The sequence below is a fragment of the Isoptericola sp. MSGPD8_1_ISO-PGPR-S23-394 genome (assembly GCF_058072785.1).
Genome location: NZ_CM176517.1, coordinates 3,115,230 through 3,341,753, shown reverse-complemented (window position 1 = coordinate 3,341,753; position 226,524 = coordinate 3,115,230). Strand labels below are relative to the sequence as shown.

198 protein-coding genes, 5 tRNA genes and 6 pseudogenes are annotated in these 226,524 nt (G+C 72.9%); 121 read left to right on the top strand and 88 right to left on the bottom strand.

The genetic code is table 11. From position 1 onward, the window contains the following. The first annotated feature begins 54 nt into the window (after window positions 1–54). The 5 genes from AC3RJ8_RS15365 to purM all read left to right on the top strand — a co-directional run bounded on the left by AC3RJ8_RS15365 (window position 55) and on the right by purM (window position 6,861). On the top strand, window positions 55–720 hold the full coding sequence (locus AC3RJ8_RS15365) for an ANTAR domain-containing protein (protein WP_489713416.1): 666 nt from the start codon (window positions 55–57) through the stop codon (window positions 718–720). 173 nt (window positions 721–893) lie between these two features. Further along, a complete protein-coding gene (locus AC3RJ8_RS15360; RefSeq protein ID WP_489713415.1) occupies window positions 894–3,713 on the top strand; it encodes an ExeM/NucH family extracellular endonuclease in 2,820 nt (939 codons plus the stop codon). 44 nt (window positions 3,714–3,757) lie between these two features. Next, on the top strand, window positions 3,758–4,132 hold the full coding sequence (locus AC3RJ8_RS15355; RefSeq protein WP_489713414.1) for a histidine kinase: 375 nt from the start codon (window positions 3,758–3,760) through the stop codon (window positions 4,130–4,132). A 43-nt stretch (window positions 4,133–4,175) separates the two neighbouring features. Further along, window positions 4,176–5,723: an amidophosphoribosyltransferase gene (gene purF, locus AC3RJ8_RS15350; RefSeq protein ID WP_489713413.1), complete on the top strand. Its 1,548-nt coding sequence runs from the start codon at window positions 4,176–4,178 to the stop codon at window positions 5,721–5,723. A gap of 34 nt (window positions 5,724–5,757) precedes the next feature. Next, entirely contained in the window at window positions 5,758–6,861 is a 1,104-nt protein-coding gene (gene purM / locus AC3RJ8_RS15345) for a phosphoribosylformylglycinamidine cyclo-ligase (protein WP_489713412.1), read from the top strand. 73 nt (window positions 6,862–6,934) lie between these two features. On the opposite strand, the gene AC3RJ8_RS15340 is transcribed toward purM, so the two are convergent. After that, on the bottom strand, window positions 6,935–7,138 hold the full coding sequence (locus AC3RJ8_RS15340) for a DUF3073 domain-containing protein (RefSeq protein ID WP_489713411.1): 204 nt from the start codon (window positions 7,136–7,138) through the stop codon (window positions 6,935–6,937). Between the two features lie 383 nt (window positions 7,139–7,521). Here AC3RJ8_RS15340 and AC3RJ8_RS15335 point away from each other — a divergent pair, with 383 nt between their 5' ends. Beyond that, window positions 7,522–7,773 (top strand): BldC family transcriptional regulator, encoded by a 252-nt coding sequence (locus AC3RJ8_RS15335; protein WP_407319309.1) that lies wholly within the window; start codon window positions 7,522–7,524, stop codon window positions 7,771–7,773. A 61-nt stretch (window positions 7,774–7,834) separates the two neighbouring features. Here AC3RJ8_RS15335 and AC3RJ8_RS15330 read toward each other — a convergent pair whose 3' ends face one another. The 5 genes from AC3RJ8_RS15330 to AC3RJ8_RS15310 all read right to left on the bottom strand — a co-directional run bounded on the left by AC3RJ8_RS15330 (window position 7,835) and on the right by AC3RJ8_RS15310 (window position 9,170). After that, on the bottom strand, window positions 7,835–8,158 hold the full coding sequence (locus AC3RJ8_RS15330) for a DUF3618 domain-containing protein (protein ID WP_489713410.1): 324 nt from the start codon (window positions 8,156–8,158) through the stop codon (window positions 7,835–7,837). Then, the gene (locus AC3RJ8_RS15325) at window positions 8,155–8,571 is read right to left on the bottom strand and encodes a phage holin family protein (RefSeq protein ID WP_489713409.1); all 417 of its coding nucleotides are present in this window, start codon (window positions 8,569–8,571) and stop codon (window positions 8,155–8,157) included. Before AC3RJ8_RS15325 ends, AC3RJ8_RS15330 begins: the two co-directional genes overlap by 4 nt. A gap of 164 nt (window positions 8,572–8,735) precedes the next feature. Beyond that, window positions 8,736–8,808: transfer RNA gene (locus AC3RJ8_RS15320), tRNA-Phe, on the bottom strand. A 56-nt stretch (window positions 8,809–8,864) separates the two neighbouring features. Then, window positions 8,865–8,938, bottom strand: a tRNA-Asp gene (locus tag AC3RJ8_RS15315). Between the two features lie 159 nt (window positions 8,939–9,097). Next, window positions 9,098–9,170 (bottom strand) — tRNA-Glu (locus AC3RJ8_RS15310). A gap of 76 nt (window positions 9,171–9,246) precedes the next feature. Here AC3RJ8_RS15310 and AC3RJ8_RS15305 point away from each other — a divergent pair. Next, the gene (locus AC3RJ8_RS15305; RefSeq protein WP_489715660.1) at window positions 9,247–9,591 is read left to right on the top strand and encodes a metallopeptidase family protein; all 345 of its coding nucleotides are present in this window, start codon (window positions 9,247–9,249) and stop codon (window positions 9,589–9,591) included. 87 nt (window positions 9,592–9,678) lie between these two features. Here AC3RJ8_RS15305 and AC3RJ8_RS15300 read toward each other — a convergent pair whose 3' ends face one another. Beyond that, the gene (locus AC3RJ8_RS15300; protein ID WP_489713408.1) at window positions 9,679–10,887 is read right to left on the bottom strand and encodes a M15 family metallopeptidase; all 1,209 of its coding nucleotides are present in this window, start codon (window positions 10,885–10,887) and stop codon (window positions 9,679–9,681) included. 253 nt (window positions 10,888–11,140) lie between these two features. Here AC3RJ8_RS15300 and AC3RJ8_RS15295 point away from each other — a divergent pair, with 253 nt between their 5' ends. Both AC3RJ8_RS15295 and AC3RJ8_RS15290 read left to right on the top strand, forming a co-directional pair. Beyond that, window positions 11,141–11,722 carry an antibiotic biosynthesis monooxygenase gene (locus AC3RJ8_RS15295; protein WP_489713407.1) on the top strand — a complete coding sequence of 194 codons (582 nt, stop codon included), beginning with the start codon at window positions 11,141–11,143 and terminating at the stop codon, window positions 11,720–11,722. Window positions 11,723–11,784: 62 nt separating this feature from the next. Then, the gene (locus tag AC3RJ8_RS15290; protein ID WP_489713406.1) at window positions 11,785–13,458 is read left to right on the top strand and encodes a mechanosensitive ion channel family protein; all 1,674 of its coding nucleotides are present in this window, start codon (window positions 11,785–11,787) and stop codon (window positions 13,456–13,458) included. 64 nt (window positions 13,459–13,522) lie between these two features. Here AC3RJ8_RS15290 and AC3RJ8_RS15285 read toward each other — a convergent pair whose 3' ends face one another. Next, window positions 13,523–14,305, bottom strand: a complete 783-nt coding sequence (locus tag AC3RJ8_RS15285; RefSeq protein ID WP_489713405.1) for a glycerophosphodiester phosphodiesterase — start codon at window positions 14,303–14,305, stop codon at window positions 13,523–13,525. Beyond that, window positions 14,302–14,964: a TetR/AcrR family transcriptional regulator gene (locus AC3RJ8_RS15280; protein ID WP_489713404.1), complete on the bottom strand. Its 663-nt coding sequence runs from the start codon at window positions 14,962–14,964 to the stop codon at window positions 14,302–14,304. Before AC3RJ8_RS15280 ends, AC3RJ8_RS15285 begins: the two co-directional genes overlap by 4 nt. A gap of 73 nt (window positions 14,965–15,037) precedes the next feature. Here AC3RJ8_RS15280 and AC3RJ8_RS15275 point away from each other — a divergent pair, with 73 nt between their 5' ends. Genes AC3RJ8_RS15275 through AC3RJ8_RS15265 form a run of 3 tightly spaced genes read left to right on the top strand, consistent with a single transcriptional unit; the run spans window position 15,038 to window position 18,068 of the window. After that, a complete protein-coding gene (locus AC3RJ8_RS15275; protein WP_489715659.1) occupies window positions 15,038–15,817 on the top strand; it encodes an ABC transporter ATP-binding protein in 780 nt (259 codons plus the stop codon). 11 nt (window positions 15,818–15,828) lie between these two features. Further along, window positions 15,829–16,962, top strand: coding sequence for an ABC transporter permease (locus tag AC3RJ8_RS15270; RefSeq protein WP_489713403.1), 1,134 nt, complete (start codon window positions 15,829–15,831; stop codon window positions 16,960–16,962). Between the two features lie 2 nt (window positions 16,963–16,964). Further along, entirely contained in the window at window positions 16,965–18,068 is a 1,104-nt protein-coding gene (locus tag AC3RJ8_RS15265; protein WP_489713402.1) for an ABC transporter permease, read from the top strand. A gap of 19 nt (window positions 18,069–18,087) precedes the next feature. On the opposite strand, the gene AC3RJ8_RS15260 is transcribed toward AC3RJ8_RS15265, so the two are convergent. Next, window positions 18,088–18,160, bottom strand: a tRNA-Lys gene (locus tag AC3RJ8_RS15260). 245 nt (window positions 18,161–18,405) lie between these two features. On the opposite strand from AC3RJ8_RS15260, the gene AC3RJ8_RS15255 reads away from it, so the two are divergent. Further along, window positions 18,406–18,693, top strand: a complete 288-nt coding sequence (locus tag AC3RJ8_RS15255) for a Fe-S cluster assembly protein HesB (RefSeq protein ID WP_489713401.1) — start codon at window positions 18,406–18,408, stop codon at window positions 18,691–18,693. A 74-nt stretch (window positions 18,694–18,767) separates the two neighbouring features. Here AC3RJ8_RS15255 and AC3RJ8_RS15250 read toward each other — a convergent pair whose 3' ends face one another. From AC3RJ8_RS15250 to AC3RJ8_RS15240, 3 genes are read right to left on the bottom strand one after another with little or no spacing between them, the layout of a single operon-like run. Next, window positions 18,768–19,013: a DUF6510 family protein gene (locus AC3RJ8_RS15250; protein ID WP_489713400.1), complete on the bottom strand. Its 246-nt coding sequence runs from the start codon at window positions 19,011–19,013 to the stop codon at window positions 18,768–18,770. Beyond that, window positions 19,013–19,723: an FAD-binding oxidoreductase gene (locus AC3RJ8_RS15245; protein WP_489713399.1), complete on the bottom strand. Its 711-nt coding sequence runs from the start codon at window positions 19,721–19,723 to the stop codon at window positions 19,013–19,015. Before AC3RJ8_RS15245 ends, AC3RJ8_RS15250 begins: the two co-directional genes overlap by 1 nt. Then, the gene (locus AC3RJ8_RS15240) at window positions 19,720–20,313 is read right to left on the bottom strand and encodes a sulfite oxidase-like oxidoreductase (RefSeq protein WP_489713398.1); all 594 of its coding nucleotides are present in this window, start codon (window positions 20,311–20,313) and stop codon (window positions 19,720–19,722) included. The genes AC3RJ8_RS15245 and AC3RJ8_RS15240 overlap by 4 nt, the downstream gene beginning before the upstream one ends. A gap of 145 nt (window positions 20,314–20,458) precedes the next feature. Here AC3RJ8_RS15240 and AC3RJ8_RS15235 point away from each other — a divergent pair, with 145 nt between their 5' ends. Next, complete coding sequence (locus AC3RJ8_RS15235; RefSeq protein ID WP_489713397.1) at window positions 20,459–21,274, top strand: DUF1206 domain-containing protein; 816 nt, start codon at window positions 20,459–20,461, stop codon at window positions 21,272–21,274. 27 nt (window positions 21,275–21,301) lie between these two features. Here the strand turns inward: AC3RJ8_RS15235 and AC3RJ8_RS15230 are convergent, their stop codons facing one another. Further along, window positions 21,302–22,051 (bottom strand): M50 family metallopeptidase, encoded by a 750-nt coding sequence (locus AC3RJ8_RS15230; RefSeq protein WP_489713396.1) that lies wholly within the window; start codon window positions 22,049–22,051, stop codon window positions 21,302–21,304. Between the two features lie 243 nt (window positions 22,052–22,294). Here AC3RJ8_RS15230 and AC3RJ8_RS15225 point away from each other — a divergent pair, with 243 nt between their 5' ends. From AC3RJ8_RS15225 to AC3RJ8_RS15215, 3 genes are all read left to right on the top strand, one after another. After that, window positions 22,295–23,701: a DEAD/DEAH box helicase gene (locus tag AC3RJ8_RS15225; RefSeq protein ID WP_489713395.1), complete on the top strand. Its 1,407-nt coding sequence runs from the start codon at window positions 22,295–22,297 to the stop codon at window positions 23,699–23,701. Between the two features lie 50 nt (window positions 23,702–23,751). Then, a complete protein-coding gene (gene msrB, locus AC3RJ8_RS15220; RefSeq protein WP_489715658.1) occupies window positions 23,752–24,156 on the top strand; it encodes a peptide-methionine (R)-S-oxide reductase MsrB in 405 nt (134 codons plus the stop codon). Window positions 24,157–24,231: 75 nt separating this feature from the next. Further along, window positions 24,232–24,957: a tyrosine-protein phosphatase gene (locus AC3RJ8_RS15215; protein WP_489713394.1), complete on the top strand. Its 726-nt coding sequence runs from the start codon at window positions 24,232–24,234 to the stop codon at window positions 24,955–24,957. On the opposite strand, the gene AC3RJ8_RS15210 is transcribed toward AC3RJ8_RS15215, so the two are convergent. Further along, complete coding sequence (locus tag AC3RJ8_RS15210) at window positions 24,926–25,456, bottom strand: MarR family winged helix-turn-helix transcriptional regulator (protein WP_489713393.1); 531 nt, start codon at window positions 25,454–25,456, stop codon at window positions 24,926–24,928. The genes AC3RJ8_RS15215 and AC3RJ8_RS15210 overlap by 32 nt on opposite strands. Before the next feature lie 104 nt (window positions 25,457–25,560). Between AC3RJ8_RS15210 and AC3RJ8_RS15205 the strand changes: the two genes are divergently transcribed. Next, window positions 25,561–26,589: an aldo/keto reductase gene (locus AC3RJ8_RS15205; RefSeq protein ID WP_489713392.1), complete on the top strand. Its 1,029-nt coding sequence runs from the start codon at window positions 25,561–25,563 to the stop codon at window positions 26,587–26,589. Window positions 26,590–26,614: 25 nt separating this feature from the next. On the opposite strand, the gene AC3RJ8_RS15200 is transcribed toward AC3RJ8_RS15205, so the two are convergent. The 3 genes from AC3RJ8_RS15200 to AC3RJ8_RS15190 form a co-directional block, all read right to left on the bottom strand. Then, on the bottom strand, window positions 26,615–28,237 hold the full coding sequence (locus AC3RJ8_RS15200) for an MDR family MFS transporter (RefSeq protein WP_489713391.1): 1,623 nt from the start codon (window positions 28,235–28,237) through the stop codon (window positions 26,615–26,617). Next, window positions 28,234–28,686 (bottom strand): MarR family winged helix-turn-helix transcriptional regulator, encoded by a 453-nt coding sequence (locus AC3RJ8_RS15195; protein WP_489713390.1) that lies wholly within the window; start codon window positions 28,684–28,686, stop codon window positions 28,234–28,236. Before AC3RJ8_RS15195 ends, AC3RJ8_RS15200 begins: the two co-directional genes overlap by 4 nt. Window positions 28,687–28,827: 141 nt before the next feature. Continuing rightward, window positions 28,828–30,285 (bottom strand): sugar porter family MFS transporter, encoded by a 1,458-nt coding sequence (locus tag AC3RJ8_RS15190; protein ID WP_489713389.1) that lies wholly within the window; start codon window positions 30,283–30,285, stop codon window positions 28,828–28,830. 141 nt (window positions 30,286–30,426) lie between these two features. Here AC3RJ8_RS15190 and AC3RJ8_RS15185 point away from each other — a divergent pair, with 141 nt between their 5' ends. The 3 genes from AC3RJ8_RS15185 (at window position 30,427) to AC3RJ8_RS15175 (ending at window position 32,874) form a co-directional block, all read left to right on the top strand. Next, complete coding sequence (locus tag AC3RJ8_RS15185; RefSeq protein ID WP_489715657.1) at window positions 30,427–31,026, top strand: hypothetical protein; 600 nt, start codon at window positions 30,427–30,429, stop codon at window positions 31,024–31,026. A 220-nt stretch (window positions 31,027–31,246) separates the two neighbouring features. Continuing rightward, window positions 31,247–31,867 carry a DUF47 domain-containing protein gene (locus AC3RJ8_RS15180; RefSeq protein WP_489713388.1) on the top strand — a complete coding sequence of 207 codons (621 nt, stop codon included), beginning with the start codon at window positions 31,247–31,249 and terminating at the stop codon, window positions 31,865–31,867. A 2-nt stretch (window positions 31,868–31,869) separates the two neighbouring features. Further along, the gene (locus AC3RJ8_RS15175) at window positions 31,870–32,874 is read left to right on the top strand and encodes an inorganic phosphate transporter (protein ID WP_489715656.1); all 1,005 of its coding nucleotides are present in this window, start codon (window positions 31,870–31,872) and stop codon (window positions 32,872–32,874) included. Here the strand turns inward: AC3RJ8_RS15175 and AC3RJ8_RS15170 are convergent. From AC3RJ8_RS15170 to AC3RJ8_RS15150, 5 genes are all read right to left on the bottom strand, one after another. Next, window positions 32,871–33,917 carry an NUDIX hydrolase gene (locus AC3RJ8_RS15170; RefSeq protein ID WP_489713387.1) on the bottom strand — a complete coding sequence of 349 codons (1,047 nt, stop codon included), beginning with the start codon at window positions 33,915–33,917 and terminating at the stop codon, window positions 32,871–32,873. The genes AC3RJ8_RS15175 and AC3RJ8_RS15170 overlap by 4 nt on opposite strands. 10 nt (window positions 33,918–33,927) lie before the next feature. Next, entirely contained in the window at window positions 33,928–36,165 is a 2,238-nt protein-coding gene (locus tag AC3RJ8_RS15165) for an RNA degradosome polyphosphate kinase (protein WP_489715655.1), read from the bottom strand. Between the two features lie 186 nt (window positions 36,166–36,351). Then, window positions 36,352–37,311 carry a mycothiol synthase gene (gene mshD, locus AC3RJ8_RS15160; protein ID WP_489713386.1) on the bottom strand — a complete coding sequence of 320 codons (960 nt, stop codon included), beginning with the start codon at window positions 37,309–37,311 and terminating at the stop codon, window positions 36,352–36,354. A gap of 70 nt (window positions 37,312–37,381) precedes the next feature. Further along, window positions 37,382–39,391 (bottom strand): acetate--CoA ligase, encoded by a 2,010-nt coding sequence (acs, locus tag AC3RJ8_RS15155; RefSeq protein ID WP_489713385.1) that lies wholly within the window; start codon window positions 39,389–39,391, stop codon window positions 37,382–37,384. 455 nt (window positions 39,392–39,846) lie between these two features. Beyond that, complete coding sequence (locus AC3RJ8_RS15150; protein ID WP_489715654.1) at window positions 39,847–40,680, bottom strand: HAD family hydrolase; 834 nt, start codon at window positions 40,678–40,680, stop codon at window positions 39,847–39,849. A gap of 104 nt (window positions 40,681–40,784) precedes the next feature. Between AC3RJ8_RS15150 and AC3RJ8_RS15145 the strand changes: the two genes are divergently transcribed. From AC3RJ8_RS15145 to AC3RJ8_RS15105, 9 genes and pseudogenes are all read left to right on the top strand, one after another. Continuing rightward, the gene (locus AC3RJ8_RS15145) at window positions 40,785–41,426 is read left to right on the top strand and encodes a winged helix-turn-helix domain-containing protein (protein WP_489713384.1); all 642 of its coding nucleotides are present in this window, start codon (window positions 40,785–40,787) and stop codon (window positions 41,424–41,426) included. Continuing rightward, a complete protein-coding gene (locus AC3RJ8_RS15140) occupies window positions 41,423–42,715 on the top strand; it encodes an MFS transporter (protein WP_489713383.1) in 1,293 nt (430 codons plus the stop codon). Before AC3RJ8_RS15145 ends, AC3RJ8_RS15140 begins: the two co-directional genes overlap by 4 nt. Before the next feature lie 268 nt (window positions 42,716–42,983). After that, the gene (locus tag AC3RJ8_RS15135; protein ID WP_489713382.1) at window positions 42,984–43,685 is read left to right on the top strand and encodes a CpaE-like family protein; all 702 of its coding nucleotides are present in this window, start codon (window positions 42,984–42,986) and stop codon (window positions 43,683–43,685) included. Window positions 43,686–43,753: 68 nt separating this feature from the next. Beyond that, window positions 43,754–44,908: a TadA family conjugal transfer-associated ATPase gene (locus tag AC3RJ8_RS15130; protein ID WP_489715653.1), complete on the top strand. Its 1,155-nt coding sequence runs from the start codon at window positions 43,754–43,756 to the stop codon at window positions 44,906–44,908. Beyond that, on the top strand, window positions 44,893–45,558 hold the full coding sequence (locus AC3RJ8_RS15125; protein ID WP_489713381.1) for a hypothetical protein: 666 nt from the start codon (window positions 44,893–44,895) through the stop codon (window positions 45,556–45,558). Before AC3RJ8_RS15130 ends, AC3RJ8_RS15125 begins: the two co-directional genes overlap by 16 nt. After that, window positions 45,555–46,181 carry a type II secretion system F family protein gene (locus tag AC3RJ8_RS15120; RefSeq protein WP_489713380.1) on the top strand — a complete coding sequence of 209 codons (627 nt, stop codon included), beginning with the start codon at window positions 45,555–45,557 and terminating at the stop codon, window positions 46,179–46,181. Before AC3RJ8_RS15125 ends, AC3RJ8_RS15120 begins: the two co-directional genes overlap by 4 nt. Before the next feature lie 98 nt (window positions 46,182–46,279). Next, window positions 46,280–46,507: a DUF4244 domain-containing protein gene (locus AC3RJ8_RS15115; protein ID WP_489713379.1), complete on the top strand. Its 228-nt coding sequence runs from the start codon at window positions 46,280–46,282 to the stop codon at window positions 46,505–46,507. Continuing rightward, a complete protein-coding gene (locus AC3RJ8_RS15110) occupies window positions 46,504–46,854 on the top strand; it encodes a TadE family type IV pilus minor pilin (RefSeq protein ID WP_489713378.1) in 351 nt (116 codons plus the stop codon). The genes AC3RJ8_RS15115 and AC3RJ8_RS15110 overlap by 4 nt, the downstream gene beginning before the upstream one ends. Next, window positions 46,755–47,189: pseudogene (locus tag AC3RJ8_RS15105) on the top strand (Rv3654c family TadE-like protein); the annotation flags it as partial. The gene AC3RJ8_RS15110 and the pseudogene AC3RJ8_RS15105, both read left to right, overlap by 100 nt. Window positions 47,190–47,207: 18 nt before the next feature. Here AC3RJ8_RS15105 and AC3RJ8_RS15100 read toward each other — a convergent pair. The 3 genes from AC3RJ8_RS15100 to AC3RJ8_RS15090 all read right to left on the bottom strand — a co-directional run bounded on the left by AC3RJ8_RS15100 (window position 47,208) and on the right by AC3RJ8_RS15090 (window position 50,909). After that, entirely contained in the window at window positions 47,208–48,074 is an 867-nt protein-coding gene (locus AC3RJ8_RS15100) for an HpcH/HpaI aldolase/citrate lyase family protein (protein ID WP_489713377.1), read from the bottom strand. Window positions 48,075–48,123: 49 nt separating this feature from the next. Continuing rightward, entirely contained in the window at window positions 48,124–48,267 is a 144-nt protein-coding gene (locus AC3RJ8_RS15095; protein WP_489713376.1) for a hypothetical protein, read from the bottom strand. Between the two features lie 95 nt (window positions 48,268–48,362). Continuing rightward, entirely contained in the window at window positions 48,363–50,909 is a 2,547-nt protein-coding gene (locus AC3RJ8_RS15090) for a DEAD/DEAH box helicase (RefSeq protein WP_489713375.1), read from the bottom strand. 187 nt (window positions 50,910–51,096) lie between these two features. Between AC3RJ8_RS15090 and AC3RJ8_RS15085 the strand changes: the two genes are divergently transcribed. Both AC3RJ8_RS15085 and AC3RJ8_RS15080 read left to right on the top strand, forming a co-directional pair. Continuing rightward, window positions 51,097–51,942 (top strand): LPXTG cell wall anchor domain-containing protein, encoded by an 846-nt coding sequence (locus tag AC3RJ8_RS15085; protein WP_489713374.1) that lies wholly within the window; start codon window positions 51,097–51,099, stop codon window positions 51,940–51,942. Between the two features lie 190 nt (window positions 51,943–52,132). Continuing rightward, a complete protein-coding gene (locus tag AC3RJ8_RS15080) occupies window positions 52,133–52,948 on the top strand; it encodes a transglycosylase family protein (RefSeq protein ID WP_489713373.1) in 816 nt (271 codons plus the stop codon). A gap of 33 nt (window positions 52,949–52,981) precedes the next feature. Here the strand turns inward: AC3RJ8_RS15080 and AC3RJ8_RS15075 are convergent, their stop codons facing one another. The 3 genes from AC3RJ8_RS15075 to AC3RJ8_RS15065 are packed head-to-tail and all read right to left on the bottom strand — an operon-like array spanning window position 52,982 to window position 55,801. Continuing rightward, window positions 52,982–54,310 carry a M18 family aminopeptidase gene (locus tag AC3RJ8_RS15075; RefSeq protein ID WP_489713372.1) on the bottom strand — a complete coding sequence of 443 codons (1,329 nt, stop codon included), beginning with the start codon at window positions 54,308–54,310 and terminating at the stop codon, window positions 52,982–52,984. A 49-nt stretch (window positions 54,311–54,359) separates the two neighbouring features. Then, window positions 54,360–55,208 carry a hypothetical protein gene (locus tag AC3RJ8_RS15070; protein WP_489713371.1) on the bottom strand — a complete coding sequence of 283 codons (849 nt, stop codon included), beginning with the start codon at window positions 55,206–55,208 and terminating at the stop codon, window positions 54,360–54,362. Then, window positions 55,205–55,801 carry a sigma-70 family RNA polymerase sigma factor gene (locus AC3RJ8_RS15065; RefSeq protein ID WP_489713370.1) on the bottom strand — a complete coding sequence of 199 codons (597 nt, stop codon included), beginning with the start codon at window positions 55,799–55,801 and terminating at the stop codon, window positions 55,205–55,207. The genes AC3RJ8_RS15070 and AC3RJ8_RS15065 overlap by 4 nt, the downstream gene beginning before the upstream one ends. Before the next feature lie 147 nt (window positions 55,802–55,948). Here AC3RJ8_RS15065 and AC3RJ8_RS15060 point away from each other — a divergent pair, with 147 nt between their 5' ends. After that, window positions 55,949–56,749 (top strand): alpha/beta fold hydrolase, encoded by an 801-nt coding sequence (locus AC3RJ8_RS15060; RefSeq protein ID WP_489715652.1) that lies wholly within the window; start codon window positions 55,949–55,951, stop codon window positions 56,747–56,749. A gap of 3 nt (window positions 56,750–56,752) precedes the next feature. Here the strand turns inward: AC3RJ8_RS15060 and AC3RJ8_RS15055 are convergent, their stop codons facing one another. From AC3RJ8_RS15055 to AC3RJ8_RS15045, 3 genes are read right to left on the bottom strand one after another with little or no spacing between them, the layout of a single operon-like run. Next, on the bottom strand, window positions 56,753–57,724 hold the full coding sequence (locus AC3RJ8_RS15055; RefSeq protein WP_489715651.1) for an ArsA family ATPase: 972 nt from the start codon (window positions 57,722–57,724) through the stop codon (window positions 56,753–56,755). Next, window positions 57,718–57,984, bottom strand: coding sequence for a cory-CC-star protein (locus AC3RJ8_RS15050; RefSeq protein WP_489713369.1), 267 nt, complete (start codon window positions 57,982–57,984; stop codon window positions 57,718–57,720). Before AC3RJ8_RS15050 ends, AC3RJ8_RS15055 begins: the two co-directional genes overlap by 7 nt. After that, entirely contained in the window at window positions 57,984–59,720 is a 1,737-nt protein-coding gene (locus AC3RJ8_RS15045) for a carbon starvation CstA family protein (protein ID WP_489713368.1), read from the bottom strand. Before AC3RJ8_RS15045 ends, AC3RJ8_RS15050 begins: the two co-directional genes overlap by 1 nt. Before the next feature lie 214 nt (window positions 59,721–59,934). Between AC3RJ8_RS15045 and AC3RJ8_RS15040 the strand changes: the two genes are divergently transcribed. Beyond that, window positions 59,935–62,226: a sodium-translocating pyrophosphatase gene (locus AC3RJ8_RS15040; protein WP_489713367.1), complete on the top strand. Its 2,292-nt coding sequence runs from the start codon at window positions 59,935–59,937 to the stop codon at window positions 62,224–62,226. An 80-nt stretch (window positions 62,227–62,306) separates the two neighbouring features. Here the strand turns inward: AC3RJ8_RS15040 and AC3RJ8_RS15035 are convergent, their stop codons facing one another. Genes AC3RJ8_RS15035 through AC3RJ8_RS15020 form a run of 4 tightly spaced genes read right to left on the bottom strand, consistent with a single transcriptional unit; the run spans window position 62,307 to window position 67,718 of the window. Then, the gene (locus tag AC3RJ8_RS15035; RefSeq protein ID WP_489713366.1) at window positions 62,307–63,194 is read right to left on the bottom strand and encodes an energy-coupling factor transporter transmembrane component T family protein; all 888 of its coding nucleotides are present in this window, start codon (window positions 63,192–63,194) and stop codon (window positions 62,307–62,309) included. Continuing rightward, complete coding sequence (locus AC3RJ8_RS15030; protein ID WP_489713365.1) at window positions 63,191–64,987, bottom strand: ABC transporter ATP-binding protein; 1,797 nt, start codon at window positions 64,985–64,987, stop codon at window positions 63,191–63,193. The genes AC3RJ8_RS15035 and AC3RJ8_RS15030 overlap by 4 nt, the downstream gene beginning before the upstream one ends. Then, window positions 64,987–65,964 (bottom strand): DUF8171 family membrane protein, encoded by a 978-nt coding sequence (locus AC3RJ8_RS15025; protein ID WP_489713364.1) that lies wholly within the window; start codon window positions 65,962–65,964, stop codon window positions 64,987–64,989. The genes AC3RJ8_RS15030 and AC3RJ8_RS15025 overlap by 1 nt, the downstream gene beginning before the upstream one ends. Before the next feature lie 59 nt (window positions 65,965–66,023). Continuing rightward, window positions 66,024–67,718, bottom strand: a complete 1,695-nt coding sequence (locus AC3RJ8_RS15020; protein WP_489713363.1) for an HAD family hydrolase — start codon at window positions 67,716–67,718, stop codon at window positions 66,024–66,026. 156 nt (window positions 67,719–67,874) lie between these two features. Here AC3RJ8_RS15020 and AC3RJ8_RS15015 point away from each other — a divergent pair, with 156 nt between their 5' ends. Beyond that, window positions 67,875–68,855 carry a LacI family DNA-binding transcriptional regulator gene (locus AC3RJ8_RS15015; protein ID WP_489713362.1) on the top strand — a complete coding sequence of 327 codons (981 nt, stop codon included), beginning with the start codon at window positions 67,875–67,877 and terminating at the stop codon, window positions 68,853–68,855. Between the two features lie 98 nt (window positions 68,856–68,953). On the opposite strand, the gene AC3RJ8_RS15010 is transcribed toward AC3RJ8_RS15015, so the two are convergent. After that, window positions 68,954–70,579 (bottom strand): glycoside hydrolase family 10 protein, encoded by a 1,626-nt coding sequence (locus tag AC3RJ8_RS15010; RefSeq protein WP_489713361.1) that lies wholly within the window; start codon window positions 70,577–70,579, stop codon window positions 68,954–68,956. A gap of 192 nt (window positions 70,580–70,771) precedes the next feature. Further along, window positions 70,772–71,293, bottom strand: a complete 522-nt coding sequence (locus AC3RJ8_RS15005; RefSeq protein WP_489713360.1) for a DinB family protein — start codon at window positions 71,291–71,293, stop codon at window positions 70,772–70,774. Between the two features lie 385 nt (window positions 71,294–71,678). Here AC3RJ8_RS15005 and AC3RJ8_RS15000 point away from each other — a divergent pair, with 385 nt between their 5' ends. The 3 genes from AC3RJ8_RS15000 (at window position 71,679) to AC3RJ8_RS14990 (ending at window position 74,677) form a co-directional block, all read left to right on the top strand. Next, window positions 71,679–72,488 carry a hypothetical protein gene (locus AC3RJ8_RS15000; protein ID WP_489713359.1) on the top strand — a complete coding sequence of 270 codons (810 nt, stop codon included), beginning with the start codon at window positions 71,679–71,681 and terminating at the stop codon, window positions 72,486–72,488. Between the two features lie 93 nt (window positions 72,489–72,581). Continuing rightward, entirely contained in the window at window positions 72,582–73,109 is a 528-nt protein-coding gene (locus AC3RJ8_RS14995; protein WP_489713358.1) for a hypothetical protein, read from the top strand. Then, on the top strand, window positions 73,106–74,677 hold the full coding sequence (locus tag AC3RJ8_RS14990; protein ID WP_489713357.1) for a DUF7059 domain-containing protein: 1,572 nt from the start codon (window positions 73,106–73,108) through the stop codon (window positions 74,675–74,677). The genes AC3RJ8_RS14995 and AC3RJ8_RS14990 overlap by 4 nt, the downstream gene beginning before the upstream one ends. Window positions 74,678–74,680: 3 nt before the next feature. On the opposite strand, the gene AC3RJ8_RS14985 is transcribed toward AC3RJ8_RS14990, so the two are convergent. Then, window positions 74,681–75,442, bottom strand: coding sequence for an alpha/beta hydrolase family protein (locus AC3RJ8_RS14985; protein WP_489713356.1), 762 nt, complete (start codon window positions 75,440–75,442; stop codon window positions 74,681–74,683). Between the two features lie 87 nt (window positions 75,443–75,529). On the opposite strand from AC3RJ8_RS14985, the gene AC3RJ8_RS14980 reads away from it, so the two are divergent. Both AC3RJ8_RS14980 and AC3RJ8_RS14975 read left to right on the top strand, forming a co-directional pair. After that, a complete protein-coding gene (locus AC3RJ8_RS14980) occupies window positions 75,530–76,483 on the top strand; it encodes a LysR family transcriptional regulator (RefSeq protein ID WP_489713355.1) in 954 nt (317 codons plus the stop codon). Window positions 76,484–76,526: 43 nt separating this feature from the next. Continuing rightward, window positions 76,527–77,393 (top strand): CAP domain-containing protein, encoded by an 867-nt coding sequence (locus tag AC3RJ8_RS14975; RefSeq protein ID WP_489713354.1) that lies wholly within the window; start codon window positions 76,527–76,529, stop codon window positions 77,391–77,393. 33 nt (window positions 77,394–77,426) lie between these two features. Here the strand turns inward: AC3RJ8_RS14975 and AC3RJ8_RS14970 are convergent, their stop codons facing one another. Further along, window positions 77,427–78,845, bottom strand: coding sequence for a TrkH family potassium uptake protein (locus AC3RJ8_RS14970; RefSeq protein ID WP_489713353.1), 1,419 nt, complete (start codon window positions 78,843–78,845; stop codon window positions 77,427–77,429). Window positions 78,846–78,952: 107 nt separating this feature from the next. On the opposite strand from AC3RJ8_RS14970, the gene AC3RJ8_RS14965 reads away from it, so the two are divergent. Next, window positions 78,953–79,288 (top strand): YnfA family protein, encoded by a 336-nt coding sequence (locus AC3RJ8_RS14965; RefSeq protein WP_489713352.1) that lies wholly within the window; start codon window positions 78,953–78,955, stop codon window positions 79,286–79,288. Here the strand turns inward: AC3RJ8_RS14965 and AC3RJ8_RS14960 are convergent. Both AC3RJ8_RS14960 and AC3RJ8_RS14955 read right to left on the bottom strand, forming a co-directional pair. Further along, window positions 79,263–79,778, bottom strand: a complete 516-nt coding sequence (locus AC3RJ8_RS14960) for an SdpI family protein (RefSeq protein WP_489713351.1) — start codon at window positions 79,776–79,778, stop codon at window positions 79,263–79,265. The two genes, AC3RJ8_RS14965 and AC3RJ8_RS14960, sit on opposite strands and share 26 nt — an antisense overlap. Before the next feature lie 4 nt (window positions 79,779–79,782). Further along, a pseudogene (locus AC3RJ8_RS14955) lies at window positions 79,783–80,705 on the bottom strand (serine hydrolase domain-containing protein). Between the two features lie 296 nt (window positions 80,706–81,001). Between AC3RJ8_RS14955 and AC3RJ8_RS14950 the strand changes: the two are divergent. Continuing rightward, window positions 81,002–82,024: a phosphatase PAP2 family protein gene (locus AC3RJ8_RS14950; protein WP_489713350.1), complete on the top strand. Its 1,023-nt coding sequence runs from the start codon at window positions 81,002–81,004 to the stop codon at window positions 82,022–82,024. A 50-nt stretch (window positions 82,025–82,074) separates the two neighbouring features. On the opposite strand, the gene AC3RJ8_RS14945 is transcribed toward AC3RJ8_RS14950, so the two are convergent. Then, complete coding sequence (locus AC3RJ8_RS14945; RefSeq protein WP_489713349.1) at window positions 82,075–83,091, bottom strand: LacI family DNA-binding transcriptional regulator; 1,017 nt, start codon at window positions 83,089–83,091, stop codon at window positions 82,075–82,077. 158 nt (window positions 83,092–83,249) lie between these two features. On the opposite strand from AC3RJ8_RS14945, the gene AC3RJ8_RS14940 reads away from it, so the two are divergent. The 7 genes from AC3RJ8_RS14940 (at window position 83,250) to topA (ending at window position 94,636) form a co-directional block, all read left to right on the top strand. Continuing rightward, entirely contained in the window at window positions 83,250–85,322 is a 2,073-nt protein-coding gene (locus AC3RJ8_RS14940) for a beta-galactosidase (RefSeq protein ID WP_489713348.1), read from the top strand. A 65-nt stretch (window positions 85,323–85,387) separates the two neighbouring features. After that, a complete protein-coding gene (locus AC3RJ8_RS14935) occupies window positions 85,388–86,713 on the top strand; it encodes an extracellular solute-binding protein (protein WP_489713347.1) in 1,326 nt (441 codons plus the stop codon). A gap of 10 nt (window positions 86,714–86,723) precedes the next feature. Beyond that, window positions 86,724–88,004: a carbohydrate ABC transporter permease gene (locus AC3RJ8_RS14930; RefSeq protein ID WP_489713346.1), complete on the top strand. Its 1,281-nt coding sequence runs from the start codon at window positions 86,724–86,726 to the stop codon at window positions 88,002–88,004. Window positions 88,005–88,008: 4 nt separating this feature from the next. Beyond that, on the top strand, window positions 88,009–88,884 hold the full coding sequence (locus AC3RJ8_RS14925; protein WP_489713345.1) for a sugar ABC transporter permease: 876 nt from the start codon (window positions 88,009–88,011) through the stop codon (window positions 88,882–88,884). A 2-nt stretch (window positions 88,885–88,886) separates the two neighbouring features. Further along, a complete protein-coding gene (locus AC3RJ8_RS14920) occupies window positions 88,887–90,035 on the top strand; it encodes a glycoside hydrolase family 53 protein (protein WP_489713344.1) in 1,149 nt (382 codons plus the stop codon). Between the two features lie 27 nt (window positions 90,036–90,062). Continuing rightward, the gene (locus AC3RJ8_RS14915) at window positions 90,063–91,694 is read left to right on the top strand and encodes a glycosyl hydrolase 53 family protein (RefSeq protein WP_489713343.1); all 1,632 of its coding nucleotides are present in this window, start codon (window positions 90,063–90,065) and stop codon (window positions 91,692–91,694) included. A gap of 170 nt (window positions 91,695–91,864) precedes the next feature. Further along, on the top strand, window positions 91,865–94,636 hold the full coding sequence (topA, locus tag AC3RJ8_RS14910; protein ID WP_489713342.1) for a type I DNA topoisomerase: 2,772 nt from the start codon (window positions 91,865–91,867) through the stop codon (window positions 94,634–94,636). Window positions 94,637–94,643: 7 nt separating this feature from the next. On the opposite strand, the gene AC3RJ8_RS14905 is transcribed toward topA, so the two are convergent. Next, window positions 94,644–94,865 (bottom strand): hypothetical protein, encoded by a 222-nt coding sequence (locus tag AC3RJ8_RS14905; protein ID WP_489713341.1) that lies wholly within the window; start codon window positions 94,863–94,865, stop codon window positions 94,644–94,646. A 76-nt stretch (window positions 94,866–94,941) separates the two neighbouring features. Here AC3RJ8_RS14905 and AC3RJ8_RS14900 point away from each other — a divergent pair, with 76 nt between their 5' ends. Together AC3RJ8_RS14900 and AC3RJ8_RS14895 are read left to right on the top strand one after the other, a co-directional pair. Further along, window positions 94,942–95,409, top strand: coding sequence for a MarR family winged helix-turn-helix transcriptional regulator (locus AC3RJ8_RS14900; RefSeq protein ID WP_489713340.1), 468 nt, complete (start codon window positions 94,942–94,944; stop codon window positions 95,407–95,409). After that, complete coding sequence (locus AC3RJ8_RS14895) at window positions 95,406–96,476, top strand: Gfo/Idh/MocA family protein (protein WP_489713339.1); 1,071 nt, start codon at window positions 95,406–95,408, stop codon at window positions 96,474–96,476. The genes AC3RJ8_RS14900 and AC3RJ8_RS14895 overlap by 4 nt, the downstream gene beginning before the upstream one ends. Before the next feature lie 60 nt (window positions 96,477–96,536). On the opposite strand, the gene AC3RJ8_RS14890 is transcribed toward AC3RJ8_RS14895, so the two are convergent. Continuing rightward, complete coding sequence (locus AC3RJ8_RS14890) at window positions 96,537–96,929, bottom strand: pyridoxamine 5'-phosphate oxidase family protein (RefSeq protein ID WP_489713338.1); 393 nt, start codon at window positions 96,927–96,929, stop codon at window positions 96,537–96,539. Window positions 96,930–97,043: 114 nt separating this feature from the next. Between AC3RJ8_RS14890 and tmk the strand changes: the two genes are divergently transcribed. From tmk to AC3RJ8_RS14865, 5 genes are all read left to right on the top strand, one after another. Next, complete coding sequence (gene tmk, locus AC3RJ8_RS14885; protein WP_489713337.1) at window positions 97,044–97,685, top strand: dTMP kinase; 642 nt, start codon at window positions 97,044–97,046, stop codon at window positions 97,683–97,685. Then, entirely contained in the window at window positions 97,682–98,866 is a 1,185-nt protein-coding gene (locus AC3RJ8_RS14880; RefSeq protein ID WP_489713336.1) for a DNA polymerase III subunit delta', read from the top strand. The genes tmk and AC3RJ8_RS14880 overlap by 4 nt, the downstream gene beginning before the upstream one ends. A 107-nt stretch (window positions 98,867–98,973) precedes the next feature. Beyond that, complete coding sequence (locus tag AC3RJ8_RS14875; RefSeq protein WP_489713335.1) at window positions 98,974–100,674, top strand: enoyl-CoA hydratase-related protein; 1,701 nt, start codon at window positions 98,974–98,976, stop codon at window positions 100,672–100,674. Between the two features lie 41 nt (window positions 100,675–100,715). After that, window positions 100,716–102,296 (top strand): alpha/beta hydrolase, encoded by a 1,581-nt coding sequence (locus tag AC3RJ8_RS14870; protein ID WP_489713334.1) that lies wholly within the window; start codon window positions 100,716–100,718, stop codon window positions 102,294–102,296. Window positions 102,297–102,431: 135 nt separating this feature from the next. Next, window positions 102,432–102,504, top strand: a tRNA-Thr gene (locus AC3RJ8_RS14865). Between the two features lie 217 nt (window positions 102,505–102,721). Here the strand turns inward: AC3RJ8_RS14865 and AC3RJ8_RS14860 are convergent. After that, window positions 102,722–102,835 (bottom strand): annotated as a pseudogene (locus AC3RJ8_RS14860) (DUF8129 domain-containing protein); the annotation flags it as partial. Between the two features lie 72 nt (window positions 102,836–102,907). On the opposite strand from AC3RJ8_RS14860, the gene def reads away from it, so the two are divergent. Further along, window positions 102,908–103,594, top strand: a complete 687-nt coding sequence (gene def, locus AC3RJ8_RS14855; RefSeq protein ID WP_489713333.1) for a peptide deformylase — start codon at window positions 102,908–102,910, stop codon at window positions 103,592–103,594. 8 nt (window positions 103,595–103,602) lie between these two features. Here the strand turns inward: def and AC3RJ8_RS14850 are convergent, their stop codons facing one another. Next, on the bottom strand, window positions 103,603–104,418 hold the full coding sequence (locus tag AC3RJ8_RS14850; protein WP_489713332.1) for a hypothetical protein: 816 nt from the start codon (window positions 104,416–104,418) through the stop codon (window positions 103,603–103,605). A 107-nt stretch (window positions 104,419–104,525) separates the two neighbouring features. Beyond that, a complete protein-coding gene (locus AC3RJ8_RS14845) occupies window positions 104,526–105,110 on the bottom strand; it encodes an alpha/beta hydrolase family protein (RefSeq protein WP_489713331.1) in 585 nt (194 codons plus the stop codon). A 54-nt stretch (window positions 105,111–105,164) separates the two neighbouring features. Between AC3RJ8_RS14845 and AC3RJ8_RS14840 the strand changes: the two genes are divergently transcribed. Then, on the top strand, window positions 105,165–106,214 hold the full coding sequence (locus AC3RJ8_RS14840; RefSeq protein WP_489713330.1) for a glycoside hydrolase family 43 protein: 1,050 nt from the start codon (window positions 105,165–105,167) through the stop codon (window positions 106,212–106,214). Between the two features lie 128 nt (window positions 106,215–106,342). Then, the gene (locus AC3RJ8_RS14835; RefSeq protein ID WP_489713329.1) at window positions 106,343–107,683 is read left to right on the top strand and encodes an oligosaccharide MFS transporter; all 1,341 of its coding nucleotides are present in this window, start codon (window positions 106,343–106,345) and stop codon (window positions 107,681–107,683) included. Here AC3RJ8_RS14835 and AC3RJ8_RS14830 read toward each other — a convergent pair. Together AC3RJ8_RS14830 and AC3RJ8_RS14825 are read right to left on the bottom strand one after the other, a co-directional pair. After that, window positions 107,664–108,572 (bottom strand): universal stress protein, encoded by a 909-nt coding sequence (locus tag AC3RJ8_RS14830; RefSeq protein ID WP_489713328.1) that lies wholly within the window; start codon window positions 108,570–108,572, stop codon window positions 107,664–107,666. The genes AC3RJ8_RS14835 and AC3RJ8_RS14830 overlap by 20 nt on opposite strands. Before the next feature lie 77 nt (window positions 108,573–108,649). Then, window positions 108,650–109,342 carry a hypothetical protein gene (locus AC3RJ8_RS14825; protein WP_489713327.1) on the bottom strand — a complete coding sequence of 231 codons (693 nt, stop codon included), beginning with the start codon at window positions 109,340–109,342 and terminating at the stop codon, window positions 108,650–108,652. 209 nt (window positions 109,343–109,551) lie between these two features. Between AC3RJ8_RS14825 and AC3RJ8_RS14820 the strand changes: the two genes are divergently transcribed. After that, the gene (locus AC3RJ8_RS14820) at window positions 109,552–112,119 is read left to right on the top strand and encodes an ATP-dependent Clp protease ATP-binding subunit (RefSeq protein WP_489713326.1); all 2,568 of its coding nucleotides are present in this window, start codon (window positions 109,552–109,554) and stop codon (window positions 112,117–112,119) included. Window positions 112,120–112,206: 87 nt separating this feature from the next. Here the strand turns inward: AC3RJ8_RS14820 and AC3RJ8_RS14815 are convergent, their stop codons facing one another. The 4 genes from AC3RJ8_RS14815 to AC3RJ8_RS14800 form a co-directional block, all read right to left on the bottom strand. Further along, window positions 112,207–112,593: a hypothetical protein gene (locus AC3RJ8_RS14815; RefSeq protein ID WP_489713325.1), complete on the bottom strand. Its 387-nt coding sequence runs from the start codon at window positions 112,591–112,593 to the stop codon at window positions 112,207–112,209. Next, window positions 112,590–113,282 carry an HAD hydrolase-like protein gene (locus AC3RJ8_RS14810; RefSeq protein WP_489713324.1) on the bottom strand — a complete coding sequence of 231 codons (693 nt, stop codon included), beginning with the start codon at window positions 113,280–113,282 and terminating at the stop codon, window positions 112,590–112,592. The genes AC3RJ8_RS14815 and AC3RJ8_RS14810 overlap by 4 nt, the downstream gene beginning before the upstream one ends. A gap of 22 nt (window positions 113,283–113,304) precedes the next feature. Next, window positions 113,305–114,321, bottom strand: coding sequence for an NAD-dependent epimerase/dehydratase family protein (locus AC3RJ8_RS14805; protein WP_489713323.1), 1,017 nt, complete (start codon window positions 114,319–114,321; stop codon window positions 113,305–113,307). Between the two features lie 87 nt (window positions 114,322–114,408). Then, on the bottom strand, window positions 114,409–115,152 hold the full coding sequence (locus AC3RJ8_RS14800) for an IclR family transcriptional regulator (protein WP_489713322.1): 744 nt from the start codon (window positions 115,150–115,152) through the stop codon (window positions 114,409–114,411). Between the two features lie 68 nt (window positions 115,153–115,220). Between AC3RJ8_RS14800 and eda the strand changes: the two genes are divergently transcribed. Continuing rightward, window positions 115,221–115,862 (top strand): bifunctional 4-hydroxy-2-oxoglutarate aldolase/2-dehydro-3-deoxy-phosphogluconate aldolase, encoded by a 642-nt coding sequence (gene eda / locus AC3RJ8_RS14795; protein ID WP_489713321.1) that lies wholly within the window; start codon window positions 115,221–115,223, stop codon window positions 115,860–115,862. After that, complete coding sequence (locus AC3RJ8_RS14790) at window positions 115,859–116,965, top strand: sugar kinase (RefSeq protein ID WP_489713320.1); 1,107 nt, start codon at window positions 115,859–115,861, stop codon at window positions 116,963–116,965. Before eda ends, AC3RJ8_RS14790 begins: the two co-directional genes overlap by 4 nt. Window positions 116,966–117,050: 85 nt before the next feature. Here AC3RJ8_RS14790 and AC3RJ8_RS14785 read toward each other — a convergent pair whose 3' ends face one another. Further along, on the bottom strand, window positions 117,051–118,070 hold the full coding sequence (locus AC3RJ8_RS14785) for a LacI family DNA-binding transcriptional regulator (protein WP_489713319.1): 1,020 nt from the start codon (window positions 118,068–118,070) through the stop codon (window positions 117,051–117,053). 232 nt (window positions 118,071–118,302) lie between these two features. Here AC3RJ8_RS14785 and AC3RJ8_RS14780 point away from each other — a divergent pair, with 232 nt between their 5' ends. The 6 genes from AC3RJ8_RS14780 (at window position 118,303) to AC3RJ8_RS14755 (ending at window position 124,817) form a co-directional block, all read left to right on the top strand. Further along, window positions 118,303–119,346 carry an ABC transporter permease gene (locus AC3RJ8_RS14780; RefSeq protein ID WP_489713318.1) on the top strand — a complete coding sequence of 348 codons (1,044 nt, stop codon included), beginning with the start codon at window positions 118,303–118,305 and terminating at the stop codon, window positions 119,344–119,346. Continuing rightward, entirely contained in the window at window positions 119,343–120,263 is a 921-nt protein-coding gene (locus AC3RJ8_RS14775) for a carbohydrate ABC transporter permease (RefSeq protein WP_489713317.1), read from the top strand. The genes AC3RJ8_RS14780 and AC3RJ8_RS14775 overlap by 4 nt, the downstream gene beginning before the upstream one ends. A gap of 90 nt (window positions 120,264–120,353) precedes the next feature. After that, entirely contained in the window at window positions 120,354–122,015 is a 1,662-nt protein-coding gene (locus tag AC3RJ8_RS14770; protein ID WP_489713316.1) for an ABC transporter substrate-binding protein, read from the top strand. Between the two features lie 17 nt (window positions 122,016–122,032). Beyond that, window positions 122,033–123,553 (top strand): GH39 family glycosyl hydrolase, encoded by a 1,521-nt coding sequence (locus AC3RJ8_RS14765; RefSeq protein WP_489713315.1) that lies wholly within the window; start codon window positions 122,033–122,035, stop codon window positions 123,551–123,553. Window position 123,554: 1 nt separating this feature from the next. Next, the gene (locus tag AC3RJ8_RS14760; RefSeq protein ID WP_489713314.1) at window positions 123,555–124,247 is read left to right on the top strand and encodes a DUF624 domain-containing protein; all 693 of its coding nucleotides are present in this window, start codon (window positions 123,555–123,557) and stop codon (window positions 124,245–124,247) included. Between the two features lie 27 nt (window positions 124,248–124,274). Beyond that, a complete protein-coding gene (locus AC3RJ8_RS14755; protein WP_489713313.1) occupies window positions 124,275–124,817 on the top strand; it encodes a ferritin in 543 nt (180 codons plus the stop codon). A gap of 80 nt (window positions 124,818–124,897) precedes the next feature. On the opposite strand, the gene AC3RJ8_RS14750 is transcribed toward AC3RJ8_RS14755, so the two are convergent. Both AC3RJ8_RS14750 and uxaC read right to left on the bottom strand, forming a co-directional pair. Continuing rightward, window positions 124,898–126,952, bottom strand: coding sequence for an alpha-glucuronidase (locus AC3RJ8_RS14750; protein ID WP_489713312.1), 2,055 nt, complete (start codon window positions 126,950–126,952; stop codon window positions 124,898–124,900). A gap of 90 nt (window positions 126,953–127,042) precedes the next feature. Beyond that, window positions 127,043–128,464, bottom strand: a complete 1,422-nt coding sequence (uxaC, locus tag AC3RJ8_RS14745) for a glucuronate isomerase (RefSeq protein WP_489713311.1) — start codon at window positions 128,462–128,464, stop codon at window positions 127,043–127,045. A 185-nt stretch (window positions 128,465–128,649) separates the two neighbouring features. Here uxaC and AC3RJ8_RS14740 point away from each other — a divergent pair, with 185 nt between their 5' ends. The 10 genes and pseudogenes from AC3RJ8_RS14740 to AC3RJ8_RS14695 all read left to right on the top strand — a co-directional run bounded on the left by AC3RJ8_RS14740 (window position 128,650) and on the right by AC3RJ8_RS14695 (window position 140,923). Continuing rightward, window positions 128,650–129,672, top strand: a complete 1,023-nt coding sequence (locus AC3RJ8_RS14740) for a LacI family DNA-binding transcriptional regulator (protein WP_489713310.1) — start codon at window positions 128,650–128,652, stop codon at window positions 129,670–129,672. Beyond that, on the top strand, window positions 129,669–131,228 hold the full coding sequence (locus AC3RJ8_RS14735; RefSeq protein ID WP_489713309.1) for a mannitol dehydrogenase family protein: 1,560 nt from the start codon (window positions 129,669–129,671) through the stop codon (window positions 131,226–131,228). The genes AC3RJ8_RS14740 and AC3RJ8_RS14735 overlap by 4 nt, the downstream gene beginning before the upstream one ends. 293 nt (window positions 131,229–131,521) lie before the next feature. Next, window positions 131,522–132,817, top strand: a complete 1,296-nt coding sequence (locus tag AC3RJ8_RS14730; protein ID WP_489713308.1) for an ABC transporter substrate-binding protein — start codon at window positions 131,522–131,524, stop codon at window positions 132,815–132,817. A gap of 69 nt (window positions 132,818–132,886) precedes the next feature. Beyond that, window positions 132,887–133,875: pseudogene (locus AC3RJ8_RS14725) on the top strand (carbohydrate ABC transporter permease). Further along, window positions 133,872–134,783 (top strand): carbohydrate ABC transporter permease, encoded by a 912-nt coding sequence (locus AC3RJ8_RS14720; protein WP_489713307.1) that lies wholly within the window; start codon window positions 133,872–133,874, stop codon window positions 134,781–134,783. The pseudogene AC3RJ8_RS14725 and the gene AC3RJ8_RS14720 overlap by 4 nt, the downstream one beginning before the upstream one ends. Before the next feature lie 11 nt (window positions 134,784–134,794). Next, window positions 134,795–135,457 carry a hypothetical protein gene (locus AC3RJ8_RS14715; RefSeq protein ID WP_489713306.1) on the top strand — a complete coding sequence of 221 codons (663 nt, stop codon included), beginning with the start codon at window positions 134,795–134,797 and terminating at the stop codon, window positions 135,455–135,457. An 85-nt stretch (window positions 135,458–135,542) separates the two neighbouring features. Beyond that, window positions 135,543–137,909 carry a rhamnogalacturonan lyase gene (locus AC3RJ8_RS14710; protein WP_489713305.1) on the top strand — a complete coding sequence of 789 codons (2,367 nt, stop codon included), beginning with the start codon at window positions 135,543–135,545 and terminating at the stop codon, window positions 137,907–137,909. 100 nt (window positions 137,910–138,009) lie between these two features. Continuing rightward, complete coding sequence (locus AC3RJ8_RS14705) at window positions 138,010–139,158, top strand: Gfo/Idh/MocA family protein (protein ID WP_489713304.1); 1,149 nt, start codon at window positions 138,010–138,012, stop codon at window positions 139,156–139,158. Next, window positions 139,155–140,186 carry a DUF6807 domain-containing protein gene (locus AC3RJ8_RS14700; protein WP_489713303.1) on the top strand — a complete coding sequence of 344 codons (1,032 nt, stop codon included), beginning with the start codon at window positions 139,155–139,157 and terminating at the stop codon, window positions 140,184–140,186. Before AC3RJ8_RS14705 ends, AC3RJ8_RS14700 begins: the two co-directional genes overlap by 4 nt. Further along, the gene (locus AC3RJ8_RS14695; RefSeq protein WP_489713302.1) at window positions 140,183–140,923 is read left to right on the top strand and encodes a cupin domain-containing protein; all 741 of its coding nucleotides are present in this window, start codon (window positions 140,183–140,185) and stop codon (window positions 140,921–140,923) included. The genes AC3RJ8_RS14700 and AC3RJ8_RS14695 overlap by 4 nt, the downstream gene beginning before the upstream one ends. A gap of 79 nt (window positions 140,924–141,002) precedes the next feature. Here AC3RJ8_RS14695 and AC3RJ8_RS14690 read toward each other — a convergent pair whose 3' ends face one another. Then, entirely contained in the window at window positions 141,003–143,069 is a 2,067-nt protein-coding gene (locus tag AC3RJ8_RS14690) for a beta-galactosidase (protein WP_489713301.1), read from the bottom strand. A gap of 292 nt (window positions 143,070–143,361) precedes the next feature. Here AC3RJ8_RS14690 and AC3RJ8_RS14685 point away from each other — a divergent pair, with 292 nt between their 5' ends. Then, window positions 143,362–144,795 carry an LPXTG cell wall anchor domain-containing protein gene (locus AC3RJ8_RS14685; RefSeq protein WP_489713300.1) on the top strand — a complete coding sequence of 478 codons (1,434 nt, stop codon included), beginning with the start codon at window positions 143,362–143,364 and terminating at the stop codon, window positions 144,793–144,795. A gap of 85 nt (window positions 144,796–144,880) precedes the next feature. On the opposite strand, the gene AC3RJ8_RS14680 is transcribed toward AC3RJ8_RS14685, so the two are convergent. Next, a complete protein-coding gene (locus tag AC3RJ8_RS14680) occupies window positions 144,881–145,897 on the bottom strand; it encodes a LacI family DNA-binding transcriptional regulator (protein WP_489713299.1) in 1,017 nt (338 codons plus the stop codon). A 267-nt stretch (window positions 145,898–146,164) separates the two neighbouring features. Here AC3RJ8_RS14680 and AC3RJ8_RS14675 point away from each other — a divergent pair, with 267 nt between their 5' ends. The 5 genes from AC3RJ8_RS14675 (at window position 146,165) to AC3RJ8_RS14655 (ending at window position 152,379) form a co-directional block, all read left to right on the top strand. After that, window positions 146,165–146,497, top strand: a complete 333-nt coding sequence (locus tag AC3RJ8_RS14675; RefSeq protein WP_489715650.1) for an L-rhamnose mutarotase — start codon at window positions 146,165–146,167, stop codon at window positions 146,495–146,497. 30 nt (window positions 146,498–146,527) lie between these two features. After that, window positions 146,528–147,694, top strand: a complete 1,167-nt coding sequence (rhaI, locus tag AC3RJ8_RS14670; RefSeq protein WP_489713298.1) for an L-rhamnose isomerase — start codon at window positions 146,528–146,530, stop codon at window positions 147,692–147,694. A gap of 2 nt (window positions 147,695–147,696) precedes the next feature. Further along, entirely contained in the window at window positions 147,697–148,716 is a 1,020-nt protein-coding gene (locus tag AC3RJ8_RS14665) for an alpha/beta hydrolase (RefSeq protein ID WP_489713297.1), read from the top strand. Between the two features lie 100 nt (window positions 148,717–148,816). Continuing rightward, a complete protein-coding gene (locus AC3RJ8_RS14660) occupies window positions 148,817–150,871 on the top strand; it encodes a bifunctional aldolase/short-chain dehydrogenase (protein WP_489713296.1) in 2,055 nt (684 codons plus the stop codon). After that, entirely contained in the window at window positions 150,868–152,379 is a 1,512-nt protein-coding gene (locus tag AC3RJ8_RS14655) for a rhamnulokinase (RefSeq protein WP_489713295.1), read from the top strand. The genes AC3RJ8_RS14660 and AC3RJ8_RS14655 overlap by 4 nt, the downstream gene beginning before the upstream one ends. A 129-nt stretch (window positions 152,380–152,508) precedes the next feature. Here AC3RJ8_RS14655 and AC3RJ8_RS14650 read toward each other — a convergent pair whose 3' ends face one another. The 6 genes from AC3RJ8_RS14650 to AC3RJ8_RS14625 all read right to left on the bottom strand — a co-directional run bounded on the left by AC3RJ8_RS14650 (window position 152,509) and on the right by AC3RJ8_RS14625 (window position 158,967). Further along, window positions 152,509–153,999, bottom strand: coding sequence for a family 43 glycosylhydrolase (locus tag AC3RJ8_RS14650; RefSeq protein ID WP_489713294.1), 1,491 nt, complete (start codon window positions 153,997–153,999; stop codon window positions 152,509–152,511). Window positions 154,000–154,113: 114 nt separating this feature from the next. Next, entirely contained in the window at window positions 154,114–154,566 is a 453-nt protein-coding gene (locus AC3RJ8_RS14645) for an ATP-binding protein (protein WP_489713293.1), read from the bottom strand. Window positions 154,567–154,718: 152 nt separating this feature from the next. Further along, window positions 154,719–155,504: an ABC transporter ATP-binding protein gene (locus AC3RJ8_RS14640; RefSeq protein WP_489713292.1), complete on the bottom strand. Its 786-nt coding sequence runs from the start codon at window positions 155,502–155,504 to the stop codon at window positions 154,719–154,721. A gap of 165 nt (window positions 155,505–155,669) precedes the next feature. After that, the gene (locus tag AC3RJ8_RS14635) at window positions 155,670–156,557 is read right to left on the bottom strand and encodes a sugar phosphate isomerase/epimerase family protein (protein ID WP_489713291.1); all 888 of its coding nucleotides are present in this window, start codon (window positions 156,555–156,557) and stop codon (window positions 155,670–155,672) included. Next, entirely contained in the window at window positions 156,554–157,777 is a 1,224-nt protein-coding gene (locus AC3RJ8_RS14630; protein WP_489715649.1) for a dihydrodipicolinate synthase family protein, read from the bottom strand. The genes AC3RJ8_RS14635 and AC3RJ8_RS14630 overlap by 4 nt, the downstream gene beginning before the upstream one ends. A gap of 53 nt (window positions 157,778–157,830) precedes the next feature. Continuing rightward, window positions 157,831–158,967 (bottom strand): Gfo/Idh/MocA family protein, encoded by a 1,137-nt coding sequence (locus tag AC3RJ8_RS14625; RefSeq protein WP_489715648.1) that lies wholly within the window; start codon window positions 158,965–158,967, stop codon window positions 157,831–157,833. 195 nt (window positions 158,968–159,162) lie between these two features. Here AC3RJ8_RS14625 and AC3RJ8_RS14620 point away from each other — a divergent pair, with 195 nt between their 5' ends. Further along, window positions 159,163–160,185, top strand: coding sequence for a LacI family DNA-binding transcriptional regulator (locus AC3RJ8_RS14620; RefSeq protein ID WP_489713290.1), 1,023 nt, complete (start codon window positions 159,163–159,165; stop codon window positions 160,183–160,185). Between the two features lie 28 nt (window positions 160,186–160,213). Here the strand turns inward: AC3RJ8_RS14620 and AC3RJ8_RS14615 are convergent, their stop codons facing one another. Then, on the bottom strand, window positions 160,214–161,416 hold the full coding sequence (locus tag AC3RJ8_RS14615; protein WP_489713289.1) for a glycosyltransferase: 1,203 nt from the start codon (window positions 161,414–161,416) through the stop codon (window positions 160,214–160,216). Between the two features lie 94 nt (window positions 161,417–161,510). Beyond that, complete coding sequence (locus AC3RJ8_RS14610) at window positions 161,511–162,164, bottom strand: uridine kinase family protein (RefSeq protein WP_489713288.1); 654 nt, start codon at window positions 162,162–162,164, stop codon at window positions 161,511–161,513. A 154-nt stretch (window positions 162,165–162,318) separates the two neighbouring features. Here AC3RJ8_RS14610 and AC3RJ8_RS14605 point away from each other — a divergent pair, with 154 nt between their 5' ends. Further along, a complete protein-coding gene (locus AC3RJ8_RS14605; protein ID WP_489713287.1) occupies window positions 162,319–162,573 on the top strand; it encodes a hypothetical protein in 255 nt (84 codons plus the stop codon). Beyond that, window positions 162,570–163,475, top strand: a complete 906-nt coding sequence (locus AC3RJ8_RS14600; protein ID WP_489713286.1) for an endo-1,4-beta-xylanase — start codon at window positions 162,570–162,572, stop codon at window positions 163,473–163,475. The genes AC3RJ8_RS14605 and AC3RJ8_RS14600 overlap by 4 nt, the downstream gene beginning before the upstream one ends. 91 nt (window positions 163,476–163,566) lie before the next feature. On the opposite strand, the gene AC3RJ8_RS14595 is transcribed toward AC3RJ8_RS14600, so the two are convergent. Genes AC3RJ8_RS14595 through AC3RJ8_RS14585 form a run of 3 tightly spaced genes read right to left on the bottom strand, consistent with a single transcriptional unit; the run spans window position 163,567 to window position 166,651 of the window. Continuing rightward, a complete protein-coding gene (locus AC3RJ8_RS14595; protein ID WP_489713285.1) occupies window positions 163,567–164,295 on the bottom strand; it encodes a LutC/YkgG family protein in 729 nt (242 codons plus the stop codon). Then, window positions 164,292–165,863, bottom strand: coding sequence for a LutB/LldF family L-lactate oxidation iron-sulfur protein (locus tag AC3RJ8_RS14590; protein WP_489713284.1), 1,572 nt, complete (start codon window positions 165,861–165,863; stop codon window positions 164,292–164,294). Before AC3RJ8_RS14590 ends, AC3RJ8_RS14595 begins: the two co-directional genes overlap by 4 nt. Beyond that, on the bottom strand, window positions 165,860–166,651 hold the full coding sequence (locus tag AC3RJ8_RS14585; RefSeq protein ID WP_489713283.1) for a (Fe-S)-binding protein: 792 nt from the start codon (window positions 166,649–166,651) through the stop codon (window positions 165,860–165,862). The genes AC3RJ8_RS14590 and AC3RJ8_RS14585 overlap by 4 nt, the downstream gene beginning before the upstream one ends. 106 nt (window positions 166,652–166,757) lie before the next feature. Between AC3RJ8_RS14585 and AC3RJ8_RS14580 the strand changes: the two genes are divergently transcribed. Then, entirely contained in the window at window positions 166,758–167,465 is a 708-nt protein-coding gene (locus tag AC3RJ8_RS14580; protein ID WP_489713282.1) for a FadR/GntR family transcriptional regulator, read from the top strand. Window positions 167,466–167,469: 4 nt separating this feature from the next. Here the strand turns inward: AC3RJ8_RS14580 and AC3RJ8_RS14575 are convergent, their stop codons facing one another. Continuing rightward, complete coding sequence (locus tag AC3RJ8_RS14575; protein WP_489713281.1) at window positions 167,470–168,690, bottom strand: AGE family epimerase/isomerase; 1,221 nt, start codon at window positions 168,688–168,690, stop codon at window positions 167,470–167,472. 104 nt (window positions 168,691–168,794) lie between these two features. Next, complete coding sequence (locus tag AC3RJ8_RS14570) at window positions 168,795–169,814, bottom strand: LacI family DNA-binding transcriptional regulator (RefSeq protein ID WP_489713280.1); 1,020 nt, start codon at window positions 169,812–169,814, stop codon at window positions 168,795–168,797. A gap of 370 nt (window positions 169,815–170,184) precedes the next feature. Here AC3RJ8_RS14570 and AC3RJ8_RS14565 point away from each other — a divergent pair, with 370 nt between their 5' ends. The 4 genes from AC3RJ8_RS14565 to AC3RJ8_RS14550 all read left to right on the top strand — a co-directional run bounded on the left by AC3RJ8_RS14565 (window position 170,185) and on the right by AC3RJ8_RS14550 (window position 179,694). After that, complete coding sequence (locus tag AC3RJ8_RS14565) at window positions 170,185–175,614, top strand: rhamnogalacturonan lyase family protein (protein ID WP_489713279.1); 5,430 nt, start codon at window positions 170,185–170,187, stop codon at window positions 175,612–175,614. A gap of 95 nt (window positions 175,615–175,709) precedes the next feature. After that, on the top strand, window positions 175,710–176,738 hold the full coding sequence (locus AC3RJ8_RS14560) for a 3-oxoacyl-[acyl-carrier-protein] synthase III C-terminal domain-containing protein (protein ID WP_489713278.1): 1,029 nt from the start codon (window positions 175,710–175,712) through the stop codon (window positions 176,736–176,738). 91 nt (window positions 176,739–176,829) lie between these two features. Beyond that, window positions 176,830–178,185, top strand: coding sequence for a Gfo/Idh/MocA family protein (locus tag AC3RJ8_RS14555; RefSeq protein ID WP_489713277.1), 1,356 nt, complete (start codon window positions 176,830–176,832; stop codon window positions 178,183–178,185). A 165-nt stretch (window positions 178,186–178,350) separates the two neighbouring features. After that, window positions 178,351–179,694: a Gfo/Idh/MocA family protein gene (locus AC3RJ8_RS14550; RefSeq protein ID WP_489713276.1), complete on the top strand. Its 1,344-nt coding sequence runs from the start codon at window positions 178,351–178,353 to the stop codon at window positions 179,692–179,694. Between the two features lie 18 nt (window positions 179,695–179,712). On the opposite strand, the gene AC3RJ8_RS14545 is transcribed toward AC3RJ8_RS14550, so the two are convergent. Beyond that, window positions 179,713–180,870, bottom strand: a complete 1,158-nt coding sequence (locus AC3RJ8_RS14545; RefSeq protein WP_489713275.1) for a Gfo/Idh/MocA family protein — start codon at window positions 180,868–180,870, stop codon at window positions 179,713–179,715. Window positions 180,871–180,898: 28 nt separating this feature from the next. Beyond that, window positions 180,899–182,866, bottom strand: coding sequence for a DUF6807 family protein (locus AC3RJ8_RS14540; protein WP_489713274.1), 1,968 nt, complete (start codon window positions 182,864–182,866; stop codon window positions 180,899–180,901). A gap of 256 nt (window positions 182,867–183,122) precedes the next feature. Here AC3RJ8_RS14540 and AC3RJ8_RS14535 point away from each other — a divergent pair, with 256 nt between their 5' ends. From AC3RJ8_RS14535 to AC3RJ8_RS14520, 4 genes are all read left to right on the top strand, one after another. Continuing rightward, on the top strand, window positions 183,123–184,046 hold the full coding sequence (locus tag AC3RJ8_RS14535) for a carbohydrate ABC transporter permease (protein WP_489713273.1): 924 nt from the start codon (window positions 183,123–183,125) through the stop codon (window positions 184,044–184,046). Beyond that, entirely contained in the window at window positions 184,039–184,992 is a 954-nt protein-coding gene (locus AC3RJ8_RS14530) for a carbohydrate ABC transporter permease (protein ID WP_489713272.1), read from the top strand. Before AC3RJ8_RS14535 ends, AC3RJ8_RS14530 begins: the two co-directional genes overlap by 8 nt. Window positions 184,993–185,074: 82 nt before the next feature. Then, window positions 185,075–186,421 carry an ABC transporter substrate-binding protein gene (locus tag AC3RJ8_RS14525; protein WP_489713271.1) on the top strand — a complete coding sequence of 449 codons (1,347 nt, stop codon included), beginning with the start codon at window positions 185,075–185,077 and terminating at the stop codon, window positions 186,419–186,421. Window positions 186,422–186,567: 146 nt separating this feature from the next. Next, on the top strand, window positions 186,568–188,166 hold the full coding sequence (locus AC3RJ8_RS14520; RefSeq protein WP_489713270.1) for a UxaA family hydrolase: 1,599 nt from the start codon (window positions 186,568–186,570) through the stop codon (window positions 188,164–188,166). 106 nt (window positions 188,167–188,272) lie between these two features. On the opposite strand, the gene AC3RJ8_RS14515 is transcribed toward AC3RJ8_RS14520, so the two are convergent. After that, on the bottom strand, window positions 188,273–188,752 hold the full coding sequence (locus tag AC3RJ8_RS14515) for a MarR family winged helix-turn-helix transcriptional regulator (protein WP_489713269.1): 480 nt from the start codon (window positions 188,750–188,752) through the stop codon (window positions 188,273–188,275). 93 nt (window positions 188,753–188,845) lie between these two features. On the opposite strand from AC3RJ8_RS14515, the gene AC3RJ8_RS14510 reads away from it, so the two are divergent. Beyond that, entirely contained in the window at window positions 188,846–191,113 is a 2,268-nt protein-coding gene (locus tag AC3RJ8_RS14510) for an LLM class flavin-dependent oxidoreductase (protein WP_489713268.1), read from the top strand. A gap of 7 nt (window positions 191,114–191,120) precedes the next feature. Here AC3RJ8_RS14510 and AC3RJ8_RS14505 read toward each other — a convergent pair whose 3' ends face one another. Further along, complete coding sequence (locus AC3RJ8_RS14505; RefSeq protein WP_407319121.1) at window positions 191,121–191,402, bottom strand: hypothetical protein; 282 nt, start codon at window positions 191,400–191,402, stop codon at window positions 191,121–191,123. Window positions 191,403–191,567: 165 nt separating this feature from the next. On the opposite strand from AC3RJ8_RS14505, the gene mgrA reads away from it, so the two are divergent. The 3 genes from mgrA to AC3RJ8_RS14490 are packed head-to-tail and all read left to right on the top strand — an operon-like array spanning window position 191,568 to window position 194,117. Then, window positions 191,568–192,629 carry an L-glyceraldehyde 3-phosphate reductase gene (mgrA, locus tag AC3RJ8_RS14500; protein WP_489713267.1) on the top strand — a complete coding sequence of 354 codons (1,062 nt, stop codon included), beginning with the start codon at window positions 191,568–191,570 and terminating at the stop codon, window positions 192,627–192,629. Between the two features lie 4 nt (window positions 192,630–192,633). Then, on the top strand, window positions 192,634–193,494 hold the full coding sequence (locus AC3RJ8_RS14495; RefSeq protein WP_489713266.1) for a PfkB family carbohydrate kinase: 861 nt from the start codon (window positions 192,634–192,636) through the stop codon (window positions 193,492–193,494). Next, window positions 193,491–194,117, top strand: a complete 627-nt coding sequence (locus AC3RJ8_RS14490) for a nucleoside/nucleotide kinase family protein (protein ID WP_489713265.1) — start codon at window positions 193,491–193,493, stop codon at window positions 194,115–194,117. The genes AC3RJ8_RS14495 and AC3RJ8_RS14490 overlap by 4 nt, the downstream gene beginning before the upstream one ends. Before the next feature lie 10 nt (window positions 194,118–194,127). Here AC3RJ8_RS14490 and AC3RJ8_RS14485 read toward each other — a convergent pair whose 3' ends face one another. From AC3RJ8_RS14485 to AC3RJ8_RS14475, 3 genes are all read right to left on the bottom strand, one after another. After that, entirely contained in the window at window positions 194,128–195,483 is a 1,356-nt protein-coding gene (locus tag AC3RJ8_RS14485) for an FtsX-like permease family protein (protein WP_489713264.1), read from the bottom strand. Then, window positions 195,480–196,193 carry an ABC transporter ATP-binding protein gene (locus AC3RJ8_RS14480; RefSeq protein WP_489713263.1) on the bottom strand — a complete coding sequence of 238 codons (714 nt, stop codon included), beginning with the start codon at window positions 196,191–196,193 and terminating at the stop codon, window positions 195,480–195,482. Before AC3RJ8_RS14480 ends, AC3RJ8_RS14485 begins: the two co-directional genes overlap by 4 nt. A gap of 111 nt (window positions 196,194–196,304) precedes the next feature. Further along, window positions 196,305–196,778, bottom strand: a complete 474-nt coding sequence (locus AC3RJ8_RS14475; RefSeq protein WP_489713262.1) for an Lrp/AsnC family transcriptional regulator — start codon at window positions 196,776–196,778, stop codon at window positions 196,305–196,307. 271 nt (window positions 196,779–197,049) lie between these two features. Between AC3RJ8_RS14475 and pdhA the strand changes: the two genes are divergently transcribed. From pdhA to AC3RJ8_RS14430, 9 genes are all read left to right on the top strand, one after another. After that, a complete protein-coding gene (pdhA, locus tag AC3RJ8_RS14470) occupies window positions 197,050–198,330 on the top strand; it encodes a pyruvate dehydrogenase (acetyl-transferring) E1 component subunit alpha (RefSeq protein WP_489713261.1) in 1,281 nt (426 codons plus the stop codon). Further along, on the top strand, window positions 198,327–199,397 hold the full coding sequence (locus AC3RJ8_RS14465; RefSeq protein WP_489713260.1) for an alpha-ketoacid dehydrogenase subunit beta: 1,071 nt from the start codon (window positions 198,327–198,329) through the stop codon (window positions 199,395–199,397). The genes pdhA and AC3RJ8_RS14465 overlap by 4 nt, the downstream gene beginning before the upstream one ends. Continuing rightward, window positions 199,394–200,869 carry a dihydrolipoamide acetyltransferase family protein gene (locus AC3RJ8_RS14460; RefSeq protein WP_489713259.1) on the top strand — a complete coding sequence of 492 codons (1,476 nt, stop codon included), beginning with the start codon at window positions 199,394–199,396 and terminating at the stop codon, window positions 200,867–200,869. The genes AC3RJ8_RS14465 and AC3RJ8_RS14460 overlap by 4 nt, the downstream gene beginning before the upstream one ends. Then, the gene (locus AC3RJ8_RS14455) at window positions 200,866–202,533 is read left to right on the top strand and encodes a carboxyl transferase domain-containing protein (protein WP_489713258.1); all 1,668 of its coding nucleotides are present in this window, start codon (window positions 200,866–200,868) and stop codon (window positions 202,531–202,533) included. Before AC3RJ8_RS14460 ends, AC3RJ8_RS14455 begins: the two co-directional genes overlap by 4 nt. A gap of 5 nt (window positions 202,534–202,538) precedes the next feature. Next, window positions 202,539–204,644 carry an ATP-binding protein gene (locus tag AC3RJ8_RS14450; RefSeq protein ID WP_489713257.1) on the top strand — a complete coding sequence of 702 codons (2,106 nt, stop codon included), beginning with the start codon at window positions 202,539–202,541 and terminating at the stop codon, window positions 204,642–204,644. Next, window positions 204,641–205,834, top strand: a complete 1,194-nt coding sequence (locus AC3RJ8_RS14445; protein ID WP_489713256.1) for an acyl-CoA dehydrogenase family protein — start codon at window positions 204,641–204,643, stop codon at window positions 205,832–205,834. Before AC3RJ8_RS14450 ends, AC3RJ8_RS14445 begins: the two co-directional genes overlap by 4 nt. Window positions 205,835–205,912: 78 nt before the next feature. Further along, a complete protein-coding gene (locus tag AC3RJ8_RS14440; RefSeq protein WP_489713255.1) occupies window positions 205,913–206,455 on the top strand; it encodes a MaoC family dehydratase in 543 nt (180 codons plus the stop codon). Next, a complete protein-coding gene (locus AC3RJ8_RS14435; RefSeq protein ID WP_489713254.1) occupies window positions 206,452–207,327 on the top strand; it encodes an HpcH/HpaI aldolase/citrate lyase family protein in 876 nt (291 codons plus the stop codon). The genes AC3RJ8_RS14440 and AC3RJ8_RS14435 overlap by 4 nt, the downstream gene beginning before the upstream one ends. A 50-nt stretch (window positions 207,328–207,377) precedes the next feature. Then, a complete protein-coding gene (locus AC3RJ8_RS14430) occupies window positions 207,378–207,983 on the top strand; it encodes a thymidine kinase (protein ID WP_489713253.1) in 606 nt (201 codons plus the stop codon). Here AC3RJ8_RS14430 and AC3RJ8_RS14425 read toward each other — a convergent pair. Continuing rightward, the gene (locus tag AC3RJ8_RS14425; protein ID WP_489713252.1) at window positions 207,940–208,491 is read right to left on the bottom strand and encodes a MarR family winged helix-turn-helix transcriptional regulator; all 552 of its coding nucleotides are present in this window, start codon (window positions 208,489–208,491) and stop codon (window positions 207,940–207,942) included. The genes AC3RJ8_RS14430 and AC3RJ8_RS14425 overlap by 44 nt on opposite strands. Before the next feature lie 119 nt (window positions 208,492–208,610). On the opposite strand from AC3RJ8_RS14425, the gene AC3RJ8_RS14420 reads away from it, so the two are divergent. From AC3RJ8_RS14420 to AC3RJ8_RS14400, 5 genes are all read left to right on the top strand, one after another. Next, window positions 208,611–209,402, top strand: coding sequence for an SDR family NAD(P)-dependent oxidoreductase (locus tag AC3RJ8_RS14420; RefSeq protein WP_489713251.1), 792 nt, complete (start codon window positions 208,611–208,613; stop codon window positions 209,400–209,402). Between the two features lie 71 nt (window positions 209,403–209,473). Continuing rightward, on the top strand, window positions 209,474–210,199 hold the full coding sequence (locus AC3RJ8_RS14415; protein WP_489713250.1) for a ThuA domain-containing protein: 726 nt from the start codon (window positions 209,474–209,476) through the stop codon (window positions 210,197–210,199). Between the two features lie 63 nt (window positions 210,200–210,262). After that, window positions 210,263–210,949, top strand: a complete 687-nt coding sequence (locus AC3RJ8_RS14410; RefSeq protein ID WP_489713249.1) for a hypothetical protein — start codon at window positions 210,263–210,265, stop codon at window positions 210,947–210,949. Between the two features lie 63 nt (window positions 210,950–211,012). Next, window positions 211,013–211,756, top strand: a complete 744-nt coding sequence (locus AC3RJ8_RS14405; protein WP_489713248.1) for a YcnI family copper-binding membrane protein — start codon at window positions 211,013–211,015, stop codon at window positions 211,754–211,756. After that, the gene (locus AC3RJ8_RS14400) at window positions 211,753–212,418 is read left to right on the top strand and encodes a copper resistance CopC family protein (RefSeq protein ID WP_489713247.1); all 666 of its coding nucleotides are present in this window, start codon (window positions 211,753–211,755) and stop codon (window positions 212,416–212,418) included. Before AC3RJ8_RS14405 ends, AC3RJ8_RS14400 begins: the two co-directional genes overlap by 4 nt. Before the next feature lie 15 nt (window positions 212,419–212,433). On the opposite strand, the gene AC3RJ8_RS14395 is transcribed toward AC3RJ8_RS14400, so the two are convergent. Then, window positions 212,434–213,105: an AIM24 family protein gene (locus AC3RJ8_RS14395; protein ID WP_489713246.1), complete on the bottom strand. Its 672-nt coding sequence runs from the start codon at window positions 213,103–213,105 to the stop codon at window positions 212,434–212,436. 81 nt (window positions 213,106–213,186) lie between these two features. Here AC3RJ8_RS14395 and AC3RJ8_RS14390 point away from each other — a divergent pair, with 81 nt between their 5' ends. After that, window positions 213,187–214,353, top strand: a complete 1,167-nt coding sequence (locus AC3RJ8_RS14390; protein ID WP_489713245.1) for an MFS transporter — start codon at window positions 213,187–213,189, stop codon at window positions 214,351–214,353. Here AC3RJ8_RS14390 and AC3RJ8_RS14385 read toward each other — a convergent pair. Together AC3RJ8_RS14385 and AC3RJ8_RS14380 are read right to left on the bottom strand one after the other, a co-directional pair. Then, window positions 214,243–215,172 carry a helix-turn-helix transcriptional regulator gene (locus tag AC3RJ8_RS14385; protein ID WP_489713244.1) on the bottom strand — a complete coding sequence of 310 codons (930 nt, stop codon included), beginning with the start codon at window positions 215,170–215,172 and terminating at the stop codon, window positions 214,243–214,245. The genes AC3RJ8_RS14390 and AC3RJ8_RS14385 overlap by 111 nt on opposite strands. Before the next feature lie 36 nt (window positions 215,173–215,208). Continuing rightward, window positions 215,209–215,688, bottom strand: coding sequence for a tRNA (cytidine(34)-2'-O)-methyltransferase (locus AC3RJ8_RS14380; protein WP_489713243.1), 480 nt, complete (start codon window positions 215,686–215,688; stop codon window positions 215,209–215,211). Window positions 215,689–215,764: 76 nt separating this feature from the next. On the opposite strand from AC3RJ8_RS14380, the gene AC3RJ8_RS14375 reads away from it, so the two are divergent. The 3 genes from AC3RJ8_RS14375 to trpS all read left to right on the top strand — a co-directional run bounded on the left by AC3RJ8_RS14375 (window position 215,765) and on the right by trpS (window position 219,263). Continuing rightward, window positions 215,765–216,871: an alcohol dehydrogenase family protein gene (locus tag AC3RJ8_RS14375; RefSeq protein WP_489713242.1), complete on the top strand. Its 1,107-nt coding sequence runs from the start codon at window positions 215,765–215,767 to the stop codon at window positions 216,869–216,871. Further along, window positions 216,861–217,907 (top strand): proline racemase family protein, encoded by a 1,047-nt coding sequence (locus AC3RJ8_RS14370; protein WP_489713241.1) that lies wholly within the window; start codon window positions 216,861–216,863, stop codon window positions 217,905–217,907. The genes AC3RJ8_RS14375 and AC3RJ8_RS14370 overlap by 11 nt, the downstream gene beginning before the upstream one ends. 222 nt (window positions 217,908–218,129) lie before the next feature. After that, on the top strand, window positions 218,130–219,263 hold the full coding sequence (gene trpS / locus AC3RJ8_RS14365) for a tryptophan--tRNA ligase (protein WP_489713240.1): 1,134 nt from the start codon (window positions 218,130–218,132) through the stop codon (window positions 219,261–219,263). 106 nt (window positions 219,264–219,369) lie between these two features. Here the strand turns inward: trpS and AC3RJ8_RS14360 are convergent, their stop codons facing one another. Continuing rightward, a complete protein-coding gene (locus AC3RJ8_RS14360) occupies window positions 219,370–221,298 on the bottom strand; it encodes a phosphoenolpyruvate carboxykinase (GTP) (RefSeq protein WP_489713239.1) in 1,929 nt (642 codons plus the stop codon). A 138-nt stretch (window positions 221,299–221,436) separates the two neighbouring features. Here AC3RJ8_RS14360 and AC3RJ8_RS14355 point away from each other — a divergent pair, with 138 nt between their 5' ends. Further along, window positions 221,437–222,930, top strand: coding sequence for a helix-turn-helix domain-containing protein (locus AC3RJ8_RS14355; RefSeq protein ID WP_489713238.1), 1,494 nt, complete (start codon window positions 221,437–221,439; stop codon window positions 222,928–222,930). Further along, window positions 222,927–223,316 (top strand): annotated as a pseudogene (locus tag AC3RJ8_RS14350) (hypothetical protein); the annotation flags it as partial. The gene AC3RJ8_RS14355 and the pseudogene AC3RJ8_RS14350, both read left to right, overlap by 4 nt. Window positions 223,317–223,517: 201 nt before the next feature. Here the strand turns inward: AC3RJ8_RS14350 and AC3RJ8_RS14345 are convergent. The 4 genes and pseudogenes from AC3RJ8_RS14345 to AC3RJ8_RS14330 all read right to left on the bottom strand — a co-directional run bounded on the left by AC3RJ8_RS14345 (window position 223,518) and on the right by AC3RJ8_RS14330 (window position 226,003). Then, window positions 223,518–223,838, bottom strand: a complete 321-nt coding sequence (locus AC3RJ8_RS14345) for a hypothetical protein (RefSeq protein WP_489713237.1) — start codon at window positions 223,836–223,838, stop codon at window positions 223,518–223,520. Window positions 223,839–223,937: 99 nt separating this feature from the next. Then, a complete protein-coding gene (locus AC3RJ8_RS14340; protein ID WP_489713236.1) occupies window positions 223,938–224,216 on the bottom strand; it encodes a M1 family aminopeptidase in 279 nt (92 codons plus the stop codon). A gap of 11 nt (window positions 224,217–224,227) precedes the next feature. Beyond that, window positions 224,228–224,781 (bottom strand): annotated as a pseudogene (locus AC3RJ8_RS14335) (transposase); the annotation flags it as partial. Between the two features lie 487 nt (window positions 224,782–225,268). Further along, entirely contained in the window at window positions 225,269–226,003 is a 735-nt protein-coding gene (locus tag AC3RJ8_RS14330) for a DUF2599 domain-containing protein (RefSeq protein ID WP_489713235.1), read from the bottom strand. 189 nt (window positions 226,004–226,192) lie between these two features. Here AC3RJ8_RS14330 and AC3RJ8_RS14325 point away from each other — a divergent pair, with 189 nt between their 5' ends. Further along, entirely contained in the window at window positions 226,193–226,462 is a 270-nt protein-coding gene (locus tag AC3RJ8_RS14325; RefSeq protein ID WP_489713234.1) for a hypothetical protein, read from the top strand. Window positions 226,463–226,524 lie beyond the last annotated feature (62 nt).

Sequence of the window (226,524 nt, the reverse complement as noted above, 5' to 3'; positions counted from 1 at the left end):
TGCCTACGGTCGGCACACAGGGGGGTCACCTGCCGCAGGACAAGGAACCGGTACATGAGCATCTCTTCCTACCCCGGGGAGTTCGCCCGCCGTGCGGCGGCCGTGCTCGGCGCCGACATCGAGGCCAGCGTCATGGTGCGGGAGCACGGGGTGTCGTTGCGTGCCGGGAGCAGCACCGTGGCGGCCGCCCGGTGCGACCAGGCCGAGTCGATGGCGGGCTCCGGACCCTGCCTCGACGCGATGGACCGCCACTCGGTACGGGTCGTGCCGACGGTGGCCGACGCGGAGGGCTGGGACCGCTGGCGCGAGCAGGCGCTCGACGACGGCTACGTGTCCGCGCTGGCGGTCCCCGCCGTCGTGGACGACGGCGTCTCCGTGGCGCTCAACCTCTACTCGCGGTCCCCCGACCCGTGGACCCCCGCGCTGCTCACGGCGGCCGACGGCTACGCCCAGCTGATCGCCTCGACGGTGCGCGTGCACCTGGACCTCGCCGAGCTCGAGGACGCTGCGGCCGGCCTGTACCGCAACATGTCCGACGCCCTGGTCATCGAGCGCGCCGTGGGCGCGATCATGCACACCAACGGGTGCACCGAGGAGGAGGCGCGACACATCCTCGAGTCCGCGTCGGGACACCGCCGGATCGGTACCCGTGAGGTGGCGGAGACCCTCCTGCGCGCCCTGGTCGACGTCCCCGCCGCCGACCGCGACCTGCGGAGCTGACCGCCCGCGAGCCCACGCCGGGCGTCTCCCCGGGCGGCCGTCGGTGCGCGGCGGTACGGTCGCGGGCACCGGCCTCCTGCCGGCAGCACGGCGGTGACCTGCGGTTCAACCAGGGTTCACACGGGGCTGCTTGGCTGAGCCTGCCCTGTCGAACCTGATCGAGGAGGACCAGCGTGACCACCACGTCACCGACCCCGCGGCGCTCGCGGAGGGTACGCACGGCGGCGCTCGCCGTGCTGCTCGTCCCGGCGGCCACGATCTCGGCCGTTCCCGCGGCCGCGACGCCGTCGTCCGACGCCGCCGTCCTGATCGACGAGGTCTACGGGGGCGGCGGCAACAACGGCGCCGTCTACGACCGCGACTTCGTCGAGCTGTACAACCCCGGCGACGACGCGGTCTCGCTGGAGGGCTGGTCCGTCCAGTACGGGTCGGCCGGTGGCAGCACGTGGTCCGGCCAGACCGACCTGACCGGGGAGATCCCCGCCGGCGGGTCCTTCCTCGTGGCCCAGGCGTACGGCAGCGACACCGACCTGCCGGACCTGCCGACCCCCGACGTCGAGGGCACGATCTTCATGTCCGGGTCCGGCGCCAAGGTCGCACTCGTCTCCTCGACCGACCGGCTCGGCTGCGTCGGCGTGGACTGCGCACAGGCGGCCGACGTGGTCGACCTGGTCGGCTGGGGCTCGGCCAACACCTACCTCGGCAGCGGGCCGGCACCCGGCACCAGCAACCCGACGTCCGTGTCCCGCGTGGAGCACGCCCACACCGTGGACAACGCGACGGACTTCGTCGTCGGCGAGCCGACGCCGGCGAGCAGCGGCACCGACCCCGACCCGGAGCCCACGCCCGACCCCACCGGCGACCCGGAGACGGTGACGATCGCCGAGATCCAGGGCACGGGCAGTTCGTCACCGCTCGACGGCGAGACCGTCACGACCCGCGGGGTCGTCACCGCGGCCTACCCGACCGGTGGGTTCGACGGCCTCTATCTGCAGACCGAGGGGACCGGCGGCGACCCCGCCGCCGACGAGACCCCGGGCGCCTCCGACGCCGTGTTCGTCTACTCGGCCGAGGCCGCGAACCAGGTCGAGGTGGGTGACCACCTCGAGGTGACCGGCGTCGTCGGCGAGTACTACGACCTCACCCAGGTGCGGCCCTCGTCGTGGACGGTGCTCGACGAGGTTGCCGAGGCCGTGAAGCCGACCACCACGGCCTGGCCCGCGGACGAGGCCGGACGGGAGGCGCTGGAGAGCATGCTGCTGGCGCCGCAGGGCGACTTCACCGTGACGGACAACTACTCCACGAACACCTACGGCACCCTGGGCCTGGCCGCCGGGAGCACCCCGCTGGTGCAGCCGACGACGGCGGGCCGGCCCGGCTCGGACGAGGCGGCCGCGCAGGTGGCCGACAACGCGGCGCGCTCCGTCCAGCTCGACGACGGGGCGTCGTGGGACTACTCGGGCTCCTCGCGGTCCGCGACCCCGCTGCCGTGGCTGAACGGCACCGACCCGGTGCGCGTGGGCGCCGCCGTCTCGTTCACCGGCCCCGTCGTCCTCGACTACCGGTACGGCGCCTGGTCCTTCCAGCCCCTCGCACAGCTCACGGGCGAGAACGCCGACGGTGTGCAGCCGGCCGAGTTCGCGGACACCCGCCAGGGGTCACCGGCGGACGTCGGCGGGGACCTCACGGTGGGGACGTTCAACGTGCTCAACTACTTCACGACCACGGGCGACCAGCTCGACGGGTGCGAGTACTACACCGACCGGGACGGCGACCCGACCACCGTCCGCACCGGTTGCCTCGCCCGCGGCGCCGCCGACGCGGACAACCTGGGGCGTCAGCAGGCCAAGATCGTCGCGGCGATCGAGGGGCTGGGCGCCGACGTCGTCTCGCTCGAGGAGATCGAGAACTCCGCCGCGTTCGGCAAGGACCGCGACGCCGCGCTCGCTGACCTCGTCGACGCGCTCAACGCGGCCGCGGGCGCCGGCACCTGGGCGTACGTCCCCTCCCCGGCGGAGCTGCCTGCCGACGAGGACGTCATCCGCAACGCGTTCATCTACCGCACGGCCGCGGCCGAGCCGGTCGGGGAGTCGCGCATCCTCACGGACGACCCCGTGACCTTCCAGAACGCCCGCGAACCGCTGGCGCAGGTCTTCCAGCTCGCGGGAGGGGAGTCCGCCGCTCCGGTCGACGACGTCGTGGTGATCACCAACCACTTCAAGTCCAAGGGGTCGCTCGGCCCGTGGCCCGGAGACGTCGATGCCGGCGACGGGCAGGGACGCAACAACGAGTCACGCGTCCGGCAGGCCACCGCACTGGTCGAGTTCGCCGAGGAGGTGTCGTCCGCGGCCCGCACCGACCGGGTGCTCCTCGTGGGCGACCTCAACGCCTACGAGCAGGAGGACCCGATCGTCGTGCTGACCGACGCCGGGTACACCGACCTGGGGCCGACCACCGGGAAGTACACGTACAGCTTCGAGGGGCAGGTCGGCTCGCTCGACCATGTGCTCGCCTCGCCGGGCGCCCTCGAGGACGTGACCGGCACCGACATCTGGAACATCAACGCGTACGAGCCGGTCGCCAACGAGTACAGCCGGTACAACGCCAACGTGACGAACCTGTACGACCAGTCCGCGTTCCGGTCGTCCGACCACGACCCGCTGCTGGTCGGGCTCGACCTGGCGCCCGGCGCCCCGGCCTGGGCCCGCGGGCACGCCTACGGTGCCGGCGACCGGGTGAGCCTCGACGGACGGACCTTCGAGGCGCTGTGGTGGACGCGTGGCCAGACGCCGGGTGCCAGCCCCTGGGGCCCCTGGGCCGAGGTCGGTGAGCCGGTCGAGACCGACGCCGGCACCTTCCCGGCGTGGACCGCCTCGCAGGTGTACGTCGGCGGCGAGACCGTCGTCCACGACGGCGAGCGGTGGCGGGCCGGCTGGTGGACGCGGAACCAGGAGCCGGGCGGTGCCCACGGGCCGTGGCAGCGCCAGGACTGACGGCAGCCGGCGGAGCGGGCCGGCCCGGGAGATAGGCTCGAGGGGTGAGCAGCACCAGCCCCGAGCCGACTCCCGAGCCGCCCGCCGAGCAGTCTCCCGAGCCGCCCGCCGCGCCGTCCTCCGAGTCCAGCACGCCGGACGGGGCGACGGATCCGGACGAGCACCTGCTCGTCGACCCCGCCCGCGTGCGTCGCGCGCCGCGGTACCGGGCGTTCTTCACCGTCGGTGCCGTCATCGGTGTCGTCCTCGGCACGGTGCTGGGCGTGTGGCTGACCGGCATCGCCACCGACGACGGCGCGCTCCTCCTCAAGCCCGGCGTCTTCGTCTCCGTCATCGTGCTCAGCACGGCCACCCTGTGCGTGCTGGTCGCCGGTGCCCTCGCGGTGCTCGCGGACCGTCGGAGTCTCCGCCGCAGGTGAGGACGGCGATGGTCGGCACCGTCGTCTGTGGGATACTCGGGACATGCCCTTGCGCCCCGACGGCCGTCTGAACCACGACCTCATGCCCGGCGAGAAGGGGCCGCAGGACGCCTGCGGTGTCTTCGGCGTCTGGGCACCCGGCGAGGAGGTCGCGAAGCTCGCGTACTTCGGCCTCTACGCGTTGCAGCACCGCGGCCAGGAGTCCGCGGGCATCGCCACCAGCAACGGTGAGCAGATCCTCGTCTACAAGGACATGGGCCTCGTGTCCCAGGTGTTCGACGAGACCGCGCTCAACGCCCTGACGGGACACATCGCCGTCGGGCACTGCCGCTACTCGACGACGGGCGGCGTCACCTGGGAGAACGCTCAGCCGACGCTGGGCGCGACGGCGTCCGGGACGGTCGCGCTCGGGCACAACGGCAACCTCACCAACTCCGCCGAGCTCGTCGACCTGGTGGCCGAGCGGTACGGCGCCCAGCGGCGCGGCGAGCTGGCCCGCGGCAACACCACCGACACGGCGCTGGTCACCGCGCTGCTGGTCGGCGACGAGGACCACACGCTCGAGCAGACGGCGCTCGAGGTGCTGCCGCGGCTGCGGGGCGCGTTCTCGCTGGTCTTCATGGACGAGCACACGCTGTACGCGGCGCGCGACCCGCAGGGCGTCCGCCCGCTCGTGCTCGGCCGTACGCAGCGCGGTTGGGTCGTCGCCTCGGAGACCCCGGCGCTCGACATCGTGGGGGCGTCCTTCGTCCGGGAGATCGAGCCCGGCGAGCTGGTCTGCATCGACGACGACGGGCTGCGATCCACGCGGTTCGCGCAGCCCGAGCGCGCCGGCTGCGTCTTCGAGTACGTCTACCTCGCCCGCCCGGACACGTCGATCAACGGCCGGCCGGTGCACGCGGCCCGCGTCGAGATGGGCCGGGTGCTCGCCCGCGAGCACCCGGTGGACGCCGACCTGGTCATGCCGGTGCCCGAGTCCGGTACCCCGGCTGCCACCGGGTACGCCGCCGAGTCCGGGATCCCGTTCGGCCAGGGCCTGACGAAGAACGCCTACGTGGGCAGGACGTTCATCCAACCCTCCGACACGCTGCGCCAGCTCGGCATCCGGCTCAAGCTCAACCCGCTGCGCGAGGTCATCCGGGGCAAGCGGCTCGTCGTCGTCGACGACTCGATCGTGCGGGGCAACACCCAGCGCGCGCTGATCCGGATGCTCCGGGAGGCCGGTGCCGCGGAGGTGCACGTGCGCATCTCGTCGCCGCCGGTGAAGTGGCCCTGCTACTACGGGATCGACTTCGCCTCCCGCGCGGAGCTCATCGCCAACGGCCTCACCCCCGAGGAGATCGGCCAGTCGCTGGGGGCGGACAGCCTCGGCTACATCTCGACCGAGGGCATGATCGCGGCAACGGAGCAGCCCGCGTCCCAGCTCTGTGCCGCCTGCTTCACCGGCACGTACCCGATCGAGCTGCCCGAGGCCCACCAGCTCGGCAAGTACCAGCTCGAGCAGGCGGAGCTGCCCCTCGGTGCCCCGGAGGACGGCCTGACCCGGCTCGCCGTGGGCGTCGGCGGCCAGACGGCGCTCGACCACCCGTGACCGACCACCCCGTACCCTCCTGGAGCCTGACCCCGTGACTGATGGACTGACCTACGCCGCCGCCGGCGTCGACACCGAGGCCGGGGACAAGGCCGTCGAGCTCATGAAGGACGCCGTCCGGCGCACCCAGGGACCCGCCGTCATCGGTGGGGTCGGCGGGTTCGCCGGTCTGTACGACCTCTCCGCGTTCCGGCGGTACCGCAAGCCGCTGCTCGCCACCTCGACCGACGGCGTCGGGACCAAGGTGGCGATCGCGCAGGCCCTGGACAAGCACGACACCATCGGCTTCGACCTGGTCGGCATGGTCGTCGACGACATCGTGGTGGTGGGTGCCGAGCCGCTGTTCATGACCGACTACATCGCCACCGGCAAGGTCGTCCCCGAACGGGTCGCCGACATCGTCCGCGGGATCGCTCAGGCCTGCGAGGTCGCCGGCACCGCGCTGGTGGGCGGGGAGACCGCGGAGCACCCGGGGCTGCTCGAGCCCGACGAGTACGACGTCGCCGGCGCCGCCACGGGGATCGTCGAGGCCGACGCCGTGCTCGGTCCGGAGCGTGTCCGGGCAGGCGACGTGCTCATCGCCATGGCGTCCAGCGGGCTCCACTCCAACGGGTACTCGCTGGTGCGCGCCGTGGTCAAGCACGCCGGCTGGGAGCTCGGCCGGCACGTCGACGAGCTGGGGCGCACGCTCGGCGAGGAGCTGCTCGAGCCCACCCGGGTCTACGCGAGCGACTGCCTGGCGCTGGCGCGGGACGAGGCCGCGCAGGTCCACGCCTTCACGCACGTCACCGGCGGCGGCCTGGCCGCCAACCTCGCCCGGGTGCTCCCGCAGGGTGTCGTCGCGACGGTGGAGCGGTCGTCGTGGGAGGTCCCGCCCATCTTCCGGACGGTGCGCGAGCTCGGCTCCGTGCCGCGCCGCGACCTGGAGAACACGCTCAACCTGGGGGTCGGGATGGTCGCGATCGTCGGGGCCGACGGCGCGGACGCGGCGCTGGCTCGGCTGTCCGCGCTGGGCGTGGACGCCTGGACGATGGGGACTGTCGCCGAGCACGATCCCGCCGCACCGCCGGAGGACCTCGTCGTGGGGACGAAGGGCGTCCATGCCGGGGCCGTGCGGCTGGTCGGGGACTACCGCTGAACGCACGAAAGGTCGGACGGCTGGTGCCGTCCGACCTTGTCGGTGCTCGTGCGGGGGCCGATCGTCCGGCGGCTCAGCGCCGGTCGTCGTCCCACGGGGCGTAGCTGTTGTCGTACTCGGAGTCCACGCTGTCGCTCCAGCGGTCCTCGGTGACGACGTCGGTCGACTGGTCGGCCTTGAGCTCTTGCTCCAGAGCGTGGTAGTTCGTCTCGGGGCTGTAGTACTTCAGCTCGCGAGCGACCTTCGTGTGCTTAGCCTTCTGACGGCCCCGGCCCATGGCTCCGACCCCCTCAACGTAAGAGCGGGGCGGCAACGTCGCAGACGTGCGGCCCCGAGAGAAGATTTCGTCTGTTCAGGTTCCAACGGTACATGCTGTGGAGGCATTCCCTCCACTCGGCGTGTCGACGACGAACGGTGAGGTCGCCACTGGTCAGGCCCGGGAGAGGACGGTGGTGACGCAACTCACGTCCCCAGGGGCCCGCCCGGTCGCGCCGGGGGGAGGCGCGATCCGGACCGACGGGGCGAGCAGGACCCGGCGACCGCAAAGCCCACGCTCGGTTCAAGTCGCCTCAATCCCGCTTTCTGCACACAATGGAACGACACGGCCGTGGAGTACTTCGGGCGCCGTCCGAGCCGGTCGCGTACCAGGAGGTGCAGGGGATGTCGTTCCATGGAGACTCCGAGGTCCTGTTGACGCCCGCCGAGGTCGCCAGTCTCTTCCGTGTCGATCCGAAGACCGTGACCCGCTGGGCCAAGGCCGGCAAGCTCTCGTCCATCCGTACGCTCGGTGGGCACCGTCGCTACAAGGAGTCCGAGGTGCGCGCCCTGCTCGGTGCGGCCTCGGAGGCCGCCGAGGCCGAGGCGGCGGCCAACGCCGCAGCCGCCGAGAACACCGACGACACCAAGAGGTGAACCGGCTCCCCGACCGGTGGTGGTCGGGGAGCGCTCGATCCGGTCGTCGTCGGGCGGCCTGTCAGTGTCGGACGACGCGGACGACGAGGACCGTGACGGCCACCGCTCCGACGGCGGCCGCCCCGAGCAGGATCTTCGCGTTGCGGGACCGGTGCGGGTCCTGCGTGGGCAGCCCGTTCCCTGACAGCAGGCCCCGGGCGTCGGCCGCGGCCTGCTTCGTCCCGTGGGCGAGCTGCGCCGCCTGGTAGGACGGCGACAGCCGGGTGGTCAGCTCGTCGAGGGCGGAGCCGAGCTCGCGGCGGGCCTCCCGCACCTGGTCCTCCAGCTCGGACCTGCTGGGTGCGGTCTCCTTCGGTGCCGGCCGGGCGGCGGGGTCCGGGCTCATCGCTTGATCCCTTCCTTGAGCGCGGCGACGTCGTCCTTCACGCGGTCGATGGTCTCCGGCTTCTGTGCTGCCTGCTTGAGCTGGCGGACGCCCACCAGCACCAGCACCGCGGCGAACAGGACCATCGCGACGCCGACGACGAGCGCGGAGAGCCACATCGGCCACACCTCGTCCAGGCCCGCGATCGCTGACCAGATGAAGACGCCGACCGCGTAGAGCACGACCACCAGGGCCGCGCCCAGGAGCCCGATGCCGACGGCGGAGCGCTTGGCCTTCTCCGCCAGCTCGGCCTTGGCCAGGGCGATCTCGGCGCGGACCAGCCGGGTCGCCTGTTCCGAGAGCTGTTCCACGAGCCGGCCCATGCTGGGCGGCCGATCTGCCGGCGGGGTCCGCCCGTCGTCCCAGTCCGTCATCGGCTGCTCCGATCCTCGACGAGTGTGTGCGTGCGGTCCCCACTCAACCCGTCCTGGCTGGTCCAGGCAATTCCAGAGAGCCCGGCGCGTCGTCGGAAATCCGTGCGCCGGTGGTTCCGTGAACGACGAAGACCCCCGGGCGACTGCCCGGGGGTCTTCTGCGGTGGCTCCGACCGGCGTCGATCCGGTGACCTTTCGATTTTCAGTCGAACGCTCTACCAACTGAGCTACAGAGCCTTGCCGTGACACGAACGCCCGGGGCGCCGTTGCCGACGAACCGGGCGCATCATGCGCGACCCTGACGGGACTTGAACCCGCGACCTCCGCCGTGACAGGGCGGCGCGCTAACCAACTGCGCTACAGGGCCAAGATCGGTCGTGATCTACCGATCGAGGGGCTCTTTTCGAGCCGAGGAAAAGCGTACCCCATGCTTGCCTGGAACCTGAAATCGATCCCTGACCAGGCATTTCACCTGGTCTGGACGAGCGGAGCGTTCCGTGGGCACCCAGCTGAGCACCCACCGGAGTACCCCCAACGGGATTCGAACCCGTGCTACCGCCGTGAAAGGGCGGGGTCCTAGGCCGCTAGACGATGGGGGCCGGTCGGCACAGCATACCGGCCGAGGCGTCGTCGTCGACATCCGCGGCCGTGGGGGAGGATGGGGCCGTGGTGGAGATGTCGCGCGAGGACTTCGAGGCAGCGGTCTCGGAAGGGTTGGACCAGGTCCCGGAAGAGCTGACGAGGCTCATGGACAACGTGGTCGTCCTCGTCGAGGACGACGCCCCGGCCGACGACCCCCAGCTGCTCGGCCTCTACGAGGGCGTGCCGCTGACCGAGCGGGGGGAGGCCTGGGCGGCGGGCTCCCTGCCCGACCGGATCACCATCTACCGCAACCCGACGCTCGCGTTCTGCGAGTCGGTCGACGAGGTCGCCGACGAGGTCGCCGTCACCGTCGTGCACGAGATCGCGCACCACTTCGGGATCGAGGACGACCGGCTGCACGCGCTCGGCTGGGGCTGAGCCCACCGACCCCGCACGCGTTGTGGGTGCACGACGCGCGGTTGCGGCATGCCGTCCGACGGCGCGTCGTGCACCCACAACGAGGGGTCAGGGGCTCTTGTACTCCCAGTGCCAGGCCTCGGGCTTGGAGCCGCCTGCGCGTGCCCAGCCGGGGTTGTCCCAGCCGAACTCCGGCGCGTTCGCGCGCAGCCACTCGTACCGCGCGGTGCCGAACGACTCGACCCCGCCGCTGAGGTCCACCGCGACGCCCCACCCGTGGTTCGAGTACCCGGGCACCGCGGCGAGGTGGCCCTTCGCGGCCTTCGTGGCGACCTGCGACGCGTACGAGCGGTAGGAGTCCCGGATCGAGAGGTGCGCGCCGAACTTCGCCCGGTAGGCGACGTCGAGCCGTTCGAGCTGGGCGGCCGCGTCGCAGCGGAGCATCTCGCCGGGAGCGAAGGAGAGCTCGCACATCACGTCCGCGGGGATCTTCCCGTTGGCGTAGTCGGCGGTCGAGCCACCCTCCGCGGCGAGCTCGTCGGCCGCAGCGGCGGCCTCCTTCTTCTCCGCCGCGAGGATCTCGGCGGGCGTCGCGGGAGCCGCCTCCACCTCGACGTCGCTCTCGGCCTTCTTCAGCAGCGATGTGAGCTCCTGGGTGGCCTCGGTGAGCTCGTCCTCCGACGCCTCGCCCGTCGACGCCACGCCGTCCTCCGGGGACGGCTCGGCGTCCTCGGGCTCCGCCGCCGGCGTCTCCTGCGCGGCGGGTGCGTCGGCGGTGGCCGACTCGTCGGCGGACGGCTCGTCGGCCGAGCCTGCCGCGGACTCCTCCGTCGGGTCGGGCACGGGCAGCGGCGTGCGCTCCGCCGAACGTGACGCGGCCGTGTCGTCGCGCGTGACCAGGAGCTCGGCGACCTCGTCGGCCTGGGCCTCGATCCGGCGCTCCTTCTTGGCCGACAGGGTCGTCGACTCGGCGGTGACCTCCTGGGCGCGCTGCAGCGCGGTCGTCGCGGCGACGGCGGTCGTGTCGGAGGGCTCGGCGGCGGCGGTGGGCGCTTCCTCGGGGGAGGCTCCGTCCGCCGGGGTCTCGTCCGGGGTCACGGTGACGACGGAGGGCTCGTCCGCCGTTGTCGTCCCGTCGGCCAGGGGGCTGACGGCGGTCGCGGTGCCGGCGGTCAGGGCCAGGAGGGCCATGGCGGCGGCGACGCCGGTGCGGGAGGTGCGGGCGGCGTCGGTGGTCCGGCGGGCACGCGGTCGGAGGTGGCTGCCGGGCTTGCGGGTCGGCCGCTGCCAGGGCAGGGTGAATCGACGTGTGGTCAAGGGAGTTCGTCCTCGGGTCTCGGGGCCGTCGTCCATCGTGGGCCCCGGTTGTGACCGGTCCCTGCAAGGGCTGCGACGGTTGCTGACGCATCCGGGGTGGGACCTGGGTGGTGTCGGTGAAGATCGGGACGGATGCCGCGTCTTCCCCCTTGACAACCGGTGTGAGCGCCGACACGTCCGGATCCTGGGACGTCAGGGTCCGTGGGCGCGAAGGACGCAGCGTGCGGACGTCGTGGCCCCAACACTGGCCGGTATGAGTCCCGCACCCGTCACCGTCTCGATCCATCGCGTCGTGAGCCCCGAGCGGGTCCCCGAGGTGACGTCGTGGGTGCAGGCGGGCGTGAACCTGGCCAACCGCTGGCCCGGGTTCCTCGGCTCGGGGTGGATCCGGGCAGCCGAAGGGTCCCACGACTGGGTGATGCTCTACCGGTTCGCCGACGCCGAACGGCTCGAGGCGTGGGAGGGCTCCGCCGAGCGCCGTGCCTGGCTGGCCCGGGGCGAGCATCTGGTCTCCGAGCGGGCCGTCACCCGGCGCACCGGGATCGAGGGCTGGTTCGACCCGCCCGTCCGTCAGGACGAGCCCTCGGGGCCGCCGCTGCTGCCCGCGCCGCCGCGGTGGAAGCAGTCCGTGGCGATCTGGCTCGGGTTCTTCCCGGTCAACCTCGCGTTCACCGCGCTCATGGCCTGGCTGGTGCCCGCCTTCCGGGAGATGCCCCTCGTCCTGCAGGTGCTCCTCTCGACGCTGGTCCTCACGCCGATCATGTCCTTCTGGGTGCTGCCGTGGGTGACCGGCCGGCTGCAGGGCTGGCTGCACCGGCCGCCGCGCGGACGCTGAGCCGCGTCGGATCCTCCGCCGGCACCCAGCGCACGCTCGGACGACCTGCCTAGTCTGGGGACATGTTCCTGGACGGCGACCCCGCGATCGACGACGAGACCCTTCGCTCGACCGTCTCCCTGACCGTCACCCTCGCTTGGGCTGCTGCGGCCCTGGTGGCCGCCTACGTGGTCGTCACGCTGCTGTCGGTGCTCGTCAGACGGTTCGCCGGCCGCCGCCCGCTGCTGCACGACCTGGCGACCCGGCTGCGCCACCCGATGCGCGTGCTGCTCATGATCGTGGCCGTGTGGGTGGCGTTCCAGCTCTCGGCGCACGAGAACGAGGCCTGGTTCGGGTTCCTCCAGCACGGCCTCCTCATCGCGACGATCATCGCGGGGGCCTGGCTCGTGGGGGCGATGGCGTTCGTGGTCGAGGACCGCACGCTCGCCCGGGTCAGCGGGTCCTCCGACGACCGGCACGCGCGCCGTGTGCAGACGCAGATCTCGATCCTGCGGCGCGTCACCGTGGCGATCATCGTCATCCTCGCCATCGCGGCGGTGCTGCTCACCTTCCCGCAGATGCGGGCGGCCGGTGCGTCGATCCTGGCTTCGGCCGGTGTCCTGTCGGTCGTGGCCGGCATCGCCGCCCAGTCCAGCCTCGCCAACACCTTCGCGGGGATGCAGATCGCGTTCACGGACGCCATCCGCGTCGACGACGTCGTCGTCCTGGACGGGGAGTTCGGCCGCATCGAGGAGATCACGCTCACCTACGTCGTCGTGCACGCCTGGGACGACCGCCGACTGATCCTGCCCAGCACGTACTTCACGACCACGCCGTTCGAGAACTGGACGCGGCGCGCCGCCGACCTGCTCGGCACGGTGGAGATCGACGTGGACTTCAACGTCCCGCTGCCGGCGATGCGCGCCGAGCTCGAACGCCTCCTCGACGCGTCGACCCTGTGGGACCAGCGTCTCGGCATCCTGCAGGTCACCGCGGCGACCGGCGGCGTGGTGCAGGCCCGTGCGCTGGTCAGCGCCGCCGACGCCGGGTCCCTGTGGGACCTGCGGTGCCACGTGCGCGAGGGCCTCGTGGAGTGGCTCCAGCGCGAGGCGCCCTACGCGATGCCGCGGCGCCGCTACGACCGGGCGGCAGCCCTCCCCGAGGGCGGTGTCCCGCGGGCGCCGGAGGCGGTCGCCGCGGAGTCCCCGGCCGAGCCGGAGGCCCCCGAGCCCGTCGAGCTGCCGGCCACCGTCGAGCCGCCGTCGAGCGCCGCGTCGGCCGCCTCGGCGCCGCGGGTCGGACGGCGCGGCAAGCCGGTCGTGGTTCCCGGGAGGACCGGCACCAACAAGCCCCGCCGCCCGTCGGTGCTCCACCGGCAGCGGAGCCGGGACGGCGTGCCGCCCTCGGACGAGGGCGCCACCGTGATCCTGGGCGACGTCTCCCTGCCGGCCAAGGCCGCGGAAGCCACCACCGTCATGCCGCCCGCCCAGCCGGCCGGGCTGTACAGCGGGAGCGAGGAGGCCGAGGCGCGGCGCGAGAACTTCGAGGGCCCCGGGCAGGAGGCCATCGAGGAGCGCGAGGCCCTGGCGGAGCGTCGGATGACCGGCGAGGTCGAGATGGACGACGACGGCGAGGCGCGGCCGGCGTCGCGCGGGACCGGCAGGAACCGGGTCGCCCCGGACTCCGGCGACGGCGGGCCTACCGCCGGCCCGGCCGAGGGCGGCGGGCGCGGCGGGGACGGCGACGGCGGGTTGTAGCCCCTGCCTCGACGCGCCGGTACCGACCAGCGCGGCCGGTACCGACCAGCGCGGCCGGTGCCGGTCAGCGCAGGGCCGTGCCCGAGCGGCCGGCGAGCCAGCCGCGCAGCTCACCGGGCCGGTCGGTGATGATCGCGTCGACGCCGGCGGCCAGCAGCCCCTCCCACTCGCTGGTCTCGTTGGCCGTCCAGGGCATGACCCGGACGCCTGCCGCGTGCGCCCGGGCGACCAGGTCCGGGTCGGCGAGCACCGCGGCGACCGACGGGTTGACCGTGACGACGTCCAGGTCCTCCGCCGCCTGGAGGAGGTCGTCCGGCGCCGCGTCGCAGAGCAGGCCGCGGGGGAGGTGGGGCGCGGCCGTGCGCAGCGCGGAGACCGTGCGGCGCCGGAAGCCCTGCACGATCGCACGGCCCGCGAGGCCGGAGCGGTCGATCGCCGCGATCGTCGGCGCGAGGGTCTCGGGCGTCCACACGCCCTTGTACTCGCACAGCAGGTCCATGCCCGGGCGGGCGGCGAGGAGGTCGATCGCCTCGGCGAACGTCGGGATGCGCTGCCCGGCGTAGACGGGGGAGAACCGGTACCCGGCGTCGAGCCCGCGGATCGTGGCGGCGTCGAGCGCGTCGACGGCGCCCTCGCCGTCGGACACGCGCTCCACCACCGGGTCGTGGATGACGACCGGGACGCCGTCCGCGCTGAGGCGCACGTCCAGCTCCAGGGCCAGCGCGCCGGCGCGCCAGGCGGCCTCGAAGGCGGCCAGGGTGTTCTGCGGGGCGACGGCGCTGTAGCCGCGGTGCGCGACGACGACGGGGCCGGCGGGGTGCGGTGCGTCGGGGAGGAGCGTGGTCACCCGGCCCATCCTGTCGCGCGAGAGGTCGCGGGGCCAGCACCTGCGGCCTGCCAGCCGCCGGCCCGGCGGTGCGGACGCGGTGCGGTGATGGCGCGCAGGCTGGGCGTCAGCGTCGCGACCAGCCGCTCCGGGGGAGCGGAGCGCAGGGGGTCGACGCCGATCACGTAGCGCCCGAAGACGATGCCGATGACGATCGTCAGGGTGGCGCTCGCGCGCTCGCTCGCCGCGGGGCCGCCGAAGTGCTCCACGAGCCGGCCGAAGATCTCGCGCTCGAGGTACTCCCGGAACGCCTGCAGCACCTCGGGGTGCTGCATCCCGGTGGCGACGAGACGGGTCAGCGAGGCCTGGACGTCGGGGATGTCCCAGGCCTGGACGACGAGGGCGGCGAGGCGTTCGGGGACGGTCGCCGGATCACCCTCGAACGCCTTCTCGAGCACCAGCGACGGTCCGAGCGAGAGCGCCATCGCGCGGGCGAAAAGCTCCTTCTTGGAGCCGAAGTGGTAGGCGATCAGGGCGGGGTCGCAGCCGGCCCGACCGGCGATCGTGCGCAGGGTCGCCCCGTCGTAGCCGTGGGCCGCGAACAGGTCGCGGGCCGCTGCGAGCAGCCGCTCCTTGCCGTCGTCGTCGCCGGTGCGGGGGCGTCCGCGGCTTTTATTCATCGCTGTTGAGTCTAGCAGCGGGAGGCGGCAGGCTCCCGGTGACGGACCGACGACAGGAGACACGGTGAGCGAGATGCAGCGAGCAGTCGACGCGACGGGGGTGACGGTGGAGTTCTCCCGTGGCCGACGCCAGCCCCCGTACCGGGCGCTGGACGACGTCGACCTGGAGGTGCGGCCCGGCCAGGTGAGCTGCCTGCTCGGGCCCAACGGGTCCGGCAAGACGACCCTGATGAACGTCCTCACCGGTCTGCTGACGCCCGCGTCCGGCCGGCTCCGCGTGCTGGGTCTCGACCCCTCCGCACAGCGACGCGAGCTGCTGCGACGCATCGCGCTCGTCCCCCAGGAGACGTCGCTCTACCCCGAGCTGACCGCGCGGGAGAACCTCACCTTCCACGCGCGCTACTACGGCATGTCCACGCGGGACCAGCGTGCACGGATCGACGAGACGCTCGACCTCGTCCAGCTCGGCGACCGGGCCGACGACCGGGCCGGGACCTTCTCCGGCGGCATGCGGCGCCGGCTCGCGCTCGGCAAGGCGCTGATGATGAGGCCGGACCTCCTCCTGCTGGACGAGCCGACGCTCGGCGTCGACGTGCAGTCGCGCGAAGCCATCTGGACCCGGATCGAGGACGTGGCCCGCGAGGGCCGCGCCGTGCTGCTGACCACGAACTACATGGAGGAGGCGCAGCGGCTCGGCGACCAGATCACCATCATCGACCACGGCGCGAACGTCGTCCGCGGCAGCCTCACGGAGCTCACCTCGCAGGTCCCGGAGGTCGAGCGGGTCGAGGTGCCGCCGGTGAGCCTGCAGGACGTCTTCCTGCACTTCACCGGTCGTGGACTGCGGAACTGAGGGGGCCGGTCATGCGCGCAGCCCTCGCACTCGCCGGCAAGGACCTGCGGGTCACCCGCCGTGCCCCGCTCTTCGCCGCGATCAGCATCCTCGTGCCGGTCGCCTTCACGTTCCTCTACGCCATCGTCATCCACGTGTCGACGACCGCGACGATCGCCGTCGCCGACGAGGACCGCTCGCCGCACTCGCTGCAGCTCGTCCAGGTCATGGAGCAGATGCACAACGACGACGGCCCGTACTACGAGATCCTCACCACCGACCCGGACGAGGCTCACGACCTCTACCGCGACGGGAAGGCCGGCACCCTGCTGACGATCCCCCCGGGGTTCGGCCAGGAAGTCGACGCGGGCGCGGACCCGGAGGTGACGTTGTCCGTCGTCAACATCAACGCCGACGGCACGAAGAACCAGCACCTGCGGATCGAAGAGGTGCTCCGGCAGTTCCAGCAGGATCTGCCGACCACACCGACGGACCGGTTGGTCGTGGCGGAGACCACGGTGCTCGATCGCGACATCCCGGTGACGGTGTACCTCGGCTCCGCGCTGATCCTGTTCGCAGCGCTCTACGCCGGAATGGTCAACGTCGGTGTCGGCATCGCCCGGGAGTGGGAGGAACGCACCGCCAAGGGGCTCGTGCTCTCGCCGACCAACCGCGCCTCGTTCGTGGCCGGCAAGTGGGCCGCGGGAGCGGTGACCTCCGTCGTCACGATCGCCGTGACCGTGGCGACCATCGGGGCGGTCCTGGGCTTCCCGGTGAGCAGTCTCGGATGGCGCTCCGTCGGTGTGCTCGCGCTGGTCTGGGTCTACGGTGCGGCGCTCGGGACGCTGCTGGGCGTCGCGTTGCGCCGGTCCCTGCCGATGGTCCCGATCGCGGTGATCATCACGGTCGCGCACTTCCTCGTCAGCGGCTACGAGTCCTACATCCGCGGGTTCGCGCACGGTGGGGCCGTCGAGGTGCTCTGGGCGACGACCCACTGGATCCCCCTCGCGCCGCTGTTCGACATCCTGCGTTTCGACGTGGCCGCGCTCCCCGCACCCGACGGCGCCGCCGCCGGAGTGCTGGGCAGCCTGCTCCTGGCCGCCGCCGTCGTCTCCCTCGCCACCTGGCGCCTGACCCGTGCCCTCCGCTTCACCCAAGGACAATGATGATGACTGCCCTGCGCGCCCTCGGCGCCGTGATCGTCCGCAACCTGCGTATCGCCCGCTGCCGGCCGGAGCTGCTCGTCCAGACGATGGCGGTCCCCGTCGTCGTCCTCGGGCTGGCCGCCGTGATCTTCGGGGCGAACGACGCCTGGCCGATCGCCGTCGTCGACGAGGCCGAGACCTCGGGCTCGCACGAGCTCGCCCGCGCCATCGACGACACCCGAGGCCCGAACGGCGACTACTTCGAGGTCGTCGAGACCGACGCCGCCGCGGCGGCCGAGCAGGTGCAGGACGGCAGGCTGCACCTGGTCGTCACCATCCCGGCCGACTACGACGACAGCGGGACCGTCGAGATCACGACGTTCAACATCAACACGGACGCCATGAAGAACGTCCGGTTGCGCGTGACCACCGCGGCCAACCTCGTCGACGGCGCCACGAACGCCGACCAGGTCGCCGCGGTGATCGACCGGGCCCAGCCCGAGGACGTCCCCCGGACGGGGTTCATGGGGGGATCGGCGGTGATCCTCGCCCTGCTCCTCGGTGCCGCGCTGATCTCGGCCAACCTCTATGCCGTCGACAGCGAGCACCGCACGGAGAAGGAGATCGCCCTCACCCCGCTGGGCAGCTACCTCGCGGGTCTCGGTGCCGCGGCCGCGGGGACGATCCTCGCGTTCGTGGCGGCTGTCCCGACACTGCTGCTCGCCCTCGCCTTCGGGACCCGGGCGGAGCCGGGGGCGATCCTGGCGGCATCCGGCATCGTGCTGCCCGCGGTCGTGGCGGCAGCCGGTGTCGGGGTGCTGGCCGCGGTGCTGCTGGGCACGCACCGGGTGATCCAGCCCGTCCTGATCCTGGTGGCTCTCGGCAGCTATTTCGCCAGCGGTGGTTTCGTGCCGGTGTCGGGGCTGCCGCCGCTCGCCCGCGCCGTCAACGACTGGTGGCCCCCCTCGTACGTCTTCGAGTGGGCCAACCCGCTGCTGCACGGCTTCGTCACCAGGCCCGCCGTCACGGCGGTCGCGGCCGGACTCGTGGCGGCGGCGCTCGGCGTGGCGCCGGCAGCCCTCGCCGCGCAGCGGGCCAGCAGGCGCAACGTCGCCCACGGCCAGTGAGGGGCGGCCGCGCAGGGGGTGGGCCCCCCGGGGATCGAACCCGGAACCCGCGGATTAAAAGTCCGCTGCTCTGCCAGTTGAGCTAGAGGCCCGCCGGTCGCTCGGGAGCGGCGGCTGCGGGTCAGCCTACGCGCGCGGCGTTCCCGGCGGGGTCCGTGCCCGTGCCGGTGTGACCAGCCTCTCGGGCGCCCGGAGGGCAGCCTACGGCGGGCACGAGAGCGCGGCAGCGGATGTCTCGATCTCCGAGAGATCGCGTGACGATTCGTCCCCCGCGTTGCGCGACGCCCCCCGGTGCTGCTTCGGTGGAGAGGTCGCGTACCCGACGAGAGGAGCAATCGTGCTCACCGTGACGGACAACGCCCGCACCGCCGTCGAGTCGCTGGCCCAGCAGGCCGGCGTCCCCAGCGAGGGAGGGCTGCGTATCGCGCAGTCGGCCGAGCAGCCGGGGAACTTCGAGCTCGCGCTCGTCCCCGCACCCCAGCCCGACGACTCCGTCGTCGACGACTCCGGCGAGACCAAGGTCTTCGTCGACAACGAGGCGGCGTCAGCCCTGGCGACGCTGCAGCTCGACGCCGAGCCCTCCACGGAGGGCCCGGGATTCGTGCTCACGCCCCAGCAGGCCTGAGCTCTCTGCTCCTGGCCGGCGGCGGGCTTCCCTCGCGGGGGGCCCGCCGTCGTGCTGTCCGGGGTGCGGGTGGGTCAGCCGCGGACCCACGCCAGGCCCCGCGCGGCCACGAGGACGCCGTCGGGACGTTCGACCACGACCATCAGCACGTCGGCGCAGGCCCGGCACCGCACCACCCAGCCCATCGGATGGCCGAACACCGCCGCCCGCGCCAGCACGGCGACGTCGCCGCACCCGGCGCACCGCCCGGTCGCGACCGTGACGTCCAGCGCCCAGGCCCCGGCGAGCGGCCCCGCGAGGACGTTCCCGTCGAGCGCCATCACGCACCTCCGAAGCGTTCGGTCCGGACCAGGCTGGGATCGTGCCCGGCATCGAGCAGGAGCCCCGCGGCCGTCTCCACGAAGCCGGTCGGCCCGCAGACGAACACGCGCGGGCGGTCGTCCGGCGGGATCACGTGCGTCGCGACGTCGTCGGCCGAGAGCCGGCCCGCCGGACGGGCGTCGCCCGGCGACGTCTCACGGGTGTGGATCCAGGTGGCCCGCACGCCGGGGGCCGTCGACAGCTCGTCGGCCCAGAAGGCGTCCGCCGCCGTGCGCACCGAGCACAGCAGGCGGAACGGGGCGTGGGAGCCGGACGCCGTCCGCGCCCGCACCATCGCCGCGAGCGGCACGACGCCGGATCCTCCCGCGACGAGCTGCACCGGGCCGACGTCGTCGGGGCGCCAGACGAAGAACCCGCCCAGCGGGCCGCGGACCTCCATCTGGTCACCCACCTGCGCGTCGTCGACCAGGTAGCCCGAGACCTCGCCGTCGGCCACGCGGTCCACCGCGAGCTCCACGACCTCGTCCCGGCCGACCCGCGCCAGGGAGTACGACCGCACCGCCTGGTACCCGTCCGGGGCGGTGAGCCGCAGGTCGACGTGCTGCCCGGCGACGGCACCGGTGAAGCCGGGGGCGGCCAGGATCAGCGCGCGGGCGCTCGCGGTGAGACGTTCGGCGGCGACGACCTGTGCGACGTGCCAGACGGTCACGAGTACCGCTGCTCCGACCAGGGGTCGCCGTACAGGTGGTAGCCGTTCTGCTCCCAGAAACCCGGCTCGTCGTGCTCGTGCAGCGTCAGCCCGCGCAGCCACTTGGCGGACTTCCAGAAGTACAGGTGCGGGACGAGCAGCCGCACGGGGCCACCGTGCACCGGCGCCAGCGGCTCGCCCTCGTACTCGTGAGCCACCCACGCCCGGCCGTCCAGCAGGTCGTCCAGGGGCAGGTTGGTCGTGTACCCGCCGGACGAGTGCGCGACGACGAAGTCCGCACCGGTCTCGACGTCCTCGAAGAACGCGTCCACCGGGACGCCGCGCCACTTCGTGTCGTGCTTGGACCAGCGGGTCACGCAGTGGATGTCGACCGTCACGTCCTCGGCGGGCATCTCCTGCAGCGCCGCCCAGTCCCAGCGGTGCTCGGTGCCGGACTCCGTGCGGACCGTCAGCTCCCACCGCGACTCGTCGACGTTCGGGGTGGGCCCCGTCGACAGCACCGGGAAGTCTGCCGTCAGATGCTGCCCGGGCGGCAGTGGGCGGTCGGGCTCGGGGCGACGCCCGCCGAAGCCTCGGGTGAACACGGCCATGGCGGCCTCCTGGTGTCGTGGTCCGCTGCCTCGGCCAGTCTCGCGCGGTGCGGCGGACGGCGCGCGGCGAGCCGATGGCGCACACGGCGGATCTGCGACAGGGTGTCGACGACGCCGCGAGACCCGTGGCGGACGGAGGTGACCGGTGTCTGCACGAGGACCAGGACAGGGAGCGGCTCGCCGCGCCCAGCACAGCTCTGGGCTGCGCGCGCTGGCGCGCGGCGGGTACGTCGCCTCGGGGGTCCTGCACCTGCTGATCGGCTGGCTGGCGATCCGGCTGGCGCTCGGCTCCTCCTCCGGCAGCGCCGACGAGTCCGGCGCCTTCCAGCAGCTCGCGAGCGCTCCGGGCGGGCCCCTGGCCCTCTGGGCGGTGACCCTCGGGTTCGCCGCTCTCGCGCTGTGGCAGCTCGCGGAGGCCGTCGTCGGCGTCCCCGGCGTGGAGGACGCGAAGGCGGCCGGCGCCCGCGTCAAGGCCGCCGGCAAGGGCGTCCTCTACGGCGTCCTGGCCTTCTCGGCGGCGCGCTACGCCACGGGCGACGGCGGGGGAGGCGGTCAGCAGGAGAGCCTGACCGCGACGCTCCTGCAGGCGCCGGCCGGTCGCTGGCTCGTCGTCGCGGTCGGCCTGGCGGTCGTCGGTGTCGGCGTCTTCCACGTGGTCAAGGGGTGGCGTACGACGTTCCTCGAGGACCTGCGCGGCACCGGCGGCGGGAAGGTCGCCACCGCCGTCGTCCGCCTGGGCCAGGTGGGCTACGTGGCCAAGGGGGTGGCGCTCGCGGTGCTGGGCGGGCTGTTCGTCACGGCCGGGGTCACGCACGACGCGGACAAGGCGGGCGGGCTCGACGACGCGTTGCAGACGATCCGGGACCAGCCGTTCGGCACGGCGCTGCTCCTGGTGACCGGCGTCGGCATCGCCGCCTACGGCGCCTACTCCTTCGCCCGGGCCCGGTACGCGCGGCTCTGACGGCCCCGTCGGGGCGGGCCGCCGGCCTCAGGGGGAGACCGGACCCACGATCCAGGTGGCCCCGAGGGCGAGGCAGCCGAGCGTGACGAGCGCGAAGACGACCACCCACACGATGCCCGGCACTCCGGTGAGCCGCCCGAGCTGGTCGGCGTCGGAGGAGCGTGCCCGGCCCCGGGCCCGCTGCGCCTGCAGCTCGAGGACGGGCCGCACCGCGCCGAGCAGGAGGAACCAGGTCACCGCGTAGGCGACGGCAGACTGCGTCGCGGGCTCCAGCCACCAGGAGACCCCGACGAGCGCGGCCCCGCTGACGAGCACCGACCATAGCCCGAACCAGTTGCGGATCTTGAGCAGCAGCAGCGCCAGGAGCACCACGAGCAGCCACAGCAGCCCGACGGCGTAGCCGGCCCGCAGCAGCCAGGCGGCACCGAGGCCGACCAGTCCCGGGCCCACGTACCCGGCGAACGCCGTGAGGACCATCCCGAGCCCGCGGGGCCGTCCGGCCGTGACGGTCAGGCCCGAGGTGTCCGAGTGCAGGCGGATGCCGTCGAGCCGGCGCCCGGTGAGCATGGCGACGACGGCGTGGGCGCCCTCGTGCGCGATCGTCACCACGTGCCGGGCCACCCGCCAGACGGGCCCCACCACCACGACGGCGAGCGCCACCAGGGCGACGGCGAGCACGACCGTCTGGTCCGGCGGGTCCACCGGGGTGGTGGCCGCGGTCCAGATCTGCCCGAGCACGTCACCGACGGTCGCGAAGAAGTCGTCCACGCGGCACATTGCACCATGCCCGTCTGGGAACCCGTCGGGTCCCGGCCCGGGTGCCTGTGGGGTGTGTCATAGGCGCGTTCGCCCTCTGGCGTGCCACAATGTGGTCGAGAGGGCGGCGCGATCCCGCGCGCCCCACGTCGTGGAGATCCCCCCGGATTACGTGCGGCGGACCCCGACCCGGGCGTCGTCCGACGCCCCAGAGAGGCATCTTCCTTGACTTCCTTTGCCGATTTCGGCCTGCCGACCCCTGTCGTGAAGCACCTGACGGACGCCGGCATCACCACCCCCTTCCCCATCCAGGCGGCATCCCTGCCGGACACGCTCGCCGGCAAGGACGTGCTCGGCCGCGGCCGGACCGGCTCTGGCAAGACGCTCGCGTTCTCGCTGCCGGCCGTGACCGAGATCGCCCGGCAGAAGGCCGCGGCGAAGGCCGCCGGCCGCCGCGCGCTGCGCAGTGCCGCGCCGATGGCACTGGTGCTGTGCCCCACCCGTGAGCTCGCCAACCAGATCGACGCCGTGATGAAGCCCATCGCGGAGGCGCTCGGTCTGCGCACGACGACGATCTTCGGCGGTGTCGCCCAGTCGCGCCAGGTGACGGCCCTCAACCAGGGCGTGGACATCGTCATCGCCTGCCCGGGCCGGCTCGAGGACCTGCTCAACCAGCGGCTCCTCACGCTCGACGACGTCGCGATCACGATCCTCGACGAGGCCGACCACATGGCCGACCTCGGGTTCCTGCCGGGCGTGAAGCGGATCATGGACCGCACGCCCCGCGAGGGCCAGCGACTGCTGTTCTCGGCCACGCTGGACAACGGCGTGGACGTGCTGGTCAAGCGCTACCTGAAGAACCCGGTCACCCACTCGGTGGACGACGCCGCCGCCCCGCCGCCGCAGATGACGCACCACATCCTCGCCGTGGCCGACAAGGAGGCGAAGAAGCAGGTCGTGCACCAGCTCGCCCAGGGCACCGGCCGCCGGGTGCTGTTCATGCGGACCAAGCACCAGGCGAAGAAGCTCGCCAAGCAGCTCACCGCCGCCGGTGTGCCGGCGGTGGACCTGCACGGCAACCTCGGCCAGGGCGCGCGCGAGCGCAACCTCGCCGCCTTCTCCTCCGGCGACGTCCGGGTCATGGTCGCCACGGACATCGCGGCGCGCGGCATCCACGTCGACGAGGTCGAGCTCGTGGTGCACGTCGACCCGCCCGCCGAGCACAAGGCGTACCTGCACCGCTCCGGCCGCACGGCCCGCGCGGGTTCCGTCGGCGACGTCGTCACGGTCATGCTCCCCGAGGAGCGCGGTGACGTCCGTGACCTGACCCGCAAGGCCCGCATCACCGCGCGTCCGCAGCCGGTCGCCCCGGGCGACCCCGTCGTCGCGGCGCTCGTCGGTGAGGTCGCCGCGTACGTCAAGCCGGCCCCGCCGGTCGAGCAGCAGCAGCAGCCTCGCAAGAAGCCGCAGGGGCAGGGCTCCGGGGGTCGCCAGGGCGGCGGTCGCGCCGGGCAGGGCGCCGGGTCCGCAGGGTCCGCAGGGTCTTCTGGAGGCGGCCGCAACCGTCGTCGGCGCCGGGGTGGCCAGGGCGGCGGTCGTCCCGGTCAGGGCGTCGCGCAGGGCGCCGGGTCGGCCGGGTCGTCCGGTGGCCGTTCCCGCGGTCGCCGCTGAGGCGGACGCCGGACGGGAACACCGCTCGCGTGACCGCTGTTGACCGGGACATGACGTATGAGGTGTCCAAGAGCGAGGACGAGTGGCGCGTCGAGCTGTCGCCGCAGGAGTTCACGGTGCTGCGCCAGGCGGGCACCGAACGGGCCTGGACCGGTGAGCTGCTCGACGAGCAGCGCGAGGGTGTCTACCGGTGTCGTGCGTGCGGCAACGAGCTGTTCCGCAGCGAGTCGAAGTTCGACTCGCACTGCGGCTGGCCGTCGTTCTACACGCCGTTGGCGGGGGACCGCGTCGAGCTGATCGAGGACCGCACGCTCGGCATGGTCCGCACGGAGGTCCGGTGCGCCCGCTGCGGCTCGCACCTGGGCCACGTGTTCGACGACGCGCCCCAGACGCCGACCGGCGACCGGTTCTGCATGAACTCGGTCAGCCTGACCTTCGAGCCCGGCACCGACTGAGCGCCCGGAGCCGACGCCGGCACGGGAGAGCCGGTCTCACGTCCCGAGGGTCGGGGGACCGGCTACCGTCGTGCCATGAGCGTCGAGACCACCGCCGTCCCCGACCGGCTCGTGAACCTGCGCGACGTCGGTGCCGCCTCGCCGCTGCTGCGCACCGACGCGCTGCTGCGGTCGGACGCGCCGCGCGCTGGTGACGTCGCGCCCTCCGAAGTGGCGTGGCCGCCGCGCACCGTGCTCGACCTGCGGGACGCCGACGAGTCGGCCGAGCCGCACCCGCTCCGCGGCGTCGCGGACGTCGTGGCCCTGCCCGTCCTGACCGGGGCGACCACCCGGGCCGGGAGCGGGACGCAGCCCGTCCCCTTCGACCTGGGTCGGCTGTATCTCGAGATGCTCGACGGTCCCGGGGCCGCGCACCTGGTCGCCGGGGTGCGGGCCGTCGCCGAGGACACGCTCCCCGTGCTGGTGCACTGCACCGCGGGCAAGGACCGGACCGGCGTCCTGGTGGCGCTCGTCCTGGACCTCGTGGGTGTGGACCGGGCGAGCATCGTGTCGGACTACGTGCGTACCGACGCGAACATGCCGCAGGTGCTGCTCCGCGCCCGGGCGACGGCCCGGGCGCCGCGGCGGGACACGCACGTGGTCGCGGCCCTGCCGCCCGAGCTCCTCACATCGCCGGCGCACGCCGTCGAGGCGGTGCTCGACGTCCTGGCGGCCCACGACGACGGAGCCGTGGGCTGGTTCACCGCGCACGGCGGCGACGTGGCGACGCTCAGTGCGCTGCGCGAGCGTCTGCGGCGCTGAGGTGCGCCGCGCCCTGCTGGCTGCCGAGCCAGGCCACGACGTCGGACGAGTAGCTGTTCAGCAGTCGGGCGAGCTCGGCGACGTCGTCCTTCTCCCACCGGGACAGGGCGGACTCGAGCATCGTGACGCGGGCGTCGCGGGCGTGCTGGAAGCGGCGGGCGCCGTCGTCGGTGAGCGTGATCTGCTGCCCGCGCGTGTCCTCGGGATCGGTCTCGCGGTGGACGAGGCCGAGCTCGGCGAGGCGGCTGAGCTGCCGCGACACGGTGGCGCGTCCGACGCCGAAGTGCGCGGCGAGGTCGGAGCCGCGGGTGCCCGGGTGCATGGCGATGTGCGCGAGCAACGGGTAGGCGGACGCCTCCAGCTCGGGGTGGATCAGGCGAGCGGTCTGCGCCGAGGTGGACTGTGCCCGCCGGATGAGGACGCGCACCTCACGCTCGAGGGCGCCGAACGGGTCGGTCTGCGGGTCCGGCGGTGCGGTGAGAGGGGCGGCGTCGTGCATGGCCCCATCATGGCCCTCCCCGGAAGCGTCCGGGGCCCTCTGCGGGTCACGATTTGGTCAGAGGGCCCTCCCAGGCGGGTGAAATAGCCCCGTAGGCTCGCCCCATGACCGTGTCAGCGCTGCATCGTGTCCCTGAACCCGCCCCCGTCCCGGCCCCCGGCACGCCGGGCTGGATGCGTCCTCTCCCCGGGACGGGCCTGACCGTCAGCGCGGTCTGCGCCGGCGGCAGCCCGCTCGGGTCGATGCCCGGGGTCTTCGGGTACGAGGTCGCCGCCGAGCGCGCCGTGGAGACCGTGCTCGCGGTGCTGGAGTCCCCGGTGCGGTTCCTCGACACGGCCAACGGGTACTCCGACGGCGAGAGCGAACGGCGGATCGGCCGCGGTCTCGCCGCGTACCGCGAGCGCCACGGAGCCCTGCCCGACGACGTCGTGGTCGCGACCAAGGTGGACCCGCGCGACGGCGACTACTCCGCCGACCGGGTGCGCCGTTCGGTGGACGAGTCCCGCGAGCGCCTCGGCCTGGACCGCCTGCCGCTGGTGCACCTGCACGACCCCGAGAACTTCGACTTCGCGGAGCTGACCGCGCGCGGTGGTGCGCTGGACGCGCTGCTGGCGCTGCGCGAGTCCGGTGAGGTCGGGGCCGTCGGGCTCGCCGGCGGGCCGGTCCCCGAGATGCGGCGGTACCTGGACCTCGGTGTCTTCGACGTGCTGCTGGTCCACAATCGGTGGACGCTCGTGGACCGCTCGGCCGGGTCGTTGGTCGCCGCGGCGGCGGCGCGGGGCACGGGCGTGCTGAACGCCGCGGTCTACGGTGGCGGCATCCTGGCGCAGCAGACGCCGTCGGCGGACCGGCCGAGCGCGACGCGCTACGGCTACCGCGAGGCGCCGCCCGAGACCCTCGCCGCCGTCGACGGGCTGCGGGAGCTGTGCGCCCGCCACGGCACCACGCTGGCGACGGCGGCGCTGCAGTTCTCGGTGCGCGACCCGCGGGTGGCGTCCACGATCGTGGGCGTCTCGCGGCCGGACCGGGTGGCGCAGACCCTGGCGGCCTGCGCGGCCCCGCTGCCCGAGGACTTCTGGGCCGAGGTGGAGGCCCTGCTGCCCGGGCCGCAGGCCTGGCTCGACGGAGCCTGACCGGCGGCCGGGCCCGGCACGGGACTCAGCTCTCGGCGTCGGCCCGAGCGGCCAGGTCCCGGGTCTGCTGGATTCCGGAGCGTTCCCCGAGCGGGATCTCGCGGATGAAGCAGATCGCGACGAGGGCGACCAGCGCCATCGGCACCGCGATGAGGAAGATCCCTGTGATGCCGTCCGTGTAGGCGCCGGCGACGACGTCGACCACGGGCGCGGGGAGCTGCGACATGTCCGGGACGGCGCCGGCGGAGTCCCCGACGGCGGACGCGGGGACGCCGAGCCGGGCCAGGCCCGCGGCGATGCCGTCCTTGACGTTCAGTGCGAGGACCGCGCCCAGGACGGAGACGCCGACGGAGCCGCCGAGGGAGCGGAAGAAGGCCACGGTGGCGGTGCCAGCGCCCATCTCCCGCACGTCGAGGGTGTTCTGCGTGGCGAGCACCAGGTTCTGCATGAGCGCACCGACGGACAGCCCGAGCCCGAACAGGTAGACGGAGATGAGGACGAAGCTGGTGTCCGTCCCGATGGTCGACATCCCGAGCAGGGACAGGGTCAGCACCGCGGCGCCGCCGACCATGATCGCCTTGTAGCGCCCGGTGCGCGAGATGATCCGGCCGAGCACGATGCCGCCGATCATGGTCCCGACCACCATCGGGATGGTCTGCAGGCCGGCCTCGGTGGGGGTCTTGCCACGGGCGAGCTGCAGGTACTGCGACAGGAACACCGCGGTGCCGAACATGGCCACGCCGACGGCAGCGGAGGCGACGATCGACAGCACGAAGGTGCGGTTGCGGAAGAGGTGCAGCGGGATGATCGGCTCGGCCACGTTCCGCTCGACGACGACGGCCGCCGCGAGCGAGAGGACTGCGGCACCGACCATCGCGGCGGTCTGCCACGAGGCCCACGCGAACTGGTCGCCCGCGAAGGTGACCCAGACCAGCAGCAGCGCGACGCCGAGGGCGATGAGCGTGGCGCCGAGGTAGTCGATGGTGACCTTGCGCTGGGCACGGGCCGGCAGGTGGAGCGTCTTCTGGAGCACGACGAGGGCGGCGACCGCGAAGGGCACGCCGACGAAGAACGTCCAGCGCCAGCCGAGGAACGAGTCGGTGATGACGCCGCCGAGGAGCGGGCCGCCGATCTGCGCCACGGCCATGACGCCGCCCATGAGGCCCATGTACTTGCCGCGCTCGCGCGGGCTGATGATGTCGGACATCAGCACGGTCGCCAGCGACATGAGCCCACCGGCGCCGACGCCCTGCAGGGCGCGGAACGCGATGAGCGTCGTCATGTCCTGGGAGAACCCGGCGGCCGCGGCCGAGACCACGGTGATGACGAGTGCGACCTGGATGAGCACCTTGCGGTTCGTCAGGTCGGCCAGCTTGCCCCACAGCGGTGTGGAGATCGTCATCGTCAGCAGCATGGCCGTGACGACCCACGTGTAGGAGTGCTGCGAGCCGCCGAGGTCCGCGACGATGCGTGGGAGCGCCGTCGAGGTGATCGTGGTGGCGAGGAGCGAGACGAAGACGCCGAGCAGGATGCCGGAAAGCGCCTCGAGCGTCTCGCGCCGGCTCATGGCCGGGTTGCTGTCGGCCAGCGCGTCGACGAGCGGGGCGTCCGGCTCGCTCGCCGCGGTGGAGCGGGTGGTGTCGGTCATCGGGGCGGGGCCTCCTGAGAAACGGTGCTGATGGCGGCCGCGACGTTGCGGATCTGGGTGATGGCGTCGTCGAGGTCGTCGGCGGACCAGTCCGCGAAGGCCTCGTGGACGAAGTCGTCGAAGTAGCGGTCGGACTCGGTGGCGAACGCGAGCCCGGCGTCGGTGAGCTCGAGCGTCCGCGCCCTGCGGTCGGCGGTGTCGACCGTGCGCCGGACGTACCCGGCGTCGACGAGCGCGCCGACCTGCCGACTGGCGACGGAGGCGTCGACGCGCAGGATCTCCGCGACCTCGCAGAGCTGCATCTCGCCGCGGGCCCGCAGGATGCGCACGACGGCCAGGCCGGAGCGTGGCCAGTCGAGGTCGCGCGCGACCCGTGCGGCGGCCTCGCGCTGGGCGCGCCCCAGCGACTCCAGGGCGGCGACGAGCGCGGTGGAGGCGCCTGTGGTCACGATGACTCCTTTCGTTGCCGCGAGAAACAGTATGATGGATGCTTGCGTCAAGCAAGTAGTTCACCGATTCATTCCCGCACGACGACGGCGGCCCGCCTCCGGGAAGGAAGCGGGCCGCCGTCGTCGTGGTCGCACGGGGGCTCAGGCGCGGTGGCGCACCTCCTCGGTCATGTCCTCCAGCTCTCTGCCCTTGGTCTCGGAGACCTTGAACCAGATGAAGAAGAAGGACAGCACCGCGAACAGCCCGTACATCCCGTACGGCACGGCCGGCCCGAACGTCGAGAGCATCGGCGGGAACGTCAGCGTGATCGTGAAGTTCGCCAGCCAGTTGGCCGCCGCGCCGACACCGAGCGCCGCGGCGCGGATCCGGTTGGGGAACATCTCGCCGAGCATCACCCACATCAGCGGGCCCCAGGTAGCGCCGAAGAAGACCACGAAGGCGTTGGCCGCGACCAGCGCGATCGTCCCCCACGGGTCGCCCAGGGACAGCGTCGACTCGCCTGCGGCGTCGACCGTGGTCGTGCCCTGCGTGAAGACCGCGGCCATGGTCAGCAGCGACACCGCCATACCCGCCGAACCGATGAGCAGCATCGGACGGCGGCCCACCTTGTCGATGAGGGCGATCGCGATGAACGTCACGGCGATGTTCGTCACGGACGTGATCGTGGAGACCAGGAACGCCTGCGACTCGTCGAAGCCGACCGCCTGCCACAGCGTCGTCGAGTAGTAGAAGATGATGTTGATCCCCACGAACTGCTGGAAGATCGCCAGCAGGATGCCGACCCAGACGATCGACTTCAGGCCCAGGAAGCCCTGGCCGCGCAGGGTGCTCCGCTCGGCGTTCTTCTCGTCGACGGCGATCGAGCGCTTGATCTCGGAGATCCGGTCGTCGACGTCCTCGTCCGGCCCGAGCACCGAGGCGAGCACGCTGCGCGCCTCACCCACGTCACCCTTGGCGACCAGGTAGCGCGGCGACTCCGGCATGCGGAGCGCCAGCAGCCCGTAGACGACGGCCGGGACCGCCTCGACGAAGAACATCCACCGCCAGGCCTCCCAGCCCAGCCACAGCTCCTCCGACGCGCCGCCCGCCGTGTTCGCGAGGATCTGGTCGCTGAGCAGCGCGCCGAAGATGCCCACGGTGATGGCGAGCTGCTGCAGCGAGGCCAGGCTGCCGCGGATGGACGCCGGGGAGATCTCGGCGATGTACGCCGGCGCGATGACCGACGCGATGCCGATGCCGATGCCGCCCAGGAACCGCCACAGCGACAGGTCCAGCGCGGTCCAGGCCAGGGCCGACATCACCGCGGAGAACAGGAACAGCGCGGAGCCCAGGAGCATGACCTTGACGCGACCGATGCGGTCCGCCAGGCGGCCGGCGCCCCAGGCGCCGAGTGCGCAGCCGAGCAACGCGACCGCCACCACCAGTCCGGTCACCGTCGCCTCGAGCTCGAACTCTCCCTCGATCGCCGACACGGCGCCGTTGATGACGGACGAGTCGAAGCCGAACAGGAAGCCGCCGACGGCGGCGGCGACCGACAGGCCGATCGCCTTGCGGTGCGCCGTGCGCGCTCCGTCGCTGGTGGGTGCAGATGAGGTCATCGCAGAACTCCTCCCGGGTCCCGGTCCTGGGGCCGTCCCTGGTGATGCTAAGAGCGATGGCGTGAGCGGGCACGGCGAACGACGCAGCGCACCTGCGAGACTGGGCGGGTGACCGACCGACCCAGGTTCCGCCGCCCCGCGATGCTCGACCCGCGCGACGCCGACGCCCTGCCCGGAGCGCTCGACCCGGCCCGCCGTGACGAGGTCGCGCACACCACCGCCCGCGCCGTCGTCCACCGGGCACGCGCCGCCGAGGATCCCGAGGTGGTCGCCCGTCTCGTCCGGCTCGTGGAGCGCGAGGGCCTGGACGTCGTCGCCGAGCTCTGGTCCGACGCCGCGCCCGCCACACTGCCCGGTGCCCTGTGGCGGCTGTATGCCCTGCGCGAGTGGGTCCGCCGCGACCCGAGGACCGTCGGGCTGCGGTACCGGCTCGGCGTGGACGCCGCGCCCGTGCGCGAGGTGGTCGCCGGCGTCCCGCGCCCGCCCACGCCGTCGGACCTGCGCGAGCTCGCGGACACCGTGCTGTCCGGGGTCTATGCCGGAGATCTCGCCGTCGCCCTCGAACGTGCTGCGGCCTTCTGCCACATCCTGGCGACCGGGGCGGCCCACGACGCGGACGCCCGGGAGGTCGCCGACCCGGACGCGGCCGCCCGCATGACGAGGGGCGCCGCCGACCTGGTGGGCACCGCCGGGGAGCTCGAGCACGCGGCGGCGCTCTGGCGTGCGGGTTCGCTCGACTGAGGGTCAGGCCCTTACGATGGAAGGGCGGCGTCGGGCCGCGGTAGCCCCGGGCTCCATCTTCAGCCGCTACGAGCGGCCACGCGCCGAGAGGCGCTCCCGGTCCGGCGTCGCACTCTTCTCCCGTCACGGTGCCGTGCCGCTCCGCAGACGGATTTAGCCCGGCCGCGAGGCGGGATCTACTCTGTGACTGACCGAGCGTCCTTCCTCACCGGGAGCCCCCGTGCGCCTGCGCCTCACTCCGCGCGACACCACCTTCTTCGACCTGCTGGCCGTCCTCGCCGGCCACACCGTCACCGGTGCCACGCTGCTCGCCGAGCTCCTCGGTGCCTCCCGCACCGAGCGCGAGGCGATCGTCGAACGTCTCACCGAGGCCGAGCACGAGGCCGACGAGGCGACGCACTCGATCATGCGGCGGCTCAACAAGACGTTCGTGACCCCGTTCGGCCGTGACGAGATCTACAGCCTCGCCTCCGCGCTGGACGACTGCATGGACGCCATGGACGAGGCCGGGCACCTCATCGTCCTGTACAAGATCGACGAGCTGCCGATGGCGGTCTCCGAGCAGATCCAGGTGCTGCTGCGCTGCGCCGAGCTCACGGCCGACGCGATGCCGCGCCTGCGCAAGCTCGACGAGCTCCCCGAGTACTGGGTCGAGATCAACCGGCTCGAGAACCAGGGCGACAAGCTGCACCGCACCCTGCTCGCCCACCTGTTCGACCGGGTGACCGACCCGATCCTGCTGATCAAGCTCAAGGAGGTCGTCGACATCCTGGAGGAGGCCACCGACGCCTTCGAGAGAGTGGCGAACCTCGTCGAGACGATCGTGCTCAAGGAGTCGTGAGCGTGGAGCTCGCCCTCGTCGTCGTCGTGATCGTCGTCGCCCTCGGCTTCGCGTACACGAACGGGTTCCTCGACGCGGCGAACTCCGTGGCGACCTCCATCTCCACGCGGGCGCTGACCCCGCGGATCGCCGTCGCGATGGCCGCCGCGATGAACTTCGTCGGAGCCCTGCTGGGCACCGCGGTCGCCGAGACCATCGCCACCTCGATCGTGGACCTCGACGGCGCCGCGCCGGTCGACGCGCTCGTCGTGCTGCTCAGCGCGCTCCTCGGGGCGGTGGCGTGGAACCTCGTGGCCTGGTGGTTCGGGATGCCGACCTCGTCGACCCACGCGCTGGTGGGAGGTCTCCTGGGCGCCGGGCTCGCCGGCGGGATGGTGGTCCACGCCGAGCAGGTGCTCGACCGGATCGTCCTGCCCCTGCTGATCTCCCCGGTGGTCGGGTTCGTCGGGGCGTTCGGCCTGATGATCGCGGTGCTGTGGATCTTCCGGCACGCGGCGCCGTCGCGCGTGAACCGACGCTTCCGCATCGCCCAGACGGCGTCCGCCGCGGCGGTGGCCCTCGGGCACGGGCTGCAGTCGGCCCAGAAGACGATGGGCGTCATCTGGCTGGCGCTGCTGACCGTCGGCGCCGTCACGCCCGTGGCCGAGATCCCGCTGTGGGTCAAGCTGCTGGCCGCCACCGCCATGGCGGCGGGCACCTACGCGGGCGGATGGCGCATCATGCGCACCCTCGGCCGGCGCATCATCGAGATCGACCCGGCGCGAGGCTTCGTGGCGGAGTCCGTCTCCGCGATCGTGCTCTACATCAGCTCGATCGTGCTGCACGCCCCGGTGTCCACCACGCACACGATCACGGCGGCGATCGTCGGCGTGGGGTCCACGCGACGGCTCTCGGCCGTGCGGTGGGGCGTGGCCCGCACCATCGCCGTGTTCTGGCTCCTCACCGCACCGGCCGCCGGCCTCCTCGCCGCGCTGATCACCGTGGGCGTGCTCGGGGTCGTCGGCTAGAACACCGGCGGCGCGACCCGCTCGGCCGCGACCACCCGCGGACCCTTGCCCGTCGTGGCGACGTGGGCGACCAGCGCCTCTCCCGGCTCCAGGTAGGGGTCGCGGCGTGGCAGGGCGTTCGCCACGGCGCGGCGCGAGTGCTGCCCGAGGACGTCCAGGACCGTGGGCAGCACCGGACGGTGGGTGCACAGCACCGCCGACCGTCCGGCCTCGAGCAGGTCGCGGACCGCCGCCGCGACCCGCGCGGGAGAACGCTCGTGCTGCGCCTCGCCCAGGTTGTCGCTGTACTCCGGGCGGACCCCGGACGCCCGGACGTACGGGTCGATCGTCGTCGCGCACCGTTCCCAGCGGCTGGAGACCACCGAGTCCACCCCGTACGCCGCCAGCACCGGCACCAGCGCGGCGGCCTCGGCGTGGCCGACGGGCGTCAGCGGCCGCTCCTGCTCCTGGCCGTACCAGGCGGCGCGGGGCAACGCCCGGCCGTGCCGCACGATCACCACGGCGTGCGTGGCGAGGTGGCCGTCCCGGGCGGCCTCCAGGAGGGCCTCGAGCGGGCCGCGGTCCGTCGGACGCGTGAGCCGTTCGGCGGCGTCGTCGGCGTCCACCCACTCCGTCCGGTCGATCTCGTGCTTGTCGACGGGCGCCACGGGGTTCCGGGCGGCGAGCGGGTGCGTGTCGTGGGTGGCGCTCGCGCGTCGTGCCGCCCAGTAGTGCACCCGCTTCACGCGGCCCTCCGGCGTGAGGTACTGCAGCCCGGGCAGGGGCAGCCCGAGGACCACGGGGCGACCGGTCTCCTCGGTGACCTCGCGCACCGCCGTCGTGGCCAGGGACTCGCCCTCCTCGTGCTTGCCCTTGGGCCACGACCAGTCGTCGTAGCGGGGCCGGTGGACCAGCTGGACCTGGATCCTCGCGTGCCGCGTCCGCCACACGAGAGCGCCGGCCGTCTCGATGACGGGGGCGTGCTGGACCGAGGTGGCGCCGAGCGGGTCGACGAAAGGTGTCGCGGTACGGAGCGGGCGGGGGGACTGCGCGGCGGAGCTCATCGCGTCGGCGTCAGCGGGTCATGCTGGGACGACGGCGGTGGCGCCGGACGAGCCGCGACTGCAGGTCCACCAGGGGCTCGCCCTCGGGCCCCGTGGCCCGGACCCACGTCCCGTCGGGCTGCAGGTGCCAGGAGGCGGTCTCGTCGGACATCGACTCGTTCATCAGCTCCAGCAGCTCGAGGACCTGGTTCTCGTCGCTGATGCGCACGAGTGCCTCGACGCGGCGGTCCAGGTTGCGGTGCATGAGGTCGGCCGACCCGATGAAGACCTCCGGCCCGGTCTCGGGGCCCTCCCCGATGGCCGGGCCCGCCGAGTTCGCGAAGGCGAAGATGCGGGAGTGCTCCAGGAACCGGCCCAGGAGGGACCGCACCCGGATGTTCTCGCTGAGGCCCGGCACCCCCGGACGCAGGGCGCAGATGCCCCGCACCACCAGGTCGACCTTGGCCCCCGCCTGCGACGCGCGGTACAGCGCGTCGATCGTCTCCTCGTCGACGGCGGAGTTGACCTTGATCCTGACCCATGCCTCGTGCCCGGCGCGGGCGGCGGCCGCCTCCCGGTCGATGCGCTCGACGAGACCCGAGCGGACGGTGCGCGGCGCGACCAGCAGCCGGTGGAACTTCGACCGGGGGGCGTAGCCGGACAGCTGGTTGAACAGCCGTGTCAGGTCCTGCCCGACGTCGGGGTCGCAGGTGAGCAGCCCGTGGTCGGTGTACAGCCGGGCGGTCTTGGGGTGGTAGTTGCCGGTGCCGACGTGGCAGTAGCGCCGCAGGCCGTCCGACTCCTGGCGGACCACCAGCGACAGCTTGCAGTGGGTCTTCAGGCCCACGATGCCGTAGACCACGTGCACGCCCGCCTGCTCCAGCTTGCGTGCCCAGGAGATGTTCGCCTGCTCGTCGAAGCGTGCCTTGATCTCGACCAGCGCGAGCACCTGCTTGCCGGCCTCGGCGGCGTCGATGAGCGCGTCCACGATGGGGGAGTCGCCGGAGGTGCGGTAGAGCGTCTGCTTGATCGCCAGCACCTTCGGGTCGGCGGCCGCCTGCTCGAGGAAGGTCTGCACCGACGTGGAGAACGAGTCGTACGGGTGGTGCAGCAGCACGTCGCGCTCACGGATCGCGCCGAAGACGTCGCCGGGCATCGCGGACTCGACCTCCGCGAGCTGGCGGTGGGTGGTCGGGATGAACGGCGGGTAGTGCAGCTCCGCACGGTCGATGTCCGCGATGACGTTGAGCCCGGTGAGGTCCAGGGGGCCGTGCAGCTCGTAGACCTCCTCCTCCACGACGCCGAGCTCACGGACCAGCAGCTCGCGGATCCGCGGGGAGATGCCCTCGGCCAGCTCCAGGCGGACCGGCGGCCCGAACCGGCGACGCAGCAGCTCCTTCTCCATCGCCTGCAGGAGGTTCTCGGCGTCGTCCTCCTCGACCTCGACGTCCTCGTTGCGGGTCACGCGGAAGGTGTGGTGCTCGCGCACCTCCATGCCGGGGAACAGGTGGTCCAGGTGCTGGGCGATGACCTCCTCGAGGGGCACGAAGGACTTCTGCGTGCCACCCGCCTGGGTGGGTGTCGGCGCGCTGGGCCGGCCGCGGTCGTCGACGGCGATGAACCGGGGCAGCAGCGGCGGCACCTTGACGCGGGCGAAGTGCTCCTTGCCGGTCAGCGGGTTCTCCACCACGACGGCGAGGTTGAGCGACAGCCCGGAGATGTACGGGAACGGGTGCGCCGGGTCCACCGCCAGCGGCGTGAGGACCGGGAAGATGTGCTTGCGGAAGAACTTGTGCAGGCGCTGCTGCTCCTTGTCGAGCAGCTCGTCCCAGTGCACGATCGTGATGCCCTCGTCGGCGAGCGCCGGCTGGACGTCGGTGCGGAACACCGCGGCGTGGCGCTCCATCAGCCGGTGGGCGTTCTCCCCGATGCCCTCGAGCACCTCGCGGGGGTTCAGGCCCGACGCGGCGGTGACGGCGATGCCGGTGGCGATGCGGCGCTTGAGCCCGGCCACCCGCACCATGAAGAACTCGTCGAGGTTGGACGCGAAGATCGCCAGGAACCGGACCCGCTCCAGCAGGGGCATCGACGGGTCCTCGGCCAGCTCCAGCACGCGCTCGTTGAAGGCGAGCCAGCTCAGCTCCCGGTCGGCGAACCGGTCCGCGGGCAGCTCGGCCGGCTCCGCGGCGACCACGTCGGCCCGGAGCGCGCCGTCCTCCGCGTCCTCGGCGATGTGCTCGGCGATGTGGGCGGCGAGCTGGGGGTCCATGCGGCGTGGGCCTGCCTTCGCGGTGGTTCGGGTCTCGGTCGTGCCGGTGGTCGCCGCGGCGACGAACCGGCCGCGGGAGTCACGCCACCGGGCGGTGCGCGGGCTGGACGCAGTCATGAGGCCATGTTGGCACCGATTGATGAACGACGGGTGACGTGCCCGGGATCTCCGTGCCGTGTCCGCCGCTCAGGCGACGGGACCCGGTGCGTACTGGACGTCGGTCGCGGCGCGCTCGAAGCCCGCACGGTCGTAGGTCGCCAGGGCGGCGGCGTTGTCGCCGTCGACGTAGAGCACCGCGCGGGTGCAGCCGACGGTCGCGAGGTGGTGGAGCCCGGCGTCGGTCAGCAGCGCCCCGAGCCCTCGTCCCCGGGCGGCCGGGTCGACGCCCACGGCGTAGATCTCACCGTCGCGCGCACCGTCCGGCTGGTCGGTGGGGACCTTGGTCCACACCGAGCCGGCGAGCCGGCCGTCCGGTCCCTCCAGCAGCAGGAACCCGTCGGCGTCGAACCACGGCTCGGCCGTGCGGGCGTGCAGGTCGTGGACGGTGAGGCGGCCCTGCTCAGGGTGCTCCGCGAAGGCCTGCGCGTTGAGCGCCACCCAGGCCTCGTCGTCGGACCCGGGCCGGAACGGCCGGACGCGGTAGCCGGGGGGCGGCTGCGGCGCGGCGGTCGCCTGGTCCAACGGACCGTCGAGCGGCCGCGCCAGCAGGAGCAGCTCGCGGACGCTCTGGTAACCCCGGGCGGCGGCGAGCCCCTGGGCGGCGGGCAGGTCGCCGTGGGCCCACACGCGCAGGGGGACGCCACGCTGGCCGGGGGCGCCGGACCGGCCGGGCAGCCGGGCGTCGCGCTCGGCGGTGCGCACCAGCAGGGTGCCGATCCCGGTGCGCCGGTGGTCGGGGTGGACGACGAGCTCGGCGCTCGCGACGTCCCCGCCGCGGTCCACCTGCAGGTAGCCGGTGGTGGCACCGGTCTTGGTCTGCACCCGCACGTGGGTGAGGTCGTGCGCGTCCTCGCCGAGGCGGAGCAGCGGCTGCTCCGACAGCGGGGCGACGCCGTCGTGGGCGGAGGCCGCCGCGGCGAGCTCTCGCACGGCGTCCTGGGCGGTGGGGGTCAGGGGGCCGATCTCGATCGGGGCAGGGAAGCGCACCCGACCATCGAACCACGAGGTGGCGCGCCCCCGCCGGGACGCGCCACCTCGTCGTGCGGGCGGGCTCGGGTCAGTCCTGGGACGACCCGCCGGCCAGCCCCGCCTGGATCAGGCCCATCACCGAGGAGTCGGCGAGCGTCGTGGCGTCCCCGACCTCGCGGTTCTCGGCGACGTCGCGCAGCAGGCGGCGCATGATCTTGCCGGAGCGGGTCTTGGGCAGCTCGGCGACCACGAGGATGCGCTTCGGCTTGGCGATCGGCCCGATCTCCTTGGCGACGTGGTCGCGCAGCGTCTTCTCGATGCGGGCGGAGCCCTCGTCGGTGGCCGCCTCGTCGGCGTGCTCGCCACGCAGGATGACGAACGCGACCACCGCCTGCCCGGAGACCTCGTCCGCGGCGCCGACGACGGCGGCCTCCGCGACGAGCTCGTTGGACACCAGCGCCGACTCGATCTCGGTGGTGGACAGGCGGTGCCCGGAGACGTTCATGACGTCGTCGACCCGGCCGAGCAGCCAGATGTCGCCGTCCTCGTCCTTCTTGGCGCCGTCGCCCGCGAAGTAGATGCCGGGGAACCGGGACCAGTAGGTGTCCTTGAACCGCTGCAGGTCGCCCCAGATGCCGCGCAGCATCGACGGCCACGGCTCGGCGAGCACGAGGTACCCGCCGCCGCCGTCGGGCACGGGGTGCGCCTCGTCGTCGACCACGGTGGCGGCGATCCCGGGCAGCGGCACCTGCGCCGAGCCGGGCTTGGCCGCGGTGACGCCGGGCAGCGGGGAGATCATGATGGCGCCGGTCTCCGTCTGCCACCAGGTGTCCACGATCGGCGTGCGGTCGGAGCCGATGACGCGGCGGTACCACATCCAGGCCTCGGGGTTGATGGGCTCGCCCACGGACCCGAGCACGCGCAGCGAGGACAGGTCGAACTCGGCCGGGATCTCTTCGCCCCACTTCATGCACGCGCGGATCGCGGTCGGCGCCGTGTAGAAGATGGACACGCCGTACTTCTGGACGATCTCCCACCAGCGGCCCCGGTGCGGGGTGTCGGGGGTGCCCTCGTAGATCACCTGGGTGGCGCCGTTGAGCAGCGGGCCGTACACGATGTACGAGTGGCCGGTGACCCAGCCGATGTCGGCGGTGCACCAGTAGACGTCGGACTCGGCCTTGAGGTCGAACACGTATCTGTGCGTGAACGCCGTCTGGGTGAGGTAGCCGCCCGTGGTGTGCAGGATGCCCTTCGGCTTCCCGGTGGTGCCCGAGGTGTACAGGATGAACAGGGGGTGCTCGGCGTCGACCCAGGCGGGCTCGTGGAACGTGTCGGCGGCCTCGACGGCCTCGTGCCACCACACGTCGCGGCCCTCGGTCCAGGCGACCTCCTGCTCGGTGCGCCGCACGACGAGCACGTGCTCGACGGTCGTGGCCTCCTCGCCGACCTTCGGGACGAGCGCCTCGTCGACCGCGGGCTTGAGGGCGCTGGGCGCCCCGCGCCGGTACCCGCCGTCGGCCGTGATGACGAGCTTGGCGCCGGCGTCGGCGATCCGGCTGCGCAGGGCGTCGGCGCTGAACCCGCCGAAGACGACGGAGTGGGCCGCGCCGAGCCGCGCGCAGGCGAGCATGGCCACGACGGACTCGACGAGCATCGGCAGGTAGATGACGACGCGGTCGCCGGACTCCACGCCCAGGGCCGCGAGCGCGTTCGCCGCCCGGGACACCTCGCGCTGCAGGTCGGCGTACGTGACGGTGCGGGTGTCGCCGGGCTCGCCCTCGAAGTGGATGGCGACGCGGTCGCCGAGCCCGGCCTCGACGTGGCGGTCGACGGCGTTGTAGGCCGCGTTGAGGGTGCCGTCGGCGAACCACCGCGCCACGGGCGCCCCGGACCAGTCCAGCGTCTCGGTGAAGGGGGTCTTCCAGGTGACGAGCTCGCGGGCCTGCCGGGCCCAGAACTCGACGCGGTCGGCGGCCGCCTCGTCGTACAGGGAGGGCTGGGCGTTGGCCTGGGCCGCGAACTCGGGGCTCGGTGGGAACGCTCGGGTCTCGTGGAGCAGGTTCTCCAGGCTCGGGCTGGTGGACTGGCTGTCGGTCACTGGTTCCTCCGCGTCGTCGCGTTCCGTCCGTCGGCGCTCCCGAGGGGCCGCCTCTGGGGAGTGTAGACCCGGGCGTGCTGCAGATCACGCCCGTCGAGGAGCATAGTAAGGAGAGATCACTTATCCCGTCCACGACCCCCGGGCGACGCCCGGCGACGAGCGGTCGACCTGGCCGCCCGAGCGGTCGCCGACTCGCGCCGAACGGTCTCCGCCGGCGTGACCGACCGCACGGGGAGTGACCGCACGAGGACGGCGCCCGGGTGCTTTCCACCGAGCGCCGTTCTCGCCGGACGGTTCGCGGGTAGCAGGCGCGTGGCCCTCGCGTCGTCGTACCGGGTCCAGCCCGCTCGACGAGTCCTCAGCGGACTGTCTGTGCGTGGGTTCCGTGCCCCGTCCTGACACCTCCCATGGAACGCCCGCCCATCGCGCCCCGCAAGAGGACCGGTGTGTCCGGTTCAGGTGCGGCGGCGCCGCCACCGGCGCCACAGGAACCACCCGATGCCGGCGAGCGCGAGCGTCCCGGTGACGGCGAGCACCGGCGTCGGGCGGATCGTGGGGCGCAGCGCGACGGGTCGGGTGAACGTGAGCGTGCCCCAGTCGTTCTGCGCCGCCAGCCGGCGCAGCGCGCGGTCCGGGTTCACGGCGAACCCGTGCCCGACCGCGGCGAGCATCGGGGCGTCGGTGATCGAGTCCGAGTAGGCGTAGCAGCGTCCCAGCTCGTACCCCCGCGCGGCCGCCAGCTCGCGCATGGCCGTCGCCTTGTTCTCGCCGTAGGCGTAGAAGTCGATCTCCCCGGTGAACCGGCCCTCCGCGACGGCCATGCGGGTCGCGACCACGTGGTCCGCCCCGAGCATCGCCGCGATCGGCTCGACCAGCTCGGTGCCCGACGCGGAGACCACCACGACGTCGTGGCCCCGGGCGTGGTGGTCCTCGATGAGCTCCACGGCCTCGGCGTAGACATAGGGGTCGATGTGCTCGTGCAGCGTCTCGGCGACGATCTGCTCGACCTTGGCCACGTCCCAGCCGGTCGCGAGCTCGGACAGGTGCCGGCGCATCCGCTCGGTCTGGTCGGCGTCCGCGCTGCTGGCCATGTATAGGAAGTGCGCGTAGGCGCTGCGCAGCACGTCGCCGCGCGTGATGAGGCCACCCGCGAAGAAGGACCGCGAGAACGCCGCCGTCGAGCTCGTCGCGATCACCGTCTTGTCCAGGTCGAAGAACGCCGCGACCCGGTGGCCCGCCCGTGACCGCACCCGCCCCTGCGGCGGAGGCGTGGCCGGCGACGGGTTGATCACCCGACAGAGCCTATGGCCTGTGGCGCCGAACGCCACGGCCGACTCGGGGATGCGATGCACAACTCTTGTGCACAATAATCGTGCATTGATATTGTGCACGCATGGACATGACCCCGGAGCAGCCCTGGACCCGCCTCGACCTCACCGCCGAGTCGGTCAAGGTCCTCGCCCACCCGCTGCGCTCGCGGTTGCTGAGCGCCCTCCGACGCGGCGGGCCGGCGTCGGCGACGGCCCTCGCCGCCGAGCTCGCCACCAACACGGGCGCCACCAGCTACCACCTGCGCAAGCTCGAGTCGGTCGGGCTCGTGGAGGACACCGGCGCAGGCCGCGGCAAGGAACGTCTCTGGCAGGCGGCGACCGAGAGCCACGGCTGGTCCCACGCCGACCTCGCCGACGACGAGGACGCCCGCACCGCGCTCGGCTGGCTCGTGCGCGACTACCACCGGCAGTTCGACGTCGCGTACTCCCGGTGGCTCGACGTCGCCGAGTCCTGGCCGGAACCGTGGCAGGAGGTCTCCGGGATGGGCGACGACTGGGTGGAGGTGACGCCCGACCAGGCCCGGCGGATGCAGGCCGAGATCGACGCCGTCGTGGCCCGGTACGCCCACGCCGGCGAGGGGGACGACCGCGCACGACGCCTGCACCTGTACATGACGTCGTTCCCGCTCGAGCCCGACGACGTCCCGGTCGGCGAGGACACGGAGGACGAAGAGGACACCGGGGCCCCGGGGGCCGACGGATGACCGTGCTCGCACCGGTCGCCGCGCGCCGGGTCTTCCTGCTGCTGAGCGCGACGCGCTGGTTCCCCGTGGGTCTGGTCGTCGCCGTGACCACCCTGCTGCCGGTCGAGCGCGGGCTCACCGTGACGCAGACCCTGACGCTCGCGTCGATCACCGGGATCGTCGTGTTCGCGCTCGAGCTGCCGACCGGCGGCACCGCCGACGCGTTCGGCCGCAAGCCGGTCCTCGTCGCCGCCGCGGTGACCCAGGTCGTCGCGGCGGCCGTGTTCGCCGTGGCGGGCACCTTCTGGCAGTTCGCCGTCGCGGCTGCTGCGATGGGAGCGTTCCGGGCGCTGGACTCCGGCCCGCTCGAGGCCTGGTTCGTCGACACCGTCCACGCGACCAGCCCGGGCGCCGACGTGGACGGCGCGCTGGCGAGGCACGGCGGCGTCGTGGGCCTGTCCGTGGCCCTCGGCGCGCTCGTCTCCGGAGGGCTCGTGTGGTGGCACCCCGTGACCGCCTGGTCCGCGCTCACCCTGCCGTTCGTCGTCTACGCCGGGCTCGCCCTCGCGCACCTCGTCGCCGTGTGCCTCCTGCTGCGGGAGGACCGCCCGGTGCCGGACGGCGGCCCCCTCCGCAGGGAGTCCGTGCGGCGGGCGCTCGCCTCGGCCCGCCGGGTGCCCGCCGTCGTCGGCGACGGCCTGCGGCTCGCCGCCTCCAACCGGGTGCTGCTGGGGCTGCTCCTCGTCGAGGTCTTCTGGTCGACGGCGATGGTCGTGTTCGAGTCGCTGCAGCCGATCCGCCTCGCCGAGCTGGTCGGCAGCGAGGCGCGCGCCGGCGCGATCATGGGACCGGTGGCGTCCGTGGGGTGGGGCGTGTTCGCGCTCGGCTCGGCGCTCGCAGGAGCGCTCTCCCGGCGGGTCGGAGTGGTGCGCGCGGCGATCGCGGCACGCGTCCTCAACGGCCTCGGCGCCGTGTGGATGGGGCTGGTCGCCGGACCGGCGGCGCTCGTGGTGGCCTACCTGGCCACCTCTGCGCTGCACGGCGCGGCCGGGCCCCTGTACAACGCACTGCTGCACCGGGAGGCCGAGGCGCGCAACCGTTCGACGGTGCTCTCCCTGGCCTCGATGGTTGCGTTCGCCACCTACGCGGTGGCCTCGCCGGCCCTCGGCTGGACCGCGGACCTGCTGTCCACGCCGGTGGCGATGATCGCCGGCGGTGCGGTGAGCGTGCTCGGGGTCTTCTGCTTCGTGCCCGCCCTGCGGCGCGAGCGCGCGTTGCGCCGCGCGGGACAGGTCGCCGTGAGCGTCTGACCTCGCTCCGAAGCCGTCCCCAGCCCGAGGCCGTCCACCGACGGGTCCGTCCGCCCGACGACGGTGCCGTGCCCCGCTGCAGGGTGGCGCCATGGACCACGCCAGCGCCCCGCCGCAACCCAGCTCGCCGCCTGCTGCGCCGCCGGTCTCGTCGCAGCCCGTGTCGCCGGGCACGGTGTCACCGGGAACCGCACCGTCCGCTCCAGCGCAGCCGGGACCGTCCCGACTGGTCGCCGTCGTGGGGGCGTGCGGAGGGGCGGGTGCCAGCGTGCTGGCCGCCGCCGTCGCCCGGACCCTGCGGCGCCGTGCCGGCGCGACCGCGCTCGTCGACCTCGACGTGCCGGGGGCCGGCCTGGACGTGCTGCTCGGCGTCGAGGACCACGCCGGCGCCCGGTGGCCCGACCTGGTGGACGCGCGCGGGACGGTCGACGGCGACGGGCTGGTGGGTGCGCTGCCCCGCTGGGGTGCCGTGCCGCTGCTGTCCGGCTCCCGGCACGACGCCGCCGAGCAGCCCCTCGACGACGGGGTGGTGCTCGACGTCGTCACGGCGTTGCTGCGGTCCGGCCACCGCGCCGTCCTGGACGTGGGGCGGCCGGCCGCGTGGCGGAGCTCGACGCGCGCGCTGGTGGCGGCCGCCGACGCCGTCGTCCTCGTGGTGCCGCTGACCGCCCCGGCCGTGGCGGGCGCCGTCGCCACCACCGCGATCCTGGAACGCCTGGGTGCCGGACCGGTCCGTCTGGCGGCCCGCCGTCCGGTGCCCGGGCGCATCGACGCCGCCGGGCTCGAACGAGCCGTCGACCGGCCGGCCGTCGCCACGCTCGGCTGGGACGGACGCCTCGCGGCGTCGCTCGAGCGCGGCGACGGACCCCGCACCGGGCGACGCACGCCGCTGGGCGCGGCCGCCGACCGGATCGTGGGCGTGCTCGAGCACCAGCCGTCCGCCACCGTGGCCGGTGGGGTCCGCCCGTGACCGGCCATCGCACGGCCGGTCTCGGCACCGCCCACGGTGCGGCCGCGGCCCCCGAGCCCCGGTCCGGCATCGCCCCCGGGCTCCTCGCGGACGTACGGACCCGGCTCGGCACCGGGCCGGCAGGGCCGCCCGACGACGCGGCGGTCGAGGCGGCGCTGCGGGCGAGCGGGCGGGTGCTGGGCTCGGACGCCCTGGTCGACCTCACCCGGGCCGCTCGTGCCGAGCTCACCGGCGCCGGCCCGCTGCAGCCGCTGCTGGAGGGTCCGGGCGTCACCGACGTGCTCGTCAACGGCCCCGACGACGTGTGGGTGGACCGCGGCGACGGGCTGCGACGCAGCGACGTCCGGCTGCCCGACGCCGATGCCGTGCGGGCGCTCGCGGTGCGCATGGCGGCCGTGGCCGGTGCCCGTCTCGACGACGCCAGTCCGGTCGTGGACGCGCGCCTGCCCGACGGCACCCGGTTGCACGCCGCGGTCGAGCCCGTCGCTCCCGCCGGGGCCGTGATCGCGCTGCGCGTCCTGCGCCAGGCCGTGCTCGACCTGCCGACGCTCGTCGCCGGCGGCGCCGTGCCGCCCGACTGGGAGGGCCTCCTGACCGGACTCGTGCAGGGCCGCGCGAACCTGCTGGTCACCGGTGGCACCGGGACCGGCAAGACGACCCTGCTCGCCGCCCTGCTCGGCGTCGTGCCACCGGACGAGCGGCTCCTCACCGTCGAGGAGGCGCGCGAGCTGGCACCGGTCCACCCGCACGTCGTGGCGCTCGCCGCTCGCCGGCCCAACGTGGAGGGCGTCGGCGAGGTCACGCTGACCGACCTGGTGCGGGGCGCGCTGCGGATGCGCCCCGACCGCATCGTGCTCGGCGAGTGCCGGGGGGCCGAGGTCCGCGAGCTGCTGCTCGCCCTCAACACCGGCCACGACGGTGGGATGGCGACGGTGCACGCGAACGCGGCCGAGCACGTCCCGGCGCGCCTCGAGGCGCTCGCCGCGCTCGCCGGGATGCCGCGCCCCGCCGTGGCGGCGCAGGCGGCGGCCGCCCTGGACGTGGTGCTGCACCTGCGGCGGCGTGCTGGAGCGCGGTACCTGGCGCAGGTCGCCGCGGTGCGCCTCGCCGACACCGGCGAGCTCGAGGTCCACCCGGCGGCGACCTGGGACGGACCAGGATCCGGCAGCCCCCGGACCGTGGACGGCTGGCAGGCGATGGTCCGGCGGTGGTCGGCGTGCTGACGTCCGTGGCGCTGCCCGTGGGCTGCGCGGTGTGGTGCGTCCTGGCTCGGGCGGGGCGCAGGGCAGCCGTGCTCGCGCTCCCCGCCGGACGCCGGGTCCGGTCGCGCGCGGGCTGGTGGCGCCGGTCCGGGCGCGCCCGGGACGGTGCCCCCGACCAGGTCCGGCTGGCCCTGGCACAGGTCGAGGCCCTGCTCCGGTCGGGGGCGGCCCCGACGACGGCGTGGTCGCGGGCGCTCGGGGTGCCCGTCGACGCCGAGGGCGTCCCCGACCCGGCCGCGCTGGCGCGTGCCGTCGGCGGCGTCCGCCCGGCCGGTGCCGTGATCGCCGCCGCGCGGCTGGCCCGGGACGTCGGGGCACCGCTCGGCGGTGTCCTGGAGGGGGTCGGGGCCGCGCTGGTCGAAGGCGCCGAGGCCGACGCCGAGCGGGAGGCCTCGCTCGCCGGGCCGCAGACCACCGCACGCGTCCTGCTCTGGCTGCCCGTCCTCGGGGCGGGGCTCGGGTGGGCGCTGGGAGCCGACCCGGTCGCCACCGCCACCGACGGCGGGGCCGGCACCGTCGCCGTGCTGCTCGGGGTGCTCGCCCTCCTCGCGGGGCGGGCCTGGACCCGGCGGCTCGTCGCCGCCGCACGCGCGGCGGGAGGCGAGCCATGAGCGCTGCGGTGGTCGCCGTCGTCGTCGGGGCGCTGGCGTTCGCGGGGACGACGCCGTGGCGCACGGCGGCACGCGCCGCGGATCGCCGCGTGTCCGCGTTCCGTGACGGCCGGAGCATCCGCACCGACGTCCGGGCTGAGCCGGAGCATCCGGATCCGGTCGACGTGACCTGCCTCCTGGAGCTGGTCGGCGCAGCCGTCCGTTCCGGGGCCGGCGTTCCCCGGGCGCTCGAGGCGGTGGGGACCGCCGTCGGCGGACCCGACGGGCGGTCCCTCGGTCGGGCGGCCGCCGCGCTCCGCCTCGGGGACGGGTGGGAGAGCGCCTGGGTGGCCGCCGGCACCACCCCCGCGGAGTCCGACGGGCAGCCGCGGTGCCCGCCCCGTCTCGACCTGCTGCGCCGTGCGCTGCGCGGGGCGTGGGACGACGGCGCCGCCCCCGGCGAGGCGCTGCGCGCCGCGGCGGCGGAGCACCGGCACGAGCGCCGGGCTGCCGCGCGCACGGCCGCCGCCCGGCTTGCCGTCCGGCTCGTGCTGCCCCTCGGGATCTGCTACCTGCCGGCGTTCGTCCTCGTCGGGCTCGTGCCCGTGCTGCTCGCGCTCGGTCTGGACCTGCTGTCCGGCTGAGCGTGCCCGTCCCGGCCTCCTCGGCGGGACGGACCCCGGGCCGACCGGCCGCGGGGACCAGGAACCGGGCAGGCGCCCGGTCGAGAGAAGGAGAGACCATGACCGTCGACACCGTGAACCCGGCCGGCGCGGAGGACGCGCCGGCGCCCCGCCCCGAGGCGGCGCCGGCTGAGGGGGCGGACCCCGAGGCGGGGCTCGCGACCGCCGAGTACGCCATCGCGACGATCGCCGCCGTCGGGTTCGCCGGGCTGCTGATCGCCGTGCTCCAGAGCGACACCGTCCGCGGCATGCTCGAGTCGATCGTCGCCTCGGCACTGTCGGTGTGAGCGCCCGCGACCGGGCGGAGCGCGGTTCGGTGACCGCCGAGCTCGCGGTCGGCATGCCCGTGATCGTCCTGCTCCTGGTCGCGGTGCTCACGCTCGCGGCCGCGTCCACCGCGCAGATGCGTGCGGCGGACGCGGCCCGGGCCGGGGCCCGGGCGGTCGCCGTCGGGGAGGACACCGCCGTGGTCCGTGCGACGGCCGCCCGGGTCGCCGGGGAGGCTGCGGACGTCACCGTGACCTGGGACGGCGAGTGGGTCCGCGTCGTGGTCACTCGCCCCGTGGTCGGCGGGTGGTTCGCGGCCGGACCGCTCCGAGCCACCGGGGAGGCCGTGGCGTGGGCCGAACCCTGAGCCGCGCGCACGGCGAACGAGGCGCCGGCACCGTGCTCGTCCTCGGCGTGGCGGCCGTCGTCCTGCTGGCCTGCACGGCGATCGCCGTGCTCGGCGCGGCCCAGCAGGCACGGTCCGTCGCCCGGTCGGCCGCGGACCTCGGCGCGCTCGCCGGCGCCACCGCGCTGCGCTGGGGCCTCGACCCGTGCACGACGGCGATCGCGGCGGTGGAACGGAACGGTGCGCGGCCCGTGGCCTGCGAGGTCCACGACGGCGGGATCGTCGCGGTCACGGCGGTGCGCCCCGTGCTCGGACCGGCGTCCTGGGCCGGCGTGGGACCGGCCGAGGCCGGTGCGCGGGCCGGGCCGCGACCCTCAGCTCGGGGTGATGCCGAACAGCTCGGCGCGCTGGTTGATGAGCCGGGCGCGGGCGAGCCGAGGCTTGTCGGACCCGTCGCGGATGACCGACCCGGCGGCCTCGAACTCCGCGAGGAAGTCGATCGCCCAGGCGACGTCGGCCGGGGCGGGGGAGAGCACCTCGTTGACCACGGCGGGCTGCTCCAGGTCGAGGCACAGCCGGCCGGTCATCCCCATGGCGACGGCGTCGCCCGACTGCTCGCGCAGCAGCGGGTGGCTGGAGCCCACCGTCGGGCCGTCCACCGGCCCCGGCAGGCGGCCGATGCGGCTGGCGGTGACCAGCCGGGAGCGCGGGTAGGCCATCGCCAGCGGCTCGTTGGCGGCGCCGGTGTCGCGCCGGTAGTCGCCCGAGCCGAACGCGAGGCGGAACGTCCCGGGTGCCCGGGCGATGCTCACCGCGTCCTCGATGCCCAGGGCCGACTCCACCAGCGGCACCACGGGGACCTGGCCTCCGAGGCGCTGCGCCGTGTCGACGACCTGGTCGGGGCTCTCGGTCTTGGCCAGCATCACGCCGCACAGGCCGTCGACGTCCCGGAAGGCGCGCACGTCGTCGGCCCACGCCTCCGAACCGCGCTCGTTGATACGCACCCAGGCCCGTCCGCCACCGGCGAACCAGCCCAGGACGCCGTTCCGGGCCTCGTCCTTGCGGGACTCGTCCACGGCGTCCTCGCAGTCGAGGACCAGCTGGTCGGCCCGGGACAGCTGGGCGGCGTCGAAGTCCTCGCTGCGCAACGCGTTGAGCAGCAGCCACGAGCGGGCGTTGGCGGGGTCCACACGCCGCGACTCGCGGGTGTGGCGGAGCGCGGTCAGGTCGTCGGTGGTCACGCCACGATCGTAGCCACCGTGCGCCCTGGTCCGGTGCCGTACCGGGCCGTCAGACGAGGACGGGGAAGGCGGCGACCAGGACGATCCCCACCGACGCCACCACGATGCCGGCCCCCAGCACGACCCAGCCGGCCCATGCCACGCGGTTGCGCGCGGACACCACCGCCGCAGCCTCGGCCTGGCCCTCGGGCACGTACCAGCGCTCATGGTGGCTCTGCTCGGGACGCAGACCGACCTGGAACGACGGCAGGGCCGTTCGGCACCGTCGGCATCAGGACGGGGACCTCGCTACGCGGGTCCGGGGGCGTGCCGCAGCAGGGCGTCCAGCACCCGCACCGCGGCGTCCTTGTCCAGCGGGGAGTTGTCGTTGCCGCACTTGGGGGACTGGACGCAGGCGGGGCAGCCGGCGGCGCAGGGGCAGGCCGCGACGGCGTCCCGGGTGGCGCGCAGCCATCGTCCGCCGAGCTCGTAGCCCCGTTCGGCGAAGCCCGCACCACCGGGGTAGGCGTCGTAGACGAAGACCGTCGCCTCGCCCGTGTCCGGGTGCTGCGCCGTGGAGACCCCGCCGAGGTCCCACCGGTCGCACGTGGCGAGCAGGGGCAGCAGACCGATGGCCGCGTGCTCCGCCGCGTGCAGGGCGCCCGGGGCCGCGTCGGCGTCGACGCCCGCGGCGCGGAGCACGTGGTCCGGCACGGACCACCACACCGCCGTCGTCCCGAGCGTCCGGGAGGGCAGGTCGAGGGGCTCGGTGTCGAGCACCTGCATGTCCGGGACGCGGCGCCGCTGGAAGCTGACGACCTGGCTGGTCACCTCCACCGGTCCCAGCCCCCAGGTGATCGGGCCCCACTCCCGGCGCTGCGCGGGCCGCGCGCCCTCGGGGGCGGGGTGGTCGGGGTCGCCCGGCTCCTCGAGGCTGATCTCCATGACGTCGCGGGACCAGGTCGCGTGGTCGACGTCCCGGCGCACCACGAGCGCCACGTGGTCGGCCAGGTCGAGGTGGTCGACCACGTACGTGGCGCCCTGGTGGACGTACACGGCGCCGTCGTGCACCTGCCCGTCCGCCGAGGACGCGTCCACCGTGCCGAGCAGGCGGCCGGTCGTCGCCTCGACGACCCGCACGGGCTGTCCGCCGGAACCTCGGAGGTCCGCCATGCCGGCCGCGGGCTGGGCGTGCGTCCAGTACCAGCCGGAGGGCCGGCGGCGGAGCAGCCTGCGCCGGACCAGCACGTCGAGGACCTCGAGCACCCGCTCGGGCTCCCCGAAACGGGCCAGGTCCTCGGAGCGGACCGGGACCTCCTGCGCGGCGGCGCAGAGCTGCGGGGCGAGGACGTACGGGTTGCCGGGGTCGAACACGGTGGCCTCGAGCGGGGCGTCGAAGACCGCCTCGGGGTGGGTGACCAGGTACGTGTCGAGCGGGTCCTCCCGGGCCACGAACGCCACGAGCCCGTCGGCGCCGGCCCGGCCGGCTCGTCCCGCCTGCTGCCACAGCGACATCCGGGTGCCGGGCCACCCGGCCACCAGCACCGCGTCGAGCCCCGAGATGTCGACGCCGAGCTCGAGGGCGTTGGTCGTCGCCAGACCCAGCAGCTCCCCGGTACGCAGGGCGTGCTCGAGCTCGCGGCGTTCCTCGGGCAGGTAGCCGCCGCGGTAGGCGGCCACCCGGCCGGCGAGCTCGGGCGAGACGGGCCGCAGGTGGTCCCGGACCTGCTGGGCGACGGACTCGGCGCCGCGGCGGGACCGGGTGAAGGCCAGCGTGCGGGCCCCGTGGGCGGCGAGATCGGCGAGCAGGTCCGCGACCTCGGCGGTCGCCGACCGGCGGGGGTGCTCGGCCTGCCCGTCGGTGGTGAGCACGGCGTCGGCCTCGTTCGCCGCGGGGTCGAGCGGGTCGGGCAGCGCCCAGGGGTCGGTAGCCCCGCCGCCGTCCGCCGCGCCGCCCGAGCGCTCGAACGCGGGACCGGTGATCTCGGGAGGCTGCCACAGGACGACGGTGCGCCGGCCGGCGGGCGAGCCGTCGTCGACGACCTCGGTGACCTCGTCGGCGGAGGTGCCGAGCAGCCGGGCGACGCTCGCGGCGGGCTCCGCCGTCGTCGCGCTCGCCACCACGAAGCTGGGCGCGGAGCCGCCGTAGTGCTCGGCGAGGCGCGTGAGGCGCCGCAGCACGAGGGCGACGTGCGCACCGAAGACGCCACGGTAGGCGTGCCCCTCGTCGACGACGACGTAGCGCAGCCCGCGCAGCAACCGCGACCAGCGCCGGTGGCCCGGGAGCATCGCGAAGTGCAGGAAGTCGGGGTTGGTGAGCACGACGTCGGCGTGCTCCTGCACCCAGCGGCGCTCCTCGGGCGGGGTGTCGCCGTCGCAGGTGGTGGCGCGGACGTCACCGGTGCCGGCGGCGTCGAGCAGGCGGGTCAGGGCGGTGAGCTGGTCCGCGGCCAGGGCCTTGGTGGGCGACAGGTACAGCACGGTGCCGGGGCGGGTGCTCGTCTCGATCCGGTGCCGGCCCTGGCGGGCGGCCGAGCGGGCGGCCCGGACGGTGGTCAGGGCCGGCAGCCAGAACGCCAGCGACTTGCCCGAGCCGGTCGAGCTGGCCAGCGCGACATGCTCGCCGCGCCAGGCGGCGTCGGCCGCGGTGACCTGGTGCGTCCAGGGGCGGTCCACCCCGAGCGCGCGATATCCGGCCACGAGCTGGTCGTCGGCCCAGGACGGCCAGTCGGCGTGGCGGGCGGCGCGGGCGGGGAACGTCCGGGCGTGCAGCAGCCGGTCGGCGCGGGACCCGCGAGCGGTCAGCACGTCCAGCAGCGGGTGGTCCGCCTCGGGGAGCGGGGTCGCACGGGGCACGCCGCACAGTGTGGCACCCGGTGCGGACCTCAGGTTTGCCGCGTGACGCTCAGGGCTTGCTCACGCCCGTATCTCTTCTCGCTCAAGGATCCCGCAGGAGGCGCTGGATCGGCCGTCTGCCCAGCCCCGACATGTCGATACTTCGGGTCGCACCTGATCGCCGCACCACCACGGGAGCAGCACCTTGATGAAGACGACACTCGCCGCCGTCGGCGCCACGGCGCTGGTCCTCGCACCGGTCGGGGCCGCCTGGGCCGCGGGATCGGACGACCCGGTCCCCTACGCCGTCGCCGCCCACGGTCTGACGCTGCCGGCGCCCCACGTGTTCCCCGACAACGGTCACGTGAACATCCGCTTCACCGTGGACGGGCAGGAGCGCGGCGCAGGAATCCACTTCGAGTCCCTGAACGACCAGCCCTCGGGCGCCTGGATCGGACAGTCCTTCCTGCCCTGGTCGGCGTTGATCGACGAGACCGACTACTGCATCACGTGGGTCCAGGTGTCCCTCTACGACGAGCACTTCGGTGAGGGAGGTCAGGACCCGGTCTGCACGACCGAGGAGCCGACCGAGGAGCCGACTACGGACCCGACCGAGGAGCCGACCGAGGAGCCGACCGACCCCGTCGAGACCCCCGCGCCCACGGCGCCCGTCGAGACCCCCGCGCCCACGGCGCCCGTCGAGACCCCCGCGCCCACGGCGCCCGTCGAGACCCCCGCGCCCACGGCGCCCGTCGAGACGCCGGTGCCTGCGGAGACTCCGGAGGTCGCCACCCCGGCGGAGGGCACGGACACGGGCGGCACCGGGACGCTCGGCCGCGCCCAGGAGGTCGTGGTCGCGCCCGACGTCGACGACGCCCAGGACGTCGACGAAGCTGTGCCGTCCGGGGCCGACCCGCAGGCCGAGGGGGTGACGCCGAGCGCCGCCGAGCTGCCGCGGACCGGCGCCACCGCCACCGGGTCGCTCCTGGCCGCGGCGGCGCTCGTGCTGGGCGGTGCCGGCCTCGTGACGGTGCGTCGCCGTCGGACCTCCTGACGCGGAGTGTCCGGTAGCCAGCCGGGCGCGCCCTGAGGGGACATGACCGACAAGCCCTCGGTGACGTTCCTGGGTGGTGCGCGAGGTTGGCCCCGGGATGCGGCGCGCAGATGCGTGCCCGCGGTGAAGATTCGGCAAGAGGTCGTCGCTCGGGACCGTGATCTGTTCGTGACCATCGTTCCCTGGTGTCATGCCCCTCTCCCGTTCCCGGCGGCTCGCTGCTGCCCTCGCGGCAGCGACCGCGATCGCTCTCGTCCCCCTCACGGTCGCTCCGGCGCAGGCCCTCCCGGCACAGGCCGCCCCGGCGGCGGCGAGTGCGTCCGCCGCGGCGACCCCGACGGCCGCCGGCTCGCTCGCCACCGCCCCGCAGCGCACCGTCCGTTGGGTCAAGGTGGACCGTGCGAAGGTCACGTCGAAGCGGCACCGCGCCAGCCGGGTCGTCGCCCGGCCCGACGACGGCACCCGGCTCGTGGTGCTGGACCGCAGCGCCCGGCTCCTGAAGGTGCGGCTGCCCGGCGCCAAGGCCGGCTGGATCGGCAAGCGCGCGGTGACGACGACGCCGTTGAAGGACGTCCGCGGCCAGTGGTTCACCACCGGGCGGGTGGCGGTGACGAAGCAGGTGCGACCGGCGTCGCGCTCCGTGGAGCGCGCGGCGCTGGGCACGAAGGTCGTCAAGCTCGCCCGGACGACGAACCGCGACGTCGACCGCGTCAAGGTACGGCTGCCGAACGGGAAGACGGGCTGGGTGCCGGAGACGAAGCTCCGCAAGCGTGACGTGTGGGGACAGCTCGCGCGGTGCGAGTCCGGGAACCGGCCCCGCATCGCCACGGGCAACGGCTACTACGGCATGTACCAGTTCACCGCGCGGACGTGGCGCTCCGTCGGCGGTTCCGGGCTGCCGCACCGGCACAGCGCGAAGGAGCAGACGAAGCGCGCGCAGATCCTGCAGCACCGCGCCGGCTGGGGCCAGTGGCCGCACTGCACCCGCAAGCTCGGGCTGCGCTGATCCCCCGGCGTCCCGCCACCGGACCGCGTCCCGTCACCGGACGAGCACGGCACCCATCGCTCGCGCCAGGTACCACGGGTCGACGACGGCGGTCAGCTCGCGGGCGGAGTGCATCGACAGGATCGGCACGCCGACGTCCACGACGCGGATGCCGAGCCGCGTCGCGGTGATGGGCCCGATGGTCGACCCGCAGGGGATCGCGTTGTTCGAGACGAACTCCTGGGTGGGCACGTCCACGGCCTCGCAGGCCGCCTGCCAGAGCGCCGCGCCGTGCGCGTCCGTGGTGTAGCGCTGGTTGGCGTTGATCTTGAGGATCGGGCCACCGCCGGCGTGCGGCTGGTTGGCGGGGTCGTGCCGCTCGGGGTAGTTCGGGTGGACGGCGTGCCCCACGTCGGAGGAGACGCAGAGCGAGGCGGCCAGCGCCCGTCGACGGTCCTCGTCGCCCGCTCCCAGGCCGTCCGCGACGCGGCCGAGCACGTCCTCGAGGAACGGCCCGGCCGCGCCGGAGCGGGACGCCGAGCCGATCTCCTCGTGGTCGAAGGCGGCCACCACGGCGATGCCGGTCAGGGCATCCGGGTCGGCGTCGAGCAGCGCGGTCAGGGCGGCGTGGGTGGAGAGCAAGTTGTCCAGGCGTCCCGAGGCCCACAGCTCCTCGCGGGCACCGAACGCGCGGGGGGCCTGGGTGTCGGCCACGACGACGTCGTAGCCGACCACGTCCGCCGGGTCGATCTCGTGCCCGCCCGTCGAGGCGCGCGCCGCGAGCTCGCCGAGCACGTCGGCGTCGCTCACCTTGCCGAGCCCGAGCACCGGCTGGGTGTGCCGCTGCTTGTCGAGCGTGAGGCCCTCGTTGACCTGGCGGTCGAGGTGGATCGCGAGCTGTGGGATGCGCGCGAACGGCCCGGTGCGCACCAGGTGCTCGGCGCCGTCGCGGGTGACGAGGCGGCCGGCGAGCTCGAGCTCGCGGTCGAGCCACGAGTTGAGCAGCGGCCCGCCGTACACCTCGACCCCGGCCTGCACCCAGCCGTCGCGACCGGTCGTGGGCCGCGGCTTGAGCTTGAATCCTGGGGAGTCCGTGTGGGTGCCGAGCACGGTGAACGGGGTGGTGGGCCCGGCGGACGGCGGAACGACGACGGCGATCGCCGAGCCGTCCCGCACGACGACGTAGCGGCCGCCGGGCACGATCTCCCACGCGTCGGTCTCGGTCAGCCGGGCGAACCCGGCCTCCTCGGCGCGGCGGACCATCTCCGCGGCGGCGTGGTAGGACGACGGCGAGGCGGTCACGAACGCACCGAGGTCCTCGGTGTGCGTGCGGGCCGCGGCGGGGACGTCGGGCAGGGCGGTGACGGGGGTGTGCTCCGGCATGGGGGAATCCTCGCACGAGGCGGCGCCGGGGCACCGCCTCGCAACGGGCTCACCCGGCGTCCGGCCCGATCGTCACGTGGAGCGGGTCGGAGAGGACCAGCCGGCTCGCCCCGGCCGGGTCGAACAGGTCGTAGACGGCGTACACCTGGTAGTCGCCGGCGGGGAGCTCGGTGCGGAACTCGACCGGGTCGGTCGACCCGTCCGGTGCGCACGTCGTGTGGGTCCAGTCCTCGGCACGGGCCTCGTGGACCGCTCCAGGTACAGGGTCCTGCGGGCTCTCGGTCATGTTCGTCCCCACGTCGACCACCAGCCCGCTCTGGACCCAGACCAGCGTGGGGCCGATGAGCACGAGGTCGGACGCCGCGTCCGCGGGGACGGCGATCTCCGTCGGCGCCCGCCAGACCGGGCCTCCGTCACCACCGGCCTCCTCCCGGGCGAGCTCACCGGTCACCTCGAGGTCGTACCCGTCGACGCCGGCATCGAGGTCGTCGATCGACATCCCGCACACCAGGACCGTGCCCTCGAGCCAGCTCGGCTGGAACCCGTCGACGACGACCGAGGCGGCGGGCGTCGCGACCGGTGCGGAGAGCTCCGGCTCGGAGCTCTCCGTGGGCAGCTCCGACGGCGGGTCGGCAGGCTGCGGGGTCACCACCAGCGGGTCCTCGGGCATCAGGGCCGCGCCCCCCACGGCGAGCCCCGCCACCAGGGCGAGCGTCGTGGCACCGAGGCCGGCGTGCTTGGCCGCGCGCCGCCGTCGGACCCTGCTCCGCACGCCGTCCAGCGTGCCGTCGAGGGCGGAGGCCGTGGCGCCCACCCCGGCCAGCGCGTCCAGCTCGCGGCCCAGCGCCTCGCCGGTCCGGGGGTCCGTCCAGTCGTCACGGGCGGGGTGCGTGCTCATCGTCCGGCCCTCCGGTCGGTGGTGGTCGGTCCGGCCGGCCGGTCCAGCGGGACCTGCAGGATGTCGCGCAGGGCCGCGGTCGCGTCGGACAGGTAGCGCTTCACGGTGCCCTGGGCGAGGCCCAGCTCCTCGGCGATGCGAGGCACCGTGAGGTCCTCGAAGTAGCGCAGCACCACGCAGGCGCGCTCCCGCGGGGTGAGCCGGGCGAGCGCGGCGGCGACGTCGGCACGCGCCGTGGCCCCCGACGCCGGACCCCGCGCCCGGTCCTCGGAGGCGACGAGGTGCCGCACGCCGCGCCACCGCCGTCGTCGTCGGTACTCGTCGAGGTAGAGCGTCAGGATCGTCCGGCGCACGTACGCCTCGCTCGTGCCCGACCGTTCGCAGTCGAGCGGGTGCACGCCGGGACCTGACGTCCGCGGGCCCGAGGCGGCGGGCCCACGGTGCCGGCGCAGGCGGGAGAACACCTTGACCAGGGCGTCCTGGACGAGGTCCTCCGCCTGGCGCTGCTCCCCGCACAGCACGTAGGCGTACCCGACGAGGGCTCGGCCCCGGCGGTGCGCGAGCTCGGCGAGCTCGTCCTCCCAGTGGGTCATGGTTCCTCCGCTGTCCATCGTCCTGCAGCCCTGGACGTCCGACGAGCGGATTTCGTTGGGGTCGTGGTGCGACCGCGCGGCCGCCTCCGTAGCGTGGGGCACGGAGCGGGACGGTGAGGCCGGGCTCCGGGGAGGTGACGTCCCGTGATGCGTGAACCCGTGCACGGCGTCGACGTCGCCTACCGCCGTGCCGGCGTCGGCCCGCCGCTCGTGCTGGTGCACGGGGCGGGGGAGGACGGCCGGCTGTGGACGCCGCAGCTGCGCACGCTGTCCGACGAGCTCACGGTCGTGGCGAGGGACGAGCCGGGCGCGTGGGCGTCGGGCGACCTCCCGGAGGGCTTCACGCTCGCCGACTACGCCGACGCCCTGGCGGGCCTCATCGGGGCCCTGGGTCTCGCCCCGACCCCCGTGTGCGGACTCTCCTGGGGCTCGACGGTCGTCCTCGAGATGGTCCGGCGGCACCCCGGGCTCGTGTCCGGGCTGGTCCTGACCGGTGCCTACGCCGGCTGGAAGGGGTCGTTGCCGGCCGAGGAGGTCGCCGCCCGCGTCGCCCGCGTCGCCGGCGTCGACCGGCTGCTCGCCGCACCCGGGGACGACGGCGACCTGGTCCTGCCGGACCTGTTCGCCGCCGGGCCGCCCGCACCGTACGCGGACCTGGTGGGCACGATGGCGGCGGGCGTGCGCCGCGAGAGCCTGCGGACGCAGCTGTCGATCATGGCGGCGACGGATCTGAGCGCCTCCCTGCCCGAGATCGCGGTGCCGACGCTGCTGCTCTGGGGCGAGCTGGACGCCCGGTCACCGCTCCGCGTGGCCCGCGAGATGGCGCGGGCGATCCCGGGGTCGACGCTCGTGGTCGTCCCCGGGTGCGGCCACGTGACGAACCTCGAGCGTCCCGCCGCGTTCGACCGGGAGGTCCGTGCGTTCTGCCGACGGCTGCTCGCGACCTGAGGCTCACGCCAGCCAGGTCGCCAGGTGGCCCAGGGCGTCCGCCCCGACGGGCTCGGCCGCGAGCAGCGGCACCTCGCGGTTGGGGACGTCGGGCAGCCCGGTCCGCAGCGTGGCGAGGTGCGTCGTCTCTGCCGCGTGCCGGGCCGCCAGCAGGTCCCCGGCGTCCGCGGGGGAACGCTTGTTGACCACCAGGCCGCCGACCTCCACCCCGAGCTTGTCGAGCTGCCGGGCCAGCTCGACCGTCTCCAGCACGGGCAGCCGCTCCGCGGCGAGCACGATGACGAACGAGCAGGCCTCGTGGTCCGTGAGCACGTCGCGCAGGCGCGCGAACCGCTCGCGACGGCGGGTCAGCACCGCGCGGATCTCGGCGTCCCGGCGCGCGGTGGCCTCGCCGCGGCCGCCCAGCATCTGGGCGGCCGCGCCCAGGCGGTCCGACCGGTCACGACGGCGCAGCAGCCCGTCCGTCCAGGCGCCCATCGTCTCGGGCAGGGACAGCAGCCGGGCGGTGTGCCCGGACGGCGCGGTGTCGAGCACCACCAGGTCGTAGTCGGCCGTGCCCGTCGCGACCAGGTCGGCCACCCGCTCCAGGATCGCCGCCTCGTGCATGCCGGGGGCGTCCCGCGCGAGGTCGAGGTGCCGGTCGACCTCGCCGCCGAGGTGCTCGGGCATGAGCCGGCGCAGCGTGGCGCGGACCGCGGCCAGGTGCGCCGTCGTCGTGCGCTCGGGGTCGACCTCGACGCCGTCGAGCAGTCCGTCGCCGGCACCGTCGACGAGCCGGACGACGTCGTCCCCCACGGTGCGCTGCCACAGGTGGCCCAGGTTGTGGGCGGGGTCGGTGGAGACCACCAGCACCCGTCGCCCGGCCCGGGCCTGGGCGAGCGCCACCGCGGAGGCGATCGACGTCTTGCCGACACCGCCCTTGCCGCCCAGGAACAGCACACGTCGCCGGGCGGCCAGCTCCTGGAGGTCTAGCAGCACGACACATGCTCCAGCGGCGAGCGGTCGAGGCCCATGCGGGTGTGCCACTCGTGGACACGGTCGGCCACCAGCGGCAGCATCTCGACGGTGTAGTAGGACGCCGGGTTCGGCACCCCGAGCGCCTCGGCGAGCACGACCAGGGTGAACAGGTCGTCCTCGTCCCGCCGGGCGCGCGCCATCGTGCGCCGGTAGGGCGCCTCGTAGAGCTCGCGCAGCCCGGCAGACAGGGAGGCCAGGGCGCTCGGGGTGCGGACCATCAGCGCTCCGTCGAGGAGCCCGTGGTGCTGTCCGCGCCGGAGGCCGCCGAGCCGGTGGGCAGCGGCTCGTCGGTCTCCGGGTCGAACGCGCCCTTGCGGGCCGCGTTCATCGCGACGGTGGCCTCGACGGCGACCCACGCGGAGGCCACGAGGATCACCAGGTCGAGGGCCAGCAGGAACCAGTTCTGGTCGGCGTAGAAGGTCCCGAGCTGCACGACCAGCGCGTAGACGCTCATCACCAGCACGAAGACCAGCGGGACGAGCACGACCACCGGGTTGCGCCGGCGCCGCAGCAGCATCACCGCGACGATCGACAGCGTGAGCGACGCCAGGAGCTGGTTCGTGGTGCCGAACAGCGGCCAGATGAGCAGCCCGCCCGCGCCGTCGCCGCCCGCGCTGAAGGTCAGGCCCACCGCGACGACGAGCACGATGATCGTGGCGATCCCCTTGCGGACTGTGAAGCCCATGATCTCGCCGGCCTCCTGCACGACGAACCGTTGCAGGCGCACGCCGGTGTCCATCGTGGTGGCGGCGAACAGCACCGCCATGGTGGCGAGGATGGTGGCGGACAGGGACGCGGGGATGCCCAGCCCGTCGTTGACGATCGTGGCGCCGCCCGTGATGAACGCGGAGACCCCGCCCTCGTTGAAGGCCGAGTACACGGCCTCCCAGTCGGCGAGCGTGCGGAAGCCGGCCGTCGCGGCGATGATCGCGCCGAGGGCGAGCATCCCCTCGCCGACCGCACCGAAGTAGCCGACGAACCGCGCGTCGGTCTCCTTGTCGAGCTGCTTCGCCGAGGTGCCGGAGGCGACCATGCCGTGGAACCCGGAGATGGCGCCGCACGCGATCGTGACGAACAGCAGCGGCACCATGCTGGGCGTGCCCTCGGGCACGTCCTGGTTGACGGCGGGCGCGACGACGGCGGGGCTGGCCAGCAGCACGGACACGTACAGGATGCCCAGCCCGATGAAGAGCTGGACGCCGTTGATGTAGTCGCGGGGCTGCAGCAGCACCCACACGGGCAGCAGCGAGGCGATGCCCGCGTACGCGAACAGGGCGACGATCCAGAACGTCGCGGGGGACATTCCCAGGATCGGGTCCGGCAGCACGACGGGGAACTGGTCGCCGATCACGATGAGCGTGTACAGGGCGACCACGCCGATGACCGTGGTGACCAGCAGGTTGATCTTCCAGCGGTAGATCATCTGGCCGATGACCGCCGCGACGGCGATCGCGCCCCACACCGGGATGACGGCGGACGGGGTGGAGATGAGCAGGTTCTTGATGACGGTGGCGAACGCCGCGATGACCATGAGCAGCAGCAGGAAGATCACGACCAGGAACAGCGCCCGGCCGCGCGCGCCGATGTACCGGCCGGACAGCATGCCCATCGAGCGGCCCTTGTTGCGCACGGACGCCCACAGCGCGCCGAGGTCGTGCATCCCGGCGAAGAACACCGTGCCGAGCGTGACCCAGAGGAAGGCGGGCAGCCAGCCCCAGATGACGGCGACGGCCGGTCCGACGATCGGCGCGGCACCGGCCACGGAGGTGAAGTGGTGGCCCCACAGCACGAACTTGTTCGTCGGGACGTAGTCCACGCCGTCGCGCATCTCGTGGGACGGCGTGCTGAAGCTCTCGTCGAGCTTGTAGATGCGGGTGGCCAGGAACTTCGAGTAGAGGAAGTACCCGGCGAGGACCATGGCCAGGCCCACCACCATCAGCACCAAGGAGTTCACGGTGTGCTCCGATCCAGTCGTCGTTGACCTTGTGGCGGGGAGTCTACGACCCGTCGCGGATGCCCAGGGCACCTGTCGGTTCGTGACAGCCGTCACACATGAGTAGACTCACGCGCATCCCGCCGTCAACGGCGACGGCGGGGTCTCAGCAGACGCTCCGCCCAGGTCCACGGCGACCCGGGACACGGTGCGCGGCACACGTCGAGGAGGACGGATGCTCACACTCGGGTCGGACAGCATCACCATCGTGGCGGTCATCGCCGTCATCGCCCTGGCCGCGCTGGTCTGCGCCGGCACGTTGCGCCGGCAGGTGCTCGCCGCCGACGAGGGAACCGACAAGATGCAGGACATCGCGCAGGCGGTGCAGGAGGGCGCGTCGGCGTACCTCAGCCGGCAGTTCCGCACGCTCGCGCTGTTCGCGATCGTCGTCTTCGCGCTGCTGTTCCTGCTGCCGGGCGACGGCGGGGTCCGCATCGGGCGGTCGATCGCGTTCCTCGTCGGCGCCGGGTTCTCCGCCGCGATCGGCTACCTCGGCATGTGGCTGGCCGTGCGCGCCAACGTCCGTGTCGCGGCAGCAGCGACCTGGCCCGACGGGCGACGGGTCGGTGCTCGCATCGCGTTCCGCACCGGCGGCGTCGTCGGCATGTCGGTCGTGGGACTCGGTCTGCTCGGTGCGGCGGGCGTGGTCCTCGTCTACCGCGGCGACGCCCCCGTCGTCCTGGAGGGGTTCGGGTTCGGGGCCGCGCTGCTGGCGATGTTCATGCGCGTCGGCGGCGGGATCTTCACCAAGGCCGCCGACGTCGGTGCCGACCTGGTCGGCAAGGTCGAGCAGGGCATCCCCGAGGACGACCCCCGCAACGCCGCCACCATCGCCGACAACGTGGGCGACAACGTCGGTGACTGCGCCGGCATGGCCGCCGACCTCTTCGAGTCCTACGCCGTGACCCTCGTGGCCGCGCTCATCCTCGGCAAGGCCGTGATGGGCGAGCAGGGGCTCGTGTTCCCGCTCGTGGTCACCGCCGTCGGGGCGTTCGTCGCCCTGCTCGGCGTGATCATCACCCGGACCCGCGCGAACGAGTCCGGCCTGACCGCGATCAACCGCGGCTTCTACGTCTCCGCCGTCGTCGGCGCCCTCCTCGCCGCCGTCGCGGCCTTCGCCTACCTGCCGGACTCCTTCGTAGGCATGGGCGGCACGGCCGACCTCGACGGCGTGACCTCCGACCCGCGGGTGGTCGCATCCCTGGCCGTGCTCATCGGCATCGTGCTGGCCGGCATCATCCTGTGGATCACCGGGTACTTCACCGGCACCGACTCCAAGCCGACCAAGCACGTCGCCGCGACCTCCCGCACCGGGGCCGCCACGGTCGTGCTGTCCGGCATCGGGGTCGGCTTCGAGTCCGCCGTCTACACCGCCGGCGTGATCGCCGCCGCCATCTGCGGCGTCTTCCTCCTGGCCGGCGGGTCCATCTGGCTGTCGCTGTTCCTCGTGGCGCTCGCGGGCTGCGGGCTGCTGACCACCGTGGGCGTGATCGTCGCCATGGACACTTTCGGTCCCGTGAGCGACAACGCGCAGGGGATCGCGGAGATGAGCGGAGACGTGGACGAGGAGGGAGCCCAGATCCTCACCGACCTCGACGCCGTCGGCAACACCACCAAGGCCATCACCAAGGGCATCGCGATCGCGACGGCGGTGCTCGCCGCGACCGCGCTCTTCGGCTCCTACGCGGACGCGGTGGAGAAGGCGGTCGCGGAGGTCGCGACGGTCGGCAGCGGCATGGTCGGGGCGATGCTCAGCTACGAGATCATCTCGCCGATCACCCTGGTCGGGGTCATCCTCGGCGCCGCGACGGTGTTCCTGTTCTCCGGCCTGGCGATCGACGCCGTCACCCGCGCTGCGGGCGCCATCGTCTACGAGGTGCGCCGCCAGTTCCGCGAGCACCCGGGGATCATGACGTACGACGAGCGGCCCGAGTACGGCAAGGTCGTGGACATCTGCACCAAGGACTCGCTGCGCGAGCTCGCCACCCCCGGGCTCCTCGCGGCGTTCGCCCCGATCGCGGTGGGCTTCGGGCTCGGCGTCGGCCCCCTGGCCGGGTTCCTCGCCGGGACCATCGGCGCCGGCGTGCTCATGGCGATCTTCCTGGCGAACTCCGGCGGCGCCTGGGACAACGCGAAGAAGATCGTCGAGGACGGCGCGCACGGTGGCAAGGGCTCCGAGGCGCACGAGGCCACGATCATCGGTGACACGGTGGGCGACCCCTTCAAGGACACGGCCGGCCCGGCGATCAACCCGCTGATCAAGGTGATGAACCTGGTCTCGCTCCTCATCGCGCCCGCCGTGGTCATGCTCTCGGTGCCCGCGGACGCCAACCACGTGCTGCGGATCGCCATCGCCGTGGTGGCCGCCGGGATCGCCCTGGGAGCCGTCGCGGTGTCCCGCCTGCGCGCCGCGCGCGTGGACCGCGAGTCGGAAGAGGAGAACGAGCCCGCCGTCGTCAACGGCTGACCGCTCGTTCGGCAGTTCGGGGGATGTTCGGCAGTTCAAACTGCCGAACATCCCCCGAACTGCCGAACGAGCGGCCCGCCTCACAGGAGGACGAGCGTCGCCACCACGGTCGCGACGGTCACCAGCAGCAGCGCGGCGTCGGCCCAGGTGAACCGCAGGTGTGCCAACCGGAGCCGACGGCCGGGGTCGTCCGTCCCCGTGGGCGAGAAGCCGCGGGTCTCGAGGGCCTCGACAGTCGTCCGGGTGCGCTGGGCGGTATTGAGGATGAGCGGGTAGAACGCCTGGACGGCGATCCTGCCGATCCGCGCGGCCGTCCGCCATCCCAGGAAGCCGTGACCGCGAGACGGCGCTCCGCGCAGCCGGTGTCCGTCGACGATCGTCTGGAACTCGTCGATGAGCAGCGGCACCATCCGGTAGCCGTAGCTGACGCCGAAGCCCAGCACGGCGGGTGCGCGCAGGGCCTGCAGCCCGTCGGACAGCTTCTCCGGGTCGAGGGACACGAACGCTGCCATGGAGGCGAGCGAGATCGCGCCGAGCTTGAGGGAGATCTGCACGAGCCCGTCGATCGCGGCGGCGTTCCCCCCGAGCACGAAGACCAGCACGAGCACGTAGGCGGCCTGGCCGACGATGCCGAGCGTGAACAGCCCGAGCAGGAGCGGCCCGATCCGCGCGGCCAGAGCGCAGGCGAGCGCCAGCACGAAGAACACGGCCAGCGCGGGCGTGGAGTAGGTCAGCCAGGGCGCCAGGGCGCACACGAGGTACCAGCCCAGGACGGCGCGGGGATCGCGCCGGGCGAGGAACCCGCCCCGGGTGGCGTACGCGACGCGCATGAGCTCGAGCTTGACCCACTCGACCGTCACCCGGTCGAACCCGGAGCGCGTGGACGTCTTGCGGTCCGTGCGCCCGGCCTCGTGGGGCCGGCCGGTGCCGGTCGACGGGGCCGGGGCGTCGGTGGCGACGGCGGTCATACGAGCTCCTCGGTGGGTCGGGCGGAGGCCTGGCGCACCAGGTCGTCGACCGTCAGCGGCAGCTCCGGCAGCGCCAGCGCGGCGCCCACCTGGGTCACCTGCGGCGGGACGAGCCGGGCCTGGTCGAGCACGTCGGGGGACGCGAACAGCGTCCGCGGGTCGGTGTCGGTGATGACGCGGCCGTGGTCCAGCACGACCACACGGTTCGCCCACTCCGCGACCAGGTGCATGTCGTGCGTGGCCACGACGGTGCAGCGGATGTGGTCGCTGAGGGCGTCGAGCATCGCGATGACGTCGTCGCGCGAGCTGAGGTCGAGGCTGGACGTCGGCTCGTCGAGCAGCAGCAGCCGGGGACGCATCGCCAGGCCGATCGCGAGGGTGGCCCGCCGCTGTTGGCCCCCGGAGAGCAGGCGGCCGTCCCGGTCCGCGAACCGGGTCAGGTCCACCCGGTCGAGCACCTGCTCGACGAGCGCGTCGGCGTCGGGCAGGCGGCGGCCCTGCGGGTGCATCGCGACGTCGGCCCGGACGGAGTCCTGCAGGAACATCTCCTCGGGGCGCTGCACCAGGTAGCAGACGGTGTCGGCGAGCGCGGCAGCGGAGACCGACCGGGTGTCGCGGCCGTCGACGTCGACCGCCCCGGCACGGGGGACCGCCAGGCCGGACAGCACGGACAGCAGGGTCGACTTGCCGGCACCGTTCGAGCCGACGAGCGCCACCCGGTCGCCGTCGTGCAGGTCGAGGTCGAGGCCCTGGAGCACCGTGTGCCGGTCGCCGGAGACAGTGCGGTAGCCGTGCTCGACGCCCGCCATCCGCGCGACGAGGGGGCCACGGCGCTCGCGGGTGGACGCCACCGCGCCCGACGGCGGTGGCCCGGACCGCGCGGCGGCTCCTGGCACCGATCGCACGACGGGGCGCAGCAGGTCCACGCACTCGTCGACGGTGATCGGCACCGGCCGTTCACCGCGGGCGACCTCCGGTACCAGGGCACGCCCCAGCGCGACCACCTGGGGGTCGGGGACGTGCGCGTCGGCGAGGTCGTCGCGGCGTGCGAGGGCCTCGCGCACCGGCAGGTGCCAGCGCACGCGTCCGTCCGCCATGAGCACGACGCTGCGCGCGTAGCGGGCGATGAGCTCGGCGTGGTGCTCGATGACCACCACCGTGACTCCTTGCTCCTGGTTGAGCCGGGTCAGGTGGTCGTAGACGACGGCCGCCCGCCGAGGGTCGACCTCTGCGGCCGGCTCGTCCACCACGAGGACGGAGGGTGCCAGCGCCATGGCACCCGCCAGCGCCGTCAGGTGCTGCTGCCCGCCGGAGAGCTGCCAGGTGTGGGTGCCCGCCACGTCCCCGAGCCCGAGGTCGGCGAGCGCGCGCTCGGTCCGGTCCGCCCAGTCCTCGTGGCCGAAGTTCAGCGGGCCGAAGGACACGTCGTCGCGGACCGTGGGCCGCACGAGCTGGTTGCCGAAGTCCTGGAAGACGTACCCGACGTCGTGCGCGATCTCTCCCACGCCGCGCCGTGCGGTGCTGCGTCCCTGCACCCGGACCCGCCCGGTGATGTCACCGTTCCAGAAGTGGGGGATCAGACCGTTGAAGGTCTTGCACAGGGTGGTCTTGCCGGAGCCGTTGCCGCCGACCACGGCGACGAAGTCACCGGGTTCGATCGTCAGGTCGACGTCGTGCAGCGAGTCCTGCGCGGCGCCGGGGTAGCGGAAGGTGAGCCCGCGCACCTCGATCGCCGGGACGTCGGTCCGCCGGTCGGTCGGTGCGGTGGTCGCCACCGTGGTCGGCGCGGACATCAGAAGCTCGCCTCGTCGTCCTCGGCGGACGTGCTCGTCGGGGTGCCGGCCGCACGTGCCCGGCGGGACCGGAGGACGGCGACGACGACGAAGACCCCGAAGCCGACGGTGAGGGCGACGGCGCCGGCCACCCACATCCAGGCCTCGCCGAACTGGTCGACGAAGTCCGGCTCGAACGCACCGAGCGTGGAGAGCCCGTCCTCCCGGCCGACGAACTCCTCCCAGGTGGCGAACAGGGCGATCGCGCCGGCGGCGAGCACGGCCAGGACGGCGATCGGCCAGAACCGCATCCCGGCGGGGCCGGTCAGCCGGGGCGGGTGCTCCGGGTCGCGGGGACGCAGGCCCATGATGGGCTCGATCTTCCCGTAGAGGCGGGGCGTCAGCCACAGGGCGGGCAGCGCGCCGAACAGGATGCCGGAGAACACGACGGTCACCACGATGTCGAGTCCCTCGGCGAGGAGGAACGCCCCCAGCAGACCGTCGGCCTCCTCGAGCGCCTCGGGGTCGATACCGATGACGACCTTGAGGATGTCGACGATGCCGCCGCTGACCTTGTCGACCAGCACCATGACGATCGGCGCGAGGGCGACCTGCACCCGGTTGAGCGGGTTGCGCACGAGGCAGCCGGCGACGTAGATGGCCAGAGCGGTCTGGAGGAAGCCCTCGATCTCGCTGAGGCCGCCGAAGTCGCCGAGCAGCATGTCGGAGAAGACCAGCTCACCGAGCGGGGCGCCGAGCGCCACCCACAGCGGCGACAGCAGGGCGGCGAGCACCACGGCGATGAACGCGAAGTAGGAGACGCCGAGCTCGAGAGGCCCGACCTGGACCTCGGGCACGACGTTGGCGACGATGTCGCCCACGCCGTACAGCGTCATGGACAGGACCAGGATCATGAGCTTCTGGGGGCCGGAGAGCTGCTCGGACCGCGGCAGGGTGCCGCGGACCTTGTCGACCGTGGCGGCGACGTTGCTGGGCATGGGTGCCTTCCTCGAAGGTTCGTCTCGGGTCTTCCGGGGCGACCGGCGGGTGCCGGCGATCAGGGGGTGTTTGCCGGGCCGTGTGCCCACGTGCGCAGGAGCCCGGCGACGGCGGTCATGTCGGGGACAAGATGGTCGGGACGGTCGGGGTCGTCGGCGTCGAGCGCGTCGAGCGCCGTGTCGGGCGTGGCGCCACCCCTGACCACGACGACGGTCCCGACGCCGGCGGCACGGGCGGCGGCGACGTCGCGGTGGGGCTTGTCGCCGACGAACACGGCGCGGGCGCCGTCCGCGTCGAGCGCGGTCAGCGCGGTGCGGACGGTCGTGGGGTCGGGTTTGCGCAGCCCGAGCTCGTCGGAGTACACGTGTGCGCCGACCAGGTCGTCGAGGCCGTGCTCCACCAGCTCCTCGCGCACCGCCCGCCCGCACACCGTGTTCGACACGACGGCCACGGGGACGCCGGCGTCGCGGGCCGCGGTGAGCAGCTCGCGCACGCCCGGCCGCACCGTGGGGGTGGACTTGGTCCGGGCGTAGTCGACCATGAGGGCGTGCGCCTCGGCACGCAGCCAGTGCCGCACCCCCGTTCCGTGGCGGTCGAGCAGGGGCCCGACGAGCTCGACCCAGAACGTCGGCGCGTCGATCTCCGGGACCGTGGTGCCGCCGTCGTGGTCGTTCTTCCAGGCCCGGTGCGCCGCGCGGGCCCGGTCGAGCACGTCGACGGCCTCGTCGGTGGCCGTCGGGTACCCCGCCGCGCTCAGGCCGGCCGCGAGGCGGGCCGCGAACCCGCGCCGGACCACGTCGTCGGGCCGCGAGACGGCGATGACGCCGCCGTGGTCGAGCAGCAGCGCGCTCACCTGGCTGCCGCTCGAGCTGTCAGTCTCTCGTGCGGGTATACCGCCGCGAGGGTCTGACACCGCAGGGACGGAGTCGGCCAGCAGCGGGACGAGGCCGCGCGGGTCGTCGAGGACGAGGTCGGGGCGTTCCGTGACCGGGAACGGCGGCCGGTCGGTGTGGTGGTCGCGGGTGAGGACCAGCCCGCCGACGGCGGCGCGTCGTCCGGCGACGACGTCGCGGTCGAGCGTGTCGCCGACGTACCAGCAGCGTTCCGGCGTCGTGCCCAGGGCGCGGGCGGCGAGCTCGATCATCCCGGGGTGCGGCTTGCGGATGCCGACCTCGTCGGAGTAGACCTGCACGGCGAACGACCCGCCGAGGCCCTGCTCGGCGAGGATCGCGCGGTGGGCGCGGCCGGAGTGGGCGTTCGAGACGATCCCGACCGGGATGCCGAGGTCACGAGCGGTACGCAACAGCTCCCGCACGCCGGGGCGGACGGTGTGGTCGGTCAGGGTGCGGGTCATCGTCTCCTGGAGCTGCCCGGCCGACCCGGCGAGCACCTCACGCTCCGCGGTGGTGAGCGGCGAGCCGTAGAACTCCCGCCAGATCGTGCGATGGTCCAGCTCCGCGGGTGCGAGGCGGCGGGAGGCGGCGTTCTTCCAGTCCTTGAGCGCCTTCTTGCCGCCGCGCAGCACCGGCAGCAGCTCGGCGGGCGTGCGCTGGTGCCCGGCCCGGGCGAGGACCGCCGCGACGTGCTCGGCCATCGCCTCCGGGCCGCCCGGGCGCTTGCTCGTCGTGAGGACGACACCGCCGAAGTCGAGCAGCAGAGCGGCCGGGCGGGTGCGCAGCGCTGCGGGGACCGCGGGGTCGGTCTCCGGCACGGTCTCGGGGCGGGGAGCTTCGGGGCTGGGGGCGATCGTCACGACGGCGACGCTAGGGAGGGGCGGCGACGCCCCGGCGTCCGTCCGGTGGCGCGACGGTGAACGACGCCAGAACATCTGGAACGTTCCAGACGCGTGTCGGCCGCCGCTCCGCGCGTCCGTTTCGCATCGCCGACGCCGCGTGGGCAGGATGAGCGCGTGCCCGCCGCTTCTGCCCGTCCCCGGCCCACCCTGCTCGACGTCGCCGCCGCGGCCGGGGTGTCGAAGTCGCTCGTCTCGCTGGCCCTGCGCGGGGACGCCGGCGTCTCCGCACGCACCCGTGAGCGCATCCGCGTCGTCGCCGAACAGGTCGGCTACCGCCCGTCGCTGACCGCCCGCACCCTCAAGCAGGGGCGGTCCATGCTGCTCGGCGCGGTCATCTCCAGCCTCGACAATCCGTACCACACTGAGATCGTTGCCTCCGTGGAGGCCGCCGCCGAGGACTCCGGGCTCTCGGTGCTGCTCGCCCACGGCTCGCGGGACCGAGGACGCCTCGCGGACCGTGTCCAGCAGCTGTTGGACCTCGGCGTCGACGGGCTCGTCGTCGTCTCGTCCTGGGTCCCCGAGGAGGTGCTCGCCGCAGCGGCGCGGCGTGCGCCGGTGGTCATGGTCGGCCGCACGGCCGCCCCGGTGACCGGCATCGACTCGGTCAACAACGACGACGAGCGCGGTGCGGCGCTCGTCGTCGACCACCTCGTCGCCCGCGGGCACCGGTGGATCACGCACGTCACCTCGTCGACCCGCCCGGCGGGCCTCGCCCGTCGCCGCGGCTACGAGACGGCCATGCGCGCCGCCGGCCTGGCCGAGGAGGTGCGGGTCGTCGGCCCCGGGCCGACGGCGCTCGACACCCTGGTGCGCGACGCCACCACCGCGGTCTTCGCGCGCAACGACGTCGAGGCGGTCGACGTGCTCGACCATGCGCTCGACGCCGGGCTGCGCGTCCCCGCCGACCTCGCCGTCGTCGGCTACGACGACACGGTGCTCGCACGACGCGCACGACCCGCGCTGACCACCGTGCAGCAGCAACGAGACCTCATGGGTGCGCGTGCCGTGGCGCTCCTGCGCGAGCGGCTCGACGGCCGGTCCGACGACGTCCACGAGGTCCTGGAGCCGCGGCTCGTGGTGCGGGCCTCGAGCTGAACGCGCCACCCCCACGCTGTGGGTGCACGACACGCCACCATCCGCTCAGCGGTGGCGGCGTGTCGTGCACCCACAGCGTGGGGGTGGCGCTAGCGCTGTCAGGCCGTCGTGCAGGTGGCCGTCGGCAGTGCCGTCGACCCGTTCGAGTAGAGCGTGATGCCGAACGTGTCGCCGTTGCCGTTCGGCGTGGCGGTCAGGGTGCCCGTGGTGCCCGAGACGGACGCGTTCCACGAGTTCTGCAGGCTCTGCGATCCGTTGAGCGCGATCGCGACCTGCCAGTCCGAGCTGCCGGACACGGCGAGGTCCACGTTGAACCGGTCGGCCCACTCGTCGGCCTTGGTCACCGTCACTGTGCAGTCGCTGGTCGGGTCGCCACCGGAGCCCGACGAGCAGGTGGCCGTCGGGGCCGTGGCGTTGCCGTTGGAGTACAGCGTGATCCCGAAGCTGTCGCCGTTGCCGTTCGGTGTGGCGGTCAGGGTGCCGCTGGTGCCGGAGACGTCGGCGTTCCACGAGCTCTGGACGCTCTGCCCGCTGCCGGTGCTGATCGTCACGACCCAGTCGTCGGCGCCGGTGACGTCGAAGGTGGTGTTGAAGCGGTCGCCCCAGGAGTCGGTCTTCGTCACCGTGACCGAGCAGGTGCCGTCGCCACCGGGATCGGTGGGTCCGCCGTCGTCGCCGCCGTTGTCGTTGCCGTCACCGCTGTTGAGCTGGTCGAGCACGTAGTTGTACGCGGCCTTCTTGTTGCCGTTGCCGTCGAACAGCAGCGGCGTGCCGGAGGCGCGCCACGAGTCGGTGTCCCGCACGCCCCAGACGGTGATGCCCTGGCAGCGGGAGACGGCCATGCAGGCCTGGACCACGCCGCGGTACTGCTCGGCCTGCGAGGTGCCGGAACCCTCGATGTCGAGCTCGGTGATCTGCACGTCCACGCCCAGGTCGGCGAAGTTCTGCAGCGTCTCGTGGTAGTTGCTCGGCACCGGGTTGCCCGAGTTGAAGTGGGCCTGGAACCCGACGCAGTCGATCGGCACGCCGCGCGCCTTGAAGTCCGCGACCATGTTGTAGACGCCCTGCGTCTTGGCGTGGTTCCAGTTGTCGGTGTTGTAGTCGTTGTAGCAGAGCTGGGCGTTCGGGTCCGCGGCGCGGGCGGCGCGGAAGGCGGCCTCGATCCAGTCGTTGCCGGTGCGCTGCAGGTTCGAGTTGCGGCGGGCGCCGGACGAGCCGTCGGCGAACGCCTCGTTCACCACGTCCCAGGAGTGGATCTTGCCGCGGTAGTGGGTGGCGACCTCGGTGACGTGGTTGAGCATCGCCTGGCGGAGCTGCTGCCCCTCCATGTTCTGCATCCAGCCCGGCTGCTGCGAGTGCCAGGCCAGCGTGTGGCCGCGCACCTGCTTGCCGTTGCTGATCGCCCAGTCGACCATCTGGTCGGCGGTGCCGAAGCTGAACTGGCCCTGCTGCGGCTCGAGGGCGTCGAGCTTCATCTCGTTCTCGGCCGTGATCATGTCGAACTCGCGGTTCGCGATGGTCGTGTACTGCTGGTCGTTCATCCGGCTGGCCGCGATCGCCGTGCCGAAGTAGCGGCCGGACTCGTCGGCCGCCTCGTGCAGGGTGGCGCCGTCGGCCTGGGCCGATCCGACGCCGACGCCGGCGGTGATCACCAGCGCGGCGAGGGTGGAGAGCGCGGCGGTGCGCCGCCTCGTCGTGCTTCTCGAGAGTGGTGCTCGGGTCATCGTTGATCCTGCCTCCCTGGGCGGACCCACGCTGGCCCGCCCTGTCGAAAAGGATTTCGAGATCCGACCGTAGCGGGCCTGGCCGCAGTTCGCAATCGTTTTCGAGAACTCTGATCGAGACAGCTCCTCGTCCGGTTGCCCGGGACATACCACCTGATCACGGCCGAGGAGTGCCCTCGGCGGATGCTCCGCTCAGAGCCCGGTGCGCCCGTCGATGCACTCGCGCAGCAGGTCGGCGTGGCCCATGTGGCGGGCGTACTCCTCGACCATGTGGATGATGACGTCGCGCACCTCGACGGTGCCGCCGTCGAACGGGACCTCACGGTCCAGCTCCTCGTGGACCATCTGCTCGTCGGCGGCCTCCACGGCGGCGTGCCACGCCTGCCAGGCCTCGTCGGCGCACTCCTCGGTGGGGTAGACCTCGTCGAAGTCCACGTCGGCGGCGCGCGCCCGCTCGAAGGGTCCGGGGGCGACGGTGCCCTGGAGCACGCGCGTGAACCAGTGGTGCTCGGCGTTCGCGAGGTGGCGCACGAGACCGATCAACGACAGGTTCGACGGGGGCACGCTGCGCCGCGAGAGCTGCTCGGCGTCCAGGCCCTCGCACTTCATGACGAGCGTCATCCGGTACCGGCACAGGTACTCCCAGAGAGTCTCCTTCTCGCCGACCGGGTCGGCGCCGGTCGTCCGCGGATCCAGCTCTGGTGCGACCCACATGCCTGTCATCGTTGCGCTCACTCGCACAATCTGGCGGTCGACAGGTACCCGGGTCAAGGTCGCGAAGGCAACGATCTGGACACCTTCGGCGTGTCATTGGGTAGCCTTCGCGATCATGAGGCGGAGCACAGCGAGGGACGAGGCGCTGCCGCCCGACGTCGGAAACCCCGTTCCTGCACCTCAAGGTGGTTTTCCGTTCGGTCCGGTGGGTGGTGCCGGCCCCGGTGGGACCCCGCCATGGGGCGGTCCGTCGCAGGCATCGGCAGGCTCGGCAGGCTCGGCCGGGTCCGCCGCCGACCCGGACCCGTTCCCGGACGCCCCATTCCCGCCCGGCGCGGCCGCAGCCGCCCCGGCCCCGGCCGCCCTGCCGTGGGCGAGCACCGACGTGCCCACCGACGTCCCCCCGCTCGACGACGTCCTCGACGGCTCGGCCGACGTCGCCGGGACGTTCCGCGACGTGGGCCAGAATGTGGGCAGGTCGACGAAGAAGACGAAGAAGAAGCGCGGCCGGAAGGACCGTGCCGCCCGGGTGTCGCAGGGCGGTACCGCCAGCGGCGGAGCGGCCCGCGACGACACCGTCCACGGCGATCCCACCGGCGAGGGCGGCGCACCGGCCCGGACGAGTCGTCGTCGCGCTGCCCGGACCGGGGGTGGTGGCGCGCGCAGCCTGACCGTGCGCGCCCGGACCGTGGCCACCGTGCTGCCCCGGCGTCGTGCCACCGGGCTGTTCGCCCGTCGTGTCACGCTGTGGGCCGCGGGCGGGCTCGCGCTCGCCGCAGGCATCGGGGTCGGCGCCGGTGTCGACTACCTCGGGAGCGACGCGGAGGCGAGCACCGACGCCGCGACCGCGACGGTCACCGAGGTCACGCCCGAGGTGTGCGCGGCGGCGCAGGTCGCGTGGTCCCGGGCAGCCTCCGCGCAGGTCCGGATGGACGTCGAGTCGCCGCGCTCGTTGCGCACGGGGTTCGTCGGTGCGCGCGACGCGCTCAGCATGGTCGACCCGCCCGGCGCCGTCATCACGGACTGGGCCACCGTGCTGACCTATGTCACCGCCGCGGCCGACGCCACCCAGGACGTGGAGGACGACGAGGTGGAGGCCGCCGTGGCCGACGCGCTCGCCGCGCACGACACCGAGAAGATGACGGCGGCGTCGCAGCGGATCACGGACTACCTGGCGGCCGACTGCGCGTCCTGACTCGTCCGCTCTCGCCCGATCTGCCCGGTGAGACGTCTCACGGGGCGGTCCTTCGATTTCCCGACCACCCCCGACCTGGGCCACCATGGTGGGATGCTGCCGCTCCGTCCGCGTACCCGCCGCACCGCCTCCGCCGCCGCGGTGGCGCTCGCCGTCGCGGCGTCCGCCGGCGCCTGCGGTTCCTCGGACGGTTCCACGCAGGCCGCCCCGGAGCCGGCCCCGGCGATCTCCGTCGACGCCGACCTCTCCATGAGCGACGGCGAGGGCGACGACGAGCCCCCGGCCCTGACCGAGGAGTGCCTCGAGCTGCAGGAGGCGTGGGCGGAGACCAACCGTGCGCTCGCCGGCATCGACCAGGAGCACCCCCGCCTGCTGGTCGCAGGCTTCCGGGAGGCGCACCGGTCCATCACCTCCGTCGAGGACGCGGCCGACGTGCCCGGGTGGGACGGGATGACCGCCTATCTCGACAAGGCGGTCGGAGCCTTCGAGGACGTCGACACCGACGACGACCAGGCGGTCGCCTCGGCCGCGACGCTCGCGATCACGGACGTCGACACGGCGCGGGCCACCACGGCCCACGAGTCGGTCACCGCCTACCTCGACGAGGGCTGCCGCGGGTGACGTCGGTACCGCCCCCGGCCGGGGAGCCGGCGGCGGTCGCCGCCCTCCGCCCGGCCCTGGAGGCCTCCTTCACCGTTGACGCCGTGGAGGACCTGCTGGGCGACGTGGCCTCGGCGGCCCTGCAGCGGGGACAGCTGCTGCCCGCGCGCCGCGCGGTGGCCGGCAGCACCGACCCGCGTGCCGCCCTCACCGCCCTGTTCCTCCTCGGTGACGAGGTGCCGCGGTCCGTGCTCGACGCGGCGCTGCCCGGTCTCGGGGCCGACGGCGCGGCCCGCCTCGGGCTCGTCCGGGCGGCGGGCCAGGGAGACGGCGACGCGATGCGCGCCGTCGTCGACCTGCAGCCGTACGCCGCGACGGACGCCACCGGACCGGTCGCCTGGTGGCTGGCCAGCGACCTGAGCGAGGTGGTCACGGGCCGTCGGCTGGCCGCCGACCACGTGCTCGGCGCCGGCGGGGCATCGACGACGCTGGCGCAGGTGACCGTCCGTCCCGAGGTGGGTCGGGTGCTCGACCTCGGGACGGGGTGCGGCATCCAGGCGCTCCACGCGGCCCGGCACGCCGGGGCCGTGGTCGGCACGGACGTCTCGCGCCGCGCGCTCGCCTTCGCACGGTTCAACGCCGCCCTGAACATGCCCGAGGCCGACCTGACGCTGCGGCACGGGTCGATGCTGGAACCGGTCGCCGATGAGCGCTTCGACCTCGTGGTGTCCAACCCGCCGTTCGTCATCACGCCGCGCACGGGTGCACCGGGGGCGGCCGTGGCGGAGGCGCTCGGCGCGTTCGAGTACCGCGATGGCGGCCGGTCCGGCGACGACCTCGTGCGGGACCTCGTCACCGGCGTCGGCTCGGTGCTCGCGCCCGGCGGCGTCGCGCAGATGCTCGTCAACTGGGAGCACCGCCGCGGCGAGCCGTGGATGGACCGTGTCGGCGCGTGGCTGGACGAGTCCGGCCTGGACGGGTGGGTCGTCGAGCGTGAGCTGCTCGACCCGGCCGAGTACGCCGAGACCTGGATCCGCGACGGCGGCACGTCCTCCGAGCGGGAGCCGGACGCGTGGACGGCGGCCTACGGGGCCTGGCTGGACGACTTCGCCGCCCGCGACGTCGAGGCCGTCGGCTTCGGCCTCGTCACGCTGCGCCGTCCGGCGCACGACGGCGGGCGCGCCACTCTGCGGCGGCTGGAGGAGCATCACGGGGCGCTGCGCCAGCCGCTCGGCGGGCACCTCGCGGCCTCCCTGGCCGCCCACGACTGGCTGGAGGCGCACGACGACGAGGAGCTGGCGGCCACGCGGCTCGTCGTGGCGGCCGACGTCACCGAGGAGCGTTACCTGACGCCCGGCGCCGCCCACCCGAACGTCGTGGTCGTGCGCCAGGGCGACGGGTTCGGCCGCGGAGTGCAGGCCTCGACGGGTCTGGCGGCCTTCGTCGGCGTCTGCGACGGCGAGCTCACGGTGGGGCAGACCGTCGGGGCGCTGGCCGCCCTGCTGGACGTGCCGTCGTCGGACCTCGCGGCCGAGCTGCTGCCGGCCGTCCGCGGCCTGGTCCGCGACGGCTTCCTCGCGCCCGCCTGACCCTCAGTCCTGCTCGAGGTACGGATCCGCCCAGGCGCTGATGATGCGCGCCGCGCGCCGCGCCTGGCCGGGCCTCGTCAGCAGGTGGTCCGACCCCTCCAGGGAGACGAAGCTGCGCGGGTGGCGCGCTGCCCGGAAGATCTCGCTCGCGTTGTCGATGCCCACGGTGTTGTCCGTGGGGGAGTGCATGACGAGCAGGGGCAGGCCCAGCGCGGGGATGCGGTGCGCGAGGTCCGCCTCTCGCACGTCCTCGACCATCCCGCGCTTGAGGTTGAGGCGCTTGCCCCCGACCTGCCACACCGCGTGACCCTCCTCCAGCACCTGGTCGACCAGTCCGTCGTAGTGGTGCTCGGCATGGCTGGGGTCGAACGGCGCGCACACCGTCGCGACGGCGCGGGCGCCGGGGATCTCGGGCGCCGCGGCGATCGCGGCGGCGCCGCCCCAGGAGTGCCCGGCCACGATCTCCACCGGGGTACCGCGAGCCGCCATGAGCTCGGCGGCGAGCACCGTGTCGGCCACCTTGACGGTGAACGAACCGTCGCCCCAGTCGCCCTCCGAGTCGCCGAGGCCGAGGTTGTCGTAGCGCAGCATGCCGACGCCCTCCGCGGCGAGCTGCTTGCAGATGCGGGCAGCGGCGGGCGAGTCCTTGCCGAGGGTGAACCCGTGGACGAACAGCCCCCAGCCCCGCACCTCGCCCTCCGGCTCGTCGATGATCCCGGCCAGGGTCGGCCCGGTGCTGGACGCGAACGTCACGCGCTCCGTCATCGTTCTCCTTCTCTCGGTGGTCGTGTCGTGGGACGGTCCGTGTCCGGGGGCATCCCAACAGTGGTCTGGAAGAAGTATCTTCTCGGTATGGAGATCGACCTCCGGCACCTCCGGCTCGTGACCGTCGTCGCCGAGCAGGGAAGCGTCACGAAGGCTTCCGCCGCCCTCGGCATGGCGCAACCCGCGTTGTCCGCACAGCTCAACCGTATCGACCAGGCGCTCGGGGGTCCGGTCTTCGTCCGCGGTCGGCACGGTGCGCGGCCCACGCCGCTGGGCGAGCTCGTGCTGCGGCACGCGCGCGTGCTGCTGCCCGCGATGGATGCCTTCCACGACGACGTGCGCCGTCACGTCCTCGCCCGGCCCGACGCCGCCACCTCCCTGCGGGTCGGGACCGTATCGACCGTGCTGGGCGGTATCTTCCTCAACCGGCTGCGCGCCGACCTCGCCGGCGTGAACGTCACGTCCTTCACCTCGTGGTCCGCGGACGCGGCGGCGGTGCGCCTCGCCGACGGCACGCTCGACATCGCGCTGGTCGGCGCGTGCGGGGACGCGGTGCTGCCGACCGACGGCGGTGTCGAGTGGACCCGGTTGCGGACCGACCCGGTGTTCGTCCTGCTGCCGGAGGACCACCGGCTCGCGGCCGGCGACGAGGTGCCGCTCGCCGAGCTCGCCGAGGAGAACTGGCTCTCCGCCCCGGGCGACGGGTGCTTCGAACGGTGCTTCGTCTCCGCGTGCGCACGCTCGGGCTTCACCCCGCGCGAGGTGAGCGAGACCGAGCGGGCGTCCGCCGTCGAGCAGGTCAAGGGCGGGCACGCCATCGCATTGGTCCAGCCGCTCCTCCTCGACCTGCCCGGGGTCCGCGCGGTGGCGCTGGAGGGCGAGCCGCTGCGCTGGACGCAGTACGTGGGGTGGCGCGGTGACGCGGTTGAGCGCTTCGACGTCGAGGTCGTCCGGGCGGCCGCCGTCTACGCCCACGCCGAGGCCGTCCGCCGGACGCCGGCCTACGAGCGCTACGTGATCGCGCAGGGCTCGGCCCGGTAGCCGGACCTTTCGTCCGGTACGTCGGGGGCGCTACGGTGCCCGCGTGTCGCGTCGACGAGGAGGGGCCCTGCGCCAGCTCGGCGCGCTGCTGGCCACGTTCGGCGTGGGGCTGCTGCTCGTCCTCGTGCTGGCGGTCGTCGCCCCGGACGCGCTGCGGATCGGTGCCCGGGGCGCCGACGGTGTCTCCGCGGCCGCGCTGACCCATGCCTCCCAGGAGCTCGCGGAGGCCGCCGTGCGCGAGCTGCCGACCGACGCTGCTGCCGACAGCGAGCGCGGCGCCGACGACGACGCCGATGGTGCCGGTGGTGCTGCGGGTCCCGACGGCGACGCCGATGGTGCCGGTGGTGCTGCGGGTCCCGACGGCGACGCCGATGGTGCCGACGCGGCCGACGCCGGGGCGGATCCCGATGCTGCCGACGACGCCGACGCCGACGCCGACGACGGGGCCGACGCGGCCGATGGGACCGATGGAACCGAAGCTGGCGCGGACCCCGACCAGGGTGCCGGCGGGGCCGGCACCGACGACGGGGCCGACGCGGCGCCGTCGGAACGGGTCCTGGAGCTGGTGAACGCGGAGCGCGCGGCCGCGGGCTGCCCGGCCCTTCATGCCGAGCCCGCGCTGGACGACCTGGCCGCGGCCCACTCCTCGGACATGGCCGCGCGTGGCTACCTGGACCACACGACGCCCGAGGGGCTCTCGCCGTGGGACCGGGCGGAGGCGGCAGGGGTCGAGGGGGTCGCTGCCGAGAACATCGCGCGGGGCCAGCCGGACGCCGCCGCGGTGGTCGCAGCGTGGATGGACAGCCCAGGGCACCGAGCCAACATCCTCAGCTGCGACCTCACCCGGCACGGACTCGGTGTCGCGGAGGGGCCGGGCGGCCCGTGGTGGACCCAGGTGTTCGGGCGGTGAGCCGGGTCGCGCGGCCGTCGGCGCCGGGCCGGGTCAGCCGATGATGACGGCGGACTCGGGCCGCCGGTAGAGCTTGTGACGGTGCCGCAGGGCGAGGCCCGTCCCCAGGGTGATCGGGCCGAGGCGACCGAGGAACATCAGCACGGCCAGGAGGACCTGGTGCCAGCCGTCGAGGTCGGCGGTGATGCCGGTGGACAGCCCGGTCGTGGTGAAGGCGGAGATCACCTCGAACAGGACCCGGTCGAGCGGCAGGACCGCCGCGGGGACCGACACCGTGATCGCGAGCGTGGTAACGACGACGGCGGCCACACCGACGAGCGCGACGGTCAGCGCCTGACGCTGGGTCGCGCGGGCGATCCGTCGGTCGAAGGCGGTGACGTCGGGGTCGCCGCGGAGCTCGGACCAGATGATGAACGCCAGGACGGCGAAGGTCCCTACCTTGACCCCGCCGGCGGTGCCCGCGCTGCCGCCGCCGACGAACATGAGCATGTCGGTGAAGAACCAGGTGCCGTGGTTCAGCTCGGAGGTGTCGATCGAGTTGAACCCGGCGGTGCGCGGCATGACCGACTGGGTGAAGGCGGCGAGCATCTTGCCGGGCACGCTCAGCGGGCCGAAGGTCTGGGGGTTGGCCCACTCGACCACGAGGAAGAAGGCGGTGCCCACGGCGAGCAGGATCGCCGTCGTGCCGAGGGTCAGGCGAGTGTGGATGCTCCAGCGCGAGGGGTCGCGCAGCGCCGTGCGGGCCGCGTCGCCGCGCCGGGTGCGCGACAGGCGCCACAGCTCGAGCAGCACGGGGAACCCGAGGCCGCCGACGATGACGGCCGCGCAGATGGGCAGGCAGATCCAGGGGTCGCTGACGAACCGCATGAGCGAGTCGCCGTAGATCGAGAACCCGGCGTTGTTGAAGGCCGACAGCGAGTGGAAGATCCCCGACCACGCGGCGTGCCGGAAGGTCTCCCCGTAGCCGATCATGAGGCGCACCGTGAGGACCACGGCCACGACGAGCTCCGCGACCACGGTGAACCGCAGTGCGCCCAGCATGACCTTCTTGACGTCCCCGAGCCCCACGGTGTGCGTGGACTCGGCGGCGACCATGCGGGTGCGCAGCCCCAGGCGCCGGGAGAGGAGCAGCCCCAGCAGCGAGGCGACGGTCATGACGCCGAAGCCGCCGATCTGGATCAGGACGAGGATCACGCCCTGGCCGAACGGGGACCAGAACGTCTCCGTGTCGACGACGACCAGCCCGGTCACGCACGCCGCGGACGTCGCGGTGAAGAGCGCCTCGACGAAGCTGGCGCGCTGGCCGGTGGTCGAGACGGGCAGCAGGAGGAGCGCGGTACCGACGGCGATCGCCGAGAGGAAGCCGAGGGTCACCATCTGAGCGGGCCGGCGTCGGAGGCTGGCAGGAGAGGGGCCCTCGGTGCGGGGGTCCCGCCGGAGTGGCAGGTGCACGAGAAGACAGTCTTGCACGCGTCCGGACAGGATGATGGGTGGGCTGCGACCACGACCGACGCCCTGCCCGCACCAGCACCAGCACCAGCACCGATGGAGGCTGCCTGATGACCATCGCCCGATCGATCGTCCTGTTCCTGGGCGCCGCACTGTTCGAGATCGGGGGCGCCTGGCTCGTGTGGCAGGGGTTCCGCGAGCATCGCGGATGGCTGTGGATCGGTGCGGGGGTGATCGCGCTGGGGCTCTACGGGTTCTTCGCGAGCCTGCAGCCGGATGCCCACTTCGGCCGCATCCTGGCGGCCTACGGGGGTGTTTTCGTGGCCGGGTCGCTGGTCTGGGGCATGGTCGTCGACGGCTTCCGCCCCGACCGGTGGGACATCGCAGGCGCGCTGATCTGCCTCGTCGGGGTGGCCGTCATCATGTACGCCCCGCGGCCGGCGTAGGGCGCGTCGTCCTCCTCGTCGCCTCGGCGGCCGCCCGGCCACCGACTCGCGCACCGTGGAGCACGAGCCCGACCATGACGACGCAGCCCGTGAGCACCCCGGCCGCCAGGAGCACCGGGGAGACGGGAAGGAGCGCGAACAGCCCGCTCGCCGCCGATGTGCAGCCGGCGAGCGTGGTCGGTCGCTCCGCACGGGCGTGAGCCACCAGCCACGCCTCGTCGCTCGCCATCGTGCTGGGAGTGCGGATGCCCGCCAGCTGGTTCCGTCGGAGCCGGCCCGACGCCGCTGCACGCGCCGCGCACACGAGGAGGGCCCCTGCGCCCAGCATGACGACGGCCAGCAGGATCCTCACGGGCAGCACCTCGTCCATCGTCGACGACCCTACCTGGGCACCCCGACGCCCCACGAGGCCCTTCGCCGGGCTGAAGCGGACGTCGCCGACCAGCAGGCGCCACGTGACCCGCCCCGACGGTCGCCCGCCCGCCAGCATCTGCTCACCGTCCGAGCGCGGACAGCAGCCGGAACGCCGCCAGGGCCACGCTCCGGCCGTGGTTGGCCAGGACGACGACGGCGTGCCCGGTGCCGGGGTGCAGGCACAGTGCGGTGCGGAAACCTCCGGTGCCACCGCTGTGCCAGATCACCAGGTCGCGTCCGAGGCGGCGGTCCTTCTGGGTCGCCGTGCGTTGCCAGGCGAGGCCGATGCGTGGCCCCTGCTCGGCCACGGCCATCCGGACGGCCTCGCCGAGCTCTCCGGGCGGCGGGTGGAGGTGTGCGCTGCCCCAGCCGAGGAGGTCGGTGGCGGTCGAGTGCAGCGCCCCGGCCCCCGGCAGCGCGTCGAGGTTCCATGCCGCGGCCGGGGTGTGCCGGCGGTGGTGGCCGACGGCGGTCCGGGCGACCTGCTCGGGCGTCGCCCGGTCGGTGGTCCCGGTGTCGGCGAGCCCCAGCGGGCCCGTGGCGTCCCGGGCGACCAGCTCGCCGAAGGTGAGCCCTGGGTGCCGGGTGAGGGCGATCCCGAGCAGGCCGAAGCCGCTGTTCGAGTAGGCCGGCCCGTGCCGGGCGTGCGGCGCAGCCGGCCGGTGCGGATCGCGGCCAGCAGGGCGTCCTGCGAGTGGCGGCGGTAGGGGTCGAGCCCGCGGTAAGCGTCCAGCGTCCCGCGGAGCACGGGGACGTGGACGCGCGGCAGGCCGGACGTGTGGGTGGCGAGGTGCCGCAGGGTGACCTCGACGCCGCCACGCCCGAGCCCCGCGACCTCGTCGACGAGATCGCCCACCGGAGTGTCCAGGTCGAGCCGTCCGGCCGTCACGGCGCGGGCGAGCGAGAGCCCCGTGAAGGTCTTGGTGATCGAGCCGATCTCGAACCTCGTCCGTGCGTCCGGCGTGCCGCCGTCGGGCAAGGAGGTCCGGCCGGTGCTGCGCACCGTGATGGTCCCGTCAGGGGCAAGGTGCCCGACGACGACGCCGACCCGCCGTCGGCCCAGGCGGGTCGCCGTGTGCTCGAGGAGCGGTCCGACGTCGGTCGTGGCGCCGGGACGTTCTGTGCTCACGGTTCCCCCCTCGTCGCGGACTGCCGGGACCTGTCCCCGGGGACGACGAGCGGACCTGGCGCAGAGTTCCCCAGGGCACGAGCCGCCGGTCTGCCGGACCCGCTGTACCCGTGCGCAGGTCGCACGGGTCGTCCACGACTTGGCCACACGGAACGGATACGGTGACCTGCGTGAACGGTGACACTCGTGAGCTCCCGGCAGCGGTCCCTCCGGAGGGGCCCGCGTCGCTCCCGCCCGCTCGCGCACCGATGGCCGGTGGACAGGTCCCCGCACCGGTCGGCGCCGTCGTGGCGCCACCCCGGCCGCGGGTGCGCAGAGGGGTGCAGGCCGTCGCCGCGGTGGTCGCGGCGCTCGCGGTCGTCGCGCTCGGGGCGACCTACCGGTACTTCGTCACGACGGTGCCGGGGCAGTCGCTCGACGAGCTCGCGTTCACCGGTGCGGCGTACGGCCAGGGGCGGCTCTGGCAGGTCGCGGAACCGGTGCTCGACGTCGTCTCCGTCGCGTTCATCGTGGGCGGGATCGGCGCGGCCATGGCGGTGGCGCTGGTGCGGCGGCGGTGGGTGCTGGCGCTGCAGGTGGCCGTGCTGGTCGGCGGCGCCAACCTCACGACGCAGGTGCTCAAGCACCAGGTGCTCACCCGTCCCGACCTGCTGCCCGGCTGGAACGGGGAGAACACGCTGCCGAGCGGCCACACGACCGTCGCCGCGAGCGTCTCGGTGGCGCTGCTGCTGGCGACGCCGCGGGCCTGGCGTCCGGCGGTGGCGCTGCTCGGGGCCGCGTATACCGGGGCGACCGGGGTGTCGACGCTCGTCGGTCAGTGGCACCGACCGTCCGACGTCGTCGCCGCGCTCTTCGTGGTCCTGGCGTGGGGTGCGCTCGTCTGTGCGATGACGCCCGCCAGCTCGCTCGACGTCGCACCCCGTCGTCGACGGCTGCCGTCGGGGCTCCCGCAGCCCCACGCGTTCCACTCGCCGGGCTCCTCGGTCGTGGCGGGGCTGCTGCTCCTCGGTGGTGCGGTGACCGGCGGTCTCGCGCTCGCCGCCGCCGTCCGGCTCCTGGGGGCCGGAACGGTGCCCATCGGCGACGACGTGACGGCCTACGGGGCGGGGGTCCTCGGCGTGCTGGCCGCCACCGCCGTGACGTTCGCGCTGCTCCTGCTGGTGCGTCAGGCCACGGCCCGTCCGCGGGACTGAGGGGCGCCGAGGACGGTCGAGCCGGCGGGCCTTCCCTGGATCGGGGGAGCTCAGACGCTCTCACGGACCACGAGGGTGGCGGGCAGCGTGACGGACTTGCCCTCGGCGCCGTCGGCCAGATCGAGCAGCAAAGACACCATCTCGGAGCTGATGCGGTCGAACGGCTGGCGCATGGTGGTCAGCGGCGGGTCGAGGGCACCCGCGACACCCGAGTCGTCGAAGCCGCCGACGGCGACGTCGCCTGGGACGGAGCGACCGGCGCGCCGCAGCGCGCTGAGCGCGCCGGAGGCCATGAGGTCGCTGGCGGCGAAGACGGCGTCGAGGTCCGGTGCACGCTCGAGAAGTTCTGCCATGGCGGCCGCGCCGGACTCGGTGCTGTAGTCCCCGTACGCGACGAGCGCCTCGTCGATGTCCTCGCCCAGTTCTGCGCGGTAGCCCTCCAGGCGATACCGCCCACCGGGGGTGTCCTGGGGTCCTGCGATCATCGCGATGCGGTGGCGACCTGCCGCCTGGAGGTGGCGCACCATGGCCCGCGCGCCACCGACCTCGTCGACGGAGACAGAGCTGACGCGCTCGGCATAGCCGAGGGGGATCCCGCATGCGACCGTGGGGACGCCGCCGTCGAGCAGCGACCGGATGAGCGGCTCGTTCGCGTGCGAGGAGATCAGCAGCACGCCATCGACGTGGCCGGCGGAGACGTAGGAGGCCGCGTTGGCGCGTTCGGCCGCATTTCCCGCGACGAGGAGCACGAGCGTCATACCCCGCGCGTCGAGTGCGGCAGCGGCGCCGCGCAGCAGGGTAGCGAAGTTGGGGTCGGTGAACAGCATCTGCTGCGGCTCGGTGAGGAGGAAGGCCACGGAGTGGGAGCGTCCGGTCACGAGGCTTCGGGCGTGGCGGTTCACCCGGTAGCCGGTGGCGTCGATCGCTGCCTCGACCGCGTGTCGCGCCGTCGGCGAGACCCAGTGCCCGCCGTTGATGACGCGGGAGACGGTGCCACGGGAGACGCCCGCCGTCGCGGCGACGTCCCGGATGGTCGGTCGGCGTCGGTCCGTGGGTTCTCCGGTCACGAGGAGACTGTAGCCGGGTCGTGTCGAACCTGGGAACGGTCACAGTCCTGTAACGAATCGCTCCTTTGGGTTTGCGCGGTTCGGCGGTGCATGTCTACCTTTGGGACCGTTCACAGGCTGTGACCGTGCACAGCCTCGGCGAGACACGATGGAGTGGCATGACGACGCAGCATCCTTGGCCGACCGGCCGTCGCCTCGGATACGGGGGTGACTACAACCCTGAGCAGTGGCCCCGCGACACCTGGGACGAGGACGCGCGCCTCATGCGCGAGGCGGGCGTGAACTACGTCAGCGTCGGGATCTTTTCGTGGGCGCTGCTGGAACCTCGCGAGGGAGAGTACGACTTCGCGTGGATGGACGAGCTGCTCGAGCTGCTGCACGCGCACGGCATCATGGTGGACCTCGCCACGCCCACAGCGGCCCCGCCCGCCTGGTTCTACGCCACCTACCCCGAAGCGCGGGTGGTCACCCGCGACGGCGTCGCCCTCGGCCCCGGCTCCCGCGGAGCCGCCTCGCCGTCCCACCCCGCCTACCAGGCGGCGGCGCGCAACATCGCGAGCCGGATAGCCGAGCGGTACGCCCACCATCCGGGCGTGGTCATGTGGCACGTCCACAACGAGTACGGCGCACCCGTGGGAGAGGACTTCTCGGACGCGGCGGTCTCCGCCTGGCGCGGGTGGCTCCAGGAGCGCTACGGCACGTTGGACGCTCTCAATCAGGCGTGGGGAACGCACTTCTGGGGCCAGGTCTACAGCGAGTGGGAGCACATCAACGCCCCGGGTCCGACGGCGTCGACGGTCAACCAGGCACAGAAGCTCGACTACGCGCGATTCACCGACCACCAGCTCCGGGCGCTGTTCATCGCGGAGCGCGACGCGATCTGCGAGCACTCCGACAAGCCGGTGACCACCAACTTCATGGCCAACGAGTGCCCCACGACCGATCTGTGGGCCTGGGCGCGTGAGATCGACGTCGTCTCCAATGACCACTACCTCACCGCCGCCGACCCACGTGGCCACGTGGGCCTTGCGCTCGCCGCGGACCTCACGCGCTCGGTCGCTGACGGCAAGCCGTGGATTCTCATGGAGCACTCCAGCTCCGCGGTGAACTGGCAGCCTCGCAACATCGCCAAGCGGCCGGGCGAGATGGCGCGCAACTCCCTGGCACACGTGGCCAGGGGGGCCGACGTCGTCGGGTTCTTCCAGTGGCGCGCCTCGCGGTACGGGGCAGAGAAGTTCCACTCGGCGATGCTGCCGCACGCCGGCACCGGCTCGCGGGTGTGGCGCGATGTCGTCGACCTCGGCCGGCAGGTTGGAGCGCTCGCCGAGCTGCAGGGCACCACCGTGCGCGCCGAGGTGGCGCTGCTGTGGGACACGGAGTCTTTCTGGGCGCAGGACCAGGAGTGGCGACCGTCGGTCGACGTGCAGCACTCCGAGCGCATGCGCGCCTACTACGAGCGGCTCTGGCGCGACGGCGTGACCACCGACTTCGCGCACCCGTCCCAGGACCTGTCGGGCTACCGCCTCGTCGTGGCTCCGGCGTCGTACCTGCTCACGGGTGAGAGCGCGGCGAACCTGACGCGCTACGTGGCCGACGGCGGCACGCTCGTCGTCTCCTTCTTCTCCGGCGTCGTGGACGCCCATGACGCCGTCCACCCCGGGGGCTTCGCCGCGCCCCTGCGCGAGGTGCTCGGCGTGGGGGTCGACGAGTTCCTGCCGCTGCGTGAGGGGGAGACCGTGTCACTGGCCTGGGCGCCCGGCGACCATGCAGCGGCTCGCACTCTGACCGCCAACGTGTGGGCCGAGGACCTCGCGCTCGACACGGCCGACGTCGTGGCGCGGTACCTCGACGGGCCGGCGGCGGGCACCGCCGCGATCACCCGCAACGCCCACGGCGCCGGCCACGCCTGGTACGTCTCGACCCGGCTCGGGATCGAGGACCTCGGCCCGGTGCTGCGCGCGGTCTACGCCGACGCCCGGATCGTCGTGCCCGACGTCGTCGAGGACCTCGAGGTCGTCGTGCGCCACGGCGCCGACGCCGACTACGTCCTGGCGATCAACCACACGGATGCCGCGGTCTCGGTGCCTGGCGTCGTGGGCACCGAGCTGCTGGCCGGCGCGCCCGCCGGACCCGACCTGAAGGTCCCGGCCGGCGGCGTCGCCGTCGTGCGGACCGCGGCCGCCACCGGTCCGGCGGCGGCTACGGACGATGCCGCACCCCGGCAGTCCTGAACGATCACCGACCGAACGAGAGCACGTCGTCGCATCGGTGCGACGACCCTTGACGAGGAGGAACGATGAGGATCCACACAGGCCGCAAGGTTGCGGTCCTGACCGCGGTCTCGACACTGCTGCTGGCAGGTTGCAACGCCGACGCGGAGGCCGGTTCGGCGAGCGAGGCTGTCGGCGAGTCCGACGTCGCGTGGGACGCCGACGCCGAGGAGTACGTGATGGAGGAGGCCGTCGCCTCGGGAGAGGAGTCGCTCAAGGTCTGGTTCGAGGAGGAAGAGCTGGCCGAGGCGGCGATCGCGGCGTTCCACGATAAGTACCCCGGTGCTGGCGTCGAGTACGAGCTCGTGGCCAAGGTGGACGCCGTCGAGAAGATGTCGCTGGCGGGCGAGGCCGGGAACGGCGCGGACGTGTTCATCACCCCCTACGACCAGCTCTCGAGGGCGATCGACGACGGCACGGCAGCACCGCTCGGCGAGTACCAGACGGGTCTTGAGCAGCGCATGAGCCCGACGTTCACAGGCGTCGTGAGCGCCGATGGCGCGATGTACGGAGTGCCGATCACCACCGAGTCGATCGCGCTCTTCTACAACAAGACACTTCTCGAAGAGATCACCGGTTCGGCAGAACCAGCCACCACGTGGGAAGAGCTCCAGGAGCTCGGCGCGCAGTACAACGACCCGGCGAGCAACCGGTGGACGATCCGCTTCCTGCCGGGAGAGGTCTACTACTCCTACGCGGTGCTGTCGTCATTCGGTTGGCACGCCTATGCCGACGGTGACGTCGCCGAACCTGGCTTCGAGTCGCCGGAACTGACCGCAGGGCTGGAGTACTTCGCCGGGTTGCGGGACCTGTGGGACGTCCCCAGTGCAGACGGCACCTGGGACACGATCGAGCTCGAGTTCGCCAAGGGCGAGACGCCGTACGTCATCACCGGGCCCTGGAGCTTCAGCACGTTCGAGGAGGGTGCCGAGGCCGAGGGATTCGAGTACGGCGTCACCACGCTGCCCCGCGTCGAGGGCGGTGACGAGGCGGCCTCGTTGGCCGGGATGCAGGTCGCCGCCGTCTCGGGCTACACGGAGTACCCCGCGGCTGCGCGGGTGTTCGCCAACTTCCTCGCCACCCCTGAGGGGGCCGAGGCCATCAGCTCTTCGACCGGTCAGATCCCGGCTCTGGACAGGGAGCACCTCGCGCAGATCCCGGGCCTGGCGGACGATGAGCAAATCGCAGGCATCGTCAGCCAGTCCGAGAACGCCGATCTGCTCCCGCAGGTCCCGGAGTACTTCTGGGAGACCGGAAACACGATGGTGGTCGATGTCTGGGACGGTCTGTCGAGCGCCGACGAAGCCGCTCAGAAGGCCCTCGAGGGCTACCAAGACCTCGGAAACCTCTGAGACGGGCCGGATGAGGACCGCACGACGCGCACCGCTCCCCGCACCGGTGCCGGGCATCGCCTCGGCACTGGTGTGGGGGACGGGCCAGCTCATCAACAGGCAACCGGGCAAGGCTGCCTTCTTCTTTGTGTTCTTCGTCGCGACCGTCGTCGGTGAGCTCGCCACAGGCCGCTACCCGGCCGCCGAGTTCTCTGCCCGGGAGGACGGCGGCTCCGTCGTCCTCATGGCGAACGGGATCATCGCGCTGCTGGTGCTGGCTCTGCTCGCCGTCGTCTGGATCTGGTCGATCCTGGATGCGGTGCGTTGTCGCCGACGGCTCGGCGCAGGGCTGTCGCCGCAGAGCTCCGGTGCCTACTTCCGCGAGCTGTGGCAGTCTTCGTTCGCCTACATCGCCATGTCCCCGGCGATCGTCCTCATCCTCTTCATGTCGGTGCTGCCGGTCTTGTTCGGCGTGCTGGTGGCGTTCACCGACTACAACCGCGACAACCTCCCCCCCAAGAACCTCGTCTCGTGGGTCGGCCTGGACAACTTCGCCACGCTGTTCTCGGTCTCCAGCTGGGCGCAGACGTTCCTCGGGGTGCTCGTGTGGACCGTCGTCTGGGCTGTGCTGGCGACGGCGACCACCTACGTCGCCGGCTTCCTGCAGGCCGTGATCCTGGCGAGCCCGACGGTGCGGTTCCCTCGGTTGTGGCGCAGCATCTACCTCCTGCCCTGGGCGGTACCGGCGATCGTGTCGGCCCTGGTGTTCCGTTCGATGTTCAACGGGCAGTTCGGACCGATCAGCTCGTTCCTCGTGGATCACGGGTTGACGGACGAGCGCATCTACTGGTTCACCGACCCGAGCCAGCCGAACCTTGCCCGGGCCGTCGCTCTGCTGGTCAACCTGTGGCTCGGGTTCCCGTTCTTCATGGCGCTGATCGGTGGTGTGCTCACGAGCATCTCGCCGAGCTACTACGAGGCTGCCCGGCTCGATGGCGCCGGTGCGCTGAACCGGTTGCGGCACATCACGCTTCCCCTCGTGCACAAGACCGTCGCACCGTTGCTCGTCCTCGCCTTCGTGAACAACTTCAACAACTTCGGTGTCATCTACTTCCTCACCGAAGGCGGCCCGGACAGCCCCGACTACCGGTTCGCGGGGAGCACCGACCTCCTCATCACCTGGCTGTTCAAGCTCACCCTCGACAACCGTCTCTACAACATCGGCGCCGTGATGAGCATGGTCATCTTCGTCATCGTGGCCTCGTTCTCGGTGTGGAACCTGCGACGTTCCTCGGCGATCAGGGAGCTGTGACCACATGACCACCACCGCTACCTCCCGACGGCGCGTCACCGACGCGTCGTCCCAGGCAAGGCGGCGCGGCGTCTCCGCCCTCGTCCACCTCGAGCTGATAGTGGTCGCCGCGCTCGTGATCTTTCCGCTCGTCTGGATCGTCGGCGCCTCGCTGGGGCCGACGGGCGGACTGGCAAACGCCTCCCCGATCCCTGCCGACGCGAGCCTGGCCAACTACGTCACGCTCTTCACCGAGACCGACTACGGCCGTTGGTACCTCAACACGTTCTACGTCGCCGTCGGCACCATGGCCGGAGGGGTCCTCCTGGCGAGCCTGACCGGCTACGTCTTCGCCCGCATGCGCTTCCGCGGGCGCAAGCCCGGTCTGCTGGCCATCCTCGTCCTGCAGATGTTTCCGACGTTCCTCACGGCGATCGCGGTGTACATGCTGTTCCTGAACTTCGGGCTCCTCGACTCCCTGACTGGGCTCGTGCTGGTCGGGGTGGCGGCCGCGCTGCCGTACAACATCTGGTTGATGAAGGGCTACGCCGACAACTTGCCGACGAGCCTCGACGAGGCCGCGATGCTCGACGGTGCCGGTCGTTGGACGATCTTCGTCCGGATCATCCTGCCCCTCATGACGCCGATGCTGACCTTCGTCGCCATCACCCAGTTCACGGTGCCGTGGATGGACTTCATCCTGCCGTCCCTCCTCCTCCAGACCGCCGAGAAGAAGACGGTCGCCCTGGGTCTGTTCCAGATGATCAGCGATCCCTACGCGAACGACTTCACCACGTTTGCCGCTGGTGCGGTGTTCCTCGCCGTCCCGATCACGATTCTCTACATCGTGCTGCAGAAGTACCTCATCACGGGCGCCGCCTCCGGCGCCGAGAAGGAGTGAGCATGACCAGTCCAGCATCCGCGGCGCTCCAGGTCCGCGGGGCCGACGTCTCGATGACCGAAGAGGTCGAGATGCTCGGTGGTGCCTACCGGGACGCCGCCGGCGCCGAGCGCGACCTGTTCGAGCTCCTCGCGGAGTCGGGTGTGAACACGGCACGCCTGAGGCTCTGGGTCGATCCTCGTGACGGCCACGGACGGCCGTACATGGGCGGGACGAACGACCTCGGCGCCACCGTCCGGCTGGCGCGCCGGGCCCGGGACGCAGGCCTCGACGTACTCCTGGACCTGCACTACTCCGACTTCTGGACGGATCCCAAGAAGCAGGCGATGCCGAAGGCCTGGCGCGGGCTGACGGGACAGCGGCTGGCCGACCAGGTGTACAGGTACACCACGTCCGTCCTGGAGACCCTCGCGGCGGAGGGCATCGCCCCGTCGATGGTCCAGGTCGGCAACGAGATCACGAACGGGATGCTCTGGCCTGAAGGGCGCGTGGCGCGGTACGACGACGTCGCGCGGCAGTTCGAAGTGGTCGACGATGCCGCGGACGACAGGCTCGCGAACCTCCTGAGGGCCGGCTGCTCAGCGGTGCGGGCCTCGAGCCACGCCAGGACCGTGCTCCACCTGGACTTCGGTGGGGCCGACGACCTCTACCGCGGGTGGTTCGACCGCATGACAGCACGTGGTGTCGAACCGGAGGTCATCGGGTTGTCCTACTACCCGTTCTGGCACGGGACCCTCGACGACCTCGCGACGACGCTCGGTGAGACCAGCGCACGGTTCGGCAAGGACGTCCTGGTCGTGGAGACGGCCGCTGCGTTCACGGCCGACGCCCCCGCAGGGCATCACCAGATCCTCTCGGCCGAGCTAGCGGCGGTGGGCGGCTACGACGCGTCGGTCGAGGGGCAGTCTGCGTTCCTGGAAGACCTGGCCGGGGTGCTCAGGGCGGTTCCGCAAGGCCGCGGGCTGGGCGCCGTCTACTGGGAGCCGGCATGGCTGCCGGTCGACGGCACCACCTGGGCCTCCGCGGCAGGGATGTCCTACGGGGAGGACGTCGCCGAGAGCGGCAACCCGTGGGCCAACCTCGGCCTCTTCGACTTCGACGGGAACGCACTGGACTCGTTGAACGTGCTCGGCGGACGCCGGCACGCCTGACCACCGTACGACGCGAAGGAGCGATGCATGAGAAGAAGAATCATCGGTGGCCTGCTGACGGTCACCATGGCGTCGGGGACGCTCGCCCTGACGACGCCCGCGGCGGCAGAACGGGACGACTTCATCATGGGGGCCGACGTCGGGATGCTGGCCGAGGTCGAAGACCTCGGCGGGACGTTCCTCGACGACGGCGTCGAACGGGACGCCCTGGAGATCCTCGCGGACGGCGGCGTCAACATGGCACGGCTGCGCCTGTGGAACGACCCCAACGACGCGCAGGGCAACCCGTACGGAGGCGGGACGAACGACCTCGCGCAGACCATCGCGATGGCACAGCGTGCCAAGGCCGAGGGGATGGAGATCCTCCTCGACATCCACCTGTCCGACTGGTGGGCCGATCCCGGGACCCAGACGAAGCCGAAGGCCTGGCAGTCGCTCTCGTACGACGACCTCCTCGACGCGGTCCACGATCACGTGGAGGACTCGGTGGAGGCGATGGTCGCCGCCGGGGTCGCCCCGAGCATCGTCCAGATCGGCAACGAGATATCGTCGGGCGTCCTGTGGGAAGACGGCAAGGTCGGCGACGGTGTGGACGACTTCACGCAGCTCTCCGAGCTGCTCTCGGCGGGGATCAGCGGCGTCCACGACGCGTCGCCCGCCATCGAGACCGCCCTGCACCTGGACATGGGCGGTGACAACGCGCTGTACCGCTGGTGGTTCGACGGCGTCACCGGCGAAGGCGTCGACTTCGACATCATCGCGCTCTCCTATTACCCGTTCTGGCACGGGACGATGGGCGAGCTCAAGACCAACCTGAACGACATCAGTGCGCGGTACGGCAAGGACGTCCTCATCGTCGAGACCGCCTATGGATGGACGACCGGCGACGGGGACGGCCTGGGCAACTCCTTCTACCTCACGGAGGAGCAGGTCGGCGGATATCCCGCGAGCGTCGCCGGCCAGAGCGACTTTGTGCGGGACCTGCGAGAGATCGTGGGAGACGTCCCCGGCGAGCGCGGTCGCGGCCTGGTGTGGTGGGAGCCCACCTGGCTCCCCGTCGAGGGCGCGCACTGGGGAACCGAGGCAGGGAAGACCGACAACGACGACAACGGGACCCTCAACAACCCGTGGGACAACCAGACGTTGTTCGACTGGGACGGGAACGCACTGGACACCATCGAGGTGTTCGGTGAGGCCTCGGTACGGGCGAACCTCCTGACAAACGGAAGCTTCGAGGCCGACGGCTATACGAACGCTCCGACGGGCTGGGGCACGTGGTCGGCCGACGCCGCGGACGGCGACGCGACCTACACGTCGGACGCCTGGTCACCGCACGGGTCGTTCACCCTCGACCACTGGAAGGACACCGCCTACACGTCGTCGGCGTACCAGGTGCTCTCCGGGTTGTCCGACGGGACCTACTCCTTCTCGGCGTGGGTGCTCAACGGCGGCGGGCAGGAGTCGGCCTACCTGTATGCGAAGAACCACGGCGGACCGGAGCTGCAGACCGACCTGCCCGTCGATGCCACGGACTGGCAGTACGTGACGATCGAGGGGATCGAGGTGACCTCGGGGACTATCGAGGTGGGCGTCTACGACGATGCCAATGCCGGGAACTGGCTCAAGGTCGACGACGTGAAGTTCTACCGCACGTCCTGACCCCTGGGAACCGGAACCGAGGTCCTGTGGACCACGCTGCGCCGACGGCGGCACTCCTCTGTAGAGTGCCGCCGTCGTCGTCCGTGTCGTACCGTGACAGGACGCTGCACCCGTCAGCGCCCGTGCAGGACCGCCCCACACCGCTCAACACCGTCGGAAAGCAGGAACGGATGCCACAGGCCCGCAAGCTCGTGATCGTGGAGTCTCCCACCAAGGCTCGCAAGATCCAGGGCTACCTCGGTGACGACTACGTCGTCGAGGCCAGCGTCGGCCACATCCGTGACCTCCCGCAGCCCTCGGACCTGCCGGCGGAGATGAAGAAGGGGCCGTACAAGAAGTTCGCCGTCGACGTCGACAACGGGTTCGACCCCTACTACGAGGTGTACGCGGACAAGAAGGCCAAGGTCCGCGAGCTCAAGGCGGCGCTCAAGGACGCCGACGAGCTCTTCCTCGCCACCGATGAGGACCGCGAGGGCGAGGCGATCGCCTGGCACCTCATCGAGGCGCTCAAGCCCAAGGTTCCCGTGCACCGCATGGTCTTCCACGAGATCACCCGCGAGGCCATCGCCCGCGCCCTGCAGAACACCCGCGAGCTGGACTCGGACCTCGTCGACGCCCAGGAGACCCGCCGCATCCTGGACCGGCTGTACGGCTACGAGGTGTCGCCGGTGCTGTGGCGCAAGGTCCGCCAGGGCCTGTCGGCGGGGCGCGTGCAGTCCGTGGCGACCCGGCTCGTCGTGGAGCGCGAGCGCGAGCGCATGGCGTTCGTCACCGCCGACTACTGGGACGTCACCGGCTCGTTCGCGCCGCAGGAGGGTGACGACGCCGGCCAGCTGTTCCGTGCCCGCCTCACGGGCATCGCCGGCGAGCGGGTGGCGTCCGGCCGCGACTTCGACGACCGGGGGCGCCTCAAGGTGCGCACCGGCGTCGTGCACCTCGACGAGCCGGCCGCCCGGGCCGTCGTCGCGGGCCTCGACGCGGCGGAATTCTCCGTGCGCTCGCTCGAGACCAAGCCCTACTCGCGCAAGCCGGCCGCCCCGTTCACGACGTCGACGCTCCAGCAGGAGGCGTCGCGCAAGCTGCGCATGGCCTCGCGCCAGACGATGCGCACCGCCCAGGCGCTGTACGAGAACGGCTACATCACGTACATGCGGACCGACTCGCCGGCGCTGTCGGCCGAGGCGACCGACGCGGCCCGCCGGCAGGCCGCCGAGCTGTACGGCCCCGATTACGTGCCGGGCGCCCCGCGGCTGTACGCCTCGAAGAACAAGGGCGCCCAGGAGGCGCACGAGGCGATCCGGCCCGCGGGTGACTCGTTCCGCACCCCGGCGCAGGTGGCCCGCGAGATCTCCGGCGACCAGTTCAAGCTCTACGAACTCATCTGGAAGCGCACGGTCGCCTCCCAGATGGCGGATGCCAAGGGCTCGACGGCGTCCGTGCGGCTCGCCGCGACGCTCGGCGCGGGCGCGGGGGAGCGGGCGGGCAGCGACGCCGTCTTCTCGGCGTCCGGCACGGTCATCACGTTCCGCGGGTTCCTCGCGGCGTACGAGGAGTCGCGGGACGTCGACCCGGCGTCCGAGGGTGCCGAGACGGGCGCCTCGAAGGAGAGCCGCCTGCCGCGCATGGCGGAGGGCGACGCCCTGGCGAGCACCGACCTGGCCGCGGAGGGGCACTCCACGTCTCCGCCCGCCCGGTACACGGAAGCGTCGCTGGTCAAGGCGCTCGAGGAGCTCGGCATCGGCCGTCCGTCGACGTACGCGGCGACGATCTCGACGGTCCAGGACCGCGGGTACGTGCGGACCAAGGGGCAGGCGATGGTCCCCACGTGGCTGGCGTTCGCCGTCGTGAAGCTGCTCGAGGAGCACTTCGGCCGCCTCATCGACTACGACTTCACCGCCGAGATGGAGGCAGACCTCGACCAGATCGCCGCGGGGGACCGCGAGCGGGTGGCGTGGTTGACCCGGTTCTACTTCGGCGAGGACGCCGAGGGCACCGGCGGCGAGGGCTCGCAGACGTGGGGTCTGCGCGACCTCGTGGCTGACCTGGGCGAGATCGACCCGGTGGCCGTCAACTCCGTGGAGATCGGCGAGGGCATCCGGGTGCGGGTGGGGCGGTACGGGCCCTACCTGGAGGACCTGCGCGCCGAGCCGGACAAGGAGGGCAAGGCGCCGCGCGCGTCGGTCCCCGAGGACATCGCACCCGACGAGCTGACGGTGGACAAGGCGCGCGAGCTGCTCGCGGCGGGCGCCGACGACGGCCGGGTGCTCGGCGTCGACCCGGAGTCCGGGAACGAGATCGTCGCGAAGAACGGTCGCTACGGCCCGTACGTCACCGAGGTGCTCGACCTGCCGGAGATCGACCCGGAGCTGTCGGCCGCCGCGAAGAAGAAGGCGAAGGCGGCGCAGCCGAAGCCGCGCACGGGGTCGCTGCTCAAGTCCATGGAGCTGGCCACCGTGACCCTCGACGACGCGCTGAAGATCCTGTCATTGCCGCGGGTGGTCGGCACCGATCCCGAGTCGGGGGTCGAGATCACCGCGCAGAACGGCCGGTACGGCCCGTACCTGAAGAAGGGCACGGACTCGCGCACGATCGCCTCGGAGGAGCAGCTCTTCACCATCACGCTGGACGAGGCGCTGAAGATCTACGCCGAGCCGAAGCGACGGGGTCGGGCGGCGGCGACGCCGCCGCTGCGCGAGCTGGGCGACGACCCGACGAGCGCCAAGCCGATCGTGGTCAAGGACGGCCGGTTCGGGCCGTACGTGACCGACGGCGAGACGAACCGCACGCTGCCGCGCGACCTCACCCCGGAGTCGATCACCGCGGAGCGGGCGATCGAGCTGCTCGCGGAGAAGCGCGCGCAGGGTCCGAAGAAGCGCAAGGCACCGGCGAAGAAGCCGGCGGCGAAGAAGGCCCCGGCGAAGCGGTCGACGGCCAAGAAGTAGCGGTCGGTCACCCGGGCCGGCGGCGCTCCACGACGTAGGAGTGTCCGTCGGCCCCGGTGACGCGCTCGAAGGTCTGCCGCAGCGCGGCCTCCCGCGCCTGGTCCTCCGGGCGTGGGGGAACGGCCGGTCCACGGCGGATCGAGGCGGGGCCGAAGATGGGCAGGAAGGTCTCGGTGAACCGCATGCCCCAGGTGCGGTCGTCGCCGGGGCGGCGCCTGAACAGTGCCATCCGTGCTCCTCGCTCAAGAACTCCTTGGTGCACCAATGATTGGTACACCAAGCATATCCGGTCCTACGCTGTCCTCATGGACCAGCCGCAGGACCCGCTCGCCCTCGAGGCGCAGGTCTGCTTCGCCCTGTCCGCCTCCGCGCGGGCGATGGTCGCGCTGTACCGGCCGATCCTCGAACCACTGGGGATCACCCACCCGCAGTACCTCGTGCTGCTCGGGCTGTGGGAGGACGCGGGTGCCGGGCGGACCACCTCCGTCACCGGGCTGGCCGCGCGCCTCTACCTCGACCCGGGCACGCTGTCGCCTCTTCTCAAGCGCCTGGAGCAGCAGGGAATGGTCGAACGACGACGCGCGACGGCGGACGCCCGCGTCGTCGAGGTCCACCTCACCGCTGCGGGGACGGCGCTCCGCGAGGAGGCGCTCCAGGTGCCGGCGCGGGTCGTCGAGGCGACGGGCCTGAGACTGGACGAGCTCCAGCGCGTCCGCGTGGCCGCGGACGCCGTCATCGCCGCCGCCCACGGTCCCGCTACCGTGGGCGCATGACCGACACCACCGCCGTCGACCCGGCCACGTACGCCGCCCGCCTGACCACCGCCGACCTCGACGGAACCGTGCCCGAGCTGCTCGACGCGCCCGCGATCCGCTGGGGTGTGCTCGGCGCCGGCAACATCGCCGCGTCGTTCTCGGACGGAGTACGCGAGCGCACCGCGGCGTCCGTCGTCGCCGTCGGCTCCCGGTCGGTGGGCAAGGCCCAGGCGTTCGCCGACGCCCATGCCCCCGGCGCGCGGGCCCACGGCGGCTACGAGGCCCTGGTGGCCGACGACGAGGTCGACGCGGTCTATGTCGCCACCCCGCACTCGCACCACCTCGAGCACGCGCTGCTGGCGATCGAGGCCGGCAAGCACGTGCTCGTCGAGAAGCCGCTGACCCGTTCGGTGTCCGAGTCGCGCACGCTGCTGGACGCCGCGCAGGCCGCCGGAGTGTTCTGCATGGAGGCCGTCTGGACACGGTTCCTGCCGCACGTCGCGGCGATCCGCGGCGCGATCGCGCGCGGGGAGATCGGCGAGGTCCGCACGGTGATCGCCGAGTTCGACGTGGCCTTCGCCTTCGACCCCTCCCACCGCCTCTTCGCCCCGGAGCTCGCCGGCGGCGCCCTGCTCGACCTGGGTATCTACCCGATCACGTTCGCCCACGACCTGCTCGGCGTGCCGGACACGGTGCTCACGCACGGCACGCTCGCCGAGACCGGTGTCGACGACCACGTGAGCATGATCCTGGGGTACGACAGCGGTGCGCAGGCGATCCTGCACACGTCGTCCGGGGCGTCGGGCGGCGCGGGGGCGCGCATCATCGGCACCCGCGGGCGCATCGACGTCCCGGCGTTCTTCTTCGGGCCGACGCGCTTCGACCTGGTGCGTGACGACGGCCCGTCGTGGTCGTTCGAGTCGCCCGACGGCGAGGGCAAGGCGTACGAGGCCGCCGAGGTCGCGCGGTGCCTCGCCGCGGGACGCACCCAGAGCGAGCGGATGCCGTGGTCCCACACCCTCGAGGTGATGACGATCCTCGACCAGGTGCGCGCCGAGCTCGGGGTGGTCTACCCCGGCGAGTGACGCCGACGGGCGGGGCCCGGCCCGCGGGACGGGGTCGGGCGGGCCCGGCCCGTGGGGCGGTCAGCGCGTCAGCCGGCGCCCGCTGATCGTCGACGGCGTGATGCGGACCCACACGTTCTTGCCGTCATCCTGGTAGGAGACCAGGCCCGTCGCCTCGGCGGCGGCCAGGTCGGCGCCGCGCTCGAGGATCTCGGCGGTGCCTTTGACCACAACGCTCGTGGCGACCTCGGGCGACCACTCGTCGGCCTCCAGGGCGACGCGGGTGTTCACCGCGACCTCGACGAGCTTGCTGCCGGGGTAGGTGCGGAAGTAGACGTGGCCGTCGGCCGCGGCGAACGACACCGGGAAGATGTCCGGCTCGCCGGCGACGGCGGTCGCGAGCCGGCCCACCGGGCGGTCCCGCAGGAACTCCCAGCAGGCGTCCTCGGTCAGCGTGACGGTCTCTGCGGTCATGGCGTCTCCCCTCGGCTGGTGGTCGTGCCATCGTCCCACGGTCGTCCTCGCCGTGGCGTGCCACCCGGGCGCCCCAGGGCACGGGTGTCGGAGGGTCGCGGCTAGGGTGGCGCCGTGAGCACAGCACGGGGGTACTTCGTCTCGTTCGAGGGCGGCGACGGCGCGGGGAAGTCGACGCACGCGCGCCTGCTGGGGGACTGGCTCGGTGAGGTCACCGGCCGGGAGGTCGTGCTGACCCGCGAGCCCGGGGGGACCGAGCTCGGTTCCGTCCTGCGGCAGCTGGTCCTGCACGGCGAGGATCTCGACCCCCGCACCGAGGCCCTGCTGTACGCCACCGACCGCGCCCACCACGTGGCCACCGTCGTCCGCCCGGCGCTGGCCCGCGGTGCCGTCGTGGTCACCGACCGCTACCTCGACTCGTCGGTCGCCTACCAGGCCGGCGGGCGCGAGCTGGGCGAGGGGGAGGTGGAGGACCTCTCGCTCTGGGCGACCGGGGGCCTGCTGCCGGACGCCACGGTGCTGCTCGACCTCGACCCCGTCGAGGCGGCCGGCCGGCTCGTGGGCTCGCCGGACCGCCTGGAGCGGGCCGGCGACGCGTTCCACCGGCGCACCCGCGAGGCGTTCCTGCGGCGGGCCGCGGAGGCGCCGGAGCGGTGGGTCGTCGTGGACTCCGCCGCTCCGCGCGAGGACGTGCAGGCACAGATCCGGGTCGACGTCGCCGCACGGCTCGGCCTCGCGCCGGAGGTCCGCGCGTGACCAGCGGCACGAGCGTGTGGGACGACGTCGTCGGGCAGCCCGAGGCCGTGTCGGTGCTGCAGCGTGCGGCGAGCGACCCCGCGGCCATGACCCACGCCTGGCTGGTGACCGGTCCGCCGGGCTCCGGCCGGTCCGTCGCGGCGCGTGCCTTCGCGGCGGCCCTGCAGTGCACTGCGGGCACAGCGGGCCCGGAGAGCACGGGGGCCACGGTGCCCGGCTGCGGCCGGTGCCAGGCGTGCACCACCACGCTCGCCGGGACGCACCCGGACCTGACGGTCGTCGCGACCGACAAGGTGGTCATCACGATCGACGAGGTGCGCGACCTCATCACGAAGGCGTCGCGGACCCCGTCCGGGGGGCGCTACCGGGTCATCGTCGTGGAGGACGCCGACCGGATGGCCGAGCGCACCACCAACGTGCTGCTCAAGTCGATCGAGGAGCCGCCGCCGCACACCGTCTGGGTGCTCTGCGCCCCCAGCGTCCAGGACGTGCTGCCCACCATCCGGTCCCGGTGCCGGGCGGTCGTCCTGCGCGTGCCGCCCGCCCGCGACGTCGCGGACCTGCTCGTGCGCCGCGACGGCGTCGAACCCGGGCTCGCCCTGGACGCCGCCCGGGCCGCGCAGTCGCACGTCGGGCTGGCGCGGCGCCTCGCCCGCGACCCGGAGGCCCGCACCCGGCGCAGCGCCGTCCTGGAGGTCGCCCGCCGCATCCGGGGCGTCCCCGACGCCGTGCTCGCCGCCTCCGAGCTCGTCGAGGTCGCCAAGGCCGAGGCCACGGCCTCCACCACCGAACGGGACGCCGCCGAGAAGGCCGAGCTGCTGCGGGCGCTCGGCGTCGGTGAGGGGGACACGCTGCCGCCCAAGCTACGGTCCCAGCTCAAGCAGCTCGAGGACGACCAGAAGCGCCGGGCCACCCGCCGCCAGCGCGACGTGCTCGACCGGTCGATGGTGGACCTCCTGTCCCTCTACCGCGACGTGCTCGTGGTCCAGCTCGGCGCCGAGGTCGAGCTGGTCAACAGCGCGCACGCGGACGTGATCCGCTCGCTGGCCCGCGACGCCACGCCCGAGCAGACCGTGCGACGCATGGACGCGATCGGCCAGGCGCGCGAGCGCCTCGAGGGCAACGTTGCCCCGCTGCTGGCCCTCGAGGCGATGACCATCGCGCTGCGTCCCCAGGGCTGAGGAAGATCCCCGCGCCGGGCCGATGTCAAGACAGGTCTTGCGTTTTCACCCGGTTTGCTCTGTGATCGTCGGTGGCGTGCCATCCGGGCGCGCCGACGACGATGAGGATGATGATGCGGATCCTGCTGCTGGTCTCGGCGTTCAACGGTCTGACGCAGCGCGCCTGGTGCGCGCTCACCGATGCCGGTCACGACGTCGGGGTCGAGATCGCACCGACGTTCGACTCGCCGGAGGCGCTGACCGCGGCCGTGGCGGACGCCGACCCCGACCTGATCCTGTGCCCGTTCCTCAAGCACCGCGTGCCGCAGGAGGTGTGGGACCGGTGGACCACCGTCGTCGTGCACCCGGGGCCGGTCGGCGACCGCGGACCGTCCTCGCTGGACCACGCGATCCTCACCCGCCAGGAGCGGTGGGGCGTGACGGCGCTGTCCACCGTCGAGGAGATGGACGCCGGCCCCGTGTGGGCCACGTCGACGTTCTCGATGCCCGACGCCCCCGTGGCGAAGAGCGCCCTGTACAACGGGCCGGTCGCCGACGCGGCCATGGCCTGCGTCACCGAGGTGGTGCGGATGGTCGCCGCCGGCGAGGAGCCGGTCCCGGCCGACGAGCTGCCCCGCGACGTCCCGGGGACGGGGGAGCTGCCGCTGCTGCGCCGGCCGGCGTTCGAGGTGGACTGGTCCCTCGGGGCCGAGGAGCTGGCTCGCCGGGTCGCCGCCGCCGACGGCGCCCCCGGGGCGCCCGCCGAGGTCGACGGCGAGCGGTACTGCCTGTTCGACGCCGTCGCCACCCCGGACGTGCTGGACCCGCAGGCCGCGCCGGGCAGCGTCGTCGGCCACGACGTCGACGCCGTCGCCCTCGCGGCGACCGACGGCACCCTGTGGGTCGGGTACGCGGCGACTCTCGGCGCGCGACGCGGCACCAAGCTGCCGGCGCGCGACGTCCTGGACCCGCACGCGGCATCGCCCCGGTACGAGGCGCCGGCCGAGCTCGCCGAGTCCCGCTACGAGCGTGACGGCGACGTCGGCGTCCTGACGTTCCGCTCCTACAACGGCGCGATGCACACCGAGCAGTGCCGGCGGCTCACCGCTGCTGCGCAGGCCGCCCGCCTGGACGACACCACCGTGCTCGTCCTGCGCGGCACCGACAGCCTGTTCTCCAACGGCATCCACCTCGGTGTCATCGACGCGGCCGAGGATCCCGCGGCCGAGGCCTGGGCGAACATCCAGGCCATCGACGACCTGTGCGAGGCGATCGCCGGGGCCGAGCAGCTCACCGTGGCGGCGTTCACGGCGAGCGCCGGGGCCGGCGGAGTCATGACCGGGCTCTGCGCCGACGTCGTCCTCTCCCGGGACGGCGTGGTGCTCAACCCGTACTACGACATGGGGATCTACGGCTCCGAGCTGCACACCTGGTCCGTCGCGGCGCGGGTCGGCGAGGACGTCGCCGACCGGCTGCTGACCCGTTGCCTGCCCGTCGCGGCGCACCAGGCGGCCGAGCTCGGACTGATCGACGGCGTCGGCCCGCGGGACGCCGCCGAGTTCGACGCGTGGCTCGCCAAGCGGGCCGCCGAGCTGGCCGGACCGACCGAGCGGGAGGCGGCGGAGCAGACGGCCCGGCGTCGAGCCCCCGAGCGCCCGCTGTCCTACCACCGCACGATCGAGCTGGCCGAGATGGCCCGCGACCTCTTCGACGACCGCCACGGCTTCGCGGCACGCCGCCAGGACTTCCTGCGCAAGGCCGCCGCGTCCGAGACGCCGGAGCGGTTGCGCTTCGCCGGTTCCCCGGCGGCGCTCGCGGAGGTTCGGTGAATGGCGGCCGGACGCTCGCGACCGGCCGGTAGGTTGTCCTCGTGAAGTTCACCCGCCGCCCGAGCCCGTCGTCCCCTCGCTCGAACGGTCGCCTCTCCGGGGGCTCCACCGGGTTGCTCGCCGCGACCGTCGCCGGGCTGCTCCTGGCCGCCGGCTGCACGACGGACGCCCCGGGCAAGGAGCAGGCACCCGCCGGCGAGGCCACCTCGTCCGCCGGTGGCGGCGCGCCCGACGGGTACGAGGAGTTCTACGGCCAGGACGTGGTGTGGAGCGAGTGCCGCACCGACTTCGAGTGCGCCACGGTGGCGGCGCCGCTGTCCTGGAGCGACCCGGACGCCGGCGAGATCGAGCTCGAGCTGATGCGGACCCGCGCCACCGGCGACCGCATCGGGTCGCTCCTGGTGAACCCGGGCGGACCGGGCGGGTCCGGCGTCGACTATCTCGAGGCCGCCTCCGGCAGCCTCGGCGAGCGGGTCCGTGAGGCGTACGACGTCGTCGGGTTCGACCCGCGGGGGGTGCGGGAGTCGTCCGAGGTCGTCTGCTACGACGACGCCGAGAAGGACGAGTACCTCAGCGAGGACTTCGACCTGTCGACCGACGAGGGGATCGCCGGCGCCCGCGAGTCGAGCGCCGCGTGGGCGGAGGCCTGCGCGGAGAACACCGGCGAGCTGCTCGGCAACGTCGACACCCAGAGCGCGGCGAAGGACATGGACATGCTGCGCGCGGCGCTCGGCGACGAGGAGCTGCACTACCTCGGCTTCTCGTACGGCACGAGCCTGGGGGCGACGTACGCCGGACTGTTCCCCGAGCGCGCCGGCCGTCTGGTGCTGGACGGGGCCATCGACCCGCGGATCGGCTCCGCCGAGATGTCCGCCGGTCAGGCGGTCGGCTTCGAGAACGCGCTGCGCGCCTACGTCGGCGACTGCCAGGCCGGTCCGGACTGCCCGCTGACCGGATCGGTGGACGACGGCATGGAGCAGGTGCGAGGCGTGCTCGACCAGGCGCTCGACCGCCCCTACCCGACCGACGGCAACCGGGTGGTGACACAGACGCTCGCCTTCTACGGCGTCGCCGTCACCCTCTACGACGAGCAGAGCTGGCCGCTGCTGACCCAGGCGCTCGACGAGGCGATCGGCAGCGGCACCGGGTCGATGCTGCTGTACCTGGCGGACTTCTACAACGACCGGAACGCCGACGGTTCCTTCGCCACCAACTCCACCGAGGCGTTCACCGCGATCAACTGCCTGGACGGCCGCAGCTCCGACGACGTCGAGACCATGCGGGAGCAGGCCGCCGAGATCGAGGAGGCGGCGCCCACCATGGGGTCGTTCTTCGGCTACGACGGCCTCACCTGCGCCGACTGGCCCTACCCCGTCGTGGAGCAGGAGTACGACGTCGCCGCGCCCGGCGCGGCGCCCATCGTGGTCGTGGGCACGACCAACGACCCCGCGACGCCGTACGTGTGGTCCGAGGGCATGGCCGAGGCGCTCGACTCCGGCGTCCTCGTGACCTACGAGGGCGAGGGCCACACCGCCTACGGTCGGTCGAACGACTGCATCATGGACGCCGTGGACGCCTACCTCGTCGACGGCACCGTGCCGGAGGACGGCCTCACCTGCTGACCGGTCCGCGAGGTAGCGCCCGGTCCGCCGAGGTAGCGCTGAGCGTGCCGGGGGTCCTTTTGGAGTCCGGGCCCGCGTTCGGGTACTGTGGGCGCGCCCGCTGATCGAGGTCCTGCCCCGGTCGCGCTCGGGCACGCCGCCTTAGCTCAGTCGGTAGAGCGGTTCACTCGTAATGAACAGGTCGTCGGTTCGATTCCGACAGGCGGCTCACTACGCGAAAGGTCCCGGAACGCCTCCGTTCCGGGACCTTTCGTCGTCGGGCGGCGGCTCGTCAGCCACGTGGGTGCGAGCTCGTGCCCTGGTACCGGTCCGATGGGGAGGGCTCGGCCGCCGTCTGCGGTGTCGCCTTGCTCCCGTGACGGGTCTCGCCCTGGGGGCGGCGCCTCGGGGTCGCCCCCGGACGATTCGGCTCCCTGGCGGAGCCCCTCCAGCCGCTGCTCGAGCACGGTCAGCACGGGCAGCCGGTTGCCGTGCGAGCGCTCGTAGGCGATCACCTTCTCGAGGGCGCCTGCGTCGAGCGGGCGGACCGGCCGTGACACCGGGACGCGTCAGCCCGTCCTCGCCGCGGCGGAGTCGATCTTCCTGGACGCGCGCGCCGGTAGGCTCGGGCCATGGCTTGGAGCTTCGGGCGGCGGCGTCCCACCACGTACCTGCTGGGTGAGGCGGCCGACCCCTACCCGGCGCAGGTGCCCGAGGGGCGCCGGGGCCGGGTGCGGCGGATCACCGAGATCGGGGAGCCCGTGCTGCACGCCCCGGCGCGCACGGTGACGGAGTTCTCGACGCCGGAGCTGGCCCGGCTGGTCGAGGACCTCTTCACCACCATGGAGGTGGCGCAGGGAGTCGGGTTGGCCGCGCCGCAGATCGGGGTCGACCTGCGGGTCTTCGCCTACGACCTCACCGACGAGCGGGGCGACCGGCACGTGGGTCACGTCGTCAACCCCGAGCTGGAGGTCGACACGACGGCGGAGCTGATCACCGAGGAGGAGGGGTGCCTGTCGGTGCCGGGCGCCTACGTGCCGCTGGCGCGTCGGGGTGCGGCCTGCGTCCGGGGCGTCGACCAGCACGGTGGTCCGGTGCAGCTCGACGCCGTCGGCTTCCTGGCACGGTGCTTCGTGCACGAGACCCAGCACCTGGACGGCACGCTCTACTGGGACCACCTGTCGGCCGCCGACCAGCGCGACGCGCTGCGGCAGAGGGACGAGGAGCGTCCCGACGTGCTGGCGACGCGCCGGGCGATCGCGATCGAGCTCGGCAAGACGCCGGCCGACTATCCCGAGCGACCGGCCGGCGGGCGCTGAGGTCGGGCTCAGTCCTCGCCGCGCCGCATCCGCCACACGACGACGCCGCCGGCGGTGAGGCCGACGGCGGCCAGTCCCAGCCCGGTCGCGGCCCACAGCTCGCCGTCGGTGACGTCGTCCTGCGCCGCTGTGTCGTGCCGGTCGTCGATCACCGGCAGGTCACCGCTGAAGCTGCGACCGAGGGCCTCGAACTGCTCGGTGCGCATCGCCTCGGCGACGGCCGCGACCGACGGCGACGGCGATGGCGTCGGGCTGGTGGTGGGGCTCGCCGACGGTGAGGGGGAGGGCGTCGGCGTGGGGCTGGGCGTGGGCTCGGCGGAGGCCGTGGCGGACGGCTCGGCCGTGGAGGGCGTGGGTTCCGGCTCCTCGGTCTCGGGTTCCGGTTCGCTCGGCTCGGTGGTGGCCGTCGGCGACGGGCTCGGCGACGTGTCCTCGGCGCTCGGCGCCGGGGCGGGCTCCGCCGTCGCCGGCTCGGTGCAGCGCGTGTCCCGGCGGGACTCGTGCCACTCGCCGACGTCGGGCACGTGGACGTAGGTCACGCAGTAGCCGTCGGGCATCTTGGCCGCCGCGCCGGCGAACGGCACGTACCCGCTGGCCCCGCGAAGGGGTTCGGTCAGCCACGCGTAGTCCCAGCCCTCGAGGCTGCGGACGGAGTACCCGACGCTGCGGTCCCGGTCCTCGAGCTGCTTGCCGTCGAACGTCACGCCGTCGGCGGTGACGGTCAGGTCGTCGTCGGCCGTGGCGGGCGCCTGCGCCGCAGCGATCAGGCCGGTCGCGAGGGCGCCCACGAGCAGGGCACGGACCGCAAGGCTGGCGACGCGCACGCGTGACCTTCCGACGCTGGGTGCCGGGGGTCCGGCGGGGCGAACCACATCGTAGAGGACACGTCGGAGGAGGCGGGTCGTCGACCGGGGGCGCGCGTGACCGCGCGTCAGAGCGTGGCCAGCCAGTCGACGACGGCGTGCGCGACGGCGTCGTCCTGGTTCCGGACGTCGTGGGCGCCGGGGAGCGTGACCTGGGTGACCGGGCCGGGGATCGTGGCGGCGTGCTCCGCGAGCTCCGCGGGGGTGCCGAACGGGTCCCGGTCGCCGGAGACGAAGAGGACCGGGACGTGGAGGGCGCCGAAGTGGTCGACGCGCAGCTTCGCGGGCTTGCCGGGCGGGTGCAGCGGATAGCTGAGGAGCACGAGGCCTGCGGCGGGCAGTCCCTCGGCCACCGCCATCGAGCACATCCGCCCGCCGTAGGAGCGTCCGCCGAGGAGGAGCCGGTCGGTGCCGACGCCGACGCGACCGGCGAGCCGCTCGGCCTCCTCGCGCAGGTGGGCGGTCGCCACGGGTGGTCGGTCGGGCATCCGGCGTCCGGCGAGGCGGTACGGGAAGTCGACACGCTCGACGGTCAGCGCCGTCGTGGTCGTGACGTGGTCGGCGACGGCGCGGAGCGAGTGGTGGTCGCGGTCCGCGCCGGCGCCGGGGGTGAGCAGGAGTCCGGCGGGTGCGGACTGTGACAGGGCCGACATGGACCCCAGTCTGGCGCAGGGGGTAGCCTCAAGCCTTCTACATCGTTGTACAAGTTGAACGAGGACACCATGGCGGACCAGGTCATCAGTAACCCGATCGTGCTCCAGCGCGCCGACCCGCACGTGCTGCGCCACGACGGCCAGTACTACTTCACCGGCTCGTACCCCGCGTACGACCGTGTGGTGCTGCGGCGGGCCGAGCGTCTGGACGACCTGCAGTCCGCCGAGGAGGTGACGATCTGGACCCGCCACGCGTCGGGGCCGCAGTCGCACCTCATCTGGGCGCCGGAGATCCACCGCGTCGACGGTGCCTGGTACGTCTACTACGCCGCCGCGCCGAACGACCACGGTTCCGCCGACGCCCCGAGCGCGAACGAGACCTTCAACCACCGGGTGTTCGTCCTCGAGTGCACCGCGGAGGACCCGCTGACCGGCGAGTGGGTCGAACGTGGTCAGGTCGACACCGGCTGGGAGAGCTTCGCGCTGGACGCGACGAGCTTCGTCCACGAGGGGCAGCAGTACCTCGTCTGGGCGCAGGAGGACCTCGAGGTCTACGGGCACTCGAACCTGTACATCGCGCGGATGGAGAACCCCTGGACGCTCGCCACGGCGGCGGTCGAGCTGACCCGCCCCGAGTTCGAGTGGGAGACCAGAGGGTTCTGGGTGAACGAGGGTCCGTCGGTCCTGGTCCGGGACGGTCGGGCGTTCCTCACCTACTCCGGTGCGGCGACCGGCATCGACTATGCGATGGGGCTGCTCACGGCCGACGCCGGTGCCGACCTGCTGGCCCCCGCGTCGTGGACGAAGAGCGTCGACCCGGTCTTCGTCTCGGACCCGGCCGCCGGGCAGTACGGCCCCGGGCACAACTCGTTCACGGAGTCGCCCGAGGGCGAGACCGTCCTCGTCTACCACGCTCGCACCTACACCGAGATCACCGGCGACCCGCTGTGGGACCCGAACCGGCACGCGCGTGCCCAGGTGCTGCCGTTCGACACCGACGGCGAGCCCGTGTGGGGCACGCCTGTGCCCGACACGCGTCCGGTCCCCGCCTCCACCGAGGTGCTGGCGCCCGACGGCGGGAGCATGGCCTTTCTCACACGCTGACGTCGGTGCAGGTGGGGGCGCTGCGGGTCCTCCCGGAGGGTGCCTCGGGCATCGTTACATCGTTTACCGTTGCTCTGCACGGGCACAGTCGTCGAAGCGGCCCGTGCCAGAACACCGGAGGGATACCGATGACGGTCCAGCACGAACCCAGCACCCCGACCCCGGCACCGGGGAGTGCCGGGAGGCCGCGCGCCCGCGACTCGCTGCGCAAGCCGACCTTCTGGAACGTCGGTGGGCTGTTCTTCTTCTACTTCGCGATCTGGCAGCTGGTCTTCACGTTCCTCTCGCCCTGGCTCGAGGAGCAGGCGGGGATGTCCAGCGGGAACATCGGCCTGCTCAACTCGGTCATGGCGCTGACGGCGCTGTGCCTGCAGCCGTTCTACGGCTTCATCCAGGACCGGCTCGGGTTCCGCAAGAACCTCTTCGGCGTCGTCGTCCTGGTGGGTGCCTTCATGGGCCCGTTCTTCGCCTTCGTCTTCGTGCCGATCGTCGACGTCAACCAGGTGCTCGGCGCCGTGGTGGGCGGCGTCTACCTGTCGCTCGTGCTCAACTCGGGGGTCGGTGTCGTCGAGGCCTTCAACGAGCGCGCGGCACGGGCGAACCGGTTCGAGTACGGTCACGTGCGGCTCTTCGGCTCCGTGGCCGGTGCGACCGCCTCCCTCGTCGGCGGGTTCATCTGGGCCTCCAACCCCGACAACGTGTGGTGGGTCGGGACCTTCTCCGCCCTCGTCCTGGGCGCCCTGCTGTTCGTCGTCCGGACCCCGAGGCCCGGCGAGAAGGGCTACGAGGCCGTCGGCGACGCCGCCGCGGACGAGCCGGACGCCCCCCGGGTCACCCGAGGGACGGTGCTGCACCTGCTCAAGGACCGGTCGTTCGTCGGGTTCATGGTCCTGATGTTCGGCACCGCCGCGCTCTACGACGTCTTCGACCAGCAGTACGCCATCTACTTCGGCAGCATGTTCGACGGGCTCGGGGACCCGCAGGTGCTGTTCTCCCGCGTGGTGTTCGTCCAGATCCTGCTCGAGGCCCTCGTGATGGTGGCGATGCCGTTCATCATCAACAGGATCGGTGCCAAGCGTGGCCTCCAGCTCTTCGCGCTGGTCCTGGTGGTCCGCGTCGTCGGGTCCGCGCTGTTCACGTCCACCGAGCTGCTCGTCGTGTGGCGGCTGCTCGCCGCGATCGAGATGCCGCTCATGCTCGTCTCGGTGTGGAAGTACCTCACCCGGATGTTCGACGTCCGGATCTCCGCGACGGCCTACATGATCGGGTTCAACACGGCCAAGCAGATCGGGATCGTGATCTTCTCCTGGGCGTTCGGGCTCTCCTACGACGCCATCGGCTTCGGCGACTCCTACCTGATCATGGCCGGCGTCGTGCTCGTCGTGACGGCCGTCGCCAGCGTGCTCATGCGGGACGACCGCGGTCGGGTGGCGCCCGGCGCGGGCGACCTCAGCCGTGCAGCACCGTGACGGGGCACTCCGCGAAGTCCAGCACCTGACGGCTCGTCGAGCCGAGCAGGAGCCGGTCGAAGCCACCCAGCCCGCGGGCGCCGACCACGAGCCGGTCGGCGCCCGCGGAGGCGTCGATGAGGACCTTGGCCGCCTGCCCGTGCACGACCTGGGGCCGCAGCCGGCCGGCGGGCAGGTCCACGCCCGCCGCGGCGACCGCCGCGTCGAGGCACTCGCGGGCGAAGCGCTCGTAGTCGCTGATCGGCGGCGCCCAGCCCCACGAGCCGGGCAGCGGTGCCAGGGTCGTGATCTGCCACGCGAAGACCGCCTCGAGGACCGCGTCGGAGCGTGCCGCCACCTCCGCGCCGTGCCGCAGCGCCGCGACGGACGGTTCGGACGTGTCCACGCCGACGACCACGCGCGGGGTGCCCGGCAGCGGCGGGGCGGGCGCGTGCGGGGAGTCTCCCGGGGCCCCCGAGGCGTCGTCGGGCGTGCGCTCCGTCCCCGTGCGCTCGAGGTGCCGCACCACGGCCACCGGGACCCGCGCGTGCTCCACCACGGTCGAGGAGACCGAGCCGAGGATCCGCCGCCCGATGCGGGCCCGCCGTCGGCGGCCGAGCACGAGCATCTGCGCCTCCGCGCCGGCGGCCAGGAGCGCGTCGGGCACCGGGCCCGGGAGCACCGCGTACTCGGCGTCGAACCGGGCGTGCCGCTCGCGCGCCCGGCCCACGATCTCCGCCGTCTCGGCCCGGACCTCCTCGAGCACGGCCGTCAGCGCCGACTCGTCCGCGGTGGGTGCCACCCGGACCACTGTCAGGGGGTGGCCGCTCGAGGCTGCCTCCGCCACCGCCCAGTCCAGCGCCTCGTCGGCCTCCGCCGACCCGTTCACGCCCACCACGATGCCTTCCATGCGGTCAGCGTAGATCCGCCCCGCCCCACCGGCAGCCGGGGCAGCGGAGCCCGGGTCGCGCAGCCCGGGACCGTGGGTCACCGGCGGCGCGGCGTGCCCAGCAGCGAGCGGATCGGACGGGTCACCACGACGACGCGCTCCACCAGGTCGCTGGGCCCCGTGACGACGAGGCCGCGGTCGCCGAGCGGGACGTGGACGGCGGTGACCTCTCGCACCCGGACCCGCGTCGCCGGCAGGGTCGTGCCGTCGACCGCCAGCTCGGCCTGCTCCAGTGGGACGGCGTCCACCTCCGTGACGATCGCACGCATCGCGCTGCGGTAGTCCGCGAAGTCGTCGGCGAAGTCCGTCGTCCCGTGCGGCGTCGGGTCGTGGTCGGGCTCGACCGGCGCCGCGATGTCGGCGTGCAGCGGGGCGGCCAGCGCGCCGCTCGCCGCCGCTCGCACGACGTCCTCCACGGCGTCCGGGGCCACGGCCGTCCGCAACGTCTCCACCTCGAACGCCTCGCGGGCGAAGGTGCGGTACGAGCGGACGAACCGGTCCGACGTCGGGTCGGCCTCGTCGTCGTACCCGGTCAGCGCCTCGTCCTCCAGGTCGAGGCCCCACGTCAGCGGGTCGACGACCTCGCCGACGACGCCGGAGAAGCGGGCCAGGCGCGCGTCCACCGGGTCCCGGGGTCGCGGGTGAGCCTGGTCGCCGTGGTGATCGCCGGCCGTGCCCGGCCCCTGCTCGTCAGCCCTGCCCCGCTCGGCCTCGTGCCCGATGTCGTCCATGGTGGCCTCCCCGCTCGCGCCGACCCGTGCGTGTCCCCACCATCTCCCCGCGGGCGCGGGAACGGCAACGAGGCGCGCCGTCACGCCCCTGGCGAACAAGGGCATCTGGAGGGGGGTCGGCGTGTTGGGAGCGAATAGAGTCGTAGCGGTCAGGCTGTCGCCGTCGATCCGACGGGGCCAGGAAAACGCCGCTCGTGAGGGAGCAGCACATGTTCGAGAGATTTACGGACCGAGCCCGTCGGGTGGTCGTCCTCGCGCAGGAAGAAGCGAGGATGCTCAACCACAACTACATCGGGACCGAGCACATCCTCCTCGGCCTCATCCACGAGGGTGAGGGCGTGGCGGCGAAGGCGCTGGAGTCGTTGGGCATCTCGCTCGACGGCGTGCGCGCGCAGGTCACCGAGATCATCGGTGAGGGCCAGCAAGCCCCGAGCGGGCACATCCCGTTCACGCCGCGCGCCAAGAAGGTGCTGGAGCTGTCGCTGCGCGAGGCGCTGCAGCTCGGCCACAACTACATCGGGACCGAGCACATCCTGCTCGGCCTCATCCGCGAGGGTGAGGGCGTCGCGGCCCAGGTGCTCACCAAGATGGGCGCCGACCTGAACAAGGTGCGCCAGCAGGTCATCCAGCTGCTGAGCGGCTACCAGGGCAAGGAGCCCGTGGCGGCCGGCGGCCCGCAGGAGGGGCAGCCCTCCGGGTCCGCGGTGCTGGACCAGTTCGGCCGCAACCTGACGCAGGCTGCCCGCGAGGGCAAGCTCGACCCCGTCATCGGCCGCAAGCAGGAGGTCGAGCGGGTCATGCAGGTGCTGTCCCGCCGCACCAAGAACAACCCCGTCCTCATCGGCGAGCCCGGCGTCGGCAAGACGGCCGTCGTCGAGGGCCTCGCGCAGGACATCGTGCGCGGCGACGTGCCCGAGACCCTCAAGGACAAGCAGCTCTACACGCTGGACCTGGGTGCCCTCGTGGCCGGCTCGCGCTACCGCGGTGACTTCGAGGAGCGCCTCAAGAAGGTGCTCAAGGAGATCCGCACCCGCGGCGACATCATCCTGTTCATCGACGAGATCCACACGCTCGTCGGTGCCGGCGCTGCTGAAGGGGCGATCGACGCGGCCAGCATCCTCAAGCCGATGCTGGCGCGCGGTGAGCTGCAGACCATCGGTGCCACCACGCTCGACGAGTACCGCAAGCACGTCGAGAAGGACCCGGCGCTGGAGCGTCGTTTCCAGCCGATCCAGGTCAACGAGCCGTCGCTCGAGCACGCCATCGAGATCCTCAAGGGTCTGCGCGACCGCTACGAGGCGCACCACCGCGTGTCCATCACGGACGCCGCGCTCGTCTCGGCCGCCCAGCTCGCCGACCGGTACGTCAACGACCGGTACCTGCCGGACAAGGCGATCGACCTCATCGACGAGGCGGGCGCGCGTCTGCGCATCCGCCGCATGACGGCCCCGCCGGAGCTCAAGGAGCTCGACGAGCAGATCGCCGAGGCGCGTCGCGACAAGGAGTCGGCGATCGACGACCAGGACTTCGAGAAGGCCGCCGGCCTGCGCGACACCGAGAAGCAGCTCGCGCAGCAGCGGTCCGAGAAGGAGAAGGCCTGGAAGTCGGGCGACCTCGACACCGTCGCGGAGGTCGACGAGGAGCTCGTGGCCGAGGTGCTGGCGATGTCCACCGGCATCCCGGTCGTCAAGCTCACCGAGGAGGAGTCCAGCAAGCTCCTGCACATGGAGGACGAGCTGCACAAGCGGGTCGTCGGTCAGGACGTCGCCATCAAGGCGCTGTCCCAGGCGATCCGGCGCACCCGTGCCGGCCTGAAGGACCCGAAGCGTCCCGGTGGCTCGTTCATCTTCGCCGGCCCGACCGGCGTCGGGAAGACCGAGCTCGCCAAGGCGCTCGCGGAGTTCCTGTTCGGCGACGAGGACTCGCTCATCCAGCTCGACATGTCCGAGTTCTCGGAGAAGCACACGGTCTCGCGGCTGTTCGGCTCGCCTCCCGGCTACGTCGGGTACGACGAGGGTGGCCAGCTCACCGAGAAGGTGCGCCGTCGTCCGTTCTCCGTCGTGCTGTTCGACGAGGTGGAGAAGGCCCACGCGGACATCTTCAACTCGCTGCTGCAGGTGCTCGAGGACGGCCGGCTCACCGACTCCCAGGGTCGCGTGGTCGACTTCAAGAACACCGTCATCATCATGACGACGAACCTCGGTACGCGGGACATCGCCAAGGGCGTGCAGACCGGCTTCAACGCCGGCGGCGACCTGGCGACGGACTACCAGCGGATGCGGGCGAAGGTCAACGAGGAGCTCAAGCAGCACTTCCGGCCCGAGTTCCTCAACCGTGTCGACGACACGATCGTGTTCCCCCAGCTCTCCGAGCAGGAGATCATCGAGATCGTCGACCTCGAGGTCGCCAAGCTGGACAAGCGTCTGCGCGACAAGGACATGGGCATCGACCTCACCCCGGCGGCCAAGAAGCTGCTGGCGGAGAAGGGCTACGACCCGGTCCTCGGCGCCCGTCCGCTCAAGCGGGCCATCCAGCGGGAGATCGAGGACGCGCTGTCCGAGAAGATCCTGTTCGGCGAGCTGAAGTCCGGCGAGATGGTCCTCGTCGACGGCGAGGGCGAGGGCATCCTCGGGGAGTTCACCTTCCGCGGGGTGCCGAAGTCCGAGCACGACCGTGGACCCGTGTCGGTGGGCGCCGCGGCGGCGCTCGACGCGCCGACCGGTGTCTCCGTCAAGGACCTGCCGCCCACGGGCCAGATGCAGGCCGGCGCGGAGTGAGTCCCGCGTGACGCGCTGAGCGCAGCAGGACGAAGGCCCCGGACCCTCCTCACAGGGTCCGGGGCCTTCGTCGTGCCCAGACGTCGGTCAGGCGGCGGTGCGCCTGGCCGCCGCGACGGCGTCGCGCAACCGACCCGCGAACCCGCGGGCGTTCCAGCAGCGCACCGACAGGTCGCGGTCGTCGGTGTGCGCGGTGACGATGCCCGTGAGGAACCCCCACCGATACGACACCCGTCGCACGTCGACCAGGGCGACGGCGAGGTCCAGGGTGCCGGACTGCACGGCCCGGTTCACGGCGTTGGGCGCGAACGCCAGCGTGGTGGTCGTCAGGGTGGTCCGTCCCCCGACCCAGAGGCCGCCGTACCCCCGGCGGATCGCCCACAGCACCGGGCCGAGCCGCCACGAAGGGGCGTGGGGGGCGGCGTTGCGCACCAGGGCGTTCGCCACCCTGGTGTCGAGCACCGTGTCGCTCACGCGGGGTGTCCCGCGCGGGCCCCCAACCGGGCGAGCACCGCGCCCGCGAGCCCCGCGACGTCGTCGAGCGGCCCGACGGCGCCTGCCGCCACCAGCTCTCCCGGTGCGGCGTAGCCCCACGTCACGCCCAGGCAGTCGATGCCGTGCTCCGCGGCGCCGTGGACGTCGTGCTCGCGGTCGCCGACCATGAGGACCGGGCCGTCGTCCGGCCGCACCGGGGACCGCCGTCCCAGCGCGGCGAGAGCCTTCGCGATCACGTCGGCCTTGGTCGAGGTCGCCTCGTCCAGCGGGGCACCGAACACGCCGTCGAGCAGCCCGGTGAGGCCGAACCGCTCACAGATCGGCCGGGCGTAGACCTCGGGCTTGGACGTCGCGACGGCGAGGGTGCAACCGGCCTCGCGCAGCTCCCGCAGGGTCGCGGGGACGCCGTCGAACACGGCGTTGTCGAACATGCCCCCGGCGGTGAACGCCGCCCGGTAGGCGGCCAGCGCCTCACCGACCCGCTCGGGCGGCACGCCGTGCGCGGGAAACGAGTCGGTGATCGGCGGGCCGACGAAGGAACGCAGCGTGGCGGCGTCGGGCACCTCGAGGCCGAGGGCCCGGTAGGCGTGCGCCGCCGACGCGGTGATGCCCGGCGCCGAGTCCATGAGCGTGCCGTCGAGGTCCAGCAGGACGAGGGGTGTGGTCACGGCGCCAGGCTACGTGCTGGGCTCAGATCGCCCGGGCGTGCTCCACGAGCCGGTCGAAGGCCCGGTCTCGCGTCTCGTCGACCACCTGCGCCTCGGGATGGGCGTCGTACCAGGCGATCTGCTCGTGGGCGGCCTGGTCGTAGGTGACCGTGGTGGCGAACTCCGGGACCAGCGCCTGCAGCTTGGCGCAGTCGAACAGCATGGAGTGCGCCTTGTCGCCGAGCAGGCCGTCGCCGTCGTCGTCGGGCAGCACGCGCGCGATCGTCTCGGACGGCACATGCACGATCTCCGGGTCGGGCACGCCGGCCGCGGCACCGAGCCACGTGTAGACCTGGTCCCAGGTGGGGGCGTGGGTGCCCATGATCTGGAACGTGTCGCCGACGGCGTGCGGGTGGCCCAGCAGGCCGACGAACCCGACGGCGAAGTCCTCGGTGTGCGTCAGGGTCCACAGGCTCGTGCCGTCGCCGTGGACGACGACGGGGCGGCCGGCGCGCATCCGGGCGACGTCGGTCCAGCCGCCGAGCGTGGGGATCAGTGTGCGGTCGTAGGTGTGGCTCGGGCGCACGATCGTGGCGGGGAACGCGTCGTCGCGGTACGCGCGCACGAGGAGGTCCTCCCCGGCGATCTTGTCGCGGGAGTACTGCCAGTACGGGTTGCGCAGCGGGGTCGACTCGGTCACCGGGAGGCGCGACGGCGGGGTCTGGTACGCCGACGCGCTGGAGATGAACACGTACTGGCCGGTGCGCCCCGTGAACCGTGCGATGTCGCGGGCCACGTGGTCGGGTGAGAAGGCGCGGAACTGGGCGACGACGTCGAAGTCGCGGCCGGCGAGCGCGGCGTCGACCGCGTCGTCGTCGGCGACGTCCGCGACGAGGGTCTCGACGTCGTCCGGCAGCGGGCGGGTGGCCGACCGGCCGCGGTTGAGGACCGTGACGCGATGGCCGAGCGCCACCGCGCGAGCGACGGACGCGGCGCTGATGATGCCGGAGCCGCCGATGAAGAGCAGGTCGAGCGGGTTGCGGGATCGCGGGGAGGTCATGGAGGCCATGGTGCCCGACGGCGCGGCCCGCGGCAGCGGGCGACGTCGTGGAAACTCATGCTTCGTGTGGGGAGGCGTGAGCAGGCGCTACGTCGTGGCGGCGGAGATCCCGTCCGGAAGGTGGCGGGGGAGCACCTCGCGCAGAGCTGCGATCCGCGCCTCGCGCGCGGGGCCGGTCATGCGCTCGACGGGCGCGGTCAGGGACACGGCGGCGAGCGGCAGGCCGGCCCGGAGCACGGCGACGGCGGCGCAGGCGATCCCGGGCTCGTTCTCCTCGGTCTCCGTGGCGTAGCCGAGGCGCCGGGCGCTCGCGACGGCGTCGCAGAGCCGGTCGGTCGTCGTGCCGATGCCGGCGTACCTGGCGAGGGCGGCGTCGTCGAGCGGTCCGGCGGCCAGGAGCGCGCGCCCGAGCGCGGTGGTCGCGGCGGGGCGGCGGCGTCCGACGGCGGACCAGACGCGCACGGCCCGTTGCGGTTCCACCTTCTCCAGGTAGACGACCTCGCGGCCGGCGAGGACACCGAGGTGGACGAGCTCGTCGACCTCGGCGCTGAGCGCATCGAGCGCCGGGCGCAGGAGGGCGGGCAGGTTCTCCTCGGCGAGGAAGGAGCTAGCGAGGGCGAGGACGGCGGGACCGAGGCGGTAGGTGCCGTCGTCGGTCTGCTCGGCATATCCGCGGTGGCGCAGCGCGGCCAGGGTGCGGTGCAGCGTGGACTTGTTGGCGCCGACCTCGTCCGACAGCGCCGCGAGAGTGGTGCCGGCGGCGCCGGCGCGGCCGAGGGCGTCGAGGGTGAGCAGCGCCTTGTCGACGCTGCCGAGCGGGCTGGGTTCCATCGCCGCCGTCCGGTAGGGTGCGTTTCGCAGTGAACAACTGGCGTTCACCATAGCGAAACGGAGAGCGAATGTCACCCGGCGACACCCTGACGTCCCTCGAGCAGCACCGCCTGGTTCCCGTCGTCGTGGTCGACGGCGCCGAGCAGGGCGAGCGGCTCGCCGAAGCCCTCGTGGCGGGCGGCCTGCCCGTCGCCGAGATCACGCTGCGCACCGCCGGCGGGCTCGACGCCGTCCGCGCCGTCGCGCGCCGCCACCCCGAGGTCGTCGTCGGCGCCGGGACCGTCGTCACCGCGGCGCAGGTGGACGCCGTCGTCGACGCCGGCGCGCGCTACATCGTCTCGCCGGGCCTCTCGCGCAGCGTGGTCGAGCGTGCCCAGCACCACGGCGTGCCCGTGCTGCCCGGCGTCGCGACCCCGACCGAGATCATGGCGGCGATGGACCTCGGCGTCGACACCGTCAAGCTGTTCCCGGCCTCCGTCGTCGGGGGGCCCGCGGCGCTCAAGGCGTTCGCCGCGCCGTTCCCCGACCTCCGGTTCGTCCCGACCGGCGGCGTGAGCGCCGCCAACCTGGCCGACTACCTCGGCCTGGCGCCCGTGCTCGCCGTCGGCGGCTCCTGGATGGTCGCCAAGCAGTTCGTCGACGCCGGCGACTGGGCCGAGATCACCCGCCTCACGGCAGAAGCCGTCGCCCTCGTGGAGGAGAGCTCATGACCAACCCGTCCATCACCACCCGCCCCGCGGCGGACTGCCGCTACGACGTCGTCGCGCTCGGCGAGGTCATGCTCCGGATGGACCCGGGCGACCGGCGCATCCGCACCACCCGCAGCTTCGACGTCTGGGAGGGCGGCGGCGAGTACAACGTCGCCCGCGGGCTGCGCCGCTGCTTCGGGCTGCGTGGCGCGATCGTCACGGCGCTCGCGGACAACGAGGTCGGACGGCTCGTCGAGGACTGCATGCTCACCGGCGGCCTGGACACCTCCTGGGTCCGGTGGCGCGACTTCGACGGCATCGGCCGCGAGGTGCGCAACGGGCTCAACTTCACCGAGCGCGGGTTCGGTGTGCGGGGGGCCATCGGGACGAGCGACCGCGGGCACACCGCCATCTCCCAGATGCGGCCCGACGACGTCGACTGGGACGCGCTGTTCGGCTCCGGCGTGCGCTGGCTGCACACGGGCGGCATCTTCGCCGCGCTGTCCGAGTCCGCCGCGGACGTCGCCGAGGCGGCGATGTCGGCCGCGCGGCGGCACGGCACCGTCGTGTCCTACGACCTCAACTACCGCCCGTCCCTGTGGAAGGGCATCGGTGGCGTGGAGCGGGCCCGCGAGGTCAACCGGCGGCTCGCCCACCACGTCGACGTGATGATCGGCAACGAGGAGGACTTCACGGCGTCGCTCGGCTTCGAGGTCGAGGGTGTCGACGAGTCGCTCACCGACCTGGACACCGGCGCGTTCCGCGCGATGATCGAGCGGGCCTCGGCCGAGTACGAGAACTTCCAGGTGATCGCGACGACGCTGCGCGGTGTCAAGTCTGCATCGGTCAACGACTGGGGGGCCATCGCGTGGTCGCGCGCCGAGGGGTTCGTCGAGGCGACCCACCGTGCCGACCTGGAGATCTTCGACCGCGTGGGCGGCGGCGACTCCTTCGCGTCCGGTCTGGCCTACGGGCTCCTCGAGCTGGGTTCGCTCCAGGAGGCCGTGGAGTACGGGGCCGCCCACGGGGCGCTCGCCATGACCACACCGGGTGACACGACGACGGCGACCCTCGCCGAGGTCGCCAAGCTCGCCTCGGGCGGCAGCGCGCGCGTCCAGCGCTGACCCCCGTTCGCTGTGGGTGCACGACGCGCCGTCGTCGCGAAGCTGACGACGGCGCGTCGTGCACCCACAGCGCGGGAGGAAGCGGTCAGGGTGGCGGTGCCGTGGACTCGCGCACGACGAGCTCCGTCGCCAGGTTGACGCGGGCCACGTCGGGCGGTGTGCCCGCCGCCAGGCCCAGCACCATCTTCGTCGCGAGCGCCGCCATCTCAGTGAGCGGCTGACGGACCGTGGTGAGGGCCGGCGTCGTCCACCGTGCGATGGGCAGGTCGTCGTACCCCACGACCGAGAGGTCGTCCGGCACGCGGAGGCCGAGGTCGTGCGCCGCCCGCACGACCCCGATCGCCTGCATGTCCGACCCGGCGAAGATCGCGGTCGGCCGGTCGTGGTGCCGCAGCAGTTGGTGGGCGGCGTCGTACCCGGCCTCGACGTAAAAGTTCCCGGCGCGGACGAGCGCGGGGGCGTAGGGGATCCCCGCCGACTCCAGGGCGCTGCGGTACCCGTCGATGCGTGCCCGGCTGCACAGCATGTCCGACGGGCCGCTGACGGCGGCGATCCGGCGGTGGCCCAGCTCCACGAGGTGCCGGGTGGCCGCCAGCCCGCCGTTCCAGTTGTCGGACCCGACGGTCGGGACGTCGGCCGGGGGCTCGCCGTCGGTGTCGATGACGACGAACGGGACGGACCTGCTCACGAGTCGGCGCTGCTGGGCGCCGGTGAGCTGCGAGGCCACGAGCAGGACGCCGAGCGGAGGCCGGGCGAGCGTCGTCTCCAGCCAGGTGCGCGGTGGCCGGTGCTTCCCGCCCAGCTCGGACAGGATCACGCTGGTGCGTGCGGCGGCCGCGGCGTCCTCGACCCCGCGGATGATCTCGAGGGACCACGTGGAGCCCAGCCGGTGGAAGACCAGGTCGATGAGGCCGGTGCCCGCCGGTGGGATGCCGCTCCGACGACGGCGGTAGCTGTGGCGCTCGAGGGCGCTCTCGACCCGGTCGCGGGTCGCGGCCGCGACGTCGGCCCGGCCGTTGAGGACCTTGGAGACCGTCGGCACCGACACGCCGACCTCCCGGGCGATCTGGGCGATCGTGGGCGGAGGCTGGCGGGTGTCGGTCATGCGTCCTCGTCTCGTCATGGGCCGAAACTTTCGATGCCAACGTATCGCAGTTGCGATGCGGCATGGTGGGGTGAGCGTCGCAGTCGCCGGATCGTGACCATGCGATTGCTTGACCTCTCGAAGCCTTCCGCCTAGTCTCGCTCACGTTGACAACGTTTTCAATGCCGAAAGTTTCGACAGGCGATGACGCCAGGGCGCGAGCCCGTCACGATGACGTGAACCAGGAGCAGGTATGACACGAGGGACCGAGGCGGTGGACTTCGCGCCGGCCGCAGCGCTCGGCACCGCGACCGGCCCGCCACCGTCGGACGACCGGCGGTCCCGGGTGCGCCGTCGCGGACGACGGGGGCGGCAGCGCGGCGACGTCCGGCGCAGCGACACCTGGGCCCGCGCGCTGCGCCGGGACTGGCGGCTGTACACGTTCCTCGTGCTGCCGGTCGCGTTCCTGCTGCTCTTCCGCTACGTGCCGATGCTGGGCAACGTCATCGCCTTCCGTCGGTTCCGCCCCGGCGGCTCGATCTTCGGCGACGAGTGGGTCGGCCTGCACTACGTCGAGATGTTCTGGAGCGACCCGACCTTCTGGCGCGTGTTCACCAACACCGTCGTCCTCGGTGCGCTGACGCTCGTCGTGGTCTTTCCGCTGCCGATCGTGCTGGCGCTGCTGCTCAACGAGCTGCGGTCGCGCCGGTTCAAGAAGGCTGTCCAGACGATCACCTACCTGCCGCACTTCATGTCGATCGTCATCGTGGCCGGGTTCGTCTACGAGCTCACGGCGCTCAACGGGACGATCAACCAGATCATCACGGCGGTGGGTGGCGACGAGATCTCGTTCATGCAGCGGGCGGACTGGTTCCGCACCGTCTACGTGGGTTCGGAGATCTGGCAGGTGGTGGGCTTCGGCACGATCCTCTACCTCGCCGCCCTGACCACGATCGACGACCAGCTCTACGAGGCGTCCCGGATCGACGGCGCCAACCGTTGGCAGCAGACCTGGCACATCACGCTGCCCGGTATCCGCCCGACGATCGTGGTGCTGCTCATCCTCAACATCGGCACGTTCCTCGCGGTCGGGTTCGAGAAGGTGCTCCTCCTCTACAACCCGCTGACGTACTCCACCGCGGACGTCATCGCGACGTACCTGTACCGCGTCGGCCTGACGAGCGGGAGCTTCTCCTACGCCGCCGCCATCGGCCTGTTCGAGGCCGTCATCGGCCTGACCCTCGTCCTGTCGGCCAACGCCCTCTCGAAGCGACTGGTAGGAGCCTCCCTGTGGTGAGCACGACGCCCAAGACGCCGGACATCTCCGCGGTCCGGTCGGTCCCCACGACCGTCAAGGACGGTCGCGGCTACACGGTCTTCCGGTGGGCCAACGCCGTCGTGCTGGTGCTGGTCTGCCTCGTGACCCTGTACCCGTTCGTGAACCTGGTCGCCCAGGCGTTCAGCTCCCAGGGCTACATCGTGGCCGGCGAGGTCAACCTCGTGCCGCGCGGGTTCAACCTGACCACGTTCGAGACCGTGTTCGGCGACGACCGCTTCTGGACCGGGTACCGCAACACGATCGTCCAGACGGTCCTGGCGACCGGAATCGCGATGGTGCTCACCACGACCATGGCGTACGCCCTGTCCAAGCGGCACCTCAAGGGGCGGTCGTTCTTCATCGGGCTGGTCGTGGTGACGATGTTCTTCAACGGCGGGCTCATCCCCAACTACCTGCTCATCACCAACCTCGGGCTGAAGAACTCGATCTGGGCGATCGTGCTGCCCAACGCGATCAGCGCCTTCAACCTGCTGGTGATGAAGTCGTTCTTCGAGAACTTCCCCAGCGATCTCGAGGAGGCCGCCTCGATCGACGGGCTGACGACGTACGGCATCTTCGGCCGCGTCGTGCTGCCGCTGTCCAAGGCGGTCGTGGCCACCATGGTGCTGTTCTACGCCGTCTCGTTCTGGAACGCGTGGTTCCCGGCGTTCCTCTACCTCAGCGACCCGGAGCTGCAGCCGGTCACGCTCTACCTGCGCAACCTGCTGGCCGGCGCGACGGGCAGCGGTGTCGAGGCGGGCATGGAGACCGTGCAGATCGGCGCCAACATCCAGGCCGTCGCCATGCTGCTGACGGTGCTGCCGATCGTCTGCTTCTACCCGTTCATCCAGAAGTACTTCGTGTCCGGCGTGATGCTCGGCTCGGTCAAGGGCTGAGCGGGGCACCCGCGGGGCGAGGCCGGACCTGCCCGCTCCAGAAATCGTTTCACCCCACCGGAACAACGACGTTCACCCAGGAGGAGAACCATGAGGATCACCCGCAACAAGGTCGTGGCGGGCGGCGCGGCCCTCGCGCTCACCGTCACGCTGACCGCCTGCTCGAGCGACGGGGAGAGCCCCGAGGAGTCCGACGCCGAGGCCGGCGCGATCGACCTGTCCGCACAGGTCGGCTACATGGAGGACTTCGCGGCCGGCGACACCTTCGTGGCGACGGAGCCGGTCGAGTTCGGCCTGCTCTACCGCGACCACCCGAACTACCCCTTCAAGGAGGACTGGTCGATCGTCCAGCACCTCGAGCAGGACAACAACGTCACCTTCGACTACGAGACCGTCCCGCTGGAGGACATGCAGCAGAAGCGGTCGGTGCTGATCGGCTCCGGCGAGGCGCCCGACATCATGCCGGGTACGTACGCGGGAGACGAGGTGCAGTTCATCGGCGGCGGGGCGGTCCTGCCGATCTCCGACTACGTGCAGCACATGCCGAACTTCCAGCGGAAGGTGGAGGAGTGGGGCCTCACCGAGGAGATCGAGGCGCAACGGCAGGCCGACGGCAAGTACTACATGATCCCGGGCCTCCACGAGGTCGCCAAGCACCAGTACTCGATCGCCATCCGGCAGGACCTCTGGGACGACGCAGGTCTCGAGCACCCGACCACGTGGGACGAGTTCGCCGCGCAGCTCGCCACGATCGCCGAGGAGAACCCCGACCTCGCCCACCCCATGACCGACCGCTGGTCGATCAACGGGCCCATCGAGGCCACGATGATGGCCGCGGCGCCCAACTTCGGCACGAACGCGGGGTGGAACTACGGGCTCGGCCTGCAGTGGGACGCCGAGGCGGGCGTGTACGAGTACGCCGGCGCCTCCGACGAGTACCGGTCGCTGGTCGAGTACTTCGCGAACCTGGTGGCCGACGGCCTCCTGGACCCCGAGGCGCTGACCCAGGAGGACGACCAGGCGAAGGAGAAGTTCGCATCCGGCCAGGCCGCCGCGATCGGGACCAACGACCAGACGATGCTCGAGTACCGCGACGCGTTCGCCGAGACCGGTGACAACGACGCCGAGCTCGCCCAGATCGTGGTGCCCGGCGGGCCCGCGGGCGACCACATCCCGGGCGGCACCCGCCGCGAGTCCGGCCTGATGTTCTCGGCGCAGGCGGCCGAGCAGGAAGACTTTCTGGCGATGCTGCAGTTCGTCGACTGGCTCTACTACTCCGACGAGGGCCTGGAGTTCGCCAAGTGGGGCGTCGAGGGTGAGACCTTCGAGCGCGAGGGCGACGAGCGCGTCCTGGTCGACGATGTCGGCTGGGGCTCGCTCAACCCGGAGGCCCCGCAGCTCCTCAACGCGGACTTCGGCTACTACAACGGCGTGTGGTCGATCGCGCACGGGTCCACCGAGGACCTCGACAAGTCGATGCTCAGCGACGAGGTCGTCGAGTTCATGGACGGGGTGAACGCGGTGAAGGAAGAGCTGCCGATCCCGCCGAGCGTTCAGTACGACGAGATGGAGCAGGAACAGGCCGGCCTCCAGCAGACCTCCCTGCAGGACGTCGTCATGCAGAACACGGCGTCCTTCATGCTCGGCGACCGCCCGATGTCCGAGTGGGACGCGTACGTCGCCGAGCTCGAGGGCGCCGGCATGAACGACTACGTGGACCGCGCGAACGCCGCAGCCGGCGTCGGCGACTGATCACCCGAGGGAGCACCGTGCCACGCATCACCGTCCCCGCCGACCCGGTGGGTGTCCTCAGCGACGCCTGGCGATCCTGTGTCGGCACGGGCCGCTTCAACCTGGCGCTGCGTCAGGACTACCAGGAGTCCCTGGCCCTGACGCAGCGCGAGGTCGGCTTCCGGTACATCCGGGGCCACGGTCTGCTGTCCGACGACGTCGGCGTGCACCGGCCGTACGGCACGGCCGGGCACGCGGGCACCCGCTATGCGTTCACCTACGTCGACCAGGTCGTCGACGCCTACCTGGGGCTGGGCATCAAGCCCTTCCTGGAGCTCGGGTTCATGCCGAGCGCGCTGGCGTCAGGGGACCAGACGGTGTTCTGGTGGCGGGGCAACGTGACCCCGCCCCGCGACCACCGCGAGTGGGCGGCGCTGGTGGGTGCCGTCGTCGGGCACCTGGTGGACCGCTACGGGATCGCCGAGGTCCGCACCTGGCCCGTCGAGGTGTGGAACGAGCCGAACCTGCCGCACTTCTGGCAGGGTGCGGACCTGGACGCCTACCTGCGCCTCTACGAGGTGACGGCGCGCGCCGTCAAGGACGTCGACGCGTCGTTGCAGGTGGGCGGCCCGGCACTCTCCCCGGGCGCCGACGACTGGTGGGAGCCGTTCGCCGAGCACGTCCTCGCCCGGGACGTGCCGTGCGACTTCGTCTCCGTGCACGCCTACACCTCCGGGCAGGCGCAGCACGTCCCGTTCGGCGTCTACCAGTCGATGCGGGCACCGCACCACCTCCTGGAGCAGTTCGCCCGCCCGAAGGGGATGCTCGCCGGCACGCCCCTGGCAGACGTGCCCGTGCACGTCACGGAGTTCAACACCTCCTACCGGCCGGACAACCCGGTCCACGACACGGCGTACAACGCCGCGTACCTCGCCCCGGTGCTCGCCGCGGGCGGTGACCACGTCGACTCGTTCTCGTACTGGACCTTCAGCGACACCTTCGAGGAGGAGGGGGTGCCGACGTCGTTCTTCCACGGCGGGTTCGGCATGCTCACCCACCGCCAGGTGCGCAAGCCGACCTTCCACCTGTACGCCTTCATGGCGAGGATGGGACGAGACGTGCTCGCGCGCGGGACCGACCACCTCGTTACCAGGGACGCGGGAGGCCGGGTCACGGTGCTCGCCTGGCAGCCCGTCGGCGGCACCGACGACCCCGTCGAGCCCGACCGGCACGAGCTGCGCCTGTCGGTCCCCGTCCCCGGGCACCGGTCCGTCTACGCCCACCGGTCCGTGGTGAACGAGACCGCCGGGAACGCCTGGGCGGCATGGTGCGAGATGGGCCTGGCCTCGCCCCGCGCCCGGCAGCTCGACACGCTCCACGAGGCCGCGGAGCCGGTGCGCAGCCACCAGGCGCTCGCCGTCGTCGAGGGCCGGGTGGAACTCGACCTGACCCTGGGGCGTCACGAGGTGACGCTCGTCGAGCTGGATGCCGTCGACGACGAGACACCGCCGTGGCTGGACGACTCCCGCATCCTGGGCCGCGGCCCGTACGGTAGGTGACGTGACCGCCTCCGAAGCCCCTGTCCCCGGCGACCCGCAGGCCGGTCCGGCCGGGCGCGCGACCTCGACCGTGTACCGGCTCCTGGTCGTGGGGATCCTGCTGGCGATCAGCGTGGCACCCACCGTGGTGCTGACGTTCCTCATCGCGCCGCACCCGTCGAACGTGCCGCTGGTGGTCGGCTCCGCGTTGTTCGTGGGCCCGGGCCTGTCGGCGGCGCTGTTCGCGCTGGGGGCGAGGGCGCGCGACGACGGTCTGGCACCGGCGGCGGCCTTCCTCAAGGGCTACCGCATGAACGTCGGCGACGTGCTGAAGCTGTGGGTGCCGGGGGTCGCCGTCCTCGCGGCGCTCACGTGGACCACCGTCAACATCGCCGTCGCCGGTGTGCCCGCCTGGTGGGCGGGCATCCTCCTCGGGCTCGCCGCCGTCGTCGTGCTGTGGCTCGTCCAGTCCACCGTCATCACGTCGTTCTTCGCGTTCCGCGGCCGGGACACCGCCCGGCTCGCGCTGTACTTCCTCGGGAGGCTGCCGCGGGTGACGCTCGCGGTCCTGTCCGTCCTCGTGCTCGCCGGGGCGGTCGTGTTCCTCACGACGCCCGCGGTGCTCGCCGTCTTCGGCGTGCTCCTCGTGGCGCTGCTGCTGCGCTGGGAGAAGCCGCTGCTCTCCGAGGTGCGCCTGCGGTTCGTCGAGTCATGACGCCGAGCCGGTTGCTAGCGTGACCGGATGACGACTTCTGAGGGTTCGCGGTTCTGGCAGCTGATGGGCGAGCAGGTGGGCCACGAGATGGCGGCGCACCAGCAGTACGTCGCGATCGCGGTGTGGTTCGACGGCCACGACCTGCCGCGGATGGCCGCACACTTCTACCGGCAGGCGCTCGAGGAGCGCAACCACGCGATGATGATCGTCCAGTACCACCTGGACCGGTCGCTGCCGGCGAGCATCCCGGGCACGCCGGACGTCACCAACGAGTTCGCCGACGTGATCGAACCGCTGCAGCTCGCCCTCGACCAGGAGGAGCAGGTCACCCGACAGATCGAGGCGATCTTCCGCGCGGCGCGGGACGAGGGTGACGTGCTGGGCGAGCAGTTCATGCTGTGGTTCCTCGAGGAGCAGGTCGAGGAGGTGGCGTCGGCCAACACGTTGCTGACGGTGGCGCGCCGGGCGGGGGACAACCTGTTCGACCTGGAGAACTACGTCGCCCGTGAAGCGATCGGTGACGCCGGTGACGCCGCCGACGCCCCGAAGGCGGCCGGCGGGGCCCTGTAGCCACCTCCCACCCTCGCTGTGGGTGCGCGACACGCCGCCGGGTCGAAGAGCCCGGCGGCGTGTCGTGCACCCACAGCGAGTCAGTAGATCGGGCGGCCGTGGGCGTCCCCGACACCCGACTTGCGCCAGAAGTACGTGTTGACCTGGTCGCGCCATTCGACGGCCGAGCGGAGCTGTTCCGCCAGCCGCTCCCGGACACGCCGCGCGACGTCGTCGGGCACCAGCGCCGCGACCCGCTCCCAGGTGGCGACCATGCGCTCCACGCGCTCGACGCCCTCGAAGTGGGTGTCGTAGATGTGCTGGATCACCGAGGTCCCGTTGTGCAGGACATGGGTGTACGGCACGTGGTGGAAGAACAGCAGCAGCTCGTCGGGGCAGGTGTCGAGCGACTCGTACACGTCCCGCCAGGGCGCCGGGTACTGGCCGGTGTATCCCGTGCCGGTGGCGCGCGTGCGGTCCACGCCGACGCCGTCGCGGTCGGCGAAGTGATACGTGCCCCACGGCGTGTACTCGTAGCCGTCCACGTCCGGCCCGTAGTGGAGGCCCGGACGCACCATGAACCCGACACCGAGCGGCGCCGTGTACAGCTCGTAGGTGCGCCACGACTCGTCGAGGATCGCGTGGACCGCCTCGCGCAGCTCCCCGGGTGCCTCCGGGAACGTCAACGTGACCCACTCGTCGAGGACGGCGGTGGCGTCGAGCGTGGGGTCCCACGTCAGCCGGCCGTACGCGTAGAGGTTCGCCTGGGCGAGCGGGTGGCCGGTCCAGAACCGGTCGTCGCCCACGTTCGATACCGCGGCGAACCCTCCGGCGGGTGCGACGGCGTCGGCCACCGTCGCGCCGTCGTCGCCCCACGGGCGCCAGCGCAGCACCTCGCTCCAGGCCGGGCCGAGATAGACGGCGTGCCGCTGCTGGCCCGTGTACTCCTGGGTGACCTGCAGCTCGAGCGCGACCCGGGTGCGGGGCATCGCGGCGAGCACGGGGGAGACGGGCTCGCGTACCTGGAAGTCGAGCGGACCGTGCTTGACCTGGACGACCACGTTGTCGGCGAACCGCCCGTCCAGCGGGGCGAAGTGGTCGTGGGCTGCGCGGGCGCGGTCGGTGGAGCGGTCGCGCCAGTCCTGCCGGTGGTCGTAGACGAACGCCCGCCAGTGCACCAGCCCGCCGTGCGGGGCGACCGCCTCAGCGAGCGCGTTCGCGCCGTCGGCGTGGTCGCGGCCGTCCGCGAACGGGCCCGGCTGGCCCTCGGAGTCGGCCTTGACGACGAACCCGCCGAAGTCCGGGATCTCGGCCCACACGCGGTCCGCCGCGGCGCGCCACCAGGCGCGCACGTCCTCGTCGAGGGGGTCCGACGTCGGCAGGCCGCCGAGGGTCATCGGTGCGGCGAAGCTCACGGACAGGTGCGTACGGACGCCGTAGGGGCGCAGTGCGGCGGCGAGGCGGGCGACCTCGGGCAGGTCGTCGGTGAGCAGCCGCGCCTCGCGGGCGTGCACGTTGACGTTGTTGATCGCGACCCGGTCGACCCCGACGGCGGCGAGCAGCCGGGCGTACGCCGTGACGCGGGTGAGGTCGGTGCGGACCCGGCCGGCGTCGTGGAAGATCGAGCCGCCCGCGTAGCCCCGCTCGACCTGGCCCATCACCGGGTGGACGTCCACGTTGTCCCAGTGGTCGAGCACCCGCAGGGGGCTCGCGGGAGCGTGGTGCTCCTCCGTGCCGGGTGCGCCGGGCCGCGCCGCGAACGCCGCCCCGGCGAGGCGCACCACGTGGAACCAGCCGTGCAGGAGGCTCGTCGGACGGCTCGCGGTGACGGTGACCCGGCCACCGGACCGTTCGAGCCGGAAGCCGTCGGGCTCGTCGCGTGCGTCGGACCGGGCGGGCTCCGACGGGACGAGGGCGAGGAGGAGGTCGGGGTCGTCGTCGGGTCCGACGACGGCGCCACCGTGGGTGCGCGTGGCCCGTCCCAGCTCGGTGCGCAGCGTGGCGAGCACCTCGGCCGCGGCCGGGCTGCCGCCGTCGGCCGCTGCGCTGAGCGCGACGCGACGGATGCCGACGGCCCGGAACGCGCCGGCGGGCAACCAGGCGGGATGGAAATCGATTTCAGCAACCCCGGCGGGGCAGTGGGGCGTGGCGGGCATTCAGCTCTCCTTCGAGCGACGAGCAGATGCTGTGGGTATGAGATCTACGGCTCGACAGGGCACAGAGTCGTCGATCTCATACCCACAGCGTCAGCGGGGGCTGGGGTAGGCGGCCTGGGGGAGCCGGTAGGCGAGGTCGACCGCGGTCTCGGTCGCCTCGTCGAGCTCGAGGCGGTGCTCGGCCACCAGGCGCGCCAGGTAGCCGGCGTCGACACGGCGGGCCAGGTCGTGCCGCGCGGGGATGGAGCAGAACGCGCGGGTGTCGTCCACGAACCCGCTCATGTTGCTGAAGCCCGCGGTCTCGGTCGCCGCCTCGCGGAAGCGGCGCATCGCGTCCGGGGCGTCGAGGAACCACCACGGGGCACCCAGGCGCAGGGCCGGGTAGACGCCGGCCAAGGGCGCGAGCTCACGGGAGTAGACGTCCTCGTCGACCGTGAACGCGATCATGCGGAAGTCCGGGTGGTGGCCGAACGCGTCGAGCACCGGCCGCAGCGACCGGGCGAACTCTGTCACCACCGGGATGTCGTAGCCCTTGTCCGGGCCGAACGCGGCGAACGGCGCCGACGCGTGGTTGCGCAGCACGCCGGGGTGCAGCTGCATCACCAGGCCGTCCTCGGCGGACATCGCCGCCATCTGGAACAGCATGTGCCCGCTGAAGGCCTGCGCCTCGGCGGCCGTCACCGTGCCGGCCAGGGCGGCGTCGAAGACCCTCCGGGCCTCGCCGTCGTCGAGCGGGGTGGTGTCCGCGGCGAGATGGCCGTGGTCGGTGGCTCGCGCACCCGCCTCGATGAACTGGCGGCGGCGGTCGCGCAGCACCGTCAGGTAGTCGTCGTAGGAGTCGATCTCGTGGTCGGCGGAGCGGGCGAGCAGGGTGATCTCGTCGCGCCACGTGGGACGGTCGAGGTGCAGCAGCGGGTCCGGGCGGAACGTGGGCAGCACACGGTCGCCGTAGCCGTCCTTGGCCAGCCGCGCGTGGTCCTCCAGCGGCGCCCACGCGGCGTCGGTCGTGGCGATGACCTCGATGTTGAACGTGTCCAGCAGGGCACGCGGCCGGAATCCCGGCTCGGCGATGCGCGCGGCGACCTGGTCGTAGATCGCGTCGGCGGTCGCGGCCGACGGGCGCTGCGTGACCCCGAAGATCTCCACGAAGGCGTGCTCGAGCCAGTACCGCGTCGGCGTGCCGCGGAAGTGCTGCCACCCGGCGCAGAACCGGCGCCAGATCTCGCGCGGATCCTGCTCGACGGCTTCCGTCTCCGTGGACCCCACGCCCAGGCGCGGCAGCGTCTCGCCCTGCGAGACCAGCATGCGCGTCAGGTAGTGGTCGGGGATCACGAAGAGCTGGGCGGGGTCGCCGAACGACGTGTCCTGCGAGAACCACTCGACCGGCACGTGACCGTGCATCGAGACGATCGGCAGGTCCCTCGTGGCCTGGTAGACCTCGCGGGCGAGGGCCCGGACGGTCGGATCGGCGGGCAGGGCCCGGTCGGGGTGCAGGGTCCACGGCTCGCTCACGTGCGCCTCCTCGTCGAGAATGTGACAACGTTTGCATCCTACGGGTTCGATGCTGAGCGTGTCACCGCGAGGGTCTAGTCTGGTCCCTGGTAGGTCGGCGACAGCACAGGTGCAAACGTTCGCAACGCCGGTGGCGAAGGTGGCCGCGAACGGTGCGCGAGCAGGTTCGAGGACGGGAGGACCACATGGTCACGGTGCACGACGTCGCCCGGGTGGCCGGCGTGTCCATCTCCACGGTCTCGCGCGCGCTGGCCACACCGGAGAAGGTCGCGGACGCGACGCGTGACCGTGTCCGGGCCGTGGCCCAGGAGCTCGGCTACCGGCCGAACCGTGCCGCCGCCGTCCTGCGTGCCGGCCGGTCCGGCGCTTACGGCCTGGTGGTCCCCGACCTGGCGAACCCGTACTTCGCGGCCGTGGCCAAGGGGGCGCAGGAGCGCGCGCGGGAGCATGGGACCGGCCTGTTCATCGTGGACACCGACGAGGACCCCGACCTGGAGGCCGAGGCCATCGGCGCCCTCGCCCCGCAGACGGACGGCGTGGTGCTGTGCTCGCCCCGTGCCCCGGAGCGGGCGCTCGACGCGCTCGGCGGACGTCCCGTCGTCCTCGTCAACCACGACGTCGACGGCGTCCCCGCGGTCGAGGCCGACCACCGCGGTGGCATGCGGCGCGCGCTGGAACACCTGCGAGCGCTCGGGCACCGGCGCGTCGCGTACGTGGGCGGGCCGGAGAGCTCGTGGAGCGACCGCCGCCGTCGGGCCGGACTGGCGGACGCGTCCGCCCGGTACGACGACGTGGAGGTGGTCAGCCTCGGCGCGTTCCGCCCCCGGGTGGAGGGCGGGCAGGCCGCCGCCGACCTCGTCGTGGCCTCGGGTGCCACGGCCGTCGTCACCTTCAACGACCTGGTGGCCGTCGGGCTCGTCGACCGGTTGCGGGCGCGCGGCCTCGACGTCCCCCGTGACCTCTCCGTCGTCGGCTGCGACGACTCCTACGTCGCGTCGCTCGTGACGCCGCCGCTGACCACCCTGCGCGTCGACCTGCGCCGGCTCGGGCGCACCGCGGTCGACCGCCTCGTCGCCACCGCGTCCCCGCTCCGGGGGCAGGACCAGACCCTGTCCGCCGTCCCGGACGTCCCACCGCTCGACGTCGAGCTGGTGGTGCGGTCGTCCACCGCCCCGCCCGTCACCGACCCCTCCCGAGGAGCCCCGTGAACGACCGTCTGCACCGCCGTACCGTCCCCACCGATCTGGACGCGCCCGTGGACCCGGAGACCGTGGGGATCGTCCACCTCGGGATCGGAGCGTTCCACCGTGCCCACCAGGCGGTCTTCACCGAGCTCGCGGCGCGGGCGCGCGGCGACCGGCGCTGGGGGATCCTCGGCGTCACGCAGCGCTCGGCCACGGTGCGCGACCAGCTGCGGCCGCAGGGCGGCGTGTACTCGGTCCTCACGGCGGGGCGCGAGGCTTCCTCGCTGGACGTCGTCGGGTCGGTGCTCGACGTCGCGTGGCCGGCCGAGGAGACGCCGAGGGTGCTGGCGACGATCGCCGCGCCGACCACCCATCTGGTCACGTTGACCGTCACGGAGAAGGGGTACTGCCGCGACGCCCGCGGAGGGCTGGATCTCGGGCTGGTGCGACCGGACCTCGACGCGCTGGTCACCGAGCAGGCCCTCGGCGGCGACGGAGGGGCGGAGCCCGGTCGGTCCGCGGACCGGACAGAGGGTCGGCGCGGTGCACAGGTCGCCGCGTCGACCGCGATCGGCCTGCTCGCGCGCGGGCTGGCGGCGCGCTACCGGGCCGCCTGCGAGGCGGGAGAGGCGTTGCCGCTGACCGTGCTCACCTGCGACAACATGGTGGACAACGGCCGCGTGCTGGAGGGGCTGGTCCGCGCCGCCCTGGACGCCGCCGTGCCGGGGGACACGGGCCTGCGCGCCTGGCTGGACGCCCACGTCGCGTTCCCGTGCTCGATGGTGGACCGGATCGTGCCGGCCACGACGGCGCAGCAGCGGGACACCGTCGAGCAGCGGCTCGGCGTGCGCGACGAGGGGCTCGTCGTCGGCGAGCCGTACCGCCAGTGGGTCATCGAGGACCGGTTCGCGGGGCCCCGGCCGGCCTGGGAGGACGCCGGCGCGACGATCACCGACGACGTCGCGGTCTGGGAGCGCGCCAAGCTGCGGCTGCTCAACGGGACGCACTCCCTGCTCGCCTACGCGGGCCGGCTCGCGGGGCACGCGACCATCGCCGAAGCCGTCGGGGACCCGGAGATTGCGCAGCGGGCACGCCGGTTGCTCTTCGAGGACGCGCTGCCGACGCTCGAGGCCCCGGAGGGTGCGGACCTGCCGGCCTACGGGGAGTCGTTGCTGGAGCGGTTCGCGAACCCGGCGACCGGGCACACCACGGTGCAGGTCTCGATGGACGGCACCCAGAAGATCCCGTACCGCTGGGGCGGCACCGTCGCCCAGCGGCTGTCCGCGGGGGTGGTGCCGCACGGTGCGGCGTACGCCCTGGCGGCATGGTCCGAGGTGGTGCGCCGGGAGGCGGTCGCCGGCCGGGGCGTCGACGATCCCCGGGCGGACGAGCTGCGTGACGTGGTCGCCGCCGTCGGCCGCGGCGACGCCGGATCCGCGCGGCCGCAGGACGTGGCGCGGGCGCTCACCGCGCTGCCGGGCCTTCTGCCCGGTGGGGCGGGGACCGACCCCGTCCTCCTGGACGCGGTCGCAGCCGAGGCCGAGCAGCTCGCCGTGGCCGAGCCCGCCACGGTGGTCTAGGGGCGGGCTCCATGGGTCCGACGGGCCGCAGGTTCGGCGAGCCGCGCCCGCGGGTCGCTCGATGAGACCGGCATCACCTACGCTCGTCCTGATGTGAGCGCTCACATCCGACCTGGTGAGAGCCGGATCGTCGCGGGATGCGATGTCGCGCTCGTTGCCGGATCGTGATGAAGCGCTTTCCCAAGGGGCTGGACACGAGCGCTGAGACCTGTATTGTATCGTTTCAAGTCGACGGGACAGAGGGTGCCACAGGGGGCATCCTCGGCGTCGACGTCCTGAGCAAGGAGGCTCCGATGAGGATCACGCGCAAGGCCGCCGGCGCGGTCGCCGCGACCGCCGCTTTCACTCTCGTCCTGACCGCGTGCAGCGGTGGCGACTCGACCGAGGCCGGTGACGGCGAGGGCGGCGACGTCACGCTCACCGTCGCCTGGTGGGGCAACGACGACCGCGCCGCCAAGTACGAGGAGTCGATCGACCTCTTCGAGGAGGCGAACCCGAACGTCACGGTCCAGACCCAGTTCCAGTCCTGGGACGACTACTGGACCGCCCGCAACACCGAGGCCGCCGGCCAGTCGCTGCCCGACGTGTTCCAGATGGACCTGTCCTACCTGCGCCAGTACGGCAGCACCGGGCAGCTCGCCGACCTCTCCGGCAGCTCGATCGACACCGCCGGCTTCGAGGAAGCCCTCCTCAGCTCGGGTCAGATCGACGGCGCCCAGTACGGCGTCCCGACGTCGCAGAACACGCTCGCACTCTTCTACAACGGTGACCTGCTGGACGAGCTCGGCATCGAGCCGCCGGCCGCGGGCTACACGTGGGAGGACTACAACGCGTTCGCGGCCGAGGTGTCCGCGGCCGGCGCCGACATGGACCCGCAGATCTACGGCACCGGCGACTACACGGGGACCTTCTGGTTCTTCATGCAGTGGCTGATCCAGCAGGGCACGGAGCCGTTCACCACCGACGGCCAGCTGGCCTTCGACGAGGCGCAGATGACCGAGTTCCTCAACCTGGCCTCCGACCTGCGCGAGTCCGACCAGCTCTTCCCGGCCGAGCGCACCACGCAGCTCCTCCCGCTCGGTGGCTTCACCGTCAACGAGGCGGCCTCCGAGATGAGTTGGGACAACTTCCTGGCCGGCGACATCTCCGACTCGGGCACCGAGAACATCCAGATGCTGCCCATGCCCTCGGGCGACAGCGGCCCGCAGCAGTTCTGGAAGCCGTCGATGCTGCTGTCCTCGGGCGCCAACTCCGAGCACCCGGAAGAGGCCGCCGCGCTGATCGACTTCCTGGTCAACGACCCGGAGGTCGGGAAGATCTTCGGCACCTCGAAGGGTGTCCCGGCCGTGGCCGCCCAGCGTGACGCGATGGAGGTCGAGGAGGGTTCGGTCGACGCCACCGTGCTCGCCTACGAGGAGTCCGTGGCCCCCGACGTGACCGAGCCGGCACCGCTGCCCGTCGAGGGCTTCGGCTCGATCGAGGCGGAGTACAAGCGCCTGGCCGAGGAGCTCGGCTACGGCAACATCACGGTCGACGAGTTCGTCGAGCAGTGGTTCCTGTTCGCCGCCGACGCCGTCGGCCAGTCCTGACGCTCTCGACGTAGCGTGCGGTCCCGCGTCTCACCGCGCGGGACCGCACGCACCGGAGGTTCCACCATCATGGCTTCAATCGATCCGGGTGTGGTCGCCACCCCGGGACAGCCCGTCCCGGCGCAGCACCTGCAGCGCACCGACGCCGAGACGCCTCTGCGTGACAACAAGCGCAAGTACTCCCGGTCCGACACGCGGGCGGGGTATGCGTTCCTGTCTCCGTGGATCATCGGGTTCTTGGGTCTGACGGCGTTCCCGATGTTGGCGTCGTTGTATCTGGCGTTCACGGACTACAACCTGTTCACGGCTCCGCAGTGGGTGGGGCTGGACAACTTCGTGGACCTGTTCAACGATCCGCGGTTCATCCAGTCGGCGCAGGTCACGGCCGGGTACGTGCTGCTGGGCACGCCGATCAAGCTGGCGGCGGCGTTGGCGGTGGCGATGCTGCTGAACATGAAGCACCGCGGGCAGGGTGCGTACCGGTCGATCTTCTACGCCCCGAGCCTGATCGGCGCGAGCGTGTCGATCGCGATCGTGTGGAAGGTGATGTTCACCGACGACGGGATCGTGGACCGTATCCAGCGGGTCTTCGGGATCGATCTGGGGGGCTGGGTGGGTAACCCCGCCATGAGCCTGCCGATGCTGATCCTGCTGGGGGTGTGGGGCTTCGGCGCGCCGATGGTGATCTTCCTGGCCGGGCTCAAGCAGATCCCGGCCGAGCTGTACGAGGCGGCCGAGTGTGATGGCGCCGGTCCGGTGCGCAAGTTCTTCGCGATCACGGTGCCGATGCTGTCGCCGGTGGTGTTCTTCAACCTGCTGCTGGAGACGATCGCGGCGTTCCAGGTCTTCAGTTCCGCCTACATCATCTCCGGGGGCACGGGCGGGCCGGCTCGACGATGTTCTACACCCTGTACCTGTACCTGCGTGGCTTCCAGGACTTCAAGATGGGCTACGCCTCGGCGATGGCCTGGGTGCTGGTGATCGTGGTCGCCCTGATCACGGCGCTGATGTTCCGCACCTCCAAGGGCTGGGTCCACTACACGGGAGACGAACGATGAGCACTCTCACCGCACCTGCGCAGACCCCCTCGGTCGACCACGCGGCCGTCGCGCGACGCGCCGCCGCCAAGAACCGCCGCCGCGTGAAGTCGGTCATCTTCCACACCGTCGCCGTCGTGGCCACGATCGTGGTGCTCTACCCCGCGGCGTGGATGCTGTTCGCCTCGATGAAGCCGAACTCCGACATCATCGGCAACGTCCAGCTGCTGCCCGAGGTGTGGACCGCCGAGCACTACGCCACCGCGCTGTCCGGCATCGGCGGGGTGTCCTTTTGGACGTTCTTCGGCAACTCGCTGCTGCTGGCCTCGTTGAGCGTGGTCGGGACCGTGCTGTCCTCGACCGTGGCGGCCTACGCGTTCGCCCGGATCAGCTTCCCGGGCCGCAACGTGATGTTCGCGATCATGATCGGCACGCTGCTGCTGCCGTTCCACGTCACGATCATCCCGCAGTACATCCTGTTCAACAACCTCGGGATGGTGAACACCTACATCCCGTTGCTGGCACCGAAGTTCCTGGCCGCGGAGGCGTTCTTCATCTTCCTCATGGTCCAGTTCATCCGTGGCATCCCGCGTTCGCTGGACGAGGCCGCGCGCATCGACGGCTGCGGGCACGGGCGCACCTTCTGGCGGATCATCCTGCCCCTGATGCGTCCCGCGATCGTGACCAGCTCGATCTTCACGTTCATCTGGTCCTGGAACGACTTCCTCGGGCCCCTGCTCTACCTCAAGGACCCCAACCTCTACACCATGCCCATCGCGCTGCGGCAGTACGTCGACCAGACCTCGGTGTCCGACTACGGCGCCCAGATGGCCATGGCCGTCCTGGCCCTGCTGCCCGTGATGATCTTCTTCGTGGTCTTCCAGCGATTCCTCATCAACGGCGTGGCCACCCAGGGCCTCAAGGGCTGACAGGACCGCACATGTCACCCCGCCAGGACCCCTCGGCTCCCCGGCCCCGCCCTGCACGCAAGCAGCGGCGGGGCCGGGGGCCCGACCGAGGCACGCTGGCCAGCCTGCACCTGTTCGCCGAGGTCGCCCTGACGGGCGTGCTCGTCGCCGTCGGCTCCGTGCTCCTGTTGACCCTGGTGCCCTCGCTGGCCGCCGGCGCCGCGCACCTGCGCCGCCACCTGAGCGGCCGCGAGACCACGCTGCGCCGCTTCGCCACCGAATGGTGGCAAGCCGTGCGCACCCTGTGGCCCCTCGGCCTGGGCGTCCTCGTCCTGGCCGTGCTGCTCGTCGGCGACTGGCAGCTCGCGACCTCGGGCGTCATCCCCGGCGCGAACATCGTCGCCGTCGTGGTGGCCCTCTTCGCCACCGGGCTGGTCGCCGTCGTCCTGCGCGCCACCGGCACCTGGTCCGACCACGACGGCGAACCCCTCCCCGACACGACCACACGCCGCGCGCTCTCGGCCGCGACCGAACGCACCACCGACGACCTCACCGGATCCGCCCTGCTGGCCGCGGCCACCCTCATGGCAGCCGTGCTGGTCTGGATGCTCGTCCCGCTCGTGCTCGTCGTGGGCGGCCTCCTGGCCCTGGCCGTCGTGGCCGTCGAGACCCGCCGCCGCACGGACGCCGACTGACCCTCGCCCCCTGAACCTCCTCCGGCGCCGCGCCGGGGGTGATCGCAAGTGCACTGATTGCAAAGATGCAAGGAGGAAACACGCGATGCGACTCCACCGCACGACGGCCTGCGCCGTCGCCGCCGCGACCGTCGGGGCCCTGGCCCTGGGGGCGACGGCCACGGCCGCCCCGGGAGGCCACCACGGCCCGCCCGGGCACGGCCAGGGCGACGAGATCGTCCTGGAGGACCTCGACCGCGGCCTGGTCGCGGCCAGCACCAGCGAGGGGGTGTTCCTGAGCTGGCGCCTCCTCGGTGACGAGGTCACCGGGTCCACCGAGACCGGGATGGCCGGCACCGGGTTCGCCGTCTACCGCGACGGGCGTCAGATCGGCACCGTCACCGACTCGACCAACTACGTCGACGCCGACGGCGAGGCCACCTCGCGCTACGTCGTCGTGCCGCTGCGCGCGGGCCACCCGGGCAAGAGCAAGGGCAACGGGAAGAGCCACGTGCGCTGGGGCGAGCGCAGCGAGACCGTCGTGCCCTGGTCGGACGACCACCTCGACATCCCGCTGAACAAGCCGGCCGACGGCGTCACCCCCGTGGGCGAGGAGTACTCCTACGCCGCCAACGACGCGTCCGTCGCGGACCTGACCGGTGACGGCACCTACGAGGTGGTCGTCCAGTGGTCCCCGTCGAACGCCAAGGACGTGTCGCAGAAGGGCTACACGGGCAACGAGTACCTGGACGCCTACACCCTCGACGGCGAGCAGCTCTGGCGTATCGACATGGGCGTCAACATCCGTGCCGGAGCCCACTACACGCAGTTCCCGGTGTATGACTTCGACGGTGACGGCCGGGCCGAGGTCATGGTCAAGACGGCGCCGGGCACGCAGGCCACCACGTACCGCGACGGCGAGGAGGCCGGCGACGAGTACGTGACGATCCCGGCGGACGACCGGGAGGCCGGCGTCACGCACGACGACGACTACCGGTACAGCGCGGACGACTACTACGAGCACGTGGTCGAGATGTTCCGCGACTGGGCCGACTACCCCGAGGTGACCAGCGGCGAGTGGCCGGCCACCCTCGAGGAGGCGTTCGGCATCGAGCAGCAGTACGAGTACCCGCTGTCCGACGCGGACGCGCGCGAGCTCGCCGACTACTTCATGGACGTGTACGCCCCCGAGCGCTCGGGCCGCAACGACCTGCGCGCGTTCGAGGGCTTCGTGATCTCGGGGCCGGAGTACCTGACGGTGTTCGACGGCCGCAGCGGCCTCCCGATGGACACGGTCGACTACGAGCCGGCCCGCTTCGACGACGGCCTGCGCTGGGGTGACTACGCGATGAGCCGCATCGAGCCGGGCAACCGGGTCGACCGGTTCCTCGCCGGGGTGGCCTACCTCGACGGGGAGACGCCGTCGGCGGTGTTCGCGCGGGGCTACTACACGCGCTCGACGATCGCGACCTACGACTGGGACGGCGAGAGCCTGACCCAGCGGTGGTTGGTCGACTCCGGCTGGACGCCGATGAGCAACCCGTTCAACGACGGCCCCCACGGCGTGCCGGGGACCGACCCCGAGTTCGGCTCGATCACCACGCAGGGCTTCCACTCGATGTCCGCGGCCGACGTGGACGGGGACGGCAAGCAGGAGATCGTCTACGGCTCGGCGACGATCGACGACGACGGCTCGCTGCTGTACTCGTCGTTCGACACGATGCCCGAGGGCTCGGCGGACCCAGGAGCCGAGGCCGGTCTGGGCCACGGCGACGCGATGCACGTGACGGACATCGACCCGGCCCGCCCCGGTCTGGAGATCTGGACCTGCCACGAGGGCGGAGCCTGGGCCCCGTACGGGACGGCGATGCGCGATGCCGCCACGGGTGAGGTGCTGTTCGGCGCCTACTCCGGGCGGGACACCGGCCGCTGCATGATCGGCGACGTCGACACCGACGCCCCGGGCATCGAGGTCTGGGGCTCGATGCCGGGCGGCTCCGACGGCTCGGGCACGCTGAGCGCGACGGGAGAGCGGCTCTCCGCCTCCACGCCGGGGACGAACGCCTCGGTGCGCTGGGCGGCCGACGGCAGCACGCAGCTCGTCGAGGGGGCGATCGAGGAGACCCCGCGGATCGTGGCCGGCGACGGCACGGTGCTGAAGACCCTCGACGGCGCCCTGACCAACAACCACACCAAGGGCAACCCGTCGCTCGTCGCGGACGTCCTCGGTGACTGGCGCGAGGAGGTGCTGGTGCGCACGGAGGACTCCTCGGCGCTGCGCGTCTACCTCTCCACCGAGGTCACGGACATCAAGATGTACACGCTGATGCACGACCCGCAGTACCGGGTCGAGGTGGCGCGGCAGCAGACGTCCTACAACCAGCCGTCCTACCCGGGTTTCTACCTGGCCTCGGACACGGACTGGTCGCAGGTGCCCATCCCCGGCGCTGCCCGTCCTGGCGCCGCGCAGTGAGCTGAACCGCTGCGACGCACGAGTTGTCAGAACGAGCGCGAGGTATACCTCGCGCTCGTTCTGGCAACTCCTTCATGACGACGACTGAGAGAGTGGAACGATGAAGGTCAGCATCCTGGGAGCCGGCGCGATCGCCCATGCCCACGCCGAGGCGTTGAACGCGCTGGCGCAGCACGACGGCCTGGACGGTGTCGAGCTGGCCGCCGTGGTCGACGTCGACGCCGCGCGGGCCGAGGAGTTCGCCGCACGGCACGGCATCGCCCGGCACGGCACCGACCTGCACGAGCTGCTCGCCTCCGGTGACGTCGACGTCCTGCACATCTGCACCCCGCCGTCGCTGCACCTCGAGCAGGCCCGCGCGGCGCTGGCGGCCGGGGTGCACGTCGTCGTCGAGAAGCCCGCCGTGCTCTCCCTGGCCGAGATCGACGCGATGGCGGAGGCTGAGCGCGACGGAGCCGACGGCGCACGGTTCACCCAGATCGTCCAGCACCGGTTCGGCGCCGGGGCGCTCCGGCTGCGTCGCCTGCTGGCGGACGGCGTGCTCGGCCGCCCGCTCGTCGCCACGTGCGACACCCTCTGGTTCCGGCCGCCGGAGTACTTCGACGTGCCGTGGCGCGGCCGGTTCGACACCGAGGGCGGCGGCCCCACCATGGGCCACGGCATCCACCAGTTCGACCTGCTGCTGTCGGTGCTGGGGGAGTGGAGCGAGGTGCGGGCCATGGCGGGGCGCCTGGCACGCGACGTCGACACCGAGGACGTGTCGATGGCGATGGTCCGTTTCTCCTCGGGGGCGATGGCCAGCATCACCAACTCGCTGCTCTCCCCGCGCCAGACCTCCGCGCTGCGCGTCGACACCGAGCACGCGACGGTCGAGCTCGAGCACCTCTACGGCTACGACGACGACGCCTGGCGCGTCACGGCGGCTCCCGGCCACGATGACGTCCTGCCGGCCTGGTCCGACGACGGCGCGGCGGCGCAGGAGCGCGTCGACGAGGGCCGCTCGGGCCACCTCGCCCAGCTCGTGCCGACGTACCGGGCGCTCGTGGCGGGGCAGGTCCCGCCGATCACCGTGGCCGACGCCCGGAACACGCTCGAGCTCGCCGCCGCGATCTACCGGTCGGCGTTCACGGGCGAGACGGTGACCCGGGGCCAGATTTCCGCCGGTGACCCCTTCTACGACAGCATGGGCGGCACGGGGGCGCCGTGGCCCCCGGTCAAGGACGTCCCGGCTCAGGAGGCCACACCATGAGCGTCACCCTGGACAGCGACGGCAGCGCGATGACCGGTTCGCGTGCCGACGTCGACCTCTTCACGTACGTGTACCGACCCACCGACGTCCCGTACGAGAGCCCGCGCCCCTACCTGCACCCGTTGCGGACCCGGGGCGGTGCGGTCGTCTCGGCCTACCGCCCGTGGGACCACGTGTGGCACAAAGGCCTGGCCTGGTCGCTCCCGCACGTCGGTCCGTGGAACTTCTGGGGCGGCCCGAACTACGTCCGCGCGGAGGGCGGCTACGTCGACCTGGACAACGACGGGTCGATGGAGCACGACCAGTTCACTGCCGTCGGCCCCTGCGGGTTCGTCGAGGAGCTGTCGTGGCGCACCCCGCCCACCGGTCCGCACGGCGAGGTCGCGGGCGACGTCGTCGTCCGGGAGGAGCGCGCGGTCCAGGTGGTCCTGCCGGACGACGAGCGCGACGTGTGGGTGCTGACCTTCGCCTCCGCGATGACGAACGTCTCCACCGGGCCGCTCGACATCGGCAGCCCCACCACCAACGGCCGCGAGAACGCGGGCTACGGCGGCCTCTTCTGGCGCGGCCCCCGGTCCTTCACCGGCGGTCGTGTGCTGCTGCCGGGCGACGACGGCACCGGTGTGGTGGCGGACGCCGAGGACGCGCGGGGCCTGCGCGCCGAGTGGCTCGGGTTCGTCGGGCGGCACGACGGCGCGGCGCCCGGGCCGCAGGGTGGTTGGCGGTCCTCCACGGTGCTCATGGTCGACCCCGGCACCAACCCCGGGGGGACGCCACAGTGGTTCGTCCGGTCGGAGCCGTTCGCCTGCGTGTGCCCCGCGCCGTTCTTCAGCGAGGAGGTGCCGCTCGCCCCCGGCGAGACCCTGCGCTTCAGCTACGCCGTCGTGGTCGCCGACGGCGGGTCCGACGGCGCCCGGGGCGTCGAGCTCGCGGAGCTCGGCCGGCAGGTCCTCGCCGGCGAGGGCGGGGTGCTGGAGCCCGGGCACGTGAAACCCGCAGCACAACCGGCGTCGGTGGGGCGGGCGTGACGGGCCTGCCCGTCTTCCCCGGCGGCACGTCCGTCAGCCACCTGCGGGTCTACGACTGGCCGGCGGCCGACGCCCCGGCGGGCAGCGGGTCGCCGCACCTGCACACCACGTCGACCGAGGCCTACGTGACCCTGTCCGGCAGCGGCCGGGTGGAGACGCTGGGGCCGGACGGCTTCGCCGTGCACGACCTCGCGCCCGGGCGGATCGTCTGGTTCGGGCCCGGCGTCGTGCACCGGGCGGTGAACCTCGGCGCCCTGGAGGTGCTCGTGGTGATGTCCAACGCCGGGCTGCCCGAGGCGGGCGACGCCGTCATCACGTTCCCGGCCGACGTCCTGGCCGCTCCCGACCGCTACGCGGGTGCGGCGCGGCTGCCGGGACCCGACGACGGCGCCACCGATGCCGAGATCGCCTCCGCCGCCCGCGCGCGGCGCGACCTGGCGCTGGAGGGCTACGCGGCGCTGCGGGACGCCGTCGAGCACGACGGGCCGGACGCCCTGCGACCGCTGCACGACGCCGCTGCCCGCCTCGTCGCCCCGCGCACGGCGGGGTGGCGCGAGACGTGGGAGGCGTCGGTCCGCCACGCGGCGGGCCAGACCGACGCGGCGCTCGAGGCGCTGGCCGACGCGTCGGCGGTCACGCTGGACGAGGGCCGCGTCGCGGCCGCCGACGCGGTCGACGGCCCTCGGCGCTACGGGATGTGCGGGCGTCTGCAGACCTGGTCGCTCACCCCCGCCTGATCGCTGTGGGTATGAGATCGACGGCATGGAAGGGATCCAGGCCGTCGATCTCATACCCACAGCCCGGTGCGGGCGACGGTCAGGCGGTGGTGCGGACCACGCGCACCGCGCCGGCCGGCACGAGCAGCTTGCCGGTCACGGCCGCACCCTCGACCAGCTCGGTCCCGGAGACGTCGTCGAGCGTGGCCTCCGCAGCGGTGTGGTTGAGCGCGAAGAGCCACGACGTGGCGCCGTCGTCGGTGCGCCGCCGGACGACCTCGACCCCGGCCGGGGCGACGACGTCGGGCGCGACGCCGGACTCCTCCACCAGCCGGCCGACCAGCGAGGCCAGGCCCGCGCGGTCGAGGCGGGTACCCACGTACCAGGCGGCGCCCGCGCCGACCTCGCGCCGGGTGACGGCCGGGTGCCCGGCGAGCGCGCCGTCGTCGTAGGCCGCCGCGACCTCCGTGCCGTCGTGCACGAGCGTCTTCTCGGTCCACAGGTCGGCCGTGGCGTCGCCGCCGACGGCCTTGCCGGTCACCCCGACCCGCTCGTCGACCTGCATCGGGTAGAACTCCTCGGTGCGCAGGCCCAGCAGGTCGCGGAACGCGCCGGGGTAGCCCCCGAGCCGCACGTGGTCGTGCTCGTCGACGATCCCGGAGAAGAACGTGACCGCCACGGTGGCCCCGCGCTCGGCGGCGCGGGCGACGTTGGCGGCGCCGTCGTCGTCCACGAGGTAGAGCGTCGGGACGACGACGAGGTCGTAGCCGTCCAGGTCGGCGTGCGGGGGCACGGTGTCCACGGTGACACCCTGGTGCCACAGGGCCGAGTACCAAGCGCGGACCTCTTCCATGTAGCGCAGGTCCTGGGTGGGGTGCGAGTCCAGCTCGGCGGCCCACCAGGCGGGGTAGTCCACCACGACGGCGGCACGGGACACGACGCGGGACCCGCGCACCTCGCCCAGGCGCTGCAGCGTGGTGCCGAGCTCGACCGTGCCGCGCCACACGTCCGTGTCGGTCCCGGCATGGGGCAGCATCGCGGAGTGGTACTTCTCGGCGCCCGCCCGGGACTGGCGCCACTGGAAGAACATCACCGAGTCCGCACCGCGCGCCACGTGCTGCAGGGAGTTGCGGAGCATCTCCCCGGGCAGCTTGGCGCGGTTGCGCGGCTGCCAGTTCACCGCGGACGTCGAGTGCTCCATGAGGATCCACGGCTCCCCGCCGGCCACGCCGCGGGCGAGGTCGGCGGAGAGGGCGAGCTCGACGTGACGCTCGCCGTCGGACGCGATCGTGTAGTGGTCGTTGGCGACGACGTCGAGGTCACCGGCCCACGAGAAGTAGTCCATGCCCTTGGTCGTCGACGTCGTCATGAGGTTCGTCGTCGTCGGGACGTGCGGGGTGATCTCGCGCAGGGTGTCGCGCAGGTCCCGGTAGTAGTCGAGCAGCGCGTCGGAGCTGAAACGGTCGAAGTCCAGCTGCTGCGTGGGGTTGGCGAACATCGGGGCGACGAGCGGGGGCAGCACGTCCTCGAACGCGGCGTACCGCTGTGACCAGAACGCCGTGCCCCACGCCTCGTTGAGGCGCTCGATCGTGCCGTACCGCGCGGCGAGCCAGTCGCGGAACGCGGCGGCGGCGCTCTCGGAGTAGTCGCGGGGCACGTGGCAGCCGATCTCGTTGTCCACGTGCCACAGCGCGAGGGCCGGGTGGTCGCCGTAGCGCTCGGCCATGCGGGTCGTCATGCGCAGCGCGTACTCGCGGTACAGGGGGTGGGTGACCGCGTACGCCTGTCGGGCCCCCTGGTGCAGCACGGTGCCGTCGGCCAGGCGCGGCAGGATCTCCGGGTGCCGGCGCGTCAGCCACGGTGGCGGCGACGCGGTCGCCGTGGCGAGCGCGACCTGGATCCCGGCCTCGTGGAGGCGGTCCATCGTGTCGTCCAGCCAGCCCCACTCCAGCTCGCCCTCGCGCGGCTCGATCGTGGCCCAGGCGAAGATCGCGACGCTGAGGACGTTGACGCCGGCCTCGCGCATCAGGCGCACGTCCTCGTCCCGCACCTCGGCGGGCCACTGCTCGGGGTTGTAGTCGCCGCCGAATCCGAGGCCGTCGATCTGCCCGTTCCACGGGTTCACGGCGGCGGGGTCGAAGGCGGTGAAGGAGGTGCGTCGTCGCATGGGTGCAGTCTGCCATAAATCGATTCAATCGCAGGTGTCGGCCGTCGTCGGCCGCTGCCGGTGGAGTGCGCGGTCTATCCGTTGCGGGTGAAATGAAATCACAAAACGGTCACAATGGCCCCGGCGGACGGAGCGTCCTGAACCGGGAAAACCGCTTCGGACGTGCGAAGACGCCTTACCACGAGGTGTTCTTGCTCGCATGTCGGGGTCGTCGAAGGGGCTTCACCTGCGGTGATGCCTCCCCTACTCTGCGGTTTGCCTGTCTTTCATCTCAGCGAGAGTGAGTCTTTCCATGCCTGTCGTTCGCCGACGCGCGCCGGTCGCAGCGATCGTCGCCGCCGCGTTCGCGTTGCTCGCCACCTTCGTCGCCGTCCCTCCGGCCGCGGCCACCCAGAACCATGGCGACGACTCGAAGATCTGCAGCAAGGACGACGGCTGGGTCAAGTACGAGGAGAAGGGTGGGAAGTTCGTCAAGGAGGCGGGCTCGGCCGACGTCGGGGTCGAGATCACCGAGACCAAGGACGGTGGCGAGCCGACGCAGGTGGTCGTCACGGCTCCCGACGGCTACCTGATCAGCGACTACTGCGTGAAGGCCGGTCAGAAGACCGTCTCCGGCCAGGTGGCTCCCACGGTCACGACGCTCACCATCGACGGGCCGCTCGGCAAGGGCATCAGCCACTTCGCGGTGCTCCTGACGCCGGACGAGTGGGGCTGGAACTGGGAGTACCCCGAGCCGACGTGCGAGGGCGTCCTGACGGTCGCGTACCCGAAGGACCTGCCCGCGGGGCAAGCCAACCACGTCAACATCAAGGTGCAGAACCTCGAGACCGACGAGATCGTGACGATCAACATCCACCTCGAGCAGGGCACCTGGTCGGGGGAGCAGACCTTCGACCCGACGGCCGAGCCCGAGTGGCCGGGCTGGGAGTCCTGGGCCTTCCTGTGGACCCAGGTCGCCGGTTCGAACTACCACTGGAAGGGCTACGTCAAGGTCGGCTGCGAACCCACGTCGACCCCGACGCCAGTCGTCTCCCCGACCCCGACCCCGTCGCCCTCGGACGAGCCTGGTCCGGACCCGAGCCCTCTGCCGAGCGAGGCGCCCGAGGGTTCCCTCGACGGCTCCATCGCCGTGGGGGAGTGCCTCGAGGACGCCCCCTGGATCCGGTACGACGTTCAGGTGACGCCCGCGGACGCGCCGCTCGAGGACCGCACCGTGCAGCTCGTGCTCACCGACGGGACGAACACCGAGACGATCGAGCTGGGTGAGCTCGACGCGGACGGCGCGCTCTCCGGCCGTGTCCTGTGGCCCGGGGCGTCCGTCGCGGACGACGGGGTGACGCCGACCGGGTGGCCGGGCTGGACGCAGCTCGACGACGGGACCTGGGTCGAGATCGACGGCAACGCCGGGTGGACCCGTGGGGACATCGACGCCACGCTGGTCGCGAACCCGGAGCTGGCCGTCAACCTGGCCTACCCGGTAGCCACGCCGGAGTGCGCCACGGGGCCGTCGCAGGTCGAGCCGGTGGACGGCTCGGACGAGGGCCCCACCGTCCGTGAGCAGCAGACCCTCGTCGACCCGGAGGTCGCGGCCCAGTCGGTCGAGGCGGTCGAGGCGGGCGACGACGAGCTGCCGCAGACCGGGTCGAACGTCGCGCTCCTGGTGGCGGGTGCCCTGGCACTGGTCGCCGCCGGCGGAGCGTTCCTCTGGCTGCGTCGACGCGCCTGATCTGACGTAGTACCGCCGCAAGGCCTGTCCGGGAGATCCCGGGCAGGCCTTGCGCCGTTCTCTCGGCTGCCGAGCAGGTGAGACCTCAGGCGGTCCCGGTGGTCGACTCGCGGACGACGAGCTCGGGCTGGAACGTGACGTGCTCCGGCACGTCCTCCTCGGCGAGCAGCAGGTCCGCCGCGCGCCACCCGAGCTGGTGCGTGGGCTGACGGACGGACGTCAACGGGGTGGCGAGCTCACCGGCGAACGTGACGTCGTCGTACCCCACCACGGCCATCCCGGAGGGGATGGGGACCTGCGCGGCCCGGAGCGCGCGCAGGGCGCCGAGCGCCGTGAGGTCGTTGACGCACAGCGTGGCGGTGGGGCGGTCGGGCAGGGCCAGGACCTGCTCGGTGCCGGCCTGGCCCCCGTCGGCGTTGAGGGAGGTGATCGTGATCTCCGTGAGGGCCTCGTCGGGGTCCAGCCCGGACTCGGCCAGGGCGGAGCGGATGCCGGCCGACCGGTCGGCGCACTGCCGGATCGTGTGCGGGCCGTTGATGAACGCGAGTCGTTCGTGGCCGAGCGTGACGAGGTGCCGGGTCGCCTGGGCGGCCCCGGCGCGGTCGTCGACCGCCACGGAGGACAGGGCCTCGACGGGGGAGGGCTGGTCGAGCAGCACGACGCGCAGCCCACGGTCTCGGAGGGTCAGCAGGTGGGAGACGTCGGGCGTCGAGGGCACGACCATGAGGCCCTGGACGCCGTGCTCCTCGAAGAGTCGCAGGTAGCGCGCCTCGCGGTCCGGGTCCTCGTCGGAGCTGGCCAGCATGAGGGTGTAGCCGGCCTCGTCGAGCCGGTCCTCGATGCCGCGCGCGACGTCGGTGAAGAACGGGTTGGCCACGTCGAGGACGATGGCGCCGGCCGTCGTGATGGTGCCCGCGCGGAGCTGGCGCGCGGAGCCGTTCCGCACGAACGACAGCTCGGCGATGGCCGCCTCGACGCGTTCGCGAGTGCCGGGGGAGACGCGGTCGGGGCGGTTCAGGACGTTGGAGACCGTGCCGACGGACACTCCGGCGTGGTGCGCCACGTCGGAGATCGACGTGCGCCGGTTCCTGCGGGGCGGCATGCGTTCCCTCTCCTCGTCGACAGGGCCGGGGTCCAGGGAGGGTCCCGGGCAGAGCGGTCGGCGACCGCACCCCCGGATCGTAACCGGTGCTGCGGAACAGGGCCGACGGGCACGCGGGTAGGCTGGAAACCGATTACCCGGACGCTCCTTGCGTCTGTCGGGACCGACCGGTACGTTGTGAACATTGAATCGATTCATAGTCCGCGTCGAGGACGATGCGAGAGAGGACCGACGGTGGTTCGCACGGACGGCGGCGCCCGCCGCGTGATGTTCCGGTTCCGGGTGCGCCCGGACCGGCTCGAGGAGTACTCGCGGCGGCACGCCGCGGTGTGGCCGGAGATGCTGCGCGCCCTGCAGGCCACGGGATGGCGCAACTACTCGATCTTCACCAGCCCCGACGGCGACGTCGTCGGCTACTTCGAGAGCGACGACCCGGACGCCGCCCGCGCGGACATGGGTCTGTACGAGGTCAACGCGCGCTGGCAGGCGGAGATGGCCGAGTTCTTCGACGGCGCCGGCCCGGACGAGTCGATGCAGGAGCTCACCCCGATCTTCCACCTCGAGACCCAGCTCGCGACGCACAGCACCAGCCAGGACTGAAAGACCAGCCAGGACTGAAAGAGGACGACCATGCCCACCTTCGACGACATCACCCCGGTCCTGGACCGCCTCGCCATCGAGGTCCCCTCCTGGGCCTACGGCAACTCCGGGACCCGCTTCAGGGTCTTCTCGACGCCCGGCACGCCGCGCACCCCCGAGGAGAAGATCGCCGACGCCGCGCAGGTGCACCGGCTCACCGGCCTCGCCCCGACCGTGGCGCTGCACATCCCGTGGGACAAGGTCGACGACTACGCGGCGCTGCAGCGCTACGCGAACGACCAGGGCGTCACCCTGGGCACGATCAACTCCAACACGTTCCAGGACGACGCGTACAAGCTCGGCTCCCTGACCCACACGGATGCCGGTGTGCGCCGCCAGGCGATCGACCACCACCTCGAGTGCATCGAGATCATGAACGCGACCGGGTCGCAGGACCTCAAGATCTGGCTGGCCGACGGCTCGAACTACCCGGGCCAGGCAGACATCCGCACGCGCCAGGACCTGCTGCACGAGGCGCTCGCCGAGATCTACGCCCAGCTCGGCGACGACCAGCGCATGGTGCTCGAGTACAAGTTCTTCGAGCCGGCGTTCTACCACACGGACGTCCCGGACTGGGGCACGTCGTACGCCCAGGTAGCCGCGCTGGGGGAGAAGGCGTTCGTCTGCCTCGACACCGGCCACCACGCCCCCGGCACCAACATCGAGTTCATCGTGGCGCAACTGCTGCGCCTCGGAAAGCTCGGCTCGTTCGACTTCAACTCGCGGTTCTACGCGGACGACGACCTCATCGTGGGCGCCGCCGACCCGTTCCAGCTCTTCCGCATCATGGCCGAGGTCATCCGCGGCGGCGGCCTGGACGAGGGCTCGCAGGTGGCGCTGATGCTCGACCAGTGCCACAACATCGAGGACAAGGTGCCCGGGCAGATCCGGTCCGTGCTCAACGTCCAGGAGATGACGGCCCGGGCCCTGCTCATCGACCGTGACGCCCTGGTCAAGGCCCAGGAGTCCGGCGACGTGCTCGGCGCCAACGCGATCTACATGGACGCCTTCTACACGGACGTGCGCCCCGCGCTCGCCGAGTACCGGGAGTCCCGCGGCCTGCCCGCGGACCCGATGGCGGCGTTCGCGGAGTCCGGCTACCTGAGCCGGATCGCCGCCGAGCGCGTGGGCGGTCAGCAGGCCGGCTGGGGCGCCTGAGCATGACCAGGACGACGACGGCGAGCGCGGCACCGGCAGGCACCGCGGCGGCAGGAGTGGTCGCCGCGGACCGCGTGCTCGACGGGCCGCACGGGGACCTGCGGGTCCGCGTCTACCTGCCCGCCGAGGGTGCGACACCGACTGCCGGGCTCGTCTGGGCGCACGGCGGCGGGTTCATGCACGGTGACCTCGACATGCCCGAGGCCGACCTGGTGGCACGCACCATGGCCGCGCACGGCGTCGTCGTCGTGAGCGTCGACTACGCGCTGTGCCCCGAGATCGACGGGGACGACCCCGAGGCGTCCGTCGAGACCGGCGGCGTGCGGTTCCCCGTCGCGCACGACGAGGTGACCTTCGCGTTCCGGTGGGCTGTCGGCACCGGGCTCGGCGCACCTGCCGGGTCCTGGGCGCTCGGCGGCGCCAGTGCGGGCGGCAACCTCGCGGCCGGGGCGTCGCTGCGCTTGCGGGACGACGCAGCGCGGTCCGACGCCGGATCGCACCCGGCCGGGGGCGACGGCGGGACGTCCGTGCCGCCGTCGGGCCGCGGAGCGATGACGCCGGGCAGCGCGGCGCAACGTACACCGTGCAGCGTGGTCCTCGCGTACCCGGTGGTGCATGACGGGCTGCCCACCCCACGGCCGGAGCTCGCCGGCAAGATCGCCGCCCTGCCTGCCGGACGGGACTTCCCGCCACCGGTGGTGCGGGCGATGAACGACAACTACCTGGGCCACCGACGCGGGTCCGAGTCGCCGTACGCGTTCCCCGGCGGGGCGGACCTGCGCGGGCTGCCGCCCACGCTGATCGTCAACTCCGACCACGACGCCCTGCGCTCCTCCGGCGAGGCGTTCGCCGCCGAGCTCGCCGCGTCCGGCACCGACGTCTACCTCGTCCGCGAGGACGGGACGTTCCACGGACACCTCAACCAGCCCGACGACCCGGGGTGCGCGCGGAGCCTGGCGCGCATCGCCACCTGGCTCACCGCTGACGGACTGGTCGGCACCACCCACGAGCCGCCGCCGTGACCTCCGCCTGACCGATCTGCCGACATCGGCAGATCGGGCAAGCGGCCGACGGCTGGCCCCCTGACCTGACCACCCTCGATCACCTCGCACGGAGCACCTGATGACGAACGAGACCGTGACCTCCCTTGTCGAGCGTTCCAACCGGCTCGGCGCCGACCCGAAGAACACCAACTACGCCGGGGGCAACACCTCCGCCAAGGGCACCGAGACCGACCCGGTGACCGGCCAGGACGTCGAGCTGCTGTGGGTGAAGGGCTCGGGCGGCGACCTGGGCACCCTCACCGAGAAGGGCCTGGCGGTGCTGCGGCTGGACCGCATGCGGGCGCTGGTGGACGTCTACCCGGGCGTCGAGCGCGAGGACGAGATGGTCGCCGCGTTCGACTACTGCCTGCACGGCAAGGGCGGCGCCGCCCCCAGCATCGACACCGCCATGCACGGGCTCGTCGACGCGAAGCACGTCGACCACCTGCACCCGGACTCCGGCATCGCGATCGCCACCGCCGTCGACGGCCCGGAGCTCACGCAGAAGATCTTCGGCGGCAAGGTCGTGTGGGTGCCGTGGCGCCGGCCCGGCTTCCAGCTCGGACTCGACATCGCGAAGATCAAGGCGGAGAACCCCGACGCGATCGGCACCGTCCTCGGCGGGCACGGCATCACCGCCTGGGGCGACACGGCCGAGGAGGCCGAGGCGAGCTCGCTGTGGATCATCGACACCGCCGCGGCGTACATCGCCGAGCACGGCGCGCCCGAGCCCTTCGGCCCGGCCCTCGACGGCTACGGCGCCCTGCCCGCGGACGAGCGCCGGGCCAAGGCGGCCGCGCTCGCCCCGCACCTGCGCGCGATCGCCTCCCAGGACAAGCCGCAGGTCGGCCACTTCACCGACTCCGACGTCGTGCTGGACTTCCTCGCCAGCGCGCGGCACGCGGAGCTGGCCGCGTTGGGCACCTCCTGCCCGGACCACTTCCTGCGCACCAAGGTCAAGCCGTTGGTGATCGACCTGCCCGCCACCGCGAGCGTCGAGGAGATCGTCGAGCGCCTGCCGGAGCTGCACGAGGCCTACCGCGCCGACTACACGGCTTACTACGAGCGCGGCGCCGCCGAGGCTCGCGCGAAAGGTGAGGAGCCGCCGGCGATCCGCGGCGCCGACCCGCTCATCGTCCTCGTGCCGGGCGTGGGCATGTTCTCCTACGGCGCGGACAAGCAGACCGCCCGCGTGGCCGGAGAATTCTACGTCAACGCCATCAACGTGATGCGCGGCGCCGAGGCCCTCTCCACCTATGCGCCGATCGACGAGTCCGAGAAGTTCCGGATCGAGTACTGGGCGCTGGAGGAGGCCAAACTGCAGCGCAAGCCGAAGCCGAAGCCGCTCGCGACCCGCATCGCGTTCGTCACCGGCGCCGCGTCCGGCATCGGCAAGGCCATCGCCGAGCGGCTCGCCGCCGAGGGCGCCTGCGTCGTCGTCGCGGACCTCGACCTGGAGAAGGCCCAGGGGGTGGCGAGCGAGATCGGTAGCACCGACGTCGCGATCGGCGTGGCGGCGAACGTCGCCGACGAGGCCGCCGTCCAGGCCGCCCTGAACGAGGCCGTCCTCGCGTTCGGCGGCGTCGACATCGTGGTGAACAACGCCGGGCTGTCGCTGTCCAAGTCGCTGTTCGAGACCACCGAGGCCGACTGGGACCTGCAGCACGACGTCATGGCCAAGGGCTCGTTCCTCGTGGCGAAGAACGCCGCGCGCATCCTGGTGGACCAGCAGCTCGGCGGCGACGTCATCTACATCTCGTCCAAGAACTCGGTGTTCGCCGGGCCGAACAACATCGCGTACTCCGCGACCAAGGCGGACCAGGCCCACCAGGTGCGCCTGCTCGCCGCCGAGCTCGGCGAGCACGGCATCAAGGTCAACGGCATCAACCCCGACGGCGTCGTCCGCGGGTCCGGCATCTTCGCCTCCGGCTGGGGCGCCAACCGGGCGAGGACCTACGGGATCGAGGAGGAGGACCTGGGCAAGTTCTACGCCCAGCGCACCCTGCTCAAGCGCGAGGTGCTGCCGGAGAACATCGCCAACGCGGCGTTCGCCCTGTGCACGGCCGACTTCTCGCACACCACCGGCCTGCACGTCCCGGTCGACGCGGGTGTGGCGCAGGCGTTCCTGCGATGAGCGCGGGCGCCACGGCTCCGGGGGCCGACGGCGGCACGCGCGGCAACGGGTTCGTCGCCGTCGACCTCGGGGCCACCAGCGGACGGGTGATGCTCGGCATCGTGTCGGGGACGTCGGGCGACGAGCACGTCGACCTCACCGAGGTGGCACGGTTCGCCAACGGGCCGGTCGAGGTCCCCGGCGGCGCGGGCACCGCGCTGCACTGGGACGTCCTGCACCTGTGGCAGGGGATCCTGGACGGCCTGCGGGCCGCCGGCGCCCTCGCCCGGGAGCGGGGGGTGGATCTCGCCGGGATCGGCATCGACTCGTGGGCGGTGGACTACGGGTCCGTGGCCGCCGACGGGACGCTGCTCGGCAACCCCCGCCACCACCGCGACCCGCGCCTGACCGGTGTCGCCGAGGAGGTCCTCGACCGGCTGGGCGACACCGAGCACTACGCCGTCAACGGCCTGCAGACGCTGCCGTTCAACACCGAGTTCCAGCTCGTGGCCGGCCTGCACGACGCCGTGTGGCCCCTGGTCGACTCGATCCGGCTGGTCCCGGACCTGCTCGGCTCCTGGCTCACCGGTGTGAACGTCGCGGAGGTCACCAACGCCTCGACGACCGGCCTGCTGGACGCGACCACCCGTCGGTGGTCCGCTCCGGTGGTCGAGGCGCTGCAGGCGGAGTACCCCGAGCTGGGCGACCTGCGCTCCCGGCTGGCCGACCTCGTCGAACCAGGCGCCGTCGTCGGGCACCTCACCGAGGCCGTGCAGGCCGCGACCGGCCTCGGCGCGGTACCGGTGATCGCCGTAGGGTCGCACGACACGGCCTCGGCCGTCGTCGGGGTGCCGGCCGAGGACGACCGGTTCGCCTACATCTCCTCGGGGACCTGGTCCCTGGTCGGCGTCGAGCTCGACTCACCGGTCCTGACCGAGGAGAGCCGCCGGGCGAACGTCACCAACGAGCTCGGCGTCGACGGCACCGTCCGGTACCTCAAGAACGTCATGGGCCTGTGGGTGCTGTCCGAGACCCTGCGCACCTGGCGGGAGGCCGGCACGGAGGTGGCGCTCGCGGACGCCCTGCAGGCCGCGAGGGACGCCGCACCCGGGCGCACCGTCGTCGACGTCGACGCCCCCGCGTTCCTCCCGCCGGGGGACATGCCCGCGCGGATCGCCGACGCCGCCCGGGCGTCCGGCCAGCCGGTTCCCCAGGGCGTGGGCCCGGTGGTGCGGTGCATCCTCGACTCCCTCGCCGCCGCCTACCGCCGGGTGCTCGGCGAGGTGACGCGCCTGTCCGGGCGCGAGGTCGACGTCGTCCACGTCGTCGGTGGCGGGTCGCAGAACGAGCTGCTGTGCCGCCTCACGGCCGAGGCGACCGGACTGCCGGTCGTCGCCGGACCCGTGGAGGGAGCCGCGCTCGGCAACGTCGTCGTCCAGGCGCGGGCCGCCGGGACGCTCGAGGGCGACCTGACCGCGCTGCGCGCCGTCGTGCGGCGGTCGTCCCGCCTGCGCCGCTACGAGCCCTGACGGAAGGCGATGCACGAGAGGTGGCGGGCCGGAGACCTGCGCGCGGTCGTCGAACGGGAAGCGCAGGGCGCCCAGCGCCCGTGAGCGCGACCGCGCGCAGGTCTCCGGCCCGCCACCTCGGATCCGGCCCTACTCGCCCGAGGGCGGGGTCAGTGCCTGCCCCGACGGGACAGGCGCACCGAAGACCGGCCAGCCGTTCGCGTCGTAGGTGACCTTCTGGACGCGGGTCTGGCGGGTGTCACCGCACCCCTGGGACGCTGAGGTGTTGCCGTGGTAGACGATCCAGTCCTCGGTGCCGTCGGGGCTCTTGAAGAACCCGTTGTGCCCGGGGCCGTAGACGCCGTTGCCCTGCTGCATCGCGGGCACCGGCGACTTGGTCCAGTGGCCCGGGTTCATCGGGTCCGAGCCGGTCAGCTCGAGCAGCCCGATCGTGTAGTCCGGTGTGTTGCACGACGACGCCGAGTACGACACGAACGTCCGGCCGCCGTGCTTCAGGACGGCGGCGCCCTCGTTGACACGTGCGCTCCGGGTCTCCCAGGCGTGGGTCGGCGTGGAGATCGTGGCGGGCTGACCGACGGTGGTCCAGGGGTTGCTCATCTCGACGATGCGGTTCGTCTGGTCGGGTCCGATCCATTCCGAGAACAGCATGAAGAGCCGGCCGCCGTGCTCCAGGTACGAGCTGTCGATGTTCCACCGGTTCGGCATCGGGGTACCCATGAACTCGTAGGGACCCATCGGGGTGTCGCTCTGCGAGCGCAGCACGTGGATCTTCTGACCGTCGAAGTTCGTCTGCGAGTTGCCGGACGTGTACGTGAGGTACCAGGTGCCGTCGATGCGGTGGAACTCCGGCGCCCAGTGGCTGCAGCAGCGTGACGAGACGCCGGCGTCGTCCCACACGACCTGGTCGGGCGCCGTCGCCAGGCCGGCGAGTGTGGCGGCCCGTCGCATGATCACCGTGGAGTCCCACGTGGTGGTGGACAGGTAGTAGTAGCCGTCCCAGTACTGCAGCCAGGGGTCCGCCCCGTCGGTGCGGATCGGGTTGGACAGCGTGGTGCTGTCGCTCCCGACGGGACGCAGGTGCCACCTCTGCACGGCCGCCCCGTTGTCGGTGTGCTGCGAGACCCGGGCGCCGGGTTCCGTGGCGAAGTCGTAGAGGTCGAGCGCCTTGCCGGAGAACCGGTTGAGGAAGGTCACGGTGCCGTCGGAGTTCTCGCGGACCTGCCACTGCTGGTTCTCGGCGTCGAGGTCGTCCCACTGGACGATGTCGGCGCCGTTGTCGGCGTTCCACTCGAAGACGTCGAGCACCATGCCCGAGTGCCGGGCCTGGAGGCGGTACCAGCCGTCGCCGGATTCGAGGAACCGGAACTGCTGGCCCTCGCCGTCCCAGCGGTCCCACTGCTGGAGCGGTGCGCCGGCCTCGGTGGAGATGTCGGTGATGTCGAGCACGAGCCCGGAGTGCGCGGACTCGATCACGTACCACTGGTCGGTGTCGACGGCGGCGTGGGCTGCCGTCTGCGGCAGGGCGACGAGCCCGAGGGCGACGAGCACGGCTGTCGCGAGCCCGGCGACCCAGGCTCGCGCACGGCGGTCCGGCTTCTCGTGCCGGTGGGGTGCGGTCATCTTCTTCCGTCCTTCACATCGTTGTACAGGAGCAGGCCCCGCGACGACGTCGTCAGGGGGGTCGGCGCCATGTTAACGCTCACACGATGGCGGTGGAAGGGCGACGACCTGCGGTTACGTGGCGTCGTCGACGGTGGGCCGCGGCACCATCGCGAACCGTGCCCACACGTGCTTCGCGCCGTCGGGCGTGCGGTACCAGCCGACGTCGTCCGCGACCTTCATGGTGAGCTGGAGGCCGAAACCGCCGGCACCGATCGCACGGTCGAGCGACAGCACGGGCGGCTGGTTGGGGGAACGGTCCATCACCGACACGGTGACCGCACCGCCGTCGCGGACCACGTCGAGCCGGGCGGGTCCTCCGGCGTGCTCCAACGCGTTGGCGGTCAGCTCGCTGGCGACCAGCACGATGTTCTGCCACGGAGACCGGTCCGGGTCGTCGGGCGACGCCACGGACGTGCTCAGCGCGTCCCCCAGGAGCGATCGGACGGTGGCCAGCTCGTCCACCCGCGTCACGGTCCAGCTGTCGATGAGGGTGGTCGGCATCGACCGCACGGCGTCCTCGGTCATGGGATCACCTGGGCGGTGCCGCCGTCTGGGATGAGCATCTCTACTCCTCGTCGTGGGCCGCCTCGGCGCCGGTCCGCGACGACACTACCTCCGTCCTGTGACAGGTGCCCGTCGTGGCGACGTGCCGTCCGCGGCGGCCCTCGCGAGGTCGGTCAGCGGAAGCGCTGGACCGCCTGAGGCGCGGCCTCGGCGAGCTCACGGACCGCCGGGTGCGTCGCCTCGGCGAGCACCGTCGACAGCGGTCCCGAGGCGACGAACGTCCCGTTGGCCAGCACGTGCACCGTCGGGCAGAGCCGCTCGACGAGCTCGAGGTCGTGCGTGACCAGCAGCACCGCCGTGCCGAGCGCGGCGGTGGCCTCGCCGAGGCGGCGGACGACCTCCCCGCGCATAGCCGGGTCGACGGCGGTCAGCGGCTCGTCCAGGAGCAGCGCGTCTGGCCGGGTCGCCAGCGCCACGGCGAGCGCGACACGCTGCTTCTCACCTCCCGAGAGGGTTCCGACCTGCCGGGGGGCGAAGCGAGGCTCGAGCGCGACGTCGTCGAGCAGCCCGGCGACGGTGCGGCCGCTCGGGCGTCCGGCTCGACGGGCGTCGGTCAGGGCCTTGGCGACCACCCGGTCGACGGTCGAGCGGGGGTCGACGTCGGGGATCCCCTCCTGCGCGACCCGGCGCACCTGCGTGCGGAACGCCTTCTTGTCCCGCAGCCCGACCCGGGCGACGGCGCGGCCGTTCCAGGTGGCGCGGCCGCGCGTAGGCTTCACCAGGCCGGTGAGGGCCCGCACGATCGTCGACTTGCCGGCCCCGGAGGGTCCGACGATCCCGACCGGGGTGTCGCCGGTGACGAGCGCGAGGTCGATGCCGTGCACGACGTCGGCGCCCCCGTAGCCGGCGGCGAGCCCGTCGGCGCGCAGGATCGGGGTGCTGTCGGCGTGCGAGCTCATGGGGGACCTTCGGGGCTGCGGACGGATGGTGGCCCGCCGACGGAAAGGGTGTCGGCGGGCCACAGGGTACGACGAACGGCGCCCGGCCCGAGTTCCCCCGGCGCTATGGGTAGGGAATCGACGACTCTTCACGGAGCGAAGTCGTCGATTCCCTACCCACAGCGATCAGAGGTGGGGCGCGACGTGCTCCGCGTAGCGCCTGGCCACGGTCCGGGCGGTCTCGGCGGGTGCCGCCGCCCAGATCTCCTCGTTGAAGATCTCGGTCTCCACGTCGCCGGTGTACCCGGCGTCGCGGACCCACTCCGAGATGGTCGCGAAGTCGATGTAGCCGTCGCCGACGTGGCCGCGCGAGTTCAGCGCCGTCGTCGCGAACGGCAGGTTCCAGTCGCACACCTGGTAGCCGGCGATCCGGCCCTCGCGGCCGGCCCGCCGAATCGACTCCTGCAGCGCCGGGTCCCACCACACGTGGTACGTGTCCACGACGACGCCCACGGTGCGTGCGTCGAACGGTGCGGCAAGGTCCAGCGCCTGCCCGAGCGTCGAGACGACGGCCCGGTCCGCGGCGAACATCGGGTGCAGCGGCTCCAGCACGATGCGGACACCGTGCTTCTCGGCGATCGGCGCCAGGTCCGCCAGCCGGTCCGCGACCCGGCGGCGGGTCGCGACCAGGTCCCGGTCGGTCCCGGGCGCCGGAGCCGTCTCGGGCGCCGACCCGGGCAGCCCACCGACGACGAACACGAGCTCGGACGTGCCGACCTCGGCCGCTTCGATCAGCGCCCGCTCGTTGTCGGCCACCGCCTCGCGGATGCCCTCCGACGACGTCGCGGTGAGGAACCCGCCGCGGCACAGCGAGGAGACGCGCAGCCCGGTGTCCTCGACGATCTTGCGTGCGGTCTGCGCCCCGGCCTCCTGCACCTGGTGGCGCCACAGCCCGACGGCGCCCATCCCGGCCGCTGCCGCCGCGTCGACGGCCTCGGTCAGCGAGGCGTGCTTGACCGTCGCCGTGTTGAGCGAGCAGCGGCTCAGGTCGGTCCTGGTGCTCCCCGTGCTCATGCGTCGGCCCCGTTCACGGTCAGCAGCGCCTGCAGGCGGGCGGCGGCGGTCTCGGGCGCCAGCAGCATCCCGCAGTCGTCGGCGAGCCGGGCGAGCTCGACGAGGTGCGCCAGCGAGCGCCCGGAGTGCAGGCCCCCCACGAGCTGGAAGCCGGGCTGGAACCCGTTCAGCCAGCTGAGGAACGCCACGCCGGTCTTGTAGTAGTAGGTGGGCGCGGAGAAGATGTGCCGCCCCAGCTTCTCGGTCGAGGCGAGGATGGCGTGCCCTCTCGCCGCGCCGTCGTCATCGCCGTCGAGCCCGGCGTCGAACGCCTGCAGCGCCGTCGACGCCGCGGGGTAGACGGCCGCGAAGATGCCGAGCAGGGCGTCGGAGTGCCCCTGCTCGTCCCCCGTGATGAGCTCGGGGTAGTTGAAGTCGTCGCCGGTGTAGAGCCGTACGGGCGAACCCTCCAGCGCGGCCAGCGACCGGCGCAGCCCGATCTCGTGCTGGGCGTCCAGCAGGGAGACCTTGACGCCGTCGACCTTGTCCTGGTGGGCCTTGATGAGATCGAGGAACGTGGCCGTCGCCGTGTCCACGCTGTCCGAGCCCCAGTAGCCGGCCAGGGCCGGGTCGAACATGGTGCCCAACCAGTGCAGGACCACCGGCTGGTCCGCCTCGGCGAGCACGGCGTCGTAGACGCGGGCGTAGTCGTCGGCCGAGCGGGCGACCCTGGCCAGAGCCCGGGAGGCCATGACGATGACCTGGGCCCCGGACTCCTGAACCACGCGCACCTGCTCGCGGTAGGCGTCGGTGATGGCGTCGAGCGCTGCGGGGTCGCCGGGCTCCATCGCGGCCACGAGGGCCGGGTCGAGCTGGTCGGTCCCGGCGCCGCAGGCGATGGCTCCACCCACGGAGGCGGCCTCGGCGGCGGAGCGGCGGACCAGCTCCTGCGTCGCGGCCCAGTCGAGCCCCATGCCGCGCTGGGCGGTGTCCATGGCGTCGGCGACACCGAGGCCGGAGGCCCAGATGTCGTGCCGGTAGGCCAGCGTCGAGTCCCAGTCGACGACGGCGGGAGCGCCGGGCACGTTCTCGGCCCCGACCTGCGGGACCACGTGCGCCGCCGCGAACGCGACGCGGGACCGGATCGGGCCGGCGGGACGCTGCCACGGGCCCGGCGCGTTGAGCTCCCGCACCTCGGTGCCGACGAGGCGACCGCCGTCGTCGAACCGCGGCAGCCGCAGCGTGACGCCGGAGCCGGTGAGGACTGGCGCGCCGGGGACGACGGTCACGGCGCTCACAGCGAGATCTCCGGCACGTCGAGGCGGCGGCCCTCGGCCGAGGACTGCAGGCCCAGCTCGGCGAGCTGGACGCCGCGCGCGGCCGAGAGCAGGTCGAAGCGGTGCTCGCGCCCGGCGACGACGTCGCGCAGGAACTCCTCCCACTGCAGCTTGAACCCGTTGTCGAGGTCCGTGTTCGCGGGGACGTCCTGCCACTGCTCGCGGAACGGCTCGGTGGCGGGCAGGTCGGGGTTCCACACCGGCTTGGGGGTGTGGGCGCGCTGCTGGGCGACGCACTGGCGCAGGCCGGCGACGGCGGAGCCGTGCGTGCCGTCGATCTGGAACTCGACGAGCTCGTCGCGGTGCACGCGCACCGCCCAGGAGGAGTTGATCTGCGCCACGACCGGGTCGCCGCCGGGCGTCTCGATCTCGAAGATGCCGTACGCGGCGTCGTCGGCGGTGGCGTCGTACTGCTTGCCCTGCTCGTCCCAGCGGGTGGGGATGTGCGTGACGGTCTGGGCGTTGACGGTCTTCACCGAGCCGAGGATGCCCTCGAGGACGTAGTTCCAGTGGCAGAACATGTCCGTGGTCATGCCGCCGCCGTCCTCCTTGCGGTAGTTCCACGAGGGGCGCTGGGCGGGCTGGACGTCGCCCTCGAAGACCCAGTAGCCGAACTCGCCGCGCAACGACAGGATGCGGCCGAAGAAGCCCTCGTCGACGAGGCGGCGGAGCTTGACCAGGCCGGGCAGGTAGAGCTTGTCGTGCACGACGCCGGCGGTCACGCCGGTCTCCTCGCGCAGCTTCGCGAGGTCGATCGCCTCGGTGAGGGTCTCCGCCGTCGGCTTCTCGGTGTAGACGTGCTTGCCGGCCCGCATGGCCTTGGCCAGGGTGGCGGCGCGCAGGTTGGTCATCGCGGCGTCGAAGACGATATCGGTGTCGTCGGCGTGGATCATGCCGTCGAGGTCGGTCGTGTACTCGGCGATGTCGTGCTGTGCGGCGAGCTCGCGGAGCTTCCCGGAGTTGCGGCCGACGAGGATCGGCTCGACCTGCACGCGGGAGCCGTCGGGGAGCTCGACGCCGCCCTGCTCGCGGATCGGCAGGATGGAGCGCAGCAGGTGCTGGCGGTAGCCCATGCGTCCGGTCACGCCGTTCATGGCGATGCGCAGGGTGCGGGTGGTGCTCACTCGGGACTCCTTCGTCGGGGGCCGTGCTCGTCGGGTGCTCGCGCTCCGGATGGAATGCGCTTTCCGATCTCACGGTAAGGTGTCGGGGGCGGCGCGTCAAGCAGCCGTCACCCGGCAGCAGGGATCGGTCCTCGCGCCGGGGTCGTAGCGGACGAGGAGGTGCCCGTGGCCCGAGCACGGCTGCAGGACGTCGCGAACCATGCCGGGGTCTCCCTGGCGACCGCCTCGCGGGTCCTCAACGGGTCCTCGCGGCAGCCGGGGCCCGAGCTCGTCGAGCGGGTACGTTCGGCCGCCGCGGACCTCGGCTACGTGGTCAACGCCCAGGCCCAGGCGCTGGCGCGGTCACGCACCGGGCTGCTCGGGCTCGTCGTCCAGGACATCTCCGACCCGTACTTCTCCTCCATCGCCGCCGGCGCCCAGGCCGCGGCCCGCGAGCACGGCCGCATGGTCCTCCTCGCCTCCACCGAACGGGACCCCGACGCCGAGCGAGACGCCGTCGCAGCCTTCGCCGCGCACCGCGTCGACGCCATCGTCGTCGCCGGGACCCGATGGTCGCCCGAGGAGGACGCTCCCGTCGCGGCCGAGCTCGACACGTTCGAGGCCGGCGGGGGGCGTGCCGTCGTCGTCGGGCAGCCGCTCGGGCCGGCGCGCGTCGTGCGCCCGCCGAACGCGGCCGGTGCCGCCGACCTGGCCGCGGCCCTGCACGGGCAGGGGCACCGCCGGTTCGTGCTGCTCAGCGCGCCCGACCGTGTCGTCACCGCCCAGGAGCGGGCCGGAGCGTTCGCCGACGCCGTCGCCGCCGGCGGGGGCGAGGTGCTCGAGGTCATCGAGCAGCAGTTCTCCCGCGACGGCGGCTACGCGGCCGGGGGCCGCGTCGCCGAGATCGCCCGCGAGTCGGCCGCGGCCGGGCTCGACGCGCCCTGCGTGTTCGCCGTCACCGACGTCATGGCCATCGGCCTCATCGCGCGCCTGCGGGACCTGGGCGTCGTCGTCCCCGACGACGTCCGGGTCGCCGGGTTCGACGACATCCCCACGTTGCGCGACCACGTGCCCTCGGTCACCACCGTCTCCATCCCGCTGGAGGAGATGGGGCGGCTGGCGGTCGCCGCGGCCGTGGCGGAGGAAGGGTCCGAGGTGAGTGCCGCCGTCGGGCACGAGGTCGTGCTGCGGGAGTCGACGGCGCGCTGACGCGTCGCCGGCGGCCGCGACCGGTTGCTCAGGCCGCGACGCGCAGCCCCGTGCCTCGGACGGCCTGCTCGAGCACCCGCGCGTAGCCGGACAGCATCCGCACGTGGCTGAACCGCTGCCGGGCTGCCGTCAGCGCACCGCGCAGCTCGCCGCGGCGGGCCGCCGCCTCGATCCACGTCCCGGCGATCTCGGCCGCGTCGAACCCGGTCACGAACCCGATGCCGGCCACGAGCCGGGCACTGTCGCCCACGGGCGTCGTCACGGGGACCGCGCCGCACATGGCGCCCTCGATGAGGCACAGGGGAGCGGCCTCCCCGTACGCCGAGGTGAGCGACACGACGTCGGCCATCGCGTAGACGTGCTCCATGTCGCGCCGCACGCCGAGCGGGTGCACGCGCGCCAACAGGTCCGGCCGGTCGGCGAAGGCCTCGTCGAGGTCGGCGACGAGCCCCGGGTTGTCGAGCGTCATCCCCGCGCCGCACATCATGACGTGGCCGTGGTCGTCGCGCTCGAGGAACTGCCGGGCCGCCGCCAGGAACAGGCGGGGGTTCTTCATGGCGTCGTAGCGTGCCGCATAGGCGACCAGCGTGGCGTCGGACGGGATGCCCGCCGCCCCGCGCAGGGCCATGCGGCGCACGCGGCGCAACGGATGGAACCGGGTGAGGTCGATGCCGTTGGGCACCACGCGCAGCAGGTGCTCCGGGACGCCGGCGGCGGCGTAGGCGTCGCGCGTGGACTCCGCGCAGCACACGGCGGCGGCGAGCACGCCGCTCGCGGCGGTGGCGAGCAGGTCGTCGAGGGCCGCGCCGGAGTGCTCCGGGTCGGACCGGTGCAGGCAGGCGACGACGGGCCGCTGCGGGAAGCCCGCCTGGTGGGCCAGCCGCAGCGGCTGCTCCTTGAGCGACATCACGACGTCGACCCCGGTGACCTCGCGGGCCACGACCTCCATCTCCGCCGCGGTGAAGCGGCGCGGGTCGTGGTCGTCGTCGGTGGAGCGACCCAGCGTGGCGACCCGGACCCCGGCGGCGCGCAGGTTCCGAAAGCGAGGGTCGTCCTCGAGGCGTTGCAGCATGGTCTCGCGGCGGACCGCGCTGTACAGGCTGAGCGCCGAGTGCTGCTGGTGACCGTGGGCGTGCAGCCCCGCGACCACCGTGGAGTGCAGGACCCGGGCGCCGCCGGAGAAGAAGCCCTCGTAGAGGGACAGGACACGCATCGAACTGTGCTCGAGCACGGCGACCACCTCCTGGATCCAGGGTGGGGCCGGGTGATGTGGTGCGGGTGACCTGCGTGTTACGTCTTCATGACGCTTTCGGGGGGGGGGGGCATCAGGCGGTCGCGCGGATCTCCCGCTCGGCCTGCGCCGGGGAGAGGGGGCGGCACCCGAGCTCCGTCCAGCGGCGCACCGTCGCGGGCTCCGCGCGCAACAGTCCCCAGCCGCGGCGCAGCAGGGTGGGCAGCGGCTTGCGCGCCTCGGCCACGTCGCGCAGGAGCCGGAACCAGAAGGTGACGAGGCGCGGGCGGGCCAGGCAGATGGCGTCGGCGAGCAGCCCCTCGGCCCGGCACGCCGCGACGAGCTCGGCCGCGAAGACGCCTTCCGCGAGGATCAACGGCTCCCCGCCTGTCTCGACCACGGCGGTCCCCGTCCGCCGCGAGGTGGGGATGTCGTAGACCGGTACCTCCGCGCGGCCCGAGGTGGCGAGCGTGCGCAGCGCGTCCAGCGCCCCGTCGCGGTCCCAGCTGGCGGGGTCGTCCCAGTCGACGATCTTGTAGGCGCGCGGCATCCCCGGGTGGTCGGCGTCGTGGTAGAAGTCGTCGAGCATCACCACGGGCAGGCCCAGGCGACGGGTGAGCGCGGACTTGCCGCTGCCCGACGGCCCGGTGAGCAGCACGACCCGTGCTGCGGGGCGGCGTGCCTCGGGCGGGACGTCGAAGAGCGCGTCGGACGCCGCTGGGGGCGCGGGCAGGTCGCTGTCGGTCACGGGATCCCATTGTGCGGGTTCCGCCGCCCCACGGCGACCACCACCCGGGCGGCCCCGAGCCGGTCTGCCCTGGCGAAACCGTTGTCGACAACGACATCGTCGAGTCCGGTCCGACGGCCCGTGAACCGCCGGGCCCCGACCGGAAGGAACAACGATGTCCCATTCCCCGAGCACGAAGCGTCTGATCGCCGTCGCGGCGTCGGCGGTCACCGCTCTGGCCCTGACCGTCCCCGCGGCCCAGGCCGGCCCACCGGAGCCCACCCTGCGCTCCGAGGCGCCCCGTGACCTCAAGATCGGCAGTGCCGTCTGGGGTCAGCGCGACCTTCTCGACCACGACCGGAAGAACCTCACCGAGTTCCAGCGCATCCTCGCCGCGGAGTTCGACTCGCGGACCCCGAGAACGACATGAAGTGGGCCGAGCTCCACCCCGAGCCGGACGTCTACGACTTCTCCGGTGCGGACGCCGTCGTGGACTTCGCCCGGTCCCACCGTCAGGAGGTCCGCGGGCACACCCAACTCTGGCACAGCCAGAACCCGGAGTGGGTGGCCGAGGCGAGCGAGACCTGGACCTGCGCGGAGGCGCGGGACGTCCTCGAGGACCACGTCCGCACCGTCGTCGGCCGCTACGCCGGCGAGATCTACGAGTGGGACGTGGCCAACGAGATCATCCAGGACGACTGGGACGCGGGCGGTGTGCAGCTCCGCACCGAGGCCAACCCCTTCCTCAAGGCCTGCTCGGAGGACCCGGTGGACCTCCTCGGCGACGTCTTCCGGTGGGCGCACGAGGCCGACCCCGAGGCGGTGCTCTTCCTCAACGACTACAACGCCGAGGGCGTCAACGCCAAGACCGACGCCTACTACGAGCTGGCCCAGGAGCTGCTCGCCGACGGCGCGCCGCTGCACGGTTTCGGAGCCCAGGGTCACCTGAGCCTCCAGTACGGCTTCGACGAGTCCATGCAGGCGAACTTCGAGCGGTTCGCGGACCTCGGGCTGCAGGTGGCGGTCACCGAGGCCGACGTCCGGATGCCGCTCGGCGAGGACGGAGAGCCCACCGAGGAGCAGATCGCCCTGCAGGCCGAGAGGTACGACAAGATGCTGCAGGCCTGCCTGAACGTCGCCAGCTGCTCGAGCTTCACCGTCTGGGGCTTCGACGACGGCCGGTCCTGGGTCCCGGACGTGTTCCCCGAGGGGTACGCGACGATCATGACCGAGGACTTCGTGAAAAAGCCGGCGTACGACGCACTCCTCGACGGTCGCGCCGACGCCGCTCCGGGCAGGTCCCCGCGCACCCCGCCGGGGCTCAACCGGTAGCCATCCTCCGCTGTGGGTGCACGACGCGCCGTCGGGCCGATCGGCCCGACGGCGCGTCGTGCACCCACAGGGTCTCGGGTGGGGAGGTTGGTCAGGCGACGAGGAGCACGTGCAGGGTCCGCGGGCCGTGCACGCCCTCGACCCGGTCCAGCTCGATGTCGCTCGTGGCGCTCGGCCCGGAGATCCAGGTCTGCGGGCGCTCGGGGTGCGCGGCGAGGATCCGCACCGCCTCGGGGATCGTCTCCACCACCTGGTCGGCCCGCACCACGCACATGTGCACGTCCGGCACCAGCGAGATCGCGCGCCGCCCCTGGTCGGGCTCGCCGTCGAGCACGATCGTGCCCGTCTCCGAGCACGCGACGCGCGCGGCCGTCAGCACGGCGTCGACCTCGTCCAGCTCGAGCGCGCTCAGCGGCGCGTCGTGGGCGTCCCGGTGGACGACGACGTCGCCCGGCAGCGCTGCGAGCCATGCGTCGTCGAGCCCGTCCGGGACGACGACGGACGCTCCCGCCGAGTTGTCAGGCTCTCGTGGCGGTTGGTCCGCACCAGGTTCTGGCAGCTCGGTCAGGAGCCGGGCGATCGTGGCGGGCAGCTCGTCGGCGCTCACCTCGTGCACGTGGGCCTGGTAGTCGACCAGCCGGTCGACGAGCTGTTCGACGACGACGGCGGACCCCGGGGAGTGCTCCCCGGCCGACCGGTACTCGCGGGGCACGTCGACGGCCGCGTGAGCGGTGCCCACGGCACCGGCCGCCGTCGTCCCGACGCCCTGCTGCCCGAGCGCGGCCCGGACCCGGTTCAGCACGTCCTCGCGCGCGTTCATCGCTCGCCCCCGTCCTTCTCGTGCTCGGCCATCCACTGCCGGAACGTCTCGGCCGGGGGAGCGGGCAGGTCTCGCGACCGGGTCCAGGCGGACACCGGCGGCGGGGCCTTCGAGATCACCCCGTCGCGTCCGCCCAGGCCGTGCCCGAGCGTGGCCGCGCGGCCCGCGAGCCCGAACCGGCCGCCGTCGGACATCACCCAGGACGCCGCCTTCATGGCGGCCTTCCAGGGGTCGACCTTGTGCTTGCCGCGGTCAGCGTCCACCTCGCGGGCACGCAGGTCCACGAGGATCGAGGGGATGTCGATCTTCACCGGGCACACGTCGTAGCAGGCGCCGCACAGCGTCGAGGCGTACGGCAGCGAGGCGTTGACGTCGTCGGCGCCGGAGACCCCTCCCGAGGCCGCGGTGAGCTGCGGCGTGAGGATCGCGCCGATCGGGCCGGGGTAGACCGAGCCGTAGGCGTGCCCGCCCACCCGCTCGTACACCGGGCACACGTTGAGGCAGGCCGAGCAGCGGATGCAGTGCAGCGCGGCGCGCCCGACCTCGTCGGCGAGCACGTCGGTGCGGCCGTTGTCGAGCAGCACGAGGTGGAACTCCTGCGGGCCGTCCCCGGGCGTGACGCCCGTCCACAGCGAGGTGTACGGGTTCATCCGCTCGCCGGTCGAGGACCGGGGGAGCAGCTGGAGGAAGACCTCGAGGTCGGTGTAGGTGGGGATCAGCTTCTCGATGCCCATCACCGTGACGAGGGTCTCGGGCAGCGTCAGGCACATGCGCCCGTTGCCCTCGGACTCCACCACGGCGAGCGTCCCGGTGTCCGCGACACCGAAGTTCGCACCCGACACCGCGACCTTGGCGGAGAGGAACTTGCGTCGCAGGTGGGCGCGGGCTGCCATGGCCAGCTCGCGGGGCACGCCGGACAGGTCCTGCGGGACGTCGCCCATCCGGGCGAGGAAGATCTCGCGGATCTCGGCACGGTTCCGGTGGATCGCGGGCACGAGGATGTGGGACGGCATGTCGTCGGCGAGCTGCACGATGAGCTCGGCCAGGTCGGTCTCGATCGCCGCGATGCCCTCGTCGGCCAGGTGCTCGTTGAGCCCGATCTCCTGGGTGGCCATCGACTTGACCTTGACGACCTCGTCGGCGCCCTTGGCCCGGGCGATCTCGGTGACGATGCGATTCGCCTCGGCCGCGTCGCGGGCCCAGTGCACGACGCCGCCGCGCGCGACCACGTTCTCCTCCAGCTCCGCCAGCAGGTCCGGCAGGTTCGCCATGACCTGCTCCTTGACCGCGGAGCCGGTGTCACGCAGAGCCTCCCAGTCGGGGACCTCGCCGACGACGGCGGCCCGCTTGGCGCGGATCGTGCGGGTCGCGTGGCCGAGGTTCTGGCGGAGCTGGTCGTTCTGCAGCGTCTGCCTCGCCGCGGCGGGGAACGCGTCCCCCCAGCGCAGCGGCTCGTCGGGGTGGGGGACGGGGCCGAACGGCTCGTCGGCGCTCGCCGGCGAGGTGCCGCGGGGCGTGCCGTCGGACGGGTGCCGCCGCAGGCGCGGCAGGCCGAGGAACGTGCTCATCGGGCCACCTCCACCGAGCGGGTCGCCGGCACCGCCGTGGGTTCGTCCCGCGTCGAGGCGAGGATCTCCGCGAGGTGCAACGTGCCGACGCCCGCCCGCTGGCGGGACAGCCCGCCGCCGATGTGCATGAGGCAGGAGTAGTCGCCCGCGGTGAGGACCTCGGCCTCGGTGGTGCGGACGTTCGCCGTCTTGTCGGCGAGCATCGCGGCCGACGTGTCCGCGTTCTTCAGGGCGAAGGTCCCCCCGAACCCGCAGCAGGAGTCCGCCTCGGGGAGCTCGACGAGGTCGATGTCCGTCACGGCGCGCAGCAGCCGCACGGGCCGGTCGCCGACGCGCAGCATGCGCAGCGAGTGGCACGTGGGGTGGTACGTGACGCGGTGGGGGAACCAGGCGCCGACGTCCGTGAGCCCGAGGACGTCGACGAGCAGCTCGGAGAGCTCGTAGGTCTTCGCGCTCACGGCCTCGGCGGTGGTGGCGAGGTCGTCGAGGCCGGCGCGGCGGCAGACCATCGCCTGCTGGTGGCGGATCGACCCGGTGCACGAGCCCGAGGGGACGACGACGGCGTCCCACTCGCCGTCGGCCACCGGGGCGAACGTCTCGACGTGGTTGCGCACGACCGGTACGGCCTCGTCCAGGTAGCCGGTGTTGACGTGCATCTGGCCGCAGCACGCCTGCGCGCGGGGGAAGACGACGTCGTGCCCGAGGCGTTCGAGCAGGCGGACGGTGGCGCGCGGTGCGCCGGGGAACATGGTGTCCGCGATGCAGGTCGCGGCGAGGGCGATGCGCACGTCCGACTCCTTCGGCGGGGCTGCTGGGGGCTGATCCGCGGTGTGGTCCGACCACTGTAGCCCACCGGCGAGGGTGTGGTCAGACCATGTTGGCTAGGATCAGGCCGTGCGTACCCACGAGATGGTCCTCGCCCGGATCGAGTCCGACCTGGCCGCGGGTCGTTGGGCCCTCGGCGAGCGGCTGCCCGCCGAGCGCGCGCTCGCCGAGGAGCTCGGCGTCTCCCGCCCGTCCGTCCGCGAGGCCATCCGCATCCTCGAGGCGATGGGCATCATCCGCACCGCCGTCGGGTCCGGACCCGACGCCGGCGCCACCGTCATCGACCGCCCGGCCGCCGGGCTGGGCGCGGCCGTCCGCCTGCACGTCGCCTCCGGGACGCTGCCCGTGCACGACGTCGTGGCGACACGCGTCGCGCTGGAGACCTGGGCCGTGCGGGAGGCGGCGCAGGCTCCGCCTCCCGACGACGCTGCCGGGCGCGAGGCCGAGGCCGATCGGCTCGTGCGCGAGATGTCGATGCCCGGGCTGGCGGTCGACGCGTTCGTCCGGCTCGACCAGGACTTCCACCTGGCCCTCGCGCGACGAGCGGGCAACCAGCTCGTCGAGGCGATCCTCGCCGGGCTGCGCAGCGCCGTGCACGACTACGTGGCGCGCGGGGTCGACGCGTTGCCGTCGTGGCCGGACACCGCACGCCGGCTCTGTGCCGAGCACCAGCAGATCCTGGACGCCGTGACCGCCGGCGACGCGGACCGCGCCGAGCGGGCCGTGCGCGACCACATCGTCGGCTTCTCCCGCGAGGCGGGGCTCGCCGGCGGCTGAGCGATCAGATCGTGCCCCGGGTGGCGCGCCGCGCCGACTCGGCGAGGGAGCCGGCGAGCGGGAGGTCCGGGACCAGCAGGGCCTGTACCGCGTGGTAGATGTCGGGCTTCCCGGCCCAGACGTCGCCCGTCGGCCGGTTCGCGGTGTCGAGCTCGTGGTGCCACGAGCCGCGCTCGTGGTCGACGAACCTCTCCCGGACGAGCTCCCACCAGGCGCCTGCCAGCTCGGCGTACCAGGACGCACCGGTGACGACGGCGAGCACCTCGGCCGCGGCGACGGCCTCGGCGGCCACCCAGTGGAAGCGCCGGCGTTCGACCGGGTCGCCGGACCAGTCGACCGTGTAGACGAACCCGGTGCCGTCGAAGCCGTCGGCCAGCGCCCGGTCGAAGAGCCGGGCGGCAGCGTCGGTGCGGCGGCCCACCTGCTCGGCCGCGACGTCGAGCTGCAGCATCAGGCGAGCCCACTCGAAGCCGTGCCCGGGCGTCGAGCCGTAGGGCTTGAACTGGTCGTGCGGGCGGTCGGCGTTGAACGCGAGGTCCGGTGCCCAGCCCGCCGTGAAGTGCTCGGGGATCCGCCAGTCGTTCTCGGCCGCCCAGGCCGTGGTGCGGTCCACGATCCGCGCGGCCCGGTCCCGCCACCGGGCGTCGCCGGTCGCGTCGGACGCCGCCAGCAGGGCCTCGACGCCGTGCATGTTCGCGTTGATGCCGCGGTACGGGGCCAGAGTGGTCCAGGCGCGGTCCCACTCGTCGGCGAGCAGGCCGGCCTCGTCCTCCCAGAAGCGCTCGTCGAGCACACCGAGCGCCTCGTCGAGCAGCGCGCCTGCCCCCGGACGCCCGGCCTGGGACGCCGAGGCCGCGGCCAGCACCACGAACGCGTGGGCATAGGCGGCCTTGGTGCCGTCGACGGCGTCACCCGGGCCGCGTGCGGCGAACCAACCGCCGTGCTCGCCGTCGCGCAACGTGCCCGTGAGGCCGGCGAGGGCGCGGTCGGCGCGCGCGGCGCTGCTCGGCACCCCGAGCAGCTCCCCGAGGGAGTAGGTGTGCGCCATCCGCGACGTGATCCAGGTGTGCACGGGCCGGCCCGGGTCCGGTCGGCCGTCGTCGTCGAGCCAGACGGCGCCGTCGGACCCGTCGACCGACGGCGCACCGAACGTCAGGAGGCGGCGGACCTCGTCGGCGCGCCAGGCGCCCGCGGGACGGTGGGGGGTGCTGGCCTCGTGCGACATCGCGATCCTTTCGGTGGGGACGGGACGTCCCGGTGATCGATCCTGCATGCTGACAGCGCTGTCATACGCGCCACCCCCAATTTCTCATGCGCGCCGACCACGCCTCAAGCGGCGGGCGGACGCTCGCCGGATCCGCGCGCCACGAGGCGGGTGGCGACGGTCCGCCGCCGGGGCGGCAGCGCCGGGTCCGCCGTGCGCTCCAGCGCCAGCCGAGCGGCCTGGCGACCGATCTCGGCCGTGTCGTAGGCGACCACGGTGATGCCCAGCAGGTCGGCGAGCTCCAGGTCGTCGAAGCCGACGAGCGCGGGCAGGCTCGAACCGGCCGCGCGGCGCGCGTCCAGCACCGCCAGCGCGCCCACGGTGACCCGGTGGGTCCCCGCCAGCAGGGCCGTCGGAGGCTCCGGGGCGTCGAGCAGCTCGGCCACGATCCCTCGTGCGGCGGCCGCGTCGTGCGCACCGTCGCGGACCCACTGCTCGGGCCGCGCGACCCCGTGGGTCCGCAGGGCCTGCACGAAGGCGTCCCGGCGCTCGCGGGCGGTCCAGACCGAGGCGTCGTCGACGACGAGCCCGATGCGTCGGTGCCCGTGCGCGACGAGGTGGTCCACCGCCTGACGCACCCCCGCACGGTTGTCGATGACCACCGTGTCCGCCGGGACCGAGCCGGCGGGGCGGTCCACGAGCACGAGCGGTGTGTCGGCCGTGGTGACCTGGCGGAGGTGCTCGTGGTCGGAGTCCGTCGGCGTGACGACGAGCGCGGCGACCCGTCGCTCCAGCAGCGTCTCGACCAGACGCCGCTCGCGCTCGGCGTCCTCGTCCGAGCCGGCGGTGACGAGCTGGTACCCGGCGCCCCGCAGCGCGTGCTCCATCCCGCCGGCGGCCGCGGCGTAGAAGCTGTTGGCGAGGTCGGCGGCGATGAAGCCCACCAGGGGAGCCGGCCCGCCGCGGGCGAGGTCGGCGGCGACGGCGTTGCGCCGGAAGCCGAGCGAGTGCACGGCGGCCCGCACGCGCTCCCGGGTGGCGGGAGCGACGTGCGGTTCGTCGTTGAGGACGCGGGACGCGGTCTTGAGGCTCACGCCCGCGGCTCGCGCGACGGCCGCCAGCGTGGGTCGGTGCTCGGTGGCCACGCGCGCTCCCTCCCGGACGACGCACTGCCGTGGTGGGGACAGTGGGGACACGGTAGCGCGCGTGGCGATGCGGTGACGCAGCCTTTGCCTGCGCCTTTGCCTGGACATCGCCGTCGTGACCGGGCATGATGACGACGACGCGTGGTTGAATCCTTTCATTAAATCAATACAACAAACCTCACCGACGAGGGCGCGTCACCGGCCCCGGGCCGGACTCAACGACGAGACGACGAGGTGAACCGTGCAGCAGCCCGACAGGCTCTCACGTGCCGAGCGTGAAAGCGCTTCCCGGCACCGTCCGACGACATCCCCACCGATCCGTACACGATCAGCTCGCTCCCTGGTCGCTGGCGCGGCCTCGGCTGCCCTCGTGCTGCCGCTGCTGCCAGCCGCAGCCCAGGCTGCCGACGACGGCACCGTCCGGGCGTTCGATTTCGGCACGCCCGACAGCCCGGTCGCCGAGGGCTACGACCGCGTGGTCCCGACCACCGCGTACACCGAGGAGGGCGGGTTCGGCATCACCTCGGGGGACGTGGACGCCCGCGACCGCTCCACGGACGCCGACCCGCTGACCGGCGACTTCGTGCTCGGTGCCGAGTGGGAGTTCGCGGTCGACGTGCCGAACGGCACCTACGACGTCGAGGTCTGGACGGGTGACACGCTCGCCGGTACCTCCAGCGTGCGCACCACCGTCGCCCCCGAGGGTGGCGAGGGCACCAACATCAACGCCGACGCCGAGCAGACGGCCAGCGGCACGCTGACGGCCGAGGTCACCGACGGGCAGCTCAACCTGGGCATCACCGGCAAGGGCTACGGCTACGTCAACGGCATCGAGATCACCCAGGTCTCCGAGGACACGGGCGACGACGGTTCCGGCGACGGCGGGGACGACGACGGCACGACCGACCCGGGCGACGGCACGGGCACGCCCGGCCCGGCGAACCTGCGCGTCGCGGCCGCGAGCGACGGCGAGCTCGTCCTGCGGTGGAACGAGGTCGACGGCGCCACGGGCTACGTCCTGACCCGCAGCGACGCCGTCGACGGCGAGTACACCGAGGTCGCCACGACGGGTGCCCGCGAGGTCTTCTTCGCGGACGGCGACGTCGACACCTCGGTCGTCCACTACTACCGGGTGCACGCCGTCACGGCGGAGGGCACCACCGACGCGTCCGCTCCTGCCGTCGGCACGCTCACGAGCGAGGCCGGCTTCCCCGACAGCGGCACGCTGCAGGTCGACCTGGGCTCCGGGACGGTGGCCGACGGCGCCGTGGGCGTCGGCGCGGGCACCGCCTACGACGCCGAGAACCGGCTCGGCTTCGTCGACACCTCCGTGGTGACGGCGACCGACCGCGGCGGGGACGACGCGCTGCGCGGCGACTTCGTCACGGCCGACGGCGCCGAGCTCGTTGTCGACCTGCCGAACGGCGACTACACGGTCGGTGTGGTCGCGGGTGACACCGAGGGCGCCACCGACGTCGCGATCACGGCCGAGCAGATGGCCAAGGTGCAGCCGACCGAGCGGGCCGCGGGCGACCTCCTCGAGATGGAGTTCGACATCGCGCTCGTCGACGGCCAGCTCAACCTGCAGATCGCCGGCAGCGCCGCGAACCTCAACGCGCTGACGATCACCCGCCAGGACGAGCGCGACGCGGCCGACCAGGCCACTGTGTACGTCACCGGCGACTCGACCGTGCAGACCTACGACCCGTACTGGGCGCCGCAGGCCGGCTGGGGCCAGATGATCGAGCGGTACCTGTCCGACGACGTCGTGGTCGACAACCACGCGATCGGCGGCCGGTCCTCGAAGAACTTCATCAGCCAGGGCCGTCTCGACGAGGTCCTCACGCAGATCCGCCCGGGAGACCACCTGTACGTCCAGTTCGGTCACAACGACAACAGCTACGGCGTCGACGACCGCTGGGCGGGGCCGGGCGACTACTACTACTACCTCAAGACCTTCGTCGACGGGGCCGTCCAGCGCGGCGCGCAGCCGATCGTCGTCACGCCGGTGTCCCGCCGGTCCTTCGACGCCGACACCGGCCGGTTCAACGTCTCCTTCCCGGACTACGTCGACGCCGCGACCCGCGTCGCGGCCGACACCGGCACGCCCCTGGTCGACCTGTCGGCCTCCTCGCGTGAGTACCTGGACGAGATCGGTCCCGAGGCCGCCAAGAGCGTGTTCCTGCACGTCCCGGCGGGCGTCTACCCGAACCGGCCGAACGGCACGACGGACGACACCCACTTCCAGGAGTACGGCGCCATCCAGATGGCCCGGCTCGTCGCCTCCGGCACCGCGGAGCTGGACATCCCGCTCGCGGCCGAGGTCGTCGACGCCGAGCCGCCGGCCGAGGTGCCGGACTCCCCGGCGGGCGTCGTCGCGGGCAGCATCTCCGCGTCCAGCGCCACGCTGACCTGGACCGAGGTCGAGGGCGCGGACATCTACAAGGTCTTCGCCAAGGCGTCGACCGACGGCGAGGACGCGTACGAGCTGGTCACCACGTCCACGATCGGCGTCGCCGAGGTGACCGGCCTCGAGCAGGGCACCTCCTACGACCTGCAGGTCGTCGCCGTCAACGGCCGCGGCGACTCCGCGCCGTCGGCCACCGTGACCCTCGTGACCAAGGCGCCGCTGTACAAGTTCGACGTGCAGCTGGCCGGGAACCCGACGAAGGACGGCTACACGGCCTTCGACCAGAACACCCTGTACACCGCGGAGCTGGGCTACGGCTTCACCTCGGACTCCGGTCCGGGCGGCCGCGACCGCGGCACGGGCGACGGTGCGCTGGACGACCTGCAGCGCGACTTCCTGCTGCCGGGCGACGCCACGCCGATGCGGTTCGACGTCCCGAACGGCACGTACGCCGTCGAGGTCGTCTGGGGCGACCTCATCGGGACCGCCCGGCTGGGCGTGACCATCGAGGGCACCGACTACGGCTCCTCGAACGCGGGCCGCGGCAGCACGTCGAGCAAGATCGTCCAGCCGGTGGTCGTCACCGACGGGACGATCGACGTCGTCGCGTCCGGCTGGCTCAACGGTCTGGAGATCACGCCGCTGCTGTACGCGCCGACCAACCTGACGTCGGGCGACGTGACGATCGACGGGTCCGACGTCGAGGTCCCGCTGGCGTGGGACGCGGCCGAGGACGTGGCGGGGTACCGCGTGTACCGCCTGGCCGAGGGCGCGGCCGAGCCGACGGCGCTCGGCGATGTCGAGTCCTCGGTGACCGAGTTCGTGGACACCACCGCGGACGTCGGCCTGGGCTACACCTACACGGTCGTGGCGCTCGACGACGCCGGCAACGAGTCGGTCGCGTCGAACGCGCTCGAGCTGACCACGGTGGACACCGACGTGCCGACCGCACCGACGCCGTCGGGCCTCGCGGTGGGCGACGTCGAGAAGAACGCGGTGCACCTGGGCTGGGAGCCGGTCGAGGACGCGTTGTTCTACCACGTCTACCGGCAGGACAAGGCCGGTGACCTGGTGCTGCTCGACCGTTCGGCGGAGCCCGCCTACACCGACACCGACGTGCTCACCACGATCGGGTACACCTACGCGGTGGCGTCGGTGAACGCCGGCGGCATCTCGGAGCTGTCGGACACCGTGACCTCCGACGCCGCGACCACCCTGTCGCGACAGGCCGAGCGCATCGGCCGCCAGCCGGTGGCGGCGGTCTCCGAGGACGGTGTGTACGTCGGCTGGCGGATGCTGGGCGACGACGCCGACGACGTCGCGTTCCACGTCTACCGGGACGGCGAGCAGATCACCGCCGAGGCGATCACCGGCTCGACCAACCTGACCGACGCCGACGGTTCGGCCGACTCCACCTACCGCGTCTCCGCCGTCGTCGACGGCACCGAGCGGTGGGCCACCGACGAGTTCACCCCGTGGGGCGCCCAGACGCTGGACATCCCGCTGAACAAGCCGGAGGACGCCTACACCAAGGACGGCCAGCCGTACACCTACTCCGCGAACGACGCCTCCGTGGCGGACCTCGACGGGGACGGCGAGTACGAGTACGTCGTCAAGTGGTACCCGTCCAACGCGCAGGACAACTCGCGCGGTGGCTACACGGGCAACACCTACCTGGACGCCTACGAGCTCGACGGCACCCAGCTGTGGCGCATCGACCTCGGGATCAACATCCGGTCCGGAGCCCACTACACGCAGTTCCAGGTGTTCGACTACGACGGCGACGGGCAGGCCGAGGTGGCGATGAAGACCGCCGACGGCACCACCGACGCCGACGGCACGGTGATCGGGGACGCCCGGGCGGACTTCCGGACCTCCGGCGGCTACGTGCTGTCCGGCCCGGAGTACCTCACGGTGTTCGACGGCGCCACGGGCGTCGCGCTCGACACGATCGACTACGTGCCGCCGCGCGGCGACGTCGGCTCGTGGGGCGACACCTACGGCAACCGCGTGGACCGGTTCCTGGCCACGACGGCCTACCTCGACGGGGAGACCCCGTCGATGGTGTTCAGCCGGGGCTACTACACGCGCGCCGTCATCGCGGCGTTCGACTTCGACGGCGAGTCGCTGACCCAGCGGTGGGTCTTCGACTCCGACGTCGAGGGCGACGAGTACCGCGGTCAGGGCAACCACGACATGCAGACCGCCGACGTCGACGGGGACCAGAAGGACGAGATCGTCTTCGGGTCGATGACCATCGACGACGACGGGTCGGCGCTGCACAACACCGGGCTCGGGCACGGCGACGCCATGCACGTCTCCGACTTCGACCCGTCACGCCCCGGGCTCGAGCAGTTCGCGGCGCACGAGGACATGGGACGGTCCGGCAACGTCGGTGCCACGTTCCGGGACGCCTCGACGGGGGAGATCATCTGGTCGATCCCGGCCGAGCGGGACACGGGCCGGGCCGCCATGGCGGACATCGATCCGCGCTACGACGGCGCCGAGGGCTGGGCCGTCGGCGGGGACGCCGCGTGGAACTCCGAGGTGGGCCAGCTCGTCTCGTCCTCCACGGGTGAGGTCATCGCGGAGAGCATCCCGGCGGCCAACTTCACCACCTTCTGGGACGGCGACCTGCTCTCGGAGATCGGGAACCACGACTGGGACGCCGACACCTCCACGGGGGTGCCGACGATCTCGAAGTGGGACTACGAGAACGCCGAGGAGGTCGAGCTCTACCGGGCCGAGGGGACGCTGTCGAACAACAGCACCAAGGGCACGCCGGCGCTGCAGGCGGACCTGTTCGGTGACTGGCGCGAGGAGCTGATCACCCGCACCGAGGACTCGACCGCGCTGCGGATCGCGACCACGGTGATCCCGACCGAGCACCGCCTGCGGACGCTCATGTCGGACTCCCAGTACCGCACGGCGGTGGCCTGGCAGAACACGGCCTACAACCAGCCGCCGCACACCTCGTACTTCATCGGCGAGGGCATGGAGACGCCGGACGCGCCCCGCCTGGCGTACACGACGGACGGCGAGCCGGGTGAGGTCGTTCCGGGCGATGGTGTCGAGGTTCCCGACGCGTGGTCGGCGGACACGGTCTACACGGCCGGCGACCGCGTGGAGCACGACGGCGTCGTCTTCGAGGCGCTCTGGTGGACGAAGGGCCAGGAGCCGGGCTCCTCCCCGTGGGGAGCCTGGCAGGAGATCGGTGCGGCGGGCGAGCCCGCTCCCGAGTGCGGTGCTCCGTGGACCGCCAGCCGCATCTTCGTCGCGGGGGACCAGGCCGTCCACGACGGTGCGCTCTGGGAGGCCCGGTGGTGGACGCGGAACCAGGAGCCGGGAGCCGACGCCTGGGGTCCCTGGGAGCACGTCGGCGAGTGCTGACCTGAGCCTCGCGCGAACGACGGCGGCCGGTCGGTGCCGGGGGTGATCCTGCCCCCGGCACCGACCGGCCGCCGTCGCGTGGAATGATCGAGACCATGTTCACGCTGCCCGCCGGTGCTGCCGGCTCCCGCATCGTCGGCCTCGGCCACCACCAGCCGGCGAAGGTCATGACGAACGACGACGTCGCCCGGTTCGTGGAGACGAACGACGAGTGGATCCGGTCCCGGACGGGCATCGTCACGCGGCACGTCGCCGCCGACGACGTCACGGTGGCGGACATGGCGACGGCCGCCGCGGAGCACGCGCTCGCCGACGCCGGGGTGGCGAGCGACGACGTCGACCTGATCGTCGTCGCCACGGCCACGGCTGCCGACCGCTCGCCCAACACGGCCGGGCGGGTGGCGTACGCGCTGCGCACCGGCGTGCAGCCCGGGGCGAGCACGCCGGAGGGCGAGGAGGAGCCGGACCTGCGCGATGTCGTCGGCCCCGGCGTCATCGACGTCAACACCGCCTGCTCGGGGTTCGCCTACGCTGTGGGGCTCGCCGACCAGGCGATCCGTACGGGGACCGCTCGCACCGCCGTCGTCATCGGCTCGGAGAAGCTCACCGCGGTCACCGACTGGACCGACCGGTCCACCTGCATCCTCACGGCCGACGGTGCGGGTGCAGTAGTGATGCAGGCGGCGGACGAGCCCGCGGTGGGCCCCGTGGTGTGGGGGTCCGAGCCGGAGATCACGCCCGCCGTCCGCATCGAGGCGCCGGCCGAGCGGTTCGCGCAGGACGGCCGGGCGGTGTTCAAGTGGGCGATCACGCGCGCGGCGGACCGGGCGCGCCGGGTCGTGGACGCCGCCGGGATCGGCCTGGACGAGATCGAGGTGCTGGTGGCCCACCAGGCCAACCTGCGGATCATCGAGCCGCTGGCGAAGTCGCTGGGGCTGGAGGACCGCGTGGTCGTCACGGACATCACGGAGTCGGGCAACACGTCGGCCGCCTCGATCCCCCTGGGGATGTCCAAGTGGTGGCACGACGGGCGGTTGCCGGCGGGGGCGCCGGCGCTGCTGTTCGGGTTCGGCGGCGGGTTCACCTGGGCGGGCCAGGTCGTGCTCACCCCCTCCGCGAGGTAGCGCACGGCGGCGCGAGGTAGCGCACGGCCTCGGGGCCTCGGGTACAGTTGGCGGGAAACCGCTTTCTCGCCGAAGACACAGGAGTCCGACGTTGCCCTCCACCACCTCCGACCGCCTCCGCTACGCCGTCGTCGGGACCGGACACCGGGCCGGTATGTACGTCTCGGCCCTCGTCGACGCCCACGCCGGTTCCGGTGAGATCGTCGCGTGGGTCGAGCCCAACCCCGTCCGTGCCGCCGTGCACGAGGCGCGGGTCGCCGCCGCCGTCGGGGGTACCCGGCCGGTCTACACCCCCGACGACCTCGAGAAGGCGATCTCCGAGCAGCGGGTCGACCGGGTCGTCGTCACCAGCATCGACAACACCCACGCGGACCTGGTGTCCCGTGCTCTGCGGGCGGGCGCCGACGTCGTCGTCGAGAAGCCGATCGCGGCCACCGCCGAGGAGGCGCGCCGGATCACCGACGCCGTCGCCGAGACCGGACGTGACCTGACGATGACCTTCAACTACCGCTACTCGCCACGGAACTCGGCGCTGCGCGAGGTCATCGCCTCCGGCGAGATCGGCCAGGTGCTGTCGGTCCACTTCGACTGGGCGCTGGACACCGTGCACGGCGCCGACTACTTCCGCCGCTGGCACCGGGACAAGAAGAACAACGGCGGTCTGCTCGTGCACAAGTCGAGCCACCACTTCGACCTGGTCAACTGGTGGATCGACGACGTCCCGACCCGGGTCTTCGCCAGCGGCGGCCGTCGCTTCTACGGCGACGACGCGGCCCACGCGCAGGGCTACGAGCCCACGGCCGGCGAGCAGGCGTTGCGGGAGCAGGGCATCGACCCGTGGGGGCTGGACCTCGACAAGGACCCGTACCTCCACGAGCTGTACGGCCCCGAGGCCCAGGCGCACGACGGCTACGTGCGCAACCGGTCCGTGTTCGACGCCGGGATCACCACCGAGGACACGCTCGCCCTGGTCGTGGAGTACGCGGGCGGGCCGATGCTCACCTACTCGTTGACGGCGTCGGCGCCGTGGGAGGGCTACCGGGTCGTGGTCAACGGTTCGCGCGGCCGTGCCGAGCTGGAGGTCGTCGAGCGCGGCTCGGTCGTCTTCGGCGACGACGGCAAGGCGATCCTCGACCCCAGTCTCACCGACGCGTTCGCCGACGACGAGCTGCGTCCCGCCGGCGAGCGCCTGCTGGTGCAGAAGCACTGGGAGCGCGCGGAGGAGCGCGAGATCGTCGCCGTCGGGCCCGGCGGGCACGGCGGTGGCGACAACCTCCTGCTCAGCGACGTCTTCGTGGGCCGGGACGACTCCGACCCGCTGCGCCGGGCGGCGGGCTTCGTCGACGGGCTGCGAGCCTCGGGCGTCGGCTACGCGGGCAACCGGTCGCTGGAGACCGGCGACCCGGTGCGCCTGGCGGACCTGGGCCTCGGCGTCGACCTCACCTGACACCACCCTTGCACCACCCCGACCCGACCTCGCACCGCCCCGAGCGCTGTGGGTATGAAAATCTCCCGTTCTTCGCGACGAAGAACGGGAGATTTCATACCCGCAGCGGATGCGGGTAGTGTGGCATGGAAAGCGCTTGCCCAGCATCGACCCAGGAGATTGACGATGACGTCCGCCACCTTCGCCGCGCCGGCCGCCAGGACCGGGTCCACGACGGATCCCGCACCGCCCGCCCGCCGCCACGCCATCGTCGGCACCGGGCACCGGGCTCGTCTCTACGTGGACGCGATGACGGGCGAGCACGCCGACGTCGCCGAGCTCGCCGCGCTGTGCGACACCAACCCGGCCCGCCTCGCCTTCCATGCCGAGCGGGCGCGCCGCGCGGGTGCGGGCGAGCCGGCTGGCTACGACGCGCACGACGTCGACCGCATGCTCGACGAAGTGCGGCCGGACGTCGTCGTGGTCACCTCGCCCGACCGGACGCACGCGGCGCACGTGGCCGCTGCGCTGCACCACGGCGCGGACGTCGTCGTCGAGAAGCCCCTGACCATCGACGCGGCGGGCATGTACACGATCCTGGACGCGGCCCGCAGCAGCGGCCGCCGGCTCACGGTGGCGCACAACTACCGGTACGCGGCGGCCAACGCGGCGCTGCGCCAGGTGGTGGCGGACGGGCGCGTCGGCGACGTCGTCTCCGTGCACTTCGAGTGGTTGCTCGACACCGCGCACGGCGCCGACTACTTCCGTCGCTGGCACCGGGACAAGGCGGCGTCGGGCGGACTGCTCGTGCACAAGGCCAGCCACCACTTCGACCTGGTCAACTGGTGGACGCAGGACGTCCCCGAGTCGGTGTACGCGCGCGGCGGCCTCCGCTTCTACGGCGAGGCGGCCGGGGACGGCGGGCCGCGGTACGCGCTCGACCTCGCCGCGGACCCGGAGCTGCGCGCCCTGTACCTCGACGGCGCGGACACCGACGGCTACCGGCGCGACCAGGACCCGTTCGGGCCGGGCGCCACGATCGAGGACACGCTCAGCGTGCTCGTGGGCTACCGCTCGGGTGCGTCGATGACGTACTCGCTGACGGCCCACAGCCCCTGGGAGGGCTACCGGGTAGCCATCAACGGCACTCGCGGCCGGGTCGAGCTGGACGTGGTCGAACGGTGCCACACCACGGCCGGCCTGCCGGGCGTCCGCTCTGAGGTGCCCGGGTGCTGCGAGGTGCGGCGGGCCGGTGGACGGCTCGTGGTGCAGGAGCACTGGGGGCGAGCGGTGGAGGTGCCCCTGGGCGGACCGACGGGGCACCGCGAGGGTGACGCCGCGATGCTGCACGACGTGCTGCGTGGACACCTGACGACCGACGGCACGGCCGACGGCCCCGCACCCGACCCCCTGGAGCGGCGGGCCGGCCTGGTGGACGGCCTGCGCTCGGTCGCCGTCGGCGTCGCGGGCAACCGCTCGCTCGTCACCGGCCAGGTGGTGCCGGTGGCCAGCCTCGGCATCGACCTGTAGGCCGTCAGGGCGTGTGGTTCAGGACGCCCAGGGCGCCCCGAGCTCGGTGAACGTCTGCTGGGTGCGGGCCACCTGCTCGCACCACGACTCCACGTCGCGGACCACCGGGCGCCGGGTGTCGCCGTCGCCGTGCCAGGTGACGACGTCGTCCGGCACGGCGCGGGGGTCCGGCCCGGTGCGGACCGCCTCGAGCACGCGCATGAAGGCTCCGGTGTCGCGCACGTCGCACAGCAGCGTGCGCTCGGGGTCGCCGGCGGCCCGCGCCGCGTGCACGTCCAGCAGGTCTTCCAGCAACGGGGTGCGGCCGTACGTCTTGTCCATCGTCACGCGGTCGCTGCGCAGCACGAGCCGGTCGTGCTCGTACTCGAGCTCGATCTCGCCCCGGGTGCCGAGCACCAGCACGTGGGCCGTGCCCCGCTCGGCGGCGCACAGCGTCAGCCCGAACCCGTACCGGGTCCCGTCGGCCGCCGTCACGCGGACGGACGACGTGTCGTCCGCCTCGATCGGGTTCGCCCGGTACAGGTCGGTGTCCACCCAGGCCACGTCCTCGGCGCGGGTCACGCCGCCGATGCGCAGCGTGGTCGCCACCGCGTGCGCCAGCGGGTTCGTCACCACGCCGTCGACGACGTCGCGGCCGTCCAGCCGTCGCCGGCCGGCCCACGGTGCGCGCGCCCAGTAGGCGGCGTCGCGCACCCAGGTGCCGACCGCGCCGTAGCCGACGACGTCGCCGATCTCGCCACGTGCCACCAGCTCCGCCACCGCGTCGAGCGCGTGCGAGCCGAAGGTCTGGAAGCCGACCTGGCACAGCCGGCCCGTGCGGTCGCTGATCGCGACGAGCTCGGTGAGCTCGGCGAGCGACGCCGTCGTCGGCTTCTCCAGCAGCACGTCCATCCCCGCCTCCATTGCGGCCTTGGCGAGCGGCAGGTGCGTGGGGATGGGCGTGCACAGGACCACGACGTCGGGGCGGACGTCCGGGTCGGACGAGGACAGCAGGTCGCCGAACGTCGGGAACCAGGGGGTGTCCGTGCCGTGCGCCGCGTGCCCGTCGCCGGGTTCGCGCGGGTCGACGACGGCGCTGAGCCGCGCGCGTCCGGTGCCGTCGAGCCCGAGCGCGTGCTCGACGTGCTTCTCGCCGTGTCCGTGGATGCCGACGACGGCGAGGCGAACGTTCGTCATGGAGTTCTCCGTGGGTGGGTGGGGAGCGTCAGCGCAGACCGGTGGCGAGCGTGGCCGCCTCGTCGGCGTCGAGCTCACGGTCGATCAGTGCCGCGACGACACCGGTCTCGACGGTCCCGCCGGCGGGCACCTGCAGAGGCGTGTCCCAGGCGAGCGCCGGGCAGGCGCCGGGGTACTCCTCGGAGCGCAGGAACCAGTGGCGTGCGGGCGACGTCTGCGTGAGGAGGGTCGTCGTGGTCCGTTCCGTGCCACGGGCGTCCCGGTGCCGCTGGACGAACGCGACCCACGGCGACGTCGACCCGTGGGCGAGGTCCTGGCCCTCGCCGTCGGCCGACAGCACACGAGTGGACTCGGCGATCGGCAGGCGCCAGAAGACGCCGCCGTAGCCGGCGCCGGGGCGGCCGTTGGTGGCGGGGGAACGGATCTCGAGCGGACCGTGCGCGGCGTGCAGCGTCGAGCGCCATTCGAGGGCCCAGCCGTCGTCGAGCAGCCGGGCGCCGATGCGGCGCCGCTCGTCGAGCTGCGGGTCGCCGTGCTCGTCGGTCCACAGGACCGTGTCGAGCAGGAGGTTCGGCGAGAGCGGGTCGACGGTGGTGCTGGTCGACGTCTGGCGTCCGTGGTTGGGCAGCAGGGTGGGGCCGACGTCCGTGACGAACGTGCGACCGCCCCAGTGGCTGGTGCCGTTGACGTCGGCGACGGCGATGCTCACGCCGTAGTGGTGCCGGTGGTCGACGGGGCCGGACTCCGTGAGGGGCACGCCGGCCAGCGAGTGGACCGGGTGCAGGAAGGGGCGGGGGGAGTGGATCGTGGGCAGCCCTGCGCCGGACTCGTAGCGGGACAGCGCCACCCGGTCCGCGGCGCGCCGCAGGACGGGGACACCGTTCTCGACGGTCCACGCGGGTGCCTGCTCGGCCTCGCCCGGCACGGTGTCGGGCGGCGTCGGCTCGGTGGCCACCTGGACGGGCGCCTCGGCGCGGGCGGCGGTCCGGGGCACCGGTCCGGTGCTCGCCCGGACCTCGAGCCGCACCCCGAAGCGGGTCGAGTCGGCGGCGCTCGCGGTGTTGTCGATCACGGCGTGCAGTTCCCTCCAGGCGTGCCGCCCCAGCTCTTCCTGGGGGACGGCGACGGTGGTCAGGCCCGGGGTGGCGTACCGGGCGAGCTCGATGTCGTCGAAGCCGGCCACGGAGATGTCCGTGGGCACGGCCACACCGGCCTCGTTGAGCGCGGCCAGCAGGCCGAACGAGACCAGGTCGTTGAACGCGACCGCGGCGGTGACGCGGCTGGCGAGCACGGCAGGGGCGGCGGCGTGGCCCGCCGCGATGTCCGACCCCGCGGTGATGTCGACGATCTCCAGGTCGGGGTGCCGGTGCTCGCACAGGGTCAGCCCGCGGCGCCGGGCGCCGTCCGAGACGGAGGCCGCCGGCCCGGAAAGGTACGCGATGCGGCGGTGCCCGAGGTCGATCAGGTGCTGGACCACCTGCACGGTCGCGTCGGCGTAGTCCACCACGAGGCTGGGGGTCCCGCCCGCGACCTCGCGGTTGATGACCACGGCGGGGGAGACCTCGGGCAGCAGCGCGTCGAGGGCGGCGTCGGGCATGCGGGGCGAGACCAGGATGAGGGCGTCGCAGCGGTGCCGCGCCTCGCGGGCGATCGCGGCCTCGGCGCTCGGGTCCTCGGCCGAGTCGGCGACGAGCACGCGGTAGCCGTCCTCGCCGGCCGCTGACGAGACCCCGCCGAGGATCTGCTGGAACACGGGGTTTCCGAGGTCGGGGACGACCAGCGCGACCGTCGTCGTGCGGCCCAGGGACAGGCTGCGTGCGACGTTGCTCGGGCGGTAGCTCAGCTCGATCGCGGCCTCCTGCACGCGGGCGGAGATCGCGGGGTCGACCGTGCTCCGGCCGTTCATCACCCGCGACACCGTCGCTCGGGAGACGCCGGCCGCCTGTGCGACGTCGGCGATCGTCACCCCGGGACGGCGTGTCTTCGCGCCGGGCATCTTTGCCTCCGTCCTCGCGTCACGCGTGGATCACGCGTGGATCACGGTCTGATCACGGCCGACGTCCCTGACGCGGGGTCGGTCCAGAAGATGACGGTACACCATGGGAAACCGGTTCCTCCTGTGGTACGTTCCTCGACAGCAACCGGTTTCCCGGGGCTGGGGCACGGAGCCTCACGGCCGGCGGATTGCGATCGACGACGATCGGGAGGACGACGATGGTGTCCATCACGGCGCCGCACGGGGAGGTGCGGCCATGTCTGTGATCCAAGAGGTCGCCAAGACCCGTGGCGCGAGCCGCGAGACGCGCAAGGGTGACGGCAAGGCAGCCGCCATCTTCCTTGCCCCCTGGTTCCTCGGGCTCGGGCTGATCACCGCCTTTCCCTTGCTCGCCTCGCTGTACCTGTCGTTCACCGACTACAGCCTCCTCGAGGCGCCTAGCTGGATCGGGATCGAGAACTACCAGCGGATGTTCGAGGACCCCCGCTGGCTCCAGTCCCTGAGCGTGACGCTGCGCTACGTGCTCATCTCGGTGCCGCTGCAGCTCATGGCGGCGCTCGGTCTGGCGATGGTGCTGGACCGCGGCCTGCGCGGGCTCGCGATCTACCGGTCGGTGTACTACCTGCCCTCGCTGCTCGGCAGCTCGGTGGCCATCGCGCTGCTGTGGCGCCAGGTGTTCGGGGCCGACGGCCTGGTGAACCAGGTGCTCGCCTACTTCGGCATCGAGGGCTACGGCTGGGTCTCGCACCCGGACTACGCGCTGGGCACGCTGATGATCCTCAACGTGTGGACGTTCGGCGCGCCGATGATCATCTTCCTCGCCGGGCTGCGGCAGGTCCCGGCGATGTACTACGAGGCCGCCTCGATCGACGGCGCCTCCAAGATCCGGCAGTTCTTCACCATCACGATCCCGCTGCTGAGCCCGATCATCTTCTTCAACCTGGTGCTCCAGCTCATCGGAGCCTTCCAGTCGTTCACGCAGGCGTTCATCGTCTCCGGCGGGACGGGCGGTCCGGTCGACTCGACGCTCTTCTACACGCTGTACCTGTACCAGAACGGCTTCAAGTCCTTCGACATGGGGTACGCCTCGGCGATGGCCTGGTTCCTGCTCCTCATCGTCGCCGGCATGACCGCCGTCAACTTCCTCGCCTCCAAGTACTGGGTCTTCTACGATGACTGACACGCCCGTGCGCCCCGACGCACCCACCCAGACGACGACGAAGCCGCCCGTGCGGGAACGACGCTCGCTGTCCGAGGTCGCCGCCCAGGTCCCCGAGGTCCCGCGCCGGCGCAAGGCAGGCCCGCAGGTCCGACGAGTCCTCAAGCACGTCCTGCTGATCGGCTTCGGGCTGATCATGCTCTACCCACTGCTGTGGATGCTCTCGAGCTCGTTCAAGCCCAACGAGATCATCTTCCGTGAGCCGGGCCTGATCCCCAGCGCGATCGACCTGTCGAACTACGGCGAGGGCTGGAACGCGCTGCTGCACCCGTTCCACCACTACCTGCTCAACTCCGCGATCATCGTGCTGGGGTCCGTGGTGGGGAACCTGATCTCGTGCTCGATGGCGGCCTACGCGTTCGCGCGGCTGAAGTTCCGCGGCCGGCCGATCTGGTTCGCGATCATGCTCATGACGATCATGCTGCCGATCCACGTGATCATCGTGCCGCAGTACATCCTGTTTTCCGAGCTGCAGTGGATCAACACGTTCCTGCCGCTCATCGTCCCCAAGCTCCTGGCCACGGACGCGTTCTTCATCTTCCTCATGGTCCAGTTCTTCCGCGGGCTGCCCAAGGAGCTGGACGAGGCGGCGCGCCTGGACGGCTGCGGGCACGGCCGCATCTTCCTGCAGATCATGCTGCCGCTGTCGCTGCCGGCGCTCGCCACCACGGCGATCTTCACCTTCATCTGGACCTGGAACGACTTCTTCAGCCAGCTGATCTTCCTCACCCGGCCGGACATGTACACGGTGCCCATCGCGCTGCGGACCTTCATCGACGCCACGAGCAACAGCTCGTGGGGCCCGCTGTTCGCCATGTCGATCGTGTCGCTCATCCCGGTCTTCATCGTCTTCCTCTTCGGCCAGAAGTACCTGGTCAAGGGGATCGCCACGACAGGCATCAAGTAACCGCTCCGACGAGGCTCCCGACGGCGGGGGCTCCTGCTAGATGACAACGACGACGTTTCGTCACGCACACCCAAGGAGAATCATGCGAGCAACGACGACCACTCGGCGTGGACGGACCCGCGCCGCCTTCATCGCCATGACGGCGGCCGGTGCGATGGCGCTGGGAGCCTGCGCCGGAGGATCGAGCGGCGGCCCGGGCTCCGAGAGCACGCAGGCCGAGGACGACGGCGGCAGCGACGGCGACGGCGTCGAGATCCGCTTCTCCTGGTGGGGCTCGGACGACCGGCACCAGACGACCCAGGAGATCATCGACCTCTTCGAGGAGAAGAACCCGGGCATCACGGTGGTCCCCGACTACACGGACTGGGGAGGCTACTGGGACAAGCTCGCCACCTCGACGGCGGGCGGCGACACCCCGGACGTCATCACCCACGAGGAGCGCTTCATCGCGGACTACGCCAGCCGTGGCGTGCTCGCGGACCTGGAGTCCCTCGACATCGACACCGCCGAGATCCCCGAGACCATCGTCGACGGCGGCCGCGTCGACGGCACGCTCTACGGCCTGGCCACCGGTGTCAACGCCTACGCGATGATGGCCGACCCGCAGATCTTCGCCGACGCGGGCGTCGAGGTGCCGGACGACACGACCTGGACGTGGGAGGACTTCGTCAACGTCTCGGGCGAGCTCTCCGAGGCCGCCGGCGACGACGTCTACGGCACCCAGGACATCGGGTTCAACGAGGCCGGGCTCAGCATCCTGGCGCGGCAGAAGGGGCAGAACCTCTACAACGAGGACGGCTCCCTCGGGGTCGACGCCGCCACGGTCGAGGAGTTCTTCCAGATCGGGCTCGACCTGCAGGAGAACGGCGGTGCGCCGGACGGCAGCCGCACCGTGGAGATCCAGAACGCGGGCCCGGAGGGTTCGCTGCTCGGCACCAACACCGGTGGGATGGGCGTGTGGTGGTCCAACCAGCTCGGCGCGCTGAGCTCGGCCTCGGGCAGCGAGCTCGAGCTGCTGCGGATGCCGGGCGAGACGGAGTACGAGCGGACCGGCATGTACTTCAAGCCCGCGATGTTCTACGCGGTCTCCGCGACCTCCGAGCACCCGGAGGAGTCGGCGATGTTCGTGGACTTTCTCCTCAACGACCCCGAGGTCGCCGCGCTCCAGCTGACCGACCGTGGCCTGCCCTCGAACCTGTCGGTGCGCGAGTCCATCCTCGGTGACCTCGAGGCCGCGGACGCCAAGGTCGCCGACTTCATGGCGGACCTCGAGGACGAGATCGTCGACGGCCCGCCGGTGCCGCCGAACGGTGCGGGCGACGTCCAGGACATCATGATCCGCCTGAACTCCGAGGTGCTCTTCGGCTCCATGACCCCGGCAGAGGCCGCTGAGGCGTTCCTCTCCGAGGTCGAGGCTGCCACCTCCTGAGCCACCTCGGTCCCGAGCCGATGCCACGGCTCACCTGACCCGAAGGGTGCGGGGCCGCCGACCGGAACCTCCGGCGGCCCCGCACCCGACGGTCCCAGCCCCGCCGACCGGTGGGGCTGTCGCCATGTCGAGGACGGAACCACCTGATGAACGACCTGCTCGTGCTCCGCCAGGGTGACGACGTCGCCGTCGCCACGCGCGACCTCACCCCTGCCGACCGCGCCGTCGCGCCCGACGGGACCACCGTCGTCGTGCGCGAGACCGTGCCACGAGGCCACAAGGTCGCGCTGCGGCAGGTCGCCGCCGGGGCGCCGGTGCACAAGTACGGTCAGGTCATCGGCGTCGCGTCGGCGGACATCGCCGCCGGCGACCACGTGCACTCCCACAACCTGGGCTTCGACCCGGGTGAGCGTGAGGCGCCGCTCGGCGGTACGCACACCGAGCTGACGGTGCCCGACGACGTCCCGCGGCCCACGTTCCGTGGCTACCGCCGCGCGGACGGCCGGGTCGGGACCCGCAACTACCTGGCGATCCTCACGAGCGTGAACTGCTCGGCCACGACGGCGAAGATGATCGCGGAGCAGTTCCGCGGTGCGGCGCTCGACGAGTTCGAGCACGTCGACGGCGTCATCGCCCTGACGCACACCTCGGGCTGCGGGCTGGTGCCCGACTCCGAGGGCGGCCAGATGCTGCTGCGGACCCTGCGGGGGTACGCGGCGAACCCGAACGTCGCGGGCGTGCTGGTCCTCGGCCTCGGCTGCGAGATGGTGCCCGGGGCGGCGCTGTCCGCGCGCTCCGGCTCCGTCGCCGATCTCGGCATGCCGGGCGTCGGTGCCCCGGACGACGCCGCCGGCGCCGGGCTGCTGGCCGCGATCCCGGAGGACACCGTGGTGCGGTCGATGACCATCCAGGAGACCGGGGGAGTGCGCGCGTCGGTGCGGGCCGGTGTCGAGGCCGTGCGGGCGATGCTGCCCGCGGTGGACGCTCGTCGGCGGACCGAGTGCGACGTCTCCGAGCTCGTCCTGGGCCTGGAGTGCGGCGGGTCCGACGGCTACTCCGGGATCACCGCGAACCCGGCGCTCGGCTGGGCGTCGGACCGGATCGTCGCCTACGGGGGTACGTCCGTGCTCGCCGAGACGCCCGAGGTCTACGGGGCCGAGCACCTGCTCACCGCGCGGGCCACGTCACCGGGCGTCGCGAAGAGGCTGCTGGACCGGATCGACTGGTGGCGCGACTACGTGGCGGCCGGGCAGGGCACCCTGGACAACAACCCCTCGCCCGGCAACAAGGCGGGCGGCCTGACGACGATCCTCGAGAAGTCGCTCGGTGCCGTCGCCAAGGGCGGCACGGCCGACCTGACCGCGGTGTACGAGTACGCGGAGCAGATCACCGACCGCGGGTTCACCTTCATGGACACCCCCGGCTACGACCCGGTCTCCGTGACGGGGATGGTGGCCGGCGGCGCCAACGTCGTGGTGTTCACGACCGGGCGCGGGTCGGTGTTCGGCTGCCAGCCGACGCCGTCGATCAAGGTCGCCACGAACACCCCGATGTACGACCGGATGAGCGAGGACATGGACGTCAACGCCGGCCGGATCGTGGACGGCACCGCGACGCTGGAGGAGGTCGGCGAGGAGATCCTGGCGAAGATCCTCGCGGTCGCGTCCGGCGAGCAGTCGGTGAGCGAGGAGCTGGGCATCGGTGCCGAGGAGTTCATCCCCTGGCACCTCGGCGCGGTCACGTAGCCGCTCGCCGTTGTGGGTATGAAATCTCCCACCTGGGGCGTCCCCAGGTGGGAGATTTCATACCCACAGCGGGACGGCCGCAGGGCTGGCGAGCTGACCCGCTCTGTCAGACGTTGCCGTCGACGGCCTCGCCGACGACGGCGCAGCGGTCGTCGTGCGGGGCGGCACCGGTCGCGGCCTGCTCGAGCAGCGAGCGAAGCGCCGTGCGCTCCGCCGGAGCCAGGGCGGCGAGCAGCTCGTCCTCGGCGCGGGAGACCTGGGCATCGAGGGCGGCGACGACGTCGCGTCCGTGCGGCGTCGCGACGATCCTCCGGGCGCGTCGGTCCGCCGGGTCGGGCTGACGTCGCGCCAGCCCGGCGGCGTCGAGCTCGTCGAGCAGGTAGGTCATGACGGTCCGGTCGATCCCGAGCCGGGCTGCGAGCGCGGCCTGGGTCGGCGGTTCGTCGTGCACGACGGCGGCGAGCACCTCGTAGCCCCGCGCGCCCTGCGGGAGCTCGCCGCAGGCGGTCGTCACCCGCTGCCTCCACTCGCGCAGGAGCGCGGCGAGCGACCAGCCGAAGGGCGAGGGGGCGACGGGTGCGGGCATACCGGCATCGTAGCGCGGAATGCGATGTCGTCGAGATGAGTTGCCAGGTATATCGTCTGCTGTGCAGATTACCTCTCGGCACCTGGAGCCTCCATGACCGACTACGGCCACGACCTGGTCCTCGGCACCTTCGTCACCCCGTCGAACCGCGACCCGCAGCAGCCCGTCCGTCTCGCGCAGGCCACCGAGGCGTCCGGCCTCGACCTGGTGACGTTCCAGGACCACCCGTACCAACCCGGGTTCCTCGACACCTGGACCCTGATCTCCTACGCGGCCGCCGCCACCGAGCGAGTGCACCTGGCGGGCAACGTGCTCAACCTGCCGCTGCGGCAGCCGGCGGTGCTCGCCCGCTCGGTCGCCAGCCTGGACCTGCTCACCGGCGGTCGCATCGACCTGGGCCTCGGTGCGGGCGGGTTCTGGGACGCCATCGAGTCGATGGGCGGCACACGGCTCACCCCGGGGGAGTCCGTGACGGCGCTCGCCGAGGCGATCGCGATCGTCCGCGGCATCTGGGACGCGGGTGAGCGACGCGTGCTGCGCACGGACGGCGAGCACCACCGCGTCTCGGGCGCCAAGCGCGGCCCCGCGCCGGCGCACGACGTGCCGATCTGGCTGGGTGCGTACAAGCCGCGCATGCTGCGGCTGGTCGCACGTCAGGCCGACGGCTGGCTGCCGTCCCTCGGCTACCTGCAGGACGGCGACCTGGCCCGCGGCAACGCGATCATCGACGAGACCGCCGAGGAGGCCGGGCGCCATCCTGCCGAGATCCGCCGCCTGCTCAACGTGCAGGGCGCGATCACGGCCGACCGACAGGGCTTCCTGCAGGGGCCCGTCGAGCAGTGGGTCGACGAGCTGGCCCAGCTCGCGCTGGAGGACGGCATCGGTACGTTCGTCGTGGCCACCGACGACCCCCGGCAGATCGCCGTGCTCGGCCAGGAGGTCGCCCCCGCCCTGCGGGAGCTGGTTGCCCGCGAACGTGGCGCCACCGGCACGCAGCCCGCCGCGACACGGCGAGGGCGGGCGGCCATCGAGCTGCGTCGCGACCGGATCGACTACGACGCCGTCCCCGGCGCCCTCGCGAGCACCGCCGTCGAACCGGGGGACCGCTCCTACGACGCGGTGCGGCACAACTACCTGCGCTCCGGGGCGCCCGGGCTCGTCCTGCGACCGCGCAGCGCCGCCGAGGTGGCCGAGGCCGTGACCTACGCCCGGTCCCAGGACGTCCCGCTCGGCGTCCGGTCGGGCGGGCACGGCATCAGCGGCCGGTCGACCAACGACGGCGGGATCGTCGTCGATCTCGGGGCGCTGGACGGCATCGAGGTCGTCGACGAGGCCACGCGCCGGGTGCGGCTCGGTGCCGGGGCGACGTGGGGCCGCGTCGCCGAGACGCTCGCCCCGCGGGGCTGGGCGATCAGCTCCGGCGACTACGGCGGGGTCGGCGTCGGCGGGCTCGCGACCGCCGGGGGTATCGGGTTCCTCGGGCGCACCTACGGGCTGACGATCGACCATGTCGTCGCCGCCGAGGTGGTCACCGCCGACGGGCGCGTCGTGCACGCCTCGGCCGCGGAGAACCCGGACCTCTTCTGGGGGGCGCGCGGCGCGGGCGGGAACCTCGGCGTCGTCACCTGGGTCGAGGTCGAGGCGATGGAGCTGGGCGACGTCGTGTTCTCGCAGATGGCCCTCGACGCCTCGGACACCGCGGGCCTGCTCGAGCGCTGGGGCGCCGCCGTCGAGTCGGCGCCCCGCGAGCTCACCAGCTTCCTGATCCTCTCCCCACCGCGCCGCGGCCAGGGCCCGGTGGCCCAGCTGATGACCGTCTACGCCGGTGACGAGACGGAGGCGGCGGTGCGACAGCTGGAACGGCTGGCGGACGCCGGGCCGCTGCTCGATCACCAGGCGTACCTGCTGCCCTACGCGGGCGTCGTGCAGGCGGGCGACAAGCACCACACGGGTGGCGGCGACCCCTCGGTGCGCTCCGCCCTGGTGGCTCACCTCGACACCGCGACGTCCCGGGCCTTCGAGCGGGTCGCGGCGTCGGGCGCGGCGCACTTCCTGCAGGTCCGGGCCACGGGCGGGGCGGCGCACGACCTGCCCGGCGACGCGACCGCGTACGCGCACCGGCGGCAGAACTTCCTGCTGTCGGCGATGTCGCCGTCGCAGGAGGCGCTCGACGTCGTCTGGGACGCAGAGATGCTGCCGCACGCGGACGGGCTCTACCTGTCGTTCGACACGGACACGCGCCCGGAACGGCTCACCGATGCCTTCCCCGAGCCGACCCTGACGCGGCTGCGCACGGTCAAGCGGGACTGGGACCCGGAGAACCTCTTCCGGGCCAACTTCCCGGTGCCGCCGGCGGAGTAGCCCGCGCTCAGCCGTGCCCGATGCTCGCCGCGAGGGAGAACAGCACGACGCCGAGCGCCACGACGCCGATCATCGCTCCGACGAGCCCGCGGGCGGTGCCGGGCCGGCCGTCGCGCTCGGCGACATGGATGCCGAGGGATCCCAGCACGATCGACACGACGGCGAGCGGTGCGGCCACCCAGTCACCCACCACGGGGACGGCCGCCAGCACCAGGCCGGCGACACCCAGAGCGATCGACCAGTCGCACACGGCGGGTGCGTGCTTGCGCGCCCGGTAGCCATCGTCCATCCGTCCTCCGTCCCGCACGCATCCTAGGCCTCGGACGCCCGCGTCCGCCGTGGCGACCACGCCCGTCGCCTCCGTGGACCCCGACGTGGTCCGCGAGGCCCTGGACGTGGACAACCGGGTCTTCGACGTCGGCAACGAACGTGACCGCCGTGCCAGGATGACGGCATGCCTCTCGCACCTCGCTACCTGGCCGCCAGCACCCGCTACGACGCGATGACCTACCGCCGCACCGGCCGTTCCGGCCTCGACCTGCCGGCCCTGTCGCTCGGGCTGTGGCACAACTTCGGTCACGTGAACCCGCTGGAGACGCAGCGCGCGATCCTGTGCCGCGCGTTCGACCTCGGCGTGACGCACTTCGACCTGGCGAACAACTACGGCCCGCCGTACGGCTCGGCGGAGGAGAACTTCGGGCGGCACCTCGCGGCGGACCTGCGTCCGTACCGCGACGAGCTGGTCATCTCCACCAAGGCCGGCTACGACATGTGGCCCGGCCCGTACGGTGACCACGGCTCGCGCAAGTACCTGCTGTCCTCGCTGGACCAGTCCCTGACGCGGATGGGGCTGGACTACGTCGACATCTTCTACCACCACCGCCCCGACCCCTCCACACCGCTCGAGGAGACCATGGGTGCTCTCGCGTCGGCCGTGCAGCAGGGCAAGGCGCTGTACGTGGGGGTGTCGAACTACTCGCCGGCGCGCACGCGGGAGGCGGCCGGGATCCTGGCGGACCTCGGCACGCCGATGCTCATCCACCAGCCCAGCTACTCGATGTTCAACCGGCACATTGAAGGCACTGCGGATCCCGACCGATATGACGGCCGGCAGAGCGAGTCGCTGCTGGACGCCGTCGAGGACCTGGGCGTGGGCACCATCGTGTTCTCCCCGCTGCAGCAGGGGCTGCTCACCGGGCGCTACCTGTCCGGCGAGGCGCCCGCGGGCTCCCGCGCGGCCCGCTCCGACTCACCGTTCCTGTCGAGCGACGCACTGAGCGAGACCTACCTCGAGCGGGCCCGCGCCCTGAACGAGATCGCGCAAGCGCGCGGACAGAGCCTCGCCCAGCTCGCCCTGAGCTGGGTGCTGCGGGACTCCCGCGTGACGTCGGCGCTCATCGGGGCGTCCTCGGTGGCGCAGCTCGAGGACAACCTCGCGGCGCTCGACGCCGGGCCGCTCACCGAGGACGAGATCGCCGCGATCGAGCCGTACGCCGTCGACGGCACCGGCCGCTGATCCGATGAAGACCTGCTGGTTCGTGGGCCTGACGACGCTCGACGTCGTGCACCGGGCGGCCGGACGGCCGGGCCGCGACGAGAAGGTGACCGCCTCCCGTCAGGACGTCGCGGCGGGTGGTCCCGCCGCCAACGCCGCCGTGGCCGCCGCCGCGCTGGGGATGCGGGCCGTGCTGGTCACCGCGCTGGGCGACGGCCCGGTCGCGATGGCCGCCCGCGGCGACCTGGCGGCGCACGGCGTGGAGGTGCACGACGTCGTCGGCGGCCAGGCCTTCCCGCTCGCCGTCTCGGCGGTGCTCGTCGACGATGCCACGGGGGAGCGGTCCGTCGTCTCCGCCGACGCGGCGCTCGCCGACGCCACGGCGCCGGTGAACCTGCCGCAGCTCCCCACGCCCGACGTCGTCCTGCTCGACGGGCACCACCCGGCGATCGCGCGCGCGGTCGTCGAGCATCTTGACGGCAGCACCCGGCGCCCGCCGGTGGTGCTGGACGCCGGGCGGTGGCGACCGGTCTTCGAGGACCTCCTGCCTGCCGCCGACGTCGCCGCGCTGTCCGCGGACTTCACCGTCCCCGGGCACGACGACGGCGCGGCGGGCGCGCGGGCGCTCGGTGCGGGAGCCGTCGTGGTCACCCACGGTGGCGGTCCGGTCGAGTGGTTCGACCAGTCCGGCTCCGGCACGGTCGACGTCCCGGAGGTCGAGGTGCGCGACACGCTCGGTGCGGGCGACGCGTTCCACGGCGCGCTGGCCGCGGCGCTCGCCGAGGGCTCGCCGCTGCCGGAGGCGTGCACCACGGCCGCTCGCGTGGCGACCACCCGGGTGCAGCACGTGGGCCCGCGCGCCTGGCTCGCGCAGGTGCCCCGGTGAGCACGACGGCGGAGCTCGTCGATCGCGCCCGCGGTCTGGCCGTGCCGGGCCGGCGGACCGTCCTGGGGATCGTCGGGGCGCCCGGCTCGGGCAAGTCGACGCTGGCGGGCGAGCTGGTCGCGACGCTCGGGCCGGAGCGGGCCGTGGGTGTCGGGATGGACGGGTTCCACCTGTCGAACGCGGTCCTGGCCGCGCTCGGCAGCACCGGCCGCAAGGGCGCGATCGACACCTTCGACGACGCCGGGTACGCCGCGCTGGTCGCGCGCCTCGCCGACGCGCGTCCCGGTGCCCCACCGGTGTACGCGCCCGTGTTCCGGCGCGAGATCGAGGAGCCGGTCGCGGCCGGGGTCGAGGTGCGCGCCGACGTGCCGCTGGTGATCACAGAGGGGAACTACCTGCTCGCCTCGTCGGGTGCGTGGCCCGCCGCAAGGGCCCGCATGGCCGAGGTCTGGTACGTCGAGGTGCCCGACGACGTCCGCCTGGCCCGTCTCGAGGCCCGGCACCGCGCGTTCGGCAAGAGCGCCGAGGAGGCGCGGCGCTGGGCGCGCGGCTCGGACCAGGTGAACGCGGAGCTCGTCGCGGCGACGCGGGGTGCCGCAGACCTGGTGGTCGAGCTCGCCTGACATCGCCCGGCTACAGCACCCGCTCCGGGCGCGCGAGGATCGCGGGCACCAGTCGTGCGCTGAGTCCCGCGGCGCCTCGCACCAGCGCGAAGCCGGCGGCGAACACCGCGAGGGACGTCGCCACCGCGATCGGCTGCATGAACACCGCCATCCCCACCAGGGGCGCCAGCAGGACCGCGGCGCACAACGCGGACCCGCCGGCCACCAGCCACAGCGCCGACATCACCGCGCGCCGGGAGGCCTCCGCCATCACGGGGCGCGGCACGCCCAGGCGGTCCAGCGCCACGTGCACGGGGGCGCGGTCCAAGGTCGCCGCAGCCTGGTTGATCCCGACCGAGCACGCCACCATGAGGAACGACGCCGCCACGGTGACCAGCACGCCGGTCGAGATGTCCCGGAGCAACCACTGCTCGGACGCGTCCATCCCCGTGGAGGCGGTCTGTGCCGAGATGGCCAGGCCGACCGCGCCGAACACCCCGACGAAGCTGGTCATCGCCATCCCGCTGACCTGACGCCACGCGGCTTTCGGGTCGTCCAGGACCATCCGCGCGGCGAGCAGCCGGGGCACCGTCTGCGCCTTCCTCGCCTGGCGACGCGCGCGGAGCTGGACCACCCACGGTCCCGCGAAGTCGAGCGCGAGGAGCATGGCGGCGAACGCCGCGGCCAGCGCGGCGACCATCGCCACGATGCCGCCGACCTGCCCGAACAGGCTGAGGCTCTGCGTCGCCAGGATGCCGAGCAGCACGACGCACCCCGCGAGCAGGATGCGACCGCGGTGCACCCGTCCGGCACGCTGCCGGGTACGCACCCCGAGCGGTGTGACGACGACGGCGCGCAGCCCGACGACGGCGCTCGCGGCGGCCAGCAGGGTCACGGCGAGCACGATGAGCGGCAGGGCGTACCAGGGCAGCCACATGTCGACGCCGAGCGGGGTGCCCCGGAACGACAGCAGTCCCACGAGCGGAGCTGTGGCGGCGTAGACGAGGATCCCGGCCACCGCACCGACCAGGGCCGACGCCGCCGCCTCGAGCACCGTCAGGGCGGTGACGGTCCCGCGTGTGGCTCCCAGCAGGCGCAGGGAGGCGAGACGCTCGTCCCGCCGTCGGGCAGCCAACCGTGCCGCCGACGCCCCGACCGTGGCCAAGGGCACGATCAGCAGCGCCAGGGCGATCGTCGCCAGGGACGCGTAGGTGGGGGCCAGCTCGTCGGCGCCGCCGTAGAAGGACTGCGCGCCACCGGCCACCAGCGCGACCAGCGCCGTGACCACGGTGAAGGCGACCACGGGCAGGGCGGCGGCGAGGCGGTCGCCGTCGCGCCGGCGGGCGAACAGCGGCGCGATCTGCAGCGCGGTGCGCACCGAGCTCATCGCGTCGCCTCCTGCGTGGCCACGGCGGTGTCGGAGACCACGCGGCCGTCACGCAGGGTGACGGTGCGGGCGCAGCGGCGGGCGACGTCGACGTCGTGGGTGACGACGACGAGGGTGCGGCCGGCCTGCACCGCGGACAGCAGGACGTCCAGCACCTCGGTGGACGTGGTCGAGTCGAGCGCGCCCGTCGGCTCGTCGGCGAAGAGGAGCCGTGCCCCGGTGACCTGCGCGCGGGCGATGGCGACGCGCTGGGCCTGCCCGCCCGAGAGCTCGCCGAGCCGGCGCTGCTCCAACCCGGCCAGACCCAGGTGCGCGAGCCACTGCGCGGCCTCACCCTCCGCCTGGGCGCGCGGGGCCCCGGCGAGCATGCGCGCCACGGCGACGTTCTCGAGCGCCGTAAGCTCGTGGAGCAGGAGGCCCTGCTGGAACACGAAGCCCAGCTGCTCGCGGCGCAGGCGAGCGCGACCGTCGTCGTCCAGGGCGGTGACGTCGACCGGACCGGTCGCCGCGGCCAGGGTGACGGTCCCGGCGGTGGGCCGCAGGATGCCGGCGAGGCAGTGCAGCAGGGTCGTCTTGCCGGAGCCGGACGCGCCCATGATCGCCACGGACTCGCCCGGAGCGACGTCCAGGTCGACGTCCGCCAGGGCCGGTGCGGTGCCGCCCGGGTAGCGCATCTCCAGCGCGCGGGCCTGCAGCAGTGAGGTGGTCATGTGTCCACCGTGCCTCGCGGGTGGCCGCGGCGTCGTCGGACCTGGGTGGGATCCGTCCGCGGAGGTGTCCACCTGCGGGTGGACGCGGTCTCAGGGTTCGCCCGGAGGCCGTCAGAGCCCGCGGCGGAGCTTCTCCACCAGCGGCTGGATCCGGTAGGGCACCAGCTCGCCCATCGACAGGGCCGTCTCGGTGCGCTGCACGCCGTCGATGCGCAGGATCGCGGCGTCGATGCGGAACAGGTGGTCGGTGTCGCGGCACACGACGTGCACGCGCAGGTCCGCAGCGCCGCTGTGGCCGTAGGCCTGGACGACCTCGGGGATCTCGGCGAGCTCGGTGACGATCCGGGCGAGCTCCTGCTGGTGCACGGTCACCTCGATGAAGGCGGTCAACGGGTGCCCGAGCACGGCCGGGTCGATGCAGCGGTCGAACTCGCGGAACGCGCCGGCCTGCTCCAGGCGGGTGAGGCGGGCGGCCACGGTGTTGCGCGAGATGCCGAGCCGCTGGGCCAGGGCGACGGTCGTCGCGCGCGGATCCTGCGAGAGGGCCCTCAGCAGTGCGAGGTCCACGGCGTCGATGCTGTGCACCCGCTCAGCCTATCCGCCGACGCGCCCGATTCGTTCGGCAGTTCCGGTCGCGTTCGGCAGTTCAAGCTGCCGAACGCGACCGGAACTGCCGAACGACAGCGGGCCCTCACGGCGTGCACCGGGTCGAGCACTCTGCTCGTCCGGGCATCGCGAGGCCGAGCATGATGCTCCGTCGCGCCGACGGCGGTGGTGCGGTGTGACCCGCAGCGTTACGTTCGCCACATCGGCGCTCGACGAGGAGCGCCGGCTCCGATGCGAGGTGAGGCCACCCATGCCCAGCACCACGGATCCGAGGACGCGGCGCCTGTCACGAGCGGGCCACGAATCCTCGGTGGACAGCGCCCACGGCGGCGCGCGGGACCATGCGCCCGCGCCTGCCCACCCGGCTCCGGCGCCCGAGGGCGTCGACCCCGGCGACGGGACCGTCCGGCTGATCGACGCCGACGGGACCCGCCGACCGGATGCCACGTACGACCGCTGGGTCGAGGACGTCGACCACGCCGCTCTGCGGGACCTGTACGAGGACATGGTCGTCGTGCGCCGCATCGACACGGAGGCCACCGCCCTGCAGCGCCAGGGGCAGCTGGCCCTGTGGCCACCGCTGCTCGGCCAGGAGGCCGCCCAGATCGGGTCCGCCCGGGCGCTCGAGACCGACGACTTCGTGTTCTCCAGCTACCGCGAGCACGGCGTCGCCCACGTGCGCGGCATCGCCGGCGCGGACCTGCTGCGCGTGTGGCGCGGCGTGACCGGCGCCGGATGGGACCCGCACGAGGCCCGGATGGCGCCCATGCAGGTGATCATCGGTGCGCAGGCCCTGCACGCCGTCGGCTACGCCGTCGGGATCCTCGCCGACCAGGAGACCGACGAGCGGGGCGAGGCGCCCGGCTCCGGTGCCACCGCCGGGGCGCCGCCGACCGAGGCCGTCATCTCCTACTTCGGCGACGGCGCCACGAGCCAGGGCGACGTGGCCGAGGCGTTCACGTTCGCCTCGACCTGGACCGCGCCGGTGGTGTTCTTCTGCCAGAACAACCAGTGGGCGATCTCCGAGCCCGTGTCCCTGCAGTCCAAGGTGCCCCTGGTGGAGCGCGCCCGCGGCTACGGCATGCCGGGTGTCCGGGTGGACGGCAACGACGTGCTGGCCGTGCTCGCCGTGACGCGCGAGGCGCTCCACCGCGCGCGCACCGGCGGTGGACCGACCTTCATCGAGGCCGTCACGTACCGCCGCGGGCCCCACACCACCGCCGACGACCCCACCCGCTACCGCACGTCCGCCGAGATCGAGCACTGGGAGGCCCGGGACCCGATCGACCGGATCGCCGCCCACCTGCGTGCCGAGGACGCCCTCGACGACGACGGCGAGGCTCGCGTCCAAGCGGCCGCCGATGCCGTCGCGGGCGAGCTGCGCGCCGGGGTCACCACCATCGCGGACCCGTCCTGGCAGGACGTCTTCGCGAAGGTGTACGCCGAGCCGCACGCCGAGCTCAAGGCCGAGCGGGACGCCTACTCCCGGTACCTCGACGGGTTCGAGACAGCCGAGGGAGGCGGACGATGACCGGCTCGACCACGCAGATGACCCTGGCGCAGGGCCTCAACGCGGGCCTGCGCCAGGCGCTCACCGACGACGACCACGTCGTCCTGCTCGGCGAGGACATCGGCGCGCTCGGCGGGGTCTTCCGCGTGACCGACGGGCTCCAGCGCGAGTTCGGCCCCCGCCGGGTGGTGGACACGCCGCTCGCCGAGTCGGGGATCCTCGGCACCGCCATCGGCATGGCGTACCGCGGCTACCGCCCGGTGGTCGAGATCCAGTTCGACGGGTTCGTCTACGTGGCGTTCGACCAGATCGTCAGCCAGGTCGCCAAGATGCACGCTCGCACCCGCGGCAAGGTTCCCATGCCGATCACCATCCGCATCCCGGTGGCCGGCGGCATCGGTGCGGCGGAGCACCACAGCGAGTCGCCGGAGACGTACTTCGTGCACACCGCCGGGCTGCGGGTGGTGTCCGTGTCGAACCCGCAGGACGCCAGCACGGTGCTGCGCCAGGCCATCGCCTGCGACGACCCGGTCGTCTTCTTCGAGCCCAAGCGGCTCTACCACGTCAAGGGCGAGGTGGACCCCGCCGTCGACCTCGCCGACGCACCACCCATGGGTGCCGCCCGGGTGGTCCGCCCGGGGCACGACGTCACCGTGGTGAGCTGGGGATCGCACGTCGCCACCGCGATCGACGCCGCCGAGGCGATGGCCGACGAGGGCGCGTCCGTCGAGGTGATCGACCTGCGGTCGCTCTCGCCCTGGGACGCCGACGCCGTCACGGAGTCCGTGCGCCGGACCGGGCGGCTCGTCGTGGTCCACGAGGGCCCCCGCCAGGTGGGAGTCGGCGCCGAGATCTGCGCGACGGTCACCGAGCGGTGCTTCGAGCACCTCGAGGCACCGCCCGTGCGGGTCACCGGCCACGACGTCCCCTACCCGCCCGCCAAGCTCGAGGGCCACCATGTGCCGGATCTGGACCGCGTCTGCCACGGCATCGACCAGGTGCTGGGCCGCGTGCCGCTCGACGTCCCGACGGTCTCGTCCACGAGTGCCTCGACCGGCGCCTCCACCGGCACGGAGGTGGCCGCATGAGCACCCAGGAGTTCCTGCTCCCGGACCTCGGTGAGGGACTGACCGAGTCCGAGGTGGTCGAGTGGCGCGTGGGTCCGGGCGACACGGTGACGCTGAACCAGGTGATCGCCGAGGTCGAGACTGCCAAGGCGCTCGTGGAGATCCCCTCGCCGTACGCGGGCGTCGTCGCGCGGCTGCACGCCGAGGAGGGGCAGATCGTCGAGGTCGGCGAGCCGCTGGTCACGTTCGAGCTCGACGGGGTGGACGGAGGCCGCGGCGCCTCCGCGCCCGCGGCCGAGGAGAAGCCCGCAGCCGCCGAGGAGACCGCAGCGGCAGAGGACTCGACGGAGTCCACCGGCTCGCCCGCCATGTCGGCTTCCTCGGCGTCCGCGGACTCGTCGGCGTCGCCCGCCTCCGCGGCGTCGCCCGAGGAGTCCGCCGCGGAGGAGTCCCGGCCCAACCTGGTCGGCTACGGCGCCCGGGCAGCGCGGCGCGGCCGCCCGACCCGCCGCCCGCGCAAGCCGGTCGCCATGCCCGGAGTGCCGCCGTCGGACGGCGTGGCACCCCGCGCCACCGCGACCCGCCGCGCCACCCCAGGGGTCCGGGCGATGGCCCGGCGACTCGGCGTCGACCTCACGCAGGTCACCGGGTCCGGCCCGGACGGGCGCATCGTGCGCGACGACGTGGAGACCGCGGCGCACGGTGCACCGGGCGCACGCGCCGGCCGTCCGGAGCCCCTGGAGACCCGCGAGCCGGTGCGGGGCGTGCGCAAGCACACCGCCGCGGCGATGGTCGCCAGCGCGGCGATCCCGCAGGCGACGGTCCACCTCACCTGCGACGTCACCGCGCTGACCGAGCTGCTGGCCCGCCTGCGGGAGCACCCGCGCACGGCCGGCACGCGCCTGACCGTGCTCGCCCTGGTGGCCCGCGCCGTCTGCGTGCTGCTGCCCGACCACCCGGCACTCGTCACCCGCTGGGAGGAGTCCGACGACGGTCCGCAGCTCGTGCGCCCGGCGCACGTCCACCTGGGGATCGCCGTGGCGACCGACCGCGGGCTCGTGGTCCCGCACGTACCGCACGCCGACGAGCTCTCCCTGGTCGGCCTGGCCCGGGCGCTCGGCGACCTCACGGCCACCGCGCGGGCGGGGCGCACGCGGCCGGAGCGGCTCACCGGCGGCACGCTGACCCTGACCAACGTGGGCGTGTTCGGCGTCGACGCGGGCACGCCGCTGCTCAACCCCGGGGAGTCCGCGATCCTCGGCATCGGGCGGCTCGCGCGTCGCCCGTGGGAGCACGCGGGCGAGATCGTCCTGCGGCAGACGCTGACGCTCAGCCTCACGTTCGACCATCGGGTGGTCGACGGTGAGCAGGGCGCGCGGTTCCTCGCCGACCTGGGGGCGGTCCTCGCCGACCCGGGACTGGCGCTGCTGCTCGGCGGCTCCGACGACGGCGTCGACGACACACCGACCGACGACGAGGGGCGTGGCGCATGACCGTCCTCACCTCCGCCGTCGACCCGGCGAGCGACGCCGCCCGCACCAACGCCGACGCGCAGGGCGCGCTCGCGACGGCCCTGCGCGAGCGCACGGCCGCGGCCGCCCGGGGCGGATCGGATGCCGCCCGCGAGCGCCACGTGGGCCGCGGCAAGCTGCTGCCGCGCGACCGGGTCGACCGGCTGCTCGACCCCGGCAGCCCGTTCCTGGAGATCTCCCCGCTCGCGGCGTACGGCGTCGACGCCGGCCCGGGCGAGGTGGGCGAGTGGCCCGGTGCAGGCGTGGTGGCAGGCATCGGGCTGGTCCGCGGGCGGCAGGTGATGGTGGTCTGCAACGACCCGACGGTCAAGGGCGGCACGTACCACCCGCTGACCGTCAAGAAGCATCTGCGCGCACAGGAGATCGCGCTGGAGAACCGGCTGCCGTGCGTCTACCTGGTGGACTCGGGCGGGGCGTTCCTGCCGCGCCAGGATGAGGTGTTCCCCGACCGGGACCACTTCGGGCGGATCTTCTACCACCAGGCGCGGCTGTCGGCGGAGGGTATCCCGCAGATCTCCGCCGTGCTGGGCTCGTGCACGGCGGGTGGGGCGTACGTCCCGGCGATGAGCGACGAGACGGTCATCGTCCGGGACCAGGGCACGATCTTCCTCGGTGGCCCACCGCTGGTGAAGGCCGCGATCGGGGAGGTCGTCACGGCCGAGGAGCTCGGTGGGGGAGAGCTGCACGCGCGGCGCTCCGGCGTCGTGGACCACCTGGCCGACGACGACGAGCACGCCCTGGACATCGTGCGCGACGTCGTCGCGACCCTCCCGCCCGACCCGGAGCCCGCGTGGGACGTGGTCGAGGCGGAACCCCCCGCCGTCGGGCCGGACGCCCCCGCCGGGTCTGCACCCGGCGTCGGCGGTGCCGGGCTGGACGCCGTGGTGCCCGCCGACGTCCAGCAGCCCTACGACCCCCGCGAGGTCATCGCGCGCCTCGTGGACGGCAGCCGGCTGACCGAGTTCAAGGCCGAGTACGGCACGACGCTGGTGTGCGGGTTCGCGCACCTGCACGGCCACCCCGTGGGCATCCTGGCGAACCACGGCGTCCTCCTGCGCGAGTCGGCGCTCAAGGGCGCGCACTTCATCGAGCTGTGCGACCAGCGCGGCATCCCGCTGCTGTTCCTGCAGAACATCTCCGGGTTCATGGTGGGAACGGACGCCGAGGCCGGCGGGATCGCCAAGGACGGCGCCAAGATGGTCACCGCCGTCGCCACTGCCCGGGTGCCCAAGCTGACCGTCGTCGTGGGTGGGTCGTTCGGCGCCGGCAACTACGCGATGTGCGGCCGCGCCTACTCCCCGCGCTTCCTGTGGACCTGGCCGGGCGCGCGGGTGTCGGTGATGGGCGGCGAGCAGGCCTCGGCCGTGCTGGCCACCGTCAAGCGCGACCAGGCCGACGCGCGGGGCCAGGAGTGGGACGCCGAGGACGAGGAGACGTTCCGCCGCGAGATCCGCGACTCCTACGAGGCGGCCGGCAACCCCTACCACGCGACCGCCCGGCTGTGGGACGACGGCATCGTGGAGCCTGCTGACACGCGCCGCGTGCTCGGCATGGCGCTGGCGGTGTGCGCCCGAACCCCGCTCCCGGCGACCCAGGGCCCGCGCTTCGGGCTCTTCCGGATGTGAGGGCGATGCCGACCGAGATGTTCACGACCGTGCTGGTCGCCAACCGCGGCGAGATCGCCTGCCGGGTGATCGGCACCCTGCGCCGCCTCGGCATCCGTGCCGTGGCGGTCCATACCGACAGTGACGCCGGTGCCCGGCACGTGCGCGAGGCCGACGTCGCGGTCTCGCTCGGGCCGGCGCGCGCCTACCTGGACGTCGAGGCGGTCGTGGCGGCCGCCGTCGCGACCGGGGCGGAGGCGATCCACCCCGGCTACGGCTTCCTGTCGGAGAACCCGGAGCTCGCCCACGCCTGCGAGCGGGCGGGGATCACGTTCGTCGGCCCGCCGGCCGGCGCGATCGAGGCGATGGCGGACAAGGTCGCGGGCAAGCGCATCGTCGTCGGCCGGGGCGTGCCCGTGCTGCCGGGCACCCTGGACGCGGGGCTCGACGACGCTGAGCTCGTCTCCGCCGCGGCAGACGTCGGGTTCCCGCTGCTGGTCAAGCCCGTCGCCGGGGGTGGCGGCAAGGGGATGGTGGTCGTGGAGGAAGCGGCCGCGCTGCCGGAGGCGCTGGCCTCCGCACGGCGGGTCGCGACGTCGGCGTTCGGTGACGACGGGCTCCTGCTCGAACGGCTCGTGGAGCGGCCCCGCCACGTCGAGGTGCAGGTCCTCGCGGACACCCGGGGCGCCGTCGTGCACCTCGGCGAGAGGGAGTGCACGTTGCAGCGCCGCCACCAGAAGATCGTCGAGGAGGCGCCCTCACCCGTGGTCGACGCCGCGACCCGCGACCGGCTCGGCGCGGCGGCGTGCGAGGTCGCCCGGTCGGTCGGGTACGTCGGCGTCGGCACCGTGGAGTTCCTCGTGCCCGCGGACGCGCCGGACGACTTCGCGTTCATCGAGATGAACACCCGCCTGCAGGTGGAGCACCCCGTCACCGAGATGGTCACGGGCCTGGACCTGGTCGAGGCCCAGCTCCGCGTCGCGGCGGGCGAGCCGTTGTGGTTCGCCCAGCGGGACGTGCGGATCACCGGGCACGCCGTCGAGGCCCGGGTGTATGCCGAGTCGCCGGCGCGCGGGTTCCTGCCGTCGGTGGGCCGCGTCGACGTGTTCGACGACGCCGGCGTGGGTTCCGGCCCGACGGCGTTCCCGCTCCGGCTGGACACCGGTGTCGCGAGCGGCGACGAGGTGTCTGGCGACTACGACCCGATGCTCGCCAAGGCCGTCGCCCACGGCACCGACCGCGACCAGGCCATGGCGCGGCTCGACGGGCTGCTCGCCCGGACCGCGGTGCTCGGCGTGGAGACCAACACCGGGTTCCTGCGGGACCTGCTCGCCGACCCGGACGTCCGGGCGGGCAAGCTCGACACGGGCCTGGTGGACCGGTTCACCACCGCCCTGTCAGAAGGTGGCGCGGGTATGCGCCCACCAGGTTCTGACAACTCATGGGTGGCGGCGGCGCTGCTGGCCGTGGGCGACGCCATCGCCCGGCCGCCCGGCGCTGCCGACCCGTGGGTCACCGACGGGTGGCGGCTCAACGCGCCCCGCGCGCCCCGCCCGGTCGCGCTGCGCGACCCCGTCGGGGACATCCTCGATCTCGCCGTGACCGGCCACCGCGGCGACGCCGTCGTGGTGCGCGACGGCGGTGCACCGGTCCGCGCGGGGCTGCGGCCCGCCGGAGGCCCGGCGCACCGGTGGTTGCTCACCGAGCTGTCAGAACGTGGCGCGGGTATGTCTCGACCAGGTTCTGACAGCTCGCGGGTGGAAACCGTGGCCGCCGTCCGCGTCGGCGACACCGTCTGGGTGGCCCGCGCCGGCCGGACCACGCGCTTCACCGTCCTGGACCGAGCTGCCCGCGGCGCACTGAGCCGCAGCGGACGGACGGCCGTCGGCGGGGCAGGCGGCCCCGCGACCGGACCCACCGAGATCCGGGCGCAGATGCCCGGCACCGTCACCGCCACCCATGCCGAGGGTCCCGTCGTCGCCGGCGCCGCCGTCGTCGTCGTCGAGGCCATGAAGATGGAGCACCCCCTGCCCGCACCCGCCGCAGGGACCCTGCGCGTCGTGGTGCACCCGGGCGACCAGGTCCGCCTCGACCAGGTGGTCGCCGTCGTCGAACCCGAAGGAGCGTCATGATCCCCGACACCGCCGCCACCGCCCTCACCGACGAGCAGCGCAAGCTCAGCCAGACGGTGCGCGAGTTCGCCGACGAGGTGGTCGCGCCCGCGGCCTACCAGTACGACACCGAGCGCCGGCTGCCGATGGAGATCATCGCGCAGATGGGCGACCTCGGGCTGTTCGGCCTCCCCTTCCCCCGCGAGGTCGGCGGGCAGGGCGAGGACTACGTGTCGTTGTGCCTCGCCGTCGAGGCGCTCGCCCGCGTCGACCAGTCCATCGCGGTGACCCTCGAGGCGGGAGTGGGGCTCGGCATCATGCCGATCTACCGGCACGGCACCCCGGAGCAGAAGGAACGCTGGCTGCCGGACCTGGTGGCCGGCCGGGCGCTCGCGGCGTTCGGTCTCACGGAGGCCGGCGCCGGGTCCGACGCCGGGGCGACGCAGACCCGGGCACGGCTCGAGCCCGGTCCGGGTGGGGACGAGTGGGTCATCGACGGGACCAAGCAGTTCATCACCAACTCCGGGACCCCGATCACCAGCGTCGTCACCATCACAGCCGTGACGGGGGAGCGGGTCGGCAGCGACGGCGTCGCCCGACCCGAGCTCTCCTCGATCCTGGTGCCCGCGGGCACCCCAGGGCTGACGGTCGGCGAGCCGTACGACAAGGTCGGATGGCACACGTCGGACACGCACCCGCTGGCGCTCGACGGTGTCCGCGTGCCGGCGTCGAACCTCCTCGGTGAGCGCGGCCGCGGGTACGCGAACTTCCTGCGCGTGCTCGACGAGGGGCGGATCGCCTTCGCCGCCCTGGCCACCGGCGCCGCGCAGGGCTGCCTGGAGGAGGCGTTGCGGTACGCGAACGAGCGCAAGGTGTTCGGCCACTCGATCGGGAGCAACCAGCACGTCGCCTTCACCCTCGCCCGGATGCAGGCCCGCGTGCACTCGGCACGGCTGTGCTGGCTCGACGCGGCCCTCAAGCTCACGCACGGCAAGCCGTTCAAGGCGGAGGCGTCGGTCGCGAAGCTGACCTCCGGCGAGGCGGCCATGGCGAACGCCCGCGACGCCTCGCAGATCTTCGGCGGGTACGGGTTCCTCAACGCCAACCCCGTGGCCCGGCACTACCGGGACTCGAAGATCCTGGAGGTCGGCGAGGGCACCACGGAGGTGCAGCTGATGATCATCGCGCGCGACCTGGGACTCACCGCATGAGCGCCGAACAGGACGTTGCGCCCGCTTCGGGCCGGGATAACGGGCCCAGGTTCCTGTTCGGCGACGGAGGGGGGAGCGATGCGTGACGAGATCCAGCGGGGTCTCTACCTCGACGAGCTCGACGAGGGCGTGCGGTACGTGCACCGACCGGGCCGGACCCTCACCGAGGCGGACAACACGCTGTTCACCGCCGTGACGATGAACCCGCAGGGCCTGCACCTGGACGCCGCGTGGGCCTCGACGCAGCCCTTCGGGCGGCCGCTGGTCAACTCGATGCTCACCCTCGCCACCCTCGTCGGTCTGAGTGTCGCCCACCTGACGCGCGGCACCATCGTGGCGAACCTGGGCCTCACGGACGTCGGCTTCCCCGCACCGGTGTTCCCCGGCGACACGCTCTACGGCGCGACGACGGTGCGCGACCGGCGTCTCTCCGCGTCCCGGCCCGGCACAGGGATCGTCACGCTCGAGCACGTCGGGACCAACCAGGACGACGTCGAGGTCGCCCGGGCCGTGCGCACCGTCATGATGTGGAGCCGTGCCGGGCACGAGCAGGCCGGGCACGAGCAGGCCGGCCACGAGGAGGCCGACCACCAGGCGACGCCGACGGGCGACGAGCCGTGACCCCGGAGCCCTTCGCCCTCGGCCCCGCGCTGCTGTTCTGCCCGGCGGACCGGCCCGACCGGTTCGACAAGGCGGCACAGCGGGCCGACGGCGTGATCCTCGACCTGGAGGACGGCGTCGACCCCGCGGCCCGCCCGGCCGCCCGCCGAGCCCTGCGCGAGCACCCGCTCGACCCGGCGCGCACGATCGTGCGCGTCAACGCCGTCGGCACCCTCGACCACGAGGCCGACCTGGCGGCGCTCGTGGGCACCGGGTACGCCACCGTCATGCTGCCGAAGGCGGACGGCCGGTTCGTCGGTCCGCTGCTGCGGGCCGACGGCGCCCCGTACGCCGTGGTGGCCCTGTGCGAGACGGCGGCCGGCGTGCTCGCCGCACCGGCGCTCGCGATGCGTCCCGACGTGGTGGCCCTCGCCTGGGGCGCGGAGGACCTCGTCGCCTCCCTGGGCGGGACGTCGAGCCGGTACCCGGACGGCACGTACCGCGACGTGGCCCGGCAGGCCCGGTCCGCCGTCCTGCTGGCGGCGGGTGCGGTCGGCAAGGCCGCGGTCGACGCGGTGCACGTCGACCTGGACGACGTCGACGGTGCCCGTGCCGAGGCGGTCGACGCCGCGGCGTCCGGGTTCACGGCCACGATGTGCGTCCATCCCCGCCACGCGGCAGCGGTCCGGGAGGCGTACGCGCCCTCCGAGGAGGACGTCGAGCGCGCGCGGAGGCTGCTCGGCGGCGCCGGTGTGCCGCCGTCGGGCGGGGCGGCGCGAGTGGGGGGCAGCATGGTCGACGAACCCCTCCTGCGGCACGCGCGCACGGTGCTGGACCGGGCGGCGGGGATCAGCCGCTCGGCGGCGGCGGGTGGGGTACGGACGGAGCGTTAAGGTGCTTCCGGCGGGCGCCGTGTCCGCCGCGGACGGCAGGGAGGTGCCCGGTGGAGCTGTCGCTGGTGCTCGGCCCGATGAAGTCCGGCAAGTCGCTCGACCTCATCGCGCAGGTCGCCCCACTGGCCTACTCGCGGCTGAGCTGTGCCGTGGTGCAGTCCGCGCGGCACGTGCGCGACGCGCGGATCGTCTCGCGCACGGGCGCCTCCGTGCCGACGATCAAGCTGGAGACGCTCGAGCCGCTGCTGCACACCACCGAGGACGTCGTCGCCATCGACGAGGTGCACATGTTCACGCCCGCCGACGTGCGGGTGGTCGAGGAGCTCGTGCTGCGCGGCACCAAGGTGCTGGCCTGCGGCATCGACCTGGACCACCGGGGCGAGCTGTTCGCGACGATCCGGGCCCTGCTGGAGCTCGGGCCCACGGACGTCCGGTACCGCCGTGCCGTGTGCGACCGCTGCCAGGACCTGCACGCGGCGTTCACGCAGGTGCTCAGCGGCGGTGTGCCGTTCCTCGAGCCGCTGGGTGCGTCCGAGCCGATCCCCGACGACGGCACCTTCACCTACGAGGCGCTGTGCCGCCGCTGCTTCGTGCTGCCGGAGACGGCGATCGTCACCGGCTCGCCGGGGGTCCCGCGGGCGACGGCGCACCCGTAGCCGGACCGGGCGGCGCGGGAGCGGTGGGCGGCACCCAGCTCCCGTCGCTCCGGATGGCCTGCGCGATGCGGAGGCTGGCCTCGCGCAGGTGCCGGGTCTGGGGTTTCGTCAGACGGTCGAGCACCAGATCTCGCACCGTGTGCACGTGGCCCGGCGTCGCCTGCGCGACCTTGTCCCGGCCGTGGTCGGTGAGGATCGCCAGCGTGGACCGCCCGTCGGAGGGATCGGGTGTGCGCCGCATCCAGCCCTTGGACTCCAGGCGGGTGGCGGCGCGCGACAGGCGTGACAGCGAGCTGTTGGCATACCCGGACAGGACGCTCATGCGAAGGGTGAGGCCGGGGGCGCGCGAGAGGGCGTACAGCACCCCGTACTCGAAGTGCGTCAGCTGCGCGTCCCGTTGCAGCTGCGCGTCCAGGGCCGCCGGCAGCCACTCCATGACCGTGGCCAGGGCGGCCCAGGTCTCCAGCTCGTCGCCGGTCAGTGCTGCGGGCGGTTCCGGGTCCGTCATGTGCCCAGGGTAGCGGCTGCGCGGTCGATTCACTTGCTCAAGAAACTCAACCCTTCTACAGTTCACTTGACGGAGCAATTAAATGTCGGCGTAGCCGGCACCGAGAGAGGGCGGACGTCATGGATCTCGAGCTGGTGGGCAAGCGGGCCTTCGTCAGCGGTTCGACGCAGGGGATCGGCTTCGCGATCGCCGAGGGGCTGGCATCGGAGGGGGCGGCGGTCGTCGTCAACGGCCGTGACGAACGCCGGGTGGGGGCCGCGGTCGACGAGCTGCGGACGCGCGTGCCCGCGGCGGACGTCACGGGGATCGCCGCGGACCTCGCCGACCCCGAGCAGGTGCAGAACCTGCTGGCTCGGCTGGGGAGCGTCGACATCCTGGTCAACAACGCCGGTGTGTTCGACGTCCAGGACTTCCTGGAGGTCTCCGACGAGGAGTGGCAGCGCTCCTTCGAGGTCAACGTGATGAGCGCGGTCCGGCTCTCCCGGCACGCGCTCGGTCGCATGCTCGAGAACGGCTGGGGGCGGATCATCCTCGTCGCCAGCGAGTCCGGCGTCGACGTCCCGGCCGACATGGTGCACTACGGCGTATCGAAGGCCGGGCTGCTCGCGTTGGGCAACGGCCTGGCCAAGGCGACGCGAGGAAGCCGGGTCACCGTGAACGCCATCGTCGGAGGGCCGACGTACTCCGACGGCGTCGCCCACGCGGTCGAGCAGCTCGCGCAGGCGCAGGGCGTGTCGGCCGACGTGCTCAAGGACACGATCGCCGCCGCTCGGCCGACGTCGCTCCTCCAGCGCTTCATCGAGCCGGCCGAGATCGCCAGCCTGGCGCTCTACCTGGCCAGCCCTCGGTCCGCCGCCACCAATGGCGCCGCGCTGCGCGCCGACGGCGGGGTCCTGACGACGACCCTCTGAACCGGGCGGCTCCGCCGCACGCCGCTGATCGCCCACCGGCCGGCACGTCCTGCCCGTGGCACGATCGTGCCGTGACAACGACGCCTGACCCTTCCGAGAACCCGTACCGCGTCCTGGTCCTGGCCGGGCGCGGCCGCTACGAGGACCCGTGGCACGACCACGCCGCGACCAGCCACCGTCTCGCGACGGTGCTGGACGAGCTGGAGCTCGGCGGTCGGACGACCGACGTCGTCGTGCGCTCCGTGTTCCCCGACGCGCTGGACGACCTCGACGAGGTCGACCTGCTCGTGGTCAACGCCGGCACCTCGTGGCCCGGCTTCCTCGAGGCCGGGATCGGGCCCGACGACGACGCGTGGGCGCCGTTCCACGAGCGGCTCGACCGCTGGGCGCGGGACGGCGGCGGCGTCCTCGCCGTGCACCAGGCGGCGAACACCTTCGGCGACGCCCCGGGCTGGGAGGAGATCGTCGGCGGCCGGTGGGTGCCCGGGACGTCGTACCACCCGCCGTTCGGCCGGGCCGAGATCACCCTGGCGACGGGCGGGCACCCGATCGTCGCCGGGGCGCCCGGGTCGGTGACGCTGGAGGACGAGCGGTACTGCGCGCTGCGGGTCGCCCCGTCGGTCCAGGTCCTGGGCTGGGTGCCCGACGACGACGGCGAGCCGCAGCCGGCGCTGTGGGCGACCGAGGAGCACGGGGGGCGCACGGTGTACTGCGGGCTCGGCCACGACGTGCGCGCCTACGACTCGCCGGAGTACGTGCGGCTGCTGCTCCGGGCCGCGACCTGGTTGCTCACGTGACGTTCGGCACGCTCGGCGGCCGCCCGCCCGTCGTGGGGCCTGCTGCGGCCTAGGCTGGTGGACATGCCATCCGCACCGGCCGTCCACGTGCTGCCGGTGCGCGCCCTGCTCGTCGGCGGCACGTCGCTCGCGATGGCCACCGCGGCCCATGCCGCGGCCGGGGGTGGGACGCCCCGCAGCGCGCTGGCCGTCGCGGTGCTCGTCGCCTCCGTGGTGCCCGTCGCCGTCGCGCTGGGCCGCGGCGCCCTGACGCTGCCCCGGCTCCTGCCCGTCCTCGGTCTGCTGCAGGCGCTCCTGCACGCCGAGCTGGCGATCCTGGCCACGCACGGCACGCACGGCGTGCCGTCCCCCGGAGTCGCGGCAGCGGCCGCCGGCCACGCGGCGCACGGAGTCGACCCCGTCGCGCTCGCACACCGGCTGGACGCGACCGCCGCCGCGGCCGGTGGCGGCCACGGTGGTGGGACGTTGATGACCGTGGCGCACGTCGTCGCGGTCGCGCTCGTCGCCGCCGTCCTCGCCTCCGGCGACCGGGCGGCGCGCTGGGTGGTCGCGTGGATGTCCGCGGTGGTCCTCCTGGTGCGACGCACCACCCTCCCTCTGCCGCGGTCCCGGGCCGCCGCCGTCGTCGTCGACCGGCTGGTCGGCGCGCGTGCCCTGGACCGGCTGATCGGTGCCGGGAGACGGTTCCGGGGCCCGCCGGGCCTCGTGTGCCCGAGCGCCCTGGCGACACCCTCGCCCGGCGCCGCCTGACCCGCTCCTCGTCCGGGGTGCGGGTCCTCCCGCCGTACCCCTCAGACACTGGAGCGATCCGTCATGCACACCTTCCTTCGCCGCGCCCTGGGCGCGGGCGCCACCGGCCTGCTCGGCCTCACCGTCGTCGTCGCCGGAGCGGGCGCCGCGTCCGCCCACGTCACCGTCGACCCCGCCGAGGCGGAGGCCGGCGGCTACACGCTGCTCACCTTCCGCGTGCCGAACGAGTCCGACACCGCCTCGACCACCCGGCTCGAGGTGGACCTGCCCACCGACACACCGTTCGCGCACGTCTCCGTCGAGCCCGTCCCCGGCTGGACGGCCACGGTCACCACGACCGAGCTCGACGAGGCGGTCACCGTGCACGGTGCCGAGATCAGCGAGGCGGTGGACTCCGTGACGTGGACGGCGGACGACGCCGACGCGGCGATCGCTCCCGGGGAGTTCCGCCGCTTCACCGTCTCGGCCGGACCCGTCCCGGACGCCGAGAGCATCGTCCTGCCCACCCACCAGACGTACTCCGACGGCGAGGTCGTCTCGTGGGAGGAGGTCGCGGAGGGCGACACCGAGCCCGAGCGGCCCGCACCCGTCCTGACCGTCGCCCCCGCGCAGGAGTCCGACGGCGGCACGCACGGCGGCGCGGCCGACGCGATCGCGCAGGGATCGGGCGAGACCGTGGACGCTGACGGACCGGAGGGCGGCGCCGGTCCGTGGCTCGGTGCCGTCGGGCTCGGCCTCGGCCTCGTCGGCGCGGTCACCGGCGTCGTCGCGCTGTCCCGCTCCCGTCGCGAGGGTTCGGCCCGATGAACGGGCGCCGGCCGGCACGGTGGGCGGCCGTCGCCGGTGCGGTCGTCGCGCTCGCGACGGCCGCACCGCCGGCCTCGGCCCACAACTACGTCGTGGGCACGGACCCCGAGGACGGGGCCACAGCGGCCGACCCGGTGACCGAGGTGTCGGTGACCTTCAACGACGTGCTGCTGGACATGGGTGGCGACTCGACGGTGGTCGACGTGACCGGGCCGGACGGCCGCCACTACGCGACCGCGTGCCCGGAGCTGACCGGAGAGGTCGTCTCCGTCCCGGTCGAGCTGGGCGGGGCGGGCGAGTACACGGTCGCCTGGCGGGTCGTCTCGGCCGACGGGCACCCGATCTCGGGTGACTTCGCGTTCGACCATGACCCGCCCGAGGGCGCGGAACCGGCGGCGGGGAGCACGGACGCGGCGTGCACGACGGCAGCCGCGGGCTCCGGGCCGAGCGGCTCCGGGTCGAGCAGCTCGGACGGCACGGCCGAGGCCGACGAGGCCGGAGCAACGCCGTCGGCCGGTGTCGCCGTGGTGGTCGCCCTCGGGACCGCGCTGCTCGGCGGCGCCGTCGTGCTCGTCGTCCTGCGCGCCGGGCGACGTCGGGCCGGTGAAGGCTCCGACGGCGGCCGCGACGTCGGACCGGACGGGGGGTCCCCGCCGGCGTGACACCGGCTCCGGGGGTCAGTCGTCCTTCAGGGGCGGGTGGCCCTCGGAGGCCTGCACGACGACGAACCCCTGGCCGCTCAGCCCGAGCTGGTAGGCCTCGCCGGACCCGCGGCCGATGAGGGCGCCCATCTTGGCGGTCTTGCGCACGGTGCTGGCCAGGGACGTCGACCACAGGACGGCGGACTGCATGTCCACGAAGGTGGGCTCGTCGACGTTCAGCACCACCGGGGTGCCGTAGGCCGTCACGGCGAGCGCCCCGGTGCCGGTGAACGTCGTGTTGAAGAGCCCGCCGGTCAGCATCGACGCGCCCTCGACGCGGTTGATGTCCCACGTCAGGGTGCTCTCGAACGCCAGGATGTTGTCTCCGCTGACGGTGACGCTCTCGTTCTCCAGGGACAGGACGAACACCTCGTCGGCGTCCTGGGCGAGGAACACGTCGCCGCGCCCGGAGACCTTCATGAGGGACATGCCCTCGCCGGTGAAGGCCTTCTTGAACAGCTTGGTCATGGACCCGCTGCCCTCGTAGGAGAAGTCGACGTCGCCCTGGTAGGCGACCATCGAGCCCTGCTTGGCGTAGAAGTACCCGCCGGAGCCCGTCAGGTCGACCTTGAGCATGTCCTTGTTCGCGAGCTGGAAGCTGCCGGGCTCGCCCTCGGGTTCGGTGTGCTGGAACAGGTGTGAGCGCATGGCCCCATCCTGCGGCATCCCAGTCAACACCTCGCGGCGATCGATCAACTCCGCCCGCACGGACCGACGCAGCATGGTCGGGTGACCACCTCGACAGACACGACCCCCACCGTCCCCGTGACCGGCCGGGCGACCTGGACGCCCGTCCTGGCGCTGGCCGCCGGCATCACGATGCTGGTCGCCAGCGAGTTCCTGCCCGCCGGCGTGCTGCCCGGCCTGGCCGCCGACCTCGGCGTCACCGAGGGCACGGCCGGGCTGGCCGTCGCGGCGACCGCCGTCGCGGGACTCCTGACCGCCCCCACGATCGCCGTGGTGCTGCCCCGGACCGACCGTCGTACCGTGCTGGTCGCGCTGCTGGCGATCGGTGCGGTGGCCAACCTGGTCGTCGCCGTGGCGCCCGTGTTCGCCGTGCTCCTGGTCGGTCGGTTGCTGCTGGGCGTGGCCGTCGCCGGCTACTGGGCGTTCGCGTTCGCCGCGGGGATCCGTGCGGTGCCGGGCCGTGCCGCCACCGTCTCGACGACGCTGGCCATGGGGGTCAGCATCGCCACGATCGCCGGGGTACCGCTGGGCTCGCTGCTCGGCGACCTGTTCGGCTGGCGGGTCGTGTTCGGGCTGGCCGCGGCGCTCACCGCCGCGACCGCCGCCGCCGTGTGGTTCGTCATGCCCGGCGTGCCCGCACAGCCGGGCGCCGGGCTGGCGATGCTGCGGCAGGCCCTCACCCATCGGCGGCTCATGCTCGGCATCACGTTCCTGTTCGTGGCGGTGCTGGGCAACTTCGTCGCGTACCCCTTCATCCGCCTGGCGATCGAGCGGGTGGACGCCTCGGTGGTCGCGCTGCTGCTGCTCCTGTGGGGGCTCGGCGGGCTGGGCGGCAACCTGACCGCGGGGTCGCTGTCCCGCCGTCTGCGCCTGGCCACGACGCTCGGGCCGGCACTGTTCGGGCTGGCGCTGGTGACGCTGGCCGGTGCCGGGTCGCTGTGGGTCGTGGTGCCCGCGATCGTCCTGTGGGGCTTCGGGATGAACATGGTGCCGGTGTCGACCCAGCTCTGGGTCACGACGGCGGAGCCGCAGCGCACCGAGTCGGCGCTCGCGCTCCAGGTCACCGCCTTCCAGGCGGCGATCATGCTCGGCTCGGTGCTAGGCGGCCGGCTCCTCGACGAGGCAGGCCTCACGCCGGTGCTGCTCGTGGGCGCGGTGCTCGCGCTGGTCGGGGCCGCGGGCTTCGCCGGCCTGCGGGCGCGGGTGTGAGCCGGCGCGCCAGCACCGTGGCGTCACGCCGTGCACGCTGGTGAAGGCGCGGCTGAACGCGGCGACGGACCCGTAGCCGACGGCGAACGCGACGTGGGTGACCGAGTGGTCGTCGTCGGCGAGGAGCTCGCGGGCACGGTGCATGCGGGCCTCACGCACGAACTGCAGGGGACTGGTCCCGAGGGCCGTGCGGAACCGTTCGCCGAGGCCGGACCGGCTCAGGTGCGCCAGCCGGGCGAGCTCGTCGAGGGTCCACGGGTGGGCGGGGTCGTCGGAGACGGCGGACACGACCCGGGCCAGCTCGGGGGCGACGGCGTCCGGGGCGTCGGGTTCGTCCAGTTGCTCGAGCCACTGCTTGCGCATCGCCGCGGCGATCAGCTCGCCGTAGCCGGCCGCGAAGTGCCGTAGCACGTACGCCGTCGACACCGGGCAGATCTCCACGAGCGCGGTGACCCCACGGTTCGCGGTGGCGAAACCGTGCGCGACGAACCGGTCGGGCACGGGCGGTTCGCCACCGGCCTGCCGCACGGACGCGAGGACGAGGCGCACCGGCGTCGTCGCTGCGACACGGTAGGCGTGCGCACGGCCCAGGAAGATCGCGTCCCCGGAGGTGAGCGTGTCGGTGGCCTGCCACGACTCCACGGCGAGCTCGCCGTCGAGCAGGAGCAGCCAGGCCGAGGGACCGGGCAGGTGGACGGGCCCGCCCGCCGCGACGGTCTCGATGCTCGACCCGGTCAGCTCCCAGCGGGCGACGCTGGCGACGACGGCCTCGACCGTGTCAGCACGTGCGTCCCGCGGGGCGGGTTCCAGGGCGACCATGCACAGGACAGCGCGGTCGGTGGCGCGACTATTCCGTCAGGCGCCGGCGAACCCGGTCTGCCGCCAGGCCTCGTAGACCGCGATGGAGGCGGCGTTGGTGAGGTTGAGCGAACGCCGTCCGGCGAGCATCGGGATGCGCAGCTGGTCGGTGATCCGCGGGTGCGCCAGGACCTCGTCGGGCAGCCCGGTGGGTTCCGGACCGAACAGCAGCACGTCGCCGGGGGCGTAGGTGACCGAGGTGTACGACGTCGTCGCGTGCGTCGTGAAGGCGAAGACCCGGGCGTCGGGGAGACGGTCCAGCACGGCGTCGAGCGAGGGGTGCACGTCCATGACCGCGAGGTCGTGGTAGTCGAGGCCGGCGCGCCTCAGCTTCGCCTCCGACAGGTCGAAGCCGAGGGGTTCGACCAGGTGCAGACGGGCGCCCGTGACGGCGGCGAGCCGGATCGCGGACCCGGTGTTGCCCGGGATGCGCGGCTCGAAGTAGACGATGTGGGCGAACGGGGACGGCTGGGGCACGCCGACGATTCTCCCACCTCGGACCGACCCCGAGCCTGGGAGAGCGCGTCTGGACCGTCGCCCCTAGTGTCGAAGGATGGAACCAGTACCTGCACAGATGAAAGCGGTCCAGCTGGTCGGCCACGGCGGTCTGGAGCAGCTCGTCTACCGTGAGGTCCCCACCCCCGCCCCGGCGGCCGGCGAGGTGCTGATCGACGTGCACGCCTGCGGCATGAACAACACGGACGTGTGGGTCCGCGAGGGTGCCTACGGCTCCGAGACCGACGCGGCGGAGGTGTCCACGTGGCGGCGTGGCCGGTCCACGCTCGAGTTCCCCCGCATCCAGGGCACCGACACCGTCGGGGTGATCGCCGCCGTCGGCGACGGGGTTCCGGCCGAGCGCGTCGGTGAACGCGTCATGGTCGACTTCTCGATCTACAACAGGCCCGAGGGGGACGACTCGCTGGCCGACATCGACTACATCGGCCACGGCCGCGACGGCGGGTACGCCGAGTACGTGGCGGTCCCCGCGGAGAACGCCTACGAGATCACCGCCGACCTCACCGACGCCGAGCTGGCCACGTTCTGCTGCGCCTACCTCACCGCGGAGCAGATGCTCGACCGCTCGCGGCTGGCCGAGGGTGAACGGATCCTCGTCACCGGCGCCTCCGGCGGTGTCGGGTCGGCGATCGTCCAGCTCGCCCGGGTCCGTGGCGCGATCCCGTACGCAGTGACCAGCGCCGGCAAGGAGGACGCGCTGCGGGAGATCGGCGCGGAGGACACGATCCTGCGGGACACCGACGACCTGGTCGCGGAGACCGAGCGGGTCGTGGGCGCGCCGGTGGACGTTGTCGCGGACCTCGTCGCCGGCCCGATGTTCAACGACCTCCTGCGGATCCTGCGCCCCGAGGGCCGCTACAGCACCGCGGGCGCCATCGGCGGGCCGGTGGTGGACCTCGACCTGCGGACGATGTACCTCAAGCAGCTCGAGCTCCACGGGTCGTCGCAGGGGACGCGGACGGCGTTCCGTCGCCTGGTCCGGTACATCTCGGACGGCGAGATCAGGCCGTTGCTGGACCGGACCTTCCGGCTGTCCGACTTCCACGACGCCCAGCGCACCTTCATGAGCAAGACCTACATCGGCAAGCTGGTCGTGGTCCCGGACCGGCACTGGGACACCGTGGGAGCCTCCTATGCATCGTGAGCGCACGCTGCACCTCATCGACACCCAGTCCGGCGGGGACGTCAGCCGGATCGTCATGGAGGGCGTCGAGCTCATCCCGGGGACGACGGTGCTGGAGAAGGCCCGCTACCTGGAGCGTGAGGGCGACGGTCTGCGGCGCCTGCTGCTCTCGGAGCCCTACGGCGACCCCGCGATGTCCGTCGACCTCATCGTGGAACCGAGCCACCCCGAGGCGGAGGCCGGCTACATCATCATGGAGGCGATGGGCTACCCGCTGTACTCGGGCTCCAACACCATCTGCACGGCGACGGCCCTGCTGACCAGCGGCACGATCCCGATGCGCGTGGACGACGGCCTCCAGAGCGTGGTGCTGGAGTCGCCCGCCGGGCTCGCGCGCATCACGGCGCGGATCACGAACGGTCGCGTCGCCTCGATCACGACCCAGGGCGAGCCCGCCTACGTGGCCGAGGAGGGACTCGTCGTCGACGTGCCCCACTATGGCGAGGTGCACTTCGACCTCGTCTGGAGCGGTGCGTACTACGCGATGATCGACGCCGCCGCACACGGGTTCACCATCAACGCCGAGGAGCAGATCGCGTTGACGGCCTTCGGCGACGCCTTCGTGCGCGCCGCCCGCCCCGGTCTGCTGGAGGAGCACCCCGAGCTCGGCAACGTCGGTCCGCTGCCGTTCGCGCACTTCATGGGACCGGTGCGGGGGGCCGGACCCGGCCATCTGGAGTCGCCGTCCGCGACCTACGTCCACCCCGGTGTGATCTGCCGCAGCCCGACCGGTACCGGCACGTCGGCCCGGCTGGCCCTGATGGCCCAGCGCGGCGAGATCGCCGAGGGCGACGCGCTGGAGACGATCTCCCCGCGCGGCAGCCGGTTCGTCGGCACCGTCCTGGGGGAGGCGAAGGTCGGCGCCTACCGTGCCCTGCACTCGACCATCACCGGCTCGGCCCGGCTGCTGGCGCACTCGCAGATCACGGTGGACCTGGACGACCCGCTGGTGGACGCCTCCGACCTGGAGCACGTGCTCGCGGTGCAGCCGGCGTAGTCCTTGGTTCGCTTCCCCGTCGCTGAGGGGAACCGAGGACTACGTCGAGGTATCCTCCTCGCATGACGAGGCGCACGGACTGGTGGCGGCTGCAGCTGCAGCCGTGACCTGACGCGCCCCGCGCCGAACCCGAGTCCCGAGCTGCTTGCCGCAGCCCGGGACTCGTCGCGTTCGTGCCGACGTCGGGCACCGGTGGGCGGCGACCATCGCAGGAGGCCCACCATGACCGCCACCACCAGCACCCCGACCGTCCCTGCCCCCGACGGCGAGAGCGCGCCCGACGGCGAGACCCCCTCCGTGCGCGCCGCTCGCACGCGCACCGCCGAGATCGAGGAGCGCATCGCCCGGGACCCGAGCATGTTCCGTGTCCTCACCGGTGACCGGCCGACCGGTGCCCTGCACCTGGGTCACTACCTCGGCACCCTGGCCAACCGGGTGCGGCTGCAGGACGCGGGCGTCGACGTCGTCCTCGTCGTCGCCGACTACCAGGTGCTCACCGACCGCGACGAGACGGGCGACCTGCCTGCCGTCGTGCGCGAGGTGGTGCTGGACTACCTCGCGGCCGGCATCGACCCCGCCCGCACCACCGTTTTCGCCCACTCGGCGGTGGCCGCTCTGCACCAGCTCATGCTGCCGTTCCTGTCCCTCGTCACCGTGGCCGAGCTGGAGCGGAACCCGACGGTGAAGGCCGAGTCGGTGGACGCGGCCGGCCTGCAGGGGCGGAGCATGTCGGGCCTGCTGCTCACCTATCCGGTGCACCAGGCGGCGGACATCCTGGCCGTGCACGGCAACCTCGTGCCGGTGGGTACCGACCAGCTGCCCCATCTCGAGACGACGAGGATCGTCGCGCGGCGCTTCAACCAGCGGTTCAGCGCGGCGCAGCCGTACTTCGCCGAGCCGGAGGCACTGCTGGCCGACACCCCGACGGTGCTGGGGAGCGACGGCGCCAAGATGTCGAAGTCGCGGGGCAACGTGCTCGAGCTGCGGGCCGACGAGGACGCGACCGCCGCCTACTTCCGGCGCGCGCGGACCGACTCGCAGCGGCACATCACGTTCGACCCGGAGTCTCGGCCGGAGGTCGCGAACCTGCTGCGTATCGGGGCGCGGTTCGCCGGGACGACGCCGGAGGCCCTCGCCCAGTCTGTCGGCGCGGCGGGCGCGGGCCGCCTCAAGGAGGTCGTCACGGAGGCGGTGGTCGAGGGGCTGCGACCGGTCCGCGCCCGACGGCGGTCGCTGGCGGCCGAGGGAGCCGCCGTCGTCGGCGAGGTGCTGGCGCGGGGGACGGCGCGGGCCACCGTGCTGGCCGAGGGCACCCTCGCGGACGTGCGCGAGCTCATGGCCACGGTCTACTCGTGACCTCTGCCCGGAGGCCGTGCTGCCGATGTCGGTCGTCCGTGTCGAGGTCGGCAGTCCGGACTGCCGACCTCGACACGGACGACCGACATCGGCACGACGTCACGGGTCAGCGGAGCCGGTCGGTGAGCCGGTCGAGCTGGTCACGCAGACCCTGCGGGACACGGTCCCCGAACGTGTCGAAGAACTCCGCCGTCAGTCCGGCCTCGGCGAGCCACGCCTCCGTGGGCACGTCGAAGAGGGCGGCCAGGTCGTCGTCGGAGAGTTCGAGCCCATCGACGTCGAGCGCCCCCGGAGCGGGGAGCAGCCCGACGGGCGACGTGACCGCGCCGGAGTCGGTGCGCACGCCCCGGGACCGGTCGATCTGCTCGGTGATCCACTTGACCACGCGGGAGTTCTCCCCGAACCCGGGCCAGATGAACGAACCATCGGCGTCCTTGCGGAACCAGTTGACCTGGAAGACCTTCGGCCGGTGCTCGGAAGACAGTCCGCTGCCCACCCGCAGCCAGTGCGACCAGTGGTCGGCCATGTTGTAGCCGCAGAACGGCAGCATGGCGAAGGGGTCGCGACGCAGCTCGCCGACGGCACCCTCGGCTGCCGCCGTGCGCTCGGAGCTGATCGTGGCTCCCATGAAAACGCCGTGCTCCCAGCTCGTCGCCTGTGCGACCAGCGGCACGTTCGACGCCCGGCGGCCCCCGAAGACGATCGCGTCCACCGGGACGCCCGCCGGGTCCTCCCACCCGTCCGCGATGGACGGGCACTGCGCGGCGGCCACCGTGAAGCGCGAGTTCGGGTGCGCGGCCGGGGTCTCGGCGTCCGGCGTCCAGTCGTTTCCCTGCCAGTCGATCAGGTGCTCCGGCGGCTCCGGGGTGAGGCCCTCCCACCACACGTCGCCGTCGTCGGTCAGGGCGACGTTGGTGAAGATGACGTCGTGGGTGAGGGTGTCGATGGCGGTCGGGTTGGTCTGGACGCCGGTGCCGGGCGCGACACCGAAGAACCCGGCCTCGGGGTTGATGGCCCGCAGCGTGCCGTCCGGCCCCGGGCGCATCCACACGATGTCGTCGCCGAGCGTCTCGACCTTCCAGCCGGGGACGGTCGGGCGCAGCATCGCCAGGTTCGTCTTGCCGCAGGCGCTGGGGAACGCCGCCGCGAGGTGGTACTGGCGCTGCTCGGGGGACGTCACGCGGATCAGCAGCATGTGCTCGGCGAGCCAGCCCTCGTCGCGGGCCATCGCCGAGGCGATCCGCAGGGCGAAGCACTTCTTGCCGAGCAGGGCGTTGCCGCCGTACCCGGACCCGTAGGACCAGATCTCCCGCGTCTCGGGGTAGTGGACGATGTACTTGGTGTCGTTGCACGGCCAGGCGACGTCCTCGGTCCGCTCGCCGTGCTCGTCCACGAGCGGGGCTCCCACGGAGTGCACGGCGGGCACCCACTGCTGCCCGCGGTCGACGAGGTCGAGCACCTCGCTCGAGACGCGGGTCATGACGTGCATCGAGACGACCACGTAGGGCGAGTCGGTGATCTCGACGCCGACCTGGGAGATCGGCCCGCCGACCGGTCCCATGGAGAACGGCACGACGTACATGGTGCGGCCCCGCATCGACCCGGCGAAGACGCCGTCCAGCTCCTCGCGCATCGCGGCGGGGTCGTGCCAGTTGTTGGTGGGACCGGCGTCGTCCTCGTGCTCGGAGCAGATGAACGTGCGGGACTCGACCCGGGCCACGTCGGAGGGGTTCGACCGGGCGAGGTAGGAGTTCGGCCGCTTGACCGGGTCGAGGGGGGTGAGGGTGCCGGCCTGCACCATGAGGTCGATCAGCCGCTGCTTCTCCGCGGCGGACCCGTCGCACCAGACGACGTCGTCGGGCTGGGTGAGCTCGGCGATCTCGCTCACCCAGGCGCGCACGTCGCGGACCGGTGCGGGGTCCGACGGCGTGGCGACGGCCGCGGGGAAACCTGCGGCGTCGGTGCGGTCCAGGAGGTCGGGGGCGATCTCCGCGAGGGCGAGGCGGGTCCGGCGCGGGTTGGCGGTGAACGTCATGGGTGCTCCCTGGGTCGAGGCTGGTCCTGCCGTGGTGTGCCCAGCGGCGGGCTCCCGTTCTCAGCCTGACCCGCGTTATCGCCGTCTTTCCACTGGGGCGGCCGCGAAGATTGGCGAATCTTCACGTACGGTGAATCCATGGCCACGACGACGCCGTCCGACGCCCCGGACCTCATCACCCTGGGCCGCCGTATCCGGCACGCCCGCACCGCCCGGGGTCTCACGCTGGACGCTCTCGGGAAGGCCGTGGACTGTGCACCGAGCCTGCTGTCCCTCATCGAGAACGGCCGGCGCGAGCCCCGGCTCTCCCTGCTGCGTGCGCTCGCCGAGGCGCTGGACGTGGCGCTGCCCGACCTCCTCGCGGACGAGCCGCCGTCGCGTCGCGCCGCGCTCGAGATCGCGCTCGAGCGCGCTCAGCGCGGGCCCTTGTTCGCTGCGCTCGGGCTGCCGCCGATCAGGCCGAGCCAGAAGCTGCCCGTCCCGGTGCTCGAGCAGCTCGTCGGGCTGCACGCCGAGATCGCGCGGCGCGAGGAGGAGGCCATCGCCACGCCCGAGGAGGCCCGGCGGGCCAACACCGTCCTGCGGACCGAGCGCCAGGAGCGCGACAACCACATGCCGCAGATCGAGGCGCTCGCCCATGACATGACGCGCCGCGCGGGATACACCGGCGGCGCGCTGACGCACCGGACCGTGGCGCGCATCGCCGAGGACCTGGGCCTGACGATCCTGCACGTCGACGACCTGCCGCGCTCGGCGCGCTCGGTGACCGACTGGAAGAACGGCCGCATCTACCTGCCGCCCGCCTCCATCCCGGGCGGGCACGGGCTGCGGTCGCTGGCGCTGCAGGCGATCGGGCACCGGGTGCTCGGCCACGAGCGCCCGCGCTCCTACGGCGAGTTCCTGCGCCAGCGCGTCGAGATCACCTACTTCGCGGCGGCCTGCCTGATCCCGGAGCCCACGGCCGTCGAGTTCCTGTCCCAGCGCAAGCGGGAGAAGGACCTCGCGGTGGAGGACTTCCGGGACGCGTTCGGCGTCACCCACGAGGCCGCCGCCATGCGGCTGACCAACCTCGCCACGGTGCACCTGGGCATCCCGCTGCACTTCCTGCGCGTCGGGGACGACGGCGCCCTCTTCCGCGGGTACGCGAACGACGGCATCCCGCTGCCGCAGGACGTCACCGGTGCCATCGAAGGTCAGCTCGTGTGCCGGTGGTGGCCGGCGCGGGAGGCGTTCCGCCGACGTGACCGGGCCACGGAGTCCTACCAGTACACCGACACCCCGGCCGGGACGTTCTGGGACTCGGTGCAGACCGGCACGGCCGCGGACGGCCGGCAGTTCTCCATCACCGTTGGCGTGCCGTACGCGCACGCCAAGTGGTTCCGCGGGCGCGACACCCAGGTGCGCCACACCTCGACCTGCCCGGACCCGTCCTGCTGCCAGCGGCCGCCGTCGGACCTCACCGAACGCTGGCAGGCGCACTCGTGGCCGAGCGCGCGCATGCACCAGCAGGTGCTCGCCGCGCTGCCGCGCGGCGTCTTCCCCGGGGTGGACGACACGGACGTCTACCGCTTCCTGGAGCGTCACGCTCCCGACGACGGCGCCGAGATCGCCCCGGAAGGCCCGGGTCGATGAGCACGCTGCTCGTCCGGACCGCGCTGCTGCCCGGCGCGCCGGCGAGCGCGAGCCGTGCGCAGCGCCGGACGGCGTTGCTGAAGGACGCGCTCGGCGCCGTCGGAGTCGACCTCGGGGGCGAGGCCGGTGACCTGCGGCGACGGTGTCTCGCCTGCGGCGGCACCGACCACGGCAAGCCCGAGCTCCCCGCGGCGCTGGCCGCGGGCTGGCACCTCGGCGTGGCACGCACGCCGACACAGCTCGCCGTGGCGGTGTCCGACTCCGGACCGTGCGGCGTCGACGTCGAGGAGGTCGACGCCGTCGCCCGGGCACCCGTCGCACGGGTGCTGCTCGCGGCGGAAGAGCCGGGCCACGACGGCGGCGCGGACCTCGCGTCGACGGCGCGGCTCGCGCGCACCTGGGTCCGCAAGGAGGCGCTCCTCAAGGCGACGGGCCACGGGCTGGGCGTCGAAACCGCGCTCCTGGTCCTCGGTGCGGCGCAGGACCCGCCCCGGGTCGCCCGTTGGGACGGCCCGGGCCCGCCCCGGTGCCGACGGCGTGGCACGAGGAGGATCTGCCCGCGACCGACGGGGCGCCTCGCGCTCTGCTCAGTGCCGTCGCGCTGCGCGCTCCCTGAGGTCGGCGCCCCGCACCGGCGACGGGTCACGCGACGGCAGCTCCGGCAGCTCGGCGTCCTCGAGCCACCGGTCAAGGAGCGCGTCGAGGCCGTCCGCGGCCACCGCCACCTCGACCACGAGCGACCGCAGGTCCGCCGTCGTGGCATGGCCGTGCCGGTAGCGGGCGGTCCAGGTGCGCAGGAGGTCGAAGAACGTGTCGTCGCCGAGCGTCAGCCGCAGGGCGTGCAGGGTCAGGGCGCCGCGCTTGTCGAGCCAGTCGTCGAACATCAGGGCCGGTCCCGGGTCGGCCACCACCAGGTCCTCGTCGAGCGTGGCCAGCCGGCCGTGGTGCTCGCGGGCGAGCTCGTCCGCCGTCGGGCCGCCCGAGGCCTCGGACCACAGCCACTCCGCCTAGCAGGCGAACCCCTCGTTGAGCCAGATGTCGCACCAGGCCCGCACCGAGACGCTGTTCCCGAGCCACTGGTGGGCGAGCTCGTGGGCGACGAGCCGGTCCGAACCCCGGCTGCCGTCCAGGTGGTTGGCGCCGAACACGGAGGCGCCGTGCGCCTCGAGCGGGATCTCGAGCTCGTCGGAGGTGACCACGATGGTGTACTCCGCGAACGGGTAGGGGCCGAACAGTCCTTCGACCAGCGAGAGGAGCTCGTCGTGCCGCTCGAGGTCGTGGGCCACCGCGCCCGTGCGCCGCAGTGGGTGTGCCGCCAGAGGTGCTCATCGACGCCGACCGTGGTCACGCCGTCGAACCGGGCGTCGTCGTGATCGGCACCCGGCGTCCTTCGGCCAGGACGGCGTCGTTGGCGGTGTGCCACGACCCTGCCAGGGCTTCGGCTACCCGTGCGACCGTCAGATGGTGTGTCACCAGGGCGACCAGGGCGACCAGGGCGACCAGGGCCCGGCGCACCGCCGCCCTTGAGAGCTTCGCCCGCGGCTCGGCCGCGGCCGAGGTCTCCTGGCGCCACACCCGCCGGCAGTCCTCGCAGCGGTAGCGGCGCACCCGCACCAGCAGGGTCGGCGGCCGCCTCCGGAACGGTTCGTGCGCCAGCCGCCGAGACACCGTTCCCCGCGGTGTGCCCTCGGCGCCGCACCCACGGCAGAACGCATCGTCGTCGCGCGCCATGACTTGGCACTCGAGCACCGCGCGGCCCGGCTCCAGGCGCTGCCCGAGCACGACGAGACCGAGCTCGTCGAGGCGGCAGAACGTCGTCAGGTCAGGTGTGCAGAAGGTAGCGTCGTCCACGTCGAGGTCTTCCGGATGGGCAGTGTGAGAACTTCCATCCTGGGGGACCTCGACCCGTCCCCGGCCAGTTCAGCCAGCCTGCGCTACGCCCTCGTCTGCGTTGAGCCCGAAGAGTGTGCTAGACGGCCTTGGACTCACAGGCGTGGCGTCCGCGCCGCGACCACGACCACCAGGTCGCGCGGGCGCCCGGCGAGGACCGGAGTTGGTTCGGGACCCGCCGGTCCGCGCGCACGAGCGCTGCGGGGTGGATTCGTCATCTCGTCTCGATTCGCGACAGTGTCGTCGAGGAAGCCAACGAGCGAATTTCGGCTATCACCCGCAATCGCAGCGGCGCCCCCGAATGCTCGACAGCATTCGGGGGGCGCCGCTGCGATTGCGGGTGGGTGGGGGGCGTTCAGTTAGTCAACTCGATGTCCTGGTACACCCAGTTGAGATGAGACGGCCCCTATCGAGGAAAGCGCCCAGGATTCCCTGGTTGCTTGCTAGATCAGGGGTTGCATGCCGACGCGACGAGCTTCGGCAATGAAACGACCGGACGCCAGCTCTCGAGGTTCCAGGTGCTCTTCGCTCGGGCGACGCCGGACATGGGGTGGCAAACATACTGCTGGTACATGCTTGCGTAGTTCCACACGCCCTTGCGCTTGGCTTCAGCCCAACCCCAATTCTCGTGAATCGCGGTGGGTGCGACGCGCCCGTAGGCCGATGGCTTGACCTTGAAGCGCGCACCACTCGAGGTGTTGACCTTTTGGACGCTCGCGATCAAGTCCGATACGGCCATGACATCCACATCAAGTGGGTAGGCCGCCTCTGTGGGATCGTTCAGGCGCACGGTCACGTTCTCGCCGTCCGCCACTGCCGAGGCCTCGATCGACTGCCCGGAAGCGTCGGTGACCTCGGGGAGTACGATGAAGAGGTAGGCGCCGTCGGCGTCGAGCGCGACGATCCCCCCGTCGTTGCCCTCGATAAACTGGCCGCCACTCAGGTCGAACTCGGCGGAAACGGGCTGCTCGTCGTTGCCGGCCACCTTGCTGGCGCGCACACCGTCGTAGCCGTCGAGATCCGTGATGGACAAGCTGGTCGACTCGACCTTGACGGTCGTGAGCTGCGCGGAACGGAATTCATCGTCGGATGCCGATTCAGAGGCAGACGCGGCTGTCGCCGAGGACGCGACGACAAGGGTGACGGCGGCAGTGATCGCGGCCGTTCGGGAACTGCTTCTCACAAACTCTCCTTCGAGTGATCTGCGTCGTGACCGAATGGGATCGGTCCCGGTCTCGTCGACCGTACGGGCGACGGGCAAAGTGCGCAAGTCGTGTGAATGGTGCGTGGAAGCTAGGCTTGCCGTACATGATCGGAGTATGTTGGCCGCGACCGCATGACAGACGTTGTGCCGAGTGAAGAGGAGAGTTGAATGAGTTCAATCGATGCAAAGCTGGCGACCGTCTCCCGGTTCTTTGTTGGGGCCGCTGGAGTCGTGCTGTTCGTAGCCAGCGCCTATACCGGATACATCGAGGGCGTTCGCGCCGACGAAGGGCTGCCAACATCGGGGATACTGCCAGCAGAGATCGCCGGGTTCGTCCTCGGGCCCCTACTCGTGGTCGCCGCTGTCGTCCTCGCGGTCCTGACGCGTCGAACGAGGCACAGTCCAGGTCAGCACGTCGGTGCCGCGGCGTCGCAGTAGATCGTCGGTGGCCCCACCCTGCTACAGGGTGGGGCCACGTTTGGCCTGTCGCGTGCAGCGTG

Bases quoted from the DNA above. Each gene is read 5' to 3' on its own strand.
- AC3RJ8_RS14820 (WP_489713326.1), top strand. From the start codon at position 109,552: ATGTTCGAGAGATTTACGGACCGAGCCCGTCGGGTGGTCGTCCTCGCG.
- AC3RJ8_RS15075 (WP_489713372.1), bottom strand. From the start codon at position 54,310: ATGCCGGAGCACACCCCCGTCACCGCCCTGCCCGACGTCCCCGCCGCG.
- topA (WP_489713342.1), top strand. From the start codon at position 91,865: ATGCCACAGGCCCGCAAGCTCGTGATCGTGGAGTCTCCCACCAAGGCT.
- AC3RJ8_RS14770 (WP_489713316.1), top strand. From the start codon at position 120,354: ATGAGGATCACCCGCAACAAGGTCGTGGCGGGCGGCGCGGCCCTCGCG.
- AC3RJ8_RS15210 (WP_489713393.1), bottom strand. From the start codon at position 25,456: ATGCACGACGCCGCCCCTCTCACCGCACCGCCGGACCCGCAGACCGAC.
- AC3RJ8_RS14550 (WP_489713276.1), top strand. From the start codon at position 178,351: ATGACGTCCGCCACCTTCGCCGCGCCGGCCGCCAGGACCGGGTCCACG.
- AC3RJ8_RS14675 (WP_489715650.1), top strand. From the start codon at position 146,165: ATGTTCCGGTTCCGGGTGCGCCCGGACCGGCTCGAGGAGTACTCGCGG.
- AC3RJ8_RS14540 (WP_489713274.1), bottom strand. From the start codon at position 182,866: ATGCCCGGCGCGAAGACACGCCGTCCCGGGGTGACGATCGCCGACGTC.
- AC3RJ8_RS14830 (WP_489713328.1), bottom strand. From the start codon at position 108,572: ATGGAAGGCATCGTGGTGGGCGTGAACGGGTCGGCGGAGGCCGACGAG.
- AC3RJ8_RS14465 (WP_489713260.1), top strand. From the start codon at position 198,327: ATGACCGGCTCGACCACGCAGATGACCCTGGCGCAGGGCCTCAACGCG.
- AC3RJ8_RS15200 (WP_489713391.1), bottom strand. From the start codon at position 28,237: ATGACCGACACCACCCGCTCCACCGCGGCGAGCGAGCCGGACGCCCCG.
- AC3RJ8_RS14385 (WP_489713244.1), bottom strand. From the start codon at position 215,172: ATGGTCGCCCTGGAACCCGCCCCGCGGGACGCACGTGCTGACACGGTC.
- AC3RJ8_RS14355 (WP_489713238.1), top strand. From the start codon at position 221,437: ATGGCCACGACGACGCCGTCCGACGCCCCGGACCTCATCACCCTGGGC.
- AC3RJ8_RS14375 (WP_489713242.1), top strand. From the start codon at position 215,765: ATGGAACCAGTACCTGCACAGATGAAAGCGGTCCAGCTGGTCGGCCAC.
- AC3RJ8_RS14785 (WP_489713319.1), bottom strand. From the start codon at position 118,070: ATGACCGACACCCGCCAGCCTCCGCCCACGATCGCCCAGATCGCCCGG.
- AC3RJ8_RS14825 (WP_489713327.1), bottom strand. From the start codon at position 109,342: ATGGACGACATCGGGCACGAGGCCGAGCGGGGCAGGGCTGACGAGCAG.
- AC3RJ8_RS14960 (WP_489713351.1), bottom strand. From the start codon at position 79,778: ATGCTGGCGGGCGGGCGACCGTCGGGGCGGGTCACGTGGCGCCTGCTG.
- AC3RJ8_RS14440 (WP_489713255.1), top strand. From the start codon at position 205,913: ATGCGTGACGAGATCCAGCGGGGTCTCTACCTCGACGAGCTCGACGAG.
- AC3RJ8_RS14835 (WP_489713329.1), top strand. From the start codon at position 106,343: ATGACGGTCCAGCACGAACCCAGCACCCCGACCCCGGCACCGGGGAGT.
- AC3RJ8_RS15140 (WP_489713383.1), top strand. From the start codon at position 41,423: ATGACCGTGCTCGCACCGGTCGCCGCGCGCCGGGTCTTCCTGCTGCTG.
- AC3RJ8_RS14505 (WP_407319121.1), bottom strand. From the start codon at position 191,402: ATGGACGATGGCTACCGGGCGCGCAAGCACGCACCCGCCGTGTGCGAC.
- AC3RJ8_RS14750 (WP_489713312.1), bottom strand. From the start codon at position 126,952: ATGCCCGCCACGCCCCACTGCCCCGCCGGGGTTGCTGAAATCGATTTC.
- AC3RJ8_RS14900 (WP_489713340.1), top strand. From the start codon at position 94,942: ATGGACCAGCCGCAGGACCCGCTCGCCCTCGAGGCGCAGGTCTGCTTC.
- AC3RJ8_RS14535 (WP_489713273.1), top strand. From the start codon at position 183,123: ATGTCTGTGATCCAAGAGGTCGCCAAGACCCGTGGCGCGAGCCGCGAG.
- AC3RJ8_RS14740 (WP_489713310.1), top strand. From the start codon at position 128,650: ATGGTCACGGTGCACGACGTCGCCCGGGTGGCCGGCGTGTCCATCTCC.
- AC3RJ8_RS15005 (WP_489713360.1), bottom strand. From the start codon at position 71,293: ATGTGGGTCGCACCAGAGCTGGATCCGCGGACGACCGGCGCCGACCCG.
- AC3RJ8_RS14980 (WP_489713355.1), top strand. From the start codon at position 75,530: ATGGAGATCGACCTCCGGCACCTCCGGCTCGTGACCGTCGTCGCCGAG.
- AC3RJ8_RS14700 (WP_489713303.1), top strand. From the start codon at position 139,155: ATGAGCGTCACCCTGGACAGCGACGGCAGCGCGATGACCGGTTCGCGT.
- AC3RJ8_RS15080 (WP_489713373.1), top strand. From the start codon at position 52,133: ATGCCCCTCTCCCGTTCCCGGCGGCTCGCTGCTGCCCTCGCGGCAGCG.
- AC3RJ8_RS14360 (WP_489713239.1), bottom strand. From the start codon at position 221,298: ATGACGTTCACCGCCAACCCGCGCCGGACCCGCCTCGCCCTCGCGGAG.
- AC3RJ8_RS14545 (WP_489713275.1), bottom strand. From the start codon at position 180,870: ATGACGAACGTTCGCCTCGCCGTCGTCGGCATCCACGGACACGGCGAG.
- AC3RJ8_RS14530 (WP_489713272.1), top strand. From the start codon at position 184,039: ATGACTGACACGCCCGTGCGCCCCGACGCACCCACCCAGACGACGACG.
- AC3RJ8_RS14755 (WP_489713313.1), top strand. From the start codon at position 124,275: ATGACGACTTCTGAGGGTTCGCGGTTCTGGCAGCTGATGGGCGAGCAG.
- AC3RJ8_RS14655 (WP_489713295.1), top strand. From the start codon at position 150,868: ATGAGCGCGGGCGCCACGGCTCCGGGGGCCGACGGCGGCACGCGCGGC.
- def (WP_489713333.1), top strand. From the start codon at position 102,908: ATGGCTTGGAGCTTCGGGCGGCGGCGTCCCACCACGTACCTGCTGGGT.
- AC3RJ8_RS14940 (WP_489713348.1), top strand. From the start codon at position 83,250: ATGACGACGCAGCATCCTTGGCCGACCGGCCGTCGCCTCGGATACGGG.
- AC3RJ8_RS14935 (WP_489713347.1), top strand. From the start codon at position 85,388: ATGAGGATCCACACAGGCCGCAAGGTTGCGGTCCTGACCGCGGTCTCG.
- AC3RJ8_RS14805 (WP_489713323.1), bottom strand. From the start codon at position 114,321: ATGACCTCCCCGCGATCCCGCAACCCGCTCGACCTGCTCTTCATCGGC.
- AC3RJ8_RS15025 (WP_489713364.1), bottom strand. From the start codon at position 65,964: ATGCCCAGCAACGTCGCCGCCACGGTCGACAAGGTCCGCGGCACCCTG.
- AC3RJ8_RS14455 (WP_489713258.1), top strand. From the start codon at position 200,866: ATGACCGTCCTCACCTCCGCCGTCGACCCGGCGAGCGACGCCGCCCGC.
- AC3RJ8_RS15265 (WP_489713402.1), top strand. From the start codon at position 16,965: ATGACTGCCCTGCGCGCCCTCGGCGCCGTGATCGTCCGCAACCTGCGT.
- AC3RJ8_RS14525 (WP_489713271.1), top strand. From the start codon at position 185,075: ATGCGAGCAACGACGACCACTCGGCGTGGACGGACCCGCGCCGCCTTC.
- AC3RJ8_RS14485 (WP_489713264.1), bottom strand. From the start codon at position 195,483: ATGAGCTCGGTGCGCACCGCGCTGCAGATCGCGCCGCTGTTCGCCCGC.
- AC3RJ8_RS14425 (WP_489713252.1), bottom strand. From the start codon at position 208,491: ATGACGGACCCGGAACCGCCCGCAGCACTGACCGGCGACGAGCTGGAG.
- AC3RJ8_RS15270 (WP_489713403.1), top strand. From the start codon at position 15,829: ATGCGCGCAGCCCTCGCACTCGCCGGCAAGGACCTGCGGGTCACCCGC.
- AC3RJ8_RS15330 (WP_489713410.1), bottom strand. From the start codon at position 8,158: ATGAGCCCGGACCCCGCCGCCCGGCCGGCACCGAAGGAGACCGCACCC.
- AC3RJ8_RS15070 (WP_489713371.1), bottom strand. From the start codon at position 55,208: ATGAGCACGCACCCCGCCCGTGACGACTGGACGGACCCCCGGACCGGC.
- AC3RJ8_RS14730 (WP_489713308.1), top strand. From the start codon at position 131,522: ATGAGGATCACGCGCAAGGCCGCCGGCGCGGTCGCCGCGACCGCCGCT.
- AC3RJ8_RS15290 (WP_489713406.1), top strand. From the start codon at position 11,785: ATGTTCCTGGACGGCGACCCCGCGATCGACGACGAGACCCTTCGCTCG.
- AC3RJ8_RS14575 (WP_489713281.1), bottom strand. From the start codon at position 168,690: ATGTCGCACGAGGCCAGCACCCCCCACCGTCCCGCGGGCGCCTGGCGC.
- AC3RJ8_RS14995 (WP_489713358.1), top strand. From the start codon at position 72,582: ATGCTGCCGCTCCGTCCGCGTACCCGCCGCACCGCCTCCGCCGCCGCG.
- AC3RJ8_RS14660 (WP_489713296.1), top strand. From the start codon at position 148,817: ATGACGAACGAGACCGTGACCTCCCTTGTCGAGCGTTCCAACCGGCTC.
- AC3RJ8_RS14325 (WP_489713234.1), top strand. From the start codon at position 226,193: ATGAGTTCAATCGATGCAAAGCTGGCGACCGTCTCCCGGTTCTTTGTT.
- AC3RJ8_RS15165 (WP_489715655.1), bottom strand. From the start codon at position 36,165: ATGGACCCCCAGCTCGCCGCCCACATCGCCGAGCACATCGCCGAGGAC.
- pdhA (WP_489713261.1), top strand. From the start codon at position 197,050: ATGCCCAGCACCACGGATCCGAGGACGCGGCGCCTGTCACGAGCGGGC.
- AC3RJ8_RS14600 (WP_489713286.1), top strand. From the start codon at position 162,570: ATGAAGTGGGCCGAGCTCCACCCCGAGCCGGACGTCTACGACTTCTCC.
- AC3RJ8_RS14920 (WP_489713344.1), top strand. From the start codon at position 88,887: ATGACCAGTCCAGCATCCGCGGCGCTCCAGGTCCGCGGGGCCGACGTC.
- AC3RJ8_RS14905 (WP_489713341.1), bottom strand. From the start codon at position 94,865: ATGGCACTGTTCAGGCGCCGCCCCGGCGACGACCGCACCTGGGGCATG.
- AC3RJ8_RS15040 (WP_489713367.1), top strand. From the start codon at position 59,935: ATGCTCACACTCGGGTCGGACAGCATCACCATCGTGGCGGTCATCGCC.
- AC3RJ8_RS15365 (WP_489713416.1), top strand. From the start codon at position 55: ATGAGCATCTCTTCCTACCCCGGGGAGTTCGCCCGCCGTGCGGCGGCC.
- AC3RJ8_RS14590 (WP_489713284.1), bottom strand. From the start codon at position 165,863: ATGAGCACGTTCCTCGGCCTGCCGCGCCTGCGGCGGCACCCGTCCGAC.
- AC3RJ8_RS14985 (WP_489713356.1), bottom strand. From the start codon at position 75,442: ATGACGGAGCGCGTGACGTTCGCGTCCAGCACCGGGCCGACCCTGGCC.
- AC3RJ8_RS14890 (WP_489713338.1), bottom strand. From the start codon at position 96,929: ATGACCGCAGAGACCGTCACGCTGACCGAGGACGCCTGCTGGGAGTTC.
- AC3RJ8_RS14625 (WP_489715648.1), bottom strand. From the start codon at position 158,967: ATGAACGGCGTGACCGGACGCATGGGCTACCGCCAGCACCTGCTGCGC.
- AC3RJ8_RS15335 (WP_407319309.1), top strand. From the start codon at position 7,522: ATGTCGTTCCATGGAGACTCCGAGGTCCTGTTGACGCCCGCCGAGGTC.
- AC3RJ8_RS15030 (WP_489713365.1), bottom strand. From the start codon at position 64,987: ATGTCCGCGCCGACCACGGTGGCGACCACCGCACCGACCGACCGGCGG.
- AC3RJ8_RS15280 (WP_489713404.1), bottom strand. From the start codon at position 14,964: ATGAATAAAAGCCGCGGACGCCCCCGCACCGGCGACGACGACGGCAAG.
- AC3RJ8_RS14715 (WP_489713306.1), top strand. From the start codon at position 134,795: ATGTCACCCCGCCAGGACCCCTCGGCTCCCCGGCCCCGCCCTGCACGC.
- AC3RJ8_RS15205 (WP_489713392.1), top strand. From the start codon at position 25,561: ATGACCGTGTCAGCGCTGCATCGTGTCCCTGAACCCGCCCCCGTCCCG.
- AC3RJ8_RS14605 (WP_489713287.1), top strand. From the start codon at position 162,319: ATGTCCCATTCCCCGAGCACGAAGCGTCTGATCGCCGTCGCGGCGTCG.
- AC3RJ8_RS15295 (WP_489713407.1), top strand. From the start codon at position 11,141: ATGAGTCCCGCACCCGTCACCGTCTCGATCCATCGCGTCGTGAGCCCC.
- AC3RJ8_RS14560 (WP_489713278.1), top strand. From the start codon at position 175,710: ATGTTCACGCTGCCCGCCGGTGCTGCCGGCTCCCGCATCGTCGGCCTC.
- AC3RJ8_RS15305 (WP_489715660.1), top strand. From the start codon at position 9,247: ATGTCGCGCGAGGACTTCGAGGCAGCGGTCTCGGAAGGGTTGGACCAG.
- AC3RJ8_RS14680 (WP_489713299.1), bottom strand. From the start codon at position 145,897: ATGCCGCCCCGCAGGAACCGGCGCACGTCGATCTCCGACGTGGCGCAC.
- AC3RJ8_RS15115 (WP_489713379.1), top strand. From the start codon at position 46,280: ATGACCGTCGACACCGTGAACCCGGCCGGCGCGGAGGACGCGCCGGCG.
- AC3RJ8_RS15275 (WP_489715659.1), top strand. From the start codon at position 15,038: ATGCAGCGAGCAGTCGACGCGACGGGGGTGACGGTGGAGTTCTCCCGT.
- AC3RJ8_RS14965 (WP_489713352.1), top strand. From the start codon at position 78,953: ATGACCATCGCCCGATCGATCGTCCTGTTCCTGGGCGCCGCACTGTTC.
- AC3RJ8_RS14925 (WP_489713345.1), top strand. From the start codon at position 88,009: ATGACCACCACCGCTACCTCCCGACGGCGCGTCACCGACGCGTCGTCC.
- AC3RJ8_RS14405 (WP_489713248.1), top strand. From the start codon at position 211,013: ATGCACACCTTCCTTCGCCGCGCCCTGGGCGCGGGCGCCACCGGCCTG.
- AC3RJ8_RS14685 (WP_489713300.1), top strand. From the start codon at position 143,362: ATGCCTGTCGTTCGCCGACGCGCGCCGGTCGCAGCGATCGTCGCCGCC.
- AC3RJ8_RS14690 (WP_489713301.1), bottom strand. From the start codon at position 143,069: ATGCGACGACGCACCTCCTTCACCGCCTTCGACCCCGCCGCCGTGAAC.
- AC3RJ8_RS15010 (WP_489713361.1), bottom strand. From the start codon at position 70,579: ATGACCCGAGCACCACTCTCGAGAAGCACGACGAGGCGGCGCACCGCC.
- AC3RJ8_RS15060 (WP_489715652.1), top strand. From the start codon at position 55,949: ATGCGTGAACCCGTGCACGGCGTCGACGTCGCCTACCGCCGTGCCGGC.
- AC3RJ8_RS14650 (WP_489713294.1), bottom strand. From the start codon at position 153,999: ATGACCGCACCCCACCGGCACGAGAAGCCGGACCGCCGTGCGCGAGCC.
- AC3RJ8_RS15190 (WP_489713389.1), bottom strand. From the start codon at position 30,285: ATGACCTCATCTGCACCCACCAGCGACGGAGCGCGCACGGCGCACCGC.
- AC3RJ8_RS14520 (WP_489713270.1), top strand. From the start codon at position 186,568: ATGAACGACCTGCTCGTGCTCCGCCAGGGTGACGACGTCGCCGTCGCC.
- AC3RJ8_RS14720 (WP_489713307.1), top strand. From the start codon at position 133,872: ATGAGCACTCTCACCGCACCTGCGCAGACCCCCTCGGTCGACCACGCG.
- AC3RJ8_RS14800 (WP_489713322.1), bottom strand. From the start codon at position 115,152: ATGGAACCCAGCCCGCTCGGCAGCGTCGACAAGGCGCTGCTCACCCTC.
- AC3RJ8_RS15035 (WP_489713366.1), bottom strand. From the start codon at position 63,194: ATGACCGCCGTCGCCACCGACGCCCCGGCCCCGTCGACCGGCACCGGC.
- AC3RJ8_RS14400 (WP_489713247.1), top strand. From the start codon at position 211,753: ATGAACGGGCGCCGGCCGGCACGGTGGGCGGCCGTCGCCGGTGCGGTC.
- AC3RJ8_RS15325 (WP_489713409.1), bottom strand. From the start codon at position 8,571: ATGACGGACTGGGACGACGGGCGGACCCCGCCGGCAGATCGGCCGCCC.
- AC3RJ8_RS14370 (WP_489713241.1), top strand. From the start codon at position 216,861: ATGCATCGTGAGCGCACGCTGCACCTCATCGACACCCAGTCCGGCGGG.
- AC3RJ8_RS14665 (WP_489713297.1), top strand. From the start codon at position 147,697: ATGACCAGGACGACGACGGCGAGCGCGGCACCGGCAGGCACCGCGGCG.
- AC3RJ8_RS14645 (WP_489713293.1), bottom strand. From the start codon at position 154,566: ATGACCGAGGACGCCGTGCGGTCGATGCCGACCACCCTCATCGACAGC.
- AC3RJ8_RS14420 (WP_489713251.1), top strand. From the start codon at position 208,611: ATGGATCTCGAGCTGGTGGGCAAGCGGGCCTTCGTCAGCGGTTCGACG.
- AC3RJ8_RS15170 (WP_489713387.1), bottom strand. From the start codon at position 33,917: ATGAGCTCCGCCGCGCAGTCCCCCCGCCCGCTCCGTACCGCGACACCT.
- AC3RJ8_RS14875 (WP_489713335.1), top strand. From the start codon at position 98,974: ATGATGATGCGGATCCTGCTGCTGGTCTCGGCGTTCAACGGTCTGACG.
- AC3RJ8_RS15065 (WP_489713370.1), bottom strand. From the start codon at position 55,801: ATGACCCACTGGGAGGACGAGCTCGCCGAGCTCGCGCACCGCCGGGGC.
- AC3RJ8_RS14410 (WP_489713249.1), top strand. From the start codon at position 210,263: ATGCCATCCGCACCGGCCGTCCACGTGCTGCCGGTGCGCGCCCTGCTC.
- AC3RJ8_RS15185 (WP_489715657.1), top strand. From the start codon at position 30,427: ATGCTCGACCCGCGCGACGCCGACGCCCTGCCCGGAGCGCTCGACCCG.
- AC3RJ8_RS14595 (WP_489713285.1), bottom strand. From the start codon at position 164,295: ATGAACGCGCGCGAGGACGTGCTGAACCGGGTCCGGGCCGCGCTCGGG.
- AC3RJ8_RS14790 (WP_489713320.1), top strand. From the start codon at position 115,859: ATGACCAACCCGTCCATCACCACCCGCCCCGCGGCGGACTGCCGCTAC.
- rhaI (WP_489713298.1), top strand. From the start codon at position 146,528: ATGCCCACCTTCGACGACATCACCCCGGTCCTGGACCGCCTCGCCATC.
- AC3RJ8_RS15340 (WP_489713411.1), bottom strand. From the start codon at position 7,138: ATGGGCCGGGGCCGTCAGAAGGCTAAGCACACGAAGGTCGCTCGCGAG.
- trpS (WP_489713240.1), top strand. From the start codon at position 218,130: ATGACCGCCACCACCAGCACCCCGACCGTCCCTGCCCCCGACGGCGAG.
- AC3RJ8_RS14395 (WP_489713246.1), bottom strand. From the start codon at position 213,105: ATGCGCTCACACCTGTTCCAGCACACCGAACCCGAGGGCGAGCCCGGC.
- AC3RJ8_RS14930 (WP_489713346.1), top strand. From the start codon at position 86,724: ATGAGGACCGCACGACGCGCACCGCTCCCCGCACCGGTGCCGGGCATC.
- AC3RJ8_RS14915 (WP_489713343.1), top strand. From the start codon at position 90,063: ATGAGAAGAAGAATCATCGGTGGCCTGCTGACGGTCACCATGGCGTCG.
- AC3RJ8_RS15215 (WP_489713394.1), top strand. From the start codon at position 24,232: ATGAGCGTCGAGACCACCGCCGTCCCCGACCGGCTCGTGAACCTGCGC.
- AC3RJ8_RS14480 (WP_489713263.1), bottom strand. From the start codon at position 196,193: ATGACCACCTCACTGCTGCAGGCCCGCGCGCTGGAGATGCGCTACCCG.
- AC3RJ8_RS14640 (WP_489713292.1), bottom strand. From the start codon at position 155,504: ATGAGCTCGCACGCCGACAGCACCCCGATCCTGCGCGCCGACGGGCTC.
- AC3RJ8_RS14705 (WP_489713304.1), top strand. From the start codon at position 138,010: ATGAAGGTCAGCATCCTGGGAGCCGGCGCGATCGCCCATGCCCACGCC.
- AC3RJ8_RS14845 (WP_489713331.1), bottom strand. From the start codon at position 105,110: ATGTCGGCCCTGTCACAGTCCGCACCCGCCGGACTCCTGCTCACCCCC.
- AC3RJ8_RS14445 (WP_489713256.1), top strand. From the start codon at position 204,641: ATGATCCCCGACACCGCCGCCACCGCCCTCACCGACGAGCAGCGCAAG.
- AC3RJ8_RS14780 (WP_489713318.1), top strand. From the start codon at position 118,303: ATGACACGAGGGACCGAGGCGGTGGACTTCGCGCCGGCCGCAGCGCTC.
- AC3RJ8_RS14510 (WP_489713268.1), top strand. From the start codon at position 188,846: ATGACCGACTACGGCCACGACCTGGTCCTCGGCACCTTCGTCACCCCG.
- eda (WP_489713321.1), top strand. From the start codon at position 115,221: ATGTCACCCGGCGACACCCTGACGTCCCTCGAGCAGCACCGCCTGGTT.
- AC3RJ8_RS15145 (WP_489713384.1), top strand. From the start codon at position 40,785: ATGGACATGACCCCGGAGCAGCCCTGGACCCGCCTCGACCTCACCGCC.
- AC3RJ8_RS14495 (WP_489713266.1), top strand. From the start codon at position 192,634: ATGAAGACCTGCTGGTTCGTGGGCCTGACGACGCTCGACGTCGTGCAC.
- AC3RJ8_RS14450 (WP_489713257.1), top strand. From the start codon at position 202,539: ATGCCGACCGAGATGTTCACGACCGTGCTGGTCGCCAACCGCGGCGAG.
- mgrA (WP_489713267.1), top strand. From the start codon at position 191,568: ATGCCTCTCGCACCTCGCTACCTGGCCGCCAGCACCCGCTACGACGCG.
- msrB (WP_489715658.1), top strand. From the start codon at position 23,752: ATGACGTATGAGGTGTCCAAGAGCGAGGACGAGTGGCGCGTCGAGCTG.
- AC3RJ8_RS14515 (WP_489713269.1), bottom strand. From the start codon at position 188,752: ATGCCCGCACCCGTCGCCCCCTCGCCCTTCGGCTGGTCGCTCGCCGCG.
- AC3RJ8_RS15230 (WP_489713396.1), bottom strand. From the start codon at position 22,051: ATGTGCCGCGTGGACGACTTCTTCGCGACCGTCGGTGACGTGCTCGGG.
- AC3RJ8_RS15250 (WP_489713400.1), bottom strand. From the start codon at position 19,013: ATGGCGCTCGACGGGAACGTCCTCGCGGGGCCGCTCGCCGGGGCCTGG.
- AC3RJ8_RS15050 (WP_489713369.1), bottom strand. From the start codon at position 57,984: ATGGTCCGCACCCCGAGCGCCCTGGCCTCCCTGTCTGCCGGGCTGCGC.
- AC3RJ8_RS15240 (WP_489713398.1), bottom strand. From the start codon at position 20,313: ATGGCCGTGTTCACCCGAGGCTTCGGCGGGCGTCGCCCCGAGCCCGAC.
- AC3RJ8_RS14460 (WP_489713259.1), top strand. From the start codon at position 199,394: ATGAGCACCCAGGAGTTCCTGCTCCCGGACCTCGGTGAGGGACTGACC.
- purF (WP_489713413.1), top strand. From the start codon at position 4,176: ATGCCCTTGCGCCCCGACGGCCGTCTGAACCACGACCTCATGCCCGGC.
- AC3RJ8_RS14895 (WP_489713339.1), top strand. From the start codon at position 95,406: ATGACCGACACCACCGCCGTCGACCCGGCCACGTACGCCGCCCGCCTG.
- AC3RJ8_RS14635 (WP_489713291.1), bottom strand. From the start codon at position 156,557: ATGAGCACGGGGAGCACCAGGACCGACCTGAGCCGCTGCTCGCTCAAC.
- AC3RJ8_RS15120 (WP_489713380.1), top strand. From the start codon at position 45,555: ATGAGCGCTGCGGTGGTCGCCGTCGTCGTCGGGGCGCTGGCGTTCGCG.
- AC3RJ8_RS14710 (WP_489713305.1), top strand. From the start codon at position 135,543: ATGCGACTCCACCGCACGACGGCCTGCGCCGTCGCCGCCGCGACCGTC.
- AC3RJ8_RS15085 (WP_489713374.1), top strand. From the start codon at position 51,097: ATGAAGACGACACTCGCCGCCGTCGGCGCCACGGCGCTGGTCCTCGCA.